The 226,334-nt window shown below is 68.9% G+C and carries 219 protein-coding genes, 3 tRNA genes and 19 pseudogenes (1 of these 241 cut by a window edge); 115 read left to right on the forward strand and 126 right to left on the reverse strand.

The window, feature by feature from the left end; translation table 11 throughout:
* Positions 1-387: the 5' portion of a carotenoid oxygenase family protein gene (locus tag C6A87_RS21220; protein ID WP_311114063.1), read on the reverse strand. 1,053 nt of this gene lie to the left of the window's left edge; 387 of the gene's 1,440 nt are visible here — the first part of the coding sequence; the start codon lies at positions 385-387; the stop codon falls past the left edge of the window.
* Positions 388-432: 45 nt separating this feature from the next.
* Positions 433-1,694 (reverse strand): annotated as a pseudogene (locus tag C6A87_RS21225) (WS/DGAT domain-containing protein).
* Between the two features lie 24 nt (positions 1,695-1,718).
* Here C6A87_RS21225 and C6A87_RS21230 point away from each other — a divergent pair.
* On the forward strand, positions 1,719-2,528 hold the full coding sequence (locus C6A87_RS21230) for an SDR family oxidoreductase (protein WP_311114064.1): 810 nt from the start codon (positions 1,719-1,721) through the stop codon (positions 2,526-2,528).
* Positions 2,529-2,532: 4 nt separating this feature from the next.
* Here the strand turns inward: C6A87_RS21230 and C6A87_RS21235 are convergent, their stop codons facing one another.
* The 12 genes from C6A87_RS21235 to C6A87_RS21290 all read right to left on the reverse strand — a co-directional run bounded on the left by C6A87_RS21235 (position 2,533) and on the right by C6A87_RS21290 (position 14,567).
* Positions 2,533-3,174: a hypothetical protein gene (locus tag C6A87_RS21235; protein WP_311114065.1), complete on the reverse strand. Its 642-nt coding sequence runs from the start codon at positions 3,172-3,174 to the stop codon at positions 2,533-2,535.
* The gene (locus C6A87_RS21240) at positions 3,171-3,854 is read right to left on the reverse strand and encodes an Mce protein (protein ID WP_311114066.1); all 684 of its coding nucleotides are present in this window, start codon (positions 3,852-3,854) and stop codon (positions 3,171-3,173) included. The genes C6A87_RS21235 and C6A87_RS21240 overlap by 4 nt, the downstream gene beginning before the upstream one ends.
* A complete protein-coding gene (locus C6A87_RS21245; protein ID WP_311114067.1) occupies positions 3,818-5,278 on the reverse strand; it encodes an MlaD family protein in 1,461 nt (486 codons plus the stop codon). Before C6A87_RS21245 ends, C6A87_RS21240 begins: the two co-directional genes overlap by 37 nt.
* A gap of 1 nt (position 5,279) precedes the next feature.
* On the reverse strand, positions 5,280-6,419 hold the full coding sequence (locus tag C6A87_RS21250) for an MCE family protein (protein ID WP_311114068.1): 1,140 nt from the start codon (positions 6,417-6,419) through the stop codon (positions 5,280-5,282).
* A complete protein-coding gene (locus C6A87_RS21255; protein ID WP_311114069.1) occupies positions 6,416-7,723 on the reverse strand; it encodes an MCE family protein in 1,308 nt (435 codons plus the stop codon). Before C6A87_RS21255 ends, C6A87_RS21250 begins: the two co-directional genes overlap by 4 nt.
* Complete coding sequence (locus C6A87_RS21260) at positions 7,720-9,078, reverse strand: MCE family protein (RefSeq protein WP_311114070.1); 1,359 nt, start codon at positions 9,076-9,078, stop codon at positions 7,720-7,722. The genes C6A87_RS21255 and C6A87_RS21260 overlap by 4 nt, the downstream gene beginning before the upstream one ends.
* Complete coding sequence (locus C6A87_RS21265) at positions 9,075-10,106, reverse strand: virulence factor Mce family protein (protein WP_311114071.1); 1,032 nt, start codon at positions 10,104-10,106, stop codon at positions 9,075-9,077. The genes C6A87_RS21260 and C6A87_RS21265 overlap by 4 nt, the downstream gene beginning before the upstream one ends.
* A gap of 59 nt (positions 10,107-10,165) precedes the next feature.
* Positions 10,166-11,632 (reverse strand): MCE family protein, encoded by a 1,467-nt coding sequence (locus C6A87_RS21270; protein WP_311114072.1) that lies wholly within the window; start codon positions 11,630-11,632, stop codon positions 10,166-10,168.
* Positions 11,633-11,635: 3 nt separating this feature from the next.
* Positions 11,636-12,490: an ABC transporter permease gene (locus C6A87_RS21275; protein ID WP_311114073.1), complete on the reverse strand. Its 855-nt coding sequence runs from the start codon at positions 12,488-12,490 to the stop codon at positions 11,636-11,638.
* Entirely contained in the window at positions 12,487-13,254 is a 768-nt protein-coding gene (locus C6A87_RS21280) for an ABC transporter permease (protein ID WP_311118028.1), read from the reverse strand. Before C6A87_RS21280 ends, C6A87_RS21275 begins: the two co-directional genes overlap by 4 nt.
* Positions 13,255-13,409: 155 nt before the next feature.
* The gene (locus C6A87_RS21285; protein ID WP_311114074.1) at positions 13,410-13,883 is read right to left on the reverse strand and encodes a VOC family protein; all 474 of its coding nucleotides are present in this window, start codon (positions 13,881-13,883) and stop codon (positions 13,410-13,412) included.
* A 78-nt stretch (positions 13,884-13,961) separates the two neighbouring features.
* The gene (locus tag C6A87_RS21290) at positions 13,962-14,567 is read right to left on the reverse strand and encodes a TetR/AcrR family transcriptional regulator (RefSeq protein WP_311114075.1); all 606 of its coding nucleotides are present in this window, start codon (positions 14,565-14,567) and stop codon (positions 13,962-13,964) included.
* A 101-nt stretch (positions 14,568-14,668) separates the two neighbouring features.
* Here C6A87_RS21290 and C6A87_RS21295 point away from each other — a divergent pair, with 101 nt between their 5' ends.
* From C6A87_RS21295 to C6A87_RS21315, 5 genes are read left to right on the forward strand one after another with little or no spacing between them, the layout of a single operon-like run.
* Positions 14,669-15,541, forward strand: coding sequence for an alpha/beta hydrolase (locus tag C6A87_RS21295; protein ID WP_311114076.1), 873 nt, complete (start codon positions 14,669-14,671; stop codon positions 15,539-15,541).
* A gap of 5 nt (positions 15,542-15,546) precedes the next feature.
* Positions 15,547-18,468, forward strand: coding sequence for an aminotransferase (locus C6A87_RS21300; RefSeq protein WP_311114077.1), 2,922 nt, complete (start codon positions 15,547-15,549; stop codon positions 18,466-18,468).
* Positions 18,469-18,504: 36 nt separating this feature from the next.
* Positions 18,505-19,830 carry an HNH endonuclease signature motif containing protein gene (locus tag C6A87_RS21305; protein WP_311114078.1) on the forward strand — a complete coding sequence of 442 codons (1,326 nt, stop codon included), beginning with the start codon at positions 18,505-18,507 and terminating at the stop codon, positions 19,828-19,830.
* 55 nt (positions 19,831-19,885) lie between these two features.
* Positions 19,886-20,260 carry a limonene-1,2-epoxide hydrolase family protein gene (locus tag C6A87_RS21310; protein ID WP_311114079.1) on the forward strand — a complete coding sequence of 125 codons (375 nt, stop codon included), beginning with the start codon at positions 19,886-19,888 and terminating at the stop codon, positions 20,258-20,260.
* A gap of 35 nt (positions 20,261-20,295) precedes the next feature.
* Positions 20,296-21,096, forward strand: a complete 801-nt coding sequence (locus C6A87_RS21315) for an adenylate/guanylate cyclase domain-containing protein (RefSeq protein ID WP_311114080.1) — start codon at positions 20,296-20,298, stop codon at positions 21,094-21,096.
* Here the strand turns inward: C6A87_RS21315 and C6A87_RS21320 are convergent.
* Complete coding sequence (locus tag C6A87_RS21320) at positions 21,063-21,224, reverse strand: hypothetical protein (RefSeq protein WP_311114081.1); 162 nt, start codon at positions 21,222-21,224, stop codon at positions 21,063-21,065. The genes C6A87_RS21315 and C6A87_RS21320 overlap by 34 nt on opposite strands.
* Before the next feature lie 42 nt (positions 21,225-21,266).
* On the opposite strand from C6A87_RS21320, the gene C6A87_RS21325 reads away from it, so the two are divergent.
* Complete coding sequence (locus C6A87_RS21325; RefSeq protein ID WP_311118029.1) at positions 21,267-21,944, forward strand: guanylate cyclase; 678 nt, start codon at positions 21,267-21,269, stop codon at positions 21,942-21,944.
* Positions 21,945-22,056: 112 nt separating this feature from the next.
* The gene (locus C6A87_RS21330; RefSeq protein WP_311114082.1) at positions 22,057-22,722 is read left to right on the forward strand and encodes a hypothetical protein; all 666 of its coding nucleotides are present in this window, start codon (positions 22,057-22,059) and stop codon (positions 22,720-22,722) included.
* On the opposite strand, the gene C6A87_RS21335 is transcribed toward C6A87_RS21330, so the two are convergent.
* Positions 22,719-23,219 carry a hypothetical protein gene (locus tag C6A87_RS21335; RefSeq protein WP_311114083.1) on the reverse strand — a complete coding sequence of 167 codons (501 nt, stop codon included), beginning with the start codon at positions 23,217-23,219 and terminating at the stop codon, positions 22,719-22,721. The genes C6A87_RS21330 and C6A87_RS21335 overlap by 4 nt on opposite strands.
* A 188-nt stretch (positions 23,220-23,407) precedes the next feature.
* Here C6A87_RS21335 and C6A87_RS21340 point away from each other — a divergent pair, with 188 nt between their 5' ends.
* The 3 genes from C6A87_RS21340 to C6A87_RS21350 are packed head-to-tail and all read left to right on the forward strand — an operon-like array spanning position 23,408 to position 24,746.
* Complete coding sequence (locus C6A87_RS21340) at positions 23,408-23,611, forward strand: hypothetical protein (protein ID WP_311114084.1); 204 nt, start codon at positions 23,408-23,410, stop codon at positions 23,609-23,611.
* Positions 23,612-23,652: 41 nt separating this feature from the next.
* The gene (locus tag C6A87_RS21345; protein WP_311114085.1) at positions 23,653-24,150 is read left to right on the forward strand and encodes a nitroreductase family deazaflavin-dependent oxidoreductase; all 498 of its coding nucleotides are present in this window, start codon (positions 23,653-23,655) and stop codon (positions 24,148-24,150) included.
* A complete protein-coding gene (locus C6A87_RS21350; RefSeq protein WP_311114086.1) occupies positions 24,147-24,746 on the forward strand; it encodes a class I SAM-dependent methyltransferase in 600 nt (199 codons plus the stop codon). The genes C6A87_RS21345 and C6A87_RS21350 overlap by 4 nt, the downstream gene beginning before the upstream one ends.
* Positions 24,747-24,818: 72 nt before the next feature.
* Here C6A87_RS21350 and C6A87_RS21355 read toward each other — a convergent pair whose 3' ends face one another.
* The 4 genes from C6A87_RS21355 to ychF all read right to left on the reverse strand — a co-directional run bounded on the left by C6A87_RS21355 (position 24,819) and on the right by ychF (position 27,492).
* Positions 24,819-25,184, reverse strand: coding sequence for a DUF1801 domain-containing protein (locus C6A87_RS21355; RefSeq protein ID WP_311114087.1), 366 nt, complete (start codon positions 25,182-25,184; stop codon positions 24,819-24,821).
* A gap of 53 nt (positions 25,185-25,237) precedes the next feature.
* Complete coding sequence (locus C6A87_RS21360) at positions 25,238-25,645, reverse strand: hydrogenase (protein WP_311114088.1); 408 nt, start codon at positions 25,643-25,645, stop codon at positions 25,238-25,240.
* 198 nt (positions 25,646-25,843) lie between these two features.
* Complete coding sequence (locus C6A87_RS21365) at positions 25,844-26,245, reverse strand: VOC family protein (protein WP_311114089.1); 402 nt, start codon at positions 26,243-26,245, stop codon at positions 25,844-25,846.
* 173 nt (positions 26,246-26,418) lie between these two features.
* Complete coding sequence (ychF, locus tag C6A87_RS21370; RefSeq protein WP_311114090.1) at positions 26,419-27,492, reverse strand: redox-regulated ATPase YchF; 1,074 nt, start codon at positions 27,490-27,492, stop codon at positions 26,419-26,421.
* 82 nt (positions 27,493-27,574) lie between these two features.
* Here ychF and C6A87_RS21375 point away from each other — a divergent pair, with 82 nt between their 5' ends.
* Positions 27,575-28,639, forward strand: a complete 1,065-nt coding sequence (locus C6A87_RS21375; RefSeq protein WP_311114091.1) for a DUF6542 domain-containing protein — start codon at positions 27,575-27,577, stop codon at positions 28,637-28,639.
* A gap of 14 nt (positions 28,640-28,653) precedes the next feature.
* On the opposite strand, the pseudogene C6A87_RS21380 reads toward C6A87_RS21375, so the two are convergent.
* From C6A87_RS21380 to C6A87_RS21415, 8 genes and pseudogenes are all read right to left on the reverse strand, one after another.
* Positions 28,654-30,428, reverse strand: a pseudogene (locus C6A87_RS21380) (penicillin-binding transpeptidase domain-containing protein).
* Between the two features lie 42 nt (positions 30,429-30,470).
* The gene (locus C6A87_RS21385) at positions 30,471-35,450 is read right to left on the reverse strand and encodes a cation-translocating P-type ATPase (protein WP_311114092.1); all 4,980 of its coding nucleotides are present in this window, start codon (positions 35,448-35,450) and stop codon (positions 30,471-30,473) included.
* Positions 35,447-35,998, reverse strand: a complete 552-nt coding sequence (locus tag C6A87_RS21390) for a NifU family protein (protein WP_311114093.1) — start codon at positions 35,996-35,998, stop codon at positions 35,447-35,449. The genes C6A87_RS21385 and C6A87_RS21390 overlap by 4 nt, the downstream gene beginning before the upstream one ends.
* Positions 35,999-36,006: 8 nt before the next feature.
* Positions 36,007-37,371 carry a ferrous iron transporter B gene (locus C6A87_RS21395; RefSeq protein WP_311114094.1) on the reverse strand — a complete coding sequence of 455 codons (1,365 nt, stop codon included), beginning with the start codon at positions 37,369-37,371 and terminating at the stop codon, positions 36,007-36,009.
* A 91-nt stretch (positions 37,372-37,462) separates the two neighbouring features.
* A pseudogene (locus tag C6A87_RS21400) lies at positions 37,463-37,945 on the reverse strand (FeoB small GTPase domain-containing protein); the annotation flags it as partial.
* Positions 37,946-37,955: 10 nt separating this feature from the next.
* A complete protein-coding gene (locus C6A87_RS21405) occupies positions 37,956-38,210 on the reverse strand; it encodes a FeoA family protein (RefSeq protein ID WP_311114095.1) in 255 nt (84 codons plus the stop codon).
* A 77-nt stretch (positions 38,211-38,287) separates the two neighbouring features.
* Positions 38,288-38,497, reverse strand: a complete 210-nt coding sequence (locus tag C6A87_RS21410) for a hypothetical protein (RefSeq protein WP_311114096.1) — start codon at positions 38,495-38,497, stop codon at positions 38,288-38,290.
* A 43-nt stretch (positions 38,498-38,540) separates the two neighbouring features.
* Positions 38,541-39,554, reverse strand: coding sequence for a 4-hydroxy-3-methylbut-2-enyl diphosphate reductase (locus tag C6A87_RS21415; protein ID WP_311114097.1), 1,014 nt, complete (start codon positions 39,552-39,554; stop codon positions 38,541-38,543).
* Between the two features lie 53 nt (positions 39,555-39,607).
* Between C6A87_RS21415 and C6A87_RS21420 the strand changes: the two genes are divergently transcribed.
* The 10 genes and pseudogenes from C6A87_RS21420 to C6A87_RS21465 all read left to right on the forward strand — a co-directional run bounded on the left by C6A87_RS21420 (position 39,608) and on the right by C6A87_RS21465 (position 48,125).
* Positions 39,608-40,213: a lipid droplet-associated protein gene (locus C6A87_RS21420; RefSeq protein WP_311114098.1), complete on the forward strand. Its 606-nt coding sequence runs from the start codon at positions 39,608-39,610 to the stop codon at positions 40,211-40,213.
* A 37-nt stretch (positions 40,214-40,250) separates the two neighbouring features.
* Positions 40,251-41,510, forward strand: coding sequence for an exodeoxyribonuclease VII large subunit (gene xseA / locus C6A87_RS21425; RefSeq protein ID WP_311114099.1), 1,260 nt, complete (start codon positions 40,251-40,253; stop codon positions 41,508-41,510).
* Positions 41,497-41,709: an exodeoxyribonuclease VII small subunit gene (locus tag C6A87_RS21430; RefSeq protein ID WP_311118030.1), complete on the forward strand. Its 213-nt coding sequence runs from the start codon at positions 41,497-41,499 to the stop codon at positions 41,707-41,709. Before xseA ends, C6A87_RS21430 begins: the two co-directional genes overlap by 14 nt.
* Positions 41,710-41,771: 62 nt before the next feature.
* On the forward strand, positions 41,772-42,884 hold the full coding sequence (locus tag C6A87_RS21435; RefSeq protein ID WP_311114100.1) for an NAD-dependent epimerase/dehydratase family protein: 1,113 nt from the start codon (positions 41,772-41,774) through the stop codon (positions 42,882-42,884).
* A 43-nt stretch (positions 42,885-42,927) separates the two neighbouring features.
* Entirely contained in the window at positions 42,928-43,659 is a 732-nt protein-coding gene (locus C6A87_RS21440; protein WP_311114101.1) for an alpha/beta fold hydrolase, read from the forward strand.
* Between the two features lie 122 nt (positions 43,660-43,781).
* Positions 43,782-44,009 (forward strand): annotated as a pseudogene (locus C6A87_RS21445) (arylsulfatase); the annotation flags it as partial.
* Between the two features lie 47 nt (positions 44,010-44,056).
* Complete coding sequence (locus C6A87_RS21450) at positions 44,057-45,610, forward strand: arylsulfatase (RefSeq protein ID WP_311114102.1); 1,554 nt, start codon at positions 44,057-44,059, stop codon at positions 45,608-45,610.
* Positions 45,607-46,536, forward strand: a complete 930-nt coding sequence (locus tag C6A87_RS21455) for an HAD family hydrolase (RefSeq protein ID WP_311114103.1) — start codon at positions 45,607-45,609, stop codon at positions 46,534-46,536. Before C6A87_RS21450 ends, C6A87_RS21455 begins: the two co-directional genes overlap by 4 nt.
* 13 nt (positions 46,537-46,549) lie before the next feature.
* On the forward strand, positions 46,550-47,416 hold the full coding sequence (locus tag C6A87_RS21460; RefSeq protein ID WP_311118031.1) for a formylglycine-generating enzyme family protein: 867 nt from the start codon (positions 46,550-46,552) through the stop codon (positions 47,414-47,416).
* A gap of 103 nt (positions 47,417-47,519) precedes the next feature.
* Positions 47,520-48,125: a hypothetical protein gene (locus C6A87_RS21465; protein ID WP_311114104.1), complete on the forward strand. Its 606-nt coding sequence runs from the start codon at positions 47,520-47,522 to the stop codon at positions 48,123-48,125.
* A gap of 3 nt (positions 48,126-48,128) precedes the next feature.
* On the opposite strand, the gene C6A87_RS21470 is transcribed toward C6A87_RS21465, so the two are convergent.
* Positions 48,129-49,016: a helix-turn-helix transcriptional regulator gene (locus C6A87_RS21470; protein ID WP_311114105.1), complete on the reverse strand. Its 888-nt coding sequence runs from the start codon at positions 49,014-49,016 to the stop codon at positions 48,129-48,131.
* A 101-nt stretch (positions 49,017-49,117) separates the two neighbouring features.
* Between C6A87_RS21470 and C6A87_RS21475 the strand changes: the two genes are divergently transcribed.
* Together C6A87_RS21475 and C6A87_RS21480 are read left to right on the forward strand one after the other, a co-directional pair.
* Positions 49,118-50,023 (forward strand): MBL fold metallo-hydrolase, encoded by a 906-nt coding sequence (locus C6A87_RS21475; protein ID WP_311114106.1) that lies wholly within the window; start codon positions 49,118-49,120, stop codon positions 50,021-50,023.
* Positions 50,016-51,461, forward strand: a complete 1,446-nt coding sequence (locus C6A87_RS21480) for a carboxylesterase family protein (RefSeq protein ID WP_311114107.1) — start codon at positions 50,016-50,018, stop codon at positions 51,459-51,461. Before C6A87_RS21475 ends, C6A87_RS21480 begins: the two co-directional genes overlap by 8 nt.
* Here C6A87_RS21480 and C6A87_RS21485 read toward each other — a convergent pair.
* On the reverse strand, positions 51,446-53,674 hold the full coding sequence (locus C6A87_RS21485; protein ID WP_311114108.1) for a bifunctional diguanylate cyclase/phosphodiesterase: 2,229 nt from the start codon (positions 53,672-53,674) through the stop codon (positions 51,446-51,448). The two genes, C6A87_RS21480 and C6A87_RS21485, sit on opposite strands and share 16 nt — an antisense overlap.
* Positions 53,675-53,845: 171 nt before the next feature.
* Here C6A87_RS21485 and C6A87_RS21490 point away from each other — a divergent pair, with 171 nt between their 5' ends.
* The gene (locus C6A87_RS21490) at positions 53,846-54,451 is read left to right on the forward strand and encodes a dihydrofolate reductase family protein (RefSeq protein WP_311114109.1); all 606 of its coding nucleotides are present in this window, start codon (positions 53,846-53,848) and stop codon (positions 54,449-54,451) included.
* A 13-nt stretch (positions 54,452-54,464) separates the two neighbouring features.
* On the opposite strand, the gene C6A87_RS21495 is transcribed toward C6A87_RS21490, so the two are convergent.
* Positions 54,465-54,914, reverse strand: coding sequence for an SRPBCC family protein (locus tag C6A87_RS21495; protein ID WP_311118032.1), 450 nt, complete (start codon positions 54,912-54,914; stop codon positions 54,465-54,467).
* Between the two features lie 112 nt (positions 54,915-55,026).
* Between C6A87_RS21495 and C6A87_RS21500 the strand changes: the two genes are divergently transcribed.
* The 3 genes and pseudogenes from C6A87_RS21500 (at position 55,027) to C6A87_RS21510 (ending at position 57,905) form a co-directional block, all read left to right on the forward strand.
* Positions 55,027-55,812 carry an SDR family oxidoreductase gene (locus tag C6A87_RS21500; protein WP_311114110.1) on the forward strand — a complete coding sequence of 262 codons (786 nt, stop codon included), beginning with the start codon at positions 55,027-55,029 and terminating at the stop codon, positions 55,810-55,812.
* A pseudogene (locus C6A87_RS21505) lies at positions 55,809-56,671 on the forward strand (SDR family oxidoreductase). Before C6A87_RS21500 ends, C6A87_RS21505 begins: the two are co-directional and overlap by 4 nt.
* Positions 56,672-56,714: 43 nt before the next feature.
* A complete protein-coding gene (locus C6A87_RS21510; RefSeq protein WP_311114111.1) occupies positions 56,715-57,905 on the forward strand; it encodes an AI-2E family transporter in 1,191 nt (396 codons plus the stop codon).
* On the opposite strand, the gene C6A87_RS21515 is transcribed toward C6A87_RS21510, so the two are convergent.
* Positions 57,886-58,683, reverse strand: a complete 798-nt coding sequence (locus tag C6A87_RS21515; protein ID WP_311114112.1) for a dienelactone hydrolase family protein — start codon at positions 58,681-58,683, stop codon at positions 57,886-57,888. The two genes, C6A87_RS21510 and C6A87_RS21515, sit on opposite strands and share 20 nt — an antisense overlap.
* A 49-nt stretch (positions 58,684-58,732) precedes the next feature.
* Positions 58,733-59,458, reverse strand: a complete 726-nt coding sequence (locus tag C6A87_RS21520; protein WP_311114113.1) for a DUF4245 domain-containing protein — start codon at positions 59,456-59,458, stop codon at positions 58,733-58,735.
* A 54-nt stretch (positions 59,459-59,512) separates the two neighbouring features.
* On the opposite strand from C6A87_RS21520, the pseudogene glpX reads away from it, so the two are divergent.
* The 3 genes and pseudogenes from glpX to C6A87_RS21535 all read left to right on the forward strand — a co-directional run bounded on the left by glpX (position 59,513) and on the right by C6A87_RS21535 (position 62,377).
* Positions 59,513-60,573 (forward strand): annotated as a pseudogene (glpX, locus tag C6A87_RS21525) (class II fructose-bisphosphatase).
* Positions 60,574-60,604: 31 nt separating this feature from the next.
* Positions 60,605-62,011, forward strand: a complete 1,407-nt coding sequence (locus C6A87_RS21530; RefSeq protein ID WP_311114114.1) for a class II fumarate hydratase — start codon at positions 60,605-60,607, stop codon at positions 62,009-62,011.
* Between the two features lie 141 nt (positions 62,012-62,152).
* Complete coding sequence (locus tag C6A87_RS21535; RefSeq protein ID WP_311114115.1) at positions 62,153-62,377, forward strand: hypothetical protein; 225 nt, start codon at positions 62,153-62,155, stop codon at positions 62,375-62,377.
* A 7-nt stretch (positions 62,378-62,384) separates the two neighbouring features.
* On the opposite strand, the gene C6A87_RS21540 is transcribed toward C6A87_RS21535, so the two are convergent.
* The 5 genes and pseudogenes from C6A87_RS21540 to C6A87_RS21560 all read right to left on the reverse strand — a co-directional run bounded on the left by C6A87_RS21540 (position 62,385) and on the right by C6A87_RS21560 (position 68,283).
* Positions 62,385-63,071: a polysaccharide deacetylase family protein gene (locus tag C6A87_RS21540; RefSeq protein ID WP_311118033.1), complete on the reverse strand. Its 687-nt coding sequence runs from the start codon at positions 63,069-63,071 to the stop codon at positions 62,385-62,387.
* An 86-nt stretch (positions 63,072-63,157) separates the two neighbouring features.
* Positions 63,158-64,496 (reverse strand): annotated as a pseudogene (locus C6A87_RS21545) (PhoH family protein).
* Between the two features lie 203 nt (positions 64,497-64,699).
* Entirely contained in the window at positions 64,700-65,527 is an 828-nt protein-coding gene (locus C6A87_RS21550; RefSeq protein WP_311114116.1) for an acyl-ACP desaturase, read from the reverse strand.
* A gap of 56 nt (positions 65,528-65,583) precedes the next feature.
* A complete protein-coding gene (locus tag C6A87_RS21555; RefSeq protein ID WP_311114117.1) occupies positions 65,584-67,047 on the reverse strand; it encodes a glycine hydroxymethyltransferase in 1,464 nt (487 codons plus the stop codon).
* Positions 67,048-67,065: 18 nt separating this feature from the next.
* Positions 67,066-68,283: a DUF885 domain-containing protein gene (locus C6A87_RS21560; RefSeq protein WP_311114118.1), complete on the reverse strand. Its 1,218-nt coding sequence runs from the start codon at positions 68,281-68,283 to the stop codon at positions 67,066-67,068.
* 31 nt (positions 68,284-68,314) lie between these two features.
* On the opposite strand from C6A87_RS21560, the gene coaA reads away from it, so the two are divergent.
* On the forward strand, positions 68,315-69,253 hold the full coding sequence (gene coaA, locus C6A87_RS21565; RefSeq protein ID WP_311114119.1) for a type I pantothenate kinase: 939 nt from the start codon (positions 68,315-68,317) through the stop codon (positions 69,251-69,253).
* Here coaA and C6A87_RS21570 read toward each other — a convergent pair.
* The 4 genes and pseudogenes from C6A87_RS21570 to C6A87_RS21585 all read right to left on the reverse strand — a co-directional run bounded on the left by C6A87_RS21570 (position 69,225) and on the right by C6A87_RS21585 (position 73,543).
* A pseudogene (locus tag C6A87_RS21570) lies at positions 69,225-70,729 on the reverse strand (FAD-dependent oxidoreductase). The gene coaA and the pseudogene C6A87_RS21570 sit on opposite strands and share 29 nt — an antisense overlap.
* Positions 70,730-70,822: 93 nt before the next feature.
* Positions 70,823-71,254, reverse strand: a complete 432-nt coding sequence (locus C6A87_RS21575; protein ID WP_311114120.1) for a hypothetical protein — start codon at positions 71,252-71,254, stop codon at positions 70,823-70,825.
* Positions 71,255-71,395: 141 nt separating this feature from the next.
* Positions 71,396-72,744: pseudogene (locus C6A87_RS21580) on the reverse strand (hypothetical protein).
* Position 72,745: 1 nt separating this feature from the next.
* Entirely contained in the window at positions 72,746-73,543 is a 798-nt protein-coding gene (locus C6A87_RS21585; RefSeq protein WP_311118034.1) for a (2Z,6E)-farnesyl diphosphate synthase, read from the reverse strand.
* Positions 73,544-73,600: 57 nt separating this feature from the next.
* Here C6A87_RS21585 and C6A87_RS21590 point away from each other — a divergent pair, with 57 nt between their 5' ends.
* Entirely contained in the window at positions 73,601-74,332 is a 732-nt protein-coding gene (locus tag C6A87_RS21590; RefSeq protein WP_311114121.1) for a hemolysin III family protein, read from the forward strand.
* Positions 74,333-74,422: 90 nt separating this feature from the next.
* Here the strand turns inward: C6A87_RS21590 and C6A87_RS21595 are convergent, their stop codons facing one another.
* The 4 genes from C6A87_RS21595 to mca are packed head-to-tail and all read right to left on the reverse strand — an operon-like array spanning position 74,423 to position 77,995.
* Positions 74,423-74,791 (reverse strand): nuclear transport factor 2 family protein, encoded by a 369-nt coding sequence (locus C6A87_RS21595; RefSeq protein WP_311114122.1) that lies wholly within the window; start codon positions 74,789-74,791, stop codon positions 74,423-74,425.
* A gap of 10 nt (positions 74,792-74,801) precedes the next feature.
* Positions 74,802-76,814: a thioredoxin domain-containing protein gene (locus C6A87_RS21600; protein ID WP_311114123.1), complete on the reverse strand. Its 2,013-nt coding sequence runs from the start codon at positions 76,812-76,814 to the stop codon at positions 74,802-74,804.
* Positions 76,801-77,127 (reverse strand): hypothetical protein, encoded by a 327-nt coding sequence (locus C6A87_RS21605; protein WP_311114124.1) that lies wholly within the window; start codon positions 77,125-77,127, stop codon positions 76,801-76,803. The genes C6A87_RS21600 and C6A87_RS21605 overlap by 14 nt, the downstream gene beginning before the upstream one ends.
* Entirely contained in the window at positions 77,120-77,995 is an 876-nt protein-coding gene (gene mca / locus C6A87_RS21610; protein ID WP_311114125.1) for a mycothiol conjugate amidase Mca, read from the reverse strand. The genes C6A87_RS21605 and mca overlap by 8 nt, the downstream gene beginning before the upstream one ends.
* A 117-nt stretch (positions 77,996-78,112) precedes the next feature.
* Here mca and C6A87_RS21615 point away from each other — a divergent pair.
* The 3 genes and pseudogenes from C6A87_RS21615 (at position 78,113) to C6A87_RS21625 (ending at position 79,995) form a co-directional block, all read left to right on the forward strand.
* Positions 78,113-78,531 (forward strand): annotated as a pseudogene (locus tag C6A87_RS21615) (DUF4307 domain-containing protein).
* 235 nt (positions 78,532-78,766) lie between these two features.
* Entirely contained in the window at positions 78,767-79,261 is a 495-nt protein-coding gene (gene greA, locus C6A87_RS21620; protein ID WP_311114126.1) for a transcription elongation factor GreA, read from the forward strand.
* Between the two features lie 62 nt (positions 79,262-79,323).
* Positions 79,324-79,995, forward strand: a complete 672-nt coding sequence (locus C6A87_RS21625; RefSeq protein WP_311114127.1) for a GPP34 family phosphoprotein — start codon at positions 79,324-79,326, stop codon at positions 79,993-79,995.
* Here the strand turns inward: C6A87_RS21625 and C6A87_RS21630 are convergent.
* Positions 79,992-81,173: a cystathionine gamma-synthase gene (locus C6A87_RS21630; RefSeq protein ID WP_311114128.1), complete on the reverse strand. Its 1,182-nt coding sequence runs from the start codon at positions 81,171-81,173 to the stop codon at positions 79,992-79,994. The genes C6A87_RS21625 and C6A87_RS21630 overlap by 4 nt on opposite strands.
* Positions 81,174-81,204: 31 nt before the next feature.
* On the opposite strand from C6A87_RS21630, the gene C6A87_RS21635 reads away from it, so the two are divergent.
* On the forward strand, positions 81,205-82,395 hold the full coding sequence (locus C6A87_RS21635; RefSeq protein ID WP_311114129.1) for an acyl-CoA dehydrogenase family protein: 1,191 nt from the start codon (positions 81,205-81,207) through the stop codon (positions 82,393-82,395).
* Here the strand turns inward: C6A87_RS21635 and C6A87_RS21640 are convergent.
* From C6A87_RS21640 to C6A87_RS21655, 5 genes and pseudogenes are all read right to left on the reverse strand, one after another.
* Entirely contained in the window at positions 82,379-82,873 is a 495-nt protein-coding gene (locus tag C6A87_RS21640) for an RDD family protein (RefSeq protein WP_311114130.1), read from the reverse strand. The genes C6A87_RS21635 and C6A87_RS21640 overlap by 17 nt on opposite strands.
* Before the next feature lie 89 nt (positions 82,874-82,962).
* On the reverse strand, positions 82,963-83,943 hold the full coding sequence (locus C6A87_RS21645) for a hypothetical protein (protein ID WP_311114131.1): 981 nt from the start codon (positions 83,941-83,943) through the stop codon (positions 82,963-82,965).
* Positions 83,944-84,223: 280 nt separating this feature from the next.
* Positions 84,224-84,805, reverse strand: a complete 582-nt coding sequence (locus C6A87_RS29215; protein WP_396837114.1) for a CBS domain-containing protein — start codon at positions 84,803-84,805, stop codon at positions 84,224-84,226.
* Positions 84,791-85,617, reverse strand: a pseudogene (locus C6A87_RS29220) (pyridoxal-phosphate dependent enzyme); the annotation flags it as partial. The pseudogene C6A87_RS29220 and the gene C6A87_RS29215, both read right to left, overlap by 15 nt.
* A 72-nt stretch (positions 85,618-85,689) precedes the next feature.
* A complete protein-coding gene (locus C6A87_RS21655) occupies positions 85,690-86,760 on the reverse strand; it encodes an alpha/beta hydrolase (RefSeq protein ID WP_311114132.1) in 1,071 nt (356 codons plus the stop codon).
* Between the two features lie 192 nt (positions 86,761-86,952).
* Here C6A87_RS21655 and C6A87_RS21660 point away from each other — a divergent pair, with 192 nt between their 5' ends.
* The 3 genes and pseudogenes from C6A87_RS21660 to purT form a co-directional block, all read left to right on the forward strand.
* Positions 86,953-87,939 (forward strand): SGNH/GDSL hydrolase family protein, encoded by a 987-nt coding sequence (locus C6A87_RS21660; RefSeq protein WP_311114133.1) that lies wholly within the window; start codon positions 86,953-86,955, stop codon positions 87,937-87,939.
* Positions 87,940-87,984: 45 nt separating this feature from the next.
* A complete protein-coding gene (locus C6A87_RS21665; protein WP_311114134.1) occupies positions 87,985-89,202 on the forward strand; it encodes an acetyl-CoA C-acetyltransferase in 1,218 nt (405 codons plus the stop codon).
* Positions 89,203-89,231: 29 nt separating this feature from the next.
* Positions 89,232-90,422, forward strand: a pseudogene (gene purT, locus C6A87_RS21670) (formate-dependent phosphoribosylglycinamide formyltransferase); the annotation flags it as partial.
* Here the strand turns inward: purT and C6A87_RS21675 are convergent.
* Together C6A87_RS21675 and C6A87_RS21680 are read right to left on the reverse strand one after the other, a co-directional pair.
* On the reverse strand, positions 90,417-91,340 hold the full coding sequence (locus tag C6A87_RS21675; protein ID WP_311114135.1) for a hypothetical protein: 924 nt from the start codon (positions 91,338-91,340) through the stop codon (positions 90,417-90,419). The pseudogene purT and the gene C6A87_RS21675 sit on opposite strands and share 6 nt — an antisense overlap.
* Before the next feature lie 188 nt (positions 91,341-91,528).
* Positions 91,529-92,380: a Bax inhibitor-1/YccA family protein gene (locus C6A87_RS21680; RefSeq protein WP_311114136.1), complete on the reverse strand. Its 852-nt coding sequence runs from the start codon at positions 92,378-92,380 to the stop codon at positions 91,529-91,531.
* A 185-nt stretch (positions 92,381-92,565) separates the two neighbouring features.
* Here C6A87_RS21680 and C6A87_RS21685 point away from each other — a divergent pair, with 185 nt between their 5' ends.
* From C6A87_RS21685 to C6A87_RS21695, 3 genes are read left to right on the forward strand one after another with little or no spacing between them, the layout of a single operon-like run.
* Positions 92,566-93,609, forward strand: coding sequence for an enoyl-CoA hydratase/isomerase family protein (locus tag C6A87_RS21685; protein WP_311114137.1), 1,044 nt, complete (start codon positions 92,566-92,568; stop codon positions 93,607-93,609).
* Entirely contained in the window at positions 93,606-94,379 is a 774-nt protein-coding gene (locus C6A87_RS21690) for an enoyl-CoA hydratase (protein WP_311114138.1), read from the forward strand. The genes C6A87_RS21685 and C6A87_RS21690 overlap by 4 nt, the downstream gene beginning before the upstream one ends.
* A 9-nt stretch (positions 94,380-94,388) precedes the next feature.
* Complete coding sequence (locus C6A87_RS21695; RefSeq protein ID WP_396836915.1) at positions 94,389-96,101, forward strand: alpha/beta hydrolase; 1,713 nt, start codon at positions 94,389-94,391, stop codon at positions 96,099-96,101.
* On the opposite strand, the gene C6A87_RS21700 is transcribed toward C6A87_RS21695, so the two are convergent.
* Both C6A87_RS21700 and C6A87_RS21705 read right to left on the reverse strand, forming a co-directional pair.
* Positions 96,098-96,466 (reverse strand): rhodanese-like domain-containing protein, encoded by a 369-nt coding sequence (locus C6A87_RS21700; RefSeq protein WP_311114139.1) that lies wholly within the window; start codon positions 96,464-96,466, stop codon positions 96,098-96,100. The two genes, C6A87_RS21695 and C6A87_RS21700, sit on opposite strands and share 4 nt — an antisense overlap.
* Positions 96,466-96,987, reverse strand: a complete 522-nt coding sequence (locus C6A87_RS21705) for a cysteine dioxygenase family protein (RefSeq protein ID WP_311114140.1) — start codon at positions 96,985-96,987, stop codon at positions 96,466-96,468. The genes C6A87_RS21700 and C6A87_RS21705 overlap by 1 nt, the downstream gene beginning before the upstream one ends.
* 226 nt (positions 96,988-97,213) lie before the next feature.
* On the opposite strand from C6A87_RS21705, the gene lpqV reads away from it, so the two are divergent.
* Together lpqV and C6A87_RS21715 are read left to right on the forward strand one after the other, a co-directional pair.
* Positions 97,214-97,657 (forward strand): lipoprotein LpqV, encoded by a 444-nt coding sequence (lpqV, locus tag C6A87_RS21710; RefSeq protein WP_311114141.1) that lies wholly within the window; start codon positions 97,214-97,216, stop codon positions 97,655-97,657.
* Between the two features lie 38 nt (positions 97,658-97,695).
* Positions 97,696-98,694: a patatin-like phospholipase family protein gene (locus C6A87_RS21715; RefSeq protein ID WP_311114142.1), complete on the forward strand. Its 999-nt coding sequence runs from the start codon at positions 97,696-97,698 to the stop codon at positions 98,692-98,694.
* Between the two features lie 14 nt (positions 98,695-98,708).
* On the opposite strand, the gene C6A87_RS21720 is transcribed toward C6A87_RS21715, so the two are convergent.
* The 3 genes from C6A87_RS21720 to C6A87_RS21730 form a co-directional block, all read right to left on the reverse strand.
* Positions 98,709-99,578, reverse strand: a complete 870-nt coding sequence (locus C6A87_RS21720; protein WP_311114143.1) for a patatin-like phospholipase family protein — start codon at positions 99,576-99,578, stop codon at positions 98,709-98,711.
* 62 nt (positions 99,579-99,640) lie between these two features.
* On the reverse strand, positions 99,641-100,465 hold the full coding sequence (locus C6A87_RS21725; RefSeq protein WP_396836916.1) for a class II glutamine amidotransferase: 825 nt from the start codon (positions 100,463-100,465) through the stop codon (positions 99,641-99,643).
* A gap of 85 nt (positions 100,466-100,550) precedes the next feature.
* On the reverse strand, positions 100,551-101,612 hold the full coding sequence (locus C6A87_RS21730) for a dihydrodipicolinate reductase (RefSeq protein WP_311114144.1): 1,062 nt from the start codon (positions 101,610-101,612) through the stop codon (positions 100,551-100,553).
* A 157-nt stretch (positions 101,613-101,769) separates the two neighbouring features.
* Between C6A87_RS21730 and C6A87_RS21735 the strand changes: the two genes are divergently transcribed.
* Together C6A87_RS21735 and C6A87_RS21740 are read left to right on the forward strand one after the other, a co-directional pair.
* Positions 101,770-103,272: a serine/threonine-protein kinase gene (locus tag C6A87_RS21735; protein ID WP_311114145.1), complete on the forward strand. Its 1,503-nt coding sequence runs from the start codon at positions 101,770-101,772 to the stop codon at positions 103,270-103,272.
* A gap of 48 nt (positions 103,273-103,320) precedes the next feature.
* Positions 103,321-104,508 carry a lipid-transfer protein gene (locus C6A87_RS21740; RefSeq protein WP_311114146.1) on the forward strand — a complete coding sequence of 396 codons (1,188 nt, stop codon included), beginning with the start codon at positions 103,321-103,323 and terminating at the stop codon, positions 104,506-104,508.
* 63 nt (positions 104,509-104,571) lie between these two features.
* Here the strand turns inward: C6A87_RS21740 and C6A87_RS21745 are convergent, their stop codons facing one another.
* Positions 104,572-105,957, reverse strand: coding sequence for a cation:dicarboxylate symporter family transporter (locus C6A87_RS21745; protein WP_311114147.1), 1,386 nt, complete (start codon positions 105,955-105,957; stop codon positions 104,572-104,574).
* Positions 105,958-106,225: 268 nt separating this feature from the next.
* Here C6A87_RS21745 and putP point away from each other — a divergent pair, with 268 nt between their 5' ends.
* The 3 genes from putP to C6A87_RS21760 all read left to right on the forward strand — a co-directional run bounded on the left by putP (position 106,226) and on the right by C6A87_RS21760 (position 110,119).
* Positions 106,226-107,770 (forward strand): sodium/proline symporter PutP, encoded by a 1,545-nt coding sequence (gene putP / locus C6A87_RS21750; RefSeq protein ID WP_311114148.1) that lies wholly within the window; start codon positions 106,226-106,228, stop codon positions 107,768-107,770.
* A 91-nt stretch (positions 107,771-107,861) separates the two neighbouring features.
* Entirely contained in the window at positions 107,862-109,433 is a 1,572-nt protein-coding gene (locus tag C6A87_RS21755; protein WP_311114149.1) for a sensor histidine kinase, read from the forward strand.
* Positions 109,430-110,119 carry a response regulator gene (locus tag C6A87_RS21760; RefSeq protein WP_311114150.1) on the forward strand — a complete coding sequence of 230 codons (690 nt, stop codon included), beginning with the start codon at positions 109,430-109,432 and terminating at the stop codon, positions 110,117-110,119. Before C6A87_RS21755 ends, C6A87_RS21760 begins: the two co-directional genes overlap by 4 nt.
* Before the next feature lie 9 nt (positions 110,120-110,128).
* Here the strand turns inward: C6A87_RS21760 and C6A87_RS21765 are convergent, their stop codons facing one another.
* The 4 genes from C6A87_RS21765 to C6A87_RS21780 form a co-directional block, all read right to left on the reverse strand.
* Positions 110,129-111,184 (reverse strand): hypothetical protein, encoded by a 1,056-nt coding sequence (locus C6A87_RS21765; protein ID WP_311114151.1) that lies wholly within the window; start codon positions 111,182-111,184, stop codon positions 110,129-110,131.
* Between the two features lie 469 nt (positions 111,185-111,653).
* Entirely contained in the window at positions 111,654-112,061 is a 408-nt protein-coding gene (locus C6A87_RS21770; protein ID WP_311114152.1) for an STAS domain-containing protein, read from the reverse strand.
* 26 nt (positions 112,062-112,087) lie between these two features.
* Positions 112,088-112,327: a CsbD family protein gene (locus C6A87_RS21775; protein WP_311114153.1), complete on the reverse strand. Its 240-nt coding sequence runs from the start codon at positions 112,325-112,327 to the stop codon at positions 112,088-112,090.
* Positions 112,328-112,424: 97 nt separating this feature from the next.
* Positions 112,425-112,763 carry an STAS domain-containing protein gene (locus tag C6A87_RS21780; protein WP_311114154.1) on the reverse strand — a complete coding sequence of 113 codons (339 nt, stop codon included), beginning with the start codon at positions 112,761-112,763 and terminating at the stop codon, positions 112,425-112,427.
* A 388-nt stretch (positions 112,764-113,151) separates the two neighbouring features.
* Between C6A87_RS21780 and C6A87_RS21785 the strand changes: the two genes are divergently transcribed.
* The 4 genes from C6A87_RS21785 (at position 113,152) to C6A87_RS21800 (ending at position 115,820) form a co-directional block, all read left to right on the forward strand.
* Complete coding sequence (locus tag C6A87_RS21785; protein WP_311114155.1) at positions 113,152-113,667, forward strand: transporter substrate-binding domain-containing protein; 516 nt, start codon at positions 113,152-113,154, stop codon at positions 113,665-113,667.
* A gap of 137 nt (positions 113,668-113,804) precedes the next feature.
* Positions 113,805-114,089, forward strand: coding sequence for a hypothetical protein (locus C6A87_RS21790; RefSeq protein ID WP_311114156.1), 285 nt, complete (start codon positions 113,805-113,807; stop codon positions 114,087-114,089).
* A 95-nt stretch (positions 114,090-114,184) separates the two neighbouring features.
* On the forward strand, positions 114,185-115,516 hold the full coding sequence (locus tag C6A87_RS21795) for an MFS transporter (RefSeq protein WP_311118037.1): 1,332 nt from the start codon (positions 114,185-114,187) through the stop codon (positions 115,514-115,516).
* Positions 115,517-115,571: 55 nt separating this feature from the next.
* The gene (locus C6A87_RS21800) at positions 115,572-115,820 is read left to right on the forward strand and encodes a hypothetical protein (RefSeq protein ID WP_110765592.1); all 249 of its coding nucleotides are present in this window, start codon (positions 115,572-115,574) and stop codon (positions 115,818-115,820) included.
* Here the strand turns inward: C6A87_RS21800 and C6A87_RS21805 are convergent.
* Together C6A87_RS21805 and C6A87_RS21810 are read right to left on the reverse strand one after the other, a co-directional pair.
* Positions 115,803-116,564 carry a TMEM165/GDT1 family protein gene (locus tag C6A87_RS21805; RefSeq protein ID WP_311114157.1) on the reverse strand — a complete coding sequence of 254 codons (762 nt, stop codon included), beginning with the start codon at positions 116,562-116,564 and terminating at the stop codon, positions 115,803-115,805. The two genes, C6A87_RS21800 and C6A87_RS21805, sit on opposite strands and share 18 nt — an antisense overlap.
* A gap of 311 nt (positions 116,565-116,875) precedes the next feature.
* Positions 116,876-117,244, reverse strand: a complete 369-nt coding sequence (locus tag C6A87_RS21810) for a DoxX family protein (RefSeq protein WP_396836917.1) — start codon at positions 117,242-117,244, stop codon at positions 116,876-116,878.
* 100 nt (positions 117,245-117,344) lie between these two features.
* Here C6A87_RS21810 and C6A87_RS21815 point away from each other — a divergent pair, with 100 nt between their 5' ends.
* A complete protein-coding gene (locus C6A87_RS21815) occupies positions 117,345-118,214 on the forward strand; it encodes a sigma-70 family RNA polymerase sigma factor (RefSeq protein ID WP_311114158.1) in 870 nt (289 codons plus the stop codon).
* Here C6A87_RS21815 and C6A87_RS21820 read toward each other — a convergent pair.
* The 5 genes from C6A87_RS21820 to C6A87_RS21840 form a co-directional block, all read right to left on the reverse strand.
* Positions 118,187-119,545, reverse strand: a complete 1,359-nt coding sequence (locus C6A87_RS21820) for an acetamidase/formamidase family protein (RefSeq protein WP_311114159.1) — start codon at positions 119,543-119,545, stop codon at positions 118,187-118,189. The genes C6A87_RS21815 and C6A87_RS21820 overlap by 28 nt on opposite strands.
* 76 nt (positions 119,546-119,621) lie before the next feature.
* Positions 119,622-119,789, reverse strand: a complete 168-nt coding sequence (locus tag C6A87_RS21825) for a hypothetical protein (protein ID WP_311114160.1) — start codon at positions 119,787-119,789, stop codon at positions 119,622-119,624.
* 45 nt (positions 119,790-119,834) lie between these two features.
* Positions 119,835-120,854, reverse strand: coding sequence for a glutamine synthetase (gene glnII / locus C6A87_RS21830; protein ID WP_311114161.1), 1,020 nt, complete (start codon positions 120,852-120,854; stop codon positions 119,835-119,837).
* Between the two features lie 38 nt (positions 120,855-120,892).
* Positions 120,893-121,825, reverse strand: a complete 933-nt coding sequence (locus C6A87_RS21835) for an esterase-like activity of phytase family protein (RefSeq protein WP_311114162.1) — start codon at positions 121,823-121,825, stop codon at positions 120,893-120,895.
* A gap of 3 nt (positions 121,826-121,828) precedes the next feature.
* Complete coding sequence (locus C6A87_RS21840) at positions 121,829-122,065, reverse strand: hypothetical protein (RefSeq protein ID WP_311114163.1); 237 nt, start codon at positions 122,063-122,065, stop codon at positions 121,829-121,831.
* 374 nt (positions 122,066-122,439) lie between these two features.
* Between C6A87_RS21840 and C6A87_RS21845 the strand changes: the two genes are divergently transcribed.
* From C6A87_RS21845 to C6A87_RS21860, 4 genes are read left to right on the forward strand one after another with little or no spacing between them, the layout of a single operon-like run.
* Positions 122,440-124,092, forward strand: coding sequence for an AMP-dependent synthetase/ligase (locus C6A87_RS21845; protein WP_311114164.1), 1,653 nt, complete (start codon positions 122,440-122,442; stop codon positions 124,090-124,092).
* Positions 124,093-124,140: 48 nt separating this feature from the next.
* The gene (locus C6A87_RS21850; RefSeq protein WP_311114165.1) at positions 124,141-124,521 is read left to right on the forward strand and encodes a hypothetical protein; all 381 of its coding nucleotides are present in this window, start codon (positions 124,141-124,143) and stop codon (positions 124,519-124,521) included.
* Positions 124,522-124,572: 51 nt separating this feature from the next.
* A complete protein-coding gene (locus tag C6A87_RS21855) occupies positions 124,573-124,722 on the forward strand; it encodes a hypothetical protein (RefSeq protein ID WP_311114166.1) in 150 nt (49 codons plus the stop codon).
* 7 nt (positions 124,723-124,729) lie between these two features.
* Positions 124,730-125,503: a DUF427 domain-containing protein gene (locus C6A87_RS21860; RefSeq protein ID WP_311114167.1), complete on the forward strand. Its 774-nt coding sequence runs from the start codon at positions 124,730-124,732 to the stop codon at positions 125,501-125,503.
* Between the two features lie 3 nt (positions 125,504-125,506).
* Here C6A87_RS21860 and C6A87_RS21865 read toward each other — a convergent pair whose 3' ends face one another.
* Positions 125,507-125,818, reverse strand: a complete 312-nt coding sequence (locus C6A87_RS21865; RefSeq protein ID WP_311114168.1) for a GNAT family N-acetyltransferase — start codon at positions 125,816-125,818, stop codon at positions 125,507-125,509.
* Positions 125,819-125,843: 25 nt separating this feature from the next.
* Entirely contained in the window at positions 125,844-126,242 is a 399-nt protein-coding gene (locus C6A87_RS21870) for a PaaI family thioesterase (RefSeq protein ID WP_311118039.1), read from the reverse strand.
* Positions 126,243-126,392: 150 nt separating this feature from the next.
* Here C6A87_RS21870 and C6A87_RS21875 point away from each other — a divergent pair, with 150 nt between their 5' ends.
* The gene (locus C6A87_RS21875) at positions 126,393-127,730 is read left to right on the forward strand and encodes a PLP-dependent aminotransferase family protein (RefSeq protein ID WP_311114169.1); all 1,338 of its coding nucleotides are present in this window, start codon (positions 126,393-126,395) and stop codon (positions 127,728-127,730) included.
* A 1-nt stretch (position 127,731) separates the two neighbouring features.
* Here C6A87_RS21875 and C6A87_RS21880 read toward each other — a convergent pair whose 3' ends face one another.
* The 3 genes from C6A87_RS21880 to C6A87_RS21890 form a co-directional block, all read right to left on the reverse strand.
* On the reverse strand, positions 127,732-129,186 hold the full coding sequence (locus C6A87_RS21880; RefSeq protein WP_311114170.1) for a hypothetical protein: 1,455 nt from the start codon (positions 129,184-129,186) through the stop codon (positions 127,732-127,734).
* 207 nt (positions 129,187-129,393) lie between these two features.
* On the reverse strand, positions 129,394-130,569 hold the full coding sequence (locus C6A87_RS21885; RefSeq protein WP_311114171.1) for a lipase family protein: 1,176 nt from the start codon (positions 130,567-130,569) through the stop codon (positions 129,394-129,396).
* Positions 130,562-131,356, reverse strand: a complete 795-nt coding sequence (locus tag C6A87_RS21890; protein ID WP_311114172.1) for an SDR family NAD(P)-dependent oxidoreductase — start codon at positions 131,354-131,356, stop codon at positions 130,562-130,564. The genes C6A87_RS21885 and C6A87_RS21890 overlap by 8 nt, the downstream gene beginning before the upstream one ends.
* 204 nt (positions 131,357-131,560) lie before the next feature.
* Here C6A87_RS21890 and C6A87_RS21895 point away from each other — a divergent pair, with 204 nt between their 5' ends.
* The 6 genes from C6A87_RS21895 to C6A87_RS21920 all read left to right on the forward strand — a co-directional run bounded on the left by C6A87_RS21895 (position 131,561) and on the right by C6A87_RS21920 (position 138,953).
* Positions 131,561-133,393 carry an amino acid permease gene (locus C6A87_RS21895; RefSeq protein ID WP_311114173.1) on the forward strand — a complete coding sequence of 611 codons (1,833 nt, stop codon included), beginning with the start codon at positions 131,561-131,563 and terminating at the stop codon, positions 133,391-133,393.
* Positions 133,393-134,280, forward strand: a complete 888-nt coding sequence (locus C6A87_RS21900; RefSeq protein WP_311114174.1) for a universal stress protein — start codon at positions 133,393-133,395, stop codon at positions 134,278-134,280. Before C6A87_RS21895 ends, C6A87_RS21900 begins: the two co-directional genes overlap by 1 nt.
* A 77-nt stretch (positions 134,281-134,357) precedes the next feature.
* A complete protein-coding gene (locus C6A87_RS21905; RefSeq protein ID WP_311114175.1) occupies positions 134,358-134,549 on the forward strand; it encodes a hypothetical protein in 192 nt (63 codons plus the stop codon).
* A gap of 79 nt (positions 134,550-134,628) precedes the next feature.
* Positions 134,629-135,999, forward strand: a complete 1,371-nt coding sequence (locus C6A87_RS21910; protein ID WP_311114176.1) for an amidase family protein — start codon at positions 134,629-134,631, stop codon at positions 135,997-135,999.
* Between the two features lie 322 nt (positions 136,000-136,321).
* On the forward strand, positions 136,322-137,185 hold the full coding sequence (locus C6A87_RS21915; protein WP_311114177.1) for a hypothetical protein: 864 nt from the start codon (positions 136,322-136,324) through the stop codon (positions 137,183-137,185).
* A complete protein-coding gene (locus C6A87_RS21920) occupies positions 137,178-138,953 on the forward strand; it encodes a GMC oxidoreductase (protein ID WP_311114178.1) in 1,776 nt (591 codons plus the stop codon). The genes C6A87_RS21915 and C6A87_RS21920 overlap by 8 nt, the downstream gene beginning before the upstream one ends.
* A 173-nt stretch (positions 138,954-139,126) precedes the next feature.
* On the opposite strand, the gene C6A87_RS21925 is transcribed toward C6A87_RS21920, so the two are convergent.
* Both C6A87_RS21925 and C6A87_RS21930 read right to left on the reverse strand, forming a co-directional pair.
* Positions 139,127-139,522: a nitroreductase family deazaflavin-dependent oxidoreductase gene (locus tag C6A87_RS21925; protein ID WP_311114179.1), complete on the reverse strand. Its 396-nt coding sequence runs from the start codon at positions 139,520-139,522 to the stop codon at positions 139,127-139,129.
* Positions 139,523-139,645: 123 nt separating this feature from the next.
* A tRNA-Leu gene (locus C6A87_RS21930) sits at positions 139,646-139,719 on the reverse strand.
* A 335-nt stretch (positions 139,720-140,054) separates the two neighbouring features.
* Here C6A87_RS21930 and C6A87_RS21935 point away from each other — a divergent pair.
* The 3 genes from C6A87_RS21935 to C6A87_RS21945 are packed head-to-tail and all read left to right on the forward strand — an operon-like array spanning position 140,055 to position 142,342.
* Positions 140,055-140,939, forward strand: coding sequence for an aldo/keto reductase (locus C6A87_RS21935; protein ID WP_311114180.1), 885 nt, complete (start codon positions 140,055-140,057; stop codon positions 140,937-140,939).
* Between the two features lie 9 nt (positions 140,940-140,948).
* Positions 140,949-141,938 (forward strand): aldo/keto reductase, encoded by a 990-nt coding sequence (locus C6A87_RS21940; protein WP_311114181.1) that lies wholly within the window; start codon positions 140,949-140,951, stop codon positions 141,936-141,938.
* Positions 141,938-142,342, forward strand: coding sequence for a DUF2255 family protein (locus C6A87_RS21945; protein WP_311114182.1), 405 nt, complete (start codon positions 141,938-141,940; stop codon positions 142,340-142,342). The genes C6A87_RS21940 and C6A87_RS21945 overlap by 1 nt, the downstream gene beginning before the upstream one ends.
* A gap of 81 nt (positions 142,343-142,423) precedes the next feature.
* Here the strand turns inward: C6A87_RS21945 and C6A87_RS29225 are convergent, their stop codons facing one another.
* The 7 genes from C6A87_RS29225 to C6A87_RS21975 all read right to left on the reverse strand — a co-directional run bounded on the left by C6A87_RS29225 (position 142,424) and on the right by C6A87_RS21975 (position 146,818).
* Positions 142,424-142,615, reverse strand: a complete 192-nt coding sequence (locus tag C6A87_RS29225; protein ID WP_396836918.1) for a hypothetical protein — start codon at positions 142,613-142,615, stop codon at positions 142,424-142,426.
* A 193-nt stretch (positions 142,616-142,808) separates the two neighbouring features.
* Positions 142,809-143,150 carry a contact-dependent growth inhibition system immunity protein gene (locus C6A87_RS21950; protein ID WP_311114183.1) on the reverse strand — a complete coding sequence of 114 codons (342 nt, stop codon included), beginning with the start codon at positions 143,148-143,150 and terminating at the stop codon, positions 142,809-142,811.
* A gap of 111 nt (positions 143,151-143,261) precedes the next feature.
* Entirely contained in the window at positions 143,262-143,609 is a 348-nt protein-coding gene (locus C6A87_RS21955) for a contact-dependent growth inhibition system immunity protein (protein ID WP_311114184.1), read from the reverse strand.
* A gap of 316 nt (positions 143,610-143,925) precedes the next feature.
* The gene (locus C6A87_RS21960; protein ID WP_311114185.1) at positions 143,926-144,291 is read right to left on the reverse strand and encodes a contact-dependent growth inhibition system immunity protein; all 366 of its coding nucleotides are present in this window, start codon (positions 144,289-144,291) and stop codon (positions 143,926-143,928) included.
* 27 nt (positions 144,292-144,318) lie between these two features.
* Positions 144,319-144,654 carry a contact-dependent growth inhibition system immunity protein gene (locus tag C6A87_RS21965; protein WP_311114186.1) on the reverse strand — a complete coding sequence of 112 codons (336 nt, stop codon included), beginning with the start codon at positions 144,652-144,654 and terminating at the stop codon, positions 144,319-144,321.
* On the reverse strand, positions 144,651-146,546 hold the full coding sequence (locus C6A87_RS21970; protein ID WP_311114187.1) for an RNase A-like domain-containing protein: 1,896 nt from the start codon (positions 146,544-146,546) through the stop codon (positions 144,651-144,653). Before C6A87_RS21970 ends, C6A87_RS21965 begins: the two co-directional genes overlap by 4 nt.
* Complete coding sequence (locus C6A87_RS21975) at positions 146,543-146,818, reverse strand: hypothetical protein (protein WP_311114188.1); 276 nt, start codon at positions 146,816-146,818, stop codon at positions 146,543-146,545. The genes C6A87_RS21970 and C6A87_RS21975 overlap by 4 nt, the downstream gene beginning before the upstream one ends.
* A gap of 262 nt (positions 146,819-147,080) precedes the next feature.
* Between C6A87_RS21975 and C6A87_RS21980 the strand changes: the two genes are divergently transcribed.
* A complete protein-coding gene (locus C6A87_RS21980) occupies positions 147,081-148,109 on the forward strand; it encodes a zinc-dependent alcohol dehydrogenase family protein (protein WP_311114189.1) in 1,029 nt (342 codons plus the stop codon).
* Between the two features lie 12 nt (positions 148,110-148,121).
* Here C6A87_RS21980 and C6A87_RS21985 read toward each other — a convergent pair whose 3' ends face one another.
* Together C6A87_RS21985 and C6A87_RS21990 are read right to left on the reverse strand one after the other, a co-directional pair.
* A complete protein-coding gene (locus C6A87_RS21985) occupies positions 148,122-149,069 on the reverse strand; it encodes a helix-turn-helix domain-containing protein (RefSeq protein ID WP_311114190.1) in 948 nt (315 codons plus the stop codon).
* Positions 149,070-149,160: 91 nt separating this feature from the next.
* On the reverse strand, positions 149,161-149,727 hold the full coding sequence (locus tag C6A87_RS21990) for a dihydrofolate reductase family protein (protein WP_311114191.1): 567 nt from the start codon (positions 149,725-149,727) through the stop codon (positions 149,161-149,163).
* 186 nt (positions 149,728-149,913) lie between these two features.
* Between C6A87_RS21990 and C6A87_RS21995 the strand changes: the two genes are divergently transcribed.
* Positions 149,914-151,182: an amidohydrolase gene (locus tag C6A87_RS21995; protein ID WP_311114192.1), complete on the forward strand. Its 1,269-nt coding sequence runs from the start codon at positions 149,914-149,916 to the stop codon at positions 151,180-151,182.
* A gap of 24 nt (positions 151,183-151,206) precedes the next feature.
* Here the strand turns inward: C6A87_RS21995 and C6A87_RS22000 are convergent, their stop codons facing one another.
* Together C6A87_RS22000 and C6A87_RS22005 are read right to left on the reverse strand one after the other, a co-directional pair.
* On the reverse strand, positions 151,207-151,518 hold the full coding sequence (locus C6A87_RS22000; RefSeq protein WP_311114193.1) for a hypothetical protein: 312 nt from the start codon (positions 151,516-151,518) through the stop codon (positions 151,207-151,209).
* Positions 151,519-151,542: 24 nt separating this feature from the next.
* Complete coding sequence (locus C6A87_RS22005; RefSeq protein ID WP_311114194.1) at positions 151,543-152,166, reverse strand: NAD(P)H-dependent oxidoreductase; 624 nt, start codon at positions 152,164-152,166, stop codon at positions 151,543-151,545.
* 102 nt (positions 152,167-152,268) lie between these two features.
* On the opposite strand from C6A87_RS22005, the gene C6A87_RS22010 reads away from it, so the two are divergent.
* The gene (locus C6A87_RS22010; RefSeq protein WP_311114195.1) at positions 152,269-152,451 is read left to right on the forward strand and encodes a hypothetical protein; all 183 of its coding nucleotides are present in this window, start codon (positions 152,269-152,271) and stop codon (positions 152,449-152,451) included.
* 9 nt (positions 152,452-152,460) lie between these two features.
* On the opposite strand, the gene C6A87_RS22015 is transcribed toward C6A87_RS22010, so the two are convergent.
* The 5 genes and pseudogenes from C6A87_RS22015 to C6A87_RS22035 all read right to left on the reverse strand — a co-directional run bounded on the left by C6A87_RS22015 (position 152,461) and on the right by C6A87_RS22035 (position 157,067).
* Entirely contained in the window at positions 152,461-154,107 is a 1,647-nt protein-coding gene (locus C6A87_RS22015) for a DUF222 domain-containing protein (protein WP_311114196.1), read from the reverse strand.
* 49 nt (positions 154,108-154,156) lie between these two features.
* Entirely contained in the window at positions 154,157-154,525 is a 369-nt protein-coding gene (locus C6A87_RS22020) for a hypothetical protein (protein ID WP_311114197.1), read from the reverse strand.
* Positions 154,526-154,530: 5 nt separating this feature from the next.
* Positions 154,531-154,788: a Rho termination factor gene (locus C6A87_RS22025; RefSeq protein ID WP_311114198.1), complete on the reverse strand. Its 258-nt coding sequence runs from the start codon at positions 154,786-154,788 to the stop codon at positions 154,531-154,533.
* A gap of 65 nt (positions 154,789-154,853) precedes the next feature.
* Positions 154,854-155,876: a DNA topoisomerase IB gene (locus C6A87_RS22030; protein WP_311114199.1), complete on the reverse strand. Its 1,023-nt coding sequence runs from the start codon at positions 155,874-155,876 to the stop codon at positions 154,854-154,856.
* A gap of 8 nt (positions 155,877-155,884) precedes the next feature.
* Positions 155,885-157,067 (reverse strand): annotated as a pseudogene (locus tag C6A87_RS22035) (zinc-dependent alcohol dehydrogenase).
* 147 nt (positions 157,068-157,214) lie between these two features.
* Between C6A87_RS22035 and C6A87_RS22040 the strand changes: the two are divergent.
* Genes C6A87_RS22040 through C6A87_RS22050 form a run of 3 tightly spaced genes read left to right on the forward strand, consistent with a single transcriptional unit; the run spans position 157,215 to position 159,001 of the window.
* Positions 157,215-157,793: a hemerythrin domain-containing protein gene (locus tag C6A87_RS22040; protein ID WP_311114200.1), complete on the forward strand. Its 579-nt coding sequence runs from the start codon at positions 157,215-157,217 to the stop codon at positions 157,791-157,793.
* 9 nt (positions 157,794-157,802) lie between these two features.
* The gene (locus C6A87_RS22045; RefSeq protein WP_311114201.1) at positions 157,803-158,303 is read left to right on the forward strand and encodes a flavin reductase family protein; all 501 of its coding nucleotides are present in this window, start codon (positions 157,803-157,805) and stop codon (positions 158,301-158,303) included.
* Positions 158,300-159,001 (forward strand): pyrimidine reductase family protein, encoded by a 702-nt coding sequence (locus tag C6A87_RS22050; protein ID WP_311114202.1) that lies wholly within the window; start codon positions 158,300-158,302, stop codon positions 158,999-159,001. Before C6A87_RS22045 ends, C6A87_RS22050 begins: the two co-directional genes overlap by 4 nt.
* Before the next feature lie 7 nt (positions 159,002-159,008).
* On the opposite strand, the gene C6A87_RS22055 is transcribed toward C6A87_RS22050, so the two are convergent.
* Positions 159,009-159,806: an SDR family oxidoreductase gene (locus C6A87_RS22055; protein ID WP_311114203.1), complete on the reverse strand. Its 798-nt coding sequence runs from the start codon at positions 159,804-159,806 to the stop codon at positions 159,009-159,011.
* 90 nt (positions 159,807-159,896) lie between these two features.
* Positions 159,897-160,412 carry a DUF6328 family protein gene (locus tag C6A87_RS22060; RefSeq protein WP_311114204.1) on the reverse strand — a complete coding sequence of 172 codons (516 nt, stop codon included), beginning with the start codon at positions 160,410-160,412 and terminating at the stop codon, positions 159,897-159,899.
* A 106-nt stretch (positions 160,413-160,518) separates the two neighbouring features.
* On the opposite strand from C6A87_RS22060, the gene C6A87_RS22065 reads away from it, so the two are divergent.
* Positions 160,519-160,794 (forward strand): DUF4235 domain-containing protein, encoded by a 276-nt coding sequence (locus tag C6A87_RS22065; protein WP_311114205.1) that lies wholly within the window; start codon positions 160,519-160,521, stop codon positions 160,792-160,794.
* A 75-nt stretch (positions 160,795-160,869) separates the two neighbouring features.
* Positions 160,870-161,289 carry a hypothetical protein gene (locus C6A87_RS22070; RefSeq protein ID WP_311114206.1) on the forward strand — a complete coding sequence of 140 codons (420 nt, stop codon included), beginning with the start codon at positions 160,870-160,872 and terminating at the stop codon, positions 161,287-161,289.
* A 23-nt stretch (positions 161,290-161,312) separates the two neighbouring features.
* Here C6A87_RS22070 and C6A87_RS22075 read toward each other — a convergent pair whose 3' ends face one another.
* Both C6A87_RS22075 and C6A87_RS22080 read right to left on the reverse strand, forming a co-directional pair.
* On the reverse strand, positions 161,313-161,501 hold the full coding sequence (locus tag C6A87_RS22075) for a hypothetical protein (RefSeq protein WP_311114207.1): 189 nt from the start codon (positions 161,499-161,501) through the stop codon (positions 161,313-161,315).
* Positions 161,502-161,575: 74 nt separating this feature from the next.
* Entirely contained in the window at positions 161,576-162,451 is an 876-nt protein-coding gene (locus C6A87_RS22080; protein ID WP_311114208.1) for an alpha/beta hydrolase, read from the reverse strand.
* Positions 162,452-162,488: 37 nt separating this feature from the next.
* Here C6A87_RS22080 and C6A87_RS22085 point away from each other — a divergent pair, with 37 nt between their 5' ends.
* Both C6A87_RS22085 and C6A87_RS22090 read left to right on the forward strand, forming a co-directional pair.
* On the forward strand, positions 162,489-164,369 hold the full coding sequence (locus tag C6A87_RS22085; protein ID WP_311114209.1) for a propionyl-CoA synthetase: 1,881 nt from the start codon (positions 162,489-162,491) through the stop codon (positions 164,367-164,369).
* A gap of 91 nt (positions 164,370-164,460) precedes the next feature.
* Positions 164,461-164,931, forward strand: coding sequence for a DUF4383 domain-containing protein (locus C6A87_RS22090; RefSeq protein ID WP_311114210.1), 471 nt, complete (start codon positions 164,461-164,463; stop codon positions 164,929-164,931).
* Positions 164,932-164,935: 4 nt separating this feature from the next.
* On the opposite strand, the gene C6A87_RS22095 is transcribed toward C6A87_RS22090, so the two are convergent.
* The 6 genes and pseudogenes from C6A87_RS22095 to C6A87_RS22120 form a co-directional block, all read right to left on the reverse strand.
* Positions 164,936-165,556 (reverse strand): hypothetical protein, encoded by a 621-nt coding sequence (locus tag C6A87_RS22095; protein ID WP_311114211.1) that lies wholly within the window; start codon positions 165,554-165,556, stop codon positions 164,936-164,938.
* 90 nt (positions 165,557-165,646) lie between these two features.
* Positions 165,647-166,603, reverse strand: coding sequence for a Ppx/GppA phosphatase family protein (locus tag C6A87_RS22100; RefSeq protein ID WP_311114212.1), 957 nt, complete (start codon positions 166,601-166,603; stop codon positions 165,647-165,649).
* Positions 166,600-167,094, reverse strand: coding sequence for a DUF501 domain-containing protein (locus C6A87_RS22105; protein WP_311114213.1), 495 nt, complete (start codon positions 167,092-167,094; stop codon positions 166,600-166,602). The genes C6A87_RS22100 and C6A87_RS22105 overlap by 4 nt, the downstream gene beginning before the upstream one ends.
* The gene (locus C6A87_RS22110; RefSeq protein WP_311114214.1) at positions 167,087-167,761 is read right to left on the reverse strand and encodes a septum formation initiator family protein; all 675 of its coding nucleotides are present in this window, start codon (positions 167,759-167,761) and stop codon (positions 167,087-167,089) included. The genes C6A87_RS22105 and C6A87_RS22110 overlap by 8 nt, the downstream gene beginning before the upstream one ends.
* Before the next feature lie 3 nt (positions 167,762-167,764).
* Entirely contained in the window at positions 167,765-169,054 is a 1,290-nt protein-coding gene (gene eno / locus C6A87_RS22115) for a phosphopyruvate hydratase (RefSeq protein WP_311114215.1), read from the reverse strand.
* Positions 169,055-169,126: 72 nt separating this feature from the next.
* Positions 169,127-169,827, reverse strand: a pseudogene (locus tag C6A87_RS22120) (lytic transglycosylase domain-containing protein).
* 207 nt (positions 169,828-170,034) lie between these two features.
* On the opposite strand from C6A87_RS22120, the gene efeU reads away from it, so the two are divergent.
* From efeU to efeB, 3 genes are read left to right on the forward strand one after another with little or no spacing between them, the layout of a single operon-like run.
* A complete protein-coding gene (gene efeU, locus C6A87_RS22125; protein WP_311114216.1) occupies positions 170,035-170,946 on the forward strand; it encodes an iron uptake transporter permease EfeU in 912 nt (303 codons plus the stop codon).
* Positions 170,943-172,106, forward strand: coding sequence for an iron uptake system protein EfeO (efeO, locus tag C6A87_RS22130; protein ID WP_311114217.1), 1,164 nt, complete (start codon positions 170,943-170,945; stop codon positions 172,104-172,106). Before efeU ends, efeO begins: the two co-directional genes overlap by 4 nt.
* Positions 172,087-173,373: an iron uptake transporter deferrochelatase/peroxidase subunit gene (efeB, locus tag C6A87_RS22135; protein ID WP_311114218.1), complete on the forward strand. Its 1,287-nt coding sequence runs from the start codon at positions 172,087-172,089 to the stop codon at positions 173,371-173,373. The genes efeO and efeB overlap by 20 nt, the downstream gene beginning before the upstream one ends.
* Before the next feature lie 49 nt (positions 173,374-173,422).
* On the opposite strand, the gene C6A87_RS22140 is transcribed toward efeB, so the two are convergent.
* From C6A87_RS22140 to C6A87_RS22150, 3 genes and pseudogenes are all read right to left on the reverse strand, one after another.
* A complete protein-coding gene (locus tag C6A87_RS22140; RefSeq protein ID WP_311114219.1) occupies positions 173,423-174,385 on the reverse strand; it encodes a nucleoside triphosphate pyrophosphohydrolase in 963 nt (320 codons plus the stop codon).
* Positions 174,312-178,029 (reverse strand): annotated as a pseudogene (gene mfd / locus C6A87_RS22145) (transcription-repair coupling factor). Before mfd ends, C6A87_RS22140 begins: the two are co-directional and overlap by 74 nt.
* Positions 178,030-178,086: 57 nt before the next feature.
* Complete coding sequence (locus tag C6A87_RS22150; RefSeq protein ID WP_311118040.1) at positions 178,087-178,680, reverse strand: TetR/AcrR family transcriptional regulator; 594 nt, start codon at positions 178,678-178,680, stop codon at positions 178,087-178,089.
* A gap of 107 nt (positions 178,681-178,787) precedes the next feature.
* Here C6A87_RS22150 and C6A87_RS22155 point away from each other — a divergent pair, with 107 nt between their 5' ends.
* The 12 genes from C6A87_RS22155 (at position 178,788) to C6A87_RS22215 (ending at position 190,085) form a co-directional block, all read left to right on the forward strand.
* Positions 178,788-180,299, forward strand: a complete 1,512-nt coding sequence (locus tag C6A87_RS22155) for a helix-turn-helix domain-containing protein (RefSeq protein WP_311114221.1) — start codon at positions 178,788-178,790, stop codon at positions 180,297-180,299.
* Positions 180,300-180,414: 115 nt separating this feature from the next.
* Positions 180,415-181,713, forward strand: coding sequence for an FAD-dependent oxidoreductase (locus C6A87_RS22160; RefSeq protein WP_311114222.1), 1,299 nt, complete (start codon positions 180,415-180,417; stop codon positions 181,711-181,713).
* An 81-nt stretch (positions 181,714-181,794) separates the two neighbouring features.
* A complete protein-coding gene (locus C6A87_RS22165; protein ID WP_311114223.1) occupies positions 181,795-182,274 on the forward strand; it encodes a GreA/GreB family elongation factor in 480 nt (159 codons plus the stop codon).
* A gap of 46 nt (positions 182,275-182,320) precedes the next feature.
* Positions 182,321-182,392, forward strand: a tRNA-Gln gene (locus tag C6A87_RS22170).
* Positions 182,393-182,436: 44 nt separating this feature from the next.
* A complete protein-coding gene (gene glmU / locus C6A87_RS22175) occupies positions 182,437-183,918 on the forward strand; it encodes a bifunctional UDP-N-acetylglucosamine diphosphorylase/glucosamine-1-phosphate N-acetyltransferase GlmU (protein WP_311114224.1) in 1,482 nt (493 codons plus the stop codon).
* Between the two features lie 103 nt (positions 183,919-184,021).
* On the forward strand, positions 184,022-185,002 hold the full coding sequence (locus tag C6A87_RS22180) for a ribose-phosphate diphosphokinase (RefSeq protein ID WP_003929909.1): 981 nt from the start codon (positions 184,022-184,024) through the stop codon (positions 185,000-185,002).
* Positions 185,003-185,347 (forward strand): arsenate reductase (glutaredoxin), encoded by a 345-nt coding sequence (arsC, locus tag C6A87_RS22185; RefSeq protein WP_311114225.1) that lies wholly within the window; start codon positions 185,003-185,005, stop codon positions 185,345-185,347.
* Complete coding sequence (locus C6A87_RS22190) at positions 185,344-186,003, forward strand: LpqN/LpqT family lipoprotein (protein WP_311114226.1); 660 nt, start codon at positions 185,344-185,346, stop codon at positions 186,001-186,003. Before arsC ends, C6A87_RS22190 begins: the two co-directional genes overlap by 4 nt.
* 9 nt (positions 186,004-186,012) lie before the next feature.
* Positions 186,013-186,882 (forward strand): oxidoreductase, encoded by an 870-nt coding sequence (locus C6A87_RS22195; RefSeq protein WP_311114227.1) that lies wholly within the window; start codon positions 186,013-186,015, stop codon positions 186,880-186,882.
* Between the two features lie 150 nt (positions 186,883-187,032).
* Positions 187,033-187,692 (forward strand): 50S ribosomal protein L25/general stress protein Ctc, encoded by a 660-nt coding sequence (locus C6A87_RS22200; RefSeq protein ID WP_311114228.1) that lies wholly within the window; start codon positions 187,033-187,035, stop codon positions 187,690-187,692.
* A 12-nt stretch (positions 187,693-187,704) separates the two neighbouring features.
* Positions 187,705-188,283: an aminoacyl-tRNA hydrolase gene (pth, locus tag C6A87_RS22205; protein WP_311114229.1), complete on the forward strand. Its 579-nt coding sequence runs from the start codon at positions 187,705-187,707 to the stop codon at positions 188,281-188,283.
* A 347-nt stretch (positions 188,284-188,630) separates the two neighbouring features.
* Positions 188,631-190,085, forward strand: a complete 1,455-nt coding sequence (locus tag C6A87_RS22215) for a lipase maturation factor family protein (RefSeq protein ID WP_311114230.1) — start codon at positions 188,631-188,633, stop codon at positions 190,083-190,085.
* 28 nt (positions 190,086-190,113) lie between these two features.
* On the opposite strand, the gene C6A87_RS22220 is transcribed toward C6A87_RS22215, so the two are convergent.
* From C6A87_RS22220 to C6A87_RS22240, 5 genes are all read right to left on the reverse strand, one after another.
* On the reverse strand, positions 190,114-191,748 hold the full coding sequence (locus tag C6A87_RS22220; RefSeq protein ID WP_311114231.1) for a fatty acyl-AMP ligase: 1,635 nt from the start codon (positions 191,746-191,748) through the stop codon (positions 190,114-190,116).
* Positions 191,749-192,057: 309 nt separating this feature from the next.
* Positions 192,058-193,026 (reverse strand): 4-(cytidine 5'-diphospho)-2-C-methyl-D-erythritol kinase, encoded by a 969-nt coding sequence (locus tag C6A87_RS22225; protein ID WP_311114232.1) that lies wholly within the window; start codon positions 193,024-193,026, stop codon positions 192,058-192,060.
* Positions 193,027-193,109: 83 nt separating this feature from the next.
* The gene (gene rsmA, locus C6A87_RS22230; RefSeq protein ID WP_311114233.1) at positions 193,110-194,090 is read right to left on the reverse strand and encodes a 16S rRNA (adenine(1518)-N(6)/adenine(1519)-N(6))-dimethyltransferase RsmA; all 981 of its coding nucleotides are present in this window, start codon (positions 194,088-194,090) and stop codon (positions 193,110-193,112) included.
* Positions 194,087-195,214: a transglycosylase family protein gene (locus tag C6A87_RS22235; RefSeq protein WP_311114234.1), complete on the reverse strand. Its 1,128-nt coding sequence runs from the start codon at positions 195,212-195,214 to the stop codon at positions 194,087-194,089. The genes rsmA and C6A87_RS22235 overlap by 4 nt, the downstream gene beginning before the upstream one ends.
* Positions 195,215-195,346: 132 nt before the next feature.
* Positions 195,347-196,198, reverse strand: a complete 852-nt coding sequence (locus tag C6A87_RS22240; protein WP_396836919.1) for a TatD family hydrolase — start codon at positions 196,196-196,198, stop codon at positions 195,347-195,349.
* 16 nt (positions 196,199-196,214) lie between these two features.
* Here C6A87_RS22240 and metG point away from each other — a divergent pair, with 16 nt between their 5' ends.
* The 5 genes and pseudogenes from metG to C6A87_RS22265 all read left to right on the forward strand — a co-directional run bounded on the left by metG (position 196,215) and on the right by C6A87_RS22265 (position 202,551).
* A complete protein-coding gene (metG, locus tag C6A87_RS22245; protein ID WP_311114236.1) occupies positions 196,215-197,750 on the forward strand; it encodes a methionine--tRNA ligase in 1,536 nt (511 codons plus the stop codon).
* A 1-nt stretch (position 197,751) separates the two neighbouring features.
* A pseudogene (gene gdhA, locus C6A87_RS22250) lies at positions 197,752-199,100 on the forward strand (NADP-specific glutamate dehydrogenase).
* Between the two features lie 99 nt (positions 199,101-199,199).
* Positions 199,200-200,410 (forward strand): annotated as a pseudogene (locus C6A87_RS22255) (NAD(P)/FAD-dependent oxidoreductase).
* Entirely contained in the window at positions 200,410-201,306 is an 897-nt protein-coding gene (locus C6A87_RS22260) for an RNA polymerase sigma-70 factor (protein WP_311114237.1), read from the forward strand. Before C6A87_RS22255 ends, C6A87_RS22260 begins: the two are co-directional and overlap by 1 nt.
* Positions 201,307-201,313: 7 nt before the next feature.
* A pseudogene (locus C6A87_RS22265) lies at positions 201,314-202,551 on the forward strand (aminodeoxychorismate synthase component I).
* Here the strand turns inward: C6A87_RS22265 and rsmI are convergent.
* A complete protein-coding gene (gene rsmI / locus C6A87_RS22270; RefSeq protein WP_311114238.1) occupies positions 202,534-203,370 on the reverse strand; it encodes a 16S rRNA (cytidine(1402)-2'-O)-methyltransferase in 837 nt (278 codons plus the stop codon). The pseudogene C6A87_RS22265 and the gene rsmI overlap by 18 nt on opposite strands.
* Positions 203,371-203,393: 23 nt before the next feature.
* Between rsmI and C6A87_RS22275 the strand changes: the two genes are divergently transcribed.
* The 3 genes from C6A87_RS22275 (at position 203,394) to C6A87_RS22285 (ending at position 206,084) form a co-directional block, all read left to right on the forward strand.
* A complete protein-coding gene (locus C6A87_RS22275) occupies positions 203,394-204,971 on the forward strand; it encodes a phospholipid carrier-dependent glycosyltransferase (RefSeq protein WP_311114239.1) in 1,578 nt (525 codons plus the stop codon).
* A gap of 301 nt (positions 204,972-205,272) precedes the next feature.
* Positions 205,273-205,890, forward strand: coding sequence for a hypothetical protein (locus tag C6A87_RS22280; protein WP_311114240.1), 618 nt, complete (start codon positions 205,273-205,275; stop codon positions 205,888-205,890).
* The gene (locus tag C6A87_RS22285) at positions 205,830-206,084 is read left to right on the forward strand and encodes a hypothetical protein (protein ID WP_311114241.1); all 255 of its coding nucleotides are present in this window, start codon (positions 205,830-205,832) and stop codon (positions 206,082-206,084) included. Before C6A87_RS22280 ends, C6A87_RS22285 begins: the two co-directional genes overlap by 61 nt.
* On the opposite strand, the gene arcA is transcribed toward C6A87_RS22285, so the two are convergent.
* Complete coding sequence (gene arcA, locus C6A87_RS22290) at positions 206,081-207,292, reverse strand: arginine deiminase (RefSeq protein ID WP_311114242.1); 1,212 nt, start codon at positions 207,290-207,292, stop codon at positions 206,081-206,083. The genes C6A87_RS22285 and arcA overlap by 4 nt on opposite strands.
* Positions 207,293-207,338: 46 nt before the next feature.
* Between arcA and soxR the strand changes: the two genes are divergently transcribed.
* Together soxR and C6A87_RS22300 are read left to right on the forward strand one after the other, a co-directional pair.
* Positions 207,339-207,773: a redox-sensitive transcriptional activator SoxR gene (soxR, locus tag C6A87_RS22295; RefSeq protein WP_311114243.1), complete on the forward strand. Its 435-nt coding sequence runs from the start codon at positions 207,339-207,341 to the stop codon at positions 207,771-207,773.
* Between the two features lie 33 nt (positions 207,774-207,806).
* Entirely contained in the window at positions 207,807-208,415 is a 609-nt protein-coding gene (locus C6A87_RS22300) for an alpha-ketoglutarate-dependent dioxygenase AlkB (protein ID WP_311114244.1), read from the forward strand.
* Between the two features lie 7 nt (positions 208,416-208,422).
* On the opposite strand, the gene C6A87_RS22305 is transcribed toward C6A87_RS22300, so the two are convergent.
* Both C6A87_RS22305 and C6A87_RS22310 read right to left on the reverse strand, forming a co-directional pair.
* Positions 208,423-209,094: a DUF5642 family protein gene (locus C6A87_RS22305; protein ID WP_311114245.1), complete on the reverse strand. Its 672-nt coding sequence runs from the start codon at positions 209,092-209,094 to the stop codon at positions 208,423-208,425.
* A 28-nt stretch (positions 209,095-209,122) separates the two neighbouring features.
* Complete coding sequence (locus C6A87_RS22310; RefSeq protein WP_311114246.1) at positions 209,123-209,794, reverse strand: DUF5642 family protein; 672 nt, start codon at positions 209,792-209,794, stop codon at positions 209,123-209,125.
* 312 nt (positions 209,795-210,106) lie between these two features.
* On the opposite strand from C6A87_RS22310, the pseudogene C6A87_RS22315 reads away from it, so the two are divergent.
* A pseudogene (locus C6A87_RS22315) lies at positions 210,107-210,812 on the forward strand (LpqN/LpqT family lipoprotein).
* Positions 210,813-210,853: 41 nt separating this feature from the next.
* Here the strand turns inward: C6A87_RS22315 and C6A87_RS22320 are convergent.
* The gene (locus C6A87_RS22320) at positions 210,854-211,687 is read right to left on the reverse strand and encodes a shikimate 5-dehydrogenase (RefSeq protein ID WP_311114247.1); all 834 of its coding nucleotides are present in this window, start codon (positions 211,685-211,687) and stop codon (positions 210,854-210,856) included.
* Positions 211,684-212,682 carry a GNAT family N-acetyltransferase gene (locus C6A87_RS22325; protein ID WP_311114248.1) on the reverse strand — a complete coding sequence of 333 codons (999 nt, stop codon included), beginning with the start codon at positions 212,680-212,682 and terminating at the stop codon, positions 211,684-211,686. Before C6A87_RS22325 ends, C6A87_RS22320 begins: the two co-directional genes overlap by 4 nt.
* Before the next feature lie 160 nt (positions 212,683-212,842).
* Here C6A87_RS22325 and C6A87_RS22330 point away from each other — a divergent pair, with 160 nt between their 5' ends.
* The 6 genes from C6A87_RS22330 to C6A87_RS22355 are packed head-to-tail and all read left to right on the forward strand — an operon-like array spanning position 212,843 to position 216,671.
* Complete coding sequence (locus C6A87_RS22330) at positions 212,843-213,928, forward strand: GGDEF domain-containing protein (RefSeq protein WP_311114249.1); 1,086 nt, start codon at positions 212,843-212,845, stop codon at positions 213,926-213,928.
* Positions 213,929-213,959: 31 nt separating this feature from the next.
* Positions 213,960-214,376, forward strand: coding sequence for a cupin domain-containing protein (locus C6A87_RS22335; RefSeq protein WP_311114250.1), 417 nt, complete (start codon positions 213,960-213,962; stop codon positions 214,374-214,376).
* A 19-nt stretch (positions 214,377-214,395) separates the two neighbouring features.
* Positions 214,396-214,776, forward strand: a complete 381-nt coding sequence (locus tag C6A87_RS22340; protein WP_311114251.1) for a carboxymuconolactone decarboxylase family protein — start codon at positions 214,396-214,398, stop codon at positions 214,774-214,776.
* A complete protein-coding gene (locus tag C6A87_RS22345) occupies positions 214,773-215,672 on the forward strand; it encodes an NAD(P)-dependent oxidoreductase (RefSeq protein ID WP_311114252.1) in 900 nt (299 codons plus the stop codon). The genes C6A87_RS22340 and C6A87_RS22345 overlap by 4 nt, the downstream gene beginning before the upstream one ends.
* 47 nt (positions 215,673-215,719) lie before the next feature.
* On the forward strand, positions 215,720-216,211 hold the full coding sequence (locus C6A87_RS22350) for a MarR family transcriptional regulator (RefSeq protein WP_311114253.1): 492 nt from the start codon (positions 215,720-215,722) through the stop codon (positions 216,209-216,211).
* A gap of 25 nt (positions 216,212-216,236) precedes the next feature.
* On the forward strand, positions 216,237-216,671 hold the full coding sequence (locus C6A87_RS22355) for a DUF5313 domain-containing protein (protein ID WP_311114254.1): 435 nt from the start codon (positions 216,237-216,239) through the stop codon (positions 216,669-216,671).
* 266 nt (positions 216,672-216,937) lie between these two features.
* On the opposite strand, the gene C6A87_RS22360 is transcribed toward C6A87_RS22355, so the two are convergent.
* The 5 genes from C6A87_RS22360 to C6A87_RS22380 all read right to left on the reverse strand — a co-directional run bounded on the left by C6A87_RS22360 (position 216,938) and on the right by C6A87_RS22380 (position 221,250).
* A tRNA-Ala gene (locus C6A87_RS22360) sits at positions 216,938-217,010 on the reverse strand.
* A gap of 53 nt (positions 217,011-217,063) precedes the next feature.
* Entirely contained in the window at positions 217,064-218,086 is a 1,023-nt protein-coding gene (glpR, locus tag C6A87_RS22365) for a gephyrin-like molybdotransferase receptor GlpR (RefSeq protein WP_311114255.1), read from the reverse strand.
* Positions 218,087-218,297: 211 nt separating this feature from the next.
* Positions 218,298-218,951 (reverse strand): GNAT family protein, encoded by a 654-nt coding sequence (locus C6A87_RS22370; protein ID WP_311114256.1) that lies wholly within the window; start codon positions 218,949-218,951, stop codon positions 218,298-218,300.
* Positions 218,952-218,970: 19 nt separating this feature from the next.
* Positions 218,971-220,254 carry a gephyrin-like molybdotransferase Glp gene (glp, locus tag C6A87_RS22375; protein ID WP_311114257.1) on the reverse strand — a complete coding sequence of 428 codons (1,284 nt, stop codon included), beginning with the start codon at positions 220,252-220,254 and terminating at the stop codon, positions 218,971-218,973.
* A 72-nt stretch (positions 220,255-220,326) separates the two neighbouring features.
* Positions 220,327-221,250, reverse strand: a complete 924-nt coding sequence (locus tag C6A87_RS22380; RefSeq protein WP_311114258.1) for a UTP--glucose-1-phosphate uridylyltransferase — start codon at positions 221,248-221,250, stop codon at positions 220,327-220,329.
* Between the two features lie 66 nt (positions 221,251-221,316).
* On the opposite strand from C6A87_RS22380, the gene C6A87_RS22385 reads away from it, so the two are divergent.
* The 3 genes from C6A87_RS22385 to C6A87_RS22395 all read left to right on the forward strand — a co-directional run bounded on the left by C6A87_RS22385 (position 221,317) and on the right by C6A87_RS22395 (position 223,060).
* The gene (locus C6A87_RS22385; protein WP_311114259.1) at positions 221,317-221,946 is read left to right on the forward strand and encodes a 5-formyltetrahydrofolate cyclo-ligase; all 630 of its coding nucleotides are present in this window, start codon (positions 221,317-221,319) and stop codon (positions 221,944-221,946) included.
* 42 nt (positions 221,947-221,988) lie between these two features.
* Positions 221,989-222,339 (forward strand): FmdB family zinc ribbon protein, encoded by a 351-nt coding sequence (locus C6A87_RS22390; protein ID WP_311114260.1) that lies wholly within the window; start codon positions 221,989-221,991, stop codon positions 222,337-222,339.
* Between the two features lie 67 nt (positions 222,340-222,406).
* A complete protein-coding gene (locus tag C6A87_RS22395; RefSeq protein ID WP_311114261.1) occupies positions 222,407-223,060 on the forward strand; it encodes an SAF domain-containing protein in 654 nt (217 codons plus the stop codon).
* Between the two features lie 50 nt (positions 223,061-223,110).
* Here the strand turns inward: C6A87_RS22395 and C6A87_RS22400 are convergent, their stop codons facing one another.
* Positions 223,111-223,464, reverse strand: a complete 354-nt coding sequence (locus C6A87_RS22400) for a hypothetical protein (protein WP_311114262.1) — start codon at positions 223,462-223,464, stop codon at positions 223,111-223,113.
* A gap of 380 nt (positions 223,465-223,844) precedes the next feature.
* Between C6A87_RS22400 and mscL the strand changes: the two genes are divergently transcribed.
* A complete protein-coding gene (gene mscL / locus C6A87_RS22405) occupies positions 223,845-224,279 on the forward strand; it encodes a large-conductance mechanosensitive channel protein MscL (RefSeq protein WP_311118041.1) in 435 nt (144 codons plus the stop codon).
* Between the two features lie 68 nt (positions 224,280-224,347).
* Here the strand turns inward: mscL and C6A87_RS22410 are convergent, their stop codons facing one another.
* Positions 224,348-224,977, reverse strand: a complete 630-nt coding sequence (locus C6A87_RS22410) for an MspA family porin (protein ID WP_311118042.1) — start codon at positions 224,975-224,977, stop codon at positions 224,348-224,350.
* Between the two features lie 115 nt (positions 224,978-225,092).
* The gene (locus C6A87_RS22415; protein WP_311114263.1) at positions 225,093-225,722 is read right to left on the reverse strand and encodes an MspA family porin; all 630 of its coding nucleotides are present in this window, start codon (positions 225,720-225,722) and stop codon (positions 225,093-225,095) included.
* Between the last annotated feature and the right edge of the window lie 612 nt (positions 225,723-226,334).

The raw sequence follows: 226,334 nt of genomic DNA on the forward strand, positions 1-226,334 counted from the left end.
GGTCAGCTCGTACTGCGCGACGCCGGATTCGATCAGCGCGAGCGTCTTGCCCGCATGCCCGATCACGTTGGTGTTGGCGCCGATCGGGGTGAGGCCGAAGTCCCCGCGGGGCGGGCTCTCCCCCAATGCCTCGGCCACGACGGGACTGCGCACCCAGCGGTTGCGGTACCACTGCGCTCTTCCGTCCCGGAGGCGGATGCCGTGCACCATGCCGTCGCCGGTGAACCAGTGGTAGAGCTCGGGGTCGACCTCGGCGACCGGATTGGGCCCGTTGCGCAGGTAACGGCCGTCCAGATAGTCGGGGATGCGGCCCCGCACGTCGAGGTCGGTGAGCGTGTACTCGTCCACCAACGGTGCGAACGCGCCTTCGAGGTACTGGTTGGCCATTGCGGTCCGCTCCCCTGCATCGTCCGTGCACCCTGTATAGCACCACTACGGGGGCGAACGTAGCTCCCAGGTGAGCCGGTCCAGGTAGGCGTCCAGGTCACCGATCACCGAATCCGCGGCGTGCACGCTGACCGCGACCGCACCGCCGATGCCGTGCACGCCGTGTGTCAGGCCCATCATCGGCGACAACGACGGGAAGCCCGCGGTGAGCACCACGGGGTCGCCGCCGAACGTCAGATCCGCCGGCCCCCGGTTGACGCTGGAGACCACGGTGTTGCCGGTGACCTCCGCCGACCGCACGTTCGGATCGAATTGCGCGACGCCCCAGCGCAACAGCGGCGCGGGCAGGGCGGCCAGTGCGGCGGCCTCGGCGCGCAGCGCCGGATGTACGGCCCGCCGCCGGCGCCGGCGCAGATCGGCGGCGATCGCCGCACTGCGCTCCGGTGCGGGCAGTTCCGGGTACAGCTCCACGCTGACATTGCCGTAGTGGTTGCGCGCCTGCCTCGGTGCCGTCCGCGCCATCGGAACCTCGGCGCCCAGCCGTGCCGGATCGTCACCGTGCGCACGCAGATGCCCGGCGAGCGCTGCCGACACCGCCGCGAGCACCCCGACGGTCACCGTCGCCGCGCCGAACTGCTCGCGGCGGCACACCACGGTCCGCAGGTGCCGCGGGCCGGCAGCGTGTTGGTGCGCAGCGCCGGACGTGGAAGCGCCTGTGGCGGAACGAGGCCCGCATCGGTGTCGCGGACCAGTCGGCGGTGCGCGCGCCCGGCGGCTGACGCACGCCACGGCAGGGCCGCAGCCCGCACCGGCGTCGCGGTCACCGTAGGCACCGCGCCGTCGCGGCCGAACAGATGCGCCGCCAGCGCCGAGGCCAGCACACCGTCGGCGAGGGCATGAGAGATCTGCAGCACGGCAACCGAACCCGGCCCCGCACCGGGGATTTCCCCGACATCGGGGAACACATGCAGGCGCCAGGTGGCGTCGCGGGCGTCGAGCGACTCGTCGGTCAACCCCGCAACGGTGGTCAGGCATCCCTGCCACGTCGGCGGGTCGACCTCGTGCACCACGATCTGGTCGGTGGTCACCTCGCGGTGCACCCAGACCGGATAGGTCCAGAACGCGGTGTCGTCGACGCGCATCCCGAAGTCGGCACAGGCCCGCGCCCGGTCGCGCACCGCGGCGAGAGCGGCCTCGAGGCTGTCCGGGCGCCCGCCGAACGCGTAGAGCAAGAACTGGTCGCTGGGGACCGAGGCCGACATCCAATAGGTCTGGGCGTCGACCGCTGCGAGCCGGCGCACCGTCATGGGCCCCAGGCTAGGCTGGCCCGCATGCCGACGCTGCCGGGGCCCTCCGCCACCGGGGCGGCGCTGGTCACCGGCGCGTCGTCGGGGATCGGTGAGCACATCGCCCGCGAGTTCGTCCGGCGTGGACACCAGGTGATCCTGGTGGCCCGTCGCGCCGACCGCCTCCGCGAGCTCGCCGCGGAGCTCGGCCCTGGCGCACATGTGCTGGCCGCCGACCTGGCCCGGCCCGCTGACCGGGCGGCGCTGCCGGACCGGGTGGCCGAACTCGGGCTGACGGTGGATGTGCTGGTCAACAACGCCGGCATGGCGAACGTCGGCGGGGTCGCCGGCATGGACGTGGACGCCGAGCTGCGGCTGATCGAGGTCGACGTCGCCGCGGTGGTCGATCTGTGCACCCGTTTCGTGCCCGGCATGGTCGCCCGCGGCCGGGGCGCGGTGCTCAATGTCGCATCGGTCGGCGCGTTCGGGCCGGTGCCGTGGCAGGCGTCCTACGGAGCGGCGAAAGCGTTCGTGCTGTCCTACACCGAGGCGATGGCCGAGGAGTTGAAGGGCACCGGCGTCGCCGCCGCGGTCGTGTGTCCGGGCCCGGTGCGGACCGGATTCGGCGAAGCCGCAGGCATTCCCGACGCCGAGGCGGAGAAGCTGCTGCCGAAGTTCTTGTGGGAGCAGCCCGACGACGTCGCCCGGACCGCACTCGACGGTCTGGCCGGCGGTAGACGGGTGATCGTGCCCGGCCGAGCGAACCGCGTCGCCGCGGCGCTGAACCGGCTCGCACCACGCTGGATCCTGTTGCCGATGCTGGGCCGCGGCCACCCGGGCCGCGACCGCCGCTGAGCGGCTACACCGGGTCGAACTTGGAGATCAGCCAGCGGTCGCCGTCCTTCTCCAACGTGACCCGCACGCTCGACGCCGTGTCGGTGGGCGCGGCCGCACCAACGGACACCGTCTGGTTCACGAACAGCAGCACCACGGCCTCGCCGGGAGTGGCCGACACCGACGCCGCTGCCGGCACCGAGGCGACCGCGGAGATCTGCTGCTCCTTTGCGCCGGGAATCACCACGTCGTCGGTCAGTGACGTGTAGGCCTCCCGGAAATCGCCGGTCAGCAGATCGCGCGCCGCACCGAGCTGCTCCTCGACCTTGTCGGGGGTGTAGGACAGCAGCGCGATCGTGCTGTCGCGGGCCGCCTGCACGGAGGTCATCGCGGCGATCTCGTTGTTGCGCACCGAGTTGTCGCGCCACTTCAGATATCCCGCGCCCATCGCGAGCACCAGGGCCAGTGCCGGCAGCAGCCCGAACGCGACCACCCGCGACCACGCCATCGGCTTCTTGGGCGGCGCGACTGCGTCGGTGGACTCGTCGGCGGCCTCGGTGGACTCAGTGACCTCGGTGGACTCGTCGGGCTCGGTGACGTCAACTGTGTCGTCGACGATCTCGCTCTTCTCGTCGCCGGGCACGTTGCGTTTCACATCTTCACTCACGGCACGAACTCCACTTTCGAAACCTTGGCATCGCCGTCGACCTCTTGCACGGATATCCGCATCCGCCAGGCCCGCGGCTGTTGTTCGGGCGCACCGGCATTCGTCGTCTGCACGGTCACCGCGACGAGCACCTGGGCCTCGTTGTCGCCGACGCTCTCCAGACCGGCCTCGGCGACGGTGCCGACCGACTTCGACTGGGCCTGCTTGACCACCTCGACGAAAGGCTCTGCACGCTGCTGGAACTCGTCGTAGAACGTGCCGGTCGCCGAATCGAGAATGCGCTGCACGTCGGCGTCGGCGTTCTCCCAGTCGATGGTCGTCAGATTCACCGCGCCCTGGCGACCGACCTGCAGGAACACATTGCGCTGCGCCTCGGCACGATCGGACTCGTAGGTCCGATAGCCGAGCCAGCCGGTGAGCGCCGCGAGCGCCACCACCGCGACGATCCCGGCGATCAGCGCGAGCTTCACGTGCGAGATCGGGTTGCGGGTCGCTGGTTCGGTGTCCTCGACGGTCTCGGCAACGGCCTCGTCACCGACGGTCTCGTCGGCCGCGGAATCCGTGGAATCCGCGGCCTCTACCGCCCCGGACTCGGGTTCGACGGTGCCGGACTCGGGCTCGCCCGCCTGCGCGGTCGGCTTTTTCAGTTCCCCGTCGGGGGCAGCAGCATCGTCTGCCATGTTCGCTCCTCTGTGGCACTTTCTGCCAGATTGGACTGTGCGTACACACGTCCGTCCGGACCAACGTACGTGCCGTCGGCGGGATCGTATTCGGCGACCGCCACCGGCGGCTGGGCCGGGCCGGGTGGGGCAGCAGCTTCGGCAGGTTGCTGACCCGGCCGCAGCTGGGGCACGGCCTGCCCCGACAGCGTCGCGTTCGGGTCGCCCTTCCAGTTGTATCCCTCGTTCAGCGGGACGTAGACCTCGTCGCTCTCGCACATGGCGGCGCTGGGCGCACGCTTACCGGGCGCGGTGATGCAGGGCAGGTTGCGGGCACCGCGCACGTTGAACGCACTGTCCTGCGGCACCCGGCAGTAGAGGTCCCCTGCGGGCCGTTCGGGATAGTCCTCGAACGTCGGCCCACGCTGCTGCTGAGCCGGCAGGAAGCCGGTGGTGCACGGCGGCGGCACGTTCAGGTTCAGGTTGAACACCAGGTAGTCGCCCATGTAGTCCTGCTTGGTCCCGTGCTTGGCGATGCCGACGGCCTGGGTCACGGCGGTGCCCTGGGGCAGCAGCACCAGCAGCTGCTCCAGGCTGGGCTGGTAGGCGACGGCCACCTCGCCGACACTGACCAGGTTGGCGAGCACGACGGGCAGCGTCGGCTGCAGCCGGTCGAACAGCGCCCTGGTCTCCTCTGCCGCACCGGGGCCTTTGCTGAGCAGGCCGGAGACCGCGGCGTCCTCGCGCTGCAGTTGCCCGGTGACGTCCGCCAGGTTGGCTGCCCACGCCCGGATCGAGCTCGACGTGTCGATCTGGGAGTCCAGTACCGGCTCGGACTGGTCGATCAGCGTGGTCAGTGAGTCGAGCTCTTGGCGCGCATCGATGGCCAGTTGAGTCGATCCGCTCACCAGCCGGCGCAGTTCGGGTCCCAGACCGCCCACCGCCTCGTAGGCCTCGTCGACGACCGTCCGCAGGTTGTCCTGCGGAATCGCCTGCAGGCCCAGGTTGGTCAGCTCCAGAACCGCGTTGACGTCGGCAGGCACCTTGGCCCGGTCGCGCGGGATCACGTCGCCGTCGCGCAGTTGCGGGCCACCGGCGCTCTGCGGCGTCAGCTGCACGAACTGTTCGCCCACCGCCGACTGGCTGCGCACCTCGGCCACGACGTCGGCCGGGATCTCGATGTCGGAGTTCAACGACAACTCGGCCGCCACCCCGCGGTCGGTCAACCCGACGCTGTCGACGACGCCGACCTGCGAACCCCGGTAGGTGACGTTGCTGCGCTCGTAGAGCCCGCCGGTCTCGGGCAGCTCGACGGTCACCTTGTACTGGCCGATGCCGACCATCTCCGGCAGCCGCATGTAGCCGAAGACCATCGTCCCGACGGCGGCCACGGCCAGCACCGAGAAGATCGCCACCTGGATCAGCATCTTGCGTGTCAGTCGCATGTCAGCGCCCCTGATCCCAGCGGTACGGCGCCACCAGCGGGTTGCCCGCGGTGTACGGGCTCGGCATCTGCCCGATAGTGCGGCCCCACTGCAACTCTAGTTCGGTCAGGTCGCCTTCCCAGCGGGTGCCGGTGAAGAACCCGGAGTCGAGGCGGCTCAGCGTCATGTCGACGACCAGGGTCAGGTTCGCGTAGTCGCCGCGCATCCAGTTCGTCAGCGTCTCCTTGGGAAACGGGAACGTCGGCAGGAAGCTCAGCGAGCGGGTCAGCGCGGGTCCGGCGTCGGCCAGCGACTGCAGCACCGGGCCGAGGTCTCTGAGTTCCTGGACGAGCGCCTCGCGGGTCTGGTTGACCGAGTCGGCGGCCAGTGCGCTGAACCGGCCGAGCTGCACCAGCGCCTCGGACAGGGTGTCGCGCTGGTCGCGCAGCACCGCCAGCGCGTCCGGGATCGTCTTCAGCGCCCGGTCCACCACCGGCTTCTGCTCGGCGATCTGACCGACCACATTGTTCAGGCTCTCGGCGGTCGCGATGATGTCGTCGGTCTGGTCCTCCAGGTGCCCGACCGCGATGTCGAGTTGTTCGATCAGGCTGCGCAGGTCGTTCTCGCGCCCGGTGAACGCGGTCGACAGCGCGTCGGTGATGTCCTGGATGTTGCCGATGCCACCGCCGTTGAGCAGCAGCGCGACCGCCGCCAGCGCCTGCTCGGTGGTCGGGTACGCACCCGCGGACGCCAGTGGGATCACCGACCCCTGCGCCAACCTGCCCTGTGGAGCGTCCTCGGTGGGCGCGGCGAGCTCGATGTGCTGGGAGCCCAGAAGGCTGGTCTGACCGACCTTGGCGATCGCGTTGGCCGGCAGCACCACGCCGGGGTTGAGGGACATCGTCACCAGCGCGTTCCAGCCCTGGCGCTCGATCTTGGTGACGGTGCCGACGTTGACGTCGCCGACCCGGACGCGCGAGTTCTGCTCGACGTTGTCGACGTCGGGCATCTGCGCCTGGACGGTGAACGAGCCGGGCCCGCCGCCCTGAGTTCCCGGCAGCGCAACGGAATTCAGTCCGCGCCAGTCGCTGCAACCGGACGTCACGAGCGCCGCGCAGAGCACCGCGACCGCTGCCCCGAGGCGGGTCCTGGAGGTGGTCACGATCCGCCTCCCGGCACCATCATGCCCAGCAGACCGTCGTTCGGGTTCGTCGGTGTCGGGACCTCGGCGGCCAGCGCCGGGGTGTCGGACTCGGCGCCGAGCGGGACGGGCAGCCCCGGCGGCGGCGGAGCGGCAGGCGGGATGTAATCCGGGCGCAGCCAGTCCTCGCTGTAGGTCAGCTCGTTGGGCCGGGTGGTGGCGCCGACGAACTGGTTCAGGCCCAGCGGCGGGAAGTTGTACTGGCGGTTCTTGATGATCGGCGCCAGGTACTGCACGCACAGCTTGGCCGACTCCTCGGCACCCAGCCGGGACGCGGCCTGCACTGCGCCGCAGAGGAACTGGATGGGATTGGCGAAGTTGTTGATCTGCGGGACGCTGCTGATCGCGCCCTGCGCCGGCTGCCAGATGTTGGTGTAGTTCTGGAACGTCGTCGGCGCCACGTGCAGGAACTGCTTGATGTCCTCGAGGCTCTCGTTGAGCGCGGTGGTGACGCCCGCCAGCTTGTCCGACGTGGTGCCGAGCGCCTCACGGTTCTCGGCGACGAAGCTCTGCACCTCGCCGACGGCGTCGTTGAGATCCCTTACCGCAGCGCCCACTTCGTCCGGGCCGTCGGCCAGCACACCGGTGACCGAGGCCAGGTTCTGGTTCAGCTGCCGCATCAGGTCGGTGCTGTCCTGCAACGCCGACACCAGGATCGCCAGGTTCTTGATCGTCGAGAAGACGTCGGTGCTGTGGTCGCCGAGCGCCGAGATCGCCTGGGACAGTTTGACGACGGTCTGCCGGATGTTGACGCCCTGGCCGCGCAGGTTGTCGGCGGTGGTGTTGATGACCGAGCCGAGCGGGCTCACCCCGCCGGGTTCGGTGGGCTGCAGCGTCTCGCTGAGCCGCTGCAACTGCTGGCGCACCTGGTCCCATTCGACGGGAACGACGGTGCGCTCCAACGGGATCACGGTGTCGTCGCCCATCACCGGGCCTCCGGTGTAGACGGGGGTCAGCTGGATCGCGCGGGCGGTCACCAGCGCCGGCGACAGGATGGCGGCCTTCGCGTCGGCCGGCACGTCGTAGCGGTCGTCGTACCAGAACGAGATCTTCACCCGTTCGGGTTCGGGGTCGATCGAGGTGATCTTGCCGACCGGCACGCCGAGGACACGCACGTCGTCACCGACGTAGATACCGTTGCTGTTCTCGAAGTACGCGACGACGTTGACTCTGTTCACCTTGTCGGTGGTACGCACCAGTGTCGCGACGCCGGCGACCAGCAGCAGGACCAGCACGAGGCCGACCCAGGTCCGGGGGTTTCTCATGGCGTGTCCTCCACGGGGACGAGCGGAGGCGCTTCACCGGGGGCCGGGTCGAACACCGCAGCCGGGTTCGGGCTCGGCGTCGACGCGACACCGTGCGGCGCGAGTGCGGGCGGACCGGGCGGCGGACCGCCCGGTGCCGGCGCGGGCCCGGGCTCGCGGTACGGGTAGCAGCCGGTCGGACCGGGCAGCGGGATCCCCGCCGGGCCGCAACCCTGGTCTCCCGGGTTGCCGGTGATGGCGTCCGGAATCGTCATCCGCGGCTCGCCGCCCTGGCCGGTCCGCGGGAACGGCACCGGCATCGCCGGGGTGCCGGGCTGGCCGACCTGCGGGTCGCTGCGCTGCGACGGCAGCAGCACGTTCGGGTCCAGACCTAGGTCGGAGAACGCGACGTCGATGAACGGCTGCAGGAACTGGCCGGGCAGCAGGTTGGCCACGTAGGTCTTGAAGAACGGGCCCGCCGACACCGACTCCCCCAGCGACATCGCGTACTGGTTGAGCAGGCTCAGCGACTTCTGCAGCCGCTCCTTGCGGTTGTCCAGGATGGTGAGCACGCCGTTGAGCTTGTCCAGCGCGGGTTTGACCGTCGCGCGGTTCTCGCCGATGGCGCCCTGCAGCTGCTGGCTGAGCGCCGAGATGTTGCCCGAGATCTGGTCCAGCGCCGCGCTCTGGTTGCGCAGTTCGGCCAGCAGCGCGTTGGTGTCGGAGACCAGGCTGACCACCTGATCGCTGCGCTCGGCCAGCACAGTGGTGGCCTTGTTCGCGTTGGCCAGCAGGCCACGCAGCTGTGCGTCGCGCTCGTTGAGCGTGTCGGAGAACCGTGCCACGCCCTCGACGGCGATCTTGAGCTGCGGCGGGGTGTCGGCGAACGTCGTCGAGAGCACCCGCAGGGACTCCGACAGTTGATCGGTGTCCAGGCCACTGATGGTCGCCGACAGGTCGCCGAGGGCATCGGGCAGCTGGTAGGGCGAGGTGGTGCGGTCCAGCGGGATGACCCCGTCCTGCTGACCGTCGCCGCGGGCGACGACCTCCAGCACCTTGGTGCCCAGCAGGCCCTTGGTCTTGATCGCGGCCTCGGTGCGGTCGCCGAGGCGGATGTCCTTGTCGACGGTGAAGGTCACCAGCACCTGCGGGCCGTCCAGTTCGATGGACTCGACCTGACCCACCTTGAAGCCCGAAACCTGAACGGAGGCATCGGTGGTCAGGCCACCGGCCTCGGCGAAGTGCGCGGTGTACTGACGGCCCTGGTCGACGAACGGCAGCTTGTCGTAGTTCACCGCGCCGAAGATGACGGCGGCGGTGACGCCGAGCCCGACGGCGCCGATGACCACCTGGTTGCGTTCACTGAAGGGCCTCATCGCGGCGCACACCTCCCGCTGGACTGACCGGCGACCTTCACGTACACCGGTTGTCCGCCCTTGCCGTTGAGTTTGAGCACGATGTCGCAAAGATAGAAGCTGAAGAAGTCGCCGTAGATGCCCTGCCGCGCCAGCGCCTGGTAGGCGTCGGGCAGCGTGTTGATCACGTTGTCGAAGTACTCGTGGTCGGCCACGACGATGCCTGCGGTGCGGTCGGTTTCGTCGATCGTCTTCTTCAGCGGCGGCCGGGCCTCGGCGAGCATGTCGGCGATGCTGCCTGCCGCGGCGTTGGTGTAGGCGAGTCCGTCGCTGATCTCCCGGCCGCGCGAGGACAGTCCGTCGACCAGTTCGGACAGCGCGTCGACGGCCGTGGCGAATTGGTCGCTCTGGTCTCCCAGCGAGCCGAGCACGGTGTTGAGGTTCACGACGACATCACCGATCAGCTGGTCGCGATCGGCCAGCGTGCTGGTCAACGCCGCGGTCTGGGCCAGGAATGAGTTGATGGTGCCGCCCTGGCCCTGCAGCGCGGAGATCAACTGCCCTGACAGCGCGTTGATCTGGTCGGGGTCGAGCGCCCGGAACAGCGGCCGGAAGCCGCCGATCAGCGCGTCGAGGTCCAGTGCCGGGGACGTGCGGGCGAGCGGGATCGTCTGGCCGGGCTGCAGCGTGGCCGTCGCGCCGGCGCCCTCTTCCAGCGCCAGGTAGCGGCCGCCGATGAGGTCGTCGTAGCGGATGACGGCACGGCTGCCCTCGGTCAGCACCACCGAGTCGTCGGCGGTGAACTCCACCAGAGCCGTGGTGTCCGGCTGGATCTCGACGCTCTTGATCTTGCCGACCTCGACGCCGGCGATCCGGACGAAATCGTTGGTCTCCAACCCGGTCACGTTCACGAACTCGGCCAGGTAGCGATGGCTCTTCTCGCCGAAACGCATCTGCCCGAACACCGCGAACAAGCCGAACACCCCGAGCAGGCAGACAGCCAGGAACACCCCGAGACGCGTGGCGTCTCGCCGGATACTGACTGACATCGGTTACCTCTCAGTGCGTTCGGAAGCTGCGGGAACTAGCCGGGCGGGTCGGGCGGGAACTAACTGGGCGGTCCGGGCTGCGCCGGGACCGGCGGCGGCACGAACGGATACGGCACGGCCGTCGGCTGCATCTGGGCCGGGTTCGGCACCACGAACGGTTCCGAACCGGGCCGCGGGCCGGGGTCGCGCGGCGCCCCCGGCGGCGGTGCCGGTGGCAGTCCCGGCCACAGCGGCGTGCCGTCCGGTGCGTACAGCTGGGCACCGTAGGCAGGCGCTCCCGGGTACGGGACGGGTCCGATCGCCGGACCGCCGAACATGTTCCGGACACTCGGCGCTTCCGGCACGGCACGGGTGGTGGGCAGGTAGTTCGCGTACATCGGGAAGGCGATGCCCGGGTTCGGGCGCCAGTCCAGACCGCTGCCGAAGCCGGTGTTGGTGACCAGGTTGCGCACCGGCCAGTTGTCGGCGACCACGGGCAGCGAACCGCAGCTCGGCTTTCCGCCGGGTCCGCCCTTGGCGCCCACGATCGGCAGGTGCTGCGGGTACTTGTACGGGTCGTCGCCGAAGGACAGGCCGGCGTCGAGCACCAGGGTGCGGCCGTTGCCGCCGGGCGCCTCGTAACCGCCTTCGTCGAGCAGGTGCTTGGCCCCGAGCAACAGGCACGTGTACGACGGGCTGTACTTGTGCAGCAGGTTCGTCGTCGGCGCCAGCAGGTTGACCGCGTTGATCAGGTTGGCCTGATTCGGCGCCAGCAGGTTGATGCCGCTGTTGGACAGCCCGAGCGTGGACAGCAGCAGCGCGTCCAGTTCCTCTGCCTGGTTGACCACGGTCTCGCTGGTGGTGGACGCGGCGTCGAGCGTGCTCAGGATGTCTTGTGCCGCAGCGCTGTAGGTCTGGTTGAACTGGTCCAGCGCCTGCAGGTCGGCCTCGATGGTCTCGTGGCGCGGGTTGAGCGCCAGCAGCACCTCGTTGGCGTCGGTGGTGGCCTGCCCGATCCGCTCACCCTGGCCGCGGACGCCGTCGGCCAGTGCCGACAGCGTGCTGTTGAGCTTGGCCGCGTCGACCTGGTCGAGCACCGCGACGAGGTTCTGGAAGACGGTGTTGACCTCGGTGGTCACGTTGCGCGACATCAGCACCTGGCCGGCTTCGAGCCGCCCGCTGCTGGGATCGTCGGGGAACACCAGGTCGACGAACTTGGCGCCGAACACGGTGGTCGCCCGGATCTGGGCCTCCACGTTGGCCGGGATGTACTGCAGCTGATCGGGATCGATCTCCAGCTTCAGCGCAACGGTGGGGTCCTGCTGACCGGTGACCGCGATGTCTGCGACACGGCCGACCTGCACACCGCGCAGCTTGACCTTCGCGTTGGTTTCCATCACCAGGCCGGCCCGGTCGGAGGTCAGCGTCACCGGCACAGTGGATTTCAGGCTTCCGGTGAACATCACGTACGTCAGTCCGATGGCCGCTGTGAACAGCACGGCCAGGATGAGCGTCCACCAGCCCGGCTTGAGGCCTTCGTCGTCCACGCCTCAGCCCGCCAGGTTGAAGTTGCCGGACTGTCCGTACACGGCAAGCGAGATCATCACGAGCACGAACGCGGACAGGATCAGGGAGGTGCGCACTGCGCGGCCGACGGCCTCGCCGACGCCGGCGGGCCCGCCGCGGGCGCTGAATCCGTAGTAGGTGTGCACCAGCATGATCACCACGGCCAGCGCCACACACTGCAGGAACGACCAGATCAGGTCGGTCGGGTTGAGGAAGGTGCGGAAGTAGTGGTCGTACACACCGGTGGACTGGCCGTAGATCACCGTGGTGCCGAATCGCGCCGCCCAGAACGAGGCGAGGACGCCGACGCAGTACAGCGGGATCACCACCAGCAGACCGGCGACCACGCGGGTGGAGGCCAGATAGGCGATGCTGCGGATGCCCATCACCTCCAGTGCGTCGATCTCCTCGTTGATCCGCATCGCGCCCAACTGCGCGGTCGCGCCGGCGCCGATGGTCGCCGCCAGTGCCACCGCGGTGGTCGCCGGTGCGATCAGCCGCACGTTGAAGAACGCCGAGGCGAACCCGGTGAGTGCCTCCACACCGATCTCGGAGAAGTCGGTGTAGCCCTGGACCGCGACCAGTGCGCCGGTGGTGACGGTGAGGAAGCCGACGATCGCGACCGTGCCGCCGATCATGATCAACGCGCCTGCGCCCAAACCCATCTGAGCAACCTGACGGATCAGCTCGATGCGGTAGCGGGTGACGGCGTACCACATCGAGCGCAGCGTGCGTCCGCAGAACTTGGTCTGCACGCCGATCTGGTTCCACGGTCCGGCCAGGGCCTCGTACCGTGCCTTGAGCCAGGGGAACTGAGAGTGAGGCCGCGAAACCGTCACATCGTCACCTTGACCGCGACGGCGGTGGCCACGATGTTGATCGCGAACAACGCCATGAAGGTGAACACCACGGTCTCGTTGACCGCATTGCCGACGCCGGCCGGGCCGCCGCCGACCGAAATGCCCTTGTAGCAAGCGATCAGACCGGCGGACAAGCCGAACAGGGCCGCCTTGACCAGCGCGATGATCACGTCCGTCGCACCGATGATCAACGTCAGCCCCGCCGCGAACGCGCCGGGCGAGACGTTCTGGATGTACACGCAGAAGAAGTAGGCGCCGGCCAGGCCGACCAGGATCACTGTCGCCGAGAGGGCCAGCGACACCAGCATCGCGGCCAGCACGCGCGGAACGACAAGCGCCTGAATGGGATTCACGCCCATCACGCGCAGCGCGTCGAGTTCCTCGCGGATGGTGCGCGCCCCGAGATCGGCGCACATCGCGGTGGCGCCCGCGCCCGCGACCACCAGTACCGTTACGATCGGGCCGATTTGGCGCACTGTGCCGAGTGCCGCTCCGGTGCCAGAGAAGTCGGCGGCACCGAACTCGCGAAGCAGGATGTTGAAGGTGAAGGTCAGCAGCACCGTGTACGGGATGGTGAGCATCAGGGTCGGGATGATCGATACCCGTGCGACGAACCAGGATTGGGTGATGAACTCGCGCCAGGCGAACGGCGGCCTGAACATCGCCACGAAGGTGTCGAGCACCATTGAGAAGAACCCGCCGAACGCGCGGACAGGTTTGACGACCACGCCGGAAGCCACCATCGAACCGGCCTCCTTGTGTACACCTACTGCCATTGGCCCTCCGAGAACCGGCCTTGCCGATCGGGATCGGGATCGGCGGAGGTTACACAGGTGAGGACGGGCTGAACCGTATATCAACAGATTCTGGCCCGGCAACACAGGAGCCGTTCGGCGAGCTAGAGACCCGCGACGGCCTCCTCCAGACCGGCGACGACGATCCTGCTCATGCCCAGCATCGCCCTGGTTGCGGCCGCGGCGCGGGCCGGATCGGGATCACCGGTGAGCTCGGTGAGCCGTTGTGGCACGATCTGCCAACTCAATCCGAACCTGTCCTTGAGCCAGCCGCACTGCGACTCCTGGCCGCCGTCGGCGAGGCGGTCCCAGTAGTAGTCGACCTCGGCTTGATCGCGGCACACGATCGTGAACGACACCGCCTCGGTGAACGGGAATTGCGGTCCGCCGTTGATGCCGATCAAGCGCTGACCGTCGAGGGTGAAGGTCGCCGCGAGCACCTGCCCGGGAGTTCCCGGTCCCGCTTCGGTGTAGCGCTCGATCGTCTCGACCGAGGAGTTCGGGAAAATGGCGCCGTAGAAGGCGATGGCCTCCTCGACGTTGTCGTCGAACCACAGCGACGGTGTGATGGTGGGCATGACGGCTCCTCTCGGGGCGGATGTCTCGACACCGTTGAGACCACGATGCGGCCGCGGACTCATCGCCGGTGTCGTCCGTCAGCGCCGTTCGGCTGCACCGAGTGCGCGCAGGGCGAAGTCGCGCACCGTCGTCTCGGCCTGCTTGCGCGCCTGCGGATCGTCGGTGGCCTGGTTGCCCAGCGCCCGGGTGACGACCGCGTTGATCGCCACGGCGTCGGAGTCGGGTTCGGTCAGCGGGAAGGATCCGTCGCGCAGACCGCGGCGCAGGATCTCGGCGAGCGAGCGCTCGCGGGCCACGCGGAAGTGGTCCCGCATCTCGCGGTAGCCGGCGGCGGCGCGCACCTCCTCGGAGTCGACCACGGTCAGCTGTAGCCGCTGCTGCGGGTCCAGCACCAGGTCGAACATCACCGCGATCCACTCCGCGAGCTGGTCGGCGGGCGCGCCGACCGCCGCGTCGGCCACGGCGTCCACCCGGGCGACGATGGTTTCGCACTGCTCCTCGAGCAGCGCGAGGAACACGTCGTGCTTGGACGAGAAGTGGCGGTAGAACGCCCTGCTGGACACGCCGGCGCTGCGCAGGATGGCCTGTACCGGAACCGGCCCGGCGAGCGGTTGCGCCAGGCAGCGGTATGCGGCGGCGATTATCCGCCGCCGGTCGTCGTCGTATTGTCCCCCCGGTTGCACAACCGTAAATATTAAGGTCCGCGCCGCCTCGGCGGGCCCGAGATGGCGACATCGGTCCGGCGCAGTAGCGTGAGCCCGGGGACCCAGTCGAGAGGACGCCCGTGAGCACCACCTGCAACGATCCGGCGACCGTGACCTTCCGCGGCGCCGAGGACCTGGCCCTGGTGGCCGACGAGTGGAACCATCCCGCCCGGACGCCCGGCTTCGACGCGGCGCGACCCTCGGTGCTCATGCTGCACGGCGGCGGTCAGAACAGGTTCTCGTGGAAGAAGACCGGCCAGATCCTGGCCGCGGAGGGTCTGCACGTCGTGGCTCTCGACAGCCGCGGCCACGGAGACAGCGACCGCTCCCCGGACGCGAACTACACCGTGGAATCGCTGTGCGCCGACACCCGCGCGGTGCTCGACCAGATCGGCCGGCCGACCGTGCTGATCGGGGCGAGCATGGGCGGACTGACCGGCATCATGGCGGCCAGGCAGGCCGGCCCCGAGCAGGTCGTGCGGCTGATCCTCGTCGACGTCGTGCCGCGGTATGAGAAGGACGGCAGTGCCCGCATCCGCGATTTCATGTTCAGCCACATCCACGGCTTCGATTCCCTGGAACAGGCCGCCGACGCGGTGGCCGCGTACCTGCCGCACCGGCCCCGGCCGCGCAGCCCGGAAGGCCTCAAGAAGAACCTGCGTCACCGCGACGGCCGGTGGTTCTGGCACTGGGATCCGGCGTTCTTGACCAAACCGAACGAGGATCCGTTCGTGCGGGTGGAGTCGCTGGAGCAGGCCGCGATCGAGCTGACCATCCCGATCCTGCTGGTCCGCGGGAAGCTGTCGGATGTGGTCAGTGAGGAAGCCGTGCAGGACTTCCTGGCCAAGGTGCCCGCCGCCGAGTTCGTCGAACTCTCGGGCGCCGGACACACCGCGGCCGGCGACGACAATGACGCGTTCTCCGACGTCGTGATCGACTTCGTATTGCGATGAGCCCGATGAGCGCTCGCGGGTTCAATTTCCTGGAGCAGCCCGAGCTGCCCGCACCGCAGGTCAGCGAACGGCAGGCGCGCGACATCCTGGCCTCCCACTACGGCCTCACCGCGCGCGTCGAGTCGCTGGGAAGCCAGCAGGACAAGAACTTCAGCGTGCACGCCGAGGACGGCACCATGCTCGGCGTGCTCAAGATCGCCAACCCGGCGTTCACCGCGGAGGAACTGGCGGCCCAGGACGAGGCGGCGCAACTGATCGCCGACACCGAACCCGGCCTGCGGGTGTCGGTTCCGCTGCCGAACCTCGCGGGCGAGAAGTGCTCGGCGGTCACCGGACTCGTCGACGGCACGGCGTACGTGCGGCTGCTGCGGTACCTGCCGGGCGGCACGCTCGTGCAGAAGGGGTACCTGAGTCCCGACGTGGTCGCCGGCCTCGGGGATGTCGCGGCACGCGTGAGCCGCGCGCTGGCCCGGTTCACCCATCCCGGGCTGGACCGGATCCTGCAGTGGGATCTACGGTTCGGGCTGCACACGGTCGAGGAGCTGATTTCACACGTCGACGACCCGGCGCTGCGGGAGCGGCTGCTCCACGCGGCTCGGCGGGCGTGGTCTCGGATCGCCCCGCTCGACGACGTATTGCCCAGGCAGGCCGTACATCTCGACCTGACCGATGCGAACGTGGTGGTCTCGGGCCTGCACCCGGACGGCGTCATCGATTTCGGGGACCTGTCGCACACCTGGGCGGTCTCCGAATTGGCCATCACCGCTTCCTGCGTGCTGGGACACGTCGGCGCGCAGCTGACGTCGGTGATGCCGGCCCTCAAGGCTTTCCACGCTGTCCGCCCGTTGTCGGCGGATGAAGCCGAGGCGCTGTGGCCGATGCTGGTGTTGCGAACCGCGGTGCTCATCGTCAGCGGAGCACAGCAGGCGGCGCTGGATCCCGGCAACGACTACCTGACCGAGCAGTCGGACGCGGAACGGCGGATGTTCGAGCTCGCCACCTCGGTCCCACTCGAGGTGATGTCCGCGCTGATCAAAGCCGAACTGGGTCTGGCACAGGCGGCGTCGGCGCCGCGGGTGAAGGCCCAGATGATCGGCGTGGACCGGTCGGCCGCGCTCACCCTCGACCTGTCCACCACCTCCGAGATCTATGACGATGCCTACGACGACGCGGGTCGGCTCCGGCCGGACGTCGACGAGGAAGCCGCCGGGGCCGCACTGCATCGGGGCGCCACCGTCGTCGTCACCCGATTCGGCGAGGCAGCGCTGTGCCGGGCACCGCGACTGAGCCAGGACAGCCCCGAGGTCGTGTCCACCGGCATTCGCGTGTGGACGGCGGCCGACACCGAGATCGCGGCCCCGTGGGACGGTGAGGTACGACACGACACCACCGGATCTATCACGCTGCGCGGCAATGACTTCGAGGTCACCGTGACCGGTGCGACGCCCGCGGGGGCAGGCCCCGTCATCGCCGGCGAGGCCGTTGGCACCGCCCGCGCGGGCGATCGGTTCGAGGTGGCGGTGCGCCCGATCGGCGCCCCGGTCGCTCCTCCGTACATCCGGTCCGACCTCGCCCCCGGATGGCTGGCCCTGTGCCGAGACCCGAGGCCGCTGCTCGGACTGTCCCCGATGGACGAACAAACCGACGGCGCCGACCTGGTGTCACGCAGGCATTCCAGTTTCGCTGCGGTGCAGGAGTTCTACTACCGCAGGCCGCCGCAGATCGAGCGCGGCCGGCGACACTTCCTGATGTCGACGGCGGCGCGCAGTTACCTCGACATGGTCAACAACGTGGCGGTGCTCGGCCACTCCCACCCGCGGATCGCCGACACCGCCACCCGTCAGCTGCGCAGGCTGAACACCAACTCCCGGTTCAACTACGAGTCCGTCGTCGAGTTCAGCGAGCGGTTGGCCGCGCTGCTGCCCGAGCCGTTGGACACGGTGTTCCTGGTCAACTCCGGGTCAGAGGCAAGCGATCTGGCGATCCGGCTGGCGACCGCGGCGACGGGCCGGCGCGACGTGGTCGCCGTGCGCGAGGCGTATCACGGCTGGACCTACGGTACCGACGCGGTGTCGACGTCGACCGCTGACAACCCCAATGCGCTTGCCACCCGGCCAGATTGGGTGCACACCGTGGAGTCGCCGAACAGCTTCCGCGGCAAGTTCCGCGGCGCCGAGGCCTACCGGTACGCCGAGGAGGCGGTCGCCCAGATCGAAGCTCTTGTGGCGTCGGGCCGTCCGCCTGCGGCGTTCATCTGCGAGAGCGTGTACGGAAACGCCGGCGGCATGGCGCTGCCGGACGGTTACCTGAAGCAGGTGTACGCGGCGGTGCGGGCAGGCGGCGGAGTGGCGATCTCCGACGAGGTGCAGGTCGGCTACGGCCGGCTGGGCACGTGGTTCTGGGGTTTCCAGCAGCAGGACGCCGTGCCCGACATCGTCTCGGTGGCCAAGGCGACCGGCAACGGATATCCGCTCGGCGCGGTGATCACCAGTCGCGCGGTGGCCGACGCGTTCGCCGGCCAGGGCTATTTCTTCTCCTCGACGGGCGGCAGCCCGCTCTCGTGTGCGATCGGGATGACGGTCCTGGACGTGCTGCGTGACGAGGCCTTGCAGGACAACGCGCGCCATGTCGGCGGACACCTCAAGTCCAGACTGGAGGCGCTGCGCGACCGTCATCCGATCGTCGGCACCGTGCACGGGTTCGGGTTGTACCTCGGTGTCGAGATGATCCGCGACGCACAGACTTTGGCACCGGCCACGGAGGAGACCGCGGCGATCTGCGACCGGATGCTCGACCTCGGGGTGGTCATCCAGCCCACCGGCGACCACCAGAACATTCTCAAGACCAAGCCACCACTGTGCATCGACGTCGAAGCCGCCGACTTCTACGTTGACACCCTTGACCGGGTGTTGACCGAGGGCTGGTAGCCCGGATTTGTCAGACCTTCGAACTAGTGTTCGAGTATGGAGTTGGTGGCCGAGGCGGTGGGGGCGATCGCCGAGCAGGTCGCCGTGCTGTCGAAGGCTGCCGAGGAGGTGTCCCACCGCGAGCTGATCGGGCTGCTCAGTGAGCTGACCACGTTGTTGCGGTCGATTCCGGCCGTCGAGCACAAAGTGCTGGCGCGGTTGATCGACGAGACCGAACCCTGCCGACTCGGTGAGGCGTCTTGGAAGAAAGTCCTGACCACCGCTCTGCGGGTCAGTGACCGGGAGGCCACCCGCCGTCTGGCGCGGGCGAAAACGTTGGGTCCGCGCCGGTCACTGAGCGGGGAGCCGTTGGCGCCGGTGTGGGAGGCCACGGCGGCGGCGCAGGCGCAGGGCCTGCTCGATGCCGAGCATGTGGAGGTGATCGCGGAGTTCCACCGTGCGCTGCCGTCCTGGATGGACGTCGGCACCCGCGCCGCCGCCGATGCCCAACTCGCCGCGCTGGCGTGCGGGGTAGGCCCGCGGGCGGTGGCCCGCGCCGCCCACCGGCTGCTCGGACACGTCGACCCTGACGGGCCGACACCCGAGGACGCCGAACGTGAACGGGCCCGCACACGCGGCATCACCGTCGGCGAACAGCGCCCCGACGGGATGAGCCGGATCAGCGGCTACCTGACTCCGCAGGCCCGCGCGGTATGGGACGCCGTGTTCGCCACGCTGGCCGCCCCCGGCGCCAACACCGACGAAGACGGGCCCGACACGCGCACTCCGGCCCAGCGCCGCCACGACGCATTCCTGACCGTCGGTAGTAATGCGCTGAGTTCGGGCGAACTCGGCACCCACAACGGATTACCGACCACGGTGATCGTGTCCACCACCCTGCAGGAACTCCAGAAAGGCGCCGGCGTCGCGGTCACCGGCGGCGGATCACTGTTGCCCATGCGGGATCTGATCCGGATGGCCGCCAACGCCCACCACTACCTCTACGTCTACGACCAACACAGCGGCCAATCCCTGTACCTGGGCCGCTCCAAAAGACTGGCCACCGCGGCGCAGCGGATCGTGTTGCATGCTCGAGACCGCGGCTGCACCCGGCCCGGATGCACGGTGCCCGGCTACTGGTGTCAGGTCCACCACGCCAGCACAGACTGGAAAGACGGCGGCCACACCGACATCGACGACCTGACCTTCGCCTGCCCGTCAGATCACCGGATGCTCGACAAGACGGGCTGGAGCACCACCCGCAACCCCAAGAACCAGACCGAATGGCACCCCCCACCAGAGCTGAATACCGGCCAACACCGCACCAACGGCTACCACCACCCCGACCGCTACCTCCTCCCCGAAGACGACCAGGGCCCGTAAGCCGGATCGGCTGTCACGGCTTGATTTACCTGCCGCCGCTGGGTTTCATCGACGGATGGAGCACTCTCCCGATGACCTGGTGACCGAGTTCTGCGCGAAGTGGGCCACGCCCGATCCCGAGGAGTTGGCCGCCTACTTCGCCGAAGACGGCGTCTACCACAACATCCCGATGGAGCCCGCGGTCGGCCGCGAGGCCATCAAGGCGTTCATCGCCGACTTCACCGGGATGGTGCACGGGATCGACTTCCAGGTGCACCGCCAGGTCAGTTCCGGTGCGCTGGTTTTCAACGAACGCACCGACGTGATGCGGTTCAAGGACGGCCGGGAACTGCCGCTGCCGGTCGCCGGGGTCTTCGAGATCGTCGACGGGCGGATCGCGTCGTGGCGCGACTACTTCGACATGGCGACGGTGACCGCGGCCTGGACCTGAGCTGATGGCGCGGCGTCGGCAGCAATACTGAAGCGATGACCGGGACACTGATCGTGCTGTGCCTGCTGGCGGTGCTCGCCACCGGGCTGGGGGTGGCGCTGGCAGTACAGACCCGGCGTCTGCGCGCCGCGCGGGACGAGGCCGACGAGCTACGCCACCGCCTGGACGCGCGGCAGATGCTGGTCACCGGCGGTACGAAGGCCGTCAAGACGGTGTGGCAGACCGCCAACATCCTGCGCCGTGACGGCTTCGGCGCGGCGGTGCGCTCCTCGATCGAGGAACTCGCCGACTGGGCCGAGGTGGAACGTCCTGACCTGGCCCGCCTCGCGCCCAACGGCCGGCTGGCGATCATGTTCTCCGACATCGAGGAGTCGACCGCCCTCAACGAGCGCATCGGCGACCGCGCGTTCGTGCGGCTGCTCGGCAAGCATGACAAGTCGGTGCGCCGGCACGTCGACGCGCACGACGGTTACGTCGTGAAGAGTCAGGGCGACGGGTTCATGGTGGCGTTCGCCCGGCCCGAGCAGGCGGTCCGCTGCGGGCTCGCCATCCAGCACTCACTTCGTAAGCGGCCCAACGACATCCGCGTGCGCATCGGCATCCACACCGGAAAGTCGGTGCTGCGCGGGGACGATCTGTTCGGCCGCAACGTCGCGATGGCCGCGCGGGTGGCCGCCCAGGCCGACGGCGGCGAGGTCCTGATCAGCGGTGCGGTGCACGACGCAGTCGCCGACTGCGACGACCTCGACATCGACGGCGAACGGGACGCGCAGCTCAAGGGATTCTCCGGATCCCACACGCTCTACTCGGTGCGGTCCGCCTCGGCGAGCCGTTGATGCAGCCGGGCGCGGATGTCGTCCGGGGTGTAGGCGTTGCGGCGCCGCTGGTCCCGCGCCACCAGAACGCCACCCGCGACGACACCGGCGACACCGGCCAGCCCGACCCACTTCCAGATCCCACGCATGCCCATCAGTGTGCATAAGCTGCCGGGGTGAGTCCAAGCACGGTGTCGCTGGAACGCGCACTCGACGAAACCCGTACGGGTGACATCTGGTTGTTCCGCGGACACTCCGGCCCCGACCGGGCGATCCAGTCGATGACCAACAGTCCGGTGAACCACGTCGGGATGACCGTCGCCGTCGACGATCTGCCTCCGTTGATCTGGCACGCCGAACTCGGCGACAAACTGCTGGACCTGTGGACCGGCAGCCATCACCGCGGTGTTCAGCTCAACGACCTGCGGCAGGCCGTCGAGCGCTGGACACACACCTACGAGCAGCGGTGCTGGCTGCGTCAGCTCACCCCGTACGCGACCCGCGAACAGGAGGACCGCATGCTTCGGGTGATCGCCCGGATGGACGGCACCCCGTTCCCGTCCACGGCCCGGCTGACCGGACGCTGGATGCGCGGCCGGCTGCCGGTCGTCAGCGACCTGACCCGCGGTATCCCGTTCCTGCACAGCAAGGTTCGCGAATCAGCACAGCGACGCAAAGCCGCACGGACCGCCGTGGGGATGGAAACCGCCTACTGCGCCGAGACGGTCGCGATCACTTACGAGGAAATGGGTCTGCTGCAGACAGAGAAGCACTCCAACTGGTTCGACCCCGGGTCATTCTGGAGCGGGGATACGCTGCCGTTGGCGCAGGGATGTCGCCTCGGGGACGAAATCGAAGTCCTGGTCTGACCCGCCCGCACAGCCCGAGGGCGAAACGCCGACCGATATCATCGGTCTGCCGAGCAGACAGTGATTTGCTGAGGCGCAGCAGACTTTGCGGCACGCAACGAGGGAGCCAGGCATGCCGACGACCACCGATCACCGCGCGCCCGAACACGAGGCGCCCAAGCGGGGTCTGTTCAGCGCTCGGACGTCGGCGATCGCGATCGTCGTCGCATCGGTCGCCACCCTTGCCGTCGTCTTCGTCATCCTGACCGCCGACAGCGACGCGCCGCTTCAGGTGTACTCCGTTCCGGCGCAAACCGATTCGGGCTCCCAGCAGATCCCCGCGCCGGTCGCGCCGACCCTTGCGCCTGCGGCGTCGGACCCCACGGCGGTGCAGGCGAGCCCTGCACCGGCACGGCCGATCCCGACCGTGAATCCGGCCCCCAGTCCGGCCGCGCCCACCGCGGCCGCCCAGACAACTGCGCTGAAGTCCGACTCACTCGGGTACGTCGACAGCGCCGCCCGCTGCGACACCGATCAGCGCGCCGCGGCGATCGCGCGCACCGAGCGGGCCGCGGTGGTCGTGTGCGAGGACTCCGACGGCTCCTTGGAGTACCAGGGGGTCCGCCTGCATGACGGCGCGACGCTGCAACTCGACGACGTGCGGCCGATGGCGGTGGGCTTCGAGGCGCGCAATGGGGCCACCACCTACCGCCTCTCCCCCACCGAACTGGTCGTGATCTCCGGGGAGACGCTGCAGAGCCGCGACCCGATCGTCGAATACCGCGCGGACGAAGGTTAGACGAGGTACTCGAACGCGGCGCCACCCGGACGCCAGCTGGCCGAGCGGCCGTCGGCGAAGTCCGACAGCATCGCGATCACCGGGCCGCGCAGTTCGGCGACCGAGGGCCGGAGAGTGACGGACGTCTCGGCGAAACAGATGCGGAGCCCCTCACCGGCGGCCTCGAACGTGTCGACGACCGGATGCCCGATCAGCGACCAGAGCGCGTCGGCGTAGCCGCCCTGGCGGGCGCTGACCCGCCCGTCCGGGGTGTTGACCATCGGGAACACCTCGCAGGTCAGGACCGGTGAGTCCGGCGCCGCGGGTGAATCGAAGCCCAGCTGCACATAGTGGGGAAAGAAGTGGACCGACTGCAGCCGATAGCCGACCAGTCGGGACAGCAAATCGTTGCAGACGTGCAGATTCATCGTCGCGACCCTGGGTCGGAGATACCGGACCTCGGGGTAGTTCTCGCCGGCCGACTCATCGTCGTCGGAACTGCCCAGAACTCCCGCCATCCCGCTGCACCTCGAAACAATCGTCTTTTGGCCCCCAGCTCCGCCGTACCTTACGTCACTGCAACGGCTCGTGGGTTTGCCGGGTCCGGCCAACGGACTTCTGCACCGCTAGGGCTGCGCGCGCCCGCCGTGCCGGATGGACACGTCAGCGTGACCTCGGCGCGACCCGGCGACGGAATGATCAACCCATGACCGTGCTGGCAGTGACGGCGTCGCTGATCGCGGCGTTGTGTCTGGGCTACCGGCTCGGTCTGCGCGCCGGGCGACGCACTCCGACGTGGCGGCAGCGCACCAGCTCCGTGGCGCTCGCCAGGCAGGCGGCCGGGCTGGTCACGTTGCTGGCCATCGTCCGCCTGGAACGCTCGGCGCGGCGACGGCTGCCCTGGAGGTGAGACCTCCGGCTCAGAACCGCACCGCCGGGTAGGTTGCGTGAATGCCGCTGCGCTACGTCGACCCCAACCGCCGACGCGGTCCCGGCTACCACCGGGCCGTTCAGTTCGGACGATCCCGGACCGGACAGTTCCTGGCCCGCCACATCGCCCGTCGCACCGACCCCCTGTTGTTCCGGCTCACCGGCGGACGGGTCAGTATCAGCCCGATCGTCAACGCGGCGCTGCGTACCGTCGGCGCCAAATCGGGCAAACCGCGCGAAGTGCAGCTCACCTACTTCCACGACGGAGCCGACGTCATCCTGGTCGCGTCGAACTTCGGCGGCAGCAGGCATCCGCAGTGGTACTACAACCTCAAGGCCCATCCGGAGTGCGAGTTCGGGCAGGAGCCGTTCACCGCGCAGCAGGTCACCGACCCCGACGAACACCGCCGCCTCTACGCGCTGGCCGAGCAGGTGTATGCCGGGTACGCCGACTACCGCGAGAAGACCGCCGATTCCGGAAGGCAGATCCCGATCTTCCGGTTGACACCGCGCGGATGACCGACGCCGTCAGGGACTGCTACTCGGAGGTGGCCGACCTCTACATCGAGATGTTCGGCGGCATCGACCGCGTCGACCCACAAGACCTCGCGTTTCTGCGGCGCAGTTTCGGTCGGTGCACAGGACCAGTCCTCGATGCCGGATGTGGGCCGGGCCATCTCACCGCCTACCTGACGGATCTGGGCCTGACCGTGTCAGGCGTGGACCTCGTACCGGAGTTCGTCGAGCACGCCCGCACCGTGCGGCCGGGAATCGACTTCACGGTCGGGTCGGTGCACAGTCTGGCCATCCCGGACGGCACGCTCGGCGGGATCCTCGCGTGGTACTCATTGATCCATTACCGGACAACCGAACTCGAGGCCGCGTTGGCCGAGTTCCGCAGGATGGCGGCGCCGGGCGCAGTACTGGTGGTCGGCTTCTTCGACGGCGAACAGGTCGAGCCGTTCGAGCACAAAGTCACCACCGCGTACCGGCGGCCCGCCGACCAGATGTCGCAGCTGCTGAAAGCGAACGGATTCGCCGAGGTCGACCGCGCGCGCCGAGCCGAAGCCGGTCACGTGCGCCCGCACGCCGCGATCGCCGCGCACGCCAGCTGACCCGTTCCCGGTCAGGGCTTGTCGGAGCCGGCCAGGTACCGCGGTGCGATGCCGGTGCGTCCCGTGCGTGAGTCATCTCTTGCGCTTGGGCGCTTTCCTCGTGCGGTTGACCTCGACCGCCTCCCGAACCAACGCCATGAAGGCTTCCCGGTCCAACTCGTCGTCTTCCCGAAGGTCGATGGCGCGACGGACAGTCGCGTCGAGACTCGCGTTGAAGAGGCCGTCGGGGTCGCCGACGGACGCACCGTTGGCGAAGGTGACCTTCACCTTGTCCTTGTACGTCTCCACGGTGCAGATCAGGCCGTCGAGCGAGAACACCGGTACGCCATCGGGATTCGACGGCTTCCGCCACTTGATCTCCTCGACCGCAGCGGGTTCGGCCGCTGTGATCAACGACCGGATCTCCTCCACCCGGTCGATACGCCAATCCTGGGTCATCTCACGAATGTACGTCCGAAACTCTGCGGCCCACGCGAGAACTCGACCGGCACTCAGCGCACAACGCCGACGATGAGAATCAGCGTCGCGGCGACCATCGCCGGCACCAGCGACACCAGCAGCGCGTTGACGAGGCCTTCCTTGACCGCAGACGCCACGTGCTCACCGGCCGCGCCCGGCGCGAACTTCCGGCCGGCGCCCCAGATCGCTGCGAGCTGAGTTGCCAACCAATTCGCATATGCGCCGTACACCAGCAGGGCCACCGCGACGACCTGCCAACCGTGACTCAAGTTCACGTAGGGCCACAGCAGACCCACGACAACGAGTAGCGGGCCGTTCGTCATGCCCTGCAGATGACTGGCCAACCCCATGCGCGGATTCTTCAGCGCCGGAACCGCAACACCCGTGATGAGCCCGAGAAGGAAGAGGATCAGGCCCAGCGCGAACAGCAGCGTCTTCATTGTCGGATCCTAGGGACCAACTCATGTGACTGTCAGTTGCAGACGGTCGGGGTTGTCGGACTGACCGGTCCTGAGCGAGTCGTCACCGATCGTCGTCCGCTTCGCAACCGAGACGGTCGGGCTCAGCACGCCCGATCCCGTTGCCGCCCTGGCACTGTGGCACCGGCCCCTCAAAGACGCCGACGCCGACTCGGTCGTTTAGTCAACTCCGAACTTGGCCCGGGCTTCCTCCGAGACGGGAGTGAACAGGTTGACCAGGTTTCCATCCGGATCCCGGAACAACAGAGTCCGGTTTCCCCACGGCATCGTTGTCGGTTCGGTGACCACTTCGGGGACGTGCCCGCGAAGTCGCTCCCACTCGGCGTCCACGTCGTCGACGATGAATTCGATGATCGCCGTACGGTTTGCCGCCGGCTCGGCAGATCCAATCCCGAACAGCGGTACGGTTTTGTCGCTGCCGATGGCCAGCGTGCCGACAGCGGTGGGGATCTCCGCGAAGAGTTCGTTACCCCAGGTGGCGGTGGCGCCGGTGACCATTTCGTAGAACGTGACGAGCTGTTTCACGTCGGCAGTGATGATGCGGGTCGAAACGAATTTCATCGGCACGTACTCCTCCGGGTGTCTGGACGAACCCCACGATAGGTACGCACCCCGACAAGGCGTGGTGAAGAGGACTCCACCCCGTCGAATACGCACGACTGTGGGCCCTGTGCACGGAAAACGCGCCGATCGAGTGCATATCCCCCACACTCGCGAGCGCGTACCCCAGCGACCTACACGTTGAAGCGGAACTCCACCACGTCGCCGTCGGCCATCACGTAGTCCTTGCCTTCGATCCGGACCTTGCCGGCGGCCTTGGCCGCCGCCATCGAGCCGGCCTCCATCAGATCGTCGAAGGACACGACCTCGGCCTTGATGAAGCCCTTCTCGAAGTCGGAGTGGATGACCCCGGCCGCCTTGGGCGCGGTGTCGCCCTGGTGGATCGTCCAGGCCCGCGCCTCCTTGGGCCCGGCGGTCAGGTAGGTCTGCAGCTTCAGCGTGTGGAAACCGGCCCGCGCCAGCGCATCCAGGCCGCGTTCGGTCTGACCGATCGATTCCAGCAGCTCGGCCGCCGACTCGTCGTCGAGCTCCTGCAACTCGGCCTCGATCTTGGCGTCGAGGAACACCGCGTCGGCCGGCGCCACCAGCTCGCGCAGCTCCGCGACCCGCTTCTCATCGGTGAGCACCGACTCGTCGGCGTTGAACACGTACAGGAAAGGCTTGGAGGTCAACAGGTTCAGCTCGCGCAGCAGTGACACGTCCACGCCGGCAGAGAACAGCGTCTTGCCGGTGTCGAGCACCTTGGCGGCCGCTGCGGCCGCGTCGTACACCGGGCGGCGGTCCTTGTGCGTGCGGGCTTCCTTCTCCAGCCGGGGCAGCGCGCGCTCCAGCGTCTGCATGTCGGCCAGGATCAGCTCGGTCTCGATCACCTCGATGTCGGACTTGGGGTCGACCCGGCCGTCGACGTGCACGACGTCGTCGTCGGCAAACACCCGCACCACCTGGCAGATCGCGTCACTTTCCCGGATATTGGCCAGGAACTTGTTGCCCAACCCCGCCCCCTCGGAGGCGCCCTTCACGATGCCGGCGATGTCGACGAAGGTGACCGGCGCCGGCACGATCTTCTCCGACCCGAACATCCGGGCGAGCTCGGTCAACCGAGGATCGGGAAGCGCCACCACTCCCTCGTTCGGTTCGATCGTCGCGAACGGGTAGTTGGCAGCCAACACGTTGTTGCGTGTCAGCGCGTTGAACAAGGTCGACTTACCCACGTTCGGCAGTCCGACGATTCCCAGATTGAGGCCCACGGGAACCACAGTCTAGGCCGTGTGACCGCCACACCCCCCATCGCTGGCGGCGTCTGATTGCCGAAACCGGTACGGTCGACCTGTGTCAGATCAGCGCGCGCGGCCGTCGGTGGCTTCGGATCACCGCTCCGCGCACCCCCATATCGCAGGGATTCCGTGGTGGGGCGCCATTCTGACAGCGGTGATCGCGTCCCTGATCGGGTTCGCTTTCGACGCCGGATCAGGCAACGGCGCACTGACCGGCGCCTTCGCCACGCTGTACGTCCTCGGTTGCCTGATCGCGGTTCTGGCCGTGCAGCAGTCGGGCGTGTTCACCGCGGTGGTCCAGCCGCCGTTGGTGTTGTTCGTCATAGTGCCCGCCGCGTACTTCCTGATGAGCAGCAGCGACATCCACGGTCTCAAGGACATCCTGATCAACTGCGGTTACCCGCTGATCCAGCGATTCCCGCTGATGTTCTTCACCTCGGCGGCGGTCCTGCTGATCGGGCTCGCCCGCTGGTACTTCGCGAAGTCGGCCGCCCCGGCCAGTGCGACCGAGCCCCGCCGCGCCACCCCGAACGCGGCCGGACTTGTGGCGAAACTGACCTCGTTCATCGGCGGCACGGCGACGCCCGAGGGCGACGAACAGCCGAGGAAGCGCCGTACCGCCGACCGACGCCGCACCGCACCGCGGACCGCCGCCGAGCGATCGGCCCGCGGAGCGCGGCCGGCAAAGCGTGCGGCCCCGCCGCGGTCCCGACACTCGCGGGCTCCGGAGACCGAGGTCATCGATCCCGTCACCGACCGGCCGCGCCGACGCAGGCCGCGGCCCGAGGATCCCGCATCGTCGGAGCCGCGTCGCCGTCCCCGCCCGTCCTCCGCACATGAGCCCCGCGAGTCGCGCGAACCGCGCTCACGGCGCGAACCGCCGGCGCCCCGCGAGCGCCGACCGTCGTACGACCGCCACGACCGGGACCGGCCACAGCGCCGCAGCCGGTTCGACGGCTACGAGCCGCTGGACGCGTACGACGCGACGGGATCGAGCAGCCACCATCCGGTCTCCCGCGTGCGCTACCGCGGCGACGACCCGACGGAACGTCCGGAGTACCGGCCCCGCAGGCGAAGCCCGCGCGACGCCGACGCCGACCGGTGGGAATACGACATCTGACGCGACCGGTCCGGTCAGGGGGCGGCGCGCAGGAAACGGCCTGCCGCCTCGACCGCAGGCCCGGAACTGTCCGCGTCGCTGACGAACACGGCGAGCGCGAGGTCGCCGCGGATCCCGACGAACCAGCCGTGGGCACGCACGTCGTCATCCTCGGGATGCATGTACTCGGCGGTGCCCGTCTTGCCCAGCAGGCCGGGGATGTCCTGTAACTGACTGGCCGTGCCGCCGGTGATCGTCTCCCGCATCATGGCTTGCACCTGCTCGTCGACGTTCGGCGGCAGCGGATCCGGGGTGCGGTCGGGCACGGCCGGCTCCCCCTCGACGATCGTCGGCGCCGGCACCGAGCCCCGTGCCAGGGTGGCCGCCACCAGCGCCATACCGAACGGCGACGCGGTCACCTGGCCCTGTCCGATGCCCTCCTCGACCCGCAGCGCGGACGTGTCGGCCACCGGCACGTTGCCCGTCACGGTCGTCATGCCGGGGGCCACGAAGTCGATGCCGAGGCCCAGCTGGGCCGCGGCTCTGGTCAGGCCGTCCGGGGGCAGGTCGACCGCGAGCCGACCCATCGTGGTGTTGCAGGACCGCGCGAACGCGGTGTGCAGCGGGACGTCGCCGAGCTCGAAGTTGTTGTTGGGGATCTGGCGGCCCTCGATGTTCTCGGTGCCCGGGCAGCTGACGATACTGTCGGGGGTGACCTGCCCGGCCTGCAGCGCCGCGGACACCGTCACCGTCTTGAATGTCGAACCCGGCGGGTAGAGGCCGGTCAGCGCGATCGCGCCCTGCGCGTCGGCCGGGACGTTCTGCGCGACGACGAGCATGTCGCCGGTCGAGGGCTGGATGGCCACGATCGCCGCCGGCGTCGGCAGCGGCGCCAGCGCGGCCTCGGCGGCCAGCTGCATGCCGATGTCGAGCGTGCTCGCGATGTCGCCGACGGGCTCGGCGTCCCGGCCGCCCACCCGCTTGGCGCCTGCGGTGGTCTCGGCCGACACCGCCCATCCCGCCGCGGCGTCGGTGCGCTGCTGCCAGAGCTCGGTCAGGCTGGCAACGTCGGTGAGGCCAGCGTCCGGTCGGTGGCCAGCAGCCGCGTCTGCGGGCGCAGCGTCACGTGCGGCTGCGCGGCCAGTTGCTCCTGGATGGGGGCCAGGTCCTCCTCGCGCAGCGTGACCGCGGTGACCGGCTTGTCGGCCGCCGCGGCGAGGTCGCCCGCCAGCGACTGCGGCGTGATGCCCGGGGCGATCGGATTGAGCAGCGCGGCAACGGCGTCGACGTCCGCGCCAGGCGCGACGTCGACGAGGGTGACGACGTGCTGGGTGAGCAGTTCGGCGCCAGTGCGGTCCAGCACCCGGGCCGCCGGTTGCGGCACGAGCGTGCTGTAGGACAGCGGCCCCTCGCCGAGACCGGGCGCGACGGTGGCCGGATCCCACGCGATCGTCCAGTTCTGCCCGTCCTCGGTCGCCCTGCCTTCGGTGGTGTAGGTCCACTCGTTGCGCTTCTCGGGTCCGAACCGCCATGCCGCCGCCAGCGTGAACGTCGCCGCGTTCTCGTCGCGCTGCGTCGACCGCACCTCGAAGCGCACGTCGGTGCCCAGGCTGGCGTAGAGCGCGCCGAGAGTGTCCGCCGCCGCCGTGTCGTCGTCGGTCATCGCCGCGGCGGCCGCGGCGTCACCGCGGCTGAGCGCCTCGGCGAAGCCGTTCACGGTGGACTCCAGCCGGTCCTGGGTGTCGCTGCAGCCGGCGAGCAGCAGGACGGCGAGCAAGACGATGGTGAAACCGCGGCGCAGGAAGGTCACGTTCGTCGAACGTACCCGCAGCACACACCCGCAGGCACGGGGTCAGGGCGTCTTCTTCGCCGCGGCTTTCTTGGCCGGCGTCTTCTTGGCGGGTGTCTTCTTCGCGGGTGTCTTCTCCGCGGGCGTCTTCTTCACCGGCGCCTTCTTCGCAGCAGCCTTCTTCACCGGCGCCTTCCTCGCAGCAGCCTTCTCGACGGGCGTCTTCTTCGCAGCAGCCTTCTTCACCGCCGCCTTCTTCACCGCAGCCTTCTTCACCGCCGCCTTCTTGGCGGGCGCAGGCTCCGGCGCCCGCACGGCCTCTACGGCAGGCGCGGGCTCCGGTCGGCTGTCCGAGTCATGGTCGGGGACCTGGCGGGCGGAGACCGCGTGACCGAGCCCGACGATGAGCGCGATGGGCCACTCGATCAGCTGGGCGGCCGCCAATCCGCCCAGCACCCCGTAGAAGGCCACGTCCTCGGGCGGCGGGATCCGCACCCGCCCGATCACCGGCAGCTGCACGGAGAACTTCTCGGCCTCACGCACCAGTTTCGATACATCCCGGTGGTCTGCCACGAATGATCGTGCCGATTCCCACATCTCATCCTCCATTCGGGGCAGGTAGCTCCCACCGCTGACGCCAGGTTGGTTAGCCTGTCCAACATGTCTGAGATTCCACGCTCGGTCGGGCCCGACGCGCTGATCGTCACCGGCGTGCGACTGCTGACCCCTCCGCTGCGTGCGGTCTACGCCGTCCTGGTCCGCGCGGGCCTGCTCAAGATCGACGACTGACAGCTTCTCGCGGGCCTCTTCGGCCAGCGAGCGCATCCCGGCGGCGAGGCGTTCCAGCGCACCGGGTGCCACGCTCGGCAGCGCACCGGCGATCCCGGCGGCCGCGGCTGCCTGAGCCCACCCGATCGGACCGACCGGGGTACAGCCGAAGAGCTGGCTGACCCCCGGTGTGCTGATCACCCCGGCCATCACCGCGAGTGTCCCGACGTTCGTCGCCACCACCAGCCGGCCGCGCGAGTCCGTCAGCGTCTGACCCATCTGGGTCAGCACCAACCCGATCAACCCCATCGTCGCCGCCCGTTGCGGCGTCCCGGTCGCCCGGCCGAACACCCAGGCCAGCGTGCCGCCGCTCGCGGTGGACGCCCCGCGCATCCAGATCGCCCGCCACAACGCCGCCTCGCTGCGTTCGCCGGTGATCTGGTCGCCGGTCTGGGGGCTGACCGCCAGCGCCGCGGCCGGCAGCGCGTCGGTGAGCAGGTTGATCAGCAGGATCTGGCGCGCGTTCAATGCGGGCCGGCCCATCAGCAGGCTGGTGATCAGCGCGAAGCTGACTTCGCCGATGTTGTGCCCCACCAGCATGGACACCGCCGAGCTCACCCGCTGCCACAGTTGCTGACCCTCGTCGAGCGCGTTGATGAGCGCCCCGATCTCACCGTCGAGCAGCATCACGTCGGCCGCGGTGCGGGCCGGGTCGCTGCCCGACGACACCACCCCGACGCCGACGGTCGCGGCGCGGATCGCGGCGGCGTCGTTGGCGCCGTCCCCGACCATCGCCGTCACCAGGTCGGCCGACTCGAGCGCCTGCACCACCTGGACCTTGTGCTCGGGTGCCATCCGGGCGAAAACCCGGCGGGTCCGGGCGGCCTCGACCCGGTCCTCGGTGGTCAGCCGCTCCCATTCCGGGCCGGTCATGACCTCGTCGGCGGCCACGGTCAACCCGAGCGAGCCGGCCACCACCGCGGCCGTGACGGGATGATCACCGGTGATCAGCCGCACCCCGATCCCCCGTGCCTGCAACTCCTCGAGCAGCGGTCGCGCACTCGCACGGGCGGTGTCGGCCATCCCGATCACCCCGAGCGGGGTCATCCCGGAAGTACACAGGTCGGCCAGTGCAGCGGGATCGGTCGCGACGGCCGCGGCCTGGTCTGCGGTGAGCTCCCGTTCGGCGACCACCAGCACCCGCATACCGCCGGCGGTCATGTCGTCGATGCGGCGCGTCACCTCCGCCCGGCTGTCGGCCAGTGCCGCCGTCACCGCCTCCGGCGCGCCCTTGACCGAGAGCCGGGTACCGATCAGCGCCGCGGCAAACGGCCGGTCGGACTGGAACGGCAGCCGGGCATCGGTGCCCCCGGGGAACACCCCGGCGTCGGCGGCGGCCACCCGCACGGCGTCGTCGGTGGCGTGGTCGGAGTGCTGACCGGTGGTGGGCCGCACCGTGTGCACCGCGGCGTCGAGCACCTGCCTCGCGTCGACGCCGTCGAGCGGCTGCACCGACGTGACCCGCAGCCGGTTCTCGCTCAGCGTTCCGGTCTTGTCGAAGCACACGACGTCCAGCCGGGCGAACGCCTCGACCGCACGCGGATTGCGGATCAACACCGACGAACTGGTCAACCGGCGGGCGGCGGCCGACTGGGCCAGCGTGACCACCAGCGGCAGACCCTCGGGCACCGCGGCCACCGCGATGGCCACGCCGCTGGCGACGGCGTCGTGTAACGGGGTGCCGCGCAGCAGGCTGAGCACGCCGACCACACCGCCGCCGGCCAGGCTCCACGGCAGCGCCCTGTTGGTGATGCGGCTCAGCTGCGCCTGCAACCCCACCTTGCGGGCCTTGCGGCTGGTCATCGCCGCCACCCGGTTCATCTGCGCGGCGGGCCCGACGGCGGTCACCACCGCGGTGACCCGGCCGGCCACCAAGGTGGTGCCGGAGTAGAGCATGCACGCGCGCTCGGCCAGCGGTGCGCCCGGTGTCGCGTCGACGTGCTTGGCCACCGGCAGTGATTCCCCGGTCAACGCGGATTCGTCGGCCTCGGCGGCGTCGGCGGCGATGATCCGGGCGTCGGCGGGGATCACCTCTCCGGCCCTGACCCGGATCACGTCGCCGGGCACCAGCTCGGCCGCACGCACGTCCTCGTAGTCGCTATCGCGCCCGGCGCCGGTGAGCCGCCGCGCGAGCGGCTCCTGCACGGCCAGCAGCCCGCTCAGAATCCGCTCGGCGTGCAGGGTCTGTTCAGCCGAGATCGCGGTGTTGAGCAGTTGCACGCCGCCCACCAAAACCGCGTCGAGCGGAGAGCCCAGCAACGCGGTGGCCGCGGCTCCCGTCGCCAGGATCGTGGTGATCGGATCGGACAGATCCTCGCGCACCACACCGACGAAATCGCTGACAACGCCCCAGGAGCGGGATGCGGCGGCGGCGAGCGGCCGCACGCCGGCGGGCAGCGAAGGCTCCGGGTTCCCGGAGGAACCGGACGACGACTGCGTGCGTGGGAGCAGCCGCTGCACCTCGTCCACCGGCAGTGCGTGCCAGTCGTGTCCGGGTTCCGGGTGCGGCAGCGCCTCGCCGAACACCTCCTCGCCCCTGCGGTAGCCCGCCCACAGCGCCGCGGTGGCCGCCGCGCTTCCCGCGACCGGCCCGGAACCGAGAACGTCGGGCAACAGCATCACCGCACCGAGCGCCGACGCACTGGCCGACATCTCGACGCCCCGGGCGACGGCATGCCGCGCCGCCGGCAGCGCGTGCACCACCCGCCACACCCCGGCGAGATCGGGCAGCAGAATGTCTGCATCCCACGGTGGAGGCGATCCGTTGCGCCAGACACCCACGGTGACATGAGCTTTCGTCGTCGCCACTCCAGGGCTCGCCGTGAGCAGGGCGATCCGGGCACCGGCGGCGGACAACTCCGTCACGGTGTCGGACAGCGCCTGATCGACACCGTCGGCGGCGGGGCGCAATTCGTCGAAGCCCTGCCCCAGCGAGCGCAGGCCCTCGTCGTCCAGCGAGACCACGCGGGCGCCGGCCCGGCGGGTCTCGGTGACCAGAGCAGAGGCCCACGGATCGCGGATCGCGCTGACCAGAACCTCGCCGCCACGACCGGCGCCCGGGACGTCCTCCAGCGCATGCCATCCCGGTGCCAGTCCCGCGTCGGCCAGCGCCGCCCGGGCGGCCTGCCATGCCGCGGCCCGGTCGTCGACGCCGACCCCCTGCACCCGGGTGACCGCCAACTCGTCGGTGTAGAGGATCCGCGGATCGATCACCACCGTGTCGATCTGGTCCAGGCGACGCAACACCACCGGCCGCAGCACGAGGGCGCCGTGGCGGTCGGCCAGTCCGCACCCGAGCGCGCACGCGAACGCCTCGGTGATGCTGCGGACAGGCCTGGCCGTCGCGACCAATGCTGCGGCACTGGCGGTTTCGCTGCTGCGCGAGGCGACACCGAGCAGTGCGGCCGCGCCGAGCCCGACCCCTGCGGCGCGGTCGGCGTAACGCACCCCCGCACCGCCGGACCCGAACTGCTCGACATCGCGCGGCACGCCGCCGGACTGGTCGCCGACTTTCATTGCCTGCTCGCTGAATTCGGGCTCGTATCGCTGCCAGCTGCGGCGGGCGTTGATCGCTTCAGCGGCGCGCATCACCCGGGTGGCCGCTTGGTGCACCACGGCCACAGGCGACGCGGAGAGCACCCCCGCGGCGGTGCCCAGCACGGTCACCGTCAGGTCGGTCGCGTCGCGGCCCAGATAGCGTTCGAACTGATTGCGCACCGCCGGAACGTATTCGGCGAACGCCCCCGGCAGCGACACTGCGCTGCCGAAGCGACCGACCCCGAGCGCGGCGCCGATCACCGCCGGTCCGATGCCCGCCGCCGACACCGCCGCGGCCAGCAACCGCTCGGCCAGCAGCTCGTCGTCACCGGGCAGTGTCGCCGGGTGGTCCCGGTCGGTGGTGCGGCTTGCCCGGGATTCCGCCGTGTCGACGATGCGGCACAGGTGCGCCGCGTCCGGGCCGTTGTCCGAGACCGTCACCACCACCCGGGCGTTCGCCACGTTCAGCGCGGCGGCACTCACACCGGCCTGTGCGCGCACCGCGGCCACCACGGCGGCGCCGATGCGCGGGCCGTCCTCGGTGCCCAGGCCACGCACCTCGATCCACCGGGTGCGCCCGGCCGAACTGCTGCGCCGCACGGGGTGGCCGCCGGCGGCCTCGCGGACGACACCGAGTGCGGTCTGCGCGGCCCGGAAAGGGAGGTCCAACAGGTTCACTGCGGTCGTCCTGCCCTGTTGCGCCGCAGCCAATTTCGGTGCGACGGAAGCGTGCGCACCTCGCGGATCTGCGGACAGCGCGTCTGTACGGCGCGGGCCACCAGGTCGGTGAGGGTCCGGCCCCGCAGGCTGCAACCGGAGCAGGTGCCGCCGAAGGCGACGGTCAGCACACCGTCCTGCACGGACACCACAGTGACGGCACCGCCGTGGGACCCGGCAACCGGGGCCACCTCGTCTTCGACGATGTCCTCCACGATCTCCTCGATCCGCCGTCGCAGCTCGTCGGGTTCGCGGCGCTCGTCCCGACCGGGGCTCGACAGCGCCTCGAACAAGGCCGAGCGTACGCGCGGTCCGTCCGTCGCCCAGGAACGGCCGTCGGCCAGCGCTGTGCGCACCTCGCCCGGACCCACCTCGACGCCGCGCAGCGTCCCGTCGCGCACCAGCGCCGCCAGTTGCGGGCAATCGGCGGGCAGGTCCTGTCCCCCGGTGACCCAGCGCATCACCCGGGGATCGGCGGTGCGTTCAGGATGCAGCTTGGGGCTGGTCATCGGCGCCGTCAGCCCGTCAGCCACATCGTGACGTGGCGGCCGAGGAACGCCATCCCCCACGCCAGTCCGAACATGTAGCACAGCGCCACCGCCGGCCACTTCCACGAGTTCGTCTCGCGGCGGATGGTGGCCACCGTCGACATGCACAGCAGTGCGTAGACGAAGAACACCAGCAGCGCGACCGTGGTGGGCGCGGTGAACACCAGCTCGCCCTGATGCGGTCCGCAGGTGAACACCGCGGTGCGCACCGCTTCGCCGGGAACCTGGGAATCGCCGAAGATCTGACCCATCGTGGCGACGAAGACCTCGCGCGCGGCGATCGCACCGATCAGGCCCACGCAGATCCGCCAGTCGAAGCCCAGCGGCGCGAAGAGCGGCTCGACGAACCTGCCCACCGACGCCGCATAAGAGTTGTCCACCACATAGGCCGCGGCGCTCGCGGGGTCCATCCCGGCGATCTCGCCGGTACGCGGGGGCTGGTTGAGCAGGGACCAGAGAACCACCGAGGTGGCCAGGATGATGGTTCCGGCCTTGCGCAGGAACGACTTCGCCGAATCCCAGATGTCGAGCAGCACCGACTTCGCCGACGGGAACCGGTACGGCGGCATCTCCATGTAGAACGGCAACAGGTCACCGCCGAGGACCACCGATTTGAACAGCCAGGCGGTGAACATCGCCGACGCGCCGCCGAGGAAGTAGAGCCCCAGCATCGCCAATCCCTGTGCCGACACCGGGCCCCACCCGGCGGCCGGGTCGACGAGCATCCCGATCAGCAGGATGTAGACCGGCAGCCGCGCCGAGCACGTCATCAACGGGGCGGCCATGATGGTGGCGATCCGGTCCCGCGACGACGGCAGCGTGCGGGTGGCCATGATGCCCGGCACCGCACAGGCCACCGAGGACAGCATCGCGACGAACGCCCGCCCCTCCAGACCAGTGGTGGCCATGATCCGGTCGACCAGGAACGCCGCGCGGGACATGTAGCCGACGTTCTCCAGCAGCGCAATCAGCAGGAACAGCAGCACGATCTGCGGAATGAAGACCAGTACCGCGCCGACGCCGCCGATGACGCCATTGCGGATCAGGCCCGCGACGGTCGCGTTCGGGATCGCGGCGCCGGCAGCGGTGCCGAGCCAGTCGAAGAACATCTCGATCAGTTCCTGCAGCGGCGCCGCCGCGGTGAAGATGATCTGGAACAGCAGGAACATCACCGTGACGAAGATCAGCGACCCGTACACCGGGTGCAGGATCACCCGGTCGATCCGGGCGCTGCGACGGTCCGGTTCGGGCGCGCGGTACCGGCCGGCGTTCGAGCACCGACGCCACCCAGCTGTTGAACTCGGCGTCGTCGCGCGGCGGCGGGATGGGGACACGTGCCCAACTGTGCGGCGCCGACAGCAGAGCCCGCAGCGGCTCGAATCCCTTTCCCCGGCTGGCGATCACGCCGATCGCCGGCACCCCGAGCGCGGTGGCGAACCGGTCGATGTCGAGGTGGCCGCCGCGGGCGGCGAGCTCGTCGGTCATGGTCAGGATAACCAGCGTCGGTTTGCCCAGCGCCAGCACCTGCGCCAGCAGCGACAGCGATCTCTCCAGCACCGTCGTATCCATCACGACGGCCACCGCGTCCGGTGCCGCGATACCGGGCAGTTCCCCGTGCAGCGAGTCGGTGACCACCTTCTCGTCGGGGCTGACCGGATGCAGGCTGTACGCGCCGGGCAGGTCCTCGACGGTGAACTTGTGCACGCCGTGGTGCGGGCAGTGATACCGCCCGGTGCCCACCGACCGGGTGACGGTGACACCGGGATAGTTCCCGGTCCGGGCACGCATGCCGGTGAGCTGGTTGAACACGCTGGTCTTGCCGGCGTTGGGACTGCCCACCAATGCGATTCGGACGCGTCCGGGATCCACCGAGACCGCCCCGCCCCCGTGGCGGCACGGCGCGGTCATGGCAGCAGCCTCATTGGGCAGGGCTCACCGAGACGTACGAGGCCTCGCGCCGCCGCAGACACATGTCGTAGCCGAGCAACCGGTACTCCGCGGGATCGCCCAGCGGCGCGATGCGCATCTTGCGGATCCTGGTCCCGACCCGGAAGCCCAGGTGCCGCAACCGCTGCAGCACTTCCGGCGGCGCCGCCGGGTCGAGGCCGATGATCTCGGCCGAGGCCCCCGGAGGCAGGTCGGCCAGGGTCTGACGGATGGGATTGCCTGCCACGTGTGGCTCCTCGCCAACAGTGTGGTTTTCGTTCGGTTAGCCGAACCTACGCCCGCCGCAACCCGCTGTGCAGAGCATCAGCCGGGATGGGCGGGAACCGTCATCATTGGTGGCTTGAAGATGGGCGGCGTGTCGTCCACGTCCTCCACCCAGGCGATCTGGAACACCGCCACCAGGATCAGCAGGACGGCGACGGCGACCCCGACGAACGCCGCCGCCAGCACCGTGCGCAGGTGGTGACGGTCGCCGGGGGTGTGGGCAGAGCCCCGGCTCGGTGAACCGGCCATCCCACGAGCGTACGAGCCGGAAGGCCCGGGTGGGAGTGGTCGGCTAGGTGCGTGCGGGGCGGATCTCGCGCGGCAGCGCGAACACCAGCGTCTCGTTGGCGGTGGTCACGGGTTGCACGGTGCCGAAGCCGTATTCGGCCAGCCGGTCCAGCACACCGCGGACCAGGATCTCGGGGACGGACGCACCGGAGGTGACGCCGACGGTGGTGACACCGGCCAACCAGGCCGGGTCGATGTCATCGGCGAAGTCGACGAGGTGGGCGGCCTCGGAGCCGGCGCCCAGGGCCACCTCGACCAGGCGGACCGAGTTCGAGGAGTTCTTCGAGCCGACGACGATCACCAGGTCGCACTCCGGCGCCATCGCCTTGACCGCCACCTGCCGGTTCTGGGTGGCGTAGCAGATGTCGTCGCTCGGCGGATCCTGCAGCGTCGGGAACTTCTCCCGCAGCCGGCGCACCGTCTCCATCGTCTCGTCGACGCTCAGGGTGGTCTGGGACAGCCACACCACCTTGTCCGGGTCACGCACGGTGACCTTGTCGACCGCGTCGGGGTTGTCGACCACCTGCACGTGGTCGGGGGCCTCGCCCGCGGTGCCGACCACCTCTTCGTGGCCTTCGTGGCCGACGAGCAGGATGTCGTAGTCGTCGCGGGCGAAGCGCTTGGCCTCGTTGTGCACCTTGGTCACCAGCGGGCAGGTGGCGTCGATGGTCCGCAGATTGCGGGCCGCGGCCTCGACGTGCACGGTCGGGGCGACCCCGTGCGCGGAGAACACCACGATGGCGCCCTCGGGCACCTCGTCGGTCTGCTCGACGAACACCGCACCGGCCTTGGCCAGGGTGTCCACCACGTAGCGGTTGTGCACGATCTCGTGCCGGACGTAGACGGGGGCGCCGTGTTTCTCCAGCGCACGCTCGACGGTCTCGACGGCGCGGTCCACGCCCGCGCAGTACCCGCGCGGCTCGGCGAGCAGAACGCGTTTGCCGGTGACTTCGCCGACGCCGGAGCGCAGCGCGGTCTGGCTGGCACCGGGAATCCCCATGTTGACGGTCGAAGGCATGAGTCCAGGGTACTTACCCGCCACCGGGAACGCCCAGCCGTAGGCTGGTGGCCATGTCAACTGCGCCGTATGGGGTCCGGCTGCTCGTGGGTGCGGCCGTCACCGCCATCGAGGAGACCCGCAAACTCCCCCACACCATCCTGATGTACCCGATGACCATCGCCAGCCAGATCGCCCAGCTGGTGATGAAGATGCAGCAGGACGTCGCCGTGCTGGTGGTCAAGGGCGACGAGACGCTGGAGACGATCTTCCCGCCGAAAGACGAGCAGGCGCAGTGGGCGACTTTCGACGAGGACCTGGAGGCGGGTGACTCCGGCGGTTCCGGCGAGGATTCCGGTGACGTGGTCGAACTGCCCGTGCGGGACGGCGAGCGGCTGACCGAGGGCCGGTTCGCGCTGTTCAGCGGCGACCAGGACGCCGCCAAGGCCTCCACCGCCGACACCGAGGCGGAGTCCACGACGCCCGAGACGCCCGACGCCCCGGAGATCGTCACCGAGATCGGGTACGACTCGCTGACGCTGGCCCAGCTGCGCGCCCGGCTGGCTTCGTTGCGCGTGCCGGACCTCGAGGCGCTGCTCGCCTACGAGGAGGCCACCAAGGCCCGCGCCCCGTACCAGACGCTGCTGGCCAACAGGATCACGCGCGCGTCGGCGAAGTGAGCGCCCTCGCGGGCAGGCCACGCCGATCGACGTCGAGATGACCGCACCCGAGCAGGGCAAGTCCCCCGAGAACCCGTGGCCGGTGCGCGCCGTCGCGACCCGGGTCGCCAAGTACATCGACCGCCTGGGCATGGTCTGGATCGAAGGTCAGCTCACCGAGCTGAAGGTGCGTCAGACCACGGCCTTCATGGTGCTGCGCGACCCGGCCGCCGACATGTCGCTGACCGTCAGCTGCCCACGCGACCTGGTGGTCAACGCCCCGGTGCCGCTGGCCGAGGGCACCCAGGTGCTGATGCACGGCAAGCCGCAGTTCTACACCCGCAACGGCTCCTTCAGCCTGCGGATCAGCGAGATCCGCGCGGTCGGGCTCGGTGAGCTGCTCGCCCGCATCGAGCGGCTGCGCCGCCTGCTCGACGCCGAGGGGCTGTTCGATCCGCGGCTGAAACGGCCCATCCCGTTCCTGCCCGGCACGATCGGGCTGATCACCGGACGGGCGTCGGCCGCCGAGCACGACATCATGGCCGTCGCCGCCGGGCGCTGGCCCGCGGTGCGGTTCGCGGTGCGCAACACCGTCGTGCAGGGCCCCAACGCGGTCCCCCAGATCGTCGAGGCGCTGCGGGCGCTCGACGCCGATCCCGAGGTCGACGTCATCGTGCTGGCCCGCGGCGGCGGCAGCGTCGAGGACCTGCTGCCGTTCTCCGACGAGACGCTGTGCCGGGAGATCGCCCGCGCGACCACGCCGGTGGTCAGCGCGATCGGCCACGAGCCGGACAACCCGCTGTGCGACCTGGTCGCCGACCTGCGTGCCGCGACGCCGACCGACGCCGCCAAACGGATCGTGCCCGACACCGCGGCCGAGCAGGCGCTGATCGCCGACCTGCGCCGGCGCAGCGCCCGCGCGCTGCGCAACTGGGTGAACCGGGAAGCCCACACTGTCGCGCAACTGCGCAGCAGGCCCGTGCTGTCCCGCCCGCTGGCCGCGATCGACGCGCGCGCCGAGGAGATCCGCCGCGCGCGAGCCGCCGCACGGCGCGACGTGACCCGCCTGCTGGCCACCGAGGGCGACCGCATCGGGCATCTGGCGGCCCGGCTGAGCACCCTGGGGCCGGCGGCCACGCTGGCGCGCGGCTACGCCGTGGTGCAGGCCGTCCCCGCCGACGGGACACCGCATGTGCTGCAGTCAGTGGCCGATGCGCCGGCGGGCGCCCGGCTGCGCATCCGGGTGGCCGACGGAGCCGTGACAGCGATCAGCGAGGGCAGCGGAGGAGCGGTGATAAGCAATGATGAAGCCCATTAGTGAGCTCGGGTACGAGGAAGCACGCGACGAACTGATCGAGGTCGTGGAGCGTCTGGAACACGGCGGCCTAGACCTGGATGCGTCGCTGAAATTATGGGAGCGCGGCGAACAACTGGCTAAACGCTGCGAGGAGCACTTAGCTGGAGCACGCGCCCGGGTGGAGAAGGCACTGGCGGTCAACGACGACGGCGAGAGCTGATCCGGCACCGCGTCGCCGCGCGAGACCTCGAAATTGGAACACGTTTCAGTTAGTCTGCCGGGATGGGTGATGCATCGCTGCAGACTGACCTCGGACGCGTGCTGGTCACCGGGGGCTCCGGGTTCGTCGGCGCCAACCTGGTGACCGCACTTCTCGACCGCGGCCTTCAGGTGCGGTCGTTCGACCGGGTCCCGTCGCCGCTGCCCGACCACCCCAGCCTCCAGGTTGTCGTCGGCGACATCACCGACGTCGCCGACGTCGCCACCGCGGTCGACGGGATCGACACCGTCATCCACACCGCGGCGATCATCGACCTGATGGGCGGCGCGTCGGTCACCGAGGAGTACCGGCAGCGCAGTTTCGCGGTGAACGTCGAGGGCACCAAGAACCTCGTCCACGCCGGGCAGTCCGCCGGGGTGCAGCGCTTCGTCTACACCGCGTCCAACAGCGTCGTCATGGGCGGCCAGGACATCGTCAATGGTGACGAAAATCTGCCCTACACAACCCGTTTCAACGATCTTTACACCGAGACCAAGGTCGTCGCCGAACAGTTCGTGCTGAGACAGAACGGTGAGCACGGCATGCTTACCTGCTCGATCCGGCCCAGCGGCATCTGGGGCCGCGGCGATCAGACGATGTTCCGCAAGGTGTTCGAGAATGTCCTGGCCGGACACGTGAAGGTGCTCGTCGGCAACAGGAACATCAAGCTCGACAATTCCTATGTGGGCAACCTGATTCACGGATTCATCCTCGCCGCCGAGCATCTGGTCCCCGGCGGGACGGCCCCAGGTCAGGCGTACTTCATCAACGACGGCGAACCGCTCAACATGTTCGAGTTCGCGCGGCCCGTGGTCGCGGCCTGCGGCGGCAAACTGCCCGACATCCGGGTGCCCGGAAAGCTGGTGCACCGGGCGATGACCTGCTGGCAGTGGTTGCACTTCAAGTACGGCATCCGCGAGCCGCTTGTCGAACCGCTTGCGGTGGAACGGCTTTACCTGAACAACTACTTCTCGATCGGCAAGGCCCGCCGCGATCTCGGGTATGAGCCGCTGTTCAGCACCGAACAGGCCATGGCCGAATGCCTGCCGTACTACGTCGAGTTGTTCGCCCGGATGAAGGCCGAGGCCGCCCAACCCGCGGTGCAGGCCGCCGCCCCGGTGCCGCCGGCAGGCTGACGTCGCGGGGTCGTCATCATGTGATGACGACCATTGGAGGCCCATGTCGCAGTTCCACGTCATCGACCACTTCATCGACCAAAAAGGCGCCCACATCCGTTTCCTCGACTCGGGCGGGGACGACCGCGGCGCTCCCATCGTCTTCGTCCCGGGCTTCACCTGTGTAGCCGACGACTACACCGGGATCCTGCCTGCACTCGGACGCAGGACGGTCGTCGTCGAGCTTCGGGGCCACGGGCGCAGCTCCGCGCCGTCGGGTCCGTTCGACTCAGATGCGCTCGCCCAGGATGTCGGCGTCGTCGTCGACGCCGTCACCACGGGTCCGGTCCACCTCATGACGTTCTCCCGCGGCACCACCTACGCGCTGGCGTGGGCGCTGGCCAACCGCGAGCGGGTGCGTTCGATCGCGATCGGTGACTACGTGCCCGAAGAGATCACGTTGTCCGATGACGTCATCGGCGGCCTGCTCGAGGGACGCTGGCGCGGAACGCCGGTGAGCGAACGTGTCGACCGCGACGCGGCAACGGCGACGCTGCGCACGGCGCGTTCCCAGTCCTTCTGGGAACCGCTGTCGCGGTGGCAGCCTCCACTGATGGTCGTCCGCAGTCCCAACACCCCCGTGGTCAGCGATGCGGACTGGGATCGGTACCGGCGACTGTTCCCGGCGGCGAAGCTGCACGAGTTCGTCGACTCGCCGCACGACATCTTCCGCCCCGAACGCGGCCGTTACCCCATGCTCGTCCGCGACCATGTCGACGCAGTCGACGCCAGGTGACCAACTGCTGACTCCTCACCCAATCCGATGACCAGAACCGCCCGAGCGGCCTAGGGTTCGAAGGGTTCGACTAGGGCGTCGATCGGCGAGGGGGCGGCCATGCCGGGGAAGATCGTGTTCCCGATCAACGCCGCCAGGGCACACTACGGAGCTCGGCCGAGCCGTTCACGGAGGTGCGGATACCGAAGCTGTTCAACCTTCGCACCGACCCCTACGAATACGTCGATATCACCTCGATGGCGTCGGCGTTCCTGGACACGTTCACAGAGTTTCCACCCCGGCAGCCACCGGCGAGCTTCAGCATCGATCAGATCGTCAAGAACCTCGAAGACGTCCTTGCAGCCGACTGACGTCCTGACAACCACTACGGCACGACGGTTCGAGAAGGGGATTGCGCATGCCTGAATCCAAGCCGAACATCCTGGTCATCTGGGGCGACGACATCGGCATCTCGAACCTGAGCTGCTACAGCCGGGGCATGATGGGCTACTCCACCCCCAACATCGACCGGATCGCCGACGAGGGAATGCTTTTCACCGATTCTTATGGCGAACAGAGCTGCACCGCGGGCCGGTCCTCCTTCATCACCGGCCAGAGCGTGTACCGCACCGGCATGAGCAAAGTCGGTATGCCCGGCGTCGACATCGGCCTGCAGAAGGAAGATCCGACGATCGCCGAGCTGCTCAAGCCCATGGGATACGCCACCGGCCAGTTCGGCAAGAACCACCTCGGCGATCTCAACAAGTACCTGCCGACAGCCCATGGGTTCGACGAGTTCTTCGGCAACCTCTACCACCTCAACGCCGAGGAGGAACCCGAGAACGCCGACTACCCGACCGAGGAGGAGGCCCCGCTGCTGCGGCGGGCGTTGCTTCCGCGGGGCGTCATCCACTCGTGGGCCACCGAAGAGGATTCCGGCGAGGTCGACGAGCGCTACGGCCCGGTCGGTAAGCAACGCATCGAGGACACCGGCCCGCTGACCAAGCTCCGGATGGAGACGATCGACGACGAGACCACCGGTGCCTGCATCGACTTCATCAAGCACCAGCATGAGGCGAACACCCCGTTCTTCGTGTGGATGAACATGACGCACATGCACTTTCGCACCCACACCAAGCCCGAGAGCGTCGGCCAGGCAGGCCGCTGGCATTCGCCGTACCACGACACGATGATCGACCACGACCGCAACGTCGGCCAGTTGCTCGACACTCTCGACGAGCTCGGCATCGCCGAGGACACGATCGTCATCTACTCGACAGACAACGGCCCGCACGCCAACAGCTGGCCGGACGGTGCGACCACCCCGTTCCGCAGTGAGAAGGCGACCAACTGGGAGGGCGCGTTCCGCATTCCGGAACTGATCCGCTGGCCCGGCAGGATCAAACCGCGCAGTGTCTCCAACGAGATTGTGCAGCATCATGATTGGCTGCCGACGTTCCTGGCAGCCGCCGGCGATCCGGACATCATCGACAAGCTCAAGGCCGGCCACAAAGCCGGCGCGGACGGCCAGACCGAGTACAAGGTGCACATCGACGGCTACAACCTGGTGCCCTATCTCACCGGACAGGTCGACAAGAGTCCGCGCCGGGGGATGATCTACTTCTCCGACGACTGCGACGTGCTCGGCATCCGCGCCGAGAACTGGAAGGTCGTCTTCCAGGAGCAGCGCTGCCAGGGGACACTGCAGATCTGGTTCGAACCCTTCACACCGTTGCGCGCGCCGAAGCTGTTCAACCTCCGCACCGACCCTTACGAACGGGCCGATATCACGTCGAACACTTACTGGGACTGGGTGATCGATCGCATCTACCTGGTGCTCTACGGATCTGCCATCGCCACGCAGTTCCTGGAGACGTTCAAGGAGTTCCCGCCCCGGCAGAACCCGGCGTCGTTCACGATCGACAATGCGGTCGAGGAACTGGAGAAGTTCCTCGCCAGCCGGGGCGGATGAGCGTGGCGCAACTGGACAGCTGGACCGACGGTCCGACGAAGTCGGCGATCACCGACTTCGTGGCGCGTGTCACCACCGAGGGCCCCGACTACGTCGAACCCGAGGCGCGCGTGGCGGTCTTCGACAACGACGGCACGCTGTGGGTTGAGAAGCCGATGTACATCCAGCTCGACTTCATCGTGGGCAGGCTGGCAGAGAAGGCGGCCACCGAGGCTAACCTTGCGGGGCAGCAACCCTACCGAGCGGCCGTCGCCGGTGACCTGAGCTGGTTCGGCAGCGCCATCACCAAGCACTACCAGGGTGACGATTCCGGCCTCGAAGTCCTTGCCGGCGCGGTGATGTCGTTGCACGAATTGATGCGCGTCGAAGACCATGCGGCACTGGTCAACGACTTCTTCGCCACCGCCGCGCATCCGACGCTGGGCCGGTCGTACCTGAGCTGTGTGTACCTGCCGATGGTGGAGTTGCTGCGGTATCTGGAAGCACACGACTTCACCTGCTACATCGTCTCCGGCGGCGGCCGGGACTTCATGCGCCCGATCACCGCGTCGATTTACGGCATTCCGCCCGAACGTGTCATCGGCAGCGCCCAGGGCCTGAAGTTCGACGCAGGGGACGGCCACGGCGATCTGTTGATCCAGCCGACACTCGATGTGTTCGACGACGGCCCCGAGAAGCCGGTCCGGATCTGGACTCGCGTCGGCCGACGCCCGATCCTGTCTGCCGGGAACTCCAACGGTGACGACGAGATGCTGATGTACTCCGGACGTCCCGGCGAGGCCGCGTTGCGGCTGCTGGTCCTCCACGATGACGCTGACCGTGAATTCGACTACACCGCAGGAGCCGAACGCGTGCTCGAGCATGCCGGCCAGTTCGGGTGGAGTGTGGTGAGCATGAAGAACGACTGGACACAGATCTTTGCCTGAGCCGTCCGCCGCCATGGTGTGGATTCCGGCGCAGACCACCGTGGTCGGCTCCGACGAGCACTACCCCGAGGAGGGCCCGGCGCGCGAGGTGACCGTCGACGGGTTCTGGATGCAGAGGTATCAGGTGACCAATGCTCAGTTCGCCGAGTTCGTGTCCGCCACCGGCTATCTGACGGTTGCCGAGCGACCGCTCGACGCAAGTCTCTATCCCGGTGCTCCCCCGCAGAATCTGCAGCCCGGCTCGATGGTCTTCCACCGCACCCCCGGCCCCGTCGATCTGCGTCACGTCAATCAGTGGTGGACGTGGACACCGGGCGCCTGCTGGAAACACCCCCGCGGGCCACGTTCGTCGCTGCGCAAGCGTGAGGACCATCCCGTGGTGCACGTCGCGTTCGAGGACGCCGTGGCGTACGCGCAGTGGGCCGGATACGAGTTGCCGACCGAGGCCGAGTGGGAGGTGGCCGCCCGCGGTGGCCTCGCCCATGCCGTTTACACCTGGGGCGACGCACCCGAACCGCCGAGCCGGCCACTGGCCAACTACTGGCACGGGGAGTTCCCCTACCTTCCCGACACCGGTTACGGGCAGAGTACGCCGGTCGGATCCTTCCCCCCGAACGGTTACGGGCTGCACGACACAGCAGGCAACGTGTGGGAATGGACGAGCGACTGGTACGGGTCGACGCGGGACATCAAACCATGTTGCGCTGCAGAAACTTACGATCCGAGCCAGCCCCAGTTCAAGGTGCCGCGCAAGGTGATAAAGGGTGGTTCCTTCCTGTGTGCCGACACTTACTGCATGCGCTACCGCCCCGCCGCACGCAGACCTCAGCAGGTCGACACCGGGATGAGCCACATCGGCTTCCGCTGCATCGCGCGCTAGCCGATCGAGATGCCACGTTCGCCATGGTCGACGGCGCGGGGTCGCGGTAGCGGGTGGGGGCGGAACGGGCCCGCTCGGGAGCCGAGAGGAGGACGATCGGAGTATGACCGAACCGCAGAATCCTCAGGCTCCGGGCGCGGCGCCGCAAGGGGCTGTGCCACCGCAATCTTCTGCTCCACCGCCACCGCCGCCGCAGCCACCTCAACCGCCACCGGAGCCGCCGCCACAGCAACCGCCGCCGTACGGCGGGCAGAACCGGTCGAGCCGCCTCAACCACATCGCGGCGTGGATCGGCATCGTGGCCGGCTCGCTGTTGATCGTCGCCATCATCTTCTTCTTCGGATTCATGCTGGGCCAGAATTCCGGCGGAGACGACGACGACGGTTACCGGCACCACGGCGACGGGCCGTCCTCCCGCGGCGGACCGTGGGGGCCCGGGATGCAGGGCGGCCAGGGTTACGGCCCGGGTGGGCCCGGGATGTACGGCCCCGGCATGCAGGGCGGTCCGGGATACGGGCCCGGAATGCAGGGCGGCGGCATGCCCGGCATGCACGGGGGGATGATGCCGGGCATGGGTGGGGGCATGATGCCCGGCATGCACGGCGGGATGATGCCCGGTATGGGCGGGGGCATGATGCCCGGCATGCAGTCGCCGGGCTCGGCACCGACGACTCCGTCCACGACCACAGCGCCGCCGGCCCGGCCCTGACGGTCAGGTGGTGGGCACCGAGGTGTCGCGCCGGACAGACGCCGACCCCTGACGCACCAGCCCCGCCAACAGGTCGAGGCTGTCCGCCGACGGTGACCCCTCCGCCGCGGTGATGATGCACACCGACTGGTCGGTGGCTCGGGCCACGACGAGGTTCTGCTGGGTGATCGTCACCGGACCGATCACGGGATGGCGCAGCTCGTAGGAGTCCGCCTCGCACGGCTTAACCCGATGGTCGCGCCACAGAGCCACGAAATCCGGGCTCTTCATGGACAATTCGCCGATGAGTGCGGCCAGTGCCGCGTCGTCGGGATAGCGGCCGGCCACATGGCGCAGGTTGCCGACCATCGCACGCGCCTTGCGCTGCCAATCCACGTAGAGCTCACGGGTGTGACAGTCCAGGAACAGCATCCGGGCCAGATTCGGCCTCGCCGCAGGCTGGTCCACCGAGGCCGGGTCGACGTGGCCGGCCATCAGGGCGTGCCCGAGCGGATTCCAGGCCAGCACATCGCTGCGCCTACCGGCCACCACCACCGGCACATCGGCCAGTGTCCGCAGTAGGTCACGGGTGAGCCGGTCGACGCGTTCCGCCGGCGGTCGGCTCATCTGTTTCGGCTGGGTACTGGCCAGCGCGTGCAGATGCCTGCGCTCGTGGTCGTCGAGACGCAACGCCGAAGCGATCGCATCGAGCACCGCTTCGGACGCGTTGACGGACTGGCCCTGCTCGAGCCGGGTGTAGTACGACACGCTCACCCCGGCCAGCTGCGCCAGTTCCTCACGACGCAATCCCGCGACGCGCCGCCGACCCCCGTACGCCGGCAGACCCACGTCCTGAGGGTCGATTCGCGCGCGCCGGGCCCGCAGGAACTCGCCGAGGCTGGGAAACGTCATGTCTCCACTATGCGCCACCGACACGGCCGTAGCCTGACCCTGGCAGAGGTAGGCAGCACCAGGGCTGGTTACCGCCGCGGGACCGCCGCAGGCTGGTCGGCATGAACAAAATCGTGTTGGGTGACGTCTCGATCACCCGGGTAATGGAGTACTACGGCTCGGTCGAACTGTCACCGAAGACCTTCTTCCCGGAAAGCCTGGAAAGTTCCTGGGCGGCCAACGAGACGTGGTTGGTGCCCGACTTCTACGATCCCGCCGCAGACATGTGCATCTGCGCGGTGCAGACCTGGGTGCTGCACAGCGAGGGCAAGACGATTCTCGTCGACACCGGCGTCGGCAATCACAAGGACCGTCCCGGCTCCGTCTGGCACCGACTGGAGACCGATTTCCTCGACAATCTCGCCACGGCCGGGATCTCGCCCGGGGACGTCGACCTCGTCATCAACACCCACCTGCACAACGACCACGTCGGATGGAACACCACGCTGCGCGACGGTGCCTGGGAGCCGACCTTCCCGAACGCGACGTATCTGATGCCGCGCGCCGACTTCGACTTCTGGAATCCCGCCAACGGACATATCTCCGGCCGCGACGCCGCCAAGCTCGTCTTCGAAGACAGCGTCGCACCCGTCTATGAGGCGGGCCTGGTCCAGTTGTGGGACGACCAGTTGCACATCGACGAGAATCTGCGGCTGGACCTCGCCCCGGGCCACACCCCGGGATCGTCGATCGTCACCCTCGAATCCGGCGGCGACAGAGCACTGTTCGTCGGCGATCTGTTGCACACTGCACTGCAGTTGGTGGAGCCGGACGTCAACAGCTGCTACTGCGAGGACGCGGCCGGTGCACGGGCCACCCGGCGACGGCTGCTCGGTCAGGCCGCCGACACCAATACCCTCGTGTTCCCGGCGCATCTGGGCGGCCACGGCGGCGCTGAGGTCGTCCGGGCCGGTGACACCTTCGCGATCAAGCAGTGGGCGCCGTTCGAGCGGATCACCCATGTCTGACGTCGTCGCCACCACCCACGGCCCCGTCCGCGGACACACAGCCGACGGCTACCAGGTGTTCCGCGGAATTCCCTACGCCGCAGCGCCGCTCGCTGCTGCTCGATTCGCTGCGCCCGATCCCCACCCGGGCTGGACGCACATCCGTGACGCGCGGGAACCCGGACCGGCGGCCCCACAAGCGCCGCGCCGCGGGTTCGGCGCGCTCGACATGTCCCCGTTTTTCGGCACCGTGACCCTCGGTGACCCGGAGTACCTGACAGTGAACATCTGGGCACCGGAGGCCGGCCACCGACGGCCGGTGATGGTGTTCGTGCACGGCGGGGGTTTCGTGTCCGGCTCACCGCAGTCGCCGTTGTACAACGGGGCGGCATTCGCCCGAGACGGGGTGGTGTTGGTGACGCTCACCTACCGCCTCGGAATCATCGGCTTTCTCGACGTGCCGGGCGCACCGCCCAACCGGGGACTGCTCGACGTGGTGGCCGCGCTGACGTGGGTGAAGGAGAACATCGAGAACTTCGGCGGCGACCCCGACAACGTGACACTGTTCGGTCAGTCCGCGGGCGCCACCATCGTCGGCGGGGTCCTGACCACTCCCGAAGCGGAATCTCTGGTACGTCGCGTGATCATGCAGAGCGGCAACGGAACCGGCGCCTTCGACCACGAGCAGGCCGCCCGGGTCACCCACCGAGCCGCCGAGCTCATCGACACGCACGCCACCGTCGCGGGGTTCTCCGCCTTCACCGATGCCGAACTCGTCGACGTCGGTTCACGGTTGACCGGCATCGACCTGCGCACCGCGGACCGGTTCGATCCCCTGGTCGGACTCAGCCCGTTCAGCCTGGTGGGCGACCGCCAGCCCGCCGATGCCGCCGCTGCCGGGCTCGGGTCCACGGTGCCGGTACTCATCGGCACCAACGCCCAGGAGGGCAACCTGTATCTCGTGCCGCAGGGCACTTTCGACGATTCGTCCGAGGACGACGTGCGCGCGCTCGCCGCGCGGGTCCACCCCGATCCCGACACCGTCGTCGCCGCCTTCCGCGCCGAGAATCCGACCGCCGGGTGGGGTGAGATCCGTTCGGCGATCCTGGGTTCCGCATTGTTCGGCTCAGGCACTCGGAAACTGGTCGAAGCGCGCGCCGCGCAGCCCGGCTCACCGTTGCACGAGTACCGGTTCTGCTGGCAGTCGACAGCTGTCGGCGGCCGGCTGGGTGCGGCCCACGCGGTGGAGCTGCCGTTCGTGTTCGACTGCCTGGACGAGCCGGTGTTACGTGGGCCTGCCGGGCTTCTCGGCCCCGGCGAGCCACCCCAGCATCTCGCCACCGAGATGCATCGGGCGTGGGTGAACTACGCCACCACCGGAGACCCCGGATGGGCGGACTCGTCGGTCCGGGAGTTCGCAACGGAGCGAGTAGCGGCCGACGTTCACCCCGTCACGTGAGCTGAACGCGCCAGGCCAGGCACATCTGCGGCGTCGAGCGGTCTGCCGAAGTAGAACCCCTGCCCCACATCGCATCCGCTGTCGCGAAGCCAGCGCGCCGTCGCCGCCTCCTCGACCCCCTCGGCGACGACGGTCATCCCCAGACCGTGAGTCAGGTTGATGACCGCACGCACGATCGCGGCGGCGCGGGGATCGCCGGTCACCGACGCGATGAAGTGGCGGTCCAGTTTGATCTCGTCGATCAGCAGGTCCCGCAGGTAGGACAGTGCCGAGTAGCCGCTGCCGAAATCGTCTATCGCGACCCGGATTCCGTACCCGCGCAGCTGTTCGAGCACACCGGTGACCAACTCGAGATCGGTGATCACCAGATCCTCGGTGACCTCGACGGTCAGCAAATCGGCGGGCAGGCCACGATTCTGGAGCGCTTCCCACAATGTCGTGGGCAGCCGGGCATCACGCAGATACGGCGCGAACAGGTTCACCGCGACGGGCATCTGCGCCCCAGCGGCGATCCAGCGTGCCGCGTCGTCGAGCACCTTGTCCACGACGAGATCGGTCACCGGGCGCATCAACCGGTGCTCACGCACCAGCGGCATGAACGCGCCCGGCGACAACAGCCCCAGATCGGGGTGCGGCCAGCGCAACAGCGCCTCGACTCCGACGATGCGGCCGCTGTGCAGATCCACCTTGGGCTGGTAGGCCATCCCGAGATCGCCGTTGTCGACAGCGCTGCGCAGCTCCCCCAGCAGCCGGACCCGCGCGGCGCCCGTGGGCGGCACCTGCTCGGCGCTCCCGGCGTCACCGACGTTCATCCCCGCGTCGAACAGCCGAACCCGCTCCGGACGGGACTGTTTGGCCGCGCGCACGGCGATCTGGGCGCGTTCCAGCATGGCTTCGGCGGTGAGATCGGCATCGTCGGGCGTCGCGACGGCCACCCCGACGCTGCACCGGATCGACACCTGCTGGCCGCCGACGCTGAACGGCTCCTCGAAAGTGTCCACGACGCAACGCATCACGCGTCTGGAGTCTTCGATGTCACCTTCCAGCAGCAGCATGAACTTGTCGCCGCCGAAACGGGCCACGGTGTCGCCCGGACGTACGCAGGCCGCAATCCGCAGGCCCGCCTGCTCCAGAAGCCGGTCGGCGGCGGGGTGGCCCAGGTTGTCGTTGACGAACTTGAAGTCGTCGAGATCCAGGGCCGCCACCACCACCGGCCGCTCGTCGCGCGACCGCAGCATCATCGCGTGGGTCAGCCGGTCACAGAACAACGCCCGGTTGGCCAGTCCGGTCAGCGGATCCGTCAATGCCTGCTGCGCCGCGGCCCGTGCCCACTGCCGGTTCTCCCACGCCGCAACCGCCTGCCGCAGGCACACCGCGACGATGATCAACGGAACGACGATGCGGGCCAACCCGGACAAGACCAACACCGGGCCGATCGTGCCGACCAACAGCAGCGGCACATACGGCGCCCACAGCGCGGTGCTCGACTGCATCTCCAAGGCCTGTGCCCGCGGAGGCGGTGTCCGGCGACTCAGCAGAGCCGCCGCCCCGATGGCGACAAGAGCTGTCGCCCAGCCGATGTCCAGCGCGCTACGGGCCGCTTGGCTGTGCACCGCGGCCGCGTACACGGCCGCGCTGTCGGTGACCGTCAGCAGCGCGAACGCGATCCCCAGCACGCCCAGCCCCGCGCGGTGACGCGCATCGGCCCGGGCCAGCACCGCCACCGTGACCGCCAGGATCGCGCCGTCGGCCGCGGGGTAGAACAACGCCAGGCCCAGCGCGAGCCGGTCGTCACCGAAGGTGTCGTAGACGCCGTGCAGCGTCAGGATCCACGCCAGCAGGAAGATGCACAACGCGACCGTGACTCCGTCGAGGGTGATACGCAGCGCCGCACGCGGTCTCGCCGACTCGTCGAACCGGACCATCGTCAGGATCGCCGGGAACGCGAACACACAGAACGCCACCGAGAAGACGTCGGCGGGCGAGGGGAACGGCTCGGCCCGCAACACATATCCCCACCACAGCCAGACCAGCTCGGCGGCCGCCCAGGTCGCCAGCGCGACCGCCATCGTCGCCCACGCGGTGCGCATCCGCCCGCGCAGCGACCGCGCCGCCAGGACCGCACACCCGGTGGCACAGACGGCCAGCAGCGCGACCACGACGTCGCCGGCCAGCGACGTCGCGCCGCCCACAGCGAATGCCTCCCCGGTCACCGCATCGTTGCTCCGCTCGATCCGGCCCACACGCGCCGGAGTGATGCCCGACGCTAACCCAGAAATTCGTTCCGCAGGCAAGGTTGCCCATACCTGCAGAAGTCGTCGTTCGATGAGTTCGCGCCGCCGCGGCGGTCGATACTCCAAACCGCAGACCCCAGAGGAGCCCCGATGCGCACGCTCACCGCAGGAATGTTCATGTCGCTCGACGGCGTCGTCGAAGCCCCCGACCAGTGGCACTTCCCGTACTTCGACGACGACATGGGCGCGGCGGTGGACGCCCAGCTCGGCTCGGCCGACACCCTGCTGCTGGGGCGGGTCACCTATGACAGCTTCGCCGGCGCGTGGCCCGAGCGCGAAGCCGGCGGCGGTGAGGATGCCGGGTTCGCAAAGGCCCTCGGCGACGCGCGCAAGATCGTGGTGTCACGCCACGACCAGCAGTTCACCTGGCGCAACTCCGAGCGGCTGGCCGGTGACCTCGTGGCCGGGGTGACCGCGCTGAAGAACGGCCCTGGCAGCGGCGCCATCGCGATGAGCGGCTCACCGTCCGTCGTCCGGCAACTCCTGGAAGCGGGGCTGATCGACGAACTGCATCTCCTCGTGCACCCGATCGTGGTGGGCAAGGGGGCGCGGCTGTTCGACGAGGGCGCGCCGATCCCGCTCGCGCTGCTGAGCAGCCGCGCGTTCGGCACCGGGGTGCTGCACCTGGTGTACGGCCCGGACCCCGAAGCCCGCGCCGGCGGCTACGACGACGCCAAGACCCACCTGCCGCGGTGAGCGCCGGGAGCGGTCAGGCCGCCTCGGCCGTCTCCTTGATCGCAGCGAGGGTGGCGGGGATGCCGGTCCTGGCCGCCTCGACGCGTTCGGCGATCTCGGTGTCGGCGGAGTCGCCGTAGCGGTCGTGGAAACCGGCCACGCCCTTGGGTAACAGCTCCCACGACTCGGTGAGGCGGGTGCCGCCGTTCTCCTCGGCCATCTCGTAGCCCCAGTGCACCCAGCCATCGTTGACCTCCCAGGCGAACTTGCGCCCGGGTTCGGCGAGCACGACCTGGGACCGGGTCTCCCACGTGCGTTGCGGGGTCTCGTTGCGGCCGGTGAACCACGCACCGGCCCAGGGGCCCGCTCCTTCGTCCCACCAGCACGCCTTGCAGATCGGGCTCCACTCACCCATCCGGGTGACGTCGGAGACCAACGCGTACACCTGATCCGGCGGGGCCGCCACGTGGATCGACTCTGACATGTTCAGCTCGGTCACCCGATCGAGTCTGCCAGTTCGGGCCCGGCTATTGCGCTTTCGGGTTCCGGGTGTGACTTTAGAACGCGTTCTACTCCTACGTCGGAAGGCCAACCGGATGAGCGACGGCAGCGATCGGGCCGCCAGGGAGGCCGTGATCATCGGCGGCGCGTCCGGCATCGGGTGGGCGACCGCGAAGGCGCTGGCCGGTCAGGGATGCCGGGTGACGATCGCCGACCTCAACGTAGGCGCGGCCCGCGAGCGCGCCGCCGAGCTCGGCGATCCGCACACGTCGGCCTACGTCGACGTCACCGACGAGGACTCGGTGCAGCAACTCTTCGACGGCGCGGGTCCACTGGACATCGCGGTCAACTGCGCCGGCTTCAGCAACGTCGGGATGATCACCGAGATGGCCGTCGCGGACTTCCGCGCCGTCATCGACGTCTGCCTCAACGGTGCGTTCATCGTCACCAAGCACGCGGGTAGGCAACTGCGCGAGGGCGGCTCCCTGGTGCAGATCAGCTCGCTCAACGGCAGGCAGGCCGCGGCCGGAATGAGCGCGTACTGCGCGGCCAAGGCCGGCCTGTCGATGCTGACCCAGGTCGCCGCGCTGGAGATGGGTCCGCGCGGCATCCGCGTCAACGCCGTCGCGCCCGGTTTCGTGCACACCCCGCTGACCGCCCCGGCCGCGTCGGTGCCCGGCGTGGTCGAGGACTACGTCGACAACACCGCGCTGGGCCGCGCCGGCACACCCGAGGACATCGCCGAAGCCGTTGTGTACCTGTGCTCGTCGGGCTCATCGTGGTTGACCGGCGAGGTGCTCGACATCAACGGCGGCGCCCACCTGAAGCGATATCCGGACGTGATGGGTCATGTGATGCGGCTCGTGGAACAGTCGTCGTGACGGTCGCCGGGAAGCAGGCGCCGCGGACGCGAGGAGCAAAACAGGCAATCGTCACCGGCGGCGGGTCCGGGATCGGCGCGGCGCTGTGCCGCGCTCTCGATGCGGCCGGTGCGCACGTGGTGTGCACCGACATCGACCCGGCCGCCGCCGACGCGGTGGTCGCGACGCTGAGCCCGCGGGCCCGTGCGGCGCAACTGGACGTCACCGACCCCGCCGCGGTGCAGGCCGCCGTCGACGACGTCGTGGCCCGGGCCGGCTGGACCTGATGTTCAACAATGCGGGCATCGTGTGGGGCGGCGACACCGAACTGCTGACGCTGGATCAGTGGAACGCGATCATCGATGTCAACCTGCGCGGCGTCGTGCACGGCGTGGCCGCCGCCTACCCGCAGATGCTGCGGCAGGGCCACGGACACATCGTCAACACCGCGTCGATGGCCGGGCTGGCCGCCGCCGGGCAGCTCACCAGCTACGTGGCGACCAAGCACGCCGTGGTCGGGCTGTCGATGGCGTTGCGGTCCGAAGCGGTGCCCCGCGGGGTCGGGGTGCTGGTGGTCTGCCCGGCCGCGGTGGAGACCCCGATCCTGGACAAGGGCGCCGTCGGCGGTTTCGTCGGCCGCGACTACTTCCTGCAGACCCAGGGCGGTAGGGCCTACGACGCCGACCGGCTGGCCCGTGACACGCTGCGCGCGATCGACCGCGACAAGGCCATCCTCGTCAGACCGCTTGCCGCCCAGGCGCAGTGGTGGATCGCCCGGCTGGCGCCCGCGCTGATGAACCGGCTCTCGATGCGGTTCGTCGGGCAGCAACGCGCCAGGCAGGTGCAGGGATCGCCGTCCCGTACCGCCGACAGCGGATAGGGTTGCCCTCGGCATCCGAACGGGCGTGGTCGGAGGGGCGGGCATGAGAAGCGATTTCACCCTCACCCAGAAGCGCGCGCTGGCGGTGCTGACGGTAGTCGCGCTGGCGTTCGGCGCCTACTTCCTGCGCACCTACGTGCTGCTCATCGCGATCGCCGCGGTGCTCGCCTACCTGTTCACCCCGCTGTTCAACCGCCTGCGCGCGCGGATCGGCTCGGGCGCGGCCGCCGCGGTGACCATGCTCGCCGCGATCGCGACGGTGGCCGTGCCGTTGTCCGGCGTGGCGTTCCTGGCGTTCCTGCAGATCAGCCAGATGGTCACCGGCATCGGACACTGGGTCGAAGAGACCGACTTGACCGCGCTGGGGCAGCGGCTGCTGGACTCCGCCAACGAACTGCTGTCCCGGGTCCCGTTCGGGGATTACACGCTGACGCCCCAGTCGGTGCGCGACGCGCTGGCCACCGTCGGTCAGAAAGGCGGGGAGCTGGCGCTGGGCTTCGCCCGGGAATCGGTCGGCGGCATCGTCGCGATGGTGACGGGCCTGATCATCTTCCTCTACGTGTTCCTGGCGCTGCTGACCAACGGCCCCAAGGTGCTCGAGCTGTTCCGTGACCTGAACCCGCTCGGCGAGGAGGTCTCCGACATCTACCTCGCCAAGGTGGGCGCGATGGTCAAGGCGACGGTTCAGGGGCAGTTCATCATCGCGGCCTGCCAGGGGGTCGCGGGGGCGGCCTCGCTGTACATCGCCGGCCTGCACGACGGCTTCTTCATGTTCGTGATCTTCCTGACCGTGCTGTCGTTCATCCCGCTGGGCGGCGGGATCGTCACGATCCCGGCGGGGATCCTCATGGTGGTGTTCGGCAACGCGGTGGGCGGCATCTTCGTCGTCCTGTTCCACATCCTCGTGGTGACGAACATCGACAACCTGCTGCGGCCGTTCCTGGTGCCCAAGAGCGCGCACCTGCAGCCCGCGCTGATGCTGCTCGCGGTGTTCGCCGGGCTGCAGATGTTCGGCTTCATGGGCATCGTGCTGGGCCCGGTGCTGATGATCGTGATCGTCACCACGATCAGCGTCTACCGCGTGGTGTACCGGGACGCGCCGATGGAGTCGATCACCGGCACGGGCGGGGATCCGTCCGACGACCACGCGGCACGCGAGGTCCCGTGGTGGCGCAGGCTGCTGCCGGGCACCCCCAAGGCCGCACCGGCGCCCGCTAAGTCAGCCGCGCCGTGAGGAATTCGACGACCCGCTTGCGCGCCTCGTAGGCGGGGTGGCCGTCGCGCTCGACCACCTGATCGGTGAGCACCGAGTGCGCGGCGCGGCCGATGCCGTCCGGGTTGCCGGGTTTGGAGCTGATCTCGATCACCTCGAACGCGTCCCCGAGCCGGGCCTTGAGCGTGCTGAACCGCGCCGCCGGGGACATCGGGTCCTCACTGAACCGCAGCCCCAGCGCGCACAGCCCCTCGTCGGCGGCGCGGCGTTCGATGACCTTCAGCTCGGCCTCCGACAGGCCCGGGTCCCGGCGCTGCCGCGGGGTGAGCGGCAGCGGCAGCGACGGCTGGCTCAGCACCGGCGCGAGCACCGCGTCATCGACGGCGGCGGCCAGCGCGAACCCGCCGGTGAAACACTGCCCGATCACGCCGACACCCTTGCCCGGCGTACGGGAGTTCAGTTCGCGTGCAAGCGCCCGCAGATAGTGCGCCACCGGCCGGTCGGCGTTGGTGGCGAACGCCGCGAACTCCTTGGTGATGCAACCCTTCGCCAGCACCGGCAGCGCGCCCGGCCGCAGCGGGGGTGCCCCCGGCGTGCCGAACAGGGACGGCGACCACACGGTGAAACCGTTGTCCACCAGATGGTTTCCCAGCGCCAGCACGCCGGGATGCAGGCCGGGCATCTCCGGGATGAGCACCACGCCGGGTCCGTCACCCTTGCGGTACACGTCGTGGGTGAAGCCGGCCGCGGTGAACGGCTCGGCGGACCATCCGCGCAGATCTGCTTCCGGTCCGCTCATCGACGTCTCCTCGGCGTACGGAAAGTCCTCGCTGATGGACTTCCGTAGCTCAGTCCACCGGCAGCGGCGCCTGGGATTGCGTCGCCGCCGCCAGCGTACGGAACTCTTCGGCGTTTCCGGCGCCGGTCACGGCAAGTTGGGCCGGTCCCGTCGGCCCGCGGACCTGCGCGGTCCACACCGGCTCAAGGGGTTTGCCGTCCACCTCGCCGCCTTCGTAGACCACCCACCGGACGCCGTCGACGTCCTCGATTCCCGTGGGCACCAACTCCGGACTGAACGACCGGACGAGCTTGTCCTCGTCGGCGTTGCTCTGCGTGACGCTCACATACCGGCCGCCCGGACTCAGATAGCCGACGACCGCGCCGACCGCGCGGACGGGCTGCCCGGTCACCGGGTCGGTGCGGCCTGCCTCGATCCCTTTGCGGCTGCCCGAATTCGCCTGCCAGCCCTCCGGCAGCCGCGGCACCCGGATCGGGATGCCGAGCGCGTCGGCGTCGGCGCGCAGCGCAGCCGGTGCGTTGTAGTCGGGGGCGGGGCCGGGTCCGGGACCGCTGGGCGCGAACGAGCACATGCCGAGCAGCCCGGCCAGTACCAGGCACGCCACCACCAGCGGGGCCATCGACCAGAACATGTCCCGGCCGTCCTGTAGCAGACGCGCCTTGGCGGGCGGCGCCACCGGCACCACGACGTGATCGACCGGGTGCTGGCCTGCAGTGTCGGGGTTGCGCCCGGTGTCACCGGCGACCTCCTGGCCCGGCTCGGGCGGCATCGTCATGCCAGCCAGTATCCCAGCTCTCAATTGGGAACCTTCTAATGGGACAATCTGGCCATGACTACTCCGGACGCTCTTCGCGCAGGCGGCTCATCGACCTCTCGACGTGAAGCGCCGGACCGAAATCTAGCCCTTGAGCTGGTCCGGGTCACCGAGGCGGGCGCGATGGCGGCGGGCCGCTGGGTCGGCCGCGGCGACAAGGAGGGCGGCGACGGTGCGGCCGTCGACGCGATGCGCCAGTTGGTGAATTCCGTCTCCATGCGCGGTGTCGTGGTGATCGGCGAGGGTGAGAAGGACAACGCGCCGATGCTCTACAACGGCGAGGAGGTCGGCAACGGCGACGGGCCGGACTGCGATTTCGCGGTGGACCCGGTCGACGGCACCACGCTGATGAGCAAGGGCATGCCCAACGCGATCTCGGTGCTCGCGGTCGCCGAGCGGGGAGCGATGTTCGACCCGTCGGCGGTGTTCTACATGAACAAGATCGCCGGTGGACCCGACGTCGCGGACTTCATCGACATCACCTCGCCGATCGCGGCGAACATCCAGCGCATCGCCAAGGTCCGCAAGGCCTCGGTCTCCGATGTGACCGTGTGCATCCTGGACCGGCCCCGGCACGCCAAGCTGATGGAAGAGGTCCGTTCGGCGGGCGCCCGCATCCGGCTGATCTCCGACGGCGATGTCGCGGGCGCGATCTCGGCGTGCCGGCCGAGTCGGGCACCGATCTGCTCGTCGGCATCGGCGGCACCCCCGAGGGCATCATCGCCGCGGCCGCGATCCGCTGCATGGGCGGCGAGATCCAGGCCACCCTGGCGCCCACCGACGACGACGAACGCCAGCGCGCCATCGACCGCGGCTACGACCTGGGCCGCGTGCTGACCACCAAGGATCTGGTCGCCGGGGAGAACGTCTTCTTCTGCGCCACCGGTGTCACCGACGGCGACCTGCTCAAGGGTGTGCGCTACTTCGGCGGCGGCTGCACCACACAGTCCATCGTGATGCGGTCCAAGTCCGGCACCGTCCGGATGATCGAGGGCTACCACCGGCTGACCAAGCTCAACGAGTACTCCGCGGTCAACTTCACCGGCGACAACACCGCCGCCTATCCCCTGCCGTAACCCGACCCCAACGAGACGAACAGGAAGCCGCATGGCCGACAAAGATGTCGAGTACCGCATCGAGCACGACACCATGGGTGAAGTGCGGGTGCCCAAGAACGCGCTGTGGCGCGCCCAGACCCAGCGGGCGGTGGAGAACTTCCCGATCTCGTTCCGGCCGCTGGAGCGCACCCAGATCCGCGCGCTCGGACTCCTCAAGGGCGCGTGCGCCCAGGTGAACAAGGACCTCGGCCTGCTGGCTCCGGAAAAGGCCGACGCGATCATCGCCGCCGCCGCCGAGATCGCCGACGGCCGCCACGACGACCAGTTCCCGATCGACGTGTTCCAGACCGGCTCGGGCACCAGCTCCAACATGAACGCCAACGAGGTGATCGCGTCGATCTGCGCCTCCAACGGCGTGACCGTGCACCCCAACGACGACGTGAACATGTCGCAGAGCTCCAACGACACGTTCCCGACCGCCACCCACATCGCGGCGACCGAAGCCGCTGTGCGCCATCTGATCCCCGCACTCGAGGTGCTGCACGAGTCGCTGGCGGCCAAGGCCCGGCAGTGGCGCACCACGGTGAAGTCCGGCCGCACCCACCTGATGGACGCGGTCCCGGTGACGCTGGGCCAGGAGTTCGGCGGCTACGCCCGCCAGGTCGAGGCCGGCATCGAACGGGTGCGCGCCTGTCTGCCCCGGCTCGGTGAGCTGGCGATCGGCGGCACCGCGGTGGGCACCGGGCTGAACGCCCCCGACGGGTTCGGCCCCAAGGTGGTGGAGGTGCTCGTCGACCAGACCGGCATCGCCGAGTTGCGGCCCGCAGTCGACAATTTCGAGGCCCAGGCGGCCCGCGACGGGCTGGTCGAGGCGTCCGGCGCGCTCAAGACGATCGCGGCGTCGCTGACCAAGATCGCCAACGACATCCGCTGGATGGGCTCGGGTCCGCTGACCGGGCTGGGCGAGCTGCAACTGCCCGACCTGCAGCCGGGCAGCTCGATCATGCCGGGCAAGGTCAACCCCGTAATCCCCGAGGCCGTCACGCAGGTGGCCGCCCAGGTCATCGGCAACGACGCGGCCGTCACCGTCGGCGGATTGTCGGGCGCCTTTGAACTCAACGTCTACATCCCGATGATGGCCCGCAACGTGCTGGAGTCGTTCACTCTGCTGTCCAACGCCTCCCGGCTGTTCGCCGAGAAGTGCATCGACGGCCTGGTCGCCAACGAGGACCGGCTGCGTGAGCTCGCCGAGTCGTCGCCGTCGATCGTGACCCCGCTGAACTCGGCGATCGGCTACGAGGAGGCGGCCAAGGTCGCCAAGCAGGCGCTGGCCGAGAAGAAGACGATCCGCCAGACCGTGATCGACCGCGGCCTGATCGGCGACAAGCTGTCCGAGGAGGAGCTGGACCGCCGCCTCGACGTGCTGGCCATGGCGAAGGTTCGCGACGGCGACTGACCGGACGATTTCCTGCCCTCGAGATCTGCCATTCGCCTGACGAATCGTCAAGACAGGCACAAGATTAGGGAGCATTTGACTCGCCGCCGCGTCATCGGCACGGCGGTGGGTCATTCTTCCAGGCAGGAATCAGGAGGCGCGGTGTCCGCTTACCCCGAGCCCGCATCCACCCCGTCATCGACCACCCTGGTCACCACGGCCACCAGCCAGCCCGCGTTGCGGACCGGTGCCGTGGTGCTGGGACTGGCGTCACTGGTCGATCTCTCGCTGGCCAGACGCGGCGGCGGCGGCGCCGATCGCATGTTGGCGATGTCCGGCGCGGCCGCGGCGGGATGGTTCCTGGTCGAGGGACGCAGGCAGCGCTGATCCGGTATCAGCGGGTGGGCTCGGCCAGCGCGTAGGCCGGTGGCCCGTTGTCGCGGCCGCCGTACAGGCTTCCCGGTGTGCGAGGGCCCAGCAGCTGCGAGACGGTCACCAGGTGGTAGCCGTTGGCGCTGAGCACCGGAATGAACTCGGCCATCAGGTCGACCGTCGAGGCGAAGGTGTCGTGCAGCAGCACCACCGAGCCCGGCCGGACGTGGCTCATCAGGATCGCGCGGGTGGCCGCGGTGTCGGCGTCGTGTTGCCAGTCCAGCGGCACCACGTCCCAGTTGATCACGGCCAGACCCTGACGTCGCGCCTCGGCGAGCACGACGTCGTCGACCGCGCCGAAACCGGTGCGCGCCAGCGTCGGCGTCTGGCCCGTCGCAGCCTGCAGGGCGGCGGTGGCGCGGCTGAACTGGTCGGCGACCTCCGCAGGCGGCAGGGTCGTCATGTCGCGGTGCTGCCAGGTGTGGTTGCCGATCTCCATGCCGGCTTCGGCGATGCGCCGGGCCGCGGCCGGGTCGGCGGCCACCTTGTCACCGATCAGGAAGAACGTCGCGCGGGCGTCGTTGTCCCGCAGGATCTGCAGCAGCCGGTCGGTGAACGGCCCCGGCCCGTCGTCGAACGTCAACGCCACGCACTTGACCCGTGCGCAGTCGACGGCATCGGCGACCGCGGGAGGCGCGGCGGCCAGCATCAGCGCCGCTACCAACCCGATCACCGAGTGAATCCGGCGCGCTCGAGCACCCAGGGTGTCGCATTGCGCGCCGGATTCGCCCGTCGTCACGGCAGGGCGCCGGGACTGATCTCCTCCAGCATCTCGGTGACCAGCGCCGCGATCGGTGAGCGTTCGCTGCGCAGCAGCGTGATGTGGGCGAACAGCGGATGGCCCTTGAGCTTCTCGATCACCGCGGCGACACCGTCGTGGCGGCCGACGCGCAGGTTGTCCCGTTGTGCGACATCGTGGGTCAGCACCACCCGCGATCCCGCCCCGAGCCGCGACAGCACGGTCAGCAACACGTTGCGTTCCAGCGACTGCGCCTCGTCGACGATCACGAACGAGTCGTGCAGCGAACGGCCGCGGATGTGGGTCAGCGGCAGCACCTCTGAGCATGCCCCGCGACAACACCTCCTCCAGCACGGCCGGGCTCGCGAGACCTTCGAGGGTGTCGAAGACGGCCTGCGCCCACGGCCCCATCTTCTCGCTCTCACTGCCGGGCAGGTAGCCGAGCTCCTGACCGCCGACCGCGTAGAGCGGACGGAACACCACCACCTTGCGCTGGGTGCGTCGCTCCAGCACCGCCTCCAGGCCCGCGCACAGCGCCAGCGCCGACTTCCCGGTGCCGGCCTTGCCGCCGAGGGACACGATGCCCACCGACTCGTCGAGCAGCAGATCGAGCGCCACGCGCTGTTCGGCGGACCTTCCCCGGAGGCCGAACACCTCGCGATCGCCTCGTACCAGCTGCACCCTCTTGTCGGCGTTGACCCGACCCAGCGCGTGAGAGTTGCTGCCGAGCAATCGGATTCCCGTATGGCAGGGCAGGTCGCGGGCCTGTTCGAGATCGATCTCGCCGTCGGCGAACAACGCGTCGACGTCGTCACCGGCGACCTCGACCTCGGCCATGCCGGTCCACCCGGAGGTGACGACGTCCTGGGCGTGGTACTCATCGGCCAGCAACCCGACCGCGCCTGCCTTCACGCGCAGCGGGATGTCCTTGCTCACCAGCGTCACGTGCTTGCCCTCGGCGGCCAGGTTGGCCGCCACGGTCAGGATGCGGGCGTCGTTACTGTCGGTGCGGAAACCGGCGGGCAGCACCGTCGGGTCACTGTGGTTGAGCTCGACGTGCAGCGTACCGCCTTCTGTGCCAACGGGAATGGGCTGATCCAGCCGTCCGTGTTCCAGCCGCAGATCGTCGAACATGCGCAATGCCTGTCGGGCGAACCAACCCAACTCGTGGTGGTGGCGTTTGGCTTCCAGTTCGCTGATGACCACCAGCGGAACCACCACTTCGTGTTCGGCGAACCGTGTGCACGCCCAGGGATCGGACAGCAACACGGAGGTGTCGAGCACGTAGGTCCGGAGGTCGGACTGCCGAGCGGGAGGGTTGAGCGATTGAGTCACGTAGCGCTCCTTGAGGCTGCGCGAGTTCCTGTGGCCCCACACGAACTTCTCGGTGGACACACAAGCGGTCTCAGGACCGGGGCCAGGCCCTTTCAATCGGGACCGCCCGGACAGCAGAGCATGTCGCTAGCCATCGGAATCGACGCTACTCCGGGTGCGCCGACCCCGCCTCGCAGGCGCGCCGGGTGTGCGCGGCGCGTGCGTTAAGAGCTGATGAACTGCTTGAGTTCGGGTTCGTCGGCCAGACCCCACGCGGTGATCCGGTCGGCGATCACCTTGCGCAGCTGGTCGCGGTCGAAGATGCCGCCCTCGGCGACGGTGGCGACCTTGTCCTCGTAGGTGTCGATGTCACCGCCGACGACGTCCAGGGCGGCGGCGCGGCGCGCGATGGCCGTGACCGTCTCGGCCCTGGCGGTGGTCAGGCAGTGCGCGACGAGGTTGGCGAAGAACTGCTCGTGGCGCTCCTCGTCCTTGGCGATCCGGCCGGCCAGCGCCTTGAGCACCGGCTCGTCGGTCTGCTGCTCCAGGTTGCGGCAGAACACCGCATGGGCACGCTCCCACAGCGCCATGAACGCCAGGGTCTCGATCTGGGTGTAGCTGTCGGCCCGGTAACCCTTCATCACGTGCTCGACACGGACGTCCTCGTTGGCGGCCGGGTCGGCCTCCCGGGTGACGACGAGGTAGTTGCGCAGCGCGATCGCGTGCAGGTGTTCCTCGGCGGTCCAGCGGCCCAACCAGCGGCCCCACTTGTCCTCGAGGATGAAGTGCTCGACGAGCTCACGGTGGTAGCCGGCGAGGTTGTCCTTGGTGATCAGCAGGATCTCGCACGCGTCGGTGACCTTCTTGGGCAGCGTGACCTGTGACGGATCCCAGTCGCGGCCGCCCAGGAAGGCGAAGTTCTCGCCCTGGTCGAACGGCACGTAGTCGTGGGCGAACCAGACGTCCTCGGTGTCGAGGTGACGCCGCAGCTCCTCCAGAACCACGGGCTCGAGTTCCAGCGTCAGCGCGTTAGCGACAGGTTTCTGTGCCATGCGGTTACATTAACCCAATTCTGTGGGGATCGTAAAATTCCTGGGCGGGTGTCGCGTCAGAGCGTGAGGCCCGGGTACAGCGGGTTGGCGTCGAGCAGCTCGGCCGACGCGGCGCGCACCCGCTCGGCGGTGCCCGGGGCCAGCGTGTACTTGGCCTTGGACGGACCGTTCGGGCCGGCGGCGGGCTCGGTGTTGCTCAGCACGTCCACGACCAGCTCGGCGACGCGGTCGAAGTCGTCGGCGCCGAACCCGCGGGTGGTCAGCGCCGGGGAGCCGAACCGGATGCCGCTGGTGTACCAGGCGCCGTTCGGGTCGGCGGGGATCGCGTTGCGGTTGGTCACGATGCCGGAGTCCAGCAGCGCGGACTCGGCCTGCCGGCCGGTGAGCCCGAACGACGTCACGTCGAGTAGCACCAGGTGGTTGTCGGTGCCGCCGGTGACCAGCCCGGCGTCCCGCTTGAGCAGGCCCTCGGCCAGCGCCTGCGCGTTGTCGGCGACGTCCTGCGCGTACTCGCGGAACGCCGGCTGCCGGGCCTCGGCCAGCGCGACGGCCTTGGCCGCCATCACGTGCGACAGCGGACCACCGAGCACCATCGGGCAGCCCTTGTCGACCGCGGGCGCGTACTCCTCGGTGGCCAGCACCAGGCCGCCGCGGGGGCCGCGCAGCGACTTGTGCGTCGTGGTGGTGGTGATGTGCGCGAACGGCACCGGGTCCTCGTCACCGGTGAACACCTTGCCGGCCACCAGGCCTGCGAAGTGCGCCATGTCCACCATCAGCGTGGCGCCCACCTCGTCGGCGATCTCCCGCATCTTGGCGAAGTTGATCCGGCGCGGGTAGGCCGAGTAGCCGGCGACCAGGACCAGCGGCTTGAACTCGCGGGCCGCGGCGGCGACGACGTCGTAGTCGATGAATCCGGTGACCGGATCGGTGCCGTACTGGCGCTGGTGGAACATCTTGCCGGAGATGTTGGGCCGGAACCCGTGGGTCAGATGCCCGCCGGTGTCCAGCGACATGCCGAGCAGACGCTGGTTGCCGAGCTTGGCCCGCAAGGACTCCCAGTCCGCCTCGGACAGGTCGTTGACGTGCTTGGCGCCCAGTTCGGCCAATCCTGGACCTTCGATGCGGGTGGCCAGGATCGCCCAGTACGCGACCAGGTTGGCGTCGATGCCGGAGTGCGGCTGGGCGTAGGCGTACGGCGCGCCGAACAGTTCGCGGGCGTGCTCGGCGGCCAGCGCCTCGACGGTGTCGACGTTCTGGCAGGCCGCGTAGAAGCGGTGCCCGACGGTGCCTTCGGCGTATTTGTCGGAGAACCAGGTGCCCATGGTCAGCAGCACCGCAGGCGAGGCGTAGTTCTCGCTGGCGATCAGCTTGAGCGAATCCCGTTGGTCGGCAAGCTCTTTACGGGTGGCGTCGGCGATGCGGGGCTCGACGCTCTCGATCACCCGCAGCGCGGCCCGGTAGGCCTCGCTGGCGTCTGCGGCGTACTCGGCACCCAGCCCTGACGGCGACGAAGAAGTCATGCCAGGAAGCCTAAACGTTCAGGCCGCGCGCAACGAAGACGGGATCAGTGGCTCGTCCAGCAGCGTGCCGAACCGCTCGGTCAGGCTGACGCCTTCGGGCCGGGCGTCCAGCCAGCCGCGCAGCAACCGGTACCCCTCCACGTAGGTGCTGGTGTAGGCGCGCCACAGCGGTGAGGACAGGAACCGCAGCATCTGACGGGCCCGCTCGTCGTTGACCAACAGCCACCGCTTCAGGAAGTCGACGACGTCGTCTACGTCGCGGTGCTCGTCGTGCAGCATCAGCGCGGCATCCTGGCGGACGTCGGCCAGCGCGGCCGTGGCTTCGGAGATCGCCACCGCCCGCTCCCCGTCGAACCGCAGGCCCAGGTCGGCGTAGATCTCGGCCGCCCAACTCCCCCACTGCGGGCCGACCGCGGCGTACAACGCCAGGTCGGCCAGGCCTTCGGCCATCAGGCACTGCGGGGTGTTGACCAGGAAGATCGTCTGCTCGGCCTGATTTCGACCGGCCACCAGCCGTTCTTCTTTGCGGCAGTGCTCGGTGTGGTGCCCCGGGTAGGACTCGTGGGCCACCAGCCGCGGCAGGTTCGACATCTGCTGCTTCAGATCGGCGTTGACCGCGACCGTCGACTGGTAGTCGCCCTTGTAGTAGTTGAACCCCGACCACGGCTTGTCGGTGACCACCTCGTAGGTGATGGTCTCGCGCGCGGGCAGCGGGAACGTGGCCCGGACGCGGTCGCGCAGCGCGCTGGAGAACGCGTGGATCGCCTCCTCGAGCCGCTCCGGCGGGATCTCCTCGGCCGCCCGGTGGGCCTGGATGCGGTCGGCCAGCGGCCCGGTCCCGCCGAGCGCGTCGTCGAGGGTCACGTGGGCCTGCCGGTACCTGTCCGGGTCGCCCTTGCTGATCCGGACGTCGAAGTAGGCCTCGACCTCGTCGACGAACCCGACCTGCTCACCGGCGAACTTGCGACCCGCGCACGCCAGTGCCCGCAGGTGGGAGCCGATGAACATGGCACGCTGCTCGTCCAGACCCGCGGGCAGCTCGCCGAGCAGCCGCTCGGCCTGACGCGCCAGGTCGGCGGGGTCGGGTTTCGGCTCGGACTCCACCGCGCGCCGCAACGCGGGGTCGCCGGTGAACGAGTCGACATAGCCTTCCTCGACCCGGTCGAAGCGCAGTCCGAGCATCAGGTAATCGGTCACCAAGGATGCTGAAGCCCCAGAATCGATACCTACGTCCATAGCCTCCTAACCTAACTGCAAGACTGTGCGCATGGCGCGGCTGAGCGAACCCAGCCCTTACGTGGAGTTCGACCGGACCCAATGGCGTGCTCTGCGCATGTCGACGCCGCTCAAGCTGACCGAGGACGAACTCGTCAGGTTGCGCGGTCTCGGCGAGAAGATCGACCTGCTCGAAGTCGAAGAGGTCTATCTGCCACTGGCCCGGTTGATCCATCTGCAGGTCGCGGCCCGGCAGGCCCTGTTCGCGACGACTGCCGACTTCCTCGGTGAGCCGCAACAGAACCCGGGCCGCCCGGTCCCGTTCGTGATCGGCGTCGCAGGCAGCGTGGCCGTGGGCAAGTCCACCACCGCCCGCGTGCTGCAGGCGCTGCTGGCTCGCTGGGAACACCACCCGCGCGTCGACCTGGTCACCACCGACGGCTTCCTGCACTCCAACGCCGAGTTGAGCCGGCGCAACCTGATGCACCGCAAGGGGTTTCCGGAGAGCTACGACCGCCGGGGATTGATGCGGTTCGTCACGGCCGTGAAGTCGGGTTCGGACGCCGCGTGCGCACCGGTGTATTCACACCTGCTCTACGACATCGTGCCCGGCGAGAAGCAGGTCATCGAGCATCCGGACATCCTGATCCTCGAAGGCCTCAACGTGCTGCAAACCGGCCCGGCGCTGATGGTCTCGGACCTGTTCGACTTCTCGGTCTACGTCGACGCACGCATCGAGGACATCGAGAACTGGTACATCTCGCGGTTCCTGACGATGCGGGAGGGCGCGTTCGCCGACCCGGCCTCACACTTCCACCACTACTCCACGCTCACCGACGAACAGGCGGTGTTCGCCGCCCGCGACATCTGGCATTCGATCAACCGGCCCAACCTGATCGACAACATCCTGCCGACCAGGCCGCGCGCCACCCTGGTGCTGCGCAAGGACTCCGACCACTCGATCAACCGGTTGCGTCTTCGAAAGCTGTAGCGCCGGTCTCCGGGAAGTGGCTCAGCGGTCCGCAGCGCACGTCACACCGGTCGCGCACGGTGTCGAGGGTCTCGCGCAGGTGCTCGCGTCCGCGTCGGTGGGTCAGCATGAACCGCACCGCGCCTGCGGTACGCCGCGGCCACGGGTACCAGCGGTCGAAATCCAGACCGCATTCGTTGAAGACCTTCGTCGGCATGTTGTCGTAGAGCAGTCCCAGGTTGTACTGGACCAGGGAGAACATCGTGTAGGGCAGCACCGCCTTGTTCCTGCGCAGCAGCTCCTGCAGGTCGAGTTCGTAGAGCGGCACCTCGGTGAGCTTGTCCAGGAACATCAGATGCGTCATGAAGTAGCCCATGTAGGACATCAGATGCATTGTGGCCGAACGGGTCTGGATTGACAGCACCTTGCCGTCGGCAGATGCGTAGGGTTCGTAGGGGTGGTCCCCCCGCGTCAGGTAGCCGGTGCAGTTGACGATCCAGCTACCGTCCTCGACGGGCCTGGTCGCGCCGCTGCGTAGGACCATCTCCGCGCCGTCGCCGCGGTCGACGATGTCCACCAGATGGTCCATCACCACCGCGTTCACGCCGTCGGCGATGATCCTGTTCTCGGTTTCCGACAGCACCCCGAGCAGGAAGTTACCGGCCTGCGGGGTCGGCCCCGTGCCGTAGGTGGTGCGGAACCACTCGGCGAGCTCCGCTTCGTTGGTCCCGTCGAATCGCCGGCACATGTCGGCGGCCATGCTGCTCAGCAGCGTGCTGCCGACCCACCGGCGCCGTCCGCTCGGGAAGAACTTCTCGCGGTCGGTGAAGAACGTGCCCGAACCGGCGACCAGGTTGACCTCCCGGCCCGGGTGGGACGTGAGCAGCGCGTGCGCGGTGTCCATTGCGGTCTTCCCGCCGCCGATGATGTACACCGGCGCGTCGCTGTCGTCGATGTCGCCGGTCCGCACGTCGCAGGTGTCCGGCGACACCGACCGCACCCGGGTGCTCGCCACCGGCAACGGGTCGTTGGGCACCACCCGCACCCCGTAGGCCTTGATCAGCCGCGCGGCCTGGATGACGCGGATGCCGCCGTCAGCGGTGCTGCAGGTGACCCGCACGCCGCCGTCGGCTCGTCGGACCGGAAGTCCCAGCCGTAGCGTTCGTCGACCGTCACCCGCTTCCTGATCTCGTCGAGGCAGTGCTGCAGGTGGTCCAGGACCTCGTCCTTGGTGGCCAGGTACGACGGCGCCCTGCCCAGGGTCCAGGCGATGTTCCCGGCGGTGAACATCGGGTGCGGCTGGTGCAACCGCACATAGGGATACGTGTCGTTCCACATCCCGCCGACCCGGCCACGCCGGTCGACGAGGATGATCTTCTGCCCGCGGCCCAGGTACCGGCCGGCGGCGAACAACGCGTTCAGTCCGGCCAGACCGGCGCCGACGACGCAGAGGTCGCACGTGTCCGTCTGGGTGCTGTGCTGGTCGGTGACGGACACGGCGGCCTCCTTCTGCGCGGTGTGTTGTCAGTGTGAGCGCCCGGGCCGGCAAGGGCATAGGTGGTCGACTACCTGATTTCCGCCCGCGCGGGGTCAGGGGGTGGCCCTGCGCATCCGGCGCCATCCGAGGTACTGCAGGTCGGCGAACGCCAGCGTGTAGACACCGGTGGCGAGCACCACCGCCACCCCGGCCGTGGTCAGCGTCCACACATCGGTGAGCACGATCGCCACCGCGGCCACGGTGTAGAGCAGGTTGGCCGCGATCACCACCAGGCCCGCGACATCCAGCTTCGGCAGCGCGGCCAGGCCGTACACCACCACGCCGTAGGCGATGAAGAATGCGGCCAGCGCGTATTCGATGGTCGTTGTGGTGCCCGACAGCTCGGCCAGCCAGCCGGCCAGCGGAAGCGCGGCCAGCCCGGCCACGCCGGTCAGTACCGCGTCGGCGCGCATGCCCAGCCGCAGCAGCGAGTCGGTCGACTCGTGCAGTCGGGCGGAGACCGTGGTGGTCATCGAGTTGGTCATGGTGAGTCCTTTCCTGGCACTGTCTCGGAAGTGCGGCCCGCGGTGACGGCGGCCACGTCCTGACGGTGCGCGGAACTCACTGCCAACTCGACCCCGGACGCTGCCAGACACTGCCAACCGCAGGTCAGCCCTGGTGCCGGGTCAGCGTGCGGTGACGACGCTGCTGCGCAGATCGGTGGCGATGACGCGCGCGGCCGTGTTCTGCCAGTTGTGCAGCGACCGCTGCGGGACCTCGGCGACCAGCCAGTGCCACGCCTGGCGGGCGACCGGATCCAGGCCCGCCGCCGTCGCGTTCTGGGCGTAGGCGCGCACGCCGACCACGTACGGGAAGTACAGCGCGTTGTAGTGCCGCCACTGCTCGGTGGTGCCGAAGTCCCCGCCGTCGCGCGGTTTGAGCGCGGCGATCCGTTCGGCCAGCAGCGCCCGCAGTTCGATGGCCCGCTCCAGCGGCTGATCCGGCGCCCCGCGGCGGGCCAGCCGCTCGTCGATGACCGGCAGCGCGGTCAGCGGGCTGGCGACGAGCTTGGACAGGTCGCCGTAGTGGCCGAGCGCACGACGGGTGACCCGGGCGAAGGTGTCCTCGTCCATCCCGTCCAGCGGGCTGGACGAGCGCAGCGGCAGCGCAGCCTCGGTGCCGCGCAGCGCCGCCCGGTCGGCGCGCAACGCGGGTGAGCCGGAGAACGCCAGCCGGTCCAGCAGCCCGGCCAGCGGGTCGGCCAGCACGTTGATCGCGATCGCGACCGCCAGGCTGGTGAACAGCAGCACCACCAGCGTGGTGTCCGGCCCGCCACGGCCAGACCGATCAGCAGCTGACCGCCGAACAGGACCGCGACGACGGCCGTGCCTGCGAACGAGCGCAGCATGTCTTTGCGCAGCGCCTGGCCCTCGTCGAACGCGTCACCGATCGCGACGGCCACACCGAGCAGCGCGACGTCGACACCGGTGGACGCCAACGCCAGCCAGCTGGGCACCAGGCCCAGCGGGATGATCAGGATCGCGTTGCCGAGCGCGAAGAACAGCGTGGCCACCACGACGAACCCGACCACCGGCCGGGGCTGCGACCGCCGGGCCGCGGTCTGGATCATCAACCCCAGCGACGGCACCGAGACCGCGGCGAACATCACCCAGTGCCCGAGCCGCAGCGGGCCCTCGACGTCACCCGCAAGCGCGGCTCCGGCGAACGCGACGGCCGCGACGCAGCCCACCAGCGCGGCCTCCCCGGCCCGGCTGCGCCAGGTGTCGCGCGGCCGCGACAGCTCGAGCAGCACCGCGAACCATGCGATGCCGGGCAGCGCGACGAGGTAGATCTCGACGCGGCTGAGCACCTCGGCGCCGCTGACCACGCGGACGGCGTCGAGTGCCACCACGAGCGCGAAGCTGGTCAACCCGACCGCGGCCAGCACCAGCACGGCCTTGCGCGGATTGCGCGCGAGCAGATAAAGCCCCAGCCACCAGCTCAGTGCGAACACCGAGGCCGACAGCGCGAGCATGTCAGCGGCCGAAACGCCGGTGCCGGGCGCTGTAGTCGCGCAGCGCACGCAGGAAGTCGACCCGCCGGAACTCCGGCCAGTACGCCTCGGTGAACCACATCTCCGAATAGGCGCTCTGCCACAACAGGAATCCGGACAGCCGCTGCTCCCCCGAGGTGCGGATCACCAGATCGGGGTCGGGCTGGCCGGAGGTGTACAGGTTCTCCGAGATCGCCTCGGCGGTCACGGCTTCGATCAGGCCCTCGCCGGTGACGCCGTTGGCCATCTCCTTGCTCAGCAGGCCGCGGACCGCGTCGACGATCTCCTGCCGACCGCCGTAGCCGACGGCGACGTTGACGTGGAAGGACCCGGCAGGGGCGGTGTCACTCGTCGAGGAGACCGCCTCACGCAGCCGGCGCGCCGGCTCCTCCCCGAGCAGCTCCAGATCGCCGACGGTGCGCACACTCCAGTGGTTGGCCGGCGCGCAGATCTCCTCGACCACCTCGGTGATGATCTCGATCAGCGCCGCCAGTTCGTCGTCGTCGCGCTGCAGGTTCTCGGTGGACAGCAGGTACACGGTGGCCAGTTCGATGCCGGCCTCCTGGCACCAGCGCAGCATCTCGGCGATCTTGCCTGCGCCCGCCCGGTAGCCGAAGCTGACGTCGTCGTGACCCAATTCACGGGCCCACCGCCGGTTGCCGTCGCACAGAACGGCAATATGGCGGGGTAGTTCCGCGCGCGACGCCGTGAGCCCCTGTCGCAGACGCATCTCGTAGAGCCGGTACATCGGCTCCTTGAGGCGCCGCGGAATAAGGTCCACGATCATTCAGACTACTGTGGCGCGAGGTGAAACCAGCCCACAGCCAGCGGAGGTGACATGCCCACATCCCTCGAACCGTGGTACACCGCCGATTCCCCGCGGGACCCCGAGGATCTGCCCGAAGCGGTCGCCGAAGGCGTCGCCCAGTACCTGGGCAAGCCGAGGTTACGGGGCTGGATCCACGTGTATTCGGCGGTCATCGCGGTCATCTGCGGCGCGACGCTCGTCGCGGTGTCGTGGTCGACGCAGTCCACCAGGGCCGGGATCGCGACGCTCGTCTACACGCTGACGATTGTGGCGATGTTCACCGTCAGCGGGGTCTATCACCGGGTGAACTGGACCTCGGTCACCGCGCGCAAATGGATGAAGCGCGCCGACCATTCGATGATCTTCCTGTTCATCGCGGGCAGTTACACCCCGTTCGCGCTGCTGGCGCTGCCCGAACGCGACGGCATGGTGCTGCTGTGGATCGTGTGGGGCGGCGCGCTGGCGGGTGTGGCGCTGAAGATGCTCTGGCCGTCGTCGCCGCGCTGGCTCGGGGTGCCGCTCTACATCCTGCTGGGCTGGGTCGCGGTGTGGTTCATCGGCCCGATCATGCAGGGCGCCGGGACGGCCGCGGTGGTGCTGCTGATCGTCGGCGGTGCGCTCTACAGCGTCGGCGGGGTGCTGTACGCACTCAAGTGGCCGAACCCGTGGCCCGCGACGTTCGGGCACCACGAGTTCTTCCACGCCTGCACCGCAGTCGCGGCGATCTGCCATTACATCGCGATGTGGTTCGCCGTCTACTAGCGTCCCACCCCCGCGAGCGTGCGTGTCTGCGGGCAACTCGCCGGGGAAATGGCCGACTTTGCGCACGCTCGCGCCGCGTCGGACGGCAGGCTAGAGCTGCGTGATGTTCTGCGGGCCCCAGTAAGCCTTCATCGACGTGATCTGACCGTCGCCGTCGAACGCCATCACCTCGATGGGTTCGATGCGCATCGTGCCGCCCACCGTGATCGCGAAGACGAAGGCCGCCTCGTGGCCGCCGGCGCGGAAGCTCAGCAACTCGGTGGTGATCGCGGCGCCCGCGACGTTCTTGTAGAACCCGGCGATGGCCTGCCGCCCGATGTGCACCTCGCCGCCGCCCACCGGATCTTCGAGGGTGGCGTCCTCGGCGTAGAGCGCGGCGACCGCGTCGGCGTCACCGCCGGCGACGGTGTCGAGATAGCGCTGGACAAAACCCTGCAACACATCCGGCTCGAAACTCATGAGCGGCACGCTACACGGAGGGCCTCAGTGCGGTGGCGAGATCCTCGACGGTGGTGACAGGCATGTCACAGACCCGGCCCCGGCACACGTAGGCGGCGTCCGCGCCGCCGACGCGAGGCCGGTCCCGCAGCAGCTCAGACGAATTCACCTCACCGCCGATCACGACGGCCCCGCCGGGCGCCAGCCTGCGCGCGGCGGTCAACAGCGCCGAGTCCGGCCCGCCGGCGACGGCGATCTGGATAGGCCCGCGCACGCCGGCCTCGGCAACGGCGAGCCAGTGTCCGGCCGAGCGCGCGGCGCGGGTCAGCAGCACGGTGGCCGCGGACAGCGTGGCCTCGGCGGCCACCGAATACCGCTGGGCGGCAGGACCGGCGGCCAGGTGCGCGGCCAACTGCAGCGCCTCGGCGGTCAGCGACGCACCCGAGGGCGTGGCACCGTCGAGCGGGTCCGACGGGCGGAGCACCAGCTGCTCGGCGTCGTCGGCGGCGTCGAACCATCGGCCGGGGACGCCGGGATCGGCGAAGTGCTCGAGCGCGAGATCCAGCAGCCGGCACGCGTGGTCCAGCCATTGCTGCTCCGCGGTCGCCTGGTGCAGCGCCAGCAGCCCGGTGGCCAGCGCGGCGTGATCCTCCAGCACCGCCACGCTGTCGCCGACCACACCGCCGAGGCTGGAGCGCCGGAGCCTGCCGTCGACCACATGCACCGCGAGTACCCGGCGGGCGCATTCGATTGCGGCGTCGAGGTATTCGGGCCTGTCACACGCGAACGACGCCTCGGTGAGCGCGGTGATCGCCAGCCCGTTCCACGCGGTCACCACCTTGTCGTCGCGCGCCGGCTGCGGCCTGCCCAGCCTCGCCGAGCGCAGCGCGGCGCGCACACGCTCGAAGCGGTCCCGGCCGGGATCGGAGTGCCCGGTGCTCGCGGGCAACTGCAGCACTGACGCGCCCGCTTCGAAGGTTCCGGTCTCGGTGACCCCGAAAACCTCCGCCGCCCAACGCCCGTCGGTTTCACCGAGCACGTCGACGAGTTGCCCAGGCGTCCACACGTAGGTCAGGCCCTCCACCCCGGCGGTGTCGGCGTCCAGCGCCGAGCAGAACATCCCGTCGGCGCGCAGGTCGTCGATCAGGAATGCCGCGGTCTCTTCGACCACCTTGTGCGCCAGTGGATTTCCGGTGATCCGGGCCCAGTGCGCGTAGACCCGCAGCAGCTGGGCGTTGTCGTAGAGCATCTTCTCGAAGTGCGGCACCACCCACGCGGCGTCGACGCTGTAGCGGGCGAATCCGCCGCCGAGCTGGTCGTAGATTCCGCCGCGGGCCATCGCCTCGCAGGTCTGCGACACCGGCGCCAACGACGCGCCGGTGCGTTCGTGGTGACGCAGCAGCGCCTCGAGCAACGACGACGGCGGAAACTTCGGCGCCCTCCCGAAACCGCCGTTGACGGTGTCGAAGTCGCGCAGCACGGTCGCCACCGCCTCGTCGCACATCTCGGCGGTGACGGGCGGACCGCCGCCGGGCAGGCCCGCGGCCATCGACCGCAGCTCCCCCGCGATCTTGTCCGACGTCTCCTCCACCTCGGCGCGGCGCGTGCGCCACGTCTCGGTGACCGCGGCCAGCAGCTGCAGGAAGTTGTCCTTCGGGTAGTAGGTGCCGCAGAAGAACGGGCGCCCGTCAGGGGTCAGGAAGCAAGTCATCGGCCAGCCGCCCTGGCCGGTCAGCGCCACCGTCGCGTTCATGTACACCGCGTCCAGGTCCGGCCGCTCCTCGCGGTCGACCTTGATGCAGACGAAGCCGGCGTTCATCGCCGCGGCCACGTCGTCGTCGGCGAAGGATTCGTGGGCCATCACATGGCACCAGTGGCAGGCCGAATAGCCGACCGAAAGCAGGATCGGCACGTCGCGTTCGGCAGCCAGCGCCAGCGCGTCCGGTGTCCACTGCTGCCAGTGCACCGGGTTGTCGGCATGCTGCCTCAGGTACGGGCTGGTCGCCCGCGCCAGGGTGTTCGTCGAGCCGTCAGCTCGAGCCACGTTCCGTCCCGTCGGCCGGGTTCTCGGTCGCCAGGTCGGGGTCGCCGCCGGACTCGCCGTCACCCGTCTTGACCTCGCCGGCTTTGCGCTCGCCTGCCGGCTCGTCGCCCTCGGTTTCGGCCGCGCCGAAGGACTTCGGCAGCTTGCGCAGGTGCCGGTTCATCGACCACACAAGCAGGAACACCGCGATGAGCAACAGCACCACGATGATCAGCCCGAACGGGCTGGCCTTGCCGAAATCCGGCCCGGTCTGACGCGGCCCGTCCTGGGCCACCGTCATCAGGTCCATGCCCGTCATGAGCAGGTCATTCATCGCGTCCCTCAATCCCGGCGAACAGGTTGGTCTCGGGCAGTTCCACCGGCACCCGTGACCTGGCCAACTCGTACTCTTCGGTCGGCCACAACCGCTGCTGCCACTCCATCGGTGTGGTGAAGAAAAAGCTCTTCGGGTCGATCTGCGTGGCGTGCGCGAGCAGCGCCTCGTCCCGTTGGGCGAAGTACTTGCTGCACTCGATCCGGGTGGTCACCCGCTTGGCCAGGAGATCCTCGTCGGGGTCCCAGCTCTCCAGCCACTTGCCGAACGGACCTTCCTGCCCGTGCTTGGCGAACTCGTCCTGCAGGACCTGCATGCGCTGCCGCAGGAACCCGTGGTTGTAGTACAGCTTCGACACGTCCCACGGCCTGCCGGCGTCCGGGTAGAGCAGGTGGTCGCCCGCGGCCTCGTAGGCGGCGACGGACACCTGGTGGCACTTGATGTGGTCCGGGTGCGGATAGCCGCCGTTCTCGTCATAGGTGGTCATGACGTGCGGCTTGAAGTCCCGGATCACCTTCACCAGCGCCTCGGTGGGCACCTCCAGCGGTTCCAGCGCGAAGCACCCCTCGGGCAGCGGCGGCAGCGGATCGCCCTCGGGCAACCCGGAGTCGACGAAGCCCAGCCAGTGGTGCTCGACGCCGAGGATCTGGGCGGCTCTGGCCATCTCGTCGCGGCGGATCTCCGGCATCCGGCCGTGCACCTCCGGCAGGTCCATCGCCGGATTGAGGATGTCGCCGCGTTCCCCACCGGTCAGCGTCACGACCATGACGCGCACGCCCTCATCGACGTAGCGCGCCATCGTCGCGGCACCCTTGCTGGACTCGTCGTCCGGGTGCGCATGGACGGCCATCAACCGCAGTTCGCTCAACCTGGTCCTTCTCAGCTGGTCACCTGCTTGCCCACTCACGCTTCGGTTCAACCACGCGAGTGGCCTTATAGTTCCAGGTCTAGTAGACCCATCCGACCGACGGGCATGCAAAACGAGATGATCGACCGTCCCACCGAACGCTACGGACGACAGCGGCTCAGCCGGCGTACCCGCCGTTGGGTCGTCATCGGATTGACGGCGCTCGTGGTGGTCACCGGCATCGCCATCGCCGCCGTCGCGTTCGTCCGCTTCGGCTCCGGCGACGTCAAGGGCGAACTCGCCGGATATCAGGTGCTCGATCCCCACACCGTCGAGGTCACCGTCAGCGTGACCCGCGACGACCCGTCGCGACCGGTGGTCTGCATCGTGCGCGCCCGGTCTTACGACGGTGACGAGACGGGCAGGCGCGAGGTGCTGGTGCCGCCGTCGTCGGACAAGACCGTGCAGGTCAAGGCCACCGTCGAGACGAGCCGGCGGTCGTGGGCGACGTGTACGGGTGCGGCACCGACGTTCCGGGCTACCTGGTCGGAGGCTGACGACCGGCCTGGCGGCCCACCGGCAGCGGCAAAAATCCGACGTTGGGCTCGCCCGGCGGTGCTATGCTGGCCCGATACACGGTTCCTGCTGGGGCCGTGTATTGCTGCATTCTGAGCTCAGAACCGACGCTCGCGATGGCGGCAGTACACGCAGGAGCTTCCCAGCGCCGTGGCGGAGTTTTCCAATCTTCTGCAGCCGTACAGCGTGGAAGCACACAAACGACAGGAGCAGGACATGACCGACACCCAGGTCACCTGGCTGACCCAAGAGTCCCACGACCGCCTCAAGGGCGAGCTCGACCAGCTGATCGCCAACCGTCCCGTCATCGCCGCCGAGATCAACGACCGCCGCGAAGAGGGCGACCTGCGTGAGAACGGCGGCTACCACGCCGCCCGCGAGCAGCAGGGCCAGGAAGAGGCCCGTATCCGTCAGCTGCAGGAGCTGCTCAACAACGCCAAGGTCGGCGAGGCCCCGAAGCAGTCCGGCATCGCGCTGCCCGGCTCGGTGGTGAAGGTGTACTACGACGACGACGAGAGCGACACCGAGACCTTCCTGATCGGCACCCGGGAGCAGGGCGTCAGCGACGGCAAACTCGAGGTGTACTCGCCGAATTCGCCGCTCGGCGGCGCGCTGCTCGACGCGAAGGTCGGCGAATCACGCTCCTACACCGTGCCCAGCGGCAACACCGTCAAGGTGACCCTGGTCAGCGCCGAGCCGTATCACGGCTGAGCCCGCGGCGGCGGATGCCCGGTGACCGGCGCGGCCCGCTGAGGCCGCGTTAGTCTCCGACGATGGCGCAGATTGCAGAGGACCTGTTCCTGCTGCTCGTCGACAACGCGTCCGCCCAACCCGGCCTGGACGGTCCGCGCCGCGAGCGTGCGCTCGCGGCGGCGATACTGCTCGACCTGGCCTTCGCCTGCCGGGTTCGGCCTGCCGTCGACGGCGAGTCGATCCCGGCGGGCCGGCTGGTCGCGCTGGAGGCCGCCGGTCCGATGGACCCGGTGACGGGTGCGGCGTTCGAGGTGGTGCGCGCCCGGCCCCTCGCTCCCGGCGCGGCGCTCAAGGCGCTGGCGAAAAACAGTGAGAAGCTCGTCGTCGACGAACTGGAGCGGACCGGTCAGATTCGTCGGATCGCCCACTCGGGCAAGCTGTTCCGGCGTTCGTACGCGTATCCGCTGACCCACCGCGACCGGGCGACCGCGGCGCGCGGCGCGTTGATGGCCGCCCTGTTCGACCGGCGACCGCCCGGCCCGGCGACGGCCGGCGTGATCACCGTGCTGCACGCGGTCGACGGCCTCGGCGCGCTGCTGAGCCTCAACGACCGCGGCTGGCGCTGGGTGCACGCCCGCGCCGGAGAGATCGCCGGCGGCAGTTGGGTCGACGAGTCCGTGACGGGCCTGCCGGAGATCAACCTCGCGGTCACCGCGTCCGCGGTGCGGCAGGCGCTGGCCCAGCTGGCCTAGCCGCCAGAGCCGAGCGCCTGCTCGACGTCACCGAGCAGGTCGGCGACGTCCTCGATGCCGACGGACAGCCGGACCAGATCGTCGGGCACCTCCAACTGGGACCCTGCGGTCGACGCGTGCGTCATCGCGCCCGGGTACTCGATCAGCGACTCCACCCCGCCCAGCGACTCCGCGAGGATGAAGATCTCGGTGCGGGCGCAGAAGTCGCGCGCGGCCTGCGGGCCGCCGCGCAGCCGCACGGACACCATGCCGCCGAACCCGCTCATCTGGCGGGCCGCGACGTCGTGGTTGAGGTGGCCGGGCAGACCCGGGTACAGCACCGTGGTGATCGCAGGATGCTCGGCGAGGAACTCGGCGATCGCCAGCGCGTTCTCGCTGTGTCGCTGCATCCGCAGCGGCAGCGTCTTGAGCCCGCGGATGGTCAGGTACGCGTCGAACGGTCCCGGCACCGCGCCCGCGCCGTTCTGCAGGAATGCGAACGCCGCGTCGAGGGATTCGTCGTCGGTCAGCAGCGCGCCGCCGACGACGTCGGAGTGCCCGCCGATGTACTTGGTCGTCGAGTGCAGCACGATGTCGGCGCCCAGCGGCAGCGGCTGCTGCAGCGCGGGAGAGGCGAACGTGTTGTCCACCAACACTTTCGCGCCCGTGGCGGCGCCCACCTCGGCGATGCCGGCGATGTCGGCGATCGTCAGCAGCGGATTGGTCGGGGTCTCGATCCAGATCAGCTTCGTGCGTTCGGTGACGGCTGCGCGCACCCGGTCCAGGTCCGACAGCGCCACCGCGGTGTAGCTGATGCCCCACAGGCTGAACACCTTGTCGATGAGCCGGAAGGTGCCGCCGTAGGCGTCGTCGGGGATCACCAGGTGGTCACCTGGGCGCAGCACGGCGCGCAGCACGCAGTCGGTGGCCGCCATGCCCGAGCTGAACGCGCGTCCGTAGGTCGCGCCCTCCATCGCCGCAAGCGCACCCTCCAGCACCGAGCGGGTCGGGTTGCCGGTGCGGGCGTACTCGAAGCCGCCGCGCAGCCCGCCGACCCCGTCCTGGGCGAAGGTCGAGCTGGCGTAGATCGGGGGGTTGACCACCCCGGTCGCCGGATCGGGACGGTATCCGGCGTGGATGGCCCTGGTGGCCGGTCCGTAAGCCCGGTAATGGTCCGAGGCGCTGCGCTGCTCACTCATGCCGCCAAGGCTAGCGGTGTACAACTTGGACATGTCCGTCCACCAGTCATCGTCGGCGACCTCCACTCTCGAAACCCTCCTCGACCTCGACTCGCTGCTCAGCGCCGAGGACCGGGACCTGCGCACGATGGTGCGCGAGTTCGGCGAACAGCGGCTACGCCCGCACGTCCCGGACTGGTTCGACAGCGGGGTGGTCCCGGTGCGTGAGCTCGCCCTGGAGTTCGGCAAGCTCGGCCTGCTCGGCATGCACCTGACCGGCTACGGCTGCGGCGGGTCGTCGGCGACCGCCTACGGGCTGGTGTGCCAGGAGCTCGAGGCTGTCGACAGCGGGCTGCGCAGCCTGGTCTCGGTGCAGGGTTCGCTGGCGATGTACGCCATCCACCGCTGGGGCAGCGAGGAGCAGCGCACGCAGTGGCTGCCCGGGATGGCGGCAGGCGAGTTGATCGGCTGCTTCGGCCTGACCGAACCGGACTACGGCTCCAACCCGGGCGGCATGCGCACCACCGCCCGCCGCGACGGGTCGGACTGGATCCTCAACGGCTCGAAGATGTGGATCACCAACGCCTCGGTCGCCGACGTCGCGGTGATCTGGGCACGCTCCAAGGAGGGCGTGGTCGGGTTCGCGGTGCCGACCTCGACACCCGGGTTCCACGCCACCGAGATGACGCGCAAGCTGTCGCTGCGGGCGTCGGTCACCTCCGAGATCCACCTCGACGACGTCCGCGTGCCCGAGGACGCGAGACTGCCGGAGGCTGCGGGCCTCAAGGCCCCGCTGAGCTGTCTGTCGGAGGCACGGTTCGGGATCGTGTTCGGCGCCGTCGGGGCGGCCAGGGACTGCCTGCAGGCGACGCTGGACTACGTCGGCACCCGGGCGGTGTTCGACCGGCCGTTGTCCAGTTATCAACTCACGCAGGCCAAGATCGCGGATATGGCAGTGGAGCTCGGCAAGGCGCAACTGCTCGCCCTGCACCTGGGCCGGCTCAAGGACGCGGACCGGATCCGGCCCGAGCAGGTCAGCGTCGGCAAGCTCAACAACGTCCGCGAGGCCATCGAGATCGCCCGCCAGTGCAGAACCCTGTTGGGCGCCAACGGGATCACCCTGGAGTATCCGGTCCTGCGGCACGCCAACAACCTGGAGTCGGTACTGACCTACGAAGGCACCTCGGAGGTGCACCAGCTGGTGATCGGCGAGGCGCTCACCGGGGTCAGCGCGTTCCGCTGACGCACACCGTGCCGACGAGCTTGTCGGCCAGCGTCTGGCGCCTGGCGTCCCACAGCGGGAACAGGAAACCGACGAAGCAGATCACCGCGTCGACCAGGTGCACCAGCTGACGCAGCAGCGAGGCGCCGAATCCGACCGGTTGCCAGGTCTTTTCGTCGACCACCCGGAACCGCAGCACCGTTTTGCCGAGGCTGGCACCGGTGGCGCCCTGGCGGTAGCCGTGATTCCACACCAGGTAGCCGAGCGTGAACAGCAGCATCGCGACGGCCAGCAGATCGATCGCCGGGGTGGTGACCGACCGGCACGAGACGCCGCCGTTGTCGTAGGTGACGCAGTCCACCGCGGTGCCGGTGACGGCCACCGTCTCCCAGATCGCCCAGGCGAGGAAGACCGGGACGGCGTCGACCGACCACGCGGCCACCCGCGCCCACCACGAGGTGTAGGCCCGCCTCGGCAGCCTCGGCGCAGTCCGGTTCACCGCCCCATCATCCCCGGAGCGCACTGCGGCCCAACGCAATGTCGGCGTGCCCGCATCAGGCGGGCACGCCGACATCGTTCAGAACGGGGTTACGGGACTGCGGGGGCGACGAATCCGCCGTTGAGAGTCCGGTAGGTGTAGACCAGCATCAAGGTGGCCACCGGGCCTGCGACGAGCAGACCCACACCGCACAGCAGCGCGCCGACCAGCACCAGCGCGATGGTGGTGAGCCAGATCAGCAGCACGGGACCGACGTTGGACTTGGCGGTGTCGAAGCTCGACCTGATCGCGTCCATCGGCGCCAGGTTGCGGTCCAGCACCGCGATGGTGGTGAACATCAGCAGGAAGCTGGCGATCACACCCGGCACGATGCACAGGAAGAAACCGATGGTGGTGATCACGCCGACGATCAGCCCGGCGATGACCACGTTGCCGATGTTGCGCGGCCGGAAGAACGACCCGACCGTGACCTGCTGGCCGTTGGCGATGTCGAAGATGCCGCCGAGGAACGCCGACTGGATGGCGGCGCCGACGAGCAGCGACAGGAACCAGCCGACAATGGCCACCAGGATGCCGGCCACGCCGGTGGAGGCGTAGGAGAACGACAGACCGCTGTCGTCGGCGACGTAGCTCGTGTCCCCTGGCGAGACCAGCATCTGGACGACGTTGATGATGCCCTGCAACGCGATCAGCACGACACCGAACACCAGCGTCGCGACGATCAGCGGGACGGCGTTCTTGGTGAACTTGTTCCACGCCCAACCGAACGTGTCGCCGACGGACACCGACGGACCGCCCATCGGCGGGTAACCCGGCGCGGGCGGCGGAAAGCCGCCCTGCGGGCCGAAGCCGCCGGTGGGCATTCCCGGGGGCGGGGGCGGCGGGTAGCCGCTGGGATCCTGGGGCGGCGGGAAGCTACCACCGGGCGGCGGGCCGAAGCCGCTGCCGGGCGGGGGCGGCGGGTAGCCGCCGGGTGGCGGAGGCGGGTAGTTGCCGCCGGGCGGGGGCGGCGGGTAGCCGCCGGGTGGCGGAGGCGGGAAGTTGCCGCCGGGCGGCGGAGTGTCTGTCATGGCTATCTCCTGATCTCGGTCGCGAACGTCACCGCGCGCGAACCGTCCCCTTCATCGGTGTGCGTGGCATGACTGTGGAAGTTCGAAACTCGATGCCTGTGGAGCCTCTGCCGACCGCTTGCGTGGAAGGTAACCGACAGGGCCACCGGGATCAACGACTTTCCCGCAGAGAGCGGCGGTCGATCGATGATGGACCCCCTCCGCTCGCGCATGGCTGGACAAGCGTGCTCACATTACCTGAGCAACGCCGCCGAACAGGGGTTTCCCGCGCGCGAGCGCGTCAGCGGCGGGTCCGGCTCTCGGACAGGTAGCCGAGCAGATCGTGGCGGGTGAGCACCCCTACGGGCTTGCCCTCCTCCACGACCATCACCGCGTCGCAGTCGCGCAGCGTCTTGGCCGCGGTGCTGACCAGTTCGCCGGCGCCGATCAGCGGCAGCGGCGGGCTCATGTGCTCGGCGACGGCGTCGGCGAGTTTCGCGCGACCCTCGAACACCGCCGAGAGCAGTTCACGCTCGGACACGCTGCCTGCGACCTCGCCTGCCATCACCGGAGGTTCTGCCCCGACGACGGGCATCTGGGACACCCCGTACTCCCGGAGGATCCCGATCGCGTCGCGCACCGTCTCGGACGGGTGGGTGTGCACCAGATCGGGGAGGGCTCCGGACTTTCCGCGCAGCACGTCCCCGACGGTCGACTCCTCGACCGACCCGTCCAGCCTGCTGCGCAGGAACCCGTAGGACGACATCCACGCGTCGTCGAAGATCTTGGACAGGTAGCCTCGGCCGCCGTCGGGCAGCAGCACGACCACGAGCGCGTCGGGGCCTTCCCGTTCGGCGACCCGGATCGCGCCCACGGCCGCCATTCCGCACGAGCCGCCGACCAGCAGCGCCTCTTCGCGAGCCAGCCGCCTGGTCATGTCGAACGAGTCGGCGTCGGAGACCGCGATGATCTCGTCGGGCACGGACGGGTCGTAGGCCGACGGCCAGAAGTCCTCGCCGACCCCTTCGACCAGGTACGGACGACCGGTGCCGCCGGAGTACACCGATCCTTCGGGGTCGACGCCGACCACCTTGACCCGGCCGCCGGAGACCTCCTTGAGGTAGCGGCCGGCCCGGTGATCGTGCCGCCGGTGCCGACGCCGGCGACGAAGTGGGTGATCTTGCCGTCCGTGTCAGCCCAGATCTCGGGTCCGGTGGTCTCGTAGTGGCTCTCCGGGCCCATCGGGTTCGAGTACTGGTCGGGCTTCCACGCGCCGTCGATCTCCTGGACCAGCCGGTTGGAGACGCTGTAGTAGCTGGCCGGGTCGTCGGGCGCGACCGCCGTCGGGCACACCACGACCTCGGCGCCGTAGGCGCGCAGCACGTTGCGCTTGTCCTCGCTGACCTTGTCGGGGCAGACGAACACGCACTTGTACCCGCGCTGCTGGGCCACCAGAGCCAGGCCGACGCCGGTGTTGCCGGAGGTCGGTTCGACGATGGTGCCGCCGGGCTTGAGCTCACCGCTCGCCTCGGCGGCGTCGATCATCTTGATCGCGATGCGGTCCTTGGAGCTGCCGCCGGGGTTGAGGTACTCGATCTTGGCCGCGACGGTGCCGGCGCCCGGCGGCACGACGGAGTTCAGCTGAACCAGAGGGGTGTTGCCGATGAGCTCACTGACGTGCCGGGCGATGCGCATACGTCCATGGTCTCAGGCCCGCCATCGAGTATCTAGGCGGCCTCCGGCCGCGGGCAGCCAGGCGGCCTCCTGCTACCAGGTGGCCTCGCGGATGTACTCACCGATCTGCTTGATCGACCGGGCCGCTTCGGACACCACAGGCGCCCCGAGCTGGAAGACGTGCATCTGGCCGGGCCAGACCCGCACCTCCACCGGCACGCCGGAGGCGGCCAGCAGCCGGGCCGCCTTGCGGGCGTCGCTGAGCAGCACCTCGGATCCGGACACGTGGATCAGCGTGCGCGGCAGCCCGGGTTCGATGTGGTCGAGCGGTTCGTAGACCTCTTCCGGCCTGCCGCCGACGATCCGGCGCTCGGCGGCCGCCTCGATGAGTTCGACCAGGGCATGGAAGGCCTTCGGCGGGAACATCGCATCGCCGCGGGCGTTCGGGTGTTCGGCACGGGCCTCGTTGTCGATCTCGAACAGCGGCGACATCGTCACGATCGCGGCAGGCGTTTCCCCGACGAACCCGTTGATGCCCTCGGCCTGGAGCCGCTCGGCCAGCGACAGCGCCAGGTAGCCGCCCGCGGAATCACCGGCCAGCACGATCTGGTCGGGTTCGTAGCCCAGCTCCCGCAGCCATTTGTAGCCGTCGTAGCAGTCCTCCAGCGCGGTGCCGACAGAGTGCTTGGGGATCATCCGGTAGTTCACGACGAGCACCGGCGCGTCCGCGCATTTGGACAGCGCGGTCACCAGCCGGCCGTGGGTGTTCACCCCGCAGGTGAGGAAGGCTCCGCCGTGCAGGTAGAGAATCACGCTCCGGTTGCCATCGGCGGGCAGCACGCCGGCGGCGCGGACCAGTTGGGCGTTGCAGTGCGGCAGCCCGATGGTGGCCCGCACGGTGCCGGGGGCGGGCTTGAGCACGCGGGCGGCGAAATCGAGCGCACCCCACGGCCACGGCAGCTTGGGCGCGTAGCTGCCAACGGTCAGGAACGGTTTGATGGTGGCCATCGCGGCCAAGCCCATGAGGCGGCCGGCAATGCTCGGACCGTCCTCGACCACCTCGACGGGCGCGCCGTCGGAGACCGGGAAGCGACGAGCCTTCTGCGCTCTAGCTGCCGTTACGCCCCGCCCTGAGGGGCTGGGGATCTTGCTTGGTGCCGTCATCGCCACCACTTCCTACGACGTTGTAGTCCGGGATAAGCCGAGTTATTCAGCCAAGCTCGTCACTTAGCTTGACACATGTAACCACTATCACAATGGGTTAAACGCTTTTGGTACCGCAGTCGATACCGCACTGTGATCGGCGATCTCGTGCGCCCCGCCGACATCCGCGCGGCCGCGGCCTAGACTTGCGGCGTGGGCATCCTCGGACGTGCTCCCGGTGCTCATGCACCGCGCCGTTCCACGGTCGCTCTGGCGGCCGCAGCAACGCTGGCTTCCACCGGCACCGCCTACGTCGGCGCCCGTAATCTGCTCAACGGTCAGGCGGAGCAGACGCGGCGGGTGATCCCGAAGTCCTGGGACGTGCCACCCCGCGCCGACGGCGTCTACTCCCCCGGCGGCGGCCCGCCCGAACGCTGGCACCGCGGCGTCGAGTTCGACCTGCACCTGATGATCTTCGGCGACTCGACGGCCACCGGGTACGGCTGCGCGGTCGCCGATGAGGTGCCGGGAGTGCTGCTGGCGCGTGCGCTGGCCGCCGAATCCGGCAGGCGAATCCGGTTGAGCACCAAGGCCATCGTCGGCGCCACCTCGAAGGGGCTGTCCGGGCAGATCGACGCGATGTACGTCGCGGGTTCCCCGCCCGACGCCGCCGTCATCATGATCGGCGCCAACGACATCACCAGACCCCACCGCGTCGGCCCGTCCGCCCGGCGGCTCGGGCGGGCCGTGCAGCGGTTGCGGGCCGGCGGCGCCGTCGTCGTGGTCGGCACCTGCCCGGACTTCGGCGTGATCACCGCGATCCCGCAGCCGCTTCGGTTCGTGGCCCGCAGCCGCGGGTTGCGCCTGGCCCGCGCCCAGGCGGCCGCGGTGCGCGCCGTGGGCGGGGTGCCGGTGCCGTTCTCCGACCTGCTGGCGCCGCACTTCTACCAGACCCCTGAGCTGCTGTTCTCGCCGGACATGTTCCATCCGTCGGCGGCCGGCTACCAACTGGCCGGCGTGCAGCTGCTGCCCGCACTCTGTAATGCGTTGGGCGAGTTCGTGACCGGCACTCCGGCCGAAGCGGCGCTGGAATCCCGGGCCGGCGAGGACGGTTCGCTGCTGTCTCGGCTCGGCGGGTTGAGCCGCTTGTGGCGGCGCTCGACCGGGGTGCCCGCACCGATCGTGGTGCCCGCGGGCTAGGTTTTTCAGAACACGTTCTACCGGTTGAACCTTGAGGAGCCCGCCATGCCCGAAGCCGTCATCGTCGCCACCGCCCGCTCCCCCATCGGCCGGGCCAACAAGGGCTCGCTGGTCTCGATGCGCCCCGACGACCTCGCCGCGCAGATGGTCAAGGCCGTGCTCGACAAGGTGCCGTCGCTGGATCCCCGCGACATCGACGACCTGATGATGGGCTGCGCGCAGCCCGCCGGGGAGGCCGGCTACAACATCGCCCGCGCGGTCGCCGTCGAGCTCGGGTACGACTTCCTGCCCGGCACCACCGTGAACCGGTACTGCTCGTCGTCGCTGCAGACCACGCGGATGGCGTTCCACGCGATCAAGGCCGGCGAGGGCCACGCATTCATCTCCGCCGGTGTGGAGACGGTGTCGCGGTTCGGCAAGGGTGCCGCCGACGGCGCCCCGGATTCGAAGAACCCGATCTTCGCCGACGCGCAGGCCCGTTCCGAGGAAGCGGCCGCCGGGGCCAGCGAGTGGCACGACCCCCGCGAGGACGGCCTGCTGCCCGACGTGTACATCGCGATGGGCCAGACCGCCGAGAACGTCGCCGCGTTCACCGGCATCAGCCGTGAGGACCAGGACCACTGGGGCGTGCGCTCGCAGAACCGCGCCGAGGAGGCCATCAACAGCGGGTTCTTCGAGCGTGAGATCGTGCCGGTGACGCTGCCCGACGGCACCGTGGTGTCCAAGGACGACGGCCCCCGCGCCGGCACCAGCTACGACAAGATCAGCCAGCTCAAGCCGGTGTTCCGGCCCAACGGCACGATCACCGCCGGCAACGCGTGCCCGCTCAACGACGGCGCCGCCGCGGTGGTCATCATGAGCGACACCCGCGCCAAGGAGCTGGGCCTGACCCCGCTGGCGCGCATCGTGTCGACGGGCGTGTCGGGGCTGTCGCCGGAGATCATGGGCCTCGGCCCGATCGAGGCCGTCAAGAAGGCACTGGCCAACGCGAAGATGAGCATCTCCGACATCGACCTGTACGAGATCAACGAGGCGTTCGCGGTGCAGGTGCTCGGCTCGGCGCGCGAGCTCGGTATGGACGAGGACAAGCTGAACGTGTCCGGCGGCGCGATCGCGCTGGGGCATCCGTTCGGCATGACCGGCGCCCGGATCACCGCCACGCTGCTGAACAACCTGTCCACCTACGACAAGACGTTCGGCATCGAGTCGATGTGTGTCGGTGGCGGGCAGGGCATGGCGATGGTCGTGGAGCGGCTCTCCTGAGCCCGTCCGGGTCATAGACTTCTGTTCCGATGACCACCATCGGAACGCCGCTGTCACCGCGCGCCACGAAAGTCATGCTGCTCGGCTCTGGGGAGCTCGGCCGCGAAGTGCTGATCGCGCTGCAGCGCCTCGGCGTCGAGACCATCGCCGTCGACCGCTACGACAACGCGCCGGGCCAGCAGGTCGCCCACCATGCGCGAACGATCACCATGTCGGACCCCGACCAGTTGCGCGCGCTGATCGAGGCTGAGCGCCCGGATCTGGTGGTGCCGGAGATCGAGGCGATCGCGACGCCGGTGCTCGAGGAGCTCGAGGCCGAGGGCGTGGTGAAGGTGGTCCCGACGGCGCGCGCGGCCCGGCTGACCATGGACCGCGATGGGATCCGTCGCCTCGCGGCCGAAACCCTCGGTCTGCCTACCAGCCCGTACCGGTTCTGCGATTCGCTGGCCGAGCTCGAGGCGGCCATCGAGATCGTCGGCATCGGGTATCCGTGCGTGGTCAAACCGGTGATGAGCAGCTCCGGCAAGGGCCAGTCGAAGATCGACGGACCCGACGATGTCGCCCCGGCCTGGGAGTACGCGATGGCGGGCGGCCGGGTCAGCCAAACCCGGGTCATCGTCGAGGGCTTCATCGATTTCGACTACGAGATCACGCTGCTGACCGTGCGGGCCCGCGGCGCCTCCGGCGAGGTGGAGACGCAGTTCTGCGAACCCATCGGGCACCGGCAGGTCAGCGGCGACTACGTGGAGAGCTGGCAGCCGCACCCGATGCCGGCCGCCGCGCTGGAACGCGCCCAACAGATCGCCGCTGCGGTCACCGGGAATCTCGGCGGGCAGGGCATCTTCGGCGTGGAGCTGTTCGTCAAGGGTGACCAGGTCTGGTTCAGCGAGGTCAGCCCACGCCCGCACGACACCGGCATGGTGACGATGGTGACGCAGTGGCAGAACGAGTTCGAGTTGCACGCCCGGGCGATCCTGGGCCTGCCGGTGGACACCACGCTGAGGTCCCCGGGCGCCAGCGCGGTGATCTACGGCGGCGTGGACGCCGAGGGCGTGGTGTTCGACGGCGTCGACGCCGCCCTGCAGGTGCCGCACACCGACATCCGGCTGTTCGGCAAGCCGGAGAGTTTTGTGACCCGCCGGATGGGAGTGGCGCTGGCCTACGACGACAACGTCGACAGCGCCCGGCGCCATGCCCTCGAGGCGGCGGCCGGGTCACGCCGCGGGTCCCCTGACCGCTCGGTTCTGCCGCGACAGTGCGCTCAGATCGCGAATCTCGCAGAAGTCAGGCGCTGAGCGCACTCTCGCGGCGTAGGCGCGCGCCACACGCCTGAGGATGTCGCTGGTGGTATTCGATTTCACGACGCGGATCCGCGTCCATTCGATCTCGTCGAGGTCCTCGGCGCGCTGAATGTCGTGCGCGAACTGCACCGGGTCGACGCGGTGCTGGTCGCCGTCATACTCGACCGCCAGCTTCAGGTCCTCCCAACCCATGTCGAGGTAGTAGCGCCGTCGGCCGTCGGCGCTGGTCACCGGGATTTGGGTGGACGGGCGCGGGAACCCGGCGCGGATCAGCAGGAGGCGCAGCCACGTCTCGCGCGGGGACTGTGCCCCCGGATCGTGAAGGCCCAGCGCCTCTACGAGCTGGCGCATCCCGCGCTTCCCGGAATGGCGGTCCTGCGCCCAGCGCAGCAGCTCCACGGCGTCGAAAACCGCCGCGTGGCCCAGCGCGTCGAGCCTCTGGACCGCGACGTCGAGCGAACCTCGGCGGCCCAGGTCGAACGCGGTGCGCGGCACGCTGGTCACCGGCAGCCCGTGCCGGCGGGTGATCTCGTCGGGGTGCAGGTCCTGCTTGAGGGATCGGATGCCCCGCGGCGCGCGGCTGTTCGACCAGACCAGTTCGATCGGCTGCGAGTCCTCGACGTAGCGCGCCCCGTGCAGCGCCGATGCCGTGAGACCGGCCAGCACGCCGCCGCGCCGTGACCAGAGCCAGGCGGCTGTGGCCCGGTGCTGCATGCTCAGCTCGATGCCGGGGCGGGTGTACACATCGGGATAGAGCGCGACGTACCTGGTGCGCAGCAGGTGCTTGCGGACGAGCCCGCCCGACACCGCTTCGCTTCCGATGAAGGGCATCTGCATGTGTAGAGAATGGCGGGCCGCCGGCGTGCCGCGCAGCCTCGAGGTCTGCGCTCTGTGCATAACTCCGCGACAGTGCGCCCAGAGCGCCGATCCGCCGGAAGGCACGCGCTGAGCGCACTCTCGCACCCGTCACGCGCGCACGAAAAAGGGCGCCCACGTTCGTGGACGCCCTTTCTCTGGCCGAACTGCTAGTCGTTGTTGAAGTAGCTGAGCAGGCGCAGGATCTCCAGGTACAGCCAGACCAGGGTGACGGTCAGGCCGAGGGCGATGCCCCACGCAGCCTTCTCCGGGGCGCCGGCGCGGACCATCTGGTCGGCGGCGTCGAAGTCGATCAGGAAGCTGAACGCGGCCAGGCCGATGCACAGCAGCGAGAAGCCGATGGCCAGGGCGCCACCGTCACGCAGGCCCAGGCCCGCACCGCCACCGACACCGAACAGGCCCAGCACCAGGTTCATCAGCATCAGGGCGACGACGCCGAACAGCGCGGCGACCATCATGCGGGTGAACTTCGGGGTGACGCGGATGGCGCCGGTCTTGTAGACGACGAGCATGCCGAAGAACACGCCGAGCGTGCCGACGATCGCCTGCGCGATCATGCCCACGCCACCGACGGACGCGATGTTGGCGATGATGAACGACACCGCACCGAGGAACAGGCCCTCCAGCGCCGCGTAGCTCAGCACGATCGCCGGGTTGTCCTGCTTGCGGCCGAACGTCGCGACGAGCACGAGGGCGAGGCCGCCGAGCGCACCCACCAGGGTGAACGGCATGGCCAGGCTGAGGTTGCCGCTGACCAGGAAGTAGGACACCACCGCGACGGCCGTCAGCACGCCGAGCGTCATGCCGGTCTTCATCACGACATCATCGATGGTCAGCGCACGCGAGACACCCGCCTGCTGCCGGTCCGGGTACTGCGTGACGTACGGATCGGCGTGTACTGCCTGCGTACCGTAGCCGGCGGCTCCGGTACCGAATTGCGCGTAGCCGCCCTGCTGCCCCTTGGGCAACGTGCGGAACACCGGGTTGCTGCTTTCGCGCACCGTCGGGTCCTTCCTGTCTCTATGTGTCGTAATGCCTCGACCTGTGAGGATCACACGGTCAACGTTCGAGGTTCCCGGACAGTTCCCGGCGGCGATCGTCAAGATCAACCGGTCACTTCCCAGTTCCTTCACAGGAACCTTACCCGGGCTGGGCCCGACCCGGGAGACGATCTAGATTGCTATCCGTGGACGAAAACAAGGATGTCCTAGTAACTGCGGCCGGCGGCATCGGCCGCATCACGCTCAACCGGCCCAAAGCGATCAATTCGCTGACCCACCCGATGGTGGACACGATCGCGCGAACGCTGACGGCCTGGGAGTCCGACGACGCGGTCGACGCCGTCGTGGTCTCCGGCGCCGGCGACCGCGGCCTGTGCGCGGGCGGCGACGTGGTGGCGATCTACCACGACGCGAAGACCGGTGGCACCGGGTCCCGCCGGTTCTGGCACGACGAATACCTGCTCAACGCCTATATCGGCCGCTACCCGAAGCCCTACGTCGCGCTGATGAACGGCATCACGATGGGCGGCGGGGTGGGGATCAGCGCGCATGGCAGCGTCCGCGTGGTCACCGAGACCACGAAGATGGCGATGCCCGAGGTCGGCATCGGGTTCATCCCCGACGTCGGCGGCACCTACATCCTGTCGCGCACCCCGGGCCTGCTCGGCGTGCACGCCGCGCTGACCGGCGCGCCGTTCTCCGGCGCCGACGCCATCGCGATGGGATTCGCCGACCACTTCGTCCCGCAGGATCGCCTGGGGGCGTTCGTCGACGCGATCGAGGCCGACGGAGTCGACGCCGCAGTGGCCGCTTTCGCCGAGAAGCCGCCCGCGAGCGCATTGCTGGCCCAGCGGGAGTGGATCGACCGTTGCTACGCCCAGGAGACCGTCGCCGACATCGTCGCCGCGCTGCACGACCACGGCGGCGCGGCGGCCGAGGCGGCGGACCTGATCGCGTCGCGGTCCCCGGTCGCGGTCTCGGTCACGCTGGAAGCGGTGCGCCGCGCGGCGAAGCTGGACACACTGGAAGACGTGCTGCGCCAGGAGTTCCGGGTCTCGTGCGCGTCGCTGCGCTCGCACGACCTCGTCGAGGGCATCCGGGCGTTGCTCATCGACAAGGACAAGAACCCGAAGTGGTCGCCCGCCTCACTGCCGGACGTGACCTCAGCCGACATCGACGCGTACTTCGTCTCCGCCGATCCCGACATCAATTTCGAGGAGCAGTCATGACCTTTGAGACCATCATCGTCGAGCGCGACGACCGGGTCGCCACCATCACGCTGAACCGGCCGAAGGCGCTCAACGCGCTCAACAGCCAGGTCATGCACGAAGTCACCACCGCCGCAGCCGAACTCGACGCGGACCCGGGCGTCGGGGCCATCATCGTCACCGGCAACGAGAAGGCGTTCGCCGCCGGCGCCGACATCAAGGAGATGGCCGGCCTGTCGTTCGCCGACGTCTTCTCCTCGGACTTCTTCGCCGCGTGGGGCAAGTTCGCCGCGACACGCACCCCGACGATCGCCGCGGTCGCCGGCTACGCGCTGGGCGGCGGCTGCGAGCTGGCGATGATGTGCGACATCCTGATCGCCGCCGACACCGCGAAGTTCGGTCAGCCCGAGATCAAGCTCGGCGTGCTGCCCGGCATGGGCGGATCGCAGCGGCTGACCCGCGCCATCGGCAAGGCCAAGGCGATGGACCTGATCCTGACCGGCCGCAACATGGGCGCCGAGGAGGCCGAGCGCGCCGGGCTGGTGTCCCGTGTGGTACCGGCCGACACGTTGCTGGAAGAGGCCCGGTCGGTCGCGGGCACCGTCGCGGGCATGTCGCTGTCGGCGTCCCGGATGGCAAAGGAGGCCGTCGATCGCGCGTTCGAGACCACGCTGACCGAGGGCCTGCTCTACGAGCGCAGGCTGTTCCACTCGGCGTTCGCCACCGACGACCAGACCGAGGGTATGAACGCGTTCACCGAGAAGCGGTCGCCGAACTTCACGCATCGCTAGAGTTCATGCGTGACCGATACCGGTGAAGCCCCCGCCGCGGTGACCGGCGAGGCGCCGGCGCGCGAGGAATCGACCCCGCCTCGACCCGCATGGTGGGTTCGCCACTACACCTTCACCGGCACCGCGATCGGTTTCATCTTCGTGTGGTTCTCGCTCACGCCGTCGCTGCTCCCGCGTGGCCCGCTGTTCCAGGGCCTGGTCAGCGGCGGCGCGGGCGCGATCGGCTACGGGCTCGGGGTCTTCGCGGTATGGCTGGTGCGGTTCATGCGATCCAAGGACAGCAGCCCGCCGGCGCCCCGGCGGGCCTGGGCGGCGCTCGTCGTGATCGCGGTGATCGGGATGGTCGTGATGGTCGTCCAGTTCCACGACTGGCAGGACGACGTCCGCGACCTGATGGGCGTTCCGCGCCTGACCTTCTGGGATTACCCTCTGGCAGCGGCGCTTTCGGTGGTGATCCTGTTCGTGCTCGTCGAGATCGGGCAGCAGGTCGGCATATTCACGCGGTTCCTGGACCGCCAGGTCCGGCGGGTGGCCCCGCCGCGGGTGGCGGCGGTCGTGGTGGTCGCGCTGTTGCTGGCGTTGACGGTGGCACTGCTCAACGGCGTGGTGGTGCGGGTCGCGATGAGCACGATCAACAAGACGTTCGCCGCGGTCAACGACGAGGCCGATCCCGACTTCGCCGCGCCCACAACGGATCTGCGCTCCGGCGGACCGCAGTCGCTGGTGAGCTGGGAGTCGCTCGGCCACCAGGGCAGGATCTTCGTCGCCGGCGGCCCGTCGGTCGAGGAGCTCACCGAGTTCAACGGGTCTGCCGCGACCGAACCGATCCGCGCGTACGCCGGACTGAACTCGGCCGAGGGCATCAAGGAGACCGCGGCGCTGGCCGCCCGCGAGCTGCAGCGCACCGGCGGCCTGGACCGTGCCGTCGTCGCGGTGGCCACCACCACCGGCACCGGCTGGATCAACGAGGCCGAAGCCTCTGCGCTGGAGTACATGTACAACGGCGACACCGCGATCGTGTCGATGCAGTATTCGTTCCTGCCCAGCTGGCTGTCGTTCCTGGTGGACAAGGAGAACGCCCGTCAGGCGAGCCAGGCGCTGTTCGAGGCTGTCGACGCGCTGATCCGGGAGATGCCCGAGGCGCTGCGCCCGAAACTGGTGGTGTTCGGTGAGAGCCTCGGCTCGTTCGGCGGGGAGGCCCCGTTCCTGGCGCTGAACAATCTGATCGCGCGCACCGACGGCGCCCTGTTCAGCGGTCCCACGTTCAACAACACGATCTGGACCGACCTGACCCGCAACCGCGATCCCGGCTCGCCGATGTGGCTGCCGGTCTATGACAAGGGCGCCAACGTCCGGTTCGTGTCGCAGGCCCGGGACCTGCAGCGCCCCCACGATCCGTGGGAGCAGCCCAGGGTGGTCTATCTGCAGCACGCCTCGGATCCGATCGCGTGGTGGAACACCGATCTGCTGTTCACCCGGCCGGACTGGCTTCGCGAACCGCGCGGATACGACGTGTCACCGAACATGGAGTGGATCCCGGTGGTGACCTTCCTCCAGGTCAGCGCCGACATGGCGGTGGCGATCGACGTCCCCGACGGCCACGGGCACGTCTACGTCCGCGACGTCGCCGACGCGTGGGCGTCGATCCTGTTGCCGCCGGGCTGGACGCAAGCCAAGACCGAGAAGCTGCGGGGCATGCTCCGCAGCGACGAGAACACCTAGACCAGAACACCTTTGAGCGCGTGGTAGCCGCCGATGACGTCGGTGGCGCGGTGCAGACCGAGTTCCTTGAGCGAGGCCGCGGCCAGGCTGGAGGTGTAGCCCTCCGAGCACAGCACCACCCACTCCACGTCGTCGTCGACCGCCTGCGGGATCCGGGCGTCGCTGGTGGGGTCGCACCGCCACTCCAGCACGTTTCGCTCGATCACCAGGGCCTGCGGCACCTCGCCCTCGGCGGCGCGCTGCGCGGCGGGCCGGATGTCGACCAGCACGGCGCCCCGGGCCAGTGCCGCGGGCACCTCGTCGGCCGGTAGCCGGGTCAGCGTGGCCCGCGCGTCGGCGAGTACGGCGTCGATTCGGCTGCCCATCAGTCGCTCTCCGGTTTGTCCGTCAGTTCGGTTCGGTTGCGGCGCAACGCGTTCTGCGCGGTGACCTCGTAGTAGGACATCGCGGTCAGCGGCGGCGAGTACGCGTGCACGCTCAGCGTCGGCCCCGCGGCCGGGGTGCCGCCGCCGGTCACGCTGTCGCGCGCCCACACCACGTCGTGCACCCAGCCGAGCGGGAACGCCGCCTGGTCGCCGGCCTCCAGCCTGCGGTCGCGCAAAGCCTCACCGTCCCAGCGGGTTTCGGACAGTGCGCCGGAGACCACGGTGAGCGCGCCCAGCGAGCCGCCGTGGTCGTGGAGTTCGGTCGAGCGGTGCGGAACCCAGCTGATCAGCCAGACGTCGAGTTCGTCGGTGCCGTGCAGGCGGGTGAACCACCGCTCGGTGGTGGGCAACCCGGTGGCGGGCAGCAGGTGGTCGTAGTCGCCGCCGAGGACATCGTCGGCGAAGCGGTCGGTGACGTGCAGCAGGTCGGCGGGACGCAGACGGGTGGGAGCCAGGATCATCGGAGCACTCTCCAGAGAAAGACAGACGGACGGATCAGGGGCAGGCGGCTAGGCCTGACAACACTCCTGGGTCCGGGTCACGTCGGTCACGGCGGCAAGTCTGGCACAGGCCGGCCGCCGGTCGCCAGCGTGGCGGCTTAACGTCACGGTGAATCTATCTCTGCGCAGGTCGGCGTCCAGGCGATTTCCTGGTGCCGCGGCGGGGGCGGTTGCATAGATTGGCCAGATGGCCAGGAACTCCCTCCGCACCGTGGGCATCGCAGGCACCGTCGCGTCGGCTGTGGTGCTCGCATCCGCGTGCTCGTCGGGCACCGAGTCCCCCTCGGAACCGTCTGCCACGTCCCCGGCGACGACCGCGACCACCTCCGCGGCTCCGCCCACGGCCCCGGCAGGGGTCGGTGTCTCCCCCGGCGGCGTGACCACGGCGGTCAGCGCGCCGGCCGAATCCACCGAGGACGACTACTTCCAGGCGTGCCGGGCTGCGCGGACGTGGATGGAACAGCAGGGCGGTGACCCACGGGCACAGGTCGAGCCGTACCTGGGCACCGTGCAGCACGCGGAGTCGGTGGGGCCGGGGACGTTCGACAAGCGGTGGTCGGAGCTGACGCCCGGCCAGCAGTCCGCGGTGATCGTCGCGGTCGAGGCGGCCGCCGACGCGCTCTGCGGCTGACCGCGCGACCGCGGGCGTCGCGGGCGCAGAATGTCTGCATGCGAGTGGCGTTGGTCCTGGGCAGCGGCGGCGCGCGCGGTTACGCCCACATCGGTGTCATTCACGCGTTGCGCGCACGCGGCCACGAGGTGGTCGGGATCGCCGGCTCCTCGATGGGCGCGCTGGTCGGCGGACTGGAGGCGGCCGGCAAGCTCGACGAGTTCGCGGAGTGGGCGAGCGCGCTGACCCAGCGGGCCGTGCTGCGCCTGCTCGATCCGTCCCTCGCCTCGCCGGGCGTGCTGCGCGCGGAGAAGATCCTCGACGCCGTCCGGGAGATCCTCGGCGACGTCCTCATCGAGGATCTTCCGGTCCCGTTCACCTCGGTGGCCACCGATCTGATCACCGGGAAGTCGGTGTGGATTCAACGCGGTGCGGTCGACGGCGCGATCCGCGCCTCGATCGCGATCCCGGGGTTGATCACCCCGCATGTGCTGGACGGCCGCCTGCTCGCCGACGGCGGCATTCTCGATCCGCTGCCGATGGCGCCGGTGGCTGCGATCCACGCCGACGTGACCATCGCGGTCAGCGTGTCCGGCGACGACCCGGAGGCCAGTCGCCGCCACCGCGAGTCACGGCCGGCGACCACCGAGTGGCTGAACCGGATGTGGCGCAGTTCGTCGTCGTTGCTGGACACCAGGGCGGCCCGGACGCTGCTGGACACGCCGACCGGTCGTGCGGTGCTGGGCCGGTTCGTCGCCGGGGACGACGAACCGCTGGAGGAGGCCGCGCGGGAGTCTGTGGATGGGAACTCCGACGGACATGGCCCCAGCATTCCGAAGCTCGGCAGCTTCGAGGTGATGGACCGGTCGATCGACATCGCCCAGGCCGCGCTGGCCCGGCACACACTGGCGGCGTATCCGCCCGATCTGTTGATCGAGCTTCCGCGCACCGTCTGCCGCACCCTGGACTTCCACCGCGCCGCGGAGGTGATCGAGATCGGCCGGGAGTTCGCCGATGCCGCGCTACAGACCCTTGAGGCGTCCACCTCCGAGGTGTAGACGACCGGCCCGGCCTACCGCCGGCCCAGGAACTCCGCGACCCGGTGGGCCTCCCGACGCCCCTGCTCCCGGCCGGCCCGGGCCGCCGGCTCGCGGCAGGCGGGGTCGAGCGGGTTGGTGCCGAACGCCGCCAGCGAGTCCGCGTCGGCGAACACCGCCAGCGATGCCCCGGGGAAACCGTCGATCTCCGTGGCGGTGCCGGTTCCCCACGGCGAGGGGCTGTCGGCGCCGGAGGGCACCAGCGCGACCGCGACGCCGCAGTCGCGGGCCGCGACCATGTTGACCGTGCTGGCCACCCCTCCGTCCATGAACCGCCGGTCACCGATCGTGACCGGGGGCCACACGCCGGGCACCGCGCAGCTCGCGGCGACCGCGTCGACGAGATCGACGCCGGAGTCCTTGTCGAACACCGCCAGCTCTCCGGTGGCGATATCGATCGCGGTCACCCGCAGCGTGCGTGCCGGCCACGAGTGCTGCGGCAGCCGGTGCTCGATCACCGTGCGACGCACCGATTCGGTCACCGTGTCGGTCTCCGCGGCGACCGCGCCGATCTTCTGCAGCTTCTGCTCTTTGGTCGCGTCCGGGACGAGCATCGCGCTCAGGAACAGCTCGGTGATGGCGTCGATCGAGACGCCCGGGTGGATCTCGTGGGCCCCGTACTCCGGCGACAGTTGACGGTCGAACAGCTCCGCCAGCGCGATTCCGCTGCCGATCTGCGCGGCTACCGCGGAGCCGGCCGAGGTCCCGAGCAGCACGTCGGCGGCGAGCAGTTCCTGTCCCGTTCCGGGCAGCTCGTCGCAGATTCCGAGCAGCACGCCGGTCTCCCAGGCGATGCCGGCCAGTCCCCCGCCGGCGAGCACCAGTGCTCGGTTGGTGTCGGGCATCCCACGCTCCTTCCCGGCGGGTACCGGAACGGAGCCGCCGTCGCGGCCATCGTAGTGACCGCTCAGTGGAGAGCCTGGCCGGCCGCCGCGGCGGGGTTCAGGTCACCGATCGAGATCCGGTGCCGCGGCGGGGGTATCGCGCCGGGGGTGGAGGTGATGCCGAGGTCGGGGCCGACGTGGATCAGCTCGGCGTCGCCGAGCAGCCGCCAGGCCGGGTCGTCGTCCATCCGTTCGGTCGCGAACACGACCGACGGCGCGGTGTCGAGGTGGGCCGCCCGTGCGTGGATCCTGTTGGTGCGCAGCTCGAATGGCGCATGCGCGGCCGGCTCGCGGCGATCCAGTACGAACAGGTCGTGGGTGTCGGGGTAGCGCAGCGCCCACATGTCGGTGGCCGTGCACACCAGTAGGTTCACCGCGCAGATCGGGACGTTGGCAGCCAGCCAGTCCATCGCGTCGACGATCCCGGCGCCGACGTCTCCGTTCCGCGACCGGGTGGCCGCCGTGATGAGCGCGAACACCCGTTCCGAATCGGTCTGGCCGGTCACCAGGTCACTGACGCCGAGTTCGGCCAGCCTGGCGTCGAGGGTGTCGAGGCCCTCCACCACGCCGTTGTGCGCGCACAGCCGGCCGTCCTGCAGGAACGGATGGGTGTTGGTCATGTCGGGCGATCCGGTGGTCGCGTAACGCACGTGCGCGATGAAGGTCGTCCCGGTGAGATTGCGGGCGGCACGGGCGAATTCGGTGTCCTCCCACGCCGCGATGGGCTGCTTCTCGACGATCGCGGCACCGGACGCGTCGAAGGCGCCCAGGCCGGTGCCGTCGGGATTCTGGTGGCTCTGCCGGGCCAGGCTGTCCGGCGCGTCGAGCAGCCAGAACGTCGCGGTCACCGGCGTTCCCGCGTGGAGGCCGAACAGCCGGACATCGGGTCAGTGGTCCGCGGTAGGGGCGGGCATACCCGAATGCTAGCCCGGGTCAGCGGTCGGTGCCGGTCTTTTGCGGTGCCGCTTTGCCGCTGATCAGCGGCAGATCGAGATAGGTGGCGATGCCCGGCGGCGCCGCGCAGACCGCGGGCACCGAATTGACGCAGTGCGCCGCGGTGCCGACCACTCCGTACTCCGGGCCCTCGCCGCCGACCTCGGACTGAAAGCCCTTGACCGACACCGTGAAATCGGGGTTGCCCCGGACCTCCATCTCGTAGCGCTGCCCCTCGGGCCCGAAGGTCCAGGCCGGGTCGAGGTTGTCCTCGCCCATCAGCCAGTTGACCGTCACCCTCACCGCCGGTTCGCCGTCGACCAGCGCCTCCCAGTGGAACCTGCGGCCCGCGACCTGACCCGGCTCGATCGTGCCCATCGGGGAGTCGATCGGCGCGGTGGCCACCGCGATCTCCTGTGTCGCCCGGATCTTCGGGTCGGCGGCGAAGCCCAGCTGGTCGACACACATGCGGATGGCCTGGATGAACCCGGTGTCGAGCAGTTTCTGCATCGGGCCGGTCAGCGCTTTGTCCGGGGTGTCCCCGAAGCCCATCACGTGCCGGAGCACGTCGGGCGCCTCGTAGGTGCGCAGATCCGAGAACTCCTCGGCGCGCAGGAATGTCACACCGGTGGACATCGCCGACAGCATCAGCGGGAACTTCTCGCTGATCCCGCCGGGCGCGATCCCGGTGCCGTGCAGGGTCGCGTTGCCCGCGACTGCGGCCTCCCGCATCGCGGCACCGCTGCGCGCACTGGGGTACAGCCAGCCCACCGGGGTGACGACGTTCTTGCCCGACCGCAGCAGCGCCGCGACCTCGTCGGGGTTGGCCATCAGCGGGGCGTAGATCACCGCGTCGGCGTCCGATGCCAGGATCTCGTCGATGCTGTCGGTGGCGGTGACACCGAGCGGGCCGACCCCGACGATCTCCCCGACGTCGCGCCCCGCCTTGTCCGGCGAGTGCACCCAGCAACCTGTCAACTTCAGCTCGGGATGCTCCAGCACCGCCTTGACCGCCGCGACGCCGACACCGCCGGTGGCCCACTGCACGACCCGCAACGTCATGTCGTCTCCTCACCGTGCCCCAACTGGAACACGTTCCAACGACTTCTACACCAGTCGCGGGCGAATCGGCCGGAAATCGGCAACCGCGCGTCTGGCCCGGCGCAGCGGGTTCGGTCCGTTTACTGTGGCTTCGCCGGACGAAACCCGAGGAGCCACGATGACCGAGCCCGAGCCCCGTTCCCGGGTCGGCTCCCAGATAGGGCCCTACCGGCTGCGGCGCCTGCTCGGCAAGGGCGGCATGGGCGAGGTCTACGAGGCCGAGGACACCGTCCGGGAGCGGGTCGTGGCACTGAAGTTGTTGCCCGAGGCGGTCTCTCACGACCCGGTGTTCCGGACCAGGCTCCAGCGGGAGGCACACGCGGCGGGCCGGCTGCAGGAACCTCATGTGGTGCCGATCCACGACTACGGCGAGATCGACGGGCTGTTGTTCGTCGACATGCGACTCATCGACGGCACCGACCTGCGCACGATCCTCCGGGAGCGGGGGCCGATGGATCCCGCGCGAGCGACGGCGGTCGTACGGCAGATCGCCTCGGCGCTGGACTCCGCGCACCGCGCCGGCATCCTGCATCGCGACGTGAAGCCGGAGAACATCCTGCTCGACCACGACGACTTCGCGTATCTGGTGGACTTCGGCATCGCGAACGCGGCCACCGACGAGACGCTGACCCAGCTCGGCACGGCCGTCGGGACCTACGCCTACATGGCTCCGGAGCGGTTCGGCGGCGGTGAGGTCGACCACCGGGCCGACGTGTACGCGCTGACGTGCGTGCTCTACGAATGCCTGACCGGGGTGCCGCCGTTCCGGGGCGACAGTGTCAGCGCGGTGATCGCGGCTCATCTCAACAATCCGCCGCCGCGCCCCAGCGCGCAGCGCCCCGGGCTTCCCGCCGGTCTCGACGAGGTCGTCGCCCGTGGTCTGGCCAAGCGTCCGCAGGACCGCTATCCGTCAGCCGGCGAGATGGCCAGGGCCGCCGCCGATGCGGTGGCCGTCACCTGGCCGCCGATGCCGCCGGGCCGGGAGTCGAAGGGACCGATGGTCGCGTTCCTGGCCGCCGGGGCGGTGATCGTGTTGACGCTGGCCGGTCTGGGCATCTGGTTGATGGTGCGCTCCGGGGACTCCACGGAGGCGACGGACGCGTCGGACTCGATGGCGGCGCGCACCGACGGCGCCGTGCCGACGTCGCCGGAGCCCAGCCGGCGGACCCGGACCGCGACCACCCCGGCCCTGCCGTCGGACTCTGCGGACGAGCAGTTGATGAGCCTGCTCTCCGGCGGTCACGACAGCTCGAACTGCCAGCCGGTGCAGCCGCCCGCCGCCGGCGCGGTCGCCACCGTGGACTGCACGCAGGCGCTCACCCCCAGCGGGCCCGCGTTCGCCAGGTACTCGATCTTCGCGGACCGGAACGCGCTCGACGCGGCGTTCAACGAAGCGGTGCAGGTGAACTCCGAGCTGATGCAGTGCCCCGGCAGCGGCATCGACTCGCCGACGACCTGGCACTACGTCGACAGCCCGGATCAGGTGGTCGGCCAGATCGCCTGCGGCACCTACAACGACAACGCAGACGTGGTGTGGACCAACGACGAGTACCTGTTGCTGGTCGACGCGCAGGGATCCGATCTGGCGGAGCTGCACAACTGGTGGTTGCAGTACGGATAGCCCCAGCTACCGTGCTTGGGGAGACCACCACACTGCGAAGGGATCACCATGAGGCGGGTTTTCGTCATCGGTGTCGGCATGACCAAGTTCGAGAAGCCCGGCCGCAGGGAGGGCTGGGACTATCCGGACATGGCGCGCGAGTCGGGCACCAACGCGCTCGCCGATGCCGGTGTCGACTACACCGAGATCCAGCAGGGCTTCGTCGGCTACTGCTCAGGCGATTCGACGTCGGGGCAGCGCGCGCTCTACGAACTGGGCATGACGGGCATCCCGATCGTCAACGTGAACAACAACTGCTCGACCGGGTCGACGGCGCTGTACCTGGCCGCCCAGTCGATCCGGGGCGGGTTGGCCGACTGCGTGCTGGCCCTGGGTTTCGAGAAGATGCAGCCGGGCTCGCTGGGCAGCAGCGTCGATGACCGCGAGTCGCCGATGAAACGACACATCCTGGCGCTCAACGAGATCGACGCGATGCAGTTCCCGGTGGCGCCGTGGATGTTCGGCGCGGCCGGGCGTGAGCACATGAAGAAGTACGGCAGCACCGCCGAGCATTTCGCGAAGATCGGCCACAAGAACCACAAGCATTCGGTGAACAACCCGTACGCGCAGTTCCAGGACGAGTACTCGCTCGACGACATCCTGGCGGCGAAGATGATCTCCGATCCGCTGACCAAGCTGCAGTGCTCGCCGACCTCCGACGGGTCCGCGGCGGTCGTGCTGGCCGGCGAGGACTACGTCGCCGAGCACGACCTCGCCGGGCAGGCCGTCGAGATCGTCGGCCAGGCCATGACCACCGACTTCGCCTCGACGTTCGACGGCAGTGCGGCCAACGTCATCGGCTACGACATGAACGTCAAAGCGGCCCAGCAGGTTTACCAGCAGTCCGGGCTCGGCCCCGAGGACTTCCAGGTGATCGAGCTGCACGACTGCTTCTCGGCCAACGAACTGCTGCTGTACGAGGCCCTCGGGCTGTGCGGCCCCGGCGAGGCGCCCAAGCTCATCGACGACGAGGACACCACCTACGGCGGCCGGTGGGTGGTCAACCCGTCGGGCGGGCTGATCTCCAAGGGCCATCCGCTGGGCGCCACGGGCCTGGCGCAGTGCAGCGAGCTGACCTGGCAGCTGCGCGGCACCGCCGACAAGCGTCAGGTGGACGGTGTCACCGCCGCGCTGCAGCACAACATCGGGCTGGGCGGCGCCGCGGTGGTCACCGCCTACCAGCGCGCCGAGCGCTAGCGGTCCCGCACGCGGAAAGGCCCGGTCGGCGCTGAGTCCGACCGGGCCGTTCCCACCCGTGCCCTACACCTTCGCGGGGAGCTTCTCCTGCGCCGGCTCCTGGGCACGCGAGCCGTGGTCCGAGTCGAGCATCGTCAGTTCGTCGAACGGATCCCGGCCTGCCAGCACCGCGTTGACCTTGCCGTTGTCGATGGTCTTGGTCCAGGTGCCGACCAGCAGGGTGGCCACCGCGTTGCCGGAGAAGTTGGTCAGCGCGCGGGCCTCGGACATGAACCGGTCGATGCCGACGATGAGCCCGACGCCGTCGAGCAGGTCGGGACGGTGGGCCTGCAGACCGCCGGCCAGGGTGGCCAGGCCGGCACCGGTCACCCCGGCGGCGCCCTTGGAGGCGACGATCATGAAGACCAGCAGGCCTATCTGCTCGCTGACGGTCAGCGGATCGCCGAGGGCGCCTGCGATGAACAGCGACGCCATCGTCAGGTAGATCGCGGTGCCGTCCAGGTTGAAGGAATAGCCGGTGGGCACCACGACGCCGACCGTCGAGCGGTCCACCCCGAGGTGCTCCATCTTGGCGATCAGCCGCGGCAGCGCGGACTCCGACGACGACGTCGAGACGATGAGCAGGTACTCGCGGGCCAGGTAGCGGACCAGCTTGAAGATCGACACGCCCGAGACGAAACGCAGCAGCGAGCCGAGCACACCGAAGACGAAGATCGTGCAGGTCAGGTAGAAGCCGAGCATCAGGGCCATCAGTTGTCCGACGGCCGCCCAACCGGTCTGCCCGACGACGTTGGCGATCGCGCCGAATGCGCCGATCGGGGCCAGCCACAGGATCATCACCAGGACTTTGAACACCAGCTTCTGCAGGTGCTCGATGCCGCGCAGGATCGGCTCCCCCGCCGAGCCGAGACCTTGTAGCGCGAACCCGACCAGCAGGGCGATGAACAGTGCCTGGAGCACGCTGCCCTCGGTCAGTGCCGAGAACATCGAGGTCGGGATGATGCCCTGGACGAAGTCCAGCATGCCGCCGGATTCGTGGGCCTTCTCGGCCAGTTCGGCACCCTTGCCCGCTGCGCTGTCGGACAGGTTCAGGCCGCTGCCGGGGTGCAGCAGGTTGCCGACGACCAGGCCGATGGCCAGCGCGAACGTCGACATGGCCAGGAAGTAGACGAACGCCAGGCCGCCGACCTTGCCGACGGTGGCGGCCTTGCGGACCGATCCGATGCCCAGCACGATCGTGCAGAAGATGACCGGCGCGATCATCATCTTGATCAGCGCGACGAACATCGTGCCCAGCACCCCGACGCTCTTGCCGACCTCGGGAGCCAGGATGCCGACCCCGACGCCGGCGATCACCGCGATGATGACCGCGATGTAGAGCCAGTGGGTGCGGTCGCGTTTCTGCCGCGGCGCCTCGGGCGGTGTCGGTGTGTCGATCGTGGTCGTCATCGGGCTGTCCTCCGGGCTCAACTTGGGCGAAACGTCTGAAAGGATGCTCTGCCAGGACGTGAGCCAGGTCACGTTTTAGTTCATTTAGTGCAGGAGCTCGCGGTCGGGAACCACGCGGACGATCACCGGGTCTTGTTCTTCGCGACAAATCGGGGGCGGGTTTCCGATGTAATCGGCCAAGAGGTTCGAATCACATCCCTGCTTTAGTGATCTTGAACATTCGGGCGCCCCGTCGTAGTCCGCCACCAACCGGAACGAGGACATCGAGATGACCGACCGCACTTTTCAGATGCTGGCGATCGGGCTGTACTTCGCCCTGATGCTCGCGATCGGTTACTACGCCTTCCGCCGTACCAGTGACCTCGACGACTACATGCTCGGCGGCCGCAAGCTCAAACCCGGCGTCGCGGCCCTGTCCGCGGGAGCCTCCGACATGTCCGGTTGGCTGCTTCTCGGCGTCCCCGGCGCGATATACGCCACCGGTCTGGTGGAGGCGTGGATCGTGATCGGGCTGGTGATCGGCGCGTATCTCAACTGGCGGTTCGTCGCTCCGCGGCTTCGGGCCTACACCGAGATCGCCAACAACTCGATCACCGTACCGAGCTTCTTCGAGAACAGGTTGCGTGATCATTCGCATGTCCTGCGGATCTCGGCAGGCGCGATCATCCTGGTTTTCTTCACGTTCTACGTATCGTCGGGAATGGTCGCCGGCGGCGTGTTCTTCGAAACCTCGTTCGGCTCGTCGTATGTGACGGGCATGCTGCTGGTCGCCGGAGTCACCCTGTGCTACACCCTCTTCGGCGGATTCCTCGGCGCGTCGCTCACCGATGTGGCGCAGGCGCTGCTGATGCTTGCGGCCCTCATCGCGATTCCGGTCGCCGCGATCATCGCCGCCGGCGGACCCGGTGAAGTGCTCAGCCTGGTTCAGGCCGCCGACGCCGCGCACAACGCAGCCAACGCCGGTGACGAAATCCACCGCACCTCACTGTTCTTCGGCGGGAGTTTCCTGGCCATCATGTCCGCAGCCGCCTGGGGGCTGGGCTATTTCGGTCAACCCCACATCATCGTCCGGTTCATGGCGATGCGGTCGGCTGCCGACGCAAAAGCGGGCCGCCGCATCGGCATCAGCTGGATGCTGCTCACCGCCGCAGGCGCGATCACCACCGGGTTCGCGGGCCTGGCGTACTTCTACGGCCGGGGCGAGACGCTGGACAACCCGGAGACGGTCTTCCTGCGTCTGGCGCAGGTTCTGTTCCACCCCTTCATCGCCGGAATCGTCCTCGCCGCGGTACTGGCGGCCATCATGTCGACGATCTCATCGCAGCTCATCGTCTGCTCGTCTGCTCTGGTGGAGGACATCTACCGCGCGTTCGGCAAGGAGGCCAGCCCGACGAGGTTGGTCACCTACGGCCGGCTCGGGGTGCTGATCGTCGCGGTGCTGGCGATCTTGCTCGCCCTGAACCCGGACGGTTCGATCCTCGACCTCGTTGGCTTCGCGTGGGCCGGCTTCGGCGGAGCGTTCGGCCCGCTGATCATCTTGTCGCTGTTCTGGCGCAGGTTGACTTCCGCCGGGGCGATCGCCGGCATGGTCACCGGCGCCGTGGTGGTCGGCGTCTGGGGCCAGACCGACGCGCTGTCCAGTGTCATGTACGAGATCGTTCCGGCCTTCGTCGCGTGCGCTGTCGTCGCCGTCGTCGTATCGCTGTTCACCGCGCGTGACGACGAGGACATTCAGCGCGAGTTCGACGAGATGGCCGAATCAGTCCGCGGCGAAGCCGTCCAGGACGAGAACCCGGTGCGGCAGGCTACCTGACCACAGCCCGCGTGATCGCGCTGTCGTTCACCATCGGTGCACCCACCGGTCTGCAAGGATGCCTTGCGGGGACATGAGCGGGAGGAGGCCGATGAGAACGACCCGGCCCCCGTCCCGGTCGCCGTGGCCGCGCTCGCTGGCCGGGCAGGCGATCGTGTTGCAGATCCTGGTGATCGCGGTGATCGTGCTGGCGGGCAGTGCGCTGGCGGTGCTGGATGCCCGGCACGACGGGGATGCCGCCGCCGAGCAACAGGTGCTGGGCATCGCAACCGCGCTGGCCGACTCACCGTCGACGGCCGAGGCGATCGGGTCCGGACGGGCCACCGAGATCCTGCAGCCGGTGACCGAGTTGGTGCGCAGGCAGACCGACATCGCGTTCATCACGATCATGGCGCCCGACCGCACCCGGTTCACCCACACCGACCCGACGCAGATCGGCGGCGCCTATCTGGGCAACATCGGGCCCGCACTCGAGGGGCGGACGTTCACCGAGGTGTACACCGGCACGCTGGGCCCGTCGATCCGCGCGGTGGCCCCCGTGCACGACGCCGACGGCCGGGTCGTGGGTCTGGTCGCCGCGGGCATCCTTCAGCAGAGCCTGGCCGACCGCTGGCAGGCGCAGTGGCCGATGATCGCCGCGATCAGCGTTGGCGCCCTTGCCATCTCACTGGTCGGGGTATGGGGCATCCGCCGTCGCCTTCTGCGCCAGACCCGCGGCCTCGGTCCCGACGAGCTGCGGGTCATGTACGACCACCACGACGCGATCCTGCACTCGGTGTCCGAGGGCCTGATCGTGCTGGACCGATCGGGGGTCGCGGTGGTCAACGACGAGGCCCGCCGCCTGTTGTCGCTTCCCGCCGGCGCGGTCGCGCAGTCGGATCTGCCGGAGTTCTTGCGCACCTACAACCCGGGCGCCCGCGACGAGGTCCACGTCACCGACGACCGGGTGCTGGTGGTGAACCGGTCCCGGGTGCGTTCGGACGCGCACGGCTCCGAGGTGGTGACGATCCGCGACCGCACCGAATTGCAGGGTGCGCTGGGCGAACTCAACTCGCTCAAGGTGTTGACGGACTCGCTGCGGGCGCAGGCCCACGAGGCGGCGAACAAGCTGCACACCATCGTCACGATGGTGGAGATGGGTCGCCCCGACGAGGCCGTCCGGTTCGCCACCGCCGGGCTCCAGTTGTCCCAGCTGCTCGTCGACCGGTTGTCCAGCGCGGTCGGTGAGCCCGCACTGGTGGCTCTCCTGCTCGGTAAGGCGGCCCAGGCCGACGAGCGCGGGATCGAGCTGACGATCACCGAGGATTCCGAACTGCCCGCCGACGACCTGTTGTTGACGGGGCAGGAGATGGTCACTGTCGCCGGGAACCTGATCGACAACGCGATGGACGCCTGCGATCCCGACGATCCGTGGGTGGAGGTGACCGTGCACCAGGACTCGCAGCGGCTGCTGATCCGGGTCGCCGACAGCGGAGTAGGCATGGACGACGGCACATTCGAGACGGCCATGCGTCGCGGGTACTCGACGAAGTCCGGCGAGGACGCCGCTCAGCACGGGCTGGGGCTGGCGCTGGTGGCCCAGGTGGTGAAACGGCACGGCGGGCAGCTCACCGCGGACGTGACCTACGGCTCCGTCGTGACGGTGACGGTGACGCGCCCGTGATCACCGTGCTGATCGTCGAGGACGAACCGCTGATCGCCGACGCGCATCAGGCCTATCTGCAACGGCTGCAAGGCTTTTCGGTGGCAGCGGTGGCGCATACGGCGCGGGACGCGATGCGGGCGGCCGCCACGGCCGCGACCACGGACACGCCGATCGACCTCGTGCTGCTCGACATCGGCCTGCCAGACGCCAACGGCATCGCTCTCGCGTCGGCGCTGTCGGGGCTGCGGCCGGCGCCGGACATCATCACGATCACCTCGGAACGGGACCTGGAGATGGTGCGCGCCGCGGTGGGACAGGGCGCGCTGGCGTATCTGCTCAAGCCGTTCACCTTCGCCGCGTTCCGGGACCGCCTCGAGCGCTACCGCCGTTACCGCGAGGCACTGCCGGCGGGCACGGATGCGGCCAGCCAGGCCGAGGTCGACCGCGCGCTCGCGGAGTTACGCGTGGGGCCGGACCGGGCGGCCGCGCCGAAGGGCGCGTCACCGGGCACCAACGACGAGATCGCCCGTGCCGTGCGCGATTCGGCAGACGGGGTGACCGCCGACGAGGTCGCCAAACAGGTCGGGGTGTCCCGGGTGACCGCGTGGCGCTATCTCGAACGTCTCGCCGACGACGGCACGGTGCGCCGGCAGACCGAGTACGGCAAGGCGGGACGGCCCAAGACGCGGTATCAGTGGCGGTGAGCCGCCGGTTTACGCCGGGGCGGCCTGCAGCGTGCGCGAGGCGTGGAGCGCGTGCGGGTCGGTCGCCAGGAACTGCGTGTACAGCGACTCGATGGTCGACTCGACGGCGAACACGCTGACCTCACCGGAATAGTCGGCGACGTACAGCCGCGCGCTGTCGGCGCCCTGCGCAACGCAGGACGGCCGCGTGCCGACGGTGAGCGCGTCGACGATCTCCAGGCTGAGCGTGCACAGCACCGCGACGCGGTCGTAGTCGACGATGTAGGCGCGGGTCTGGTCGGCGCTCATCGACAACCGGGTCGGTGCGCCACCGAGGGCCACCCGGTCGGTCACCCGCATGGTGTCCAGGTCCAGGACGTGGACGGCGCCGCCGACCGCGCGATCGGAGGTCAGCAGGTAGACCGCGCCCCCGGCGTAGGCGATGTCGCGGATCGGCGGACCGATCGGCACGACCCGGCGGACCTGCGAGGTTTCGGTGTCCACGACGATCAGCCGGCTGCCCACCGCGTCGGTGACTGCGGCGTAAACCCGCTTGCCGTTGGGGTCGGCGCACAGCGCGTCCACGTTGGCAGCGGGGCCGGAGCCGATGCCGATGGTGCCGACCCGCTCGGCGGTGACGTCGATGACCGCGATGTCGACGCTGTCCTGCGCGCCGCGGGCGGCGTACACGCGCTTGCCGTCGGCGTCGACGGTCAGCGCGGTGACCGCGAAGGCTAACGGGTAGGTGGCCACGACGGCGCGGCTCTCCAGGTCGATCACCTTGACGGCGTCGAAGCTCTCGGCTGCCACGCTGACGAAGGCCCGGTCGTCGGACACCGCGACGGCGGTGGGCTCGCCGTCCACCGCGACGGTGGCGACCACGGCCAGCGTGGTGTTGTCGATCAGCGACACGCTGCCGTCGGCCGGGTTGGCGACCGCGACCGTGCCGTGGCCGGCGGCGATGTCGGCGATCGGCCCGCGTGCCACGGTGAGCTGCCGGTCCGGCGCCACGTCGGTGGGTGAACTGGCCGAGGTCTTCGCGCGCGAGCCCTCGGCCACACGCGCCGCAGTTTTACCTCTGGGCATCAGACGCCCCATCAGTCCCGAAAAGTTTGCCATGTGTCGTGGTACCTCCGCCGGCAGCGCGGCTGCCTGGCTCTAGATTACGTCCCGGGGCGCCCGAACTGGCGCCGCCTGAATCGAGTGTAGCGACGGAAATTCAAGGTCACGCCCCTCGAAGATGACGTCTCACGGAACGGCTCGGCAACCTCTCAGCCCACGCTTAGGAAACTTCTCGTGATGGATTTGTGATATTCCCTGGGCAAACATTGAGCAGTGCCTGAACTGGCCTTGAACGGATTCAGCAAGTGTTCAGCGAAAATTGGAAGAAAACATGTTCGTAACGAATTCTTAGCTTTCCCGCCCAAAGTGAGCGTCAGATCACACCGCGACACGACAGCAAACCCACAGTGAGGATAGCGCCGGCGGACGAACCGTTGTGCGGCCGCCCACAGTCCCAAGTGTCGACTCTGCGCCGGGGTTCGCTGAAAACGCGTCAGGCGGGCTTGGCGCCGCGCACCGACGAGACCGTGGTAGCCGGGATCAGCCCCTCGGGGTCACAGAGTTCCAGCACCCGCGAGACGGCGGGGCCGGCCACCACACACCACGTCACGTCTTCGCGGGCCAGATGTGCGCTGATGGCGTACAGCGCCGAGGCGCCGTCGAACGCCATGAAGTTGACTTCGGTGAGATCGAGCACCAGTGCGGCGTGCCCGCCTGCGGCTTCCCGCACGGTGTGGGCGAAGAGTTTGGCGTTGCCCGCGTCCACTTCGCCCATGACCGCCACGGTGGCTTGAGTTCGTCCCCCGGAGCCTTCCGTCCGGCACGCGAACGTCAGGGTCGTCGACGCGATGGCGAAGCGCCGACTGTCCGCCGAGCGGCTACGGATGGACGTGACGGTCATTGCAGGCCAACTTACCTGCCTGACGGTTAGCCCTGCTCGGCTTTCTGCCGCTCTTCGTTGGCCTTGGCAGCGGCGCGAGCGCTTTCGGCCTCGGCCTCCTTCTGCGCGGCTTCGCGCTGCGCATCGGCCTTGTCCTGCTGGGCCTGCCCCTCGCGTTGCAGGTCATCCCGGCCGGTGACGACGCCTGCGACCTCTTTGGCCTTACCCTTCACACCCTCGACGACGCCCTTGACGGCTTCTTCCGGACCGGAATTGTTGTCGCTCACGAAACGCTCCTTTGTCTGCGGGGGTCTTTGCGCGAAGCGTCTGTTCCCCGAGGGCCAAAAAGCGAAACCTGCCGCTCACGGCGGTGAAGCCGGGCCGTCAGGCCGTGAGGTTCTGCAGCGCGACGTCGAGCGTGGAGAACAAGTCGATGTAGTCGGCCACCCCGGTGATCTTGAGGGGGCGGCTGGTTGCCGGACCGTCGGCGACGACGGCGAACTTGATCGCGCCGTCGAGCTCTTTACGGGTGATCATCAGCACCTGCATACCGGCCGAGCCGAGGAAGTCCACCGCGGTCAGGTCGATGATCAGGCCGTCTGGCCTGCGAGCGAGCGCGGCGGTGACGACCTCCTGCAGTTGTGGCGCGGTGAGCATGTCGACGGCGCCAGTTGCGACGACGACCACGACACCATCGATCTGGTGTTCGCTGAATTGCTGCACCTCAAGCCTCGTCTCGTGGGGTGCGGCCGCGGATCGGACGCACGTGAACTCAAGAGGCTGCAGTCTGAACCCGGGTCGGTGCCGCACGCGACACCGTACACAGGCTATCGGAGTCCGGGGCTGCACCGGCACAGTAGCCGCCGATTGCGGTCCGGGCCTGCCCAACGGCCTCCGGGCGGGTCATTACGGCACCGCCCGCCGCGTTGTCCGCGGGGCCGACGCCGACGTTCAACGTCTCACCGCCGGAGCCGATTTGGGCCCGACTCGGCCACCGCCGCCCACCGGCGCGGTCGGCGCCCCCGCCCGCTGACCGTATTCCGCGGCGCGAGGCCCCTCCCGGGATTAGCGTTCTTGTCAGACACCTACGCGGGGAGGCACCATGCGCGCGATGCGGTCACGTCAGGCCGGCAACAGCCAGGCCACCTCCCCCGGGCGACATCGTCTGCCGGCCGCCGGGACGGCCTCGGCGCAGGAACCCGACTACGTCATCGCCACCGACACCACCTTTGCGCCGTTCGAATTCCAGGACGCCGGTGGACAACTCGTGGGCATCGACATGGATCTGATCCGTGAGATCGCCGAGGACCAGGACTTCACCGTCGACATCAAGCCCCTCGGCTTCGACGCCGCCCTGCAGGCGGTGCAGGCCAACCAGGCCGCCGGGGTGATCGCGGGCATGTCGATCACCGACGAACGCAAGGCTGTGTTCGACTTCTCCGACCCGTACTTCGAGTCCGGGGTGCAGATGGTGGTGGTGACCCACGAGATGGGCTTCGCGCGCGAGGTCGCCTCGCGGGTGATGTTCATGGCCGACGGCGACATCGTCGAGGACGCGCCGCCCGGCGAGCTGTTCGACAACCCGAATCATCCGCGGTTGCGCGACTTCCTTTCCAAAGTCCTCTGAAACCGAGATCTCCGAAAAGGATTGGAAACCTCTATGGAATCTCCACCCAGGCTCCAAGCGTCGCAGCGGTCACGTCGCGACGATGGTGGCATCGATATTCGGTCGCGCCGCTGAGGCGCCGACTCAAGGAGTTACGCATGAAGAAGTCTCTCGCCTCCGTCCTACTCCCGGTCGGTGCGGCGCTCGTACTCGCCGCGCCCGCGCAGGCCGACACCGCCGCCTCGACGATCAATCAGTTGCGGGCGCAGGGTCACGACGTGCGCATCAGCCGGGTGGGTAACGGCCCGCTGGACCAGTGCAGCGTGATCAGCGTGCGCAACCTGCCCAGCATCCAGCAGTTCCCGTTCGACGAGGACGACGCCAACGTGTTCACCGTCCGGCCTCGGCAGAAGGTGCATGTGGCGCTGAACTGCTCGGACTGATTCGCTCTCCCCGGGCGACCCCGGCCATCGGGGGCGGTCTAGGTTTGGATCCCGTGTCCGCGGCGACCCCTTCCCGATCCTCGTTCCCCCGGGGGATGGCGCTGCTCGTCGCCGGCGCCATGTTCATGGAGATCCTCGACGCGACGATCATCGCCACCGCGATCCCGGCCATCGCCGCGACGTTCGGGGTGGCTCCGGTGGACGTCAACATCGCCGTCTCGGCCTATCTGCTCACCGTCGCGATCCTGATCCCGGCCACCGGATGGCTGGCCGAAAAGTTTGGCATCCGGCGGGTCTTCCTCACCGCCATCGTGGTTTTCACGCTGGCCTCGGTGGGCTGTGCGCTGAGCGCGTCACTTCCGATGCTCGTGGCCATGCGGGTGCTGCAGGGAGTCGGCGGCGCGATGATGGTGCCGGTCGGCCGGCTGGCCGTGCTGCGCTACAGCGACAAGGCCGACCTGGTCCGGGCGATCGCGCTGCTGACCTGGCCGGCGCTGACCGCGCCGGTGCTCGCCCCCGCACTCGGCGGCGCGATCGCGACCTATGGGTCCTGGCGCTGGATCTTCCTGATCAACATCCCGATCGGCATCGTCGGACTTCTGTTGGCGTTCAAGCTGATCCGCGGTGGACCGGCCGCGCAGACCCGGCCGTTCGACTGGCGCGGCCTGCTGCTGCTCGGCGCAGGGATCGCCGCAGCGCTGCTGGCCCTGGAGCACATCCGGGTCAGCGGCACCGACTGGTTGATGGTCGGCATCGGCGGGGCGCTGGCCGTCACCCTGCTCGGCGCTGCGATCTGGCATCTGCGACGCAGCCCGGCCCCACTGATGCGCCTGTCGGTGCTGCGGGTGCGCACGCTGCGCATCACGGTCTCGGGCGGCTCGCTGTACCGCCTGGTCATCACCGCGGTGCCGTTCCTGCTGCCACTGTTGTTCCAGCTGGAGTTCGGGTGGTCGGCGTTCACCGCGGGTCTGATGGTGGCGGCGTTGTTCGTCGGCAACCTGACCATCAAACCGCTCACCACACCGTTGATGCGCCGGTTCGGGATCAAGCGCGTGCTTCTGGTCAACGGGCTGGTCTCGGTCGCCTGGTTCGGGGTGCTGGCCGCGCTGCAGCCCGGCACCCCGGTGGCGCTGATCGCGGTCGCGCTCTATGTCAGCGGCGCGCTGCGGTCGATCGGTTTCACCGCTTACAACAGCCTGGCGTTCGCCGATGTCGATGGCGACGAGCTCACCCATGCGAACACGCTGAACGCCACCGTGCAGGAGGTGGCCGCCGGCCTGGGCATCGCGGTGGCGGCGCTGCTGCTGACCGTGCTGACGTCGTTCTCGTGGGCGTTCGTCGCGCTCGGCGTGCTTCTGGCGCTGACCCTGGTGGAAACGCTGCGGCTGCCGGGCGACGCCGGCAGGCACGTGAGCGGCGCGCGGTGACTTTTCGCGCGCGCCTCCCGCAAAAGTCTCGACCACCACTTTAGCCTTGGGTGCCGTGACCACACTGGCCGAGCCGTCGCTGGCAGAACTGGATTTCGACCCCGAGATCCTGTGCACCTGCCGCAAGTTCTGTGGCCCGCTCGCCCACCCGGCGCAGTGGTGGGTCACGTTGTCGTGCGGGTGCCCGTATCCAATGTGCCGACGTGCGCTGCGGATCGCCAACGTCCGGCTGAAGGTGCGCCCGTTGGCCTGCAGGCACTGTGAGACCGACCAGATCGCGATCCGGTCAGTCGTGCCGATCTGAGGTGCCCGACCCCGCGGTGAGCGGGGACTGCTCGCCGGTGTCGGTGGCGGCCGACGGCGCCGCCGCGGGCCGGAGCACCGGTGGCCGCAGCCGCTCGGGCAGCGCGCGCAGGATCGCGCCGATCCCGAGCACGAGTGCCAGCGCGGCGAGTGCGATGACGATGACCGAAGCCGACGGCAGCAGGTATTCCAGCAGCATGTAGAAGCCGAAGACCAGGAACAGTGCCGCCGCGGTGATCTGGATGAACCGTTCGGGCAGATGCTTGCCGGCCACCGCCCCGACCAGGATCGCCAGCCCGTCGGCGGCGACCATGCCCAGCGTGGAGCCGATCCACACGCCCAGCCAGTCGCGGTCCGCGGCGAGCGTGACGGTGGCCAGCATCGTCTTGTCGCCGAGCTCGGCCAGGATGAACGCCGAGGTGACGACGAAGAACGCCGGCGCGGTCGCCTTCGCGGCGCGCGACGTCTCGTCGTCGGAGAGGCTGTCGCCGCGCAGTGTCCACAGCCCGAAGACGATGAACATCGCACCGGCGATGAGGCCGAGCAGATGTGTCGGCAGCGCCGCACCGAGGTAATGGCCGATGGCCACCGACAGCACGTGCACCGCGGTGGTGGCCACGGTGATCGCCGAGAGCACCACCCACCAGCGGTAGCGCAGCGCGAACATCATCGCGACGAGCTGGGTCTTGTCACCCAACTCGGCGACGAAGATGACGGCGAAGCTCAACAACAGGGCGGCGAGCACACAACTCCTCGGGGTCGGGGCAGGCCGCTCGGAGAAAAGACGCCTCCGGCCGGCAACCCAAACGGTCTGTACGGCCGAAGGTCTCGCCCACCGGTCCAGGACCGGTCCGGACAACCGGGCCGCACAGCACGCCGCGCAGCCAGTATGTCGATTGCCGATTTGGGGGCTACTCCCCTTCGCTGGCAACACCATACCCAGAACCTGGCGCAGCCGGCAACCGGTACCTCTCGAATCCGACTCTCGCACAATAAGTTTGGGAACACGACCGGCAAAGTTTGGGTACCCTCACTCCGTTCGGCGAGCACCCTGATTCACCCCACGGCTTCGGCGAAATACACGGTGGCCCCGACCGCCAACAGCAGGTAGGCGGCGGGGAAGGCGATGTTGTGGAACACCCGGGTGCGCACGTGCACTCCCACCGCGCCGACGAAGAACCCGACCAGACCGACCGCGGCAGCCAGGCCCAACCACGGCGCGGCGACCAGACCGATCAGCAGGCCGACCGCACCCGCCAGTTTCAGCGCTGCCAGGTACGGGATCCACCGCGGTGCCACACCGACTTCGGCGGAGTTGGCCAGCACGAACTGCGCGCGGGCCAGGTCGGCGATGCCGACCGCCGCATTGGCGGCCGCGCAGATGAGCGTCACAGCCGCCAGTGCGGTGCCCGCAAGGCCTGTCACGGCCGGTGTCCCGTCGTTATGCTCGTCATGTCGCCCTCCCGGATCGCTCGTCGTTGTCCTCTCACTTCTGATGACGATCCGCACGCGGGAAAGGTGACCGGTGCCGACCTCCCAGTTCGAAGAACAGCGCCCCCGACTGTTGTCGCTGGCCTACCGGCTCCTCGGTTCGGTGCACGACGCCGAGGACGCGGTCCAGACCGCGTGGGTCCGTGTCGCGACCGCCCCCGGCGCCGAGATCAGCAATGTGCCGGCGTACCTCACCAGAGTGGTCACCAACGTGTGCCTGGACCAGCTGCGCGAACGTCAGCGCCGAGATCGGCTGACCCAGCGCGCCGAGCCGGCCGCGACCGAGACGTGGGCCGCCGACGAGGAGTTCCTCCGGCGCGAGGCGGTCGGGCGCGCGCTGATGGTTCTGCTGTCCCGGCTCGCCCCGACGCAGCGGGCGGCCTACGTGCTGCATGACCTGTTCGCCGTCCCGTTCGACGAGATCGCCGGCATCTTGGGCGTGACGCCGGCCGCCGCGAAGAAGCACGCGAGCCGGGCACGGGCCCGGTTACGTCCCGACGTGGCGGAGGCCGACATCCCGGGTGCTGCCGCCGACCGCGAGGTCGTCGAGGCCTTTCTGCGTGCCGCCGCGGGCGGCGACGTTCTCGGTATGGTCGCGCTGATGGCACCGGAATGCGTCCGGATCGCCGACCCGGAGCTGCTGCCCCCGGGGACACCGTCCACCGTGTCCGGCGCCTGGGCGGTCGCCGAGGAGACGCGCCTGTTCGCCGAGCGCATCCGCTGCCGGGTGCCGATGCGGCGCAACGGTCATCTGGTCGACCTCATCGCGCCCGGCGGTCATCCCCTGGCGGCGATCGACGTCGACGTCCGCGCCGGTCTGGTCGCACACATCACCATCTCCGCCGTGCGCGGCGGTGATGTCCTGGCGGCCGCGAATCAGCTCTCGACGAAGTGGGACTTGTAGACCTGGCCGTGCACACCGACGGTCCTGTCGACCACCTGCGACACCGAGAAGTCCGCCGCCGCAGACAGATACGCGTAGGCGGTGGCCCGGTCCATACCCTGGTCGGTCTCCAGGAAGTCGAGCGCGTTGACGACCGCGCGGCGCATCGCGATGTCGAGGTCGCTGCCCTGACCGCCGATCGACCCGTCCGGGTCGGACAGGCCGATGGGCACCCACGCGTCGGCGGTCTCGCCGAACGGGTAGCGGTAGGCCACCGACGGGGCATCGCCGGAACCGGGCTTGCACACCGAGAGGCGGTAACTGCCGCGCAGCGAACCCTCCATGGCGGTGAGCGCAACCTCACCGTCGCCCATCGCCATGTGCGGATCCCCCACATAGAACAGCGCGCCTTCGGCGAACACCGGCAGATAGAAGGTGGCTCCTTCACCGAGCAGCCGGATGTCGATGTTGCCGCCGCCCAGGGTCGGCGGAATGGAGTTCGCGGACGCCGCGGTCGGGTCGGTGTCCTGTGAGTAGGCCACCCCCATCATGCCCATGAAGGGGCGCAACGGGAATCGCACCCGCGCCGCCCCGTAGGTCATGACGCCGTGACCGTCCTCCACCGCGGTGAACGTCGACACGTTGCCGTACTTGGTGGGGTCGGGGTTGGGCCTGCCGTCGGTGGCCACCGGCGGCATGACCTCGGCGAGGCTGATACCGGCCGGCGCCTCCTTGTCCGGGGTGCGTGCCAGCGCGCCCTTGCCGTGCCTGCTCGACACCACGCCGTACGGCACCCGCGGAACAGCCTGCAGGATCTCGATTTTCAGCACATCGCCGGGTTCGGCGCCCTCCACGAACACCGGACCGGTGACCACGTGCGGGCCGTCCTTGTCGAAGTTCCTCGGCGTGCGGTTGTACTCGGCGGCGATGGCGATGGCGTCCTGCAGCACGTCGGCCTCGGACACGCCCTGGGCGCCGAAGTATTCGACGGGGTTGCGACCCTGGTCTTCCAGGATGCCCTCATGGCTGACCGCATCGATGGTCACGGTCTGGCCCGACCTCATCCGCAGCGCCGGCGCCGCGTGCACGGTCGGCACATAGCCCCACAGCACCTGGTCCGGCACCGACTGCAGGTAGTGGTCCCCGGTCGGGTCCCCGTCCCCGGGCTGGAGGATGGTGAAGTTCGCTCCTGCGGTCGTGTTGTCCGGTGAGCTGGACGACGATCCCGACGAGCAGGCCGCCACCCCGACGACACCGGCGCCCGCGCCGACGGCCGCGACGGCGCGGAGGAAGTCCCGCCGGCCGAGCCCCGACCAGAGGGTTTCGGCGGCTTCTCGAGCGAGTTCAGACACAGGGCGGCACCTTTCACGCGGCAGACAACTGCGCGTGAGGCTTCCCGCTGGGTGTTTCCGGCCCGAAACCGGTGTGCTAACTCCTTGTTGCCGATGCCAGGCAGAATCCCGGCCAGACGAACCCCCTGCTGCCGGCGGCGGTCGTGGTCACCGGCGCCGACGGGTACACCGCGACGCTGTCCTGGGCCGAGATCGCCCCCGCGGTGTCCCCCAGACCCGCGATGCTCGCCTTCGTCGAGGACACCAGGGTCCTCGATCGGACATCCGTGACGTGAACTCTGGGCGAGCGTCAGACCAGGCCGGCTTTCTCCAGCGCCGTGGCGCAGGTGTCCACGATCAGCCGGGTCACCACGTACGGGTCGACGTTCGCGTTCGGACGCCGATCCTCGATGTAACCCTTCTGTTCCACCTCGACCTGCCACGGAATGCGCACCGACGCGCCGCGATCGGACACGCCGTAGCTGTATTTGTCCCACGGCGCGGTCTCGTGCGCGCCGGTGAGCCGGGCCTCGACCCCGATCCCGTAGTTGGTGATGTGCTCCAACGGTTTTCCATCGCGGCCCAGCGCCTCGGCGGCTTCGATGACCGCGTCGTAGCTTTCCCGCATCTTCCTGGTGGAGAAGTTGGTGTGCGCACCGGCGCCGTTCCAGTCGCCCTTGGCCGGTTTGGGGTCCAGCGTGGCCGAGAGTCCGAAGTCCTCGGAGGTCCGGTACAGCAGCCAGCGCGCGACCCAGAGCTGGTCGGCGACGTCCAGCGGACCCAGGGGCCCGACCTGGAACTCCCACTGGCCGGGCATCACCTCGGCGTTGATGCCGGAGATCGCCAGCCCGGCTGCCAGACAGTTCTCCAGGTGTTTCTCCACGGTGGGGCGGCCGCAGATCTCGTCGGTGCCGACGCCGCAGTAGTAGCCGCCCTGTGGAGCCGGGAAGCCGCCGTCGGGGAAGCCGAGCGGGCGGGACCCCTTGAAGAAGGTGTATTCCTGCTCGATACCGAAGAGCGGCTCCTGGGCGGCGTGCCGCTCGGCGACCTCGCGCAACGCGGCGCGGGTGTTGGACTCGTGCGGGGTGTTGTCGGTGTGGAAGACCTCGCACAGCACGATTATGTCGTCGCCCCCGCGGATCGGGTCCGGGTACGACGCGACCGGCTGCAGCACCCGATCCGAGGCGTGGCCTTCGGCCTGGTTGGTGCTGGATCCGTCGAAGCCCCAGACCGGCGGCTCGCTACCGGTGGGCAGGATCTTGGTCTTCGACCTCAGTTTGGCCGTCGGCCGGGTGCCGTCGATCCAGATGTATTCGGCTTTGTAGGTCATGGATTTCGTTCTCCTTTGGTGATGTGTAATCGCAGCTCTCACAGTGCGAATGCCAGGAATTGAGAGATCTGCCGGTCCGAGAAGTTGTCGTCACTGACCAGCACCAAGGACTGCCGACCGTCGGGAAGCACGGGTCCGAGAGTGAGGCCCTCCACGTTGTCGGGTGTGCCGAGTGCCGGGATCGCGGCCAGGTCGGCGACGAGCCGCTTCGGGATCGGCGAGATGTCGGTCGCCCCGGTGAGCTCGGCGCGGAACAGACGGACCTGCAGCTTCAAACCTCTGCTGCCCGCACGCTCCATCACCAGCAGGACCTCGTCGGACAGCGCCAGGATGTCGGAGACGCCGTTCCCCTCGGTGCCCGGCGGCGCAGCCTCGACTTGATAGCCGCACTGCGCCAACCCCTTCCGGCGCTCCACATCGAACTTGGCGATCCGGATCAGCGCACCGCCACCGGCATGCGCCGGCTCTCCGTCCTCCCATCGCGGCTCCTCCATCGCCGCATAGAGAAAGCGTCCGTCCGGCGAAAGCGTCAGACCCTCCAGCGAACCGTTGGGTCGGGCGCCACGACGCTGATCCCGGGACAGCCTGAGATGCGCGGGCAGGCGGAATTCACCACGGTAGCTCCCGTCGAGCCCGGCGATCCTGATCCAGGGGTCCAGCGGGACGAAGCCCTCCGACGACCAGTACAGCTGCTGCCGTGCGACATCGAAGGCAATGCCCTCGGGATCGGGCGCGATCACCGAGGTATGCAGCAGCGGTTGCACGTCGACGATCGACACATCACGAATGCCGCTGAGCGACAGGGCGATACGGACAGTGTAGAAGCGTGCACTGCCGCGCACCGACCGGTCGTCGCAGATCACGTAGTAAAGCCTGCGGTCCGGGTCGTAGGTGATGGCCGAGAGACCGCCGACGACGGTGCCGTCGAATGTCGTCCCGTGAGGCAACGTCTTCTGACCCAAAAACTGCATGCGTCACAGCCGGTACATCTCGCGTGCCATCGCGGCGTTCTCCATGTAGTCGGTGCGCCGCGGCGGGTACCGCCTCTTCGGCGAGTCACCGCCGGATCGGCGCTGCGCGCTCCGCACGCGGCGGAACCGCGCCAGGAAGCCCTCGGGTGTGGCGCCGGCGCGGGTTTGCGGTTCCGCGTAGACGGGAATGCGCAGAAAGGACGCGCTCGCCCCGCTATGTGTGTCGATACTCGGTGTCACGCAGCAAGCATCCAAGTGCGCGCACTCGACAGCTAGGCCGCGAATATCCTAGTAGGAGTTCCACTACCCCTGCGCCCCTTGATGGTTGCCGAACGCCAGGGTGGCAGCACCCAGCCTAGTAACACTGGTCCCTTCCAGCCGCTGGTCGGCCGGCCTTGACTCTGTGTCGGACACGCACACTTTCTCCCCGACGATCTCCGAGGCCGACACATGGTTCAGAGCCGCGCGCGGACCCCATGGGTCTCGCGGCAGCCGCCGAACAGGCATCTGGACGACAACTTCAGTGAGAAGCAGGCCACCCAGTTTCACGCATTCGCGTTGGGCAGCGCCGCCGGAACGGCGAACCCCCTCCACACCCCGAGAGAAAACCGCTCATGACCGCTCTGGACAGTTCGCCGCATCCGCTCTACGCCAACATGTTCGACCCCGGCGCCGGTCCGCCGACGATCACCGAGGCGTTCCTGTCCCAGGTCGACCGGCGCGGGAACGCGCCCGCCATCCTGGACGAGCGGCTCGATGTCGTCTTCACGTGGCGCCAGTACGGTACGGCCGCACGGCGCGCTGCGTCGGGCCTGCGAGTCATCGGGCTGCGCCGCGGCGACACCGTCGGCCTGCTGCTGACCAACCGGCCCGAGTTCCACGTCGCCGACATCGCCGTCCTGTTGGCCGGCGGCACACCGTTCTCCCTGTACCAGTCCTCGGCCCCTGAGCAACTGGCCGAGATCCTGTCCAACTCGATGTGTCGCGTCGTCGTCACCGAGCCGCAGTTCGAGTCGACGTTGCAGGCTGCGCTGAGACTCGTCGACGCCCCCGCACCACACGTCGTCACCGTCGGAACGAGTTCGTGGACGTCACTGATGGCCACACCACCCGCCGAACCGGACCGTCATGCCGGTCTACCGACCGACCTCGCCACCGTGGTCTACACCTCCGGCACCACCGGCACCCCGAAGGGCGCCGAACTGACCCACCACGCCATCATGACCACCGCCACGCATCTCGCGAAAGACCTAGGGGTGCGCCGTGACATGCGGTCCATCTCGTACCTGCCTATGGCGCACATCGCCGAACGAATCGCCTCCCACTACCTGCCGATGATCACGGGTTCCAGCATTGTGTGCTGCCGCGACGCCCGACGCCTGCTGCCGCTGCTGAACCAGACCCAGCCGGAGATCTTCTTCTCCCCGCCCCGGTTGTGGGAGAAGCTCAAGGCGGCCACCGCACGGGCCGTCGAGGCCGGTGTCGACCCTGAGGTGATCCGCGACAAGATCGGCCTTGGACGCATCGAGGTCGCCCTCGTGGGTGCGGCGCCCTGCCCGCCTGGTGTCGTCGACTACTTCCGCTCGATCGGTGTCCCGTTGCGGGAGATCTACGGGGTGACGGAAACAGCGGGCGTCGTCTCGATCTCCACCCTCGACGATGCCGGCTGCGTCGGTATGCCGTTGCCGCACAACGAAATCCGTGTCGCCGAGGACGGCGAACTCTTCGTCCGCAGTGCAGCGGTGATGCTGCGCTACCGCGACCGGCCGGAGGCGACGAACCTCGTACTCGACGCGCAGGGCTGGTTGCGCACCGGCGATATCGGCCGGATCGACGACGACGGCAGGATCTGGATCCTCGACCGCAAGAAGGATCTGATCGTCAACAGCAGCGGTGAGAAGGTGTCCCCGGCGAATATCGAGGCCCGGCTGCGTGATGCCGGTCCGCTCATCGAGCATGCCTGCGTCATCGGCAACGGCCGGCCGTACAACGTGGCCCTGATCGTGGTCGACCCGGGACGCGCGGCACAGTATCCGACCGGTGATGCCCTGGCCGCGGCGGTGCAGGCGCACATCGACCGGGCCAATCAACGGCTGTCGCGGGGCGAGCAGGTCACGAGATTCGCTCTGGTGACCGAGACATGGCTGCCGAATTCCGACGAACTCACCGCGACGATGAAACTCAGGCGCCGGGCGATCGTACGCAAGTACGTCGGCCAGATCGACGCGTTGTATGCAGTGCCGTTGGCGGGTCCGGACCGGCGGTGAGGTTTACCGTGGGGAGCGCCCGTTCCCCGCGTCGCCCGGAGGATAGCCATGCCGTCAGCCGACAGTCGTCCGTCATCGTGGCCCTGGCTGCTGGCCTCACGCGTGTTCGCTGTGCTGACCGTCGCGGTGGTGGTCGTGCTGTTCGGGACCGCCGGTCGGCTCGTCCAGGCCCACCAGCTCGAGGACATCCACGGCGCCGCGGCGATCGCGCTGCACATCGCTTCCGGCGGTCTGCTGGTAGCGCTGGTCGGGTTGGCCTACGAGCGCAGGCGCGGCTGGTGGGCCGCCGCACTGGCCGGTGCGCTGTTGGTGTTCACCTTCGTGCAGGCGGCGCTCGGCGAGGGCGCGACGCTGACCCTGCACATCCCGGGCGCGCTGGCCGTCAGCGCGGCCACGTTCTGGCTCACGGCGTGGCTGCTCGCCAACTGACGGACTCGCCGAGGTGGTTTCATCGCGCACCGATCGGACAATTCCCCCGTCATGGAACCCGAGAATGCCGCCACCCCGAAGGACGCCTCTGAGGCCACCGAGGAGCAGCGCGACCTGCAGGAGCAGTTGGACCACCAGGACGACGACCCGGACGCGCCGGCGCGAGGGCAGACCTACCGTCAGGTTCCCGGCGAGAACTGAGAGCAACGTGAGCACCTCGGACCAACCGAACTATCCGCCGCCGGCCGCGGAGCGGGGCCGGGTCGAACCGGTGCCGCGGCGCATCCGCGGCTACCTGGGCAGCGAACTGGTCTTCGACACCACCGCGGCGCGCTATGTGTGGGAGGTCCCGTACTACCCGCAGTACTACATTCCGCTCGCCGACGTGCGCACCGGGCTACTGCGCGACGACGAGCATCCGCAGCGGGTCCAGTTCGGCCCGTCGCGGTTGTACTCGGTGGTGGCCTGCGGGCGGACCGCCGACGGGGCGGCGCGGGTGTTCGACGACGGGGACGGCCCGGTCGCCGGGCTGGTCAAGTTCGAGTGGGACGCGTTGACGTGGTTCGAGGAGGACGAACCGATCTATCAGCATCCGCGCAACCCGTACGCGCGGGTGGACGCACTGCGCTCGCACCGCCACGTCGTGGTCGATCTGGACGGGGTGCGTTTGGCCGACACCCTAAGCCCGATACTGCTGTTCGAAACCGGGCTGCCGACAAGGTATTACATCGATCAGACCGACATCGCCACCGAGCCTCTGGAACCGTCTGACACGCAGACCGTGTGCCCGTACAAAGGGGTCACCTCGGCCTACTGGTCGGTGCGGACCGGCGGCGGGTTGCACGCCGACCTCGCGTGGAGCTACCACCATCCGCTGCCCGCGGTCGGCGCGATCGCCGGCCTGGTCGCCTTCTACAACGAGAAGGTGGATCTCACCGTCGACGGCGTACGACTTCCGCGACCGAAGACCATGTTCGGGTAGCTCTCACACCCGGTCGGTGATGTCCGCGTACTCCGGGTGCTTGTCGATGTATTCGGCGACCATCCAACAGGTCGGCACGATGCGTAATCCCTCGTCCCGGGTGACGCGCAGCGCCTCGCCGACGAGAATCGTTGCCAGACCTCGACCTTGGAACTGCGGCGACACCTCGGTGTGCGGGAAGACCCGCCGGCCGTCGCTGTCGTGGTAGTCGGCGAGTCCGACTTCGCGGCCGTCCACCGCGATCACGAACCGTCCGGGTTCGCGGGTGACGGTGGTGGCGGCCCCGGTGCGGTCGGGTGGAGTTTCGGCAGTCATCTGTTCACGATAGATCCGTTGCCGGTCACCGCCCTCGGGCCGCGTCACCGCGCAGCGTCATCACCGTGCTGGTGACGGCCGCGGCGACCTTGCCGTCGGCGCGGACCACCTCGCAGCTGTAGTGGGTGATCGTCCTACCGCGGTGGGTGGGCCACGCCGACGCGGTGAGGGTGTCCGCCCAGACCGGGCGCAGGAACGCCGCCCGGATGTCGATGCTGGTGAATGTCTCACCGGGCTGCATCAGGGTGGAGTGCGCCGTGCCGATCGCGGCGTCGGCGAGCTCGACGAGGAAGCCGCCGTGCACCGTGCCCTGTTGATTGCCGTGCCGGGCCGGATCGGTGCTCACCCGCACCGATGCGGTGCCCTCCCCGACGGAGACGATGCCGAAGTCGAGGAGCTCGGAGATCGCCGTCGGGTAGCGCAGGTGGATCGGCGGCGCGGCGTCGGCGCCGCCGGCGATCAGTTCCTTGAGGTGGTCCAGCACGGGCAGCGCGGCGGAATGCGGCATGGCCCGACGGTAACGAGCTGGCATAGTGCAATCAAAGAATTGTCCTACAGACAAGGTGGACGTCGGTTGCGCATTCACCGCCACGTCGAGGTGGCCGACGACATCGCCGCGCAGATCCGCGCCGGCGTGTTACCGGCGGGCACACGACTGCCCACCCATCGCGGGCTGGCCGCCGAGCACGGCATCGCGGTGGCCACCGCGACCAAGGTGTACCGCGTGCTCACCGAGGCGGGCCTGATCGTCGGCGAGCCGGGCCGTGGAACGTTCGTGCGAGATCTCAGCGGGTTCGCCGGGCTGGAGCCACGGCGCGCGACACCGGCGAACCGCGTGGCGGACCTGTCCTTCAACCAGCCGCTCACCCCAGGCCAGGGGGATCAGTTGCGACGCGCGCTACGCGAGCTTGCCGCCGAGGGGGATCTCGAGGCTCTGCTGATGCAGGAACCGCCCGGCGGGCGCACCCGCGACCGGGCGGCGGTGGCGACCTATCTGCTCGGTCACGGCATCGACGTCCCCACGCAGGCCGTGGTGCTGACCGCCGGCGGCCAGCAGGGACTCGACGCCGCCCTGGGCGCGGTGACGACGCCGGGATCGATCGTGGCCGTGGACGCGCTGACTTATCCCGGCGTCAAGCTGGTCGCCGCCGCACGCCGCCTCGAGCTCGCGCCGGTGCCCGTCGACAGCTCGGGGATGGACCTTGATCACCTCGAGCGGCTGTGTGCACGGCGGCCGGTGTCAGCGGTGTACTGCACTCCGACACTGCACAATCCACTGGGTTTCGTGCTCGGCACAGCAGAGCGGCGGCGGCTGGCGGCGCTGGCCGCCCGCCACGATCTCACCATCGTCGAGGACGGGGTCTACGCGTTCCTCGAACCCGGATTGTCACCGATCGCGACGCTGGCGCCCGAGCGCACGTTCTACGTGGGGTCGATGTCGAAGAACCTTGCGCCCGGCCTCCGCTTCGGCTTCGTGGTCAGTCCGCGGCAGAGCCGTGAGGCGCTGATTCGGGCACTGCGCGCGGGCAGTTGGGGCACCTCGACGGTCGCGGTCGCGCTGGCCACCCGGTGGCTGACCGACGGGACGGTCGAACAGTGGGAGGCGGCGCGGCGCGACGACGCCCGGCATCGTCAACAGCTGGCCCGCGCCGAACTGACTGCACTGGGCTATCACGGGCATCCGGGCTCCTACATCGGTTGGCTGCCGCTGCCCGAGGAGCTGCGCAGCGACGTGCTGGCCCGGCAGCTGGCCGAGGCGGGGATTCTGGTGTCGACTGCCGACGCGTTCGCGACGACCGGCAGTGTCCCGAATGCGATCCGGTTGGCGCTGGCCACCCCGCGTGAGGGCGAGTTGGTGCATGCGCTGCGCGAGATCGGCAGACGCATCCGCGCCCATCTGCCATCGGCGTGACTCAGGCGGCCTCGCGCTCGCGAACGTGCCGCTTGTCCGAATCCGGTTTGCCGTCAGCGTTTTTCCGGTGCGGCTTCGCGTCCCCGGGTTTGGGGTCGCCACTTTTCGTGCCGTCACCCGGCCGCGGCTTGGCCGGAACCGGCGCGCGCCCGGCGTCGTCGTCGCCGGGGTCCTCCGAGGCGACGTCACCGCTGTCGTCGACGTGTCCCCTCCGCACGTCGTCGGTCGGCGGTGACGTCGCCTCGGTGTCGCCGGAAATCTCAGGCTCACCCGTAGACGATTTCGCCTTGTCCGCAACGGATGTGGCCACGTCCTCGTCGCGCGAGGGCGCCTTCGTCTCGGCGCTCCGCTCGATGGTCGGCTCGATGGTCGGCTCGGTGGTCGGCTCCTCAGTGCCGGGCATCCCCGGGATCTCGGTTCCGGGGTTCGTCGGCCCGGGACGGGTGGCTCCCGGCGGGACGGGGATCAATGCCGAGCACAGGCCGCACTGGGTGCCCAGCACGAACGGATTGAACGCGGTGTTCAAGCCCCGGATGAACCCGGTGATCGTGTTGACGATCATCGTCAGGCTCGGCAGTTTGATCCGGCTGAAATCCGGTGTTTCGGTGAGTGATTCGAAGAAGTTCTGGAACGGTGCGCCGATGTCGAGCCTGGAGTTCTGCTTCGACCAGGATTCGGTCTCGCCGTCGGGATCCTTGATGTCGCACAGCCCGTCCGTCGTGCAGGTGATCGGGTTCTCGACCTCCGGGAACGTGTAGCCGCCGGGCGAGAAGAGCTCCACGATGTGGCCCAGGTTGAACATCTTCGACAGGAGCTGGCCGGGGCGGTCGCAGCCCCCGGTGTTGAGGCCGGTGCACCCCACGTCCATCGGGAGCTGGGACGCCGCCACCGTCGCCAGGATGTTGCCCAGCCCCACCGAGAGCGCGGGGAAGGGCAGCAGCACGTTGACCAGCGACTGGTACCGGGCGATATCCGCCGCGTCGGTGCCCAGCACGTTGAACGGGTGGTAGACCCACCAGCTGCCGCCGTACTCGAGGTCGGCCGTCAACCCGACCACCTCGGTCTGATTCAGGTCCACGCCGTCTCGGGAGTTGACGAAGGCAAATCCGCTGTCCGAACGGTCGCCGAGGTTGACGTCGCCCTGCCCGAGGGCGTTGAAGAAGTTGTAGGGCACGTTGGCCAGCGCGATGAACAGGTTCGCCGGAATGTTGAAGATGCTCGGCGCCGCCTCGGCGCGAACTTCGGCCGTCTGTGCGGGGCTGTGCGCGCCATCCGCCGGCTCGCACAGTGCGGTGGCGGTCGGGGCGCAGGACTCGACGGTGGCCGCGGCGGTGAGGGTGACGTCGATGCCGGCAGCCCGCACCTGGGCCGGCGGCGCAGCGACCGGGGCGACCGCGATGGCGCCCGCGCCGAGCAGCGCGATGCCCACGCTGACGAAGGAACGGCGCAATGGCATCGGCACCCCTTCCGGTGACGGATGTGAACGGCGAACAGCACTGAAGATAGCCAGCAATCTCCAAGATCACAGCAATCTAACGCCGGAAAATTGACCATTCTTTCAAGATCAACAATAAGCGCTGCTCAACGCCAGTGTTTAATAGCGCTAATAATTGCGGATATAAGCTACCCAGCAATCTCCATATTGACGCCTGTGAAATGTCTGTCAGGGAGCGCAGCTATCGGGTGAATCGCCGTTCATCACGGCGTCCACGAACTTCTGCACATCCGTCAGGGAGGGGGCGATGACGCCCCGATGGTCCAGTCCGGGATAGACCCGGTAGTCGACCGCGACGCCCCTGGCACACAAGGCCTTCGCCAACTTGTCGACACCGGCCGGGGACACCGCGGCATCGGCGGTGCCCTGCACGATCATCACCGGCACCTGCGGGGTGAGATGAATCGGGTCCTGCGCGTCGAGGTATGCCCGCAGCCCGCCGACGTCAGCGTCGGGTGCGATCACCTGCGACGCCGGCACGGTGGGGACGGCATCGATCTGGCGGACGCACTCGGTGCGGGCCGCGGTGAGCAGCGGGCGCGCCTGACTGGTGAAGATCGCGTCGGGATCGATCGAAGGATCCACCACCGCGGCGCCGAGCACCAGCAACGGGAGAAACCGTTGCACCGCGTCGACATCGACGCGACCCTCGCGGAGCAGATCGACGCCCTGGCCCATGTCCACCCCGCCGGGCGCGATCGCCACCACCCCGACGAGATCGAGGTCAGGGTCACGGGCGGGGCCGTCCTGGGCGGTGAACAGCGCGGCCTGCCCACCCTGGCTGTGGCCGACAGCCAACCACTCGGTGCCGATGCGGGGATCGAGATGTCGTGCGGCGCGCACGATGTCGGTGACCGTGTGCGCTTCGCTGACACCGTCGACGTAGGGATGCCCACCGGGGGTGCCCAATCCCTGGTAATCGGTTTGCACGACGGCGAACCCGCGGGTGAGCCAGCTGTCGAGCATGGGGTGGACCACGCTGACGTAGTCGTGGACCAGTCCGTCGACGGTGTCGGCCGACGGAGCGCAGGTGTCGGCGTAGCCGGTGGTGCCGTGCGCCCAGCTGACCACCGGCCAGCCGGCTTCCGGCGGCTCGGTCGTCGGGACGGATACGGTGCCCGACACGACAATGGGCTCGCCGTGCGAATCGTCGGAAACGTAGGTGATCAACCGGGTTTCGGCGGCACTGGGCAGAGCCGCGGCGGTGGTCAGCGGACGTGCGGTGAGCAATTGACCGGCCCGCAGTTCAGGTTCAGGTCCGGGTTCTTCGGTGGCGCTGGAGCAACCGGCCAGGAGGGTCAGTGCCGCCACCGCCGCGAGCCAGGGCCGCGCCCGCTCAGCCATCGAGCGACTGCCGACGGCTGGCCGCGATAGGGCTCTGCGCGGTCAGGCCGCCGTCGAGAACCAAAGTCTGGCCGGTCATGTAGCGAGACTCGTCGGAAGCGAGGTACACCATGGCCCACCCGATGTCCTCGGGAGACCCGATCAGGTCGAGCGCATTGTGGCCGCGGATCTCGGCGATGGCCTCTGCCGACAGATTGTTCTGCAGCGCGGGTGTCATGATGGCGCCCGGAGCGACTGCGTTGCAGCGCACACCATTTCGCCCGTACTGGGTGGCGATGTACTGGGTGAGCCGGATGACGGCGGCTTTGGCCGCACCGTAGGCGCATTGCAGGGTGTCCCCTGCCAGGCCGGCAACGGACACGGTGTTGATGATCGAACCACCCCCGTCGGCGATCATGTGCGGCAGTGCCAGTTGGGAGGCGACCACGGTGCTGCGCGCGTTCAGCGCCATCGTCCTGTCCCACTCGGCAAGGTCGAGATGCAGAAGATCGAGGTCCTTGCGGGGATTGCTGCCGCCGACGTGGTTGCAGAGCACATCGATGCCGCCGAACTCGGTGACGGCGCGATCGATCATGACCTTGATCGATCCCTCGTCCAGCACGTCGACCGCCGTGCCGACTGCGCCGTCACCGATCTCGGCAGCAGTCGCGGCGGCGGCGTCGGCGTTGAGATCGGCGATGAGGACCGAGGCGCCCTCGGCGACCATCAGCTCGGCGGCGGCGCGCCCGATGCCGCTGGCCGCACCGGTGATGACGACCCTCTTGTTCTTCAGACGGTTCTCCGACATTGTCCCCAACCCGTCGCCCCCAACCCGTCGTTCGCACGCGGCCCTCTGCCGCTGCGCTCAAGGCTAGGCCCGGCGTACACCGGAGTGGGCGCATCTCGGCGTCACGGGCACCCCCAAAGCTTTCCATCGCAAGCAGCCGAGTGGTCGGACCGCGGTTTGGGTACTCCGGCCGGGCTGGGTACACATCGGCGTCGGAGGTTCCTCATGAGCGCGGCACCAACCCTGAAGAAGGGCCTCAACCAACGCCAGCTGACCATGATCGCCATCGGCGGGGTGATCGGCGCCGGCCTGTTCGTGGGTTCGGGCGTGGTCATCGGCGACACCGGGCCGGGCGCGTTCCTGACCTACGGCATGGCCGGCGTGCTGATCATCATGGTGATGAGGATGCTCGCGGAGATGGCGGTGGCCAATCCGTCGACCGGATCGTTCGCCGACTACTCACGCAATGCGCTGGGTCAGTGGGCGGGATTCTCGGTCGGCTGGCTGTACTGGTATTTCTGGGTCATCGTGGTGGGCTTCGAGGCGATCGCCGGGGCCAAGATCATCCAGTACTGGATCGACGTACCCCTGTGGTTGTCCGCGTTGATCTTCATGGTGCTGATGACGGCGACCAACCTGTTCTCCGTCGCGTCCTACGGTGAGTTCGAGTTCTGGTTCGCCGGCATCAAGGTGGCCGCGATCATCGCGTTCATCGCGCTGGGCGCGGCGTTCGTGTTCGGCCTGTGGCCTGACAAATCTGCGGACTTCTCGAACCTGACCAGTCACGGCGGCTTCATGCCCCTGGGCTTCGGCGTGATCACCGTGGGCATCGTCACCGTCATCTTCTCCATGGTCGGCGCGGAGATCGCGACGATCGCCGCGGCCGAGTCCCAGGATCCGGAGCGGGCGGTGGCCAAAGCCGCCAACTCGGTGATCGTGCGCATCCTCATCTTCTACGTCGGGGCGGTGCTGCTGCTGGTGCTCATCGTTCCGTGGAACGACGAGAGCGTGGCCGCATCGCCGTTCGTCGCGGCGTTCACCGCGATGGGCATTCCGTACGCCGACCACGTGATGAATGCCGTCGTGCTGACCGCCGTGCTGAGCTGCCTGAATTCGGGCATGTACACGGCGTCTCGGATGCTCTTCGTGCTCGCGGCACGCCGCGAGGCGCCCGCGGCACTGGTCAAGGTGACTCGGCGAGGGGTGCCGGCTAATGCGATCCTGGCGTCCTCGGTCGTCGGCTTTTTCTGCGTGATCGCCGCGGCGGTGTCCCCCGACACGATCTTCGCGTTCCTGCTGAACTCCAGCGGCGCGATCATCCTGTTCGTCTACCTGCTGATCGCGATCTCGCAGATCGTGCTGCGCTACCGCACCCCCGACTCCAAGCTGCGGGTGAAGATGTGGCTGTTCCCGGTACTTTCCGTGCTGACCGCGGTGGGGATCGTCGCCATCCTGGTGCAGATGTTCATCGACAGCGCGCTGCGCTCCCAGTTGGTGCTCAGCCTGCTGTCCTGGGCGGTGGTGTTGCTGCTCTTCGCCGCGAACAAGTGGTTCGTCAAGAAACGCCCGAGGCCCGCCGACAGTGCCACCGACCACCCTCCGGCCGGCGCGCCACACCGAGTGTTGGTGCTTGCCAACCAGACCGTCGATTCCGACGAGCTGCTGGCGGAGCTGAACCGCATCGGCGCCGATCGGGACGCGCAGTATCTGGTGGTCGTCCCTGCCAGCCCCATCGATACCGGAGCCGCGGCCACGCACGGGCCGCGCGACGTCTCCGAGGCGACCCAGGAGGCTGCGACCGCCCGGCTGGAGGTCACGCTGGCGGCGCTGCGTGACGAGAACCGGGCAGTGGACGGCGAATTGGGTGACTACCGGCCACTGCGTGCGCTGGCGGACGCCGTCGAGAGATTCAGACCGGACCAGATCGTGATCGCGACACTGCCGCCTGAATTCTCGATCTGGCAGCGCTTCGACGTCGTGGACCGCGCCCGCATCCAGTTCGACGTGCCGGTGACGCATGTGGTCGCGAAGTCCGTTGTGGGCAACAGGGTTCCGTGATGACGATCATCGCGGGCTTCAGCGCCAGCGGTCACGGGCCTGCGCCGCTGCATCTGGCTGCTCAGCTGGCCCGCTGCACGGGAGACAAGATCGTCGCGGTGGCGGTCGTAGAGCGGCACTGGCCGCGGAGCCTGGATCCGCTCGAGGGCCAGTACCTGGATCATGTCGGCACGCAGGCCCTGAAGTCGCTCAAAGAGATGGTCGACCAGCTCCCCGGGGGTTTGGAGGTGTGGGCGATGGTCCACCAGGCCGCCTCCGTGCCGGAGGGGCTGACCGAGCTCGCGGCGGAGATGAACGCGGACATCGTCGTCGTCGGCTCGTCCTCGTCCGGTCTGCTGGGACGGATCGCCCTCGGCAGCGTGACCGATCGGCTCGTCCACACCGCCGCGATACCCGTGGCCATCGCGCCGCGGGGCTACCCGGCCCAGAGCACGCAGGTGGAGCGGCTGACCGTGGCGTACGGCGGGCAGGCCGACGAGGTCGGACTGGTCGCCACGACGGCCGAACTCGCCGAGCGGTGGTCGGCGCGCCTGCGAATCGCGTCCTTCACCGTACGGCCGGTGACCATGTTCGGCGGCTCGATCGAAACGAGTGCCGAGGACCTGGTGGTCGAGCAGTGGGCTCAGCGCACCGAGGACAACATCATCGGCCAACTGCAGCAGATCCGTTCGGGGGTCGGGCTCGTCGCTGCCGACGTGGTGATCGGTGCCGGCGCGACATGGCGGGACGCGGTGGAGGCCGTCAGCTGGGAAGCAGGGGACGTCCTGGTACTCGGCTCCGGCGCGGCAGGCCAGGCGGCCCAGGTGTTCCTCGGCTCGGCCGCGGCGAAAATCCTCCGGCACGCGCCGGTACCGACGATGATCGTGCCGCGGCGCGAGGCAGGGTGACCGGGGCTCCTCCACGAAGATGAGACGGTCCGGCCTTTACGCTCTCCCGCAGGCAGCCATCGTGCAAGGCTCGCCCTATGTCATTTCGAGTGAAGTTCGGACGCCACGAACAGCCCGGTGAATACGGCGACGACGACACCTACGAGTTCCTCGACAACGGTGTCCTGAAGCTGTCGTTCCAGAAGCCGGCGCAGTGGGACGAGTACTACGCGCCCGGCGCGTGGTACCAGGTGATCGCCGAGGAGAAACACCGGCCGGGCGGATCGTAGCCCGATAGACAGTTCTGATCGATGCGGCTGCCGGGCGTGGCCGCGAGTCGCGCCTGCACCGGACGGGCGCTTCACGACCGTGGCGGTCCGGCGGCCGTTCGTCGTGGGTCTTTACACCTCGGTAATACAGCGTCCCTACAGTCGGGCAGCGAGGCCGACTACACCGGAAGGCATTTCAGTGGACGCGATTTCGAGACGACGGTTTTTCACCGTGGCCGGTGCTGCTACAGCGGGTGCGCTCGGGTTGGCCGCCACAGCAGCGACGGCGTTCGCTGCGCCCGAGTCTGGCTTCGACCCCACGGTATGGCGTGAATACGGCGATCCCCTGGTCGGCCCTACGGGCGTCGGTCCACTCACCGGCGACACCGTCGCAGTCAAGGACCTCTATACCGTCGCGGGTCATGTGGTGGGTGCCGGTAATGAGGTGTGGCTTGCCGAGGCACCGGTAGCGACTTCAACTGCCCCGGCCGTCGAGGCGTTGTTGGCAGCCGGTGCGGCGGTCGCGGGCATCAGCCGGACCGACGAACTCGCCTACAGTTTGGCGGGCACGAACGGCCACTATGGCACGCCACCCAATCCTGCTGCACCCGAACGCATTCCCGGGGGCTCTTCATCAGGGTCGGCCAGCGCGGTGTCATTGGGGCAAGCGACGATCGGTCTGGGTACCGACACCGGCGGTTCGATCAGGATTCCGTCGTCGTATCAGGGTCTGTACGGCATCCGCACCACCCACGGTGTCATCTCGCGGGATGGGCTGATACCGCTGGCTCCGTCGTTCGACACTGTCGGATGGATGACGCGGACGCGGACGGAGCTGGTCAGGGTGGCAGCCGTCCTGGAACCGGATCTCTCCGCGGCGATGACCTTCCCGCGTGCGGTGTACGCCGACTCGCTCATCGCGCTGGCAGATGCGGAGGTGGGTTCTGCGATACGGCGTGCAATCACCGGCTGGTCGTCGGAGCTGCCCATCGCACCCATAGATTTCGACGCGAGCCAATTGCCCCTCTGGGTCAAGGCGTTCCAAACCCGCCAGGGGTGGGAGGCGTGGCAGGCACACGGCACGTGGATCGAACGGCACTGGGAGTCCCTCAACCCCGATGTGCGCTCGCGTTTCGAGGCCGCGGCCAAACGCACTCCAGAAGAGCTGGCCGACGCCGATCGCGTCCTCGGGGCCGCGCGGGCCGCGATCGACGGTGCGCTCGGCGACGCGGTACTGATACTGCCGTCGGCGTCCTCGGTGGCACCCCCTCGGGACAGCGCCGCGCTGGGCGGTGACGTGATCGAAGACATCCGCGCGCGTACCTTTCAGTTGACCTGTCTGGCCGGGATCACCGGGCGTCCAGCGGTCAGCAGCCCGCTGCCGGTCACCGGCCCACCGATCGGCATCTGCGCTGTCGGGCCGCTGAGGTCCGACCGTGCGCTCGCCGGCTTGCAGGTGAACGGATCCTGAGGCCTGGGTTCGACTCTGGCGTCACTCGTGCCGCGACCTGAGCACCTCGCGGGTGGGCGACGAGGGCGGAGTTAACCTGCCATCGGCAGCGACCCGAACGTCGAGTCATTATGGGCGAGTCAGGATTTGCTGGCGTCGATGAAGCCGTCTTCTTTCCCGCGAGATTCGCGCAAAACGCCACAACACCGAAGAACCAATCGCTACTGTGCAGTAACAACCGCGACCTCGGCGTGAGTCTCGTTCTGAGCGGCTGATTCTGAGCGGCTGACTTGCTGGACCGTCGATGTGGGGGCATATGCGACATGAACGTGACCCGTGGCCGGTGTTCGACCGCCGCGGGTTTTTCTACAGAGCCGCCGCAGTGGGAACACTCGCGAGTGCCGGATCTGTTTTTCCGACGACGCTGCTACCCAGCCGGGCGGTCGCCCAGCCGGGCACTCCACTCGCGGCCGTCGACGCATTCACGCTCGATACCCTGCGCGGAACGATCGTGATGGTCTTTCCCGGACCTGACGAGTGGTCGCGGGTACAGGGCACGCCGCGGGACGACCCGGGGATAATCGAGTGGGGCGCTGCCGAATTCATGAAGGACCTGTTCGACCGCTACCTCGCCGCCGGCGATCAAGTAACTCGGCCCGTCACACTGGCGCTCAGTGAGGCCCTGAACGACATGGGCGTTCCAGCGCCGCCGTTCCTCGGCGTGAGCCGGGAACAGGGACGGACCATCGACGAGGCGATCGGGTATGCATACAGCGATCGGGTGCTACCGCTGTCGCTTCCGATCGCGTTGATCCTCAACCTCGGCGCAGTGGTGATCGCGCCCAATTCACTGGTGGGCCCGCTGGGTTCACCCTTCTCCCGGCTCAGTCTCGGCGACAAATGCCGGGTTCTCCAACTTGTCGAACAGCCGCTTCCCGAACTGGTATCGATCTTCGACCAAGGCTTGCCGGTGCCGTTGGAAAGTTCGCTCTCGGGCTTCCTCCGCTTCGCGGGCGGGATCATCCTCGAAGCCTCGGCCTTCGGCGTGTACTCCGAGATGGAGCTCTGGGACCGCCAAGCCCGCCGCGTCACGGCCAGGCCGGTGTCTTGGGATCTGATGAGCTACCGTCCGAACGGCCTGGTGGACGGGCATCCCGAATTTCTCGGGTACTACCAGGGACGTACCGAGGTGGCGACCGATGCGTGACGTCATCGTGATCGGCGCAGGTGGTGGTGGACCGGTGGTCGCTGCCGAGTTGGCTGGACGCGGGCTGGACGTGCCCCTACTGGAGGGAGGCCCGCGACACGCCGATCCGGAGTCTGAATGGTCGCACGCCGAGAACGACGCGAACAATCCCAACGACGGATTTTTCCGCTTCGGGCCGCAGGACCGCGCCAAGCCGGCGTGGTTTCGCGAGTGGACAGCCAACATGTACGTCTGGCAGTTGTCGGGCGTCGGGGGCACCACGGCGCACTACTACGGCAACAGCCCCCGGCCGTATCCGGGCGTGTTCCAGGGCTACTCGGGCCCTGACGCGGCCGCCTACGACCGCGTTCACGAGTTTCCGTTCGGCTACTCGGAATTGGTGCCGTATCTGGAGTGGGTCGAGGCGACCCTGCCCGTACTGACCGCGCCGATGGGCACCAAGGAGAGCATCGTCTACCGCGGCTGCGAACAAGTCGGTCTGCCGGTACAGACTTCTCTGACGACGACTCGCAATTCGTACCGCCCTCAGCAGAACGCCATCCTGCAACCCGGCGGCAATGCGGGCCGTACAGACAGGGCCGACCTCCTGACTTATCCCGCGGCTACCGGCTGCACCTTCTGCGGCCATTGCTTCCAAGGGTGCTACCTACCGATCCGTGCGCCCCGCAATCTCAAGGCCAAACGCTCCACCGACAACAGTTACGTGCCGCTGGCCCTGGCCGCCGACGTGGTGCGAAGCGGCGGCAAATCCATTGAGCTGCTAGCTGATTCCTTTGTGATCGCCATCAATCACGAACAACGCGGTGGCGTCACCACCGCGCGCGGTGTCACCTGGCGTAACAACAGCACCGGCGAGACCCACACCGAGGATGCTCACGTCGTCGCGCTGTGCGGTGGTACAACCGAGAGTCCGCGGTTGTGGTTCAACAGTGGTCTGCCGAATCCGAACGACTGGGTGGGCCGCGGCCATACCGATCACTACTTCGACTGGGTTGTCGGCAGTTTCGACGAATACACCGGCAATTCCAAGGGTGCTAATTCCTGCGCCCGCGTGGACTTTCCCGGACGAGGCAGCATCGAGATCGTCGGCCTCGGCCCGGCGATTCAAGCGTTCACCATGAACCTGTCCGACAGCGGCGTGCGTGGTGTCTACAACAACGGACGTGGCTTCACGGGGCCCTGGGACGGACCCACCGGTCGACTGGTGGGCAACGAACTCAAGGACCTGCTGATGGGCGGTGTCGACTCGCTACTCAACTTTCTGGTCATCACCGATGACCATGTGCAACCGGAGAATCGGATCACGCCATCGATTTTTCCCGCCGATGAGAACGGTGCGCCGGCCAAGATCAACGTCACGCTGCGGGAACGCGCGGCGCGGACCGTGGAGAACCGTGAGTTCATGGTGCGCCGGGCAGCCGAGATCATGCGCGCGGCAGGCGCGAAGAAGGTCTACCGGTTGGATTGGGCGCCTTTGCTTCTCCATGTGCATTCCACGATGCGCATGGGGACCTCCGACCGCAATTCAGTGCTGGATGCCAACGCAGAAGCGCGCTGGGTGAAGCGTCTCTTCGTCGCCGATAATTCCTCGCTCGCCAATTCGCTCGGCGGGCCCAATCCGACGCTCACCACGCAGGCGCTGGCCACCCGGACCGCTGAGAAGATCTTCCAGATGTACTTCGGCGGCGACTCGTGGGTGGACAAAGAATCGCCCGTCGTAAGCACCGACTCTCGAATCAGCGCCCGTTTGGCGCGGATGGGGCTGTAGCGAGCACCTGCACCGCAGGTCTCGCAGGGTCTGCCGGCGTGAGCAGCGCACGGCTCAAATGACGCGGTAATCCCTCCGAGAGACCCTAACCAGGGCCCCCCAGTCGGAACTCGAACCGACACTGTGCGGACTTGACCCGCTTCCTCGGCTCCAAGCCCGGTGCGGTAGAGAGGTCAACCCGCAGAGCCCACATTCGTCAGCAGCACGGCTGCCTCGTTGTAGGGAAACGCTCGGTAGAGGAGGCGAGAACGCGGTATGACCAGGGCCGCGGCCTCGGCCTTGCTTACCACCCGTGGATTGGCGAGCGCGACAACCCGTCCACGCTTGCGTAGCACCGTCGGCCCGCCGGCCAGCACGTTCTCCAACCAGTCCGTCTGTAGGCCATAGCCGACGAGGATGGCGTAGCCATCATGGGTCTTGAATACCAGAAGGGGCGTTCGATATCGCTTACCCGACGTCCGCCCGACGTGCTCGAGCGTTCCGAGGTTCGGAAGCCACGGTGTGATCGTGCGAGCCGCCGGATTGGTGACTCGCTTGTTGAATTCTGCGATTCGGCGAGGCACGCGCATTCTCGGAGTCTAGGTATTGGTCGACGTTCCTCGCTGGCGCGGTGCTGACGCAGGGCGGTGCCAACGACGGCGACCGCTCGAATGTTCTCGAGCGCAATCGGCCCCTACCTGCAGGAACACCGGTGCCCCCAGTCGGACTCGAACCGACACTTGGCGGATTTTAAGTCCGCTGCCTCTGCCAATTGGGCTATGGGGGCGTTGTGCGTTCAGAGCATAATTCAGGCCGATTCGGCCTCGTCCGAGCGTCCTGACCACCGCAGCGCGCTCGAGGGACTTACCCAGCGCATTGGCACGACACTGAAGCCCTTGCTGAGAAGATGGCCGAGCGGCAGCAGCAGATGCGAGAGCGTCGAGCAGTCCTTCTGACGTACGCGCAGGACTGCCGTAGTCCGTCCTTGAGTAGTAGTCGACCGACCCCAGGTGAGCATCGCTGCCTCTTCGCGCTTCAGACCTTGACTCGACGTTCGTCGACTCCGATACCCGCTGACCAGGCACTGCCTCAAGAGCCTCGATGAGGCCTACCGTCGATGACATGAGCATTCCCGCCTTCACCCTCAACAACGGCGTCGAGATACCCGAGCTCGGCTTCGGCGTCTTCCAGACCCCACCCGATGAAACCATCGCTGCCGTCGAGACGGCGCTGCAGACCGGCTATCGGCACGTCGACACCGCTGCGACGTATGGCAACGAGCGCGAAGTCGGCGAAGCGATTCGCCGATCGGGGCTGGCCCGCGACGAGGTCTTCATCGAGACCAAGGTCTGGATCAGCGACTTCGGCTACGACCAGACGCTGCACGCGTTCGACAAGGCCGCAGGCAAGCTCGGCGTCGAGCAACTCGACCTGCTGATCCTGCACCAGGCTCTCCCCGGCGAATTCGATCTCACCGTAGGTGCGTACAAGGCGTTGGAGAAGCTCTACGCCGACGGCGAGGTCCGCGCGATCGGCGTCTCCAACTTCATGCCGCGCCATCTCGACAAGCTGCTCACCGAAACCGAGTTGGTGCCGGCGATCAACCAGATCGAGGTACACCCGTACTTCCGGCAGTCGGAGTTGCTCGCGTTCGACACCGAGCACGGCATTCTCAACCAGGCGTGGTCGCCGATCGGCGGCATCACGTTCTACCGGGACGGCTCGCACAACTCGACGCTGGAGAACCCGGTGATCGGCGAGATCGCCGCCGCGCACGCGAAGACGCCGGCTCAGGTGATGCTCCGGTGGCACATTCAGCAGGGCCGCCAGGTGATCCCGAAGTCGGTGACGCCCTCGCGGATCGCCGAGAACTTCGACGTCTTCGACTTCGAACTGAGCGCCGAACAACTGGCTGCCATCGACGCACTGGACACCGGCATCCGCGGGGGCCCGGAGCCCGAGGCCATCACCCGTGAGACCTACGGGATCGATATCCCCGAAGCCTGAGGAGGATTCATGCACACACGCACGCTCGGCCACGGACTGGAGGTTTCGGCCATCGGTCTCGGCGCTATGGGGATGTCGCAAAGTTACGGCCCCAATCCCGGCGACCGCGACGACATGATCGCCGTTCTTCGTTACGCGGTGGAAGAGGCCGGAGTGACGTTCTTCGACACCGCGGAGGTCTACGGGCCGTATGTCAACGAGGAACTTGTCGGCGAGGCGTTGGCGCCGCTGCGCGACCGGGTGGTGATCGCCACCAAGTTCGGGTGGAACATCGTCGACGGGAAGACGGTCGGCACCGATTCGCGCCCCGACCAGATCAGGCGAGTCGCCGACGCGTCGCTGCGGAGGCTCCGGACCGACGTCATCGACCTCTTCTACCAACACCGGGTCGACCCGGATGTGCCGATCGAGGACGTGGCGGGCACGGTCGCCGAACTCGTCCAGGCCGGCAAGGTACGGCACTTCGGGCTCTCGGAGGCCGGGGCCGCGACCATCCGACGCGCCCATGCTGTGCATCCCGTCACGGCGGTGCAGAGCGAGTATTCGCTGTGGACCCGGGATCCTGAACCCGAGGTGCTGCCCACCTGCGCCGAACTCGGCATCGGTTTCGTGCCGTTCAGCCCGCTGGGCAAGGGGTTTCTGACCGGAACCGTGGCGGCCACTTCAGAATTCGCGGTCGGCGACATCCGCGCCACGATCCCCCGATTCGCCGCCGACAACATCGCCGCCAACGAGGCATTGGTGAGCGAGGTGCGAAAGCTCGCCGACGCCAAGGGCTGCACGCCGGGTCAGATTGCGCTGTCCTGGCTGCTCGCCCAGCAGCGGTGGATCGTGCCGATTCCCGGCACCCGCCGCCGCGGCCGGGTCGACGAGAATGCCGAAGCCACTCGGGTTGCGCTGTCGGCCGACGAGGTCGCCGACCTTGACGCTCTCGCCTCACGGGTCGGGGTGCACGGCGACCGGTACAACCCCGCCGGAATGGCGATGGTGGGGTTGTGATGACCAGAAGCTGGCCGAAAGACCAACTCGACCGCCTGGGGGCGGCCGAGGAAATCCGCATCGCTGGGCGTCGCCGGGACGGCTCGCTACGCAGGCCGGTGATCGTGTGGGTGGTGCGGATCGGTGACGAGCTCTTCACCCGGTCGGTCAATGGCGCCGATGCCGGGTGGTTTCGAGGAACACGGGCACGCCATGAGGGTCACGTCAGCGGCGGTGGAGTGGAGGCCGACGTCGATTTCCTGGGTATCGGCGATGTCGACGACATCGACCACGGTGCCCTTCACAACGCTGTCGACGCCGCCTACCGATCGAAGTACGCGAAGTATCGGGGCCCGGTCGCCGCCATCACCAGCCCGATGGCACGCGCCACCACGCTCAAACTGCTTCCGCAGACACACAACTAACGAGTTGAGGTAGATCGCCCGATGAGTCGAAAGCGAACCGTCGTTCATGGCCATTTCCACATGACGCCGACCAGTTCGTAGTCAAACCTGTGGAAGTGTAATGCCGGGGCCGGTCTCGGCGACACGCCCGCGAAACCGGTTCGCGATCTCCTTCAGCCACTCGTCGTAGGTCAACGGTGCGGGACCGTAGTGCACCCCGACCTGACGGACGAGGAATTCCTTCAGCTGTGGCTCCGGACGGGATTCACGGAGCTCGTCAATCTGCTCAGCCAACCGCAGCAGGGGCGCAGGAGTTGGTCTTCGTCGACATAGTTGTCAACGATTCCCTGCCAGTCGTCAGCTTCCAGGTCCCAGTCCTGGTGAAAATTGGCGGCAAGAATTGGTACAACTCCGTCGAAATCGAACCGTCGTTCATGGCCATCCGAAGCTGAGGCTATGCATCACATTAGAATCGATCGATTCGTTCTCATGCGGTTGGCGGGGCAGCACTACCATCGAGCGCAGCGGCGTGCTGGCGCAGGCGTGCAGCGACCTGCCCGAGCCACTCTGTGTAGGTGAATTCTGGCAGTGGGTAATAGTTGGCCCCCAACGTACGTGCCACGAGTCGTTCGATATCAGGTTCGCTGCACTCAGCACTCAGGTCATCGATCTCGTGGATCAGCGATCGAAGCAGGTCCGCGGAGGGTCGTTCATCCTTAACGAAACTGTCGACAACCCCTTGCCAGTCGGCGGCTTCCAGAACCCAGTCCTCGTGGAAGTACGCGCCGAAGAAATGATTCAGAAGGCCCGATACCGGATGCTCGCTCATGAATTGGCCACTCCTGTCAGCACTTAGGCATCACGTCCGGCCGCACTGAGCGGGCAGGTGCCGTGCTATCCGACGTCGATTGCCATCACATCAGAGTCGTCCGAGTCGATCTCAAACGGTGGGCGGCGCAGGTGCAGCACCACTGTCAATCGTCGCGGCGTGCTGGCGCAGCCGCGCAGCAACCTGCTTGAGCCAATCTTCATACGACATCTCAGGCAGCGGGCTGTACTTGGCGCCCAACGTGTGCGTCACAAACGTCCTCATGTCAGCTTCTGGTCGAGGTTCGTTCACATCATCGATCTCATTGGCTAGCAGTCGAAGCAGCTCTGCGTTGGGCTCTTCGTCACGAACGTAACCGTCGACCAGCCCTTGCCAGTCCGCAGCTTCCAGATCCCAGTCCTCATGAAAGTACACCCGGAAGAGGTGCAACAAGGGACGGGAGACTGAGTTATCGGTCATTCCTCCATCATCCCCGTCGACACGTCCCATCCACCCGATCGATGGGCCTTCTGGACCATCGCGACAGCCTGGCGATCGCGAAGTCTCGCCGCTGAATCAGCTTTAGCGGCATCAATGTTGGTGCGGCGCTTCCCGACCTCGCCGAACTTATGGCGATGACCGATTGGCGATAAGTCCGAGGCGACAGTCGGGGCCACGCTGCAACGTCGGCGGCTCGGCTCCACCCGGCATTTGCGCGGCTCCTCTGCAGCCCTCAGCCGCGTGCCTGAGGTATCTGTGCACAAAATGGGCATTAGCGCCGCCCTGTTCGGCACCATTAGTGGCCGTGGAGGCCGTTCTCGACGGTAGGAGTGGACGCACCACAGTTGATCACCGCAGCGTGTTGCCGCAGCCGTGCCGCAATTTGCCCAAGCCACGGTTTGAACGACATTTCGGGTCGCGGGTCGTAGCACACCCCGACCTCACGCAACAGAAGCTGCGCTAGGTCCGCTTCAGAACGGGTCGCGCATAATTCATCAATCTCTCGAGACATCGTCCTTAGTGGTTCGGCCACCGGGTCCGCGTTGACGTAGTTGTCGACGATTCCCTGCCAGTCGTCAGCTTCCAGGTCCCAGTCCTGGTGAAAATATGCGCCAAAAAATTGTTCTAACTCAGTCGAGATCGAACCGTCGTCCATAGCCATCCCCGCATCACGCCGACCAGTTCGTCGTCAAACCTGTGGAGGTGTAATGCCGGGGCCGGTCTCGGCGACGCGCCCGCGAAACCGGTTCGCGATCTCCTTCAGCCACTCGTCGTAGGTCAACGGCGCGGGACCGTAGTGCACCCCGACCTGACGGACGAGGAATTCCTTCAGCTGTGGCTCCGGACGGGATTTACGGAGCTCGTCAATCTGCTCAGCCAGCCGCAGCAGGGGTGCAGGAGTCGGGTCTTCGTCGACATAGTTGTCAACGACTCCCTGCCAGTCGTCGGCTTCGAGGTCCCAGTCCTGGTGAAAATTGGTCGCGAGAAACTGGTACAGCTCGCGAGATATTGAACCGTCGTTCATGGCTGGGGGAACCCTGTCAGCACGTACCATCCGCCACTTCCGTCGCCTTTGAGGACGACCCTAACTGTGCTCCCTGCCACGGTCTCGTTCGCTCCTTTTTCCAGTATTGCGCCGCCCACGAAGGGTGCGTCCAGTTCGAGTTTGCGCGGTGCGCCGTCTGCGATCCAGCTGCTTAGAACTTCACGATTCTCGCGGAAGGCGGCACTAACGGCCGCTGCCGCTTCATCAGGTGTCGCGAAAGATGAAACAACTTCTAGGCCGGACGACTCCATACGTGCTGCTAGATCGTCAGCGGTCATTCCAACGTGACGCTCGATGAGGTGTCCCCCATTCGCTTCACTGCTCTGCAAAAGCGCACCGGCGTCCTCAAACCCGAAGCCCCCGACTGAACCTGCGTCGGCACCGCCTCCACCGTGCGATCCAGGTGCGTCTGGCGGGTGGCCGACATGGGGAGCCGACGGCGCATCGGGGAGGTGATGTGCCCCCGCACTGCCGGCGTCCAGGGCGTCGTCGACGTGGCGGCCGGCATTGAAGGCGTCAACAGCATGCTCGAGGCCCTCTGTGACGAACTTGCCGCCAGGGATGGGCGCCGCCCCAGCCACGTCGAGCACGGCACCAGCCCGATCCTCGACTGAGGCGTCGCTCCAATTTCGAAAGACGTCGATGTCGTGGGCGACATCGGGGATCAACCCGAAACTGCCTTCGCTCAAAGCGCGGCTACCTTCGGCGAACGCCGAAGGTAGCCGCGGAAAAGCTTGTACATCGGCATTCTCGGGAAGGGCCGGGATCGGCACCCGGCCCTGACCGACTTCACCGGCCGCCGCGTTGAGATTCTCCAGGACCTCGGTCTGACTCGTCACCTCACCGCGCGCGTCGAACAAGGCCTGTCCCAGCGCGTCGAGCTGGTCGCGGGTAGGGCCGGCACCCGCACCAGCAACCGTGGACTGAGCCAACGCATCGTCGAGCGCGGCTTGGGCCGAAGCCACGCTCTCATGCGCAGCGTCCACCCTGGCCTGCTGATCGCCAATCACCGATGGAGCGGCACCAACGGTGGGTGCCTCCAACGGATGTTGCGTGTACCGCCGTTCCTCGCCCTTGCCATTTCCGGCGTGCTGATTGAGGATGCGCTCCAACGCCGTGGGCCGTGCTTCGACAGGTTTCCCTGCGACTTCCGTCAACGCCTCGTCCAGGGTGGACGGCTGTTGGCCCTCTGTGGTCTTGCCTTCGCCGAGCATCGCTTCCAACGGCGGCTCCCTCCTGGCGCCCGAAGACTCCTTCGGGGAACCCGTGTCCTCAGTCTTGTTGTCCACCAGCCGGATCGTCGGATCGGTCTTCGTGCCACTATGACCACCGCCGAACCGAATTCCCTCCAGTTCAGCAGCGTTCGCTTCAAGCTGCCGCCCAACCAGGGCATCGGTGGCAACGAGCTGCTCAGCGCGCCATCGGATGAACTCGGCGTGCTCGGTCGCAGCCGTCATGCGGGCGGCAGCAGTCTCCTCGTCGTAGGCTCGGTTGTCGGTCACGGAAAGGTCGTCACCTACGGTGAAGTCGTCCTGTTCGGCTTCGGCGATGGCTTCGAGCGCTCGACTGCGTGCGGCCTGGATGTCCTCGCTGCCGCGCCTGGCGATGCCGGCAGCCTCACGATGCACGTCGCCCTGCCGACGCACGACCGAAGTATCCGTAGTTACGCGGTCCAGAGCGGCATCTTTGGCGTCACCTTCCCATGTGGTGCCGCCCGGAGTCAGAATGTTCTGCCTGTGCTGCTCGAACGCGGATTCCAGTGCACCCGCCAGCGTTCGCCAGCGGGTAGCGGCCGCATCGAGGTCTGAGCTGTCCCAGGACTCGATGTCCGACCTGCTAGGCATACCCATCGGTGCGGCCGCTGGGCTCACATGGTCACCGAGATAGCGTCGGCGCTGCCCCCGTCCGTCGCGTCATAACGATCGCCTGCCGTAGCGACATCATCAGCCTGACCAGCAATGCGATCAGAGATACGCAGGCGCGCGGCGGCGCTTGCCGCTTCGACTGCAGCGATTCCGGCGCCGCTCGGGCGAGCACTCACAGAACCTTCAAAGCCTCCAGCGAGCACATCAGCGGCGACAGTGACGCTGTCAGCTGCAGCCGACAGCAACCCGCCGACGTCCACATCCAATTCTTTTCCCATGTCACCCCCGTAACAATCCCAAGCTACCGCACCCCTCAGTACCCCCGATGCGGGAAAACCCGGGCGCTCGCCACAGTTCCTCGCAGCGAGCAGACCACCGCATCGGCTGCCGCTGCGACCATCCACGCGAGCACCGCGTGCAGGCGTGTCAGTATCCTCGCGGATATTGGCGTTCCCGCCACTGGAGTGTGTGGATTGTTTGCGCGACACTGAGAGAACCGTTCGTCCCTGGCGCGCCCCCACCACGATGAGGAACACCGACATGACTGATCTGATGAAAGCCGTTGTGCTCACCCGTTTTGGAGGGCCCGACGCTTTCGAGGTGCTCGACGTCTCCGTACCGCAGGTCGGACCCCGCCAGGTACGGGTGCGCGTCCATGCGACGGCCGTGAACCCGCTCGACTATCAGATCCGTCGCGGAGACTACCCGGATCATGTGCCACTTCCGGCGATCATCGGGCACGACATCTCCGGGGTGATCGAGGAAGTCGGATCCCACGTGACCGAGTTCCGCGCCGGCGATGCGGTGTACTACACGCCCCAGATCTTTGGCGGCCCCGGCTCCTACGCCGAGCAGCACGTCGCCGACGTCGACCTCGTCGGACGAAAGCCGGAGAACATCAGTCACCTGGAGGCGGCAAGCCTGACTCTCGTCGGCGGAACCGTCTGGGAGGCCCTGGTGACGCGGGCTCAGCTCACCGTGGGAGAGACGATCCTCATCCATGGAGGCGCGGGCGGTGTCGGCACGATCGCGATCCAGGTCGCGAAAGCGATGGGCGCACAAGTGATCACCACCGCGAAAGCCGCCGACCACGAATTCGTGCGCTCTCTCGGAGCGGATGCGGCGATCGACTTCACGTCGACGGACTACGTCGATGCCGTGGCCGAGATGACGGCAGGCAAGGGCGTCGACGTCGTCTTCGACACGATCGGCGGCGACGCGCTCACCCGAAGCCCGTTGACGCTGGCCGACTTCGGACGCGTCGTCAGCATCGTCGACATCGCGCAGCCGCAGAACCTCATCGAGGCGTGGGGCAAGAACGCCGCCTATCACTTCGTCTTCACCCGACAGAACCGAGGAAAGCTGGATGCGCTCACCACGCTGGTCGAGCGCGGTCTCGTGAAGCCGATCATCGGCGCGACTCTTCCGCTCGCTCGAATGAGCGAGGCGCATGAAATTCTGGAAAACAGGCAGGCGTATGTGCTCCGCGGCAAGGTCGCGATCGACGTGGCGGGCGAAACTGTTGCGCTCCCCGCATCTCGTAGCGAGACCCTCCAGGCGATCGGGTGACGATCGCCGTGCTCAGCTCCGCCCGGAGAAGGTAGCGCGGTACTCCGAGGGGGACACATCCAGGAGCCGGCGGAAATGCAGCCGGAGGTTCGATCCGGTTCCCAAGCCGACCTCCTCCGCGATGCGGTCGACAGACAGCCTCGTGCTCTCCAGGAGTTCGCGGGCGGTGTCGACCCGCGCCCGGAGAATCCACTGCAGCGGGGTGCTGCCGGTCTCCTCGGCGAAGCGGCGCAGGAACGTGCGGGGCGACATCCGCGCGTGTGCGGCGAGTCCGGCGATCGTGAGCTGCTGGTCGAGCCGCTTCATGGCCCATTCGCGCGTCGCGGCGAGGGTGTCACCGTGGGCTGCCGAGTTGGTCTTCGGCAGGTACTGGGCCTGCCCCCCGGTGCGGTAGGGCGCGGTGACGAGTCCTCGTGCGATCTCGTTCGCCGCGCTCACCCCGAGGTCGCGCCGGACGATGTGCAGGCACAGGTCGAGACCGGCGGCGGCCCCCGCCGAGGTGAGGATGGATCCCTCGTCGACGAAGAGCACGTTCGGCTCGACCGTGATCTGCGGATGCCGCTCCGCGAGCTTCTCCGCCGCATCCCAATGCGTCGTCGCCCGCAGACCGTCGAGCAGGCCGGCATCCGCGAGGGCGAAGGCGCCGTAGCAGATCGACGCGATGCGGGCCCCGCGGGAAGCGGCGTTCCGGAGCGCTTCGCACACCTCCACCGGTATCGGCCGACCCGCCGGCGCGTACCCCGGGACGACGACCGTGTCCGCGTCGGCCAGTGCCTCCAGGCCCTGCGGGACCGCGTAGCCGAAGCTCCCGTGGGACGGCACGGTTCCGGCGGTGACCCCGCAGGCCGACACCTCGTATCCGAACCCCGACTCGGGATGGAACACCTCCGCCGGGATCCCGACGTCCAGCGGGAGCGCCCCGTCGAGTACGAGGACCACCACCTGATGCGGTCGCTGCATCACCCGACTCCGATCCGGTCGACGCATACCGACCGCGTCACCATCCTCGCACGTATAGGCATTACCGCCATCCGTGCGCCCTCAGCGACAGTCAGTCGCGTTTGGCCTCGTAGCGCAGCAGGACCGTGCCGCACGGGAAGGTGCGATTCTCCAGCAGCCGCAGCGAGATCCATGACGGCAGCGTCGGGAAGAACGGGAGGCCGCCGCCCACGGCGGTAGGCGCGAGCACGATCCGGTACTCATCCACCAGTCCGGCCTGCACGATCGGCGCGGCCAGTGTCGCGCCGGCCACCTCCATCTGGCCGTCGGTCTCGGCTTTCAGCTTCGTGACCACCTCGACCGGGTCGCCGCGTTCCAAGCGGGAGTTCCAGTCAACGGAATCCAGAGTCTTCGAGAACACGATCTTGGGCATGTCGCACCAGACCTGGGCGAAGTCGAGGATTGTCGGGGTGGCGTCCGGGTCCTGGTCGGCGGTCGGCCAGTACGCGGACATCAGGTCGTAGAGTCGCCGCCCGTAGAACGCGAGCGCGGTCTCGCGCTCGAAGTCGTTCCAGTACTGGTGCAGTTCCTCGCTCGGATCGGACCAGTCGATGTTGCCTGCAGCATCGGCGATGTATCCGTCCACCGACACGTTGAAGCCGTAGATGAGTTTGCCCATGGGGATCAGACTGCACCGGTAAGCCAAACTCATCGCGGCGCCGCGCGGGCTTTGGACTCTCGGTCCGATCCCCGACGCAGCAGCGGTGTCCCAACACTTTTCGCGGACGCTCGGCACCCCACCGCCCCGTTTGAGGAATTCCGTCCGAGGCAACTCCAGACTGATACCCGATGGGCAGGAGCCATGATGACCGCCTCAATCACTGCCGCCACCGCTGTTCTCGACGGCCTGGGTGGGATCCGCTCCTGGCAGGAGGATTTCTACCGTGACCTGCACCGCCACCCCGAGCTGTCCCATCAGGAACACCGGACCGCTGGCAAGGTGGTCGAGACGCTGACCACCGCCGGCTACCAGGTTCATGACGGAGTCGGCGGAACCGGGGTGGTGGGGGTGCTGGAGAACGGTCCCGGCCCGACGGTGCTGCTCCGCGCGGACATGGACGCACTACCCGTCCAGGAGGCGACGGGGCTGGAGTACGCCAGCACGGTGCACAGCACCAACAAAGACGGCGTCGAGGTTCCGGTGATGCACGCGTGCGGCCACGACTTCCACGTCACTGCCCTGCTCGGCGCCGCCCGCTTACTGGCCGAAGGACGCGCGCACTGGCACGGGACGACCGTGGCGCTGTTCCAGCCGGCCGAGGAGACCGGTGACGGGGCGCAGACCATGGTCGACGACGGACTGGCGACGCTGCTTCCCCGCGTCGACGTGTGCCTCGGCCAGCACGTCATGCCACTGCCAGCCGGCATGGTCGGCGTCCACGCCGGCCCGTTCATGGCATCCGCCGACAGCATGCGGATCACGGTCCACGGCCGGGGCAGTCACGGTTCCATGCCGCAGGCGTCCGTCGATCCGGTGGTGCTGGCCGCGATGATCGTCGTGCGGTTGCAGACGGTGGTCGCCCGCGAGATCAGCCCGGTAGAACCCGCGGTGCTCACCGTCGGCAGTATCGCCGCGGGCAGCAAGAGCAACGTGATCTCCGATCACGCAGTGCTACAACTGAACATCCGAACCTACAACGACCGCACCCGCACCGCTGTCATCGACGCCGTCAAGCGGATCGTCAACGCCGAATGCGTCGCTTCCCGGTCTCCCCGAGACGCCGAGTTCGAGCTGTTCGATCGGTTCCCGTTGACAGACAACGACATCCCCACCACCGACCGGGTGCACGATATCTTCACCGCGGAGTTCGGCGACCGGTGCGTGCAGCTTCCGCAGGGCGTGGGAAGTGAGGACTTCAGTGCGATTCCGTCTGCACTCGGTGCGCCGTACACGTATTGGGGCGTCGGCGGCATCGACCGCACCGCCTACCAGAAGGCCGCTGAGGCCGGCACGGTGGAACAGGACATCCCGGTCAACCATTCACCGAAGTTCGGACCGGTCATCCAGCCGACCCTCGACACCGCCACTCAGGCGCTGGTCACCGCTGGAATGCCCTGGCTGGCCTCGGCGTGACGCGCAGACCGAGGCCCTCCGGACTCAGCTCGTCGGCGGCTCGTAGTGCGCCTCGGGATGATCCTCGTGCCAATCTGCTTGCTGTTGCTGCACTTTGCGGTGCGTACGAGCCAGCCAGGCCAGCCCACCACCGATGAGCAGCACCGCGACCACCACGCCCACAATCCCGGCAGTGCGGGTGCCGTTGGCGAACGAGAACAACCCCAAGACAAGGCTCAGCACACCGAGCCCGACCGAGATCAAACCCGGTGCGTTGGCTCCTGCTTTCATGGTCTCGCCGGCATGCTGGCGAGTGGTACGGGCGTGATCGACGGGATCTCGTGACGTGTCAGGCATGATGCTCCTTTCGCTGACGGATCGTCATTGATACGGCGGGTACTGCGATTGCTTCAGTACCCGCGCCAGGTGGGCGGCGTTACGCGCCGCCGCCGCAGTTGCCGAGGCCACCTGTTCGGGCACCTCGTCAAGGTCTTTGTAATCACCGGATTCCATCGCCGGTCCATTCCAGTATGTGCAGCCCTGCGCGGGAATGCTGTAGCCGATGTCGTTGAGGCCCTGGAAGACGTCCGCGACCACCTTGTGTGCGCCGTCCTCGTTGCCGACCACGCTGACCAGGGCCACCTTGCCGAGCATCACCGGCCGTCCCTGGTCGTCCTCGTTCGACAATTCGGCGTCGAGGCGTTCCAACACCCGCTGCGTCACCGACGATGGATGACCCAGCCAGATCGGTGTGCTGATCAACAGGATGTCGGCGATGAGGACTTTCTGACGGATCTGGGGCCACTCGTCGCCGCCGCCCATGTCGGCTTCCACGCCGGGCGCGATGTTGAAGTCCACGCAGCGCACCGATTCGCACTCCACGCCCTGATCGCGCAAGCTCTCGAAGACGTGCTCGGCGATCAGCGCACTGCTGCTGTCCCCCGGACTCCGGGTGAGACTGCAGACCAGCGCAATCGCGCGCACAGGTAACGCGGTGTCTGGCATGCCGTGGTCATACCCGACGCAAATTCCCCCAAACGATTCATACGTTCACGTCACAGGTTCGGTAAGAAGTTTGAATCACTCACATCAGGGCATGCCGCCCCCATGAGCGAGCCCCATTCCGAGAAGGCCGAATCCGACGTGGAACCCGACTCCAAGGTCGCCGGTTCACGCGCGGCCGAGGACACCGACGATCCCAGCGAAGGTCCGTACGTGGGGCGCGCAGGCGATGACGACGACTTCGACGCCGGCGAATCAGGAGCCGAGGCGCGCAGCAACGACGGCTGAGGCGGTCCGTCAGAACGGCGGAGGGTCGTCTCCGTAGTCGGGTTCACGCCATCCGGTGGCTGATTCCCACGGGGTATGGCTGCGTGGTGGGGGCTTTGCCGGCACGTCGTTATCCGGTGCGCGTTGTTTGCGGTTGCGTCGGCGTTCGGCTTCGATGGATCGGGCTCGGTTGTGGGCGCGGGTGTTTCGGCGTTTGGGCATCTTTGTGCCGCGGTGGGGGCTGATGACCGGTTCGGGTGGGTCGCCAGTCCAGAGGGTGCCGGTCGGCCTGCATAGAGCCGGGAACAGCAGGCGACTGCCGGGGTGGGTGGTGTAGGTGTGGCCGGTGGGTGCGGTCCAGACGACGGTCCCGTCGGGGTATTGGCGGTCGCGCCATCCGGTGGCACCGGTCCAGAACGTTTTCAGTAAGTGGTGAAAACGGCACAGGGCTTTGAGGTTTGAGGCGTGGGTGGGTCCGAGCGGGTAGGGCACGGTGTGGTCGATGTCGGCCAGGGTGGCCGGGGCGTCGCAGCCGGGAAAGCGGCACGTCAGGTCTCGGCAGCGGATGAACTCGGCCAGCGCCCGCGACGGGGTGTAGCGCGGCTCGGGTCCGGACATGCCGGGGTGGATGAGCGGGCGGATTCTGGCGCCCTCGCACATCTGGGCCAGCAGCCGGGTCGGGGTGAGCCCGGCCCCGAAGATATAGGCCGGCCTGGTCCGCGGGGCGGGGGCCGCCTCCTGGGTAGCAGGCTCTTCGCCGCCTCGGGTCTCTTCGACGTCAGCCTCCTCGGCGCCGCTGGTCTCCTCGCCGCCAGCGGTGTCCTCGTCGGCGCCGCTGGTGTCGGGGGTGGGGTCGGTGAGGATGTAGAGGGTGGTGTCGCGGACCGGTCGGGGGTGGTCGGCGCCTGCGCAGGTGGTGTTGCCGCAGCCGCAGGCCAGGGTGGCGGGCGTGGTGTTGCCGGTCAGGCGGGCGGTGATGGCCGCGGCGCGGCGGTGGTCGAGGCTGCGGGGGTCGTCCTCGCACACGCTGAACGCCATCTGGTCCATCAGTTGTTCGGCGATGGCGGCGTCCCCGGCGAACAGCCGCGCCCAGATCGTGGTGAATCCGGGCGGATCGGTGGGGCTGCCGAACTGGACTGCGGGTTCGATCACGGTTTCTTTTTTGGTGCGTACGGCGTCACGGTCGTGGCGGGCCACCAGCGCGTCGATCTCGATCTCGGTCTTGGCCACCGACTTCGCCCCCCAGCCGCTGATCTCGGCGGCCAGATCCGCATCGACGGCAGCCATCACCGCCGGGTCGGTGATCAGGTAGGTGCGCCAGACGATGGCCCGGACCAGCATCTCGCTGATCTGGCCGGCCAGAAACAGCGCGAACACCTTCGGCAGCCGATCCCGTAATGCCACACCGCGGTGGGCTTGAGCCGAAGCCAGGCCGGCGGTGATGTGCTGGGCGGCGCCCAGTTCGGCGGTGACCGCGGCGTCGGGGTCGATCCACCACAGTTCGCGCTCTCCGGCGGGCAGGTCGGTGCGGCGGATGAACAGCTCGGCCATCACCGCCAACTTCCGCGCGCATGCGGCGTTCTCGACCCGGGCACTGGCCCGGGCGGCATCGACCAACTCGGCGGGGGTCAGCGCGGCGAGTTGGTCGGGCTCCGGAACCCCCGAACTGTCGAACATGTGTTCGATTCTAGCGGCGCCCACCGACAGGCCCGCGCACCAAATCCAGTTACTCCCGCTCCCACGGCGGGGAATCGCCCATCTTGGCGTAATACTTCGCGAGGTGGCTCTTGACCCGGTCGATGTCCTTGTCCGGAAGATCGATCCCGCCCCGGGAACCCTGCATGATGGCGCCCGCGGCCATCACCCCACGCGGTACCGCACGAAGTTTGCCGTCAATGACGTCGGCGATCAGCAGCTTGTACGCCGTGAAGTTCGTCTTCTTGTCCGCGTCGTACCAGACATGCGCGTCGCGGTACTTCTCATTGGGCTCATCGGTGGCACCCGCCCACTCGCGGACGCGCTTCTCGGCGCCACCGCCGTCCCACTCCAGGTCTCTGTCCGCCAAGGGAAGATCGTGAAAAGCTGTGACCGCCATGGCGACTAGTGGTTACGCAGCCGCGAGATCAGCTTCTCCTTGGTCAGATGCGAATACCCGGAGATGCCGAGCTCCTTGGCTCGCTTCTTCAGTTCGCCGACCGTCCAGTCGTAATAGGACCCGGACTGCCCGCCCTTACGACCCACGTTGGACTTACCCCGCGCAGCAGCCGCATTCGAGATTCGCGCTGCCTTCTCCTTCGAGTTGCCGTCGCGCCGGAGTTCCTCATACATCTTCTCGTTCTTGACAGATGAATTCGGCATGAATCCCGCCTCCTTGATGACGATCAGTTCCGTCAGGGTTCCCGGTCCCTGGGCCACAAAACCGGCTAACGCTTCGCCATTCGACGGATCAGCGTCCGGGTAGCCTTCTCCAGGATGGCCTTCGCCTCGTCCGGGGCCGGAACCTTGGCCGCGCGGCGGACCGCGGGCGCGATCGTCTCACCCCGCAGGTATCCGCGGACTACCCGCGGATCGACGTAAGAGGACCTGGCCACCGCGGGGGTGTTACCCAGCTCTTCGGATACCTCTTTCATCACCGCGGCGGTGGCCCGTTTGATCGCGGTCCGGGAGGTCGGCGGCTTCGCGTCCGAAAATGCGACGGCGGCCAGCACCGTACCGTCCCATGTGCGCAGGTCCTTCACGCTGAATTCGTCGCCGACGAGTTCCTTGAAACGCGCGTTGAGATCGTCCGCCCGCACGTCCACCCAGCCACCCCTGGAACCGTTGCGGCACACGAGCAGTCGCCCCGACCGCTCCTTCCGCTGCAACAGCGCACGCAGCGCGCGCACCAGGTCCGGATCGTCGATCTCGACGCTGCGCCGCACGCCGCTCTTGGCCGGATAGTCGAACAGCGCCGCGCCGCTGCGCAGCGTGACGTGGTCACACAACAGCGTGGCAAGCCCGTAGTGCTCGTGCTCCTCGGCATACTGCTCGCCGCCGGCGCGGAAGTAGCCGCGATCGATCAACGCCAACGCCAGTGCCAACACCCGGTCACGATGCAGCCCGCGTTCGGTCAGATCCTCTGCGATCCGGGCCCGCCACTGCGGCAACCGCGCCGAGAGCTCCAACACCCGGTCGAACTTCTCCTCGGCGCGTTCCTGCTGCCATCGCTGGTGGTACAGGTACTGGCGTCGACCCGCGGCGTCGGTGCCGACAGCCTGGATATGACCGTTGGGCTTCGGGCTGATCCACACGTTCTTCCACGCCGGCGGGATGACCAGATCCTTGATTCGCTGGGCCGTGTCCGGGTCGGCCACCGGTTCACCGTCGACCGCGTAATACGCGAAACCCTTACCCCGACGTCTGCGGATGATGCCGGGAGCCCTCAAGTCGCTTCGCGCCAGCCGCACCGGGCACCTCAGGGCTGCAGGATGACCTTCACCGCGCCGTCCCTCTTCTCCTGGAAGATCTTGTACGCGTGCGGCGCCTCATCCAGGGGCAGGGTGTGGGTGGCGAACGTGTCCACACCCAGCGGATCGGCGTCGGTCAGCAACGGCATGATGTCGTCGACCCACTTCTTGACGTTGGCCTGGCCCATCCGCAGCTGAATCTGCTTGTCGAACAGCGTGAGCATCGGCAGCGGGTCCGCCATCCCGCCGTACACCCCGATCAACGACAGCGTGCCGCCCCGGCGCACGCAGTCGATCGCGGTGTAGAGCGCGTCGAGGCGGTCCAGGCCGGCCTTCTGCATCATCGGTTTGGCGATCGCGTCGGGCAGCAGGGACGTGGCCTGCTGAACCAGCTTGACCACCGGCGATCCGTGCGCCTCCATCCCGACGGCGTCGATCACCGAGTCGCTGCCGCGGCCGCCGGTGAGCCCGGCGGACCTCGTCGCCGACGGACCCGTCGACCTTGGTCGCATCGATGGCGTTGATGCCGCGTGCGGTAGCCCTGGCCAGCCGCTCGGGCACCAGATCCACCGCGAACACCTCGTAACCCAGGTGCTGGGCGATGCGCGCGGCCATGTCACCGATGGGCCCCAGCCCCAGCACCGTGACCGTGCCGCCCTCGGGCACGTCGGCGTAGGCCACCGCCTGCCACGCGGTCGGCAGCACGTCCGACAGGTACACGAACCGCGAATCCGGCGGCCCGTCCGGCACCTTGATGTGGGTGAACTGGGCCTGCGGCACACGCAGGTACTCGGCCTGACCGCCGGGCACCGACCCGTACAACTCGGAGTAGCCGAACAGCGCCGCCCCCATGCCCTGGTCGCGGACCTGGGTGGTCTCACACTGGGTGTACAGCTTGCGGTCGCACATGAAGCAGTGCCCGCACGAAATCTGGAACGGGATGACCACCCGGTCCCCCACCTGCAGGTTCGACACTGCGCTGCCGACCTCGCGGACCACGCCCATCGGCTCGTGACCGAGGATGTCGCCCTCATGCATGAACGCCCCGAGCACCTCGTAGAGGTGCAGGTCGGACCCGCAGATGTTGGTCGACGTCACCTCGATGATCGCGTCGGTCGGCTCTTCGATTCGCGGATCGGGGACGGTGTCGACGCGCACATCCCGCTTGCCGTGCCAGGTGACTGCCTTCATGGGCCCGTCACTACCCCGTGACGGGCATCCCAAACCCGGCCGAACGGGTTTTCGATTCCGCCGCCCCGGGTATCGGAACCGTGAGGCGCTGCGCAGCGAAGCCGGTGCCAATCAGCCCAAAAACCCGCCCTACCAAGGAGGTTCACCGTGACCGCACCGAGCATCGGATCGGCCCGCGACGTCGTCGACTACCTCAAGTCGCAGCACGAGACCATCAAGGCGCTGTTCGTCGAGACGCTGGACGCCCCCGACTCGGCGACCCGGGAGGAAGCCTTCACCAGGTTGCGGACCATGCTCGCCGTGCACGAGACCGCCGAGGAGATGGTCGTGCACCCGCGGGTGCGGCGCAAGGCCGAGGGCGGCGCACAGATCGTCGACGAGCGCCTCGCCGAGGAGCACGATGCGAAGGTGATGCTGCGCGACATCGAACAGCTGCCGATCGACAGCGCCGACTTCAGCAAGGCGCTGATCCACCTGCAGGGCGCGGTGCTCGAGCACGCCAAGCACGAGGAGGAGCTGGAGTTCACCGCGCTGGAAGCAGCCGTCAGCGACGACGAGTTGGCCAAACTCGGGCAAGCCGTCGCAGTCGCGGAGCGGATCGCCCCGACCCACCCCCACCCGGGTGTGGAGTCGGCCGCCGCCAACTTCGCCGCAGGCCCGTTCGCGTCGGTCCTGGACCGAGCCCGCGATGCCCTCAAGGACGCATTCGGATCCAGCCGGAGCTGAGTCCCGTCCATGAGTGACCACAGCGGCGAAGCCGCCTTCAACGACCTCGTCTCGTTGCTCGACTATCCGGTCTTCGTCGTGACCACGGCAGCCGGCGACCAGCTCGCCGGCTGCCTGGTCGGGTTCACCTCCCAGACCAGCATCAACCCGCCCCGCTTCCTGGTCGGGCTGTCCCGCAACAACCACACGTTCTCGGTAGCCACGAAGGCCGAGCATCTCGCCGTGCACCTGCTGCCCCGCACGGAGCTGGAGGTGGCCGAACTGTTCGGCGGCCAGACCGGCGACGACACCGACAAGTTCGCCCAGTGCCGCTGGCACAGCGGCCCCGCAGGCATGCCGATCCTGGACGCCGCCCCGGCGTGGTTCGTCGGCAAGGTCACCCGCCGATTCGACCTCGGCGACCACGTCGGACACCTGCTCGAGCCCGTATCCGGAAGCGCCCCAGACGAACTCGGCGAGGTCATCACGTTCTCCGACGTGGGCCACGTGGAGGCCGGGCACGAGGCATGACCGAGGTCACCACGCTGGCCCCCGGGGACGCCGCCGAGGATTACGGCTACCGCCCCGCCCCGCCCGGCATCCGCGCGAACATGATCTTCAGCGCCGACGCGAGCGCGGCGTTCGGCGGACGAGCGGGCCCGCTGTCGAGCCCGACGGACTACCAACTCCTGCTGGCGTTGCGCGCGTACGCCGACGTTGTGCTCGTCGGAGCGGGCACCGCACGCGCCGAAGGCTACGGCCCGGTGCGCCTGCGTCCCGAACACCGGGCTCAGCGTCGGGAACTGGGGCTGGGCGACGACCCACCGCCGATCGCCGTGGTGTCCCGCAGCGGCCGACTGCCCGAGACCATGTTCGATTCTCCGGTCCGGCCCATCCTGGTGACCAGCGCGACGGGCAGAACCGACGAACCCCTTTGCGACGTCATCGTTTCCGGTGACGACACCGTGGACGTCGCGCAGGCGATCGACGAGCTGCGGCGCCGCGGCATGCACCGCATCCTCTGCGAGGGCGGCCCGACCCTGCTCGACGAACTGGTGACCGCCGACTTGATCGACGAACTCTGCGTCACCCTCGCACCCCGGCTGGCCGGGCATCAGCCGGTCGGCCGGTCCGCGCCTGCCGGGCTGACGGAGCCGACCGACATGCGGCTGGACCGGTTGCTCGTCGACCCCGGCGGCTACCTGTACCTGCGCTACTGCCGCAGCTGAATCCGGCTCAGCCGGGCAGTGTCTCCCCACCGATCGGGGCCAGCACCTCGCCGCTGTAGTACGACGACATCCGCGAGGCGGCGAAGAACACGTACGACGGCGCGATCTCGTCCGGCTGGGCGGCGCGTTTCATCGGCACCTGCCCACCGAACGACTCGACCTTCTCGGCGTCCATGGTGGCGGGGATCAGCGGCGTCCACACCGGGCCCGGTGCGACGCAGTTGACGCGGATGTTCCGGTCGGCCAACGACTGTGCCAGCGAGTAGGTCAGCGCGATCACCGCACCCTTGGTCGCCGAGTAGTCGATCAGGGACTTGTTCCCCCGCAGTCCGTTGATGGACGCGGTGTTGATGATCGCCGAGCCTGCGGGCAGGTGCGCCAAGGCGGCCTTGGTGACGTGGAAGAAGCTGTCGATGTTCACCGCGAACGTGCGCCGCCACTGCTCGTCGCTGATCTCGGAGAGGTCGTCCTGCGGCGACTGGAATGCCACGTTGTTGACGACGATGTCCAGTCCCCCAAGCTGTTTCACCGTGTCCTCGACCACCGCGCGGCAGTGCGCCGGCTCGGCGAGGTCGCCGGGCAGGCGGACGGCCCGCTGTCCGGTCTCCTCGATCACCGACGCCGTGTGCGCGGCGTCGTCCTCTTCCTCCAGGTACGCGATCGCGACGTCGGCGCCCTCCTTGGCGAACGCGATCGCCACGGCCCGGCCGATACCGGAGTCGCCGCCGGTGACCAGCGCCCGCTTGCCGGACAGCAGTCCGGTGCCGACGTAGTCGCGCATCTCGTCGCGCGGTTTCGTTGTCATGTCCCCGGTTTCGCCGGGGTAGGGGATCACTGCGTCAGGTGTCACGTCATCACTCACGGCGGATGCGTACCCGACCGCAACGCAGCGAAACTATGGCGCCGGCGGCCGCCGGTCCCGGAGCCGCATCGTCAGCGGCAGCACCAGCCAGCACGCGGTGAACAGCACCAGCACGCACGCACCGGCGACCGCGGCGCCGGGCAACCCGACCACGGCGTCGAAGATGATGACCGTCATCCCGGTCAGCGCGAGGGCCAGAAGCATCAGCCCGGCAAAGGCGCACCAATGCGCTGCCTGCACCAGCGCCGCCAGCCGGTGCCGACGGAACAACAGCCGGTGCATCCCCACCGGGGCGATCAACAGCGCGGTGGACGTGACCGCGGTACAGACCGTCGCCAGGTACACGCCCTGCATGGGGTAATCGAGCAGGTCGAAGCGCTGCTGGAACGGCAGGGTCAGCAAGAACCCGGTCAGTAACTGGACGCCGGTCTGCACCACCCGCAACTCCTGCAGCAGGCTGGCCCAGTTCCGGTCGAGCCGCTCGGTCCCGGTCTCGCGGCGATGCCGGGGATCCCAGTCCGCGCAGTCTTCGCCCCGCTCGGCGTCCACCTGACGATCCTTGCACGGTGTGGTGCCCGCGCATCCGGGTTTGACGTGTGCGGGCCTGGGTAGACGCAGGGCAAGCCGTGCTGTGCCGCATACACATTGGAGTGAGATGAGCAAGATCGCAAGATCGCTGTACACGCCGCTGTCCGTGGCCACCGGAGTCGGCGGCGGTTTGCTGGCCGGAGCCTTGTTCGGGCAGATCTGGAAGCGCATCGGCGACAACGACCCCGAACCGCCCGACCCCAAGGACCTCTCGCAGTCGATGGCCGTGGTGATCACCGCCGCCGCGATCCAGGGACTGATCGTCGGCATCGTGCGGGCGTCGCTGCAGCGCGCCGGGGCGCGGGGTTACCTGGCCGTCACCAACGAGGCCCCACCGTCGTAGCTGCGCAGACGAATTCAAAGCTGTTTCACAGACATCGGTGAGCAGCTTCTTAGCCATGGGGACGACCGTGACGGCATGACCACGATCGTCGAACGCCTGCAGGGTTCGGATGCCGCCACGCGGGAACCGCGGCTGACCTGGCTGACCGCCGCGTTCGCGGTGGTGGCCAGCCTCGCGGTGATGCTGCCGCCGGCACCGCCGACGGTCTCGCCGGCCGCCTACTGGACGGTGTCGTCGATCGCGCTGCTGACCGTGCTCGTCGTCTTCGTCGCCGGGCAGGCCGCCTGGGACCGCAGCGTCGAACAAGCCCGCACCGCCGGTCTCGTCGAAGAAGACCAACTCACCCGATCGACGGGGTCAGCACCATCGCCGGCCTGGGCAACCGCCAGCGCGCGCAACCGTCGTCCAGAGCGTCCTCGACCTCTGCGGCCATCCGGCGCAACTGCCGGGTATGGCCACCGAGCCATGTTCCGGCGGACCCGCCCGACAGGCTGATCCGGCCCAGCACCGGGCCGCGCTCACGCATCAGCGCGAGCCTGCCCAACAACCGCTCCACCGCCGCACCACGTGACGCGGGCGCACACCCACGCCGCGACGGCGGGATCCCTCAGCGCCGCCGCGGGCAGTCCGCAGCCGACGGTCTTCACGATGTGCCGCACGGAGCGGATCGACGCGGGCAGCCGATGCCGGGACGGGGTGACTTCCATGCTTTCGGTGTACGCGCACAGCCTGGCAACGCACGCCGATCCGCACGGAATCCTGACGGCCGACTCCCAGACTTCTACGCCATCCTGGCCGGGAACTCCTCGGCGAGCGCGATCAGCTTGGCGCGCACCAGATCCGGTTGCTCGTCGAGGATGAAGTGCCCGCCGTCGACGACCTCGACGGTGTAGTCGTCGGCGTGCGCGGTCTCCGCCGCGGCCAGCTCGGGGTGGATCGCAAGGTCGTTGCGGGCGAACAAGACTCGCGTGGGCACCGTCGAGCGGCGGCGTTCGCCGTCACGCATGCCCGCCGGGATCTCCTTGGTCAGGAACGTCCGGTAGGTGTCGCGACCGGTGCGCGCGACGACCGGGTCCCGGAACCGCTCGGCGTACACCCGCGCCGTCTGCGCGTCGAGCTTGCCCGCCAGCCGGAAGATCCCCTTCTCCAAGTACGGGGTGCGGCGCTGCAGCGGCACCCCGACCGTCGCGACGAACGGCTGGTAGATCAGGAAGCGCCACACGTGCGGGGCCATCACCTTCGGTGGCACCCAGACGTGGGCGATGTTGAGCGCGAGGTAGGCGTCGATGCGTTCGGGCGCCCGCAGCGCGAGCAGGTGCCCGATGTAACCGCCCCAGTCGTGACCGACGAGCAGCACCCGGTCCAGACCCATCGCGTCCATCAACGCGACCAGGTCGGTGACCACGTCCTCCTTGGCCCACTTGTGCGGCGCCGGACCGGACCACCCGTAGCCGGGCAGGTCCGGCGCGATGATCCGCAGCCCCTCGGGCGGGTCGGCCAGCAACGACCGGTACGCCCAGTGGTGCTGCGGCCAGCCGTGCAATGCCAGGACCGGCCTGCCGTCGGCCGGACCCGCCTCGGTGACGTGGAAATCGACCCCGCGGGCAGTCACCCGGCTCCGGCGGACCCCGTCGATAGGTGGGGGTTCGTTAGTCATGGTCCTGAGACTAATCGGGAGGTACTACGGTGCTCCTATGCCCGGATACCGCGATCTTTTCGAGGCCAGCATCAACGACCCCGTCGCCTTCTGGCGCGACGCGGCCGACGCCGTGACCTGGACCAGAGCCCCTGAGCAGATCCTCGACGACAGCAACCCGCCGTTCTACCGGTGGTTCCCCGACGCCGAGCTCAACACCTGCGCCAACGCGCTGGACCGGCACGTCGAGGCAGGCCGTGGCGACCAGCCCGCACTGATCTACGACTCGGCCGTCACGGACACCAAACGCACCTACACCTACGCCGAACTGCTCGACGAGACCTCCCGGTTTGCCGGCGCGCTGAGCAAGCTCGGCGTCGGCAAAGGCGACCGGGTGGTGATCTACATGCCGATGATCCCCGAGGCCGTCATCGCGATGCTGGCCTGCGCGCGGCTGGGCGCTGTGCACTCGGTCGTGTTCGGCGGCTTCGCGCCGCACGAGCTCGCGGTCCGCATCGACGACGTGCGCCCGAAGGTGATCGTATCCGCGTCGTGCGGCATCGAACCGTCCCGCTGCGTCGAGTACAAACCGATGCTCGACGCCGCGATCGGGATGTCGGCGCACCCGCCGGAGCACTGCGTCGTGGTGCAGCGCGACCGGCTGCAGTGCGACCTCGTCGAGGGCCGCGACCTGGCCTGGGCCGAGGTGATGGCCCCGGAGTTCGGCGCGGAGCCGGTGGATCCGGTGCCCGTCGCGGCGACCGACCCGCTGTACGTGCTGTACACCTCGGGCACCACCGGCAAACCCAAGGGCATCGTCCGGGACAACGGCGGGCACGCGGTCGCGCTGCTGTGGACCATGCGCCACATCTACGACATCGACCCCGGCGACGTGTTCTGGGCGGCCTCCGACGTGGGCTGGGTGGTCGGCCACTCCTACATCGTCTACGCGCCGCTGCTGCTCGGCGCCACCACGGTGCTCTACGAGGGTAAACCGGTCGGCACACCGGATCCCGGCGCGTTCTGGCGGGTGGCCTCCGAGCACGGAGTCAAGGCGCTGTTCACCGCGCCGACCGCGATCCGCGCGATCCGCAAGGAGGACCCGGAGGGCAAGTACGTCGCCGACTACGACCTGTCCGCGCTGAAATACCTGTTCCTGGCCGGCGAACGGCTGGACCCCGACACCTACCACTGGGCGGCCGAGAAACTCGCCATCCCCGTCGTCGACCACTGGTGGCAGACCGAGACCGGCTGGCCTATCGCGGCCAATCCGATGGGCACAGAACAACTTCCGGTCAAGGCCGGCTCCCCCACAGTGCCGATGCCCGGCTACGACGTGCGCATCCTGCACGAGAACGGCCACGAATGCGCACCCGGCGAGGAGGGCGCGATCTGCATCAAGCTGCCGCTGCCGCCCGGCACGCTGCCCACGCTGTGGCACGCCCAGGACCGTTATCAGGTGGCCTATCTGACCGAGCACCCCGGCTACTACCTGACCGGTGACGGCGGACATTTCGACGAGGACGGCTACCTGTTCGTGATGGGCCGCATCGACGACGTGATCAACGTGGCCGGCCACCGGCTCTCCACCGGCGCGATCGAGGAGGTGCTGGCCACCCACCCGGCGGTCGCCGAGTGCGCGGTGATCGGCGTGGCCGACGAGATCAAGGGCCAGGCCCCGCGCGGGCTGGTGGTGGTCAAGGCCGGCGCCCGGACCGAGGGCCTCGCCGAGGAGCTCGTGCAGCTGGTGCGTGACGAGATCGGCGCGGTCGCCGCGTTCAAGCTCGTCGACGTCGTCCCGGCGCTGCCGAAGACACGCTCGGGCAAGATCCTGCGCAAGACGATGCGCGGGATCGCGGCCGGCCGGGACGAGCCTGTCCCGTCGACCATCGAAGATCCGTCCGTGCTCGACGCGCTGGGCCCGATCCTGCGCCGCTGACTTGTTTGCCCGCACGGTGTTACGGGCGGCCCAGGATGGGTATCACCACCAACACGCTCGTCAATAACCGTTCGGACAAGGGAGGCTGGTCATGTCGTCGGCCACCCCGAAATACATGGCCGTGCAGGGCGCGGCCATGATCGTCGGAGCCGTGCTCGTGCTCCTCGGAGTGCTCGGGTTCGTGCCCGGTGTGACCGCCAACGTCGGCGAGCTGGCCTGGTTCGGCCGGCAGTCCGGCGCCCTGCTCTTCAACACGTTCACCGCGTCGGTGCTGCTCAACCTCGCCTACGTGGTGGTGGGGGCAGCCGGGTTCTATTTCGCGCGCTCCTACAGCCGGGCCCGGTCCTATCTGCTCGCGGGCAGCGTGCTGTTCGTCGGCCTGTGGCTGTACGGCACCTTCGTCGAGGTCAGCAGCAACGCTAGGGTGATTCCGCTGAACGGGGCCGCCAACTGGCTGCACCTGGGACTCGGGGTGGTGCTGGCGCTGCTGGCGGTGACGCTGGCCGGTCAGCACGACCCGACCAAACGGCGTGCCCGGATCCGCCGGCCCGCGCCGCAGTGAGCCCTCAGACCCGTTCGGGTACCCGCAAGTGGGCGATCGCCAGTTCGAACACGCGCTCGTCGAGTACCTCCGCGTCGGCCCGCCCGGCAATGGCGTCGCGCAGCCGGATCAGCCGGGTCCGGTGCCGCTCCATCGCCTCGGCGCTCTCGTAGGCCGACGAGACCACCGCCCGGCCTGTCACGCGGTTCACCAACAGGCTTGTGCTGCAATGGCCTTTGAGCTCGTCGAGGACGGGCAACACGTCGTCCTTGACGGCGCCGACGCCTGAGTCGACCCCGCCCGGGTCGACCTTCACCCAGGTGACCCGCACCGGGGCACCCTCGGCACTGTGCCGGTTGCGGTGCATGAGAGCGATCTCCCAGCCGGTCACCTCCACCGTGCCGCCGAGGATCCGCACCGCGCGGTCACGCACCTCCCGGATCAGCGGGCCGCTGGCGCGCATTGCGGCCTCACTCTGCCAGGCGCTCGCGGCGATACACCGCCCCGTGTCGCGGTCCGCCAGCATCGACAAGCCGACGAAGCCGGGCATCCGCTCCAACTCCGGCATCAACGAACCGCGGACACTGGCTATGCCGTCGTCCACCGCCGACGGACGTCCCCACACCGTCATCGTCCGTGCGTACACGATCGCCTCCCTCCCGACGAGGCGCGGCGAGACGGCGCCGCCGTCGCGGCCGATTCTCCTCCGCAGCGCGGTGGGCGGCAATGAAACCGCTCAGGCGATCGACAGCGCGATCCCGTCGAGGATGTCGTGTTCGCTGACCACCAGGTCGGCGATCCCCGCGCGCTCCCCCAGCAGGGCCGCCAGTTCCTGCACGATCAGCGCGCCGCCGCCGATCACGTCGACGCGTCCCTCGTGCATGGGGCCCAGCGCCGCCCGCTGCTGCCGGGTCATCGCCAGCAGATCGGCGCACACCGGCAGCATGTCGTCGAAGCCGACCCGGGACAGGTGGATGGCCTCGGAATCGTAGGTGCTCATGCCCTTGGCCAGCGCCGCCAGCGTGGTCATCGTGCCCGCCACCCCGACCCAGGTATGCGCCCGCTCCACCGGCACCACGCGCACCGCCTCGGCCAGCGCGTCGCGGACCACCGACCGGGCCGCCGCGATCTCGTCCTCGGTGGGCGGGTCCGACCGCAGGCACCGTTCGGTCAGCCGCACACAGCCGATGTCCGCCGAATGGGCGGCTTCGACGTCGCGCGAGTCCGGGGACCCCAGCACCAGCTCGGTGGAACCGCCGCCGAGGTCGACGACCACGAAAGGCGCTGCGGCGGGGTCGAGTTCACCGACGGCACCGCGAAAGGACAGCTCCGCCTCCTCGGCCCCGGTGATCACCTCGGCGACCGCGCCGGGGACCACCGTGCCCAGCACCTGCGAGGTCATCGCGAAGAACTCGTCCCGGTTCGCGACGTCCCGCGCGGCCGACGTCGCCACCATCCGCACCGCGGCGACGTCGTTGCGGCGCATCGCCTCGGCGTAGTCGGCCAGCGCTGCGTGGGTGCGCGCCAACGCATCCGGCGCGAACTGACCCGTCGCGTCGACGCCCTGCCCGAGACGCACGATCCGCATCTCCCGGTGCACATCGCGCAGCCCCCCGCCGGGGCCGTCGGTGACGTCGGCGATCAGCAGCCGGATCGAGTTGGTGCCGCAATCGACCGCGCCCACTCGTGTCACTGCGTCCACACCTTCCTGTCCAGGATCCCGGCCATGCCGGGCTCGGCCGCCAGCACCGCCAGCGCCTCGTCCCCGAACGGGTTCACCCCCGGCCCTTTGGCCAGCGAGTGGGCGATCACCACATGCAGGCACTTGACCCGGTCGGGCATGCCGCCGCCGGAGAACGTGGTGCCCAGCGGCTCGATCGCGTCGCGTTCAGCCAGATACGACTCGTGGGCCCGCCGGTACGCCGCGGCCAGCTCGGGATCCTGACCGAGCCGCTCGGTCATCTCCCGCATCATTCCCGAGGACTCCAGCCGGCTCGCCGCCGCCGTCAACGCGGGGTGGGTCAGATAGAACAGCGTCGGAAACGGCGTCCCGTCAGGCAGTCTCGGCGCGGTCTTGACCACCGCGGGCTCACCGTTGGGGCAGCGGTAGGCGATCTCCAGCACGCCGCGCGGCTCCCGGCCCAGCTGTTGCGCGACAGCCTCGAGGTCCGACGGGTCAACCATGGGGCGGCACCACCGGTTCCGGAGCGCCGGGTACACCGGCGGGCGGTGCGGTCGGCGAAATCCCGTGCGGCGCATCGGCGATGGTGTGCCACAGGGTGGTGTACCACGGGTCGTTGCTCTTGGCTTCGGCCAACTCCTCGGGCGAGGCCTCCGGCTGCGTCGCCCCCGGAGGCAGCTGCACCTGATACGGGATCTCGCCGGGCATCACGAAACCCAGCCGCTCGCGGGCCTGCGCGGCGATGAACACCGGGTCGGCGAGTTTGGCCTTCTGCTCTTCGAGCTCGGCGATCTGTTCCCGCAATTGGGCCTCACTGGCTTGCAGTTGCTTCATCTCGGTGCGCTGGGAGAAGTACGTCCGGACCGGTCCCGCGATCGTCAACGTCAGCACGCAGACCACGGCGGCCAGGATGGCCGCCCGGCGCGCGGCCGAGCCGAACCGCTGTTCTGCGGCCTGCTCGGCCGACGCGACGATCGACTGCCTGATCGAACCGGCGCTGTCACCGCTGTCGTCGACGAGCCCCGAATCACCGGCCGGGCCGGCGATCTCCTTCGGAGCCCGCAGTTCCGCGCCCCGAATCTCGCGGCGCGCCGAGACCCTGCGCGGCTTACCCGGGCGTGAGGCGGGAGCCTTCTTCCGCCGAGGGTCGGGCCGATTCGCTTCGGGCACGGGCTATTTGGTCTCCACACTGAATCGCGGGAAGGCCAGGTCGCCGGCGTAGCGGGCGGCGTCGCCGAGCTCCTCCTCGATGCGCAGCAGCTGGTTGTACTTGGCCACCCGCTCGCTGCGGGCCGGCGCACCCGTCTTGATCTGGCCGCTGCCCACCGCCACCGCGAGGTCGGCGATCGTGGTGTCCTCGGTCTCGCCGCTGCGGTGGCTCATCATCGTCTTGTAGCCGGCGTTGTGCGCCAGCGAGACCGCGTCGAGGGTCTCGGTCAGCGTGCCGATCTGGTTCACCTTCACCAGCAACGCGTTGGCGGCGCCGCGCTCGATGCCCTCTTCGAGCCGTTCGGGGTTGGTGACGAACAGGTCGTCGCCGACCAGCTGCACCTTGTCCCCGATCGCGGCGGTCAGCGTCACCCAGCCGTCCCAGTCGTCCTCGGACAGCGGATCCTCGATCGACACCAGCGGGTAGTTCCCGATCAACTGCTCGTAGAACGACGCCATCTGCTCGGCGGTACGCGTCTCCTTCTCGAAGGCGTAACCCGTTCCGTCGGTGTAGAACTCGGTCGCGGCGACGTCGAGCGCGAGCGCTACGTCGGAACCGACCTTCAGGCCGGCGGCCTCGATCGCGGTGGCGATCAGATCCAGCGCGGCCGACGTGCCGGGCAGGTCGGGGGCGAACCCGCCCTCGTCACCCAGCCCGGTGGCCAAGCCCTGCTTCTTGAGCACCGACTTCAGCGCGTGGTACACCTCGGCACCCCATCGCAGCGCCTCCTTGAAGTTCGGGGCGCCGATCGGGGCGATCATGAACTCCTGGACGTCGACGCCGGTGTCGGCGTGCGCGCCACCGTTGATGATGTTCATCATCGGCACCGGCAGGATGTGCGCGTTCGGTCCGCCGACGTACCGGAACAGCGGCAGTTCGGCCGACTGCGCGGCAGCCTTGGCCACCGCCAGCGACACGCCCAGGATCGCGTTGGCGCCCAACCGGGACTTGTCGGGGGTGCCGTCCAGGTCGACCAGCGCCTGGTCGACGAGGCGCTGCTCGTCGGCGCCCAGGCCGATCACCGCGGGCGCGATCTCGTCGAGCACGGCCTCTACCGCTTTCTGCACACCTTTGCCGCCGTAGCGGGGGCCGCCGTCGCGCAGTTCGACCGCCTCGTGTTCCCCGGTCGACGCGCCGGAGGGCACCGCGGCACGCGACACCGTGCCGTCCAGCAGACCCACCTCCACCTCGACTGTCGGGTTCCCGCGGGAATCGAGGATTTCGCGGGCGCCGACCTGCTCGATGATGGGCATCTTGTTGCCTCCTGGTCTCTGCTCAGACGTTTCCGGCATTGAGCCTAGATCGTGGCCCGTCCCCCGGTGTCGTCAGAGCGGATGTCCTTGCGCGTACGCGGTCGCCCAGTCCCGGACGGTGCGGGCGTACTGGTCGGAATAGTTGTAGGCCCGCAGTGCTTCCATCCAGCCCCGCGGCTTGGACAGATCCTTGCCCCGCCAGCACAGATAGCCCGCCGCCGACAGCGCCGCATCGTCGATGTTGTCGGCGCTGACGGCTCCGTCGTTATTCGCGTCGACGCCGTAGTGCCCCCAGGTCTCCGGGATGAACTGCATCGGTCCCATCGCCCGCGCGAACGGCTCCTCACCCGAGTGGCTGACCGACTCGTGGTCCATGATCACCATGTTCCCGGCAGTGCCGTCGAGCAGCACCCCGCGGATCGGCGGGCTCACCTCGCCGTCGGGGGCGATGGTCGCACCGCGGTAGGTGCCGTGATGGCTCTCGATCTGGCCGATGCCCGCCAGGGTGGTCCACTTCAGGCGACAGCCGGGATTCTCCACCTCCGCCACCCGGGCCGCGTACGCGTAGGCCTCCAGCGCCATCTGCGGAATGGCCAGGGCGGGCGCGCGCTCGGCGGCCCATTCCCGCAGCTGATCTGCCGGCCCTTGGCGTAGGTGTCGATCTGCGGCACCGGATCGCCGGGTGGGGGCGGCACGCCGTCGGGGATCGGGATGCCGATCTGCCAGGAACAACTCGACGCCATGAGCAGCGCTGTCGCGCCGATCACGGCCATCGCCTGCAGTCCACGCACCCGTGTCACCGGACTCCTCGACCTACTCTGGTTCAGCTTCCATGCTGCCACGCGTTTCGGCGCCGACGACCGACCCCGGGCCGGGCGGCGCGGGTGTACATTTCTCTGAGCGCCTCAGCTAATGAGGTGAGCCACACCTTGCTTTGGTGAGCCAAACCAGGGTGGGCGACGCGTAGCGAGGACGAGTTGATGGTTGCCGGCACCGGGCATGTGGTCACCACCTACTACGCGGCTCCGAACATCACTTCACAGCTTTTCGGCAGCGGACTCATAGGTTTGCGCGAAGGCTTGGAAGCCGCGATCGTCGTCTCCATCCTGGTCGCGTTCCTGACCAAGTCCGACCGCCGGGACGCACTCAAATGGGTCTGGCTCGGCGTCGGCGCCGCCGTGGCGATGACGGTCATCGTGTTCTTGACCATTCAGTTCGGTTCCAGCACCATCACCGGGCTGGCGGCCGAGGCGATCGCCGGGGTCGCGTCGCTGGTCGCGGTCGGCATCGTCACCACCATGGTGTTGTGGATGAAGCGGGCCGCGGCATCGATGTCCGGTGAGCTGCGCAGCGAGATGGCCCGCGCGCTGGAGACCGGACCGCTGGCCGTGGCGCTGCTGGCCTTCCTGGCGGTCGGCCGCGAAGGTGTCGAGACCGCGCTGTTCATGGTCGGCTACGCCGAGGCGCAGACCATCTGGCCGCTGACCGGGCTGATCATCGGGGTGGCTGTCGCCGGCGCGATCGCCTACGCGATCTACCGCGGCGCGCTGACCCTCAACTTCGCCAAGTTCTTCACGTACACCGGCGTGTTCCTGATCCTCGTCGCCGCCGGCATCCTGTCCTACGGCGTCGGCGCGCTGCAGACCGTCGGCTGGCTGCCCGGCCTGGCCGACAAGGCCTTCGACATCAGCACCTGGTTCAACTGGTCCTCCTGGTACGGCGAGGCCATCCAGGGCATCTTCAACATCACCCCGACGCCGACCGTGCTGCAACTGACCGGCTATCTGGCCTACCTCGTCGTCGTGCTCGCGCTCTTCCTGCGGCCCACCAGGCCCGCACCCGGCAGAACTTCTCCACAACCCAATCCATCACCCGAAAGGTCCACCACGTGAAGGCTCAATCCTCCGCTGCCGTCATCGCAGCGGCGCTGGCCGCGTTGACACTGACCAGCTGTCAGGCCAAGGAGGAGACTCCGGCGGCGGGCGAGGACGGCGGCGCCACCGCGCCGTCGGAGATCACCGTCGACGCGTCGGACACCTCCTGTGAGCTGTCCGGCACCGACGGCAGGACCGGAGCCAACACGTTCGTCATCACCAACAACGGCACCAAGGTCACCGAGTTCTACGTCTACGGCGAGGGTGAGCGGGTGATGGGCGAGGTCGAGAACATCTCCCCCGGACTGCAGCGCAAGCTGATCGTCCAGCTCAGCCAGCCCGGCACCTATCAGACCGCGTGCAAGCCCGGCATGATCGGCGACGGCATCCGCGGCGACTTCACCGTGACCGGCGACGAGGTGCAGGTCGACACCGAGGGCAAGTTCAAAGAGGCCGCCGACAACTACAAGCGCTACGTCAACAGCCAGGTCGAGGCGCTGGTCCCGGCGGTCGAGGCGTTCGTCGCGGCCATCAAGAGCGGCGACATCGAAGCGGCCAAGGCCCACTACCCGACCTCGCGCGTGTACTACGAGCGCATCGAGCCCGTCGCCGAGTCGTTCCCGAACGACCTCGACCCGCGCATCGACCTGCGCGAGGCCGACCTGGAGCCCGGCCAGAAATGGACCGGGTACCACCGGCTGGAGAAGGACCTGTGGCTGACCGGGCTGCAGCCGGACACCAACGCGATCGCCGACCAGCTGGTCGCCGACGTCAAGGAACTGCAGGCCGGGGTCAGCGCGCCGGACTTCACGGTGGACTCCACCCAGATCGCCGGCGGCGCGCAGGGTCTGCTCGACGAGATCGCCACCAGCAAGATCACCGGCGAAGAGGACATCTTCAGCCACACCGACCTGTGGGACTTCAGCGCCAACCTGCAGGGTTCACAGACCGCGGTGGCCTCGGTGCGACCGATCCTCGACGAGCGCAACCCCGACCTCGGCACCCGCGTCGACCAGCGCTTCGAAGAGGTCGAGGCACTGGTGGAGCGCTACCGCCAGGGCGACGGGTTCGTCACCTACGACCAGGTGACCGAGCCGGAACGCCAGGAGCTCTCGCGTGCGATCGACGCGCTGAGCAAGGAGGTAAGCCAGGTGCAAGGTGTCATCGCACCCCAATAAGCCCGAGGGGCTGAGCCGTCGCAAGCTGTTCGGCGCGGCAGGGGCGACTGCGGCGGTGGTCGGCGCGGCCAGTGCGGGAGCACTGGCCGGCCGGGCCACGGCGGCCAACCCGACCGACCACCTCAACACCGCGGTGCCGTTCCGCGGGCAGCATCAGGCGGGCATCGTCACCGAGGCCCAGGACCGCATGCACTTCGCGACGTTCGACGTGACCACCAGGAGCCGCGACGACGTCGTCAAGATGCTCGCCGACTGGACCGAGATGGCCGAGCGGATGACCCAGGCCAAGGAGGCGTTCCCGAACGGCTCCACCGGGCAGAACCCGTACTCGCCGCCGTCGGACACCGGTGAGGCCCTCGGCCTGCCGGCCTCCCAGCTGACGCTGACCATCGGGTTCGGGCCGTCGTTCTTCGTCAAGGACGGTGTCGACCGGTTCGGCATCGCCGACAAGAAACCGGCCGAACTGGTCGACCTGCCGAAGTTCCCCAACGAGAAGATCGACCCGGCGCGCAGCGGCGGAGACATCGTGGTGCAGGCCTGCGCGAACGACCCGCAGGTGGCCGTACACGCGATCCGCAACCTCGCCCGGATCGGCTTCGGCACCGTCGCGGTGCGCTACTCGCAGCTCGGGTTCGGCCGCACCTCGTCGACCACCCGAGAGCAGACCACCCCGCGAAACTTGTTCGGGTTCAAGGACGGAACCGCGAATCTGCGCTCCGACGAGACCGACAAACTGAACAGGTTCGTCTGGGTCGGCGACGGTGACGGCCCGTCGTGGATGACCGGGGGCACCTACCTGGTGGCGCGGCGGATCCGGATGCGCATCGAGCAGTGGGACCGCACCACGCTGCTGGAGCAGGAACGCGTCGTCGGTAGGCAGAAGGGCAGCGGCGCACCGCTGGGGCTCACCGACGAGTTCGAGGAGCTCAACTTCGACCTGACCGACGACAAGCAGGAGCCGCTGATCGACCCGCTGGCCCACGTCCGGCTGGCCTCACCTGAGCATCTCGGCGGCATCGAGATCCTGCGCCGCGGCTACAACTTCACCGACGGCTCGGACGGATTCGGCCACCTCGACGCGGGCCTGTTCTTCATCGCGTTCGTGCGCAACCCGGTCACCCAGTTCGTGCCCATGCAGAACGCGATCTCGCGCCAGGATGCGATGAACGAGTACGTCACGCCCACCAGTTCAGCGGTGTTCGCCTGTCCGCCAGGGATTCCCGAGGGGGACACGTCCACGTTCTGGGGTTCGACGCTGTTCCACTGAGCGTTTGCGTAACGTCACGGCGGAAATCGACGCTGAATTCGCCGTACCGTTACGCAAGTTCGGCGTCGTCGGCACCCGGCCAGTGCGCGCGCCACTCGTCGGCGGAGATGACCCCGGACGGGTGATTGTCGAGTTCCTCGGCGACATCGGCGCTGCGCCGCGCGACCGTGACCGCCCGCTCGGCGGCACGCACGTCGGCCATGAACTCCAGAACCGCAGTGCGCAGCGCGTTCTCGGCATCGACGTCGGCCGACACCGACACGGTGGTGACCGCATCCGGGACCAGGTCGGCGGGCACGCCTGCGGTCTCGGCGCGGGCCAGCACCTTCTGTGCCAGCGCCAGCGCGGGCTGCGCGGTCGGGATGCCGTCCATCACGGACTCGCGGGTGGTGCGCTCCAGCGCCTTGCGCTGCTCCCACTGTGCGAGCTGGTCCTCCAGCGAAATCGCCTCTCCGGCAAGCACTGCCGGCACCCGGTTGCCGAGCTTACGGACCAGCGCGTCGGCCACGTCGTCGATGTCGAACGCGTCCTCGGGGGCGTCCTGGGCGATGCGGGCGTGGAAGAGCACCTGCAGCAGCACGTCGCCGAGCTCGTCGCGCAGCTCGGTCAGGTCGCCGCCGTGCACGGCGTCGAACAGCTCGTAGGTCTCCTCCAACAGGTAGCGCCGCAGCGAATCGTGGGTCTGTTGGCTCTCCCACGGGCCCGCAGTGCGCAGCTTGTCCATCATCGCGACCGCGTCGACGAGGCGCTCGCCGGACTGCGGCTCGGGCGCGCAGATCACCCGTTCCCCGGCGGCGATGCGCGCGGCCACCGACGGATGCTCGGGATCGGACGAGAGCAGCACCGCGGCGGGCTCGTCGTCGGAGCCGGCCAGGCACGGCCGCGCCGACCGCAGCGACCACGGCACCTTGATCGGCATCTCCTCGGTGTACTGCACATCACCGGCAAGCAGATCGATCGCCTCGATGGGGATCAGCGACGGGCGCCGTGGGTCCACCAGGACGACCGTCATGAGCTACCTCCGAACTTGGTTATATCAAGATCCTCGTCCGGTTTCCCGTCGATGGCCAACAGCAGCCCCGCGACGAACGCGACCAGTTCCAGGTCGCGGATCCGCGGAGCGCCCACCCCGCTGCCCGCGCGCGGCACCGGGACCTGCACCGTGGAGGTGGTGGCCCGGTAGTTCGCGCCGGAGTAAAGCCGCTTGAGCCGCAGCTGCGCCGAGTCCGGCAACGTCAACGGCGCGATCCGCAGCGTCGTCGCCGACGGCGCGCCGATCTCGGTGACCCCGTGCGCACGCGCCAGCAGCCGCAGCCGGGCGACCGCGACCAGCCGCAGAGCAGGCTCGGGCAGCGGACCGTACCGGTCGACGAGTTCGTCGACGACGGAGTCGACGGCCGCGTCGTCGGGTGCAGCGGCCAGCCGGCGGTAGGCCTCCAGCCGCAGCCGGTCGCTGCCGATGTAGTCCGGCGGCAGGTGCGCATCGACCGGCAGGTCGATCCGGACTTCCTTCGGTTCCTCCGGTGTGGCAACGGTTTTCCCGTCCGCGACGGCCCGATATGCTTCTACGGCCTCGCCGACCAGCCGGACGTACAGGTCGAAGCCGACGCCGGCGACATGCCCGGACTGCTCGGCGCCCAACACGTTTCCGGCGCCGCGGATCTCCAGGTCCTTCATCGCCACGGCCATACCCGCGCCCAAGTCGTTGTTCTGCGCGATGGTCGCCAGCCGGTCGTAGGCCGTTTCGGTCAGCGGAACCTCGGGCGGATACAGGAAATACGCGTAGCCCCGCTCGCGGGACCGGCCCACCCGGCCTCGCAGCTGATGCAGCTGGGACAGGCCGAAAGTGTCGGCCCGCTCCACGATCAGCGTGTTCGCGTTCGAGATGTCCAGGCCCGTCTCGACGATCGTGGTGCACACCAGGACGTCGTACTCGCGGTTCCAGAATCCCTCGACCGTCTTCTCCAGCTGCTCCTCGGGCATCTGACCGTGCGCGACCACCACCCGCGCCTCGGGCACCAGCTGCCGCACCTTCGCCGCGGCCGAGTCGATGGTGCGCACCCGGTTGTGGATGTAGAACGCCTGGCCGTCGCGCAGCATCTCGCGACGCAGCGCGGCCGCGACCTGCTTGTCGTCGTGCGGGCCGACGTAGGTCAGCACCGGGTAGCGCTCCTCGGGCGGGGTCAGGATGGTCGACATCTCACGGATGCCGGCCAGGCTCATCTCCAGGGTGCGCGGGATCGGGGTGGCGCTCATCGTCAGCACGTCGACGTGGGTGCGCATCGACTTGATGTGCTCCTTGTGCTCGACGCCGAAGCGCTGCTCCTCGTCGACGATGACCAGCCCGAGGTCCTTCCACGTCACGCCGGTCTGCAACAGCCGGTGGGTGCCGATCACGATGTCGACCGATCCGTCCTTCATGCCCTCGATCGTGGCCCTGGACTCGGCCGGATCGGTGAAGCGCGACAGGCCCTTGACGGTGACCGGGAAACCGGCCATCCGCGCGCTGAACGTCTGCAGATGCTGGTCGGCCAACAGCGTCGTGGGCACCAGCACTGCGACCTGCTTGCCGTCCTGCACCGCCTTGAACGCCGCCCGCACGGCGATCTCGGTCTTGCCGTAGCCGACGTCGCCGCAGATCACCCGGTCCATCGGGACCGGCTTCTCCATGTCGGACTTCACCTCGGTGATCGCGGTGAGCTGGTCGACGGTCTCGGTGAACCCGAAGGCGTCCTCCATCTCGGTCTGCCACGGGGTGTCCGGGGCGAACGCGTGTCCGGGCGCGGCCTGCCGTTTGGCGTACAGCGTGACCAGTTCGGCGGCGATCTCGCGAACGGCCCTGCGCGCCTTGGTTTTCGTGTTCGCCCAGTCGCTGCCGCCGAGCCGGCTCAGCGTCGGCGCCTCACCGCCGACGTAGCGCGACAGCTGATCCAGCGAGTCCATCGGCACATACAGCTTGTCGGTGCCCCCGCCCCGCTTGCTCGAGGCGTACTCCAGCACCAGGTACTCCCGCCTGGCCCCGCCGATCACCCGTTCGGTCATCTCGACGAACCGGCCGATGCCGTGCTGGTCGTGCACGACCAGATCTCCGGCGGTCAGCGCCAGCGGGTCGACGACGTTGCGGCGCTTGGCCGCCAGTTTGCGGCCCTCGGTCGCGGCGGCGCGGTTACCGGTCAGGTCGGTCTCCGAGAACACCACCAGGTTGGCGCCCGGCATCACCACACCGTCGTGCAGCGGCCCCTTGATGACCCCGACGACCCCTTCCTTGGGCGCCTCGCCGGGCTCCAGAACCATTGCCGGGGTGTCGGATTCGCCCAACTGCTCGACGATGCGCTTACAGGTGCCGCTGCCGGGGGTGACGACGGCGCCGTAGCCGCCGGTGGCCACGTGCGCGCGCAGCATCGCGAAGATCTCGTCGAGGCTGTGCTGCTGGCCGCGTGCCGACGGCGCGGGCCGGATGTCCAGCGCGACCGAATCGCCTGCGCCGCTGTCGAGCTGGCTGAGCGTCCACCACGGATGTCCGCCGTCGCGGGCCGCGGCCCGTGCCTCGCCGTAGCCGACGTAGCCGGAGGCGCCGAGTGCCTCGATGTCGATCGGGACGTCCCCGCCCACCGCGGCGGTCGACCACGACGCCTCCAGGAACTCGCGCCCGGTCTTGATCAGGTCCGCGGCCCGGGTGCGCACCTTCTCCGGGTCGCACACCAGCACCGGGGTGCCCTCGGGCAGATGGTCGGGCAGCGTGGCGAAGTCGCTGGGCCGCAACAGCGGCAGCAGCGCTTCCATGCCTTCGACCGGGATGCCCTCGGCCAGCTTGGCCAGCATGTCGGGCACGCTGCCGGTCACGCTGTTCTCCAGCACGGGATGCTCGGCCGACAGCGCGGCCGCGCGCTCCCGCACGTCAGCGGTCAGCAGCAGTTCCCGGCACGGCACCGCGATCAGCGAGTCCACCTCGATCTCGGGGATCGAGCGCTGGTCGGCGATCGAGAACATCCGCATCTCGGAGACCTCGTCGCCCCAGAACTCGACGCGCACCGGATGCTCGGCCGTCGGCGGGAACACATCGAGAATGCCTCCGCGCACGGCGAATTCACCGCGCTTGCCGACCATGTCCACCCGGCTGTAGGCCAGATCGACCAGACGCGCGACGATGGAGTCGAAGTCGGCCTCGGCGCCGACGGCGAGCGTCACCGGCGCCACCTCGTCCACGCGGCCCGGGTGCTGGGCCATCGGCTGCAGCAACGACCGCGCGGCGGTGACCACGACCCGCAGCGGCGGACCCAGCCGCGCGTCGTCGGGGTGGCTCAGGCGGCGCAGCAGCATCATGCGCGCGCCGACGGTGTCCACACCGGGTGAGAGCCGCTCGTGCGGCAGCGTCTCCCAGGACGGGAACAGCGCGACCGCGTCGCCGAACACGCCCCGCAGTTCGGCGGTCAGGTCGTCGGCCTCGCGGCCGGTGGCGGTGACCACCAGCAGCGGGCCGGTCTGGGCGAGCGCGGACGCGACGAACACGCGGGCGCTGGCCGGGCCGACAAGGTCGAGATCGGCGGGCCGGTCGCCGGCGCGGCGGACGATCTCCTGCAGAGAGGGATCCCGCAGCGCCAGGTCGACGAGGCCCGCGATCGGGGTGTGGACATGGAGGGTCCCCGATACGGTCATGATTCCTCCATCGTAGGCACTCGCCCGGAGACGGTCGGCGGGCACCGGCCCGCGGTCCTACTCCTCGTGCAGCACCGGGTCGGACTCCAGATGGGTGAGCCCGTTCCAGCACAGGTTGACCAGGTGCGCGGCCACCACTTCTTTCTTGGGTTCGCGCACGTCGAGCCACCATTGCGCGGCCATCGACACCGAACCGACCAGGGCCTGCGCGTACAGCGGTGCAAGCTCGGGGTCGAGTCCGCGCCGGGAGAAGTCACCGGCCAGAATCGAGGCGACCTGGCTGACGGCGTCGTTGAGCAGCGTGGAGTAGGTGCCGGAGGTGATGCTGGCCGGCGAGTCCCGGATCAGGATGCGGAAGCCGTCGGTGTGTTCTTCGACATAGGTCAGCAGCGCCAGCGCCACCCGTTCCACGCGCACCCGGGACCGGTTGTGGGTCAGTGACCGGGTGATGCCGTCGAGCAGCGCCGACATCTCGCGGTCGACGACGACCGCGTACAACCCTTCCTTGCCGCCGAAGTGCTCGTAAACCACCGGCTTGGACACGTTGGCCCGCAGCGCGATCTCCTCGACCGAGGTGCCGTCGAAGCCCCGCTCGGCGAACAGCGACTTCGCGATCTCCACCAGCTGCTGGCGCCGCTCGGAGCCCGTCATCCTGGCGCGCGGCGCGCGGACGTCGGAACCACCGGGCCTGTCGGACACAGCCATCCGTCACAGGGTAGACCGTGCGGGCCGCGGCGCCGGGCGTAGCGTCAACCTTCATGATCACGCTGGATCGCCTGATCAATGTCCTCGGCGGGTACGGCGCCCGCTGGCTGGGCGGCTCGGCGGACCGGCAGACCGAACTGCGCAGCGTCGTGCTGCCCGAGGACGTCGACGGCCGCACGGTCTCCGGTGACGTGCTGCTCGCCGTCGGTGCGGCCTCGCAGACCCAGGCGCTGCAGTGGGCGCGGGCCGCTCGCGCCGTGGTCGTGCTCACCCGCTGTGACGACGCATCCCCCGGGCAGGACACCGCTGGGGTCGCGGTCGTCGTCGTCGACCCGGAGATGCCGTGGAGCGAGTTCGCCGCGATCGTCTACGGGCTGGTCATGGAGGGCCGCGAGACCGAGTCGGGCCGCGGCCCCACCGATCTGTTCGCCCTGGCCGACAGCCTGTCGGGCGCGGTCGGCGGCGCGGTCACCATCGAGGACAAGGCGTCGCAGGTGCTGGCGTTCTCCCGGGGTCAGCAGGACGCCGACCCGTGCCGCGCGGCCACCATCCTGGAGCGGCAGGCGCCGCCGCGGGTGCGGGCGGTGTTCGACGCGCACGGGGTGTTCGCGCACCTGGCGGTCTCCGACGACCCGGTCTTCGTGCCCGGCGACGCCGGCATCGGGCTGACCGGCCGGATGGTGGTCGCCGCCCGCGCAGGCCGCGAGCTGCTGGGTTCGGTGTGGGTGGCGTGCGCGAGCCCGCTGACCGGCGAGCGGCGCCGCGCGCTGGCCGAGGGCGCGCACACCGTCGCGCTGCACCTGCTGCGCTCGCGGGCCAGCGCCGACCTGGAGCGGCAGGTCGAATCCGAGCTGGTGATCCGGCTGCTGGAATCGCCTGCCGACGCCGCGACGCTGGCCAGCCGGCTGGGGCTGCCGCCCGACGCGCTGCGGGTGGTCGCGATGCGCGCGGGCGAGGACGACGGCAGGCACGCCGCGCTGCTGCAGGTCTTCGAACGCGCGACCGCAGGCTTCGGCTGGTCCCGTCCGTCCCGCAGCGCGCTGGCCGACGCGACCGTCTACACCGTGCTGGCCGCCGAGCAGGCCGCGGTCGCGCGGGACTGGGTAGCCGCATTGATCGCCGCGCTGCCGGAGCAGATGACGGTGCAGGCCGGCATCAGCGCGCCCGCGGCGGCGACCGAGCTGGCCGTCGCGCGCACCGAGGCCGACGAGTGCCTGGCGTTGCAGGAGGGCACCGCGTCCGCGGTACCCCCGGCCTACGACGAGTCGTGGGACGACGTGCTGCTGCGCCGGCTGCGGACCGCGGCGCGCTCCGGGCGCACCCCGCACCGGGGAGCGGTCGCCGAGCTGCGCGCACACGACCGCGCGCACGGCACCGCCTATGTGCCGACGCTGCGGGCGTGGCTGCAGGAACACGGCGACCCCGGCCGCACGGCCGCCGACCTCGGCGTCCACGAGAACACGGTGCGCTACCGGATGCGGCGGATGGCCGAACTGACCGATCTGCGCCTCGACGACGCGGACAAGCGGTTCGCCATGATGATCGAGCTCGCAGTCCTCGACTGATCCGTTTGTCGGCCCGGCACATTTTCGGCATGTCCCTTTGTCGGCACAGCACAACACCCCGCCCTGCCGGACCCCCGACGATGGAGGTTCACCAACGGAAACAGGAGGTCATGCGATGTCGGGCGGGTCAGGGATGGACCATGGTCCCCGATCTGTGGTCGTCGTCGGGGCAGGCATCGTCGGGCTGTCCACGGCGTGGTTTCTGCAGGAACGCGGGGTCGAGGTCACGGTCGTGGACCGGACCGGCGTCGCCGCGGGCGCTTCCTGGGGCAACGCCGGCTGGGTCTCCCCCGCGCTCACCGCGCCGCTGAACTCGCCGTCAGTGCTGCGCGAAGGCGTGCGCGCGCTGCTCGACCCCCGCGCGCCGCTGCACATCCCGCTGCGCGCCGACACCGCGCTGGCCCGGTTCCTGCTGCGGTTCGCCGCGAACTGCCGACCCAGCTCGTGGCGGGACGCCGTCGAAGCCAACTCCGTGCTCAACAACGAGGCCATCGAGACGTTCGACGTGCTGGTCGCCAACGGCGTCGAGGCCCCGGTGACCGACACCTCGCTCGCCGTGGCATTCCGCAACGCCGGCAACGCCCGCGAGTTCCTCAGCGAGTTGTCCCACATGCACACCTCCGACCGGGACCTCTACGTCGAGATGCTCACCGGCGCGGCGCTGCAGGAACAGGTGCCGCTGGCGTCGCCGCAGGTCGCCGCCGTGGTCAACGTGTCCGGTCAGCGCTTCGTCGACCCGGGGCGCTTCACCCACGCGCTGGCGCACGCCGTCGCCGAGCGCGGCGCCGACCTGCGCACCGGTGCGGTGCGTGCCGTCTCCCGCACCGCCGACGGCGTGCGAATCGACCTGCGCGACGGCGAACCGCTGCGCGCCGACGCGGTCGTGCTGGCCACCGGGGCCTGGCTGCCCGAACTGACCGGACGCCGGGTGCGCGTCGGGCTGCAGGCCGGCCGCGGCTACTCGTTCACCGTGCCGGTCGACCGGCCGCTGCCCGGCCCGATCTATCTGCCCGAGGCGCGGGTGGCGTGCACGCCGTACCGCGGCGGCCTCCGCGTCGCGGGCACCATGGAGTTCCGCCGCCCGTCCGAACCGATCGCCCACCGCCGCATCGACGCGATCATCGCGTCGGCCGCACCGATGTTCGACGGTGTGCGATGGGACGACCGCACCGATCTGTGGGTCGGGCCGCGCCCGGTCACCGACGACGGCAAGCCCCTGATCGGCGAACTCGCCGGCAACGTGTACGTGGCCGGCGGGCACGGCATGTGGGGCCTGGCCCACGGCCCGGCCACCGGCCGGCTGCTCGCCGAGCAGATCGTCACGGGCAAACAGCCCGAGGCGGCGCGCGCGTTCGACCCGCTGCGCGGGCGACGACCCGGCGCCGACGCCGCGCCGCTGACTCTTCCCCTCTGAGGAGGGTCTCCCGGTCGTCAGGGGCGGCGGCATGACCCCGCCCCTGACGACGATCATTCCCACCGGACAAAGGAACCGACCGTGCAGACCACCGAATCCATCTGGATGACCCCGCAGGCCCGCCACAGCCTGGAGCAGGAACTGGCCGAGCTGATGGCCGTGCCCAACCCGGCAGGCGCCGACGACTCCGACCGCGCCGACCAGGTGGTGGACGCCTGGCTGGCCCGCAAGGAACGCATCCGGCAGATCCACGAACTGCTGAGCAGGGCCGACCACGCCGTCAACCCCGCCGACGACGGGATCGCCGAGCCGGGCATGGTGCTCACCGTGCGCTTCGACGACACCGGCGACACCGAGACGTTCCTGCTCGGCACCCGAGGCACCGCCGACGCCGAGATCGACGTCTACACCGTCAACTCCCCGCTGGGCAGCGCGCTGCTCGGCGCCACCCCCGGGCAGCAGCGCACCTACCAGCTGCCCAACGGCGGCATCCAGCAGGTGACGGTGCTGGCCGCCAAGCCGTTCGGCGCGCACCAGGCGGAGCAGCTCGCGACGCAATGAGTCCCACCGGCGGTGGGTTAGAGTCGCACGCGTACCTCGTGACCGGTCCGTCGTGGTGTAATCGGCAGCACCTCTGATTTTGGTTCAGATAGTTCAGGTTCGAGTCCTGGCGACGGAGCAGCGAGGCGTGCCGAGGCAGCTCCGCCATCCGGAAGGACATCTATGCGTGACGCCGCGGTCCTGATCCTGGCGGCAGGTGCGGGCACCCGGATGAAGTCCGACACCCCCAAGGTTCTGCACCCCCTGGCCGGGCGCAGCATGCTCGCGCACGCCGTGCACTCGACGGCCGCGGTGACGCCGCGGCACCTGGTGGTGGTGGTCGGCAAGGACCGGGATCGGGTGGCCCCGGCCGCACTCGAGATCGGCCGGCTGCTGGACCGGGACATCGAGATCGCGATCCAGGACCAGCAACGGGGCACCGGGCACGCCGTGGAGTGCGGGCTCGCCGCGCTGCCCGCCGACTTCACCGGAGTGGTCGTGGTGACCGCGGGCGACGTCCCGCTGCTCGACGCCGACACCCTGTCCGGCCTGATCGCCACCCACACCGACCAGGGCGCGGTGGCCACGGTGCTCACCACGACGCTGGCCGACCCGACCGGCTACGGGCGCATCCTGCGCACCTCCGAAGCCGAGGGCGGGGACGTGACCGGGATCGTCGAACAGGCCGACGCCAGCCCGGCGCAGCGGGCCATCACCGAGGTCAACGCCGGCGTCTACGCCTTCGACGCCGCGGCCCTGCGCTCCGCGCTGGGGCGGCTGCAGACCGACAACGCCCAGGGCGAGCTGTACCTGACCGACGTGATCTCCATCGTCCGGTCCGACGGCGGCGTGGTGCGCGCCCAGCACGTCGACGACACCGCACTGGTCACCGGCGTCAACGACCGGGTGCAGCTGGCCGCGCTGGCCGCGGTGCTCAACCGGCGCATCGTCGAACGCCACCAGCGCGCCGGCGTCACGATCGTCGACCCCGCGTCGACCTGGATCGACGTCGACGTCACGATCGGCCGCGACACCGTGGTGCGCCCCGGCACCCAGTTACTGGGCGCGACCTCGGTCGGCGGGCACTGCGAGATCGGCCCGGACACCACGCTGACCGACGTCACCGTCGGGGACCGGGCACAGGTGGTGCGCACCCACGGGTCGTCGTCGGAGATCGGCGACGAGGCCGTGGTCGGTCCCTTCACCTATCTGCGGCCCGGCACCCGGCTGGGCGCGGCTGGCAAGCTCGGTGCGTTCGTCGAGACCAAGAACACGTCGATCGGCACCGGCACCAAAGTGCCGCACCTGACCTACGTCGGTGACGCCGACATCGGCGACCACAGCAACATCGGCGCGTCCAGCGTGTTCGTCAACTACGACGGCGAATCCAAGAGCCGCACCACGATCGGTTCGCACGTGCGCACCGGCTCGGACACCATGTTCGTCGCGCCGGTGACCGTCGGAGATGGCGCCTACACCGGCGCGGGCACCGTCGTGCGCGAGGACGTCCCGCCCGGTGCGCTGGCCGTGTCGGCGGGGCCCCAGCGCAACATCGAGGGCTGGGTGGCTCGCAAACGACCGGGCAGCAAGGCCGCCGCTGCCGCCGAAGCGGCCCGGGCGGCCGGCCCGGACGGCGCGGAGCGCCCCGAAGCTACCGGCGAGTAGCGCTCGGTCACTGTTTATTGGCATTCTGGTAACCCGCCAGCGTAGGCGTGCGAGCGCTCCGTACGATGGCCCCGTATCCACCGCCGACGCCGAGGGCAGCCCCGTGAGCCACGACTGGACCGACAACCGCAAGAACCTGATGCTCTTCTCGGGCCGGGCTCATCCCGAACTGGCTGAGCAGGTCGCCAAGGAGCTCGACGTTCCGGTGACCGCGCAGACGGCGCGCGACTTCGCCAACGGAGAGATCTTCGTCCGGTTCGACGAATCGGTGCGCGGCTGCGACGCATTCGTACTGCAGTCCCATCCGGCGCCGCTGAACCAGTGGCTGATGGAACAGCTGATCATGATCGACGCGCTCAAGCGCGGCAGCGCCAAGCGGATCACCGCGATCCTGCCGTTCTACCCCTACGCCCGGCAGGACAAGAAGCACCGCGGACGCGAACCGATCTCCGCCCGGCTGGTCGCCGACCTGCTCAAGACCGCGGGCGCCGACCGCATCGTGACCGTCGACCTGCACACCGACCAGATCCAGGGCTTCTTCGACGGCCCCGTGGATCACATGCGGGCGCAGAAACTGCTCACCGGCTACATCGCCGAGCACTACTCCGACCGCGACATGGTCGTCGTCTCCCCCGACTCCGGGCGCGTGCGCGTCGCCGAGAAGTGGGCCGACTCCCTCGGCGGTGTCCCGCTGGCCTTCATCCACAAGACGCGTGACCCGTTGGTGCCCAACCAGGTGGTCTCCAACCGCGTCGTCGGCGACGTGCGCGGCAAGACCTGTGTGCTGACCGACGACATGATCGACACCGGCGGCACCATCGCCGGCGCGGTGCGGCTGCTCAAGCAGGACGGCGCAGGCGACGTCATCATCGCCGCGACGCACGGTGTGCTGTCGGACCCGGCGCGCGAGCGGCTCGCCGATTCGGGTGCGTGCGAGGTGATCGTCACCAACACGCTGCCGATCGCCGAGGAGAAGCGTTTCCCGCAGCTGACCGTGCTCTCGATCGCGCCGCTGCTGGCCAACACCATTCGCGCGGTGTTCGACAACGGTTCGGTGACAAGTCTTTTCGACGGGTCGGCGTAGATGGCCTCAGCGCGCATTCTCCACAACCCGAAGTGCTCGACCTCACGCAAGACGCTGGATCTGTTGCGCGAGAACGGGATCGAGCCCGAGATCGTGCTCTACCTGAAGACTCCGCCGTCCCGCGACGAACTCGCCGCGATGATCTCCGACGCCGGGATCGAGGTGCGCGCCGCGGTCCGCAAACGCGAAGCCCTCTACGGCGAGCTCGGGCTGGAATCGGCATCTGACGACGAGCTGCTCGACGCGATGGCCGAACACCCGATCCTCATCGAGCGCCCGTTCGTGGTCACCGACAAGGGCACCCGGCTGGCACGCCCGCTCGACAACGTCCGAGAGATTCTGTGACAGTTCGCCTCCGGCCTGCGCTGGCGGCCGTGGCGATGCTGGCGGTGGCGGGCTGCGCCACCGGGACCCCTGACTACCAGTCGGTGTGGTCGTCGACGCCGACCACCACCTCGGCAGCGCCGGCCGGCCCCACCGAGGACGCGATCCCCATCGCCACGTTCCTGGAACGCGCCGGTGTCATCGGAGAGCCCGTCGCCCCCGACAAGCTCACCGACCTGACCGTGTCGATACCTACCCCCGAAGGGTGGCAGCCCTACCGCAACTCCAACCTCGCACCGGGCACCCGGATGATCGCCAAGGGCGCCACCTACCCGACCGCGATGTTGATGGTGTTCCAGCTCAACGGCGACTTCGACGTCGCCGAGGCCCTGACCCACGCCAACGTCGACGCGCTGCAGTCGGAGAACTTCCGCGAGCTCAACTCCTCCACCGAGGACTTCAACAAGTTCCCGTCGTCGATGATCGAGGGCAGCTACGACCTCGGCGGCACGCGGATGCACAGCTACAACCGCATCGTGATCGCCACCGGTGCGCCGCCGGCCCGGCAGCGCTACCTGGTGCAGTTCACCGTCACCGGATTCGCGGACCAGGCCGCCGAGGACGGACCCGACGTCGAAGAGATCATCCGCGGGTTCACCGTCGCGCTGCCCCACTAGGGTGGGGCCATGAGCGACTGGACCGCCGCGAACCTGCCCTCCTTTGCCGGCCGCACGGTGATCGTGACCGGCGCCAACAGCGGACTCGGTCTGGTGACCGCCCGTGAGCTCGCCCGGTGCGGCGCGACGACGATCCTGGCGGTGCGCAATCTGGACAAGGGCAACGCCGCCGCCACCACCATGACCGGCGACGTGCAGGTGCGCAGGCTCGACCTGCAGGACCTGGCTTCGGTGCGGGAGTTCGCCGACGGAGTGGACAGCGTCGACGTGCTGGTGAACAACGCCGGCATCATGGCCGTGCCGTACGCGCTGACCGTGGACGGGTTCGAGAGCCAGATCGGCACCAACCACCTCGGCCATTTCGCGCTGACCAACCTGCTGCTGCCGAAGGTCACCGACCGGGTGGTCACGGTGTCGTCGCTGATGCACCTGTTCGGCGCCGTCAACCTCAAGGACCTGAACTGGAAGTCCCGGCCGTACCTGGCCTGGCCCGCCTACGCCCAGTCCAAACTGGCGAACCTGCTGTTCACCAGCGAGCTTCAGCGCAAACTGACGGCCGCAGGATCCGCGGTCCGGGCAGTCGCCGCCCATCCCGGATATTCGGAGACCAACCTGCAGGGGCACTCCGGAAGCCGGCTCGGCGACCGGCTCAGCGCGGCGGGCAACCGGTTCATGGCCACCGACGCGGACTTCGGCGCCCGCCAGACCCTCTACGCCGCGTCCCAGGACATACCGGGCGACAGCTTCGTCGGGCCGAGATTCATGATGCTCGGCCCGACCGGACCGGCCGTCCGCAGCCCGCTGGCCCGCAGCCGATCCAAGGCCGACGGCCTGTGGACGCTGTCCGAGCAGTTCACAGGGGTCGGATTTCCGCTCTGATCCCGCGTTGAGCTACCCTCGAGGACGCGTCACGGCGAGGGTGGCCTGCATTGCGCAGCGCCGCCGTTATCGACGGGAACCCACGACTTCACCGAAGTGCGACCCTGGCCGTGCCCGATACCGACCACCGGCACAGGAGCAGCACACATCATGGCCAAGAACGCCCCCAACAATCTGACCGCGACGGTCCGCACCTCGACCGGCAAGGGCGCCTCGCGTCGCGCCCGCCGCGAGGGCCGCGTCCCCGTCGTCCTGTACGGCCACGGGACCGACCCGCAGCACCTCAAGCTGAGCGCGCGTGACTTCGCCGCCGTGCTGCGCCACACCGGCACCAACGCAGTGCTGACCCTCGATATCGACGGCACCGAGCAGCTCGCGCTGACCAAGGCGCTGGAGATCCACCCGATCCGCCGCAACATCCAGCACGCCGACCTGCTGGTGGTGCGCCGCGGCGAGAAGGTCACCGTCGAGGTCCAGATCGTCATCGAGGGTGACGCCACCCCGGGCACGCTGGTCACCCAGGAGGCCAACACCATCGAGATCGAGGCCGACGTCCAGTCGATCCCCGAGCAGTTCGTCGTGTCGGTCGAGGGTGCCCAGGAGGGCACCCAGATCCAGGCCGGCCAGATCGAGCTGCCCGCCGACGTCACCCTGATCTCCGATCCGGAGGCCCTGGTGGTCAACATCGTCGCGGCGCCGAGCGCCGAGGAGCTGGAGTCCGAGGGCGGCGGCGCGTCGGTCGAGGAGCAGGCCGCCGAAGCCGGTGCCGCAGAGGGCGCGGAGGGCGAGGCCGCCTCCGAGTCCGAGTAGGCAGACCCCGTCGTGGCCGAACCGGTACTCGTGGTCGGCCTGGGCAACCCGGGACCGAACTACGCGACGACCCGGCACAACATCGGCTTCATGGTCGTCGACGTGCTCGCCGACCGCATGGGCGAGAAGTTCAAGGTGCACAAGAAGTCCGGCGCCGAAGTGGCCACCGGGCGGCTCGCGGGCCGCTCAGTGGTGCTGGCCAAGCCGCGGGTGTACATGAACGAATCCGGGCGTCAGGTCGGACCGTTGGCCAAGTTCTACTCGGTCGCGCCGGCCGATGTCGTCGTCGTCCATGACGAGCTGGACATCGACTTCGGCCGGATCCGGCTCAAGGGCGGCGGCGGCGTGGCCGGCCACAACGGGTTGCGGTCGGTGTCATCGGCGTTGGGAAGCAACGACTTCCACCGGGTGCGGGTGGGCATCGGCCGCCCGCCCGGCCAGAAATCGGGCGCCACCTTCGTGTTGGAGAACTTCAACAGCGTCGAGCGCAAAGAGGTTCCGACGATCATCGAGCAGGCCGCCGACGCGACCGAGTTGCTGATCGCCCACGGCCTTGAGCCCGCGCAGAACACCGTGCACGCCTGGACCTGACTCACCTCCTCGCCGAAATTGCATTCCACGCGGCGTATTTCGCGAATCGGCCGCGTGGAATGCAATTTCGGCGGAGTTATTCGAGGCCGCGGATGGCGCTGCCGACGCGCTTGACCGGTTTGTGCGGATAACGCTTGACCGCGTGCGCTTCGGCGTCGGATTCGGCCAGCACGTACAAGGGTTCGACCTGGTCCTGCAGCGGTGATCCGGCCCGGGTAGCGGTCCATCTCCATCGGAAAGGTGGCCGACGGGTTGACCACCCCATGCTGAGTATTGTAGACCATACCCAGCAGGAGTGGTGACCCGATAGCACCGCCCGGCCGGCGCGGGAGGCGTCTACTGGTGAGGTGTCCGCGGACTGGTTCGACGCACCGGGGTACTGGGTGGCCCGGGAGGTGTTGCAGCGCGGGATCGCGGCGATCTACCTGATCGCGTTCGTCGGCGCCGCCCGCCAGTTCCGCGCGCTGATCGGTGAACACGGGATGCTCCCGGTGCCGCGGTTCGTCGAGCAGGTGTCGTTCCGGGTCTCCCCCAGCCTGTTCCATCTCCACTACTCCGACCGCTTCTTCGCCGCCGTGTGCTGGAGCGGTGCGGCGCTGTCGGCGGCGCTGCTGGCCGGCGGCGGCGATCTGGTGCCCCTGTGGGCGGCCACGCTGGCATGGCTGGTGCTGTGGATCCTGTACCTGTCGATCGTCAACGTCGGGCAGCGCTGGTACGGATTCGGCTGGGAATCCCTGCTGTTGGAGGCAGGCTTCCTCGCGATGCTGCTGGGCAACGACGACGTAGCGCCGCCGCTGCTGACGTTGTGGCTGGTGCGCTGGCTGCTGTTCCGGGTCGAGTTCGGCGCCGGGCTGATCAAGATGCGCGGCGATCCGTGCTGGCGCGACCTGAGCTGCCTGGACTACCACCACGAGACCCAACCGATGCCGGGGCCGCTGAGCTGGTTCTTCCACCACCTGCCCAAGCCGCTGCACCGGGTCGAGGTCGCGGGCAACCACGTCGCCCAGTTGGTGGTGCCGTTCGCGCTGTTCGCCCCGCAGCCGGTGGCCTCGGTGGCCGCGGCGATCGTGATCGTCACCCAGTTGTGGCTGGTGCTTTCCGGGAACTTCGCATGGCTGAACTGGCTGACGATCATCCTCGCGTTCAGCGCCGTCGACCAGAGTGCGTTCGCCCGGGTGTTGCCGGCGTCGGCTCCCCCTGACCCGCCCGCGCCGCCGTCGTGGTTCGTGGCGCTGGTGATCGCGGCTACCGCACTGACGGTGGTGCTGAGCTTTCAGCCCGTGCGCAACATGCTCGGACGCCGGCAGCGGATGAACGCGTCGTTCAACCCTTTCCACCTGGTGAACACCTACGGGGCGTTCGGCAGCATCGGGCGGATCCGGTACGAGGTGATCCTGGAAGGGACCGACGAGGCGGAACCCACCGCGCAGACGGTGTGGAAGGAGTACGGCTTCAAGGGGAAGCCCGGCGACCCGCGCCGGATCCCGCGGCAGTGGGCGCCCTACCACCTGCGTCTGGACTGGCTGATGTGGTTCGCGGCGCTGTCACCGGCCTACGGGCGTGACTGGTTCCGGCCGCTGGTCGTGCGCCTGCTGCGCAGCGACGCCGACACACTCCGTCTGCTCGGGCACAATCCGTTCCCCGGTACGCCACCGCGATACATCCGGGCGCGGCTGTACGAATACCGGTTCACGACATGGCAGGAACTGCGCGAGGAACGCCGCTGGTGGCGGCGGACCCTGGTCGGTGAGTATCTGCCCGCGGTCGGACTGGGCGCCGACGAGTCCCCTACCGCCCGGTGAGCGTGCGTGAACTACACGCAGCTCGCGGCTAGGTGACCAGGGAGACCGAGGTGGAGCGGCGCAGCTTGCCCGACGAGGTCTTCGGGATGCTGCCCGGGCCCAGCACGACGACGTTGCGCGGACGGACGTCGACCTCGGCGACCACCTCGTGCGCCACCTGGTGCTCGATGCGGCGCACCTCGGCGGGGTCCTGCCAGTTGTTGGACTCCACGGCCACCGCGAACGTCTCGCGGGAATGCCCGGCATCCAGCCGCACGGCGACCGCGCAGCCGGGGCGCACTCCCTCGACGCGGCCGGCCGCCCGTTCGATGTCGGTCGGGTAGATGTTGCGGCCGGCCATGATGATGACGTCCTTGACGCGGCCGCAGACCACCACGTTGCCTTCCTCGGTCAGATAGCCGAGGTCACCGGTGTCGTACCAGCCGTGCTCGTCCTGAGCCGGGATGAAGCCGCCCATGGTCATGTAGCCGGGCGTGACGCATTCTCCGCGCAGCTCGATCACGCCGACACCGCGCGGCGGCATCACGTTTCCGTGGTCGTCGATGACCCGGGCCTCCAGGTCGGTCAGCAGCGGTCCCAGCTCGGCGAGGCGCTTGGTGTGCCCCTTGGTCGAGGGGACCGCGCGGCGCAGCGCCGCGAGCAGATCGGCGTCGACCTCGTCGACCGTCAGGCCCGCACCGCACGGCGAGAACGACACGGCCAGCGTGGTCTCGGCCATGCCGTAGGCCGGCAGGATCGCGCCCGGATCGAGGCCGAAGGGCTTGCCGGCGTCCAGCAGGTCCTCCACGTCGGCCGGCTCCACGGGCTCGGCGCCCGACAGCGCGAACCGCAGCGTGGACAGGTCGAACTCGCCGGGCTTGGCCTGCCGGCGCAGCCGCTTGGCGAACAGCGCATAGGCGAAGTTCGGCGCCGCGGTCATCGTGCCCTTGTACTTGTCGATGAGCTTGGCCCACAGCAGCGTGTCCCGCAGGAAGTCCATCGGCGTGACCTTGACCAGCTCCGCGCCGAAGTACATCGGGATGGTCAGGAAGCCGACCATGCCCATGTCGTGGAAGCAGGGCAGCCAGCTGACCATGACGTCCTTGTCGACGTCGTACTGCGCGCCGATGAACATCGCCTCGGCGTTGGAGTAGATGTTGCGGTGGGTGATCTGCACCGCCTTGGGAGATCCGGTCGATCCGGACGTCAGCTGCATCAGCGCCAGATCGTCCTCGCCGACCTCGATCGGCTCGATCGGCTCGGAGGCCAGCAGGTCGGAAATAGTGAGGACCTTGATGCCCTTTTCCTCGAGCACCGGGATCGCGACGAGGAAAGGCTCGGACACGATCACAGCCTTGGCCTCGATCATGCCGATCACGTTCATGGTGTCCTCGGCCCACATCACCAGGTCGGTGCGCGGGGTGGGCTGATGGAGCATCGTGAGGCTGGCACCGCGCATCCACAGCCCCTGGGCCGTCGGGGCGATCTCGACCGGGAAGCCTGCGAGGACGCCGACGGCGTCACCGAGACCCACACCCGCGGCGGCCAGGCCGCCCGCGATGCGCTTCGCTCGCTCGTGCACCTCACTCCAGGTGTGGCGGACCGGCTCATAAGGCTCTCCGGTGACCATGCCCCGTCCGGTGGTGTGGGCACTGCGGTACATCTTCTCGGTGAATCTGCTCACGACGACCTCCTCGCCGACATCTGCCCCGGTGCACATGCCCGTTTGCCATGCTCCGCCTGATCAGCGCCCTTTTCACGGAGGCGCGCAAACATTTGGGGAGCGGTTGTGTCTCGAATCGATGATGTTGCGCGAGCGCGGTCGGATGCCGCACAGACACCGGTCAACTGCCCGCCGGTCAGACCGGTGGGGTAAACCGATGCGTCCATTGCTCGACCGCTATCACTCACCGTCGATCATCTTAAGCAACTCTTAAGTAGCTGCCAAACGGGCGCAGGTATTGAGGCGTGCATCACACCTTTTATTGCGCGCTCAACCAGCGGCGGACGGGCTCGGCACCACCCGGGCACCCTGCACCGGCCCGCTGGCCACCCGGACCGTTCGGCACACGCCTGCGCCGACCAGTTCGGTGCCGACGTCGACCGCGGCGCCGGCCGACGGGCACAGGAACGCGCAGGTCGGGCCCGACCCGGACACCACGCCCGCCAGCGCACCCGCCGCCATCCCGGCGCGCAGCGTGCGGCGCAGCGCCGGATCCAGACTCAGCGCCGCAGGCTGCAGATCGTTCCCGAGCAGCGGGGCCAGTGCGGCCGGGTCACCGGAGGCCAGCGCGGCGAGCAGCGGTTCCGGCGATTCCAGCCGCGGCGGCAGGGTGCGGTCCTGCTCGGCGCGGAGCCGGTCGATCTCGGCGAACACCGTCGCGGTGGACAGCCCACCCGGCGAGAACGCCAGCACCCAGTGAAACGTGTTGCGCGCCAGCACGGTCGCCAGCTCCTCGCCCCGCCCGGTGCCCAGCGCCGTGCCGCCGTGCAGCGCGAACGGCACGTCGCTGCCGAGCTGGGCGGCCAGGGCGTGCAGATCGCGCCGGGGCAGACCGAGCTCCCACAGCGCGTTGATCGCCACCAGTACCGCGGCGGCGTCGGCGCTGCCGCCGGCCATCCCGCCCGCGACGGGGATGGTCTTCTCGATCGAGATCGCCACGTCCGCGGCGCGGCCCACGTGGTCGGCGATCAGCTCGGCCGCCTGCCACGCCAGATTGTGGTGGTCGGTGGGCAGCTCGTCGGCGCCCTCCCCCGACAACTCCAGCGACAGCGCGTCGGCGGTGCGCACGGTCACCTCGTCGAGCAGCGAGACCGCGTGGAACACCGTGGTCAACTCGTGGTAGCCGTCGTCGCGGCGATCGCCGACATCGAGGTACAGGTTGACCTTGCCCGGGACCCGGACCGTGATCGAACCGGTGGGGACCCAGTCGGCTGCCGTATTACCGTCGCGCGCGGACACCGCACGACCCTAACCAAAAACAACGACCCCGGCGCACGGCCGGGGTCGTCGTAGTGGTCTCGTGGTGAAGCAGGGGTGTCCGGTCAGGACGTCGGCACCTGCGCGTCCGCCGCGGCAGGTTCGACGGCGTCGACGCTGTCTCCCGTCTGCGCGTCGGCTTCTGCCTGCGCCTCGGCCTCTGCCTGTGCCTTCGACACCACGTGCCAGTCGGCGGAGCGCTGCAGCAGTCGCACGAAGTCGTTGATGCTCAGCGTCTCGCCGCGACGGGACGGGTCGATGCTGGCCGCGAGCAGCCGACTGGCCGACTCGTTGCCCGAACCCGCCCATTCGGCGAAGGCGTTGCGCGAGGTCTTGCGACGCTGCGCGAACGCCACGTCGATGAGCTCGAAGACCTGCTCACGGAACTCCGTGTCGGTCGGCCAGGGCGAGGTCTCGTAGCGGTCGATACGGACCAGGCCCGAGTACACGCGCGGGATCGGCCAGAACACCGTCGGCGACACCATGCCGTAGCGGCGGACGTTCCCGAAGAACCGCACCTTGGCGGAGGGGACGCCGTAGTCTTTGCCGCCCGGCTCCGCGGCAAGCCGCTCTGCCACCTCGGCCTGCACCATCACCATCACGGTGCGGATGGACGGGAACTCGGCGAGCAGGTGCAGCAGGGCGGGCACCGCGACGTTGTACGGGAGGTTCGCGACCAGCGCCGTCGGCATCTCGGTCATGTCCGACTTCTTGAACGTCAGAATGTCCCGGTTGAGCACCGTGAGCCGGTTGGCCTCACTGTGCGAGTGGTCGGCGATGGTGGTCGGCAGCTGGGTGGCCAGCACAGGGTCGATCTCCACCGCGGTCACCTTGGCGCCACGGTCCAGCAACGCCAACGTCAGCGAACCCAGACCGGGTCCGACTTCGAGGACGTGATCCGATCGGTTGACGCTCGAGGCCGACACGATGCGGCGCACGGTGTTGGCGTCGTGAACGAAGTTCTGCCCGAAAGACTTGCGTGGGCGGAAGTCGATCGACTTGGCGAGATGCCGAATTTCAGTTCGTCCGAGCAGGCGTATTGTCACGACGCACCGATCCTCCCACTACACGTGGGCCACGCCCCCCAACCTTGGCGCGCCCGAGTTATCTCAGCAATCGCGATCTGCTCTTCCCTTGTTGCCAGATCCGCTCGCTGAGCATACCTCAGACCACCGTTTCGCTCCCAGGTGTTTTGGTCAAATTGGACGCCACCAAAATAGCCATTGCCGGTATTGATCGACCAATTACCTCCGGCTTCACAGCGCGCCAACGCGTCCCAGGCGTGTCCGCTCGCCACCGGAGGGACCTCTGTACCGGGTTTTGCACCCACCCTGAGCACACCGTCGCGGGCCGGGGTGATCACAACATTGGCTACTGGCAACCTGCCGGTTTCCACTCCGTTGACAGTGGCGACCGCAAAAGTGACGTCTTGGACGCCCGGAGCGCCCGGGTCCTCGACGACCTGTCGGCTCATGTTCAGTGTCACGTCTTCGATGCGTTGGTTGTTCGGCACCAGCGGCAGGCGCTCGGTCACCTTCGCGATCCGCACCCGGGTGACCCGGATCTGCATGCCGTCCTCGACGGGCGCCGTCGCCGCCGGGTAAACATTGTCGCTTTGCTGCAGGGGGGCACCGGCGGCCTCGAGCAGGGCCGCCACGTTCGGCGCGGCGAGCCGTACCGAGCGCAGCTGTCCGCCGTCGTCGATTTGCACGTTCTTCGGGCTGACGACGGGCAACGCCATCCCGTCCAGCGGGAGCCTGCTGCCGCGCGAGGCCGCCACCGGCGCCCTGTCGGTCATCTGCAGCTGGGCCAGTGCCTCGTCGACCGTCGAAGCCGTCGTCCACATCTGCTCGGTGCCGCCGCCGTCGGTGGAGATGTCCAGCGGCCTGCCGCGGCGCAGCACGATGGTGTCGGCCTGGCGCACAGGGGTGTCGGCGGCGGGATGGAGGTCGTCGCGTTCGCCCACCTCGAAGCCGTTTTCAGTTACCACGTCGATCACGCGGGACTTCATCGTCGGGACCGACATCGACACTCCGTCGACGGTCAGGGTCACCGTCTTGTGCGTGGCCACCGCGGTCGCACCCGCGAAGATCAAGGCGAGCAGTGTCACCGCCACCAGGACCCGCAGCAGCGGCGAACGGGAGCGGTGGAGCGTGTTCAGAGCATTCAAAAGGTCGTTTATCTCCGACTCAGGCGCGACAGACCGGCACTCGGCTGGTGCTGACCAGCCGGCCCTTCAGGCGCACTGTTCCGGCACCCACTGCCTACCGCGCGTTGTGTCACAAGACGGTAACGAAAAGGTCTAGGACCGGCAACTCGCCAGGCCGTACACCCGCTTCGCCGTTGCGGAGGTCTCCTCCGCGATCGCCTGTGCGGACCGGCCGAGGACGTCGGCCAGCGCCCGCACAGTGTAGGGGAGGCAGTAGGGCTCGTTCGGCGCGCCCCGGAACGGGTGCGGGGTCAGAAACGGCGCGTCGGTCTCGACCAGCAGCTGCCCCGGCGGCACCAACCGGGCGGCTTCCCGCAGGTCCCGGGCGTTCTTGAAACTCACCGTGCCGGACAGGCTGAGCACCCAGCCCGCGTCCACGCAGGTGCGGGCCATCGTCGCGTCCGACGAGAAGCAGTGGAAGATCACGGTCTCGGGCGCACCCTCGGCCCGCAGCACGTCCAGCACCGCGGCGTCGGCGTCCCGGTTGTGGATCATCAGCGGCTTGCCGGTGCGTTTGGCCAGGTCGATGTGCCAGGCGAACGCCTCGCGCTGCTCGGCGGGATCGGCGCAGCCCTCCAGCCTGCCCGGCCAGTACAGGTCCATCCCGGTCTCGCCGATCGCCACGACCCGGGGATGGCCCGCGAGGCGCTCGACGACCGTGCGGGCTTCCTCGGTCAGCGCGTTGGCGCGGGTCGGGTGCAGCGCCACCGCGGCGTACACCCGCGGATCCCAGTCCGTCGCGTCGACGGCCCAGCGCGCGGAGTCCAGGTCGTCGGCGATCGTCACGACGGCCTGCACGCCCGCCGAGGCGGCACGGTCGAGGATCGCCGTCACGTCGTGGCCGTCGCGGGCACCGCAGGCGTCCAGATGGGTGTGGGCGTCGATGAGCGGGGCGAGGGGCTCCGGGACCGGCGGCGGCTCGCGCTTGGCACTCACGGCCCACACTCTAGGGTGAACTCAAATGAGTGAGCCCTACTACGTCACGACGGCGATCGCCTACCCCAACGGCGATCCGCACGTCGGGCACGCCTACGAGTACATCGCCACCGATGCGATCGCCCGGTTCAAGCGGCTGGACGGCTTCGACGTCCGGTTCCTCACCGGCACCGACGTGCACGGGCTCAAGATGGCCGAGACGGCCGCCAAGCTGGGCGTGCCGACCGCCGAGTTCGCCCGCGCCAACTCGGATGTGTTCGAGCGGTTGCAGGAGAAGCTGAACATCTCCTTCGACCGGTTCATCCGCACCAGCGACGCCGACCACTACGAAGCGTCCAAGGCGCTGTGGACGCGCATGGTCGACGCCGGCGACATCTACCTGGACAAGTACTCGGGCTGGTACTCGGTGCGCGACGAACGCTTCTTCACCGAGGCCGAGACCGTCGTCGGCGACGACGGGGTGCGGGTGGCGGCCGAGACGGGCACGCCGGTCACCTGGACCGAGGAGGAGACCTACTTCTTCCGGCTGTCGTCCTACACCGACCGGCTCCTGGCCCTCTACGCCGAACACCCCGAGTTCATCGAGCCCGAGGTGCGCCGCAACGAGATCGTCAGCTTCGTCTCCGGCGGGCTGCGCGACCTGTCCATCTCGCGGACCACCTTCGACTGGGGCGTGCCGGTGCCGGACCACCCCGACCACGTGATGTACGTGTGGGTGGACGCGCTGACCAACTACCTGACCGGCGTCGGGTTCCCGGACACCGACTCCGAGACCTTCCGCCGCTATTGGCCGGCCCAGCTGCACATGATCGGCAAGGACATCATCCGGTTCCACGCGGTGTACTGGCCCGCGTTCCTGATGTCAGCGGGCATCGAACTGCCGAAAAAGGTGTTCGCCCACGGCTTTCTGTTCAACCGCGGCGAGAAGATGAGCAAGTCGATCGGCAACACCGTCGACCCCGCGAACCTCGTCGACACGTTCGGCCTCGACCAGCTGCGCTACTTCCTGCTGCGCGAGGTGCCGTTCGGCCAGGACGGCAGCTACAGCGAGGACGGCATCATCGGCCGGATCAACGCCGATCTGGCCAACGAATTCGGCAATCTCGCACAGCGATCGCTGTCGATGGTCGCCAAGAACCTGGACGGGGCGACGCCGCGGCCCGGGGAGTTCAGCCCGGCCGACCGCGAACTGCTCGCCGCGGCCGACGCGCTGCTGGAGAAGGTGCGTGAGCACTTCGCCGCGACCGCGATCCACCTTGCGCTGGAGGCGATCTGGTCGGTGCTCGGTGCGGCCAACCGTTACTTCTCCGCGCAGGAACCGTGGGTGCTGCGCAAGACGGACCCGGAGCGCTTCGCGACCGTGCTGTACACGACTCTGGAGGTGGTGCGCATCGCAGCCCTCCTGAGTCAGCCTGTGATGCCCGACTCGGCGGGCAAGCTGCTCGATCTGCTCGGCCAGCCGGCAGACGAGCGCACCTTCGACGCCGTCGCGACGCGGTTGGTTCCGGGAACCGCCCTGCCTGCGCCGTCGGGCGTCTTCCCCCGCTACCAGGTGGACTGACATGACTGAGCTACACGCCAAACTGCACGACATCTACGACGAGGTGGCCTGGCGCAACCCCGGCGAGGACGAGTTCCACCAGGCCGTCTACGAGGTGCTCAACAGCCTCGGCCCGGTGGTCGACAAGCACCCCGACTACGTCGACACCGCGGTCATCCGGCGGCTGTGCGAGCCGGAACGCCAGATCATCTTCCGCGTGCCGTGGCAGGACGACTCCGGCACCGTGCAGATCAACCGCGGCTTCCGGGTGGAGTTCAACTCCGCGCTCGGACCGTTCAAGGGCGGCCTGAGGTTCCACCCGTCGGTGTACCTGGGCATCATCAAATTCCTCGGGTTCGAGCAGATCTTCAAGAACTCGCTCACCGGCATGCCGATCGGCGGGGGTAAGGGCGGTTCGGACTTCGACCCCAAGGGCCGCTCGGACGGCGAGGTGATGCGGTTCTGCCAGTCCTTCATGACCGAGCTGTACCGCCACCTCGGCGAGTACACCGACGTGCCGCCGGCGACATCGGCGTCGGGATGCGTGAGATCGGCTATCTGTTCGGCCAGTACAAACGCATCACCAACCGGTACGAGTCCGGCGTGTTCACCGGCAAGGGCCTGACCTGGGGCGGGTCTCAGGTCCGCACCGAGGCCACCGGCTACGGCACGGTGTTCTTCGTCGACGAGATCCTGCGCGCGCGTGGTGACTCGTTCGACGGCAAGCAGGTGGTGATCTCCGGGTCGGGCAACGTCGCGATCTACGCGATCGAGAAGGTGAGCGCGCTCGGCGGCACCGTGGTCGCGTGCTCGGACTCGAACGCCTACGTGCGCGAGGACACCGGCCTCGACCTGGACCTGCTCAAGGAGGTCAAGGAACACCGGCGCGGCCGCATCGCCGACTACGTGGAGGCGCGCGGGGGCGGGGCCCAGCTGATCGAGGGCCGCAGCGTGTGGGAGGTGCCCTGCGACATCGCGTTGCCGTGCGCCACCCAGAACGAGGTGTCGGGCGACGACGCGACAATGCTGATCGAGGCGGGCTGCCGGATCATCGCCGAGGGCGCCAACATGCCGTGCACTCCCGAGGCCGTCAAATATTTCGAGGAAGCCGGTGTCACCTTCGCACCCGGCAAGGCCGTCAACGCCGGCGGCGTGGCCACCAGCGCGCTGGAGATGCAGCAGAACGCATCCCGGGATTCCTGGACGTTCACCGACACCGAGGCCCGGCTGGCCGAGATCATGCGCCGCATCCACGACCGCTGCCTGACCACCGCCGACGAGTACGGCCAGCCCGGCAATTACGCCGCGGGCGCCAACATCGCCGGGTTCATCCGGGTCGCCGACGCGATGCTGGCGCTCGGCCTGGTATGACAGTGTCTGTGGTGATCTGAGCCACAGTCGCCCCGCCGGTGTCACATTCCGGCGACACGCGGTGTCTTGAGGGCATTACCCCCTTCGAGAGGAGACACCATGTCCGGACCCCAGATCCACGTCGTCGTGTTGGGCGGCGGCTACGCCGGCGTGATGGCCGCCAACCGGCTGATGTCACGTGACGACATCCGGGTGACGCTGGTCAACCCGAGGCCCCGGTTCGTCGAACGTATCCGGTTGCACCAGTTGGCCGCCGGGAACCACGGCGCCGCCGAGGATTACGCCGCCGTGCTCAACCCCGGCGTCCGGTTGGTGGTCGGTACCGCCGAGCGCATCGACGTCGCCGCCCGCCGGGTGTCCCTCGGCTCGGGCCGGCACCGGACGGCGCCTATCTGGACAGCGCCTATCTGGACGGCGCCTATCTGGACTACGACTATCTGGTCTACGCCGTCGGCAGCACCGGCGCGGTGCCCGACGTGGTTGCCGGCGCCACCGAATTCGCTTATCCCCTCAGTGAACTGGAGCAGGCCGAGCGGTTGCGCGACCGGCTGGCCGATCTCGCCGAGCCCGCACCGGTCGTGGTGGTCGGCGGCGGCCTCACCGGGATCGAGACCGCCGCGGAGTTCGCCGAGGCCGGTCGTACCGTGACGTTGGTCAGCCCGGTGGTGGGCCCGTCACTGAGCCGGCCCGGGCGCCGTTCAGTGCTCAGGCGGCTGGGCAGACTGCGCGTCACCATCGTGTCGGCCGCGGTCGCCTCGGTGGGAGCCGACCACGTGGTGCTCTCCGACGGCCGGTCGCTGCCGAGCGCGGTGACGGTGTGGACCACCGGGTTCGGGGTACCGGGCCTGGCCGCGGCCAGCGGCCTGACCACCGACGCGTTGGGCCGGCTGCGTACCGACGAGACATTGACCAGCGTCGACGACGACCGCATCGTCGCGGCCGGGGACTCCGTCGCGCCGTCCGGGGTCCCGTACCGGATGAGTTGCCAGGCCGGGCTCCCGCTGGGCGCGCAGGCCGCCGGTACCGTGCTGGCCCGCATCTCCGGCACCTTGGCGACCGCCGCCACCGTGCCGATGAACGGGCAGTGCATCAGCCTGGGCCGCGGCGCGGGCACCGTGCAGTTGCAGCGCAGGGACGACACCCCGGTGAACCTCTACATCGGCGGGCGCGCAGGCGCTTTCGTCAAGGAGCAGGTCTGCCGGTACACGGTCAAATGGCTCGGGGCCGAGGCGCGCAAGCCCGGCTCGTACCGTTCGCTCAAGGGTCCGGACCGCTCGGAGCTGATCGCCGGCGAGGAGGTGCCGGCCTGATGAGCACGGCGCCGGGTGACGAACACGCCGAACGGTTCACACAGCTGCGCCCGTTGCTGTTCACCATCGCCTACGAGATCCTGGGCAGTGCAACCGAATCCGACGACGTGCTGCAGGAGAGTTACCTGCGCTGGGCCGAGGTCGACCTGTCCGGGGTGACCGACACCAAGGCCTACCTGGCCCGGCTCGTCACCCGGCAGGCGCTCAACGCGCTGCGCGCCCAGTCGCGGCGGCGGGAGGACTACGTCGGCCCCTGGCTGCCGGAACCGCTGCTGACAGAAGCGGATCCGGCCGCCGACGTGGTACTCGCGGAGTCCGTGTCGATGGCGATGCTGGTGGTGCTGGAGACCCTGAGTCCCGACGAGCGCGCGGTGTTCGTGCTGCGCGAGGTGTTCGGGTTCGGCCACGACGAGATCGCGGCGACGCTCGGGAAATCGGCGGCCGCCGTGCGCCAGATGGCCCACCGCGCCCGCGAACACGTGCAGTCGCGGCGTAAGCGGTTCGAGCCGGTGGACCCGCAGTTCTCGACCGAGATCACCACGAGGTTCTTCACCGCGGCCGCCACCGGCGATCTGGACGGGCTGATGGCGATGCTGGCCCCCGACGTGGTGTGGACCGCCGACAGCGACGGCAAGGTCAGCGCGGCCCGCAGGCCGGTGGCAGGTGCGGACCGGGTGGCCCGGCTGATCCTCGGCTTCGTCCGGCTCGGCGGCGCCGGCGGCAGGGTCGAGCCCGCGGTCTACAACAGCGCACCGGCGCTGGTGCTCTATTTGGGCGACAACCTGGAGGGCGTGGTGACCTTCGAGGTCGTCGACGGCCGGATCACCAATTTCTATGCGATGCGTAACCCGGAGAAGCTGACGGGGGTGATGGTGCCGCGCCAGATCAGCCGATAATGAGCCGGTGCGCATCGAGCGGCTCGGCGACCTTGGCAGTGCGCCCGCCGTGCTGCGCGCGCTCGCGGCCGCCACGTCGCGGCGGGGCATCCCCCCGCCCGCCGCGCTGAGCGGGGACTGGTTCGGCTCCCGCGCGGTGATCGCCCCGTCGCTGGCGACGTCGGCGGTGGCCCCCGAGCACGTCTTCGACGTCCCGCCCGGCGGCCGGCAGGACGGACCGGTCGGCGGCGGATGGTTCGGCTACCTGTCCTACCCCGACGCCGGTGCCGACGGCCTGGGCCCGCGCATCCCCGAGGCCGCGGGCGGCTGGGCGGACGCGGTGCTGCGCTGCGCCCGCGACGGCCAGTGGTGGCACGAAAGCCTCACCGGCGCCGCCCTTCCCAGCTGGGTGCGGGACGCCCTGCAATCGCCGCCGGACCGCGTGCCGCCGCTGTCCATTGGGGTGAGGCCGACCGGGCCGCGCACCGGTACGGAGTGCTCGAATGCCTCGAGGCGATCGCGGCGGGCGAGGTGTATCAAGCGTGCGTGTGCACACGGTTCGCCGGCACGCTGGAGGGCAACCCGGCGGACTTCTTCGTCGAGGCGGTCACCCGGACGGCACCGGCGCGCGCGGCGTTCGTGGCCGGCGACTGGGGCGCGGTGGCGTCGCTGTCGCCCGAGCTGTTCCTGCGGCGTTGCGGCGAGGCGGTGACGTCGAGCCCGATCAAGGGCACGCTGCCGGCGTCGGCGGATCCCGCGGTGCTGCGGGCCTCGGTGAAGGATGTCGCCGAGAACATCATGATCGTCGACCTGGTGCGCAACGACCTGGGCCGCGTCGCCCGCACGGGATCGGTGTCCGTGCCCGAACTGCTGGCCGTCCGGCCGGCGCCGGGTGTGTGGCATCTGGTCTCGACGGTGTCGGCACGGGTGCCCGCGGACCTGCCGATGGCGGCGGTGCTGGATGCGACGTTCCCGCCCGCGTCGGTGACCGGGACACCCAAGGCCAGAGCCCGTGAACTGCTGTCGGTGTGGGAGCCGCACCGGCGCGGGGTGTACTGCGGCACGGTGGGTTTGGCGTCACCGGTGGCGGGCTGCGAGCTCAACGTCGCGATCCGCACGGTGGAGTTCGCGCCCAGCGGCGGCGCGGTGCTCGGCGTCGGCGGCGGTATCACCGCGGACTCCGACCCCGACCGCGAGTGGGAGGAGTGCCTGCACAAGGCGGCGCCCACCATCGGGCTCGGCGTCGGTTCACTGACGCGCGCGTAGCACCGCGTCGTAGAGCTCACGCTTGGACGGCGAACCGGGGTGGGACGCGACCACCTGCGCGCACGCGTCCTTGACCCGCATGCCGTCGTCGACCAGCCGGTGCACCTCGGCGAGCAGAACCTGCGGGTCCGCGGACGGCGTCGCGCCCTCAAGCACCACGGTGATCTCGCCGAGCACCCCGTCGGCGGCCCACTCGGCGAGCTCACCGAGACCGCCGCGGACGATCTCCTCGTGCGTCTTGGTCAGTTCCCGGCACACCACGGCCCTGCGCTCGGGACCGAGCACCTCGACCGCGTCGGCCAGCGTCTCGGCCAGCCGGCGCGGCGATTCGAAGAACACGCACGTGCGCGGTTCGGCGGCCAGCGACTGCAACCAGGTCCGACGGGCCGCCTGCCTGCGCGGCGGGAAACCTTCGAAGCAGAACCGCTCGGACGGCAGGCCGGCGACGGCCAGCGCGGTGGTGACCGCCGACGGCCCCGGCAGGCACTGCACAGTCAGCTCGTGCTCGACGCACGCCGCCACCAGCCGGTAGCCGGGGTCACTGATCAATGGCATGCCCGCGTCGCTGACCAGCAGCACGGTGGCTCCGCCCTTGATCGCGTCGAGCAGCGCGGGTATCCGCGACGCCTCGTTCTGGTCGTAGAGGCTGATGATCTTGCCGACCGGCTTCACTTCAAGAGCCTGCGCGAGCGTGCGGACCCGGCGGGTGTCCTCGGCGGCGATCACGTCGGCGCTGCGCAATGCCCGCACCAGCCGCGCCGACGCGTCGGATGGCTGTCCAAGCGGCGTGGCGCCCACGAGCAGTCGTCCGGCCGTCATGCCTGACAGCCTACGATCGCATCGTGACCGCCCCGACCGAGCAGCTGCACAGAAGCGGTCGCACGGTCCCGGTGATCAGTCCCGGACCGGTCGTCCCGGTCGCAGATTTCGGTCCGGTCGACCGGCTGCAGGGCTGGGTGATGACCGCGGTCATCACCGCACTGGCCGCGATCACCCGGTTCCTGAACCTCGGCTCCCCCACCGATGCGGGCACGCCGATCTTCGACGAGAAGCACTACGCGCCGCAGGCCTGGCAGATGGTGCACAACGGCTGGGTCGAGGACAACCCGGGCTACGGCCTGGTCGTCCATCCGCCGGTGGGCAAGCAGCTGATCGGGCTCGGCGAGGCGATCTTCGGCTACAACGGTCTGGGCTGGCGGTTCTCCGGCGCGGTGTGCGGCGTGATCCTGGTGCTGCTGGTGGCGCGCATCACCCGGCGCATCACCCGGTCCACCCTGGTCGGCGGGATCGCCGGCCTGCTGTTGATCGCCGACGGCGTCAGCTTCGTCACCGCGCGCACCGCGCTGCTCGACGGCTTCCTGACGCTGTTCGTCGTCGCCGCGTTCGGCTGCCTGATCGTCGACCGTGACCAGATCCGCGCACGGATGCACACCGCGTTCCTGGAGGGCCGGATCGGCGAGACCGCGTGGGGGCCACGCCTGGGCGTGCGCTGGTGGCGCTTCGGCGCGGGCGTGCTGCTCGGTCTGGCGTGCGCTACGAAATGGTCGGGCCTGTACTTCGTGGTGTTCTTCGGCGTGATGACCGTGGCCTTCGACGTCGCCGCGCGCAAGCAGTACCGGGTGCCGCGGCCGTGGCTGGGCACCGTGCGCCGCGACGTCGGCCCCTCGCTCTATGCGTTGGTGCTCATCCCGTTCGGGGTGTACCTGGCCTCCTATACGCCGTGGTTCGCGTCGGAGACGGCAGTGGACCGCTACGAGGTGGGCCGGTCCATCGGGCCCGACAGCGTGCTGCCGATCCCGGACGCGCTGCGGTCGCTGTGGCACTACACCTACGGCGCCTACCGGTTCCACTCCGGGCTGACCAACGCCGACGGCAACCACCACCCGTGGGAGTCCAAGCCGTGGGCGTGGCCGATGTCGCTGCGACCGGTGCTCTACGCGATCGACACCGAGAACGTGTCCGGTTGCGGGGCCCAGTCGTGCGTCAAGGCCGTGATGCTGGTGGGCACGCCGGCGATGTGGTTCCTCGCGGTGCCGGTGCTGGCCTGGGCGCTGTGGCGGGCGTTCGTCAAGCGGGACTGGCGTTACGGCGCGCTGCTGGTCGGCTACTGCGCCGGCTTCCTGCCCTGGTTCGTCGACATCGACCGGCAGATGTACTTCTTCTACGCCTCCACCATGGCGCCGTTCCTGGTCATGATGATCGCGGTGATCCTCGGCGACATCCTCTACAAGCCCGGGCAGAACGCCGCGGACGTGAGGAGCAGTATGTCCACCGAGCGGCGCACCCTCGGCCTGCTGGTCGTCTGCTGCTATGTCGCGGCGGTGATCACCAACTTCGCCTGGCTCTATCCGATCCTGACCGGCCTGCCGATCTCCCAGCACACGTGGAACATGCAGATCTGGCTGCCGTCCTGGCGGTAGACCCCGGGCACTCCCTCGCCGGACCCTTGACGCCAGATCGACACCACGGCTGCTCATCTCCCGAGACCTCCAGCCGACCACGACCCCTGTGTCGATCTCGCACCGAGATCGACGTGCGGGCTGCGCTGATTCCGTAAAGACCCGCCGTGCGCAACCACCTGGTCGATCTCGCCTCAAGGGTCCTTCCCAGATACCTGTCGCCCGTGACTTCGATCCCCAGTCCCGATGCTGTGCACAGGTAGGCGCCCGAACGTCCGGCGCGGCGGCGGCCGTGTCGGCCCGCACGGCGAGGGTCAGGACCATGGACCGACCTTTCCTGGGCCACGAGGCCATCGCCGAGGGACTGCTGACCAGGGGCGCCCTGCGCTGGCACCACCGCAGGGTGCTGCCCGGTGTCTATCTGCCGGCGACGGCTCGCAGGGACACCCTGAACCTGGCCTACGCCGCGTGGCTGTGGACCGGACGGAAGGGTGTGATCGCCGGGCTCACCGCGGCGGCCCTGCACGGGGTCAAAGGTGTCGACGCCGACGCGCCGATCGAGATCATCGCCGGACCCAGGCGGGCTCAGCCCGGCGTCATCGTTCGCCACGAAACTCTCGGCGCCGACGAGATCCGACCGTACGGCCAGATGCGGATCACCACACCGGCGCGCACAGCATTCGATCTGGCCAGGCGACTGCCGCGCGATGACGCCGTCGTCCTTCTCGACAAGCTCAGCGCCATCACCGGAATCACCCGCGGAGACGTCGCGCCGCTGCGACAGCGCCACCGGTCGGCACGTGGCAGCGCGCACGCCTACGCGGCCCTGGATCTGATGGACGGTGGATCACGCTCACCCGAGGAGACCATGGTGCGGCTGTGGCTGATCGACGGCGGGCTGCCGGAATCGCCATCGGTGACCACATCTGGGAATCGGTGATCAGGCTGGGCTGGTCAAGAGCCAGGGTCGCGGTGCAATGGGCCGAACACCGCTACAACCTGAACAGCGACATCCTCTTCCGCGACCTGCTCCGCCGGCAGCACTGGCAGCTGATCGAGGTGGCGCCGCTGCACGGCGGCATGAGCGTCGTCGCGCGGTGTCGGGAAGCGTTGCGCCGCAGCCCGTTCCGCTAGAGAGGATCGCGACCGGCGGGACACGACATACAGCGGGGCCCGCCGCGGCCGGTGCCGAGCTCCGAGGCCGCGATCGGCAACACCTCGATCCCCGAATCCGCGAGGCGGGCATTGGTTTCGGTGTTGCGTTCGTAGGCCACGACGACTCCGGGCGCCAGCGCCAGCGTGTTGTTGCCGTCATCCCACTGCTCGCGTTCGGCGGTGACCGGGTCCAGCCCGGTGTCGATGACGCGCAACTTCCCGATCCCCATCGCCGCGGCGGCCGCGTCCACGAACGGGGCGGACCGGTCGATCTTCACCCCGCCGCCGTCCTCGCGACGGATGGTGAAGGCCGTCAAGGAATCTTGAATGTTCGGGTACATCACCACGGCGTCGGTGTCGACCATCGTGCACACCGTGTCCAGGTGCATCTGCGCACGTTCCTGGGCGATCGGCACCGCCAGCACGGTGTGCGCGAGGCCGTCGTCGAACAGGCTGCGCGCCAACGCCTCCGCGCCCGCGGGGGTGGTCCGCTCCCCCACCCCGACGGCCACCACCCCGGGGGCGAGCAGCAGCACGTCGCCGCCCTCGATCGGCGCCGACCGCGACTCGTAGGCGCGTCGCACCCCGAGGAACCGCGGATGGTGGGCGTAGATCAGATCCGTCAGCGACGTCTCGCGCACGCGGGCGTGCATCGACAGCGAGGTGATCGCCACCCGCGGACCGATCCAGAACGAGGAATCGCGGGTGAACAACAGGTTCGGCAGCGGGTCGATGACGAAGTCCGCGCCGTGGTGCATCCGGCGCACCAGCGACAGCTCGTTCTCGCCGAAGGTCAACTCGTCGAACGTCATCCCGGCCATCAGCACCCGGGCCAGCGCGCCGGCGTCGAGCGTGCGGAGATAGGCCGAGAGTTCCTGCGCCAACGGCACCCCGAGACGGCGGGCGTCGACGGCGGCGGAGATGCCGTGCATCCGGGCCGCTCCGCTCTTGGCCAACGCCTCGGTCAGCAGATCACCGAGCAGAAGCACCTCGACCCCGCGCGAGCGCAGCAGTTCGGCGAACGCGTCGTGCTCCTGCTGCGCCCTGGCCACCCACGGCAACCCGTCGAACAGCAGGGTGTCGTTGTTGCGGGGGGTCAGCCGCTGCAACTCCGCTCCCGGCCGGTGCAGGATGACGACCCGAAGCCTGCCGACCTCCGAATTGCACCCGAGCGCGGCATCAGTCACGTCTAGCACCGTAACCCGAACAGCCACCTCAACTAGGGTTGAGGTCATGGAGTCGCCCCACGACCTCACGCCGGGAGAGATGTCGGCCCGCAGCGGGGTGGCGGTGTCCGCGCTGCACTTCTACGAACGCGAGGGGCTGATCGCGAGCACGCGCACCGGCGGCAATCAGCGCCGCTATCCGAGGGACACGCTGCGTCGCGTCGCGTTCATCCGGATGTCCCAGCGCCTCGGCATCCCGCTGGCCCGCATCCGCGAGGCCCTGGCCACCCTGCCGTCCGACCGGGTGCCCACCAGCAAGGACTGGGCCCGGCTGTCCGCAGGCTGGCGGGAGGACCTGGACCAGCGCATCCTGCACCTGCAGCGGTTGCGCGACAACCTCGCCGGCTGCATCGGCTGCGGCTGCCTCAGCCTGAAGGTCTGCGCGCTCGCCAACCCCGGCGACATGCTCGCCGGGGAGGGACCCGGCGCCGTGCGGCTCTGATATTTCGAACGCCTGTGCGATAGACTTTCGGGCATGGAGCCGGCTCTGCAAAGCTCTCTGTTCGACCACTCCGAGCGCCGCGACCTCGGCAACGGCGCGTGGCTGGAGGTGCGGTCCGGCTGGCTGTCCCAGGACGGCGTCGCCGACGACGCGCTGTTCGGCGAACTGCGGGATCAGATCCCGTGGCGCGCCGAACGCCGGCAGATGTACGACCGGGTGCTGGACGTGCCGCGCCTGCTGAGCTTCCACAACCTGCTCGACGACCCGGCACCACACCCGCGGCTCAAACAACTCCGCCGGCGGCTCAACGACGCCTACGCCGGCGAGCTCGGCGAGCCGTTCGTCAGCGCGGGCCTGTGCCTGTACCGCGACGGGAACGACAGCGTCGCGTGGCACGGCGACAACATCGGCCGCAGCAGCACCGAGGACACCATGGTCGCGATCGTAGGTCTCGGCGCGACAAGGGTTTTCGCGCTCCGGCCGCGCGGCGGCGGGCCGTCGCTGCGGCTGCGCCACTGCCACGGCGACCTGCTGGTGATGGGCGGCTCCTGCCAGCGCACCTGGGAGCACGCCATCCCGAAGACCGCGCGGCCCACCGGACCGCGCATCAGCATCCAGTTCCGCCCCTACGACGTCCGCTGACGCCGCGTCAGCCCTTGATCAGCTCGACCGTCTGCGCAACCAGGTCGCGAGCCCGCTGCGTGTCCACCTGGGCGACGGGCTTGTCCGCGACCACCAGCGGGTTGGCGGTGACGATCACGATGAAGGTCCCGAAGTTCGCGACGTAGTTGTAGAGCTCGCCGGTGCGCGGCCCCTGCTCGGTCGTGGTCTGCAGCACGCGATGGGTGCCCACGGTGCGCACCCCGTCGATCTGCGGGGCGTCCACCACCTCGACGAGTCCGCGCATCCCGGGCCCGCTGAAGCTGACCTTGCGGCACTGGTCGTCGGGGGTGCTGACCGGGACCGGCTCGGAGGTCTCGACCGTGATCACGATGTAGCGCACGCCATCGCCCTCGGCGGTGGTGGCCGCCATGTTGCCCTTCACGCCCGCGGGGATGGCCTGCTCTTCGGCGGCCTGCCCGCAGTCGGCCGGATCGAACGTCAGCCCGGGTGGCAGCTTCTGCGCGGTGAGGTACTGCGGGTCGATTCCCGCCGGGCCCACGGACTTCACCGTGAACGACGCCGGGAACTGCGCCTTCAGCTCCGCCACCCGGCCGATATCGGCGTTCGACAGGTCCTCGGACTGCGCGGGGCTGCATGCGGTGGCCAGCGCGGCGCACACCGCCACCGCGGTCGTCCGGAGGTGCGAGGGGTTCGACATCGCCGCAAATGTACCTGCGGGGGCGGGCTCAACCGCGCAGGGTGGACACCGTTTCGGCGAGCAGTCCGGACGCGAAGTCGGCGCCCAGGGCCGGATTCGGCGACCCGGGATCGGTGAGCACCGCGACGAAGCAGACGTACCCGCCCAGGTCGGCGACGAAAGTATCGGCGTGGGCGTGGGTCTCGGTACCGCCTTCGACGACGGTCGTGGTGACGGCGCTCATCCCCGTCGTCCGCGCGGCGTCGATGTCCGGTCCCGCCACGCCGGTCACCACGCCTGTGGTGTGTCCCGACGCGACCGTCCACTCCCGGCACTCCTGGTCCGCCCCGGTGCTCCACGCCCCGGGTTCGGTGGCGCCGGCCACCACCGCGTACACGATGCCGCCCGGACCCGAGGCCGACCAGCCCCTGGCGCTCGCCGGATCGACCGCAGGCGCGCCCAGCGCCGCGCACGGCGCGGGGTCGGCGGCGGGCGTGTCGCGCAGCCCCCACACCGCGAACGGCGAGGGCGCCCCGGTGTACGGAGTCACCTCGTAGTCGTCGGGCAGGTGGTCGCGGGCCCGGTCGATGCGCGCCGGGTTGACCGCGAGATCGGCCGCGGCGGGGACCGCAGGGGCGGGCGCGGGGTCCGGCGACGGTGCGCACCCGGCACCGGCCAGCACCAGGGCCAGCGCCGGCGCGCAGGCGGCGATCAGCCTCACCGGCTGTTGATACCACGCGGCGAACGCACCGGGCGTGCGGCGCCACGCAGATGCGCGCGAAAAAATCGCCACCGGCGGTGGGCGAACGACGGAGTCCACCGTCAGCTCCGCGAAAGCCGGGACCGTGCAGGCGACTTGGTGACGTATGGGACCACGATGCACGGTTTGGGCAAACGTCGACACGGTATGCCCAGCAAATTGACTAGCCTTGTCCCTGAACACCACCCCGTCGCCCTCGATATGCTGCGCTGCGATCCGGCCTTCGTCGCGCACCGACCGTGTCGACACAGTGGCCGGCGAACAGGAGACGACATGACCAACGCAATGCGGGCCGGCGTCACCGCGATCGCCGCCGTCGCACTCGGGATCGGACTGGCCGCCTGCGGCTCGGGCAATTCGGGCGAGGAGTCGACGACCGACGCGTCAGCCACCTCGGAGACCGCCGCCTCCGGCACCCAGGATCCGGCGGCTCCGTCCCAGACCCCGGCAGCGGGCCCGGGCAAGACGCTCGCGCAGTACGTCGAGGAGAGCGGGCTCACCGAGACCCCGGTGATGCGCGGGGAGCCGGGCGCGCCGACGATCAACCTGCCACTGCCCACGGGGTGGGAGCCGGGCAGGCCCGCGCGCACCGCAGGGCGCCTACGACGCCATCATCTACACCGCCGATCCGACGGCGCCCAACCCGCCGACCATCGTCGCGTTCGTCTCGAAGCTCACCGGTGACGCCGACCCGGCCAAGGTCATCGAGTACGCCCCCAACGAGGTGCGCAACCTGCCCGGCTATCAGGGCGCCGACAAGGGCGAGCCGAGCAACCTCGGCGGGTTCGACGCCACCCAGATCGGCGGCTTCTACACCAAGGACGGCATCAACCACATGGTGGCGCAGAAGACCGTCGTGGTGCCCGGCCAGGACGGCCTCTTCGTGATCAAGTTGACCGCCGACGGTACCGAAGACCAGGCGTACCCGCTGATGGAAGCGACCGCGGCCATCGACGACCAGACCACGATCATTCCCTGACCGGCTCAGGCGCGTGACACTGCTCAGGCCCTTGACACTGCTCAGGCCCGTGACACCGCGGAGGCCTCGGCGATCTGCTCGGCGCTCGGACGCACCCCGGTGTAGCGCTCGAACTGTTCGGCGGCCTGTAGCGCGATCACCTCGGCACCGGTGATCACCTGCTTCGCCGCGGACCGGGCCGTGGCGATCAGCGGGGTCTCCGACGGCAGCGCCACCACGTCGAAGACGGTGTCGGCGGCGCCGATCGCGGCCTGTCCGAATGCGAGTTGGCGTTCCTCGGGCGCGCCGGCCATCCCGATCGGGGTGACGTTGACCAGGATCGGCGCGGTCACCGAGTCGACGTCGGCGGCGTAGGTGTAGCCGAGGCGGTCGGCCAGCGCCGCGCCGGAGTCCGGGTTGCGGGCGACGACGACGCCGGTGGTGAAGCCGGCGTCGACGAACGCCGCACCCACCGCCCTGGCCATGCCGCCGCTGCCCCGGAGCACCACCGGGTCGCCGGGGTCGAGCCCGTACTGCTCGATGAGTTGGCGCACCGCAAGGTAATCGGTGTTGGACGCGGTCAGCCGGCCGCCCGGCACCGACGTGTCGTTGACAATGGTGTTCACGGATTCGATGGCCCGCGCGGACGTTTCGACGTCGTCGACCAGCGCGAGCACGTCCTGCTTGAACGGCATGGAGACCGAGCAGCCGCGGATGCCGAGCGCGCGCACGCCACCGATGGCCGCGGCGATGTCGGTGGTCGTGAACGCCTTGTAGAGGAAGTCCAGGCCCAGCACGTCGTAGAGGTGGTTGTGGAATCTCGTGCCGATGTTGCTCGGCCGCCCGGCCAGCGAGATGCAGACCGTGGTGTCCTTCGACAGCGGGGGGCGCGTCATCCGGCAGCCCGTATCACCTGTCGGGCCACCGCGCGGATCTGGCCGACGAGTGCGTCGTCGAGCGGCAGGTCCTCGGCCTTCGGCACGGGGATCTCGGTGACCACGACGTTGAGGTCGTCGCGGTGCCACCTGGCGCCGTAGCGGTTGAGGATCGCGCGCATCGCGTAGTTGTCGGCGAAGACGCGGGCGGTGAACCGCTGCACCCCGTCGTATCCGGCGGCCACCGAGATCGCGCTCATCAGGAACGTGCCCAGTCCCCTGCCCTGGTAGGCGTCGCCGACGATGAACGCGATCTCGGCCTCCTCGGGGGTGTGCACGTCGCGCACGAAACGGACGTCGGCGACCACCGGGCCGTCGGGCCCCTCGGTCAGCACGAACACGAAGTGGTCCTGGTAGTCGACCTCGAACAGGTAGGCCAACAACGACTTCGTCGGCGCCCGCATCGACTGGAAGCGCCGGTACAGCGTCTCCCGGGAGAACTCGACGGGGGCTTCGGCGGTGCGCTCGACGTCGCCGGGCAACACCGGCCGCAGGTAGAGCACGGTGCCGTCGCGCATCGTGACCGGGATCGGCGTGACGAACGCGGCGATCCGCTGCCGCGCCGTGCGCACCAGCCGGTTCACCAGCCCGGGCACCTCGAGCATGGTGGCGAACGCCTCGCGGCCGCCCACCCAGCCGGTCAGCGGTTCGGTGGCCACCACCGTGGCGGTCCTCGGCACGTCGCGCAGCAGCGCGATCTCCCCGACGATCAGCCCGGGCTCCACGGTCACGACCGTGAGATGGCCGTCCTCGCCGGTATGGGTGACCTCGGCGCGGCCCGACCCGATCAGCAGGAATGACACCGCCTCCTCGCCCTGCTGCATCAGCACCTGGCCGGCGGCTGCGGTAAGCGGGCGCAACTGCGCGGCCAGCGGCACCAACGCCTCGGCGCCGATACCGTCGAAGATGGTCAGCGCGGCCAGGTCATCGGCTCGCACGGAGGTCAGGCCGGACACAGACACGAGGCTACGGGCGCGCGGGAACAACCGGCAAGGATGCGGCCGGACTGCAGCAAACACCGGTGTGAGTTGTGTCGCGATCGGGCCGATCCGCACGCGGCGCACCCGGCGGCACTGTTGGATGGCCGACAAGTCAACGGCGACGAAATGGTGTGTCATGCAACGGGACCAGCGGCGCGCTGACCACTATGAGTGGTTCAGCGGGTTCCTCGCGGCCCGTGGCGCGGCGCGCCCGGTGCGCCTGCTGGTCGCCGGCACCGCGTTGTCGATGGCCGCGGCGTTGCTCGTGCTGCTGACCGGCGCCGGCGGACCGCAGGGAGACACCGAGCGGGCGATGCTGCTGCTCGCGGTAGTCGGCGGCGTGGCCGGTACGGTGCTGTGGCTGTCGCGGTGGCCCACCCGGACGCAGTCGGGTGGGTTCGCCGTGGTGACCGCGCTGTCGATCGCGCTGGCCTGTGTGGCGTATCCGGATCCGCTGGCCGGGCTGCTCGGCTGCATCGCGTTCGCCACCATCGGGGCCTATGCGGCGTTCTTCCATTCGACGCGGATGGTGCTGGGCATCGTACTGTTCGCCGCCGCGGTGGCGTTCAGTCGCGCCGTGGTGCTGGCCGGCGACGGGCGGACCGCGCTGGCCGCCGTGGACTTCTTCCTTGTCGTGCAGGCCAATATCGCGATGCCCGTCGCGATCCACACGCTGCTGCGGGCGTTGCGCGGGGACCTGGTGGACGCCGACCTCGACCCGCTGACCGGCCTGCTGAACCGGCGCGCGTTCCGCAGGCTGACGCTGAACCTGTTCGACACCGGGCGCGGCGAGAGCTATCTGCTGGTGGCGCTTCTCGATCTCGACAACTTCAAGGGTGTCAACGACGCGCACGGGCACCTCGTCGGAGACCAGACGCTGGTGGCCGTGGCCGACGCACTACGGGCGACCGCGACACCGACGGCGGTGATCGCCCGCAGTGGCGGGGAGGAGTTCCTGATCGCCGACGTGGTGTCCACGGCCGACGCCGTGACCTCCTGTCAGCGGATCTGCGAGGCCATCGCCGATCTGCGCTCACCGGCGACCGTCACCGCCAGCGTGGGCACCGCCGTCGCCACGCTGGGCGACCGGCCCGCCGGCGCCCGCGACGAGCTCGTCGACCACCTCCTCACCGCCGCGGACGCGGCGATGTACCGCGCAAAACGCAACGGCGGCAATCAATGTCACCATCACGGCGTCTGGCCTTCAACGGGGCCACCGTGACGTTCTCAGGAAGCGAGGAAATGTGCGCACGGTGATCACCGGAGTCGATGCCGAGGGCAGGTCCTGCGTCGTCAGCGACGACGCGTTGACGTTGGACCAGTTGGCACCCGGTTTCGCGATGGGCATTCCGTACGCGACGTCGGCGAGCCCGCCGCCGTCGCGCCCCGCAGGAAGCGCACCGCTGATCGACCAGGGCATCGCGCCGGGACTGGTCCGGTGGATGGTCGTCGATCTGGGGCCCGACTCCGAGACCCCGATGCACCACACCGACACCCTGGACCTGGAGACCGTGGTGTCGGGCAGCGTCGAACTCGTCCTCGACGACGGGGCGCACCCGCTGCAGCCGGGCGACCTGGTGGTGCTCGCCGGCGTGGACCACGCGTGGCGGGCCGGGCCCGACGGCTGCCGCCTCAGCGCCGTGCTGATCGGCACGCCGCCACCCGCCTGACCGAACAGAACGGAACACGATGGATCGCGAAACCTACGAGAAGGGCCGGGAGATCCGCACCGCGGTGCTCGGCGAAGAGTACGTGCGGCGCGCCGCGGCCAACGCCGACGAGTTCTCCCAGCCGCTGCAGGATCTGGTGACCGAGTACTGCTGGGGCGCGGTGTGGGGGCGCGAAGGTCTGCCGCTCAAGACGCGCAGCATGCTGAATCTGGCGATGATCGCGACGCTGAACCGGCCGCACGAACTGGCCACCCACATCCGGGGTGCGCTGAGCAACGGTGTCACGCGCGACGAGATCCGGGAGATCTTCCTGCAGGTGGGTGTGTACGCGGGGATTCCCGCCGCCGTCGACAGCTTCCGGGTGGCCAGGGCTGCGTTCGCCGAACTCGAAGACGAGTGAGCGCGTCGAACGTCGGAGGGGACGTCGGATTCGTCGGCTTGGGGAACATCGGCTTCCCCGTCATGCGCCGGCTGGTTGCCGCCGGTCACCGGCTGGTGGTGTTCGACACCCGCGCGGAGGTGGTCGCGCAGGCGGTGGCCCTGGGCGCCGAGGCCGGCGCGTCGGTGCGCGATGTCGCCGACCGCGCCGAGACGGTGCTGGCCAGCCTGCCCACCCCGCAGGTGTCGAACGAGGTGGTCACCGAGGTGGCCGCGGGCACGGCGGTGTGCCGGTTCGTCGATCTGTCGACGGTGGGACAGCAAGCCGCACAACGTAATCAGGAGACGCTCGGCGCCAACGGCATCGCGGCGCTGGACAGCCCGGTCAGCGGCGGGGTGCACGGCGCCGAAGCCGGCACCCTGGCCGTGATGGTGTCCGGACCGCGCCGTGAATTCGAGTACCTGGAGCCGCTTTTCGCGGTGATCGGCCGGGCGATCTTCGTGTCCGAGCAGCCGGGCGCGGCGCAGACGATGAAGCTGATCAACAACCTGATGGCCGCGACCACGCTGGCCGCCACTACCGAGGTGGTGGTGATGGGGGTCAAGGCGGGCCTGGACCCCCAGGTGATGATCGACGTCCTCAACGCCGGCTCCGGCGGCACCCACGCCAGCCGCGACAAGTTCCCCCGGGCCGTGCTGCCGCGCACCTTCGACTACGGATTCGCCACCGGACTGATGACCAAGGATGTGCTGCTGTACCTGGCCGAGGCGCGGGCGGCGGGAACGCCGGTCTCGTTGGCGGAGTCGGTGGCCCGGGTGTGGGAGCAGACTCAGGCCGAGGAGGGGCCCGGGTCGGACTTCACATCGGTGGTCAAGCCGCTGGAACGCAGCGCCGGGGTGACGGTCGGCCAGACGTGACCCACGCGATATTGCTCGTGTCCTAATTATTAGGCCACTATGTAGTTATGTCCGCACCCGTCGCCCAGGAGCTCGACCCGCTGGCCTTGGAGCGGCAGGTCTGTTTCGCGCTGGCGGTCACCAACCGGGCGGTGCTCGCGGTGTACCGCCCGCTTCTCGAACCGCTGGGGCTGACGCATCCGCAGTACCTGGTGATGCTGTCGCTGTGGGATCACCAGAAGAAGTTGCCCGGGCAGTCCGCACCGCTGTCGGTCAAGCAGATCGCCGCCGTCTTGCAGATGGACTCGGCCACCCTGTCCCCGATGCTCAAACGCCTGGAGGCGCTCGGATTGATCACCCGGGCCCGCAACGCCACCGACGAGCGCTCCACCGACGTCCGGCTCACCGAGGCCGGCGCCGCCCTGCGCGAGCGCGCACTGGACATCCCGTCGACCGTGGTGGCACGGCTGGGCGTGGACCTGGCCGAACTGGAACACCTGCACGAAGTCTTGACCCGCATCAACTCGGCCGCGCTGGCGGCCGGCGCGCTGCAGTCTTGAACCCGCACCGCAAAGGAGGTCGCCGATGACCGTCGACGAGCCGCAAGGAACCGAGAAACCGACGACGTGGCAGTACCTCACGTACTGCTACGGACGCCGACTGCCCAAGTCGATGGACCGTTGGGTCGCCGAGGATCTGGCCGGCCAGGGCGCTGTCCGCAGGCACATGATCCGGTACGCCATCCCCCCGCTGTTCGTGCTCGCGCCGCTGTGGCTGCTGCCCGCATCGATCTACATGCGCATCGAGATGACGGTGCCGATCTACATCTGGGCACTGCTGATGGCGTTGGCGTTGAACAAGGTATGGCGCAGGCACCGGTTGGCCACGCACGGGCTGGACCCGAATCTGGTGGACGTGATCAAGCGCAAGAGGGACGCCCACATCCACGAGGACTACATCCGCAGATTCGGGCCGCGGCCCGACGATGCCCAGGCGCAATCCAACAGCAGCCCGTTCTAGCGGGTTTGCCGATGGCGGCCCCGGGTAAGCCTGCCGGGAGCGGAGGACCATAAAGCGGCTGGTTGCGCTCGGTCCTTCGTGAGGCGGTCGCTTGGGGTAACCACCGATGTTCAGACAGCAGCATCGGGCTGGGCGGTCGCCGCAAAAGGAACGCCGTCTCGGGCAAAAGCGATCAGCCGTGGGCCGTTACGCGCTTCCGGGCGCGATCACCGCCGCCGGAAAGAGGAACAGGGCCCACCGCAGTGAACCCTGACCGCCAAACTCTGTGGAGCTAAGGGGAATCGAACCCCTGACCTTCTCGATGCGAACGAGACGCGCTACCAACTGCGCTATAGCCCCTGGTGCCGGTACAGGTTATCAGCCACCGGTCACCGACTGAAATCGCGAGGTCGTTACTGCCCCGCAGCCCGCGGAAGGTCGTAGTGACGCGAGAACGGCACGTACTCCAGATGCTCGAACTCCGGGTCCTCGTCGTCGATCTCCAGCACGGCGGCACCGGGCCTGCGCAGGCGTGACGGAGTGAGGTCGAACTCCGGGTCGCTGGTGTTCTCGACCCCCAGCCGCGATCGGGCCATCCGCTGGGCGCGACGCCGGCGCAGCTGCTCCTCGATGCGGGTCTGACGCCGCAGGTAGGCCAAATAGAGCGCGGTGACGGTGCCGACCGCACCGCAGGCCCACCACATCGACGGCGACCAGGTGTACGCCGCGACGGCGCTGGTCAGCAGCAGCACCGCCATCACGGCGATGGTGCGGGCGCGGAACCGGTACTTGCGGGCCGAGACCGCGGCCGCGGTCGTCGACTCGCGGCGCCTGCGCCGTGCCGCGCTGATCGACTCGGCCATCCGCTGGTCGTCCTCGGTCGCCGCCTCGGGCTCGGCCTGGTCCTCGTCGTACTCGTACTCGTACTCGGCCACCGAGTAGACGCCCGTGTCCTCCGGATCGTGTTCCTCGTCCTCGGCCGACGGCGGGACCGGGTCTTCGCCCGCGGCCTGGTCGGTGCCGGGGTCGTCGTAGTCCGCAGTGACTTCCTCGACGTCGGCTTCTGCGGTCACCGGCGCTGCTTCGGCGGCCGGCAGCGCGCCCGAATCCTCGACGACGTCCACGTCGAGGTAGTCCGGCTCCGCGGCGTCCTCGACCTCGGCCGCGACCCGCACCATCGTGGTGGTGGGCGCGGCGTCCTCGAGGTCCGCGGACTCATCGGCGGGTCGCCAGTCGGGGTCGCTACGGTGCCCCGCGGCGGGTCCTCCGCGCCGGCGTAACCGGGCACCGGCGCCGCTGTTGAGCACGCGGGTGGACAGCGCGACGTCGCTGGTGCGGCGGACCGCGTCACGCTTGCTGATCAACATCGGAACAAGCACGAAGAGCCAAAGCACAACGAGCGAGATCCAGAGAAGAGATTGGGGGATGCTTGGCATGTCGCCTGCTCCTTTCCCCATCAGGCTAGGTCTGTGACCAGCGCATCCGTGGGCGGCGCGCCGAGCCAATTACACACCTGTAATTCACGGGATACAAGCACCAATAGTCACACGTGTCACATCAGTAACAATGGGACGTAATAATGGGACGGTAATAACGCCATTTGCGGCCCGTATTGCCCGGCGCGGCGACAGCGTGCGCCGCGGGCCTTCAGGCCCAGGACGCGCGGCCCGCGCGCACCAGTGCGGCGGCGACGGGGCCGCTCAGCTCCTCGACCGTCAACGCCACCAACAGATGGTCCCGCCATCCGCCGTCGACGTCGAGGTAGCGCTTCAGCAGGCCTTCCTCCCGGAAACCCGCCTTTGCCAGCACCGCACGGCTGGCCCCGTTCTCCGGGCGCACGGTGGCCTCGACGCGGTGCAGCATCACCGGCCCGAAGCAGTGGTCGAGCCCCAGCGCCAGGGCCGCGGTGGCCACCCCGCCGCCGACCGACGCGCTGGCCACCCAGTAACCGATCCACGCCGACCGCAACGCGCCGTGGGTGACGTTGCCGATCGTCAACTGCCCGGCGAACTGGCCGTCCAGTTCGATCACATACGGCAGCATGCGGCCCTTACGGGCCTCCGAGCGCAGGCTCGAGCACACCGAAGGCCACGACGAAACCGCGTGTCGCACTTCCCAATCCAACTCAGCCGTAGGCTCCCACGGTTCGAGATGCGCGCGGTCGGCCAGCCGGATCCTGCTCCACTGCGCGGCGTCGCGCAGCCGCACCGGACGCAGCCGGACCACCCCGGCGGGCACCCGCAGTGGACCGGCAGACAGCGGCCAGCCGGGATGTTGCGAGCGCGAACTCAACAGGTTCATCACCGCCGCGTTCTCGCGTTCACCCGCGTTGGGCCAGGAATGCGACGTCGACGATCTCCCCGGTGCGGATCTGCTCCGCCTCGCTGGGAACGACGACCAGACAGTTTGCCTCGGCAAGCGTCGCGAGCAGGTGTGAGGATGCGCCGGGTGCCCCGCCGAGCGCCTGCACGAGGTACTCGCCGGTGTCCTGATCGCGCATCAGCTGCCCTCGCAGGAAGCCCTTGCGGCCGGCCACCGACTCGATCGGCGACAGCGCGCGCGCCGGCACGATCCGCCGCGTCGCCTGCCGCTTGCCCAGCGAGAGCCGGATCAGCGGCCGCACCATCACCTCGAACACCACCAGCGCGCTGACCGGGTTGGCGGGCAGCAGGAACACCGGGACACCGTCGGCACCGAGCTGGCCGAACCCCTGCACGGACCCCGGGTGCATCGCGATCCGGGTGACCTCCATCTCGCCGAGCTCGGCCAGCACCGCGCGCACGCCTTCGGCGGCGGCCCCGCCGACGGCCCCGGCGATGACAACCGCCTCGGACCGGCCGAGCTGGCCTTCCACCACTTCGCGCAGCTTCTTGGGATCGGTGGGAACGATGCCGACCCGGTTCACCTCGGCGCCGGCGTCCCGCCCGGCCGCCGCCAGTGCGTAGGAGTTGACGTCGTAGACCTGCCCGTTGCCCGGCGTGCGGGAGATGTCGACGAGTTCACCGCCTACCGACAGCACCGACAACCGCGGCCGCGGATGCACCAGCACCCGTTCGCGCCCGACCGCGGCCAGCAGACCCACCTGGGCGGGGCCGATGATCGCGCCGGCACGGACCGCGACGTCACCGGGTTGCACGTCGTCGCCGGTGCGGCGCACATAGGCGCCCGAACGCACGCCGCGCAGCACCCGAACCCGCGAGTCGCCGCCGTCGGTCCACCGCAGCGGCAGCACCGCGTCGGCCAGCGTGGGCATCGGCGCCCCGGTCTGCACGCGCGCCGCCTGCCGGGGCTGCAGCCGGCTGGGTGTGCGGGCGCCGGCCTCGATCAGGCCCATCACCGGCAAACTGATCTCCCGCGGCCTGCCCTCGTCGCGGTCGGCGTCACCGTCCGCGTCGGGGTCGGCCGCGCCGCCGATGCCGAGGACATCCACACTGCGCACCGCGTAGCCGTCGATCGCGGCCTGGTCGAAACCGGGCAGCGGACGCTCGGTGACCACCTCTTCCGCGCACATCAGCCCCTGAGCTTCGGCGATCGCGACGCGCACCGGCCGCGGCGCCACCGCCGCAGCTGCTACCCGGGCTTGTTGCTCCTCCACCGAACGCACGGCACGCCTTTCTCACGTTGCACGGGCTGACATCGACCGATCGGCCCGCGGATGCGCTCGAGAGTGCAGCCGCTACGGCTCGGACGTCGCCGGAGCGAGACCCAGCCGCTCGACCAACCACCGGCGCAATTCAGGCCCGTAGTCGTCCCGCTCCAACGCAAAGTCAACCGCAGCCTTCAGGTAGCCCCCGGGATTTCCCAGGTCGTGTCGAGATCCGCGGTGGACGACGACGTGGACGGGATGGCCCTCCTCGATCAGCAGCGCGATCGCGTCGGTGAGTTGCAGCTCTCCCCCGGCACCACGCGGAATGCGCCGCAGCGCGTCGAAGATCGCCCGGTCCAGCACGTAGCGCCCGGCCGCGGCGAACAGCGACGGCGCCTCCTCGGCCTTCGGCTTCTCGACCATGCCCTTGACCTTGAGCACGTTCGGGTTCGCGGCGTCGGGGAGTTCCTCGACGTCGAACACGCCGTAGGCGCTGATGTCCTCGCGGTCCACCTCGATCGCGCAGAGCACGGTGCCGCCACGCTTGGCGCGCACCTTCGACATGATCTCCAGCACACCGGTGGGCAGCACCAGGTCGTCGGGCAGCAGCACGGCCACCGCGTCCTCGTCGGGCGACAGGCTGGCCTCGACGCAGCCGACGGCGTGGCCGAGACCGAGCGGCTCGGCCTGGACCACCGACTCCACCTTGATCAGCGCGGGCGCCCGCCGGACCTTCTCCAGCATCGTCTTCTTGCCGCGGGCCTCCAGCGTGCCCTCCAGCACCAGGTCCTCGACGAAATGCGCGACGACACCGTCCTTGCCCTCGGAGGTGATGATCACCAGCCGCTCGGCGCCGGCTTCGGCGGCCTCGGCGGCGACCAGTTCGATCCCGGGCGTGTCGACGACCGGCAGCAACTCCTTGGGCACCGTCTTGGTGGCGGGGAGAAAACGCGTTCCCAACCCCGCTGCGGGGACGATCGCAGTGCGCGGAATGGCAACTTCAGGCCGGTTCATCGTTCACACACTAACCTCTCTGAGTCGGTAGTTCCTTTCTTACCCCGTCGTCAAGAGGACTAGTCGGTGCCGGTCACCAAATCACATCTGCGGGCCGAAATCCTCAGCGCCCGGCGATCATTGAATCAGCAAACACGTAGCTGGGAGGCGGACCGACTGGTCCGCCATCTCGCCACGCTGGCGTCGCCGCGGTCGGTGATCTGCGCGTACATCCCGGTCGGCGCGGAACCCGGATCGGTCGCCATGGTCGACGATCTGGTGCAACGAGGCTGTACGGTGCTGCTTCCGGTCGCGCGCGAGGACGGGGACGGCACGCCCCAACCGCTGCAGTGGGGCCGGTACGTGCCCGGCACGCTCGTCGCGGCGCCGTTCGGTCTCCGCGAACCGCCCCCGCCGTGGCTACCTGCCGAGCGGGTGCGCGACGCGCAAACGGTGCTGGTGCCCGCCCTGGCGGTCGACCGCCAGGGCGCGCGCCTGGGTCGCGGCGCCGGTTATTACGACCGGACCCTGCCGCTGGCGGCGCCCGGGGCGGTGCTGGCGGCGGTGGTGCGCGACGACGAACTCGTCGACCACCTGCCGAGCGAGCCGCACGACGTCCGGATGACCCACGCGCTGACACCTCAGCAGGGGTTGCTGGCGCTGGGCCGGGGCGGTCCCGCGGAATGCCGCGGGCCAGGTGGCGGTTCTAGCACTTGAACTTGTAGAGTGCTAAGAAGTTTGACCATCTCGGAGGTTTGAGTGCCCACCTATTCTTATGCGTGCACCGATTGCCACAACAAGTTCGACGTGGTGCAGGCGTTCACCGACGATTCGCTGACCGAATGCCCGCAGTGCCACGGCCGGTTGCGCAAGGTCTTCGGCAAGGTCGGCGTGGTCTTCAAGGGCAGCGGCTTCTACCGCACCGACAGCCGGGAGTCCGGCAAGAGTTCCGGTGGCGGCAGCTCCTCGAACGGTGCTTCGTCCTCATCGGAGAAGTCCACGTCGGAGAAGTCCTCGTCGTCTGACAAGTCGTCGTCCGACAAGTCGTCCGCGTCGGGCAGCTCCTCGTCGAGCGGTTCTTCGGCGCCTGCGGCCGCCGCGTCCAGCTGACACGACTTATCCACAGCGGCGCAGATCGCTGCTGCCGCACGCCGTCGGCACCCGTTAGCGTCGGCTCATGGGACATCCGTTGGACCGGTCGGCGCTCGACCGGTTGGGGCGTGCGTTGCGCCCCGATTGGACACGGACCCCGACCGCCAGACGGGTCCTCGCCGGCGGGCTGGTGCTGCTGGCCGCGGCCGCCGCGTGGCGGGGTGATCCCAGCGCCGACATGGCAGACGTGGTGGTGACCGCACACGATCTCAGCCCCGGCGCCGCCATCACCGCTGCCGATCTGCAGGTGGAACGCCGCGCCATGTCCGCGGTACCCGAAGGCGCGCAGACCGCGGTCGACGCCGTGGTCGGCGCCACGCTGGCCGGCCCGGCCCGCCGCGGCGAGATCCTCACCGACGTGCGGTTGCTCGGCCCGCGGCTGGCCGAGTCCGCCGCCGGGCCCGATGCGCGGATCGTGCCGATCCCGCTGGCCGATGCGGCGCTGACCGATCTCGTCCGGACCGGGGACGTCGTCGACGTGGTGGCTGCGCCGGTCGACGAGGCCGCCGAGCCGCGGGTGATCGCGACCGACGCGGTGGTGGTCCTGGTTTCGGCGAAGGACAGCGGCATCGGCGCCCGCGGTTCGGGCCGCGTGGTCCTCGTCGCCCTACCCTCCGCGGCGGCGAAGTCGGTCGCCGGGGCGGCCCTGGTGTCCGCGGTGACGCTGACGCTGCACTAGACAGACAAAAGCGCCCCCGGGGAGACCCGGGGGCGCTTTCGCAGGTCAGATCACCAGTCGCCGATACCGGGACCGACGGGGTACGCGCCCTCGAACGCGGAGGCGGTGGAGCCCACGACAGCCTTGGTCGTGTCGCGTACCTCGCCGAACGCGTTGATCGTGCCGGCGTCCGCGACGCGCGACTCGGAGATGCCGCGTGCGACACCGAAGTCGTTGATGCGGACCACCGAGAACTCGCTGGCCTGTCGGCTGGTGACCGTCGGGCCCGGGCCGACCTCGTTGACGTCGGCGCTGGCCGTCCCGGCTCCGAGTCCGGCGAAGGCTGTGGCCACTGCGAACGAGCCCAGGCTCAGAACACCCAGCTTCTTCGAACTGCGGGTAGCCGCTTTGGCGTGCTTGGCCATCAGCATTCCTCTTTTGGTAGAAGGACATCGAGTGTCCTCGTGGCGTTATTCAGGCTTGCACAGCGTAGCAGTCAGAACGGCCGTTCGCGCCCCGAGTGGAAGACGTAATTTTCGACCGATCGTCGCAGGTCCGCACCGGTTTCCCGAGAGTTCTCGCGGCGTTCATGCCCGCCCGCGGACGGGCCTGGTCCCGCCGCCCCGAAGGCCGTTGATCACCGCTGAATTCGATTCTGCCCCAACATAATTCAGGAACCCGCCGTCGCCTGGGGGGCGCTACCCCGCCCGGCCCGGCATTTTCCCAGGTCCGCCCGCGGCCCGGCGGTGGAGGCGTAAATTCCGGTGAGGGGCTCACTAACGAGAGCGAAAGGGGTGTGACCTTCATGTTGAAGGGATTCAAGGAGTTCATCGCGCGGGGGAATGTCATCGATCTGGCGGTCGCGGTCGTCATCGGCGCCGCGTTCACCGGACTGGTGACCGCATTCACCGAGAACGTCATCCAGCCACTCATCGATCGGATCGGCGCGGGCCCCGAGACCGAGTACGGCATCCTGCGAATCCCGCTGGGCGGCGACCAGTTCGTCGACCTGAACGCGGTGTTGTCGGCGGCCATCAACTTCCTCATCGTCGCCGCGGTCATCTACTTCGTGATCGTGCTGCCGTTCAAGAAGCTCAAGGAGCGCGACAAGAAGGTGGAATCCGCCGAGACCGAACTGACCCTGCTGACCGAGATCCGTGATCTGCTGCGCGACACCGCCGCCGACGACGGGGCAGGCAAGCACGTCAGCCAGGCGCGCGTGAACCACACGGAGGAATGAGAAGAACTACCGAAGAAAACGAAATGGCCCCCGGCGGACGCCGGGGGCCATCTCTGTGAAGCCTTGGGTCAGTTCATGTTCCAGGGCTCGCCGTAGGTGGTGACGCTGTCACCGGTCGACGAGATCAGGCGGGCGAACGGACGCAGCAGCACACCGCCGGCAGCGCCGGTGACGGTGCCGTGGGCGTTGGACACCGCGACCGAACCGGCCGGACCGGCCACGTCCACGGAGAAGGTGGCGACTTCCTGGATGCCGGGGCCGTTGCCCAGGTCCGCGGAGATCGAGACACCCGGGAACAGCGGCGGGGTCACGATGCTGTCAGCCAGGTTGCCGTCCAGGCCCCAGCCGTCGAACGCGATGTTCGGGGTGGTGTAGCTGAAGTTGATGCCCACACCCAGCGACCACGGGAAGCCGACCTGGTAGCCCAGCTCCAGCGTGCCCTCGAAGTCGTCGGCGCCCTCGCCGGCCACGATGTAGCTGGCCTTGCCCGAGTGAAACCACTCACGGGTCAGCCGGTTGCGGTCCAACGGGAACACGCCGTTGAGGAACGTGTCCCACTGCTGAACCGTCAGCGTCCGGCCCTGGCCGTCGACCAGGCTCAGCTCGTTGTCCAGACCTGCATGAGAGGTGCCAGTGCTGGCGAACAGCGCCGCGATGGACGCGACCATCGCGATCAGCACCCGGGTGATTACCTTCATCATCTTCCTTCGTTTGGTGGTGGTGGGGGTCGTGCGTCTGTGCCTGGAAAATCGAGAATTCGTGCAGTGGCAACCGGTCCCCGGCGTGTGCCGGGGACCGGTCAAAAGCCTTGGGTCAGTTCATGTTCCAGGGCTCGCCGTAGGTGGTGACGCTGTCACCGGTCGACGAGATCAGGCGGGCGAACGGACGCAGCAGCACGCCGCCGGCAGCGCCGGTGACGGTGCCGTGGGCGTTGGACACCGCGACCGAGCCGCCGGGGCCGGCCACGTCCACGGAGAAGGTGGCGACTTCCTGGATGCCGGGGCCGTTGCCCAGGTCCGCGGAGATCGACAGGCCCGGGAACAGCGGCGGGGTCACGATGCTGTCAGCCAGGTTGTCGTCCAGGCCCCAGCCGTCGAACGCGATGTTCGGGGTGGTGTAGCTGAAGTTGATGCCCACACCCAGCGACCACGGGAAGCCGACCTGGTAGCCCAGCTCCAGGGTGCCCTCGAAGTCGTCGGCGCCCTCGCCGGCCACGATGTAGCTGGCCTTGCCCGAGTGGAACCACTCGCGGGTCAGCCGGTTGCGGTCCAACGGGAACACGCCGTTGAGGAACGTGTCCCACTGCTGAACCGTCAGCGTCCGGCCCTGGCCGTCGACCAGGCTCAGCTCGTTGTCCAGACCTGCGTGAGAGGTGCCAGTGCTCACGAACAAAGCGGCGATGGACGCGACCATCGCGATTAGCACCCGACTGATTGCCTTCATCTTCTCCCTAGCTCTGTGGAACAAAGCCCCGGGATGGGGCTTCGCTTCGTCCGTGCCTGGCTACTGCTACATCACACACTTCGCAAGACTTTGATGTGGGAAAGATTAGAAACTTCACATCTGGCTCTTACGCTGCGCACATCGTTGCATGAGGAACATAACGGGGAGGCATCAGGCGGGCAACGCGTAGCTCCAGCGGTCCAAAACGGAGCTACCCGCGGCACATCATTTGCTGGACATCCCCCGGCGGCCGACTTCCCTTGACGCCCGTCGACGCGAAAAGGCCTATCAACCACCGCGGAATGTGACCCCGCACTCAGCTATTCGCTGGAGAGTTCTGGGGCGTTACCCGGCCCATCACCGGGCACGGGAGTGAAAGCACTGCTCAGTCGTGGTGTGGCGGCACGTTGTCGCGGAGCCACCTGTCGCGGTCTGCCATATCCTCCGGCGACGCCGAATCCCATTCATCAGTGGTCACGTCGGGTAACTCGTCACCGAAAACGCGATTAACTAGGTCCTTCGACCTCTGAGGATCTCGCATCACAAACCGATCTTGATGTGGCCAAGATCACAGTTTGCCGGATCTGACCGTTCACCTAGCTGTAACACCAC

The sequence above is a fragment of the Mycobacterium sp. ITM-2016-00317 genome, from assembly GCF_002968295.1.
Taxonomy (GTDB): Bacteria; Actinomycetota; Actinomycetes; order Mycobacteriales; family Mycobacteriaceae; genus Mycobacterium.

Bases quoted from the DNA above. Each gene is read 5' to 3' on its own strand.
- glpR (WP_311114255.1), bottom strand. From the start codon at position 218,086: ATGCCAAGCATCCCCCAATCTCTTCTCTGGATCTCGCTCGTTGTGCTT.
- C6A87_RS22380 (WP_311114258.1), bottom strand. From the start codon at position 221,250: ATGAACCGGCCTGAAGTTGCCATTCCGCGCACTGCGATCGTCCCCGCA.
- C6A87_RS22050 (WP_311114202.1), top strand. From the start codon at position 158,300: ATGACCGAGGTCACCACGCTGGCCCCCGGGGACGCCGCCGAGGATTAC.
- arsC (WP_311114225.1), top strand. From the start codon at position 185,003: ATGGCCTCAGCGCGCATTCTCCACAACCCGAAGTGCTCGACCTCACGC.
- C6A87_RS21975 (WP_311114188.1), bottom strand. From the start codon at position 146,818: ATGGGAAAAGAATTGGATGTGGACGTCGGCGGGTTGCTGTCGGCTGCA.
- C6A87_RS21430 (WP_311118030.1), top strand. From the start codon at position 41,497: ATGAAGCCCATTAGTGAGCTCGGGTACGAGGAAGCACGCGACGAACTG.
- putP (WP_311114148.1), top strand. From the start codon at position 106,226: ATGACCGACCGCACTTTTCAGATGCTGGCGATCGGGCTGTACTTCGCC.
- C6A87_RS21715 (WP_311114142.1), top strand. From the start codon at position 97,696: ATGCGAGTGGCGTTGGTCCTGGGCAGCGGCGGCGCGCGCGGTTACGCC.
- C6A87_RS21595 (WP_311114122.1), bottom strand. From the start codon at position 74,791: ATGAGTTTCGAGCCGGATGTGTTGCAGGGTTTTGTCCAGCGCTATCTC.
- efeU (WP_311114216.1), top strand. From the start codon at position 170,035: ATGGTTGCCGGCACCGGGCATGTGGTCACCACCTACTACGCGGCTCCG.
- C6A87_RS21555 (WP_311114117.1), bottom strand. From the start codon at position 67,047: ATGACTTCTTCGTCGCCGTCAGGGCTGGGTGCCGAGTACGCCGCAGAC.
- C6A87_RS22410 (WP_311118042.1), bottom strand. From the start codon at position 224,977: ATGAAGGTAATCACCCGGGTGCTGATCGCGATGGTCGCGTCCATCGCG.
- C6A87_RS21460 (WP_311118031.1), top strand. From the start codon at position 46,550: ATGGTGTGGATTCCGGCGCAGACCACCGTGGTCGGCTCCGACGAGCAC.
- mscL (WP_311118041.1), top strand. From the start codon at position 223,845: ATGTTGAAGGGATTCAAGGAGTTCATCGCGCGGGGGAATGTCATCGAT.
- C6A87_RS21420 (WP_311114098.1), top strand. From the start codon at position 39,608: ATGTCAACTGCGCCGTATGGGGTCCGGCTGCTCGTGGGTGCGGCCGTC.
- C6A87_RS22330 (WP_311114249.1), top strand. From the start codon at position 212,843: ATGCAACGGGACCAGCGGCGCGCTGACCACTATGAGTGGTTCAGCGGG.
- C6A87_RS21590 (WP_311114121.1), top strand. From the start codon at position 73,601: ATGCCCACATCCCTCGAACCGTGGTACACCGCCGATTCCCCGCGGGAC.
- C6A87_RS22370 (WP_311114256.1), bottom strand. From the start codon at position 218,951: ATGAACCTGTTGAGTTCGCGCTCGCAACATCCCGGCTGGCCGCTGTCT.
- C6A87_RS29215 (WP_396837114.1), bottom strand. From the start codon at position 84,805: ATGGCGGCCGTGGGCGCGATCCGGGTCGCCGAACGGGAAGGCCCCGAC.
- C6A87_RS21495 (WP_311118032.1), bottom strand. From the start codon at position 54,914: ATGTCAGAGTCGATCCACGTGGCGGCCCCGCCGGATCAGGTGTACGCG.
- C6A87_RS21345 (WP_311114085.1), top strand. From the start codon at position 23,653: ATGCCGCTGCGCTACGTCGACCCCAACCGCCGACGCGGTCCCGGCTAC.
- C6A87_RS21920 (WP_311114178.1), top strand. From the start codon at position 137,178: ATGCGTGACGTCATCGTGATCGGCGCAGGTGGTGGTGGACCGGTGGTC.
- C6A87_RS22400 (WP_311114262.1), bottom strand. From the start codon at position 223,464: ATGGCCAAGCACGCCAAAGCGGCTACCCGCAGTTCGAAGAAGCTGGGT.
- C6A87_RS21355 (WP_311114087.1), bottom strand. From the start codon at position 25,184: ATGACCCAGGATTGGCGTATCGACCGGGTGGAGGAGATCCGGTCGTTG.
- C6A87_RS21265 (WP_311114071.1), bottom strand. From the start codon at position 10,106: ATGTCAGTCAGTATCCGGCGAGACGCCACGCGTCTCGGGGTGTTCCTG.
- C6A87_RS21980 (WP_311114189.1), top strand. From the start codon at position 147,081: ATGACTGATCTGATGAAAGCCGTTGTGCTCACCCGTTTTGGAGGGCCC.
- C6A87_RS21470 (WP_311114105.1), bottom strand. From the start codon at position 49,016: ATGACGTTTCCCAGCCTCGGCGAGTTCCTGCGGGCCCGGCGCGCGCGA.
- C6A87_RS22105 (WP_311114213.1), bottom strand. From the start codon at position 167,094: ATGGTTGACCCGTCGGACCTCGAGGCTGTCGCGCAACAGCTGGGCCGG.
- C6A87_RS21985 (WP_311114190.1), bottom strand. From the start codon at position 149,069: ATGCAGCGACCGCATCAGGTGGTGGTCCTCGTACTCGACGGGGCGCTC.
- C6A87_RS21475 (WP_311114106.1), top strand. From the start codon at position 49,118: ATGAACAAAATCGTGTTGGGTGACGTCTCGATCACCCGGGTAATGGAG.
- C6A87_RS21500 (WP_311114110.1), top strand. From the start codon at position 55,027: ATGAGCGACGGCAGCGATCGGGCCGCCAGGGAGGCCGTGATCATCGGC.
- C6A87_RS22280 (WP_311114240.1), top strand. From the start codon at position 205,273: ATGGACCGACCTTTCCTGGGCCACGAGGCCATCGCCGAGGGACTGCTG.
- C6A87_RS22140 (WP_311114219.1), bottom strand. From the start codon at position 174,385: ATGACGGTCGTCCTGGTGGACCCACGGCGCCCGTCGCTGATCCCCATC.
- C6A87_RS21465 (WP_311114104.1), top strand. From the start codon at position 47,520: ATGACCGAACCGCAGAATCCTCAGGCTCCGGGCGCGGCGCCGCAAGGG.
- C6A87_RS21720 (WP_311114143.1), bottom strand. From the start codon at position 99,578: ATGCCCGACACCAACCGAGCACTGGTGCTCGCCGGCGGGGGACTGGCC.
- C6A87_RS21510 (WP_311114111.1), top strand. From the start codon at position 56,715: ATGAGAAGCGATTTCACCCTCACCCAGAAGCGCGCGCTGGCGGTGCTG.
- C6A87_RS21285 (WP_311114074.1), bottom strand. From the start codon at position 13,883: ATGCCCACCATCACACCGTCGCTGTGGTTCGACGACAACGTCGAGGAG.
- C6A87_RS21530 (WP_311114114.1), top strand. From the start codon at position 60,605: ATGGCCGACAAAGATGTCGAGTACCGCATCGAGCACGACACCATGGGT.
- C6A87_RS22195 (WP_311114227.1), top strand. From the start codon at position 186,013: ATGAGCGACTGGACCGCCGCGAACCTGCCCTCCTTTGCCGGCCGCACG.
- C6A87_RS21950 (WP_311114183.1), bottom strand. From the start codon at position 143,150: ATGAGCGAGCATCCGGTATCGGGCCTTCTGAATCATTTCTTCGGCGCG.
- C6A87_RS21655 (WP_311114132.1), bottom strand. From the start codon at position 86,760: ATGACGGCACCAAGCAAGATCCCCAGCCCCTCAGGGCGGGGCGTAACG.
- C6A87_RS21730 (WP_311114144.1), bottom strand. From the start codon at position 101,612: ATGACGTTGCGGGTCGTGCAGTGGGCCACCGGCGGTGTCGGCGTCGCG.
- C6A87_RS21635 (WP_311114129.1), top strand. From the start codon at position 81,205: ATGTCCGTCCACCAGTCATCGTCGGCGACCTCCACTCTCGAAACCCTC.
- lpqV (WP_311114141.1), top strand. From the start codon at position 97,214: ATGGCCAGGAACTCCCTCCGCACCGTGGGCATCGCAGGCACCGTCGCG.
- C6A87_RS21690 (WP_311114138.1), top strand. From the start codon at position 93,606: ATGACCTTTGAGACCATCATCGTCGAGCGCGACGACCGGGTCGCCACC.
- C6A87_RS21415 (WP_311114097.1), bottom strand. From the start codon at position 39,554: ATGCCTTCGACCGTCAACATGGGGATTCCCGGTGCCAGCCAGACCGCG.
- C6A87_RS22025 (WP_311114198.1), bottom strand. From the start codon at position 154,788: ATGCCGAATTCATCTGTCAAGAACGAGAAGATGTATGAGGAACTCCGG.
- C6A87_RS22300 (WP_311114244.1), top strand. From the start codon at position 207,807: ATGGAGCCGGCTCTGCAAAGCTCTCTGTTCGACCACTCCGAGCGCCGC.
- C6A87_RS21675 (WP_311114135.1), bottom strand. From the start codon at position 91,340: ATGCAGATGCCCTTCATCGGAAGCGAAGCGGTGTCGGGCGGGCTCGTC.
- C6A87_RS21935 (WP_311114180.1), top strand. From the start codon at position 140,055: ATGAGCATTCCCGCCTTCACCCTCAACAACGGCGTCGAGATACCCGAG.
- C6A87_RS21965 (WP_311114186.1), bottom strand. From the start codon at position 144,654: ATGAACGACGGTTCAATATCTCGCGAGCTGTACCAGTTTCTCGCGACC.
- C6A87_RS21700 (WP_311114139.1), bottom strand. From the start codon at position 96,466: ATGGGCAGCCGAATCGACGCCGTACTCGCCGACGCGCGGGCCACGCTG.
- C6A87_RS21925 (WP_311114179.1), bottom strand. From the start codon at position 139,522: ATGCGCGTGCCTCGCCGAATCGCAGAATTCAACAAGCGAGTCACCAAT.
- soxR (WP_311114243.1), top strand. From the start codon at position 207,339: ATGGAGTCGCCCCACGACCTCACGCCGGGAGAGATGTCGGCCCGCAGC.
- C6A87_RS21770 (WP_311114152.1), bottom strand. From the start codon at position 112,061: ATGACCGTCACGTCCATCCGTAGCCGCTCGGCGGACAGTCGGCGCTTC.
- C6A87_RS21410 (WP_311114096.1), bottom strand. From the start codon at position 38,497: ATGGCCGGTTCACCGAGCCGGGGCTCTGCCCACACCCCCGGCGACCGT.
- C6A87_RS21945 (WP_311114182.1), top strand. From the start codon at position 141,938: ATGACCAGAAGCTGGCCGAAAGACCAACTCGACCGCCTGGGGGCGGCC.
- C6A87_RS21255 (WP_311114069.1), bottom strand. From the start codon at position 7,723: ATGAGAAACCCCCGGACCTGGGTCGGCCTCGTGCTGGTCCTGCTGCTG.
- C6A87_RS21895 (WP_311114173.1), top strand. From the start codon at position 131,561: ATGAGCGCGGCACCAACCCTGAAGAAGGGCCTCAACCAACGCCAGCTG.
- C6A87_RS21435 (WP_311114100.1), top strand. From the start codon at position 41,772: ATGGGTGATGCATCGCTGCAGACTGACCTCGGACGCGTGCTGGTCACC.
- C6A87_RS22160 (WP_311114222.1), top strand. From the start codon at position 180,415: ATGTCGGGCGGGTCAGGGATGGACCATGGTCCCCGATCTGTGGTCGTC.
- C6A87_RS21605 (WP_311114124.1), bottom strand. From the start codon at position 77,127: ATGAATGACCTGCTCATGACGGGCATGGACCTGATGACGGTGGCCCAG.
- C6A87_RS21745 (WP_311114147.1), bottom strand. From the start codon at position 105,957: ATGACGACCACGATCGACACACCGACACCGCCCGAGGCGCCGCGGCAG.
- C6A87_RS21885 (WP_311114171.1), bottom strand. From the start codon at position 130,569: ATGGCTGAGCGGGCGCGGCCCTGGCTCGCGGCGGTGGCGGCACTGACC.
- C6A87_RS21450 (WP_311114102.1), top strand. From the start codon at position 44,057: ATGCCTGAATCCAAGCCGAACATCCTGGTCATCTGGGGCGACGACATC.
- C6A87_RS21665 (WP_311114134.1), top strand. From the start codon at position 87,985: ATGCCCGAAGCCGTCATCGTCGCCACCGCCCGCTCCCCCATCGGCCGG.
- C6A87_RS21790 (WP_311114156.1), top strand. From the start codon at position 113,805: ATGAAGAAGTCTCTCGCCTCCGTCCTACTCCCGGTCGGTGCGGCGCTC.
- C6A87_RS21390 (WP_311114093.1), bottom strand. From the start codon at position 35,998: ATGACCAGCCCCAAGCTGCATCCTGAACGCACCGCCGATCCCCGGGTG.
- C6A87_RS21990 (WP_311114191.1), bottom strand. From the start codon at position 149,727: ATGGGCAAACTCATCTACGGCTTCAACGTGTCGGTGGACGGATACATC.
- C6A87_RS21360 (WP_311114088.1), bottom strand. From the start codon at position 25,645: ATGAAGACGCTGCTGTTCGCGCTGGGCCTGATCCTCTTCCTTCTCGGG.
- C6A87_RS21520 (WP_311114113.1), bottom strand. From the start codon at position 59,458: ATGACGATGCCGCCCGAGCCGGGCCAGGAGGTCGCCGGTGACACCGGG.
- C6A87_RS22080 (WP_311114208.1), bottom strand. From the start codon at position 162,451: ATGACTAACGAACCCCCACCTATCGACGGGGTCCGCCGGAGCCGGGTG.
- C6A87_RS21735 (WP_311114145.1), top strand. From the start codon at position 101,770: ATGACCGAGCCCGAGCCCCGTTCCCGGGTCGGCTCCCAGATAGGGCCC.
- glnII (WP_311114161.1), bottom strand. From the start codon at position 120,854: ATGACCTACAAAGCCGAATACATCTGGATCGACGGCACCCGGCCGACG.
- C6A87_RS21340 (WP_311114084.1), top strand. From the start codon at position 23,408: ATGACCGTGCTGGCAGTGACGGCGTCGCTGATCGCGGCGTTGTGTCTG.
- C6A87_RS21315 (WP_311114080.1), top strand. From the start codon at position 20,296: ATGACCGGGACACTGATCGTGCTGTGCCTGCTGGCGGTGCTCGCCACC.
- C6A87_RS22260 (WP_311114237.1), top strand. From the start codon at position 200,410: ATGAGCACGGCGCCGGGTGACGAACACGCCGAACGGTTCACACAGCTG.
- C6A87_RS21440 (WP_311114101.1), top strand. From the start codon at position 42,928: ATGTCGCAGTTCCACGTCATCGACCACTTCATCGACCAAAAAGGCGCC.
- C6A87_RS21645 (WP_311114131.1), bottom strand. From the start codon at position 83,943: ATGACAGACACTCCGCCGCCCGGCGGCAACTTCCCGCCTCCGCCACCC.
- C6A87_RS22055 (WP_311114203.1), bottom strand. From the start codon at position 159,806: ATGACAACGAAACCGCGCGACGAGATGCGCGACTACGTCGGCACCGGA.
- C6A87_RS21240 (WP_311114066.1), bottom strand. From the start codon at position 3,854: ATGGCAGACGATGCTGCTGCCCCCGACGGGGAACTGAAAAAGCCGACC.
- C6A87_RS21835 (WP_311114162.1), bottom strand. From the start codon at position 121,825: ATGCAGTTTTTGGGTCAGAAGACGTTGCCTCACGGGACGACATTCGAC.
- C6A87_RS21540 (WP_311118033.1), bottom strand. From the start codon at position 63,071: ATGCTGGCCGCCGCGCCTCCCGCGGTCGCCGATGCCGTCGACTGCGCA.
- C6A87_RS21330 (WP_311114082.1), top strand. From the start codon at position 22,057: ATGCCGACGACCACCGATCACCGCGCGCCCGAACACGAGGCGCCCAAG.
- C6A87_RS21755 (WP_311114149.1), top strand. From the start codon at position 107,862: ATGAGAACGACCCGGCCCCCGTCCCGGTCGCCGTGGCCGCGCTCGCTG.
- C6A87_RS22415 (WP_311114263.1), bottom strand. From the start codon at position 225,722: ATGAAGGCAATCAGTCGGGTGCTAATCGCGATGGTCGCGTCCATCGCC.
- C6A87_RS22355 (WP_311114254.1), top strand. From the start codon at position 216,237: ATGACCGTCGACGAGCCGCAAGGAACCGAGAAACCGACGACGTGGCAG.
- C6A87_RS22000 (WP_311114193.1), bottom strand. From the start codon at position 151,518: ATGCCTGACACGTCACGAGATCCCGTCGATCACGCCCGTACCACTCGC.
- C6A87_RS21785 (WP_311114155.1), top strand. From the start codon at position 113,152: ATGCGGTCACGTCAGGCCGGCAACAGCCAGGCCACCTCCCCCGGGCGA.
- C6A87_RS21705 (WP_311114140.1), bottom strand. From the start codon at position 96,987: ATGATCCTGGCTCCCACCCGTCTGCGTCCCGCCGACCTGCTGCACGTC.
- C6A87_RS21995 (WP_311114192.1), top strand. From the start codon at position 149,914: ATGACCGCCTCAATCACTGCCGCCACCGCTGTTCTCGACGGCCTGGGT.
- C6A87_RS22075 (WP_311114207.1), bottom strand. From the start codon at position 161,501: ATGGAAGTCACCCCGTCCCGGCATCGGCTGCCCGCGTCGATCCGCTCC.
- C6A87_RS21765 (WP_311114151.1), bottom strand. From the start codon at position 111,184: ATGCCCAGAGGTAAAACTGCGGCGCGTGTGGCCGAGGGCTCGCGCGCG.
- C6A87_RS22065 (WP_311114205.1), top strand. From the start codon at position 160,519: ATGAGCAAGATCGCAAGATCGCTGTACACGCCGCTGTCCGTGGCCACC.
- C6A87_RS21550 (WP_311114116.1), bottom strand. From the start codon at position 65,527: ATGGCACAGAAACCTGTCGCTAACGCGCTGACGCTGGAACTCGAGCCC.
- C6A87_RS21880 (WP_311114170.1), bottom strand. From the start codon at position 129,186: ATGCCATTGCGCCGTTCCTTCGTCAGCGTGGGCATCGCGCTGCTCGGC.
- C6A87_RS22020 (WP_311114197.1), bottom strand. From the start codon at position 154,525: ATGGCGGTCACAGCTTTTCACGATCTTCCCTTGGCGGACAGAGACCTG.
- C6A87_RS21900 (WP_311114174.1), top strand. From the start codon at position 133,393: ATGACGATCATCGCGGGCTTCAGCGCCAGCGGTCACGGGCCTGCGCCG.
- coaA (WP_311114119.1), top strand. From the start codon at position 68,315: ATGGCGCGGCTGAGCGAACCCAGCCCTTACGTGGAGTTCGACCGGACC.
- rsmI (WP_311114238.1), bottom strand. From the start codon at position 203,370: ATGACGGCCGGACGACTGCTCGTGGGCGCCACGCCGCTTGGACAGCCA.
- C6A87_RS21260 (WP_311114070.1), bottom strand. From the start codon at position 9,078: ATGAGGCCCTTCAGTGAACGCAACCAGGTGGTCATCGGCGCCGTCGGG.
- C6A87_RS22090 (WP_311114210.1), top strand. From the start codon at position 164,461: ATGTCGTCGGCCACCCCGAAATACATGGCCGTGCAGGGCGCGGCCATG.
- C6A87_RS22015 (WP_311114196.1), bottom strand. From the start codon at position 154,107: ATGTTCGACAGTTCGGGGGTTCCGGAGCCCGACCAACTCGCCGCGCTG.
- C6A87_RS21795 (WP_311118037.1), top strand. From the start codon at position 114,185: ATGGCGCTGCTCGTCGCCGGCGCCATGTTCATGGAGATCCTCGACGCG.
- C6A87_RS21865 (WP_311114168.1), bottom strand. From the start codon at position 125,818: ATGACTGCCGAAACTCCACCCGACCGCACCGGGGCCGCCACCACCGTC.
- C6A87_RS21335 (WP_311114083.1), bottom strand. From the start codon at position 23,219: ATGGCGGGAGTTCTGGGCAGTTCCGACGACGATGAGTCGGCCGGCGAG.
- C6A87_RS22005 (WP_311114194.1), bottom strand. From the start codon at position 152,166: ATGCCAGACACCGCGTTACCTGTGCGCGCGATTGCGCTGGTCTGCAGT.
- C6A87_RS21845 (WP_311114164.1), top strand. From the start codon at position 122,440: ATGACCGCTCTGGACAGTTCGCCGCATCCGCTCTACGCCAACATGTTC.
- C6A87_RS22085 (WP_311114209.1), top strand. From the start codon at position 162,489: ATGCCCGGATACCGCGATCTTTTCGAGGCCAGCATCAACGACCCCGTC.
- C6A87_RS22340 (WP_311114251.1), top strand. From the start codon at position 214,396: ATGGATCGCGAAACCTACGAGAAGGGCCGGGAGATCCGCACCGCGGTG.
- eno (WP_311114215.1), bottom strand. From the start codon at position 169,054: ATGCCCATCATCGAGCAGGTCGGCGCCCGCGAAATCCTCGATTCCCGC.
- greA (WP_311114126.1), top strand. From the start codon at position 78,767: ATGACCGACACCCAGGTCACCTGGCTGACCCAAGAGTCCCACGACCGC.
- C6A87_RS22155 (WP_311114221.1), top strand. From the start codon at position 178,788: ATGATCACGCTGGATCGCCTGATCAATGTCCTCGGCGGGTACGGCGCC.
- C6A87_RS22070 (WP_311114206.1), top strand. From the start codon at position 160,870: ATGACCACGATCGTCGAACGCCTGCAGGGTTCGGATGCCGCCACGCGG.
- C6A87_RS21575 (WP_311114120.1), bottom strand. From the start codon at position 71,254: ATGACCAACTCGATGACCACCACGGTCTCCGCCCGACTGCACGAGTCG.
- C6A87_RS21320 (WP_311114081.1), bottom strand. From the start codon at position 21,224: ATGCGTGGGATCTGGAAGTGGGTCGGGCTGGCCGGTGTCGCCGGTGTC.
- C6A87_RS21305 (WP_311114078.1), top strand. From the start codon at position 18,505: ATGGAGTTGGTGGCCGAGGCGGTGGGGGCGATCGCCGAGCAGGTCGCC.
- C6A87_RS21630 (WP_311114128.1), bottom strand. From the start codon at position 81,173: ATGAGTGAGCAGCGCAGCGCCTCGGACCATTACCGGGCTTACGGACCG.
- C6A87_RS21245 (WP_311114067.1), bottom strand. From the start codon at position 5,278: ATGCGACTGACACGCAAGATGCTGATCCAGGTGGCGATCTTCTCGGTG.
- C6A87_RS21850 (WP_311114165.1), top strand. From the start codon at position 124,141: ATGCCGTCAGCCGACAGTCGTCCGTCATCGTGGCCCTGGCTGCTGGCC.
- C6A87_RS21960 (WP_311114185.1), bottom strand. From the start codon at position 144,291: ATGGCTATGGACGACGGTTCGATCTCGACTGAGTTAGAACAATTTTTT.
- C6A87_RS21560 (WP_311114118.1), bottom strand. From the start codon at position 68,283: ATGGACGTAGGTATCGATTCTGGGGCTTCAGCATCCTTGGTGACCGAT.
- C6A87_RS21280 (WP_311118028.1), bottom strand. From the start codon at position 13,254: ATGGTGGCTTCCGGCGTGGTCGTCAAACCTGTCCGCGCGTTCGGCGGG.
- C6A87_RS22320 (WP_311114247.1), bottom strand. From the start codon at position 211,687: ATGACGCGCCCCCCGCTGTCGAAGGACACCACGGTCTGCATCTCGCTG.
- C6A87_RS21625 (WP_311114127.1), top strand. From the start codon at position 79,324: ATGGCGCAGATTGCAGAGGACCTGTTCCTGCTGCTCGTCGACAACGCG.
- C6A87_RS21230 (WP_311114064.1), top strand. From the start codon at position 1,719: ATGCCGACGCTGCCGGGGCCCTCCGCCACCGGGGCGGCGCTGGTCACC.
- C6A87_RS21300 (WP_311114077.1), top strand. From the start codon at position 15,547: ATGAGCGCTCGCGGGTTCAATTTCCTGGAGCAGCCCGAGCTGCCCGCA.
- C6A87_RS22200 (WP_311114228.1), top strand. From the start codon at position 187,033: ATGGCCAAGAACGCCCCCAACAATCTGACCGCGACGGTCCGCACCTCG.
- C6A87_RS21310 (WP_311114079.1), top strand. From the start codon at position 19,886: ATGGAGCACTCTCCCGATGACCTGGTGACCGAGTTCTGCGCGAAGTGG.
- C6A87_RS22350 (WP_311114253.1), top strand. From the start codon at position 215,720: ATGTCCGCACCCGTCGCCCAGGAGCTCGACCCGCTGGCCTTGGAGCGG.
- C6A87_RS21350 (WP_311114086.1), top strand. From the start codon at position 24,147: ATGACCGACGCCGTCAGGGACTGCTACTCGGAGGTGGCCGACCTCTAC.
- C6A87_RS21955 (WP_311114184.1), bottom strand. From the start codon at position 143,609: ATGACCGATAACTCAGTCTCCCGTCCCTTGTTGCACCTCTTCCGGGTG.
- C6A87_RS22045 (WP_311114201.1), top strand. From the start codon at position 157,803: ATGAGTGACCACAGCGGCGAAGCCGCCTTCAACGACCTCGTCTCGTTG.
- C6A87_RS21905 (WP_311114175.1), top strand. From the start codon at position 134,358: ATGTCATTTCGAGTGAAGTTCGGACGCCACGAACAGCCCGGTGAATAC.
- C6A87_RS21455 (WP_311114103.1), top strand. From the start codon at position 45,607: ATGAGCGTGGCGCAACTGGACAGCTGGACCGACGGTCCGACGAAGTCG.
- C6A87_RS22395 (WP_311114261.1), top strand. From the start codon at position 222,407: ATGGGACATCCGTTGGACCGGTCGGCGCTCGACCGGTTGGGGCGTGCG.
- C6A87_RS22305 (WP_311114245.1), bottom strand. From the start codon at position 209,094: ATGTCGAACCCCTCGCACCTCCGGACGACCGCGGTGGCGGTGTGCGCC.
- C6A87_RS21480 (WP_311114107.1), top strand. From the start codon at position 50,016: ATGTCTGACGTCGTCGCCACCACCCACGGCCCCGTCCGCGGACACACA.
- metG (WP_311114236.1), top strand. From the start codon at position 196,215: ATGAGTGAGCCCTACTACGTCACGACGGCGATCGCCTACCCCAACGGC.
- glmU (WP_311114224.1), top strand. From the start codon at position 182,437: ATGCGTGACGCCGCGGTCCTGATCCTGGCGGCAGGTGCGGGCACCCGG.
- C6A87_RS21855 (WP_311114166.1), top strand. From the start codon at position 124,573: ATGGAACCCGAGAATGCCGCCACCCCGAAGGACGCCTCTGAGGCCACC.
- C6A87_RS21365 (WP_311114089.1), bottom strand. From the start codon at position 26,245: ATGAAATTCGTTTCGACCCGCATCATCACTGCCGACGTGAAACAGCTC.
- C6A87_RS21515 (WP_311114112.1), bottom strand. From the start codon at position 58,683: ATGAGCGGACCGGAAGCAGATCTGCGCGGATGGTCCGCCGAGCCGTTC.
- C6A87_RS22010 (WP_311114195.1), top strand. From the start codon at position 152,269: ATGAGCGAGCCCCATTCCGAGAAGGCCGAATCCGACGTGGAACCCGAC.
- C6A87_RS21940 (WP_311114181.1), top strand. From the start codon at position 140,949: ATGCACACACGCACGCTCGGCCACGGACTGGAGGTTTCGGCCATCGGT.
- C6A87_RS21490 (WP_311114109.1), top strand. From the start codon at position 53,846: ATGCGCACGCTCACCGCAGGAATGTTCATGTCGCTCGACGGCGTCGTC.
- C6A87_RS22150 (WP_311118040.1), bottom strand. From the start codon at position 178,680: ATGACGGGCTCCGAGCGGCGCCAGCAGCTGGTGGAGATCGCGAAGTCG.
- C6A87_RS21740 (WP_311114146.1), top strand. From the start codon at position 103,321: ATGAGGCGGGTTTTCGTCATCGGTGTCGGCATGACCAAGTTCGAGAAG.
- C6A87_RS21890 (WP_311114172.1), bottom strand. From the start codon at position 131,356: ATGTCGGAGAACCGTCTGAAGAACAAGAGGGTCGTCATCACCGGTGCG.
- xseA (WP_311114099.1), top strand. From the start codon at position 40,251: ATGACCGCACCCGAGCAGGGCAAGTCCCCCGAGAACCCGTGGCCGGTG.